This is a genomic window from Agromyces sp. Root1464 (assembly GCF_001427265.1).
Taxonomy (GTDB): domain Bacteria; phylum Actinomycetota; class Actinomycetes; order Actinomycetales; family Microbacteriaceae; genus Agromyces; species Agromyces fucosus.
This window is the reverse complement of record NZ_LMFU01000002.1, coordinates 1-226,772: the sequence shown is the minus strand read 5'-3', so window position 1 is coordinate 226,772 and position 226,772 is coordinate 1. Positions and strand designations below refer to the sequence as shown.

Sequence of the window (226,772 nt, the reverse complement as noted above, 5' to 3'; positions counted from 1 at the left end):
GTGACGGTCCCGGACGAACGCAGGCCCTCCGGTGATCGCGTCGAGCGTGCGTTGCAGACCGGCGCGGGCTGGCTGCTGTGCCGTCGCGCGCCGACGCGGACGACCGGAGGTCGGGATGCCATCGGCCGCCCGTGCGAGATCGAGCAGATGCATCCGCTCGGTTTCATCCAGACGTAGTGCGCGTGCAAGTGCTTCCAGGACTCCTGCCGATGCGCCGGCGATGTCGCCGCGCTCCAGCTTCGCGTAGTACTCGACGCTGACGTCAGCCAGCATCGCCACCTCGGCACGGCGCAGCCCGGCCACGCGCCGGTTCGCGCCGGCCGGGAGCCCGACGTCGGCGGGTGAGATGCGCGCGCGTCGTGACATGAGGAACTCGCGCACCTCCGCCTTGTTGTCCATGCAATCCACAGTAGGACGATCCGTACGCGGGAGGGATGCACTGCGGGTACACCTTCCGCAAGGGACTCCCTCGGCAGGCCTTCCGCGGCTTGACTTGCAACGTGACCAATCGACGCGCCATCTCTGCAGGACTGATCGCCGTCGCAGTGCTCCCCGCTCTTGCCGAGTGCATGGCGAGCGAACAAGCTCCGTCGATCCAGTAACGCAAGAGAGGACCGAACCATGCACATCCTTCCCATCGCCCCCACGGTGAAGAATCCCGCGAAGTGGTTCACCGGTGACGTGTGGCTCGACCAGGTCATCTCACCGCAGGACGACGGCCAGCGGTTGAGCGCTGGCCTGGTGCGGTTCAGCCCGGGCGCCCGCACTGCATGGCATACGCACCCGCTGGGCCAGACGCTTCGCATCATGGAGGGCACCGCGCTCGTCCAGGCCCGCGGCGGAGACGTGATCGAAGTCCATGCCGGCCAGACCGTGTACACACCTCCGGGCGAGGAACACTGGCACGGCGCCGCCCCCGACAGCTTCATGACGCATCTCGCCCTTTGGGAAACGCCCGACGGCGAAGACAGCGCCCACTGGGGTGCACACGTGACCGACGCCGAGTACGGCAACCGCTGAACGAACTCCACCGCTGAGTTCCAGAAGAAAGGACTGCTCATGCGAGCAACCCTGATGTACAACGCCGGCGACATCCGAGTTGAAGACGTCCCCGAACCCACCATCCAAGAACCGACCGACGCCATCATTCGCGTCACGTACGCGTGCGTGTGCGGATCGGACCTGCACCCCTACCACTCGCTCGAGGAGACGCCCGAAGGGCGTCGCATGGGGCATGAGGCGATCGGCGTCGTCGAACAGATCGGCTCGGACGTCGCACGTCTGTCCGTCGGCGACACCGTGATCGTGCCGTTCGCATGGTCGGACAACACCTGCTCGTTCTGTCGCGACGGTGTCACGACGTCCTGTGTGCACGGCGGATTCTTCGACGGGGCCTCGTCGGCGACGCAGGCGGAGAAGCTGCTCGTGCCGCAGGCGGACGGTACCGCAGTCGTGATTCCGGAGGGCACCGACGAATCGTTGATGCCGTCGTTGCTGACCCTCTCCGACGTCTACCTCACCGGGTACCACGCCGCCCACAAGGGCGGAGTCGAGCCCGGAAAGACCGTCGTCGTCATCGGCGACGGTGCGGTCGGTCTGTCGGCGGTCCTCGCCGCCAAGCAACTCGGCGCTGAAACGATCATCCTCATGGGCCGCCACGAAGACCGCACCACCCTCGGTCGAGAGTTCGGCGCCACCCATGTCGTGCCCGAGCGCGGAGAAGAAGGGATCGCGAAGGTCCTGGGCATCACGGGCGGGGAAGGCGCGCACGTGGTGCTCGAAGCCGTCGGCCACATGCCCGCTTACGAGCAGGCCTATGGCATCGTCCGCCCCGGCGGCACGATCTCACGTGTCGGAGTACCGCAGTACGAGGATGCCCCCGTCGGTTTCGCATCTCTGTTCGGAAAGAACGCGACCCTGACGGGTGGGCCTGCAACGGTTCGCGCCTACCTCGAGGCCGCGCTGCCGCAGGTCCTGGATGGAACGATCGACCCCGGTCGAGTGTTCGATCGCGAGCTTCCCCTGGATGAGATCGCCGAGGCTTACCGACTCATGGACTCCCGCGAAGCGCTCAAGGTACTCATCCGTCCGTAGGGCTCGGCCAGCAGGTTGGCCCGGCCGCACAGCTTCGTCCGTGGGCCGGGATGCGCCTGGATCGACAGCGGCGACGCCGCGCAGAGGATCTTGAGGAGGAACGGCAGGCTGCGCCCGCTCGCCTGCTCCCACTCGGCGAGATCGGCCCATGCGTGAGCCTGCGCATCGGAGAGACCCGCGGCATCGGGGCCGCCCGTGGCATCCGTCACCGCCCGGCTCGGACCCGAAGGGTGCGCTCCGAGCCACAGCTCGGCCTGCCGCTCGCCCGTCGGCGGATGCCCGAGCACAACGAAACGCCGTCGACCGCCCCCCACTCGTATCCCTTGGGGTCGTTCGCGAGCTTGGTGAAGAAGGGCGGCATTCGGGTCATCGTTTCCTCGGTGCATCTGTGGGTGGGAGGCGGATGCCGAGCCTCGGGCGACGCCCGACATCCGCCCGTCGACTACCGCAGCGTGAGGCGGTCGATCGAGTACTCACCGACGTTGAAGTACACGAGCACGTCGTGCACCTCGGTGAGGGTCGTCACGTCGCAGCCGAAGGTCTCCATCGGCACGGTGACGGTGGTCGAGGTGTTCTCGGGCACCCACGTCCACGGCGACTGACACCAGGTCCAGTCCCCGCCCGATCGCACCGCGATCGAGACCGAGGATCCCGTGGCCGCGGTCGTGACGTCGAACTCGAGGGAGGACTTCGTCGACAGGTCGAGCAGGGGCGAGTCCGCGGGTGAACCGAACCAGGCGCCCTTCGAGCTCACCTGCAGGGCGGATGGCCCGTCGGTGGCCCCCGCCGCGCCGGTCGAGAGGGCCCCGGGGTCCGACTGCCAGTTCGCCGGTGCCCAGCCCTCGAGGCCGCTTTCCCACGAAGCGAGCACCACGGGATCGCCTGGCGCGGGCTTCACGGTCACCGTGAGGGTTGCCTGTGCCGTGTCGATGCCGTTGCCCACGGAGTACGGGAATTCGACCTTGCCGGTGAAGCCGGCGTCGGGCGTCACGAGCACGGTCTCGCCCGCCTGGATCGCCGCGGTTCCGCCGGCACGCACGATACTCGTCTGGCGACCCTTCGTCGCGGGGTCGAGGTCGAGCGTCTTCGCCCGCACGGGGAGCGTGAACGAGACGTCGTTGGCGAGCACGTCGACGACCGCGGTCGTGTCGCGCTGGATCGTGACGGCGTCGTGGTCGGCGATGATCTCGAGCAGGGTCTTCGCGCCGCTCAGCGAGAGCGGGACGAGCTTCGCCTGATCGCTCATGAGCTCGCAGACGGGGCTCGGGCAGTAGACCGTGAAGCCGTCGTAGTCGGCGTAGGGCGTGCCGTCATCCTGCTGCGAGGCGAGCATCCAGTAGAGGGTACCGTCGACGCCGAGAAGGCGGATCGTCTTCAGCCACTCCTCGTAGACCGGCATGCGCGTGGCCTTGTCGGTGATACCGAACTCGCCGAGGTAGACGGGCTTGTCGATCTTGGCGGCCGCCTTCGCATGCTCGGTGATCCAGCCGGTGCCCCAGGCGGTGCTGGTCTTCCAGTGGTCGGGGTAGAGGTGCATGGACATGAGGTCGATGTTCGGCAGGGAGGCGAGTGCGACGGTGTCGACGCCATCGGCGCAGTCCTCGCCGAAGCCCGGGCCGTAGCCCGAGGCACCGTACTTCTGGGTGAGGATCCACTGGTCGGCGGGGCGGCAGAAGAACCCCTCGTCGCCGGCCGAGAGCAGGTGGTTGCGGTCGATCGACTTCACGAACGTGCTCATCTCGTCGGCCCACGTCGTGATGGTCGTCGTGTCGCAGTCGCCGTCGGGGTAGACGCCGGCGCTCGTGCATCGGGGCTCGTTCGCGAGTTCCCAGGAGAGGATCGTCGGGTCGTCCTTGTACTGCACGCCTGTGACGCTGTTCGTGCGGTTCAAGAGCGTCGAGATCCAGTCCTGGAACCATCCGCGGATCGTGGGGTCAGTGTAGAAGTCGGCGTGCTCGTCGAGGCCCGCCCAACGCACGTACTGGTCCATGCCGCCGAAGGCGTTCCAGTTGTTCGTGAACGGGATCACGAGCTTCAGCCCGCGTTCGCCCGCCTCCGCGATCGCGTAGTCGAGCTTCTCCAGCCCGTCGGCGCCGGTGTTCACGATCGGCGCACCGGATGCCTCGTCCCACGCCTGGTACCAGACGCCCTCGAAGTTCTGGTGCACCGAGTCCGAGCCGTCGGGGTTCTGGAAGTCCTGGAATCCCCAGGTGCGGATCACGTCGAACCCGGCGGTCTTCGCGTCATCGAGCACGGCGTCGACCATGGCCTCGGACTTGTAGCCGAGGTAGTAGTTGTTCGTGCCGGCGAACTCGTAGGCCTTGCCGGCGAGCGTCAGCCTCGAACCGCTCGCCTTCACGAACGGGGTCGGCGTCGCCTTCGACGAGACGGATGCCGCGGCGGAGGCCGGTGCTGCGACGGCCGGGCCGGCGAGCCCGACGACGCTGGTCGCCGCGAGCACCGCCCCGAGTGCGGTCGCGAGCACTCGGGCCCGCGAGGTGGATCTGTGTGTCATCTTCGACTCCTGTCAGGTGCTGCTCGAGGTGATCGACGATCACCTCGGGGAACCCGGCGCCCGATCCGGGGGTTGGTTCACGTGGTGGCCGAATGCTCCACCGACGCGATGGTCAGGTGCGCCCGCAACGGATGCCGCTCGGCGAGCGCCGCGAGCGCGGCGGAGCCGTCGAGCCCGTTGCCCTTGGGCGCGATGATCTGGATGTGCGGCACGGCGTCCCGCACGCGGTGCTCGAACCGGTTGCGGATGCGGTCCGAGCGGAAGACGCCGCCGATCGCGCTCAGGTGCGGTTCGGCATCGGGTCCGGTTTCGCCGACGCTCTGCAGCGCGGCGAGGACGGAGAGCGCGAGTTCATCGGCGGCGGCGCGGCAGATGTCGGCCGCGACGTCGTCGACCGACGCGAGCGCCGCGACCTGCTCGGCGAATGCTGCGACGACGCTGACCCGGTGCGGGTCGGCCTGCAGGTCGATGTAGGCCTGCTCGATGTCAGGCCAGCGATCGGTGATGAGCCCGCTGAGCAGCGTCTCCGGGCCTCGTCCGTCGTAGGAGCGCATGCCCGCCTCGAGCGCCTCGCGGCCGATCCAGTAGCCGCTTCCGGCGTCGCCCATGATATTGCCCCAGCCGTCGACGCGCCGAACACGCTCCCGCCCGACGCCCAGGGTGACGACACCTGTGCCCGACGCGACGACCGCGCCGCGGTCATCGCCGAGCGCGCCGACGAACGACGAGATGGAGTCGTGCGCGAGGAGCACGCGGCGCACCCCGAGCGGGGCGACGGCGGCGAGCAGTGCAGCGGCATCGGCATCCGCCCGCGTCAGGCCCGAGACGCCCGCGGTAACGGTGTCGATGCCGGTGATTCCGCCGGAGACGTCCGTCCCCGTGTTCGGTGCGAGCTGCGCGGTGACCTGTGCGAGTTGTGCGAGCAACGGCTCATGCGTGCGGATGCCGGGGAGCAGCGTCTCTCGAACAACGGCGCCGTCGACGACCAGGCGGGTCTTGATGCCCGTCTGGCCGGCGTCGATGGCGAGCACGGACCGGGTCATGCGCTCGCCTCGGCGGCCCAAGCGCGGTACTCGCGCATCATCACGTCAGCGGCCGGCTTGCCGTACGGGCAGTAGTCGTCGTTCAACGATGCCTGCTCGGGGGCATAGAGGTCGGCCGGCCAATCCCACAGCATGAGCCCGCGAACCCACGGCCGCGCCCGGCACGCCGCGAACATCGCCTCGAAGTAACGCACCTGCTCGGCGCCCGACGGCGAACCGACGAGGTTCCAATCGTTCGGGAGCTCGGCCGAGCCCTCGCGTGACGGGCACCCGGCCTCCATGAAGAAGAACGGCTTGCCGTGCTGCAGGGCGACCCGCTCGATGCGATCGAGCTGCTCCTGCCAGGAGTCGATCGGATAGTACCCGCTCGAGCTGATCACGTCGACCGCGTCCCACCAGGTGACGCGGTCTTCCTGGTACTTGTCGCAGTTGTACGTGATCGGGCCTGTGTAGACGGCTCGCACCTCGGCGATGAGCGCACGCCAATGCGCCTCCTGGCCGTCGGCGCGCACCATCTCGCAGCCGATGCAGAGCATCTCGCAGCCCTCGGCTTCGGCGATGCGCGCCGCGTGCAGGATGAAGTCGCGGTACGAGGCGAACCACTGGGTCCAGCTCGGCTCGCCCGGCACGTCCCAGTCGAAGAAGCCGATGTTGGCACGCCACGTGCCGTCGGCGACGTTCACGACGGGCTTCAGGCAGACCTTCATGCCGAGCCCGTGCGCGCGCCGGATCGACGCGACGATCTCGTCGTCGGTCACCGTGGGCTCGGCCTCGAACGGAATCTCAGTCGAGAACGGCGTCGCCTGCTCGGCCGCGTACGCGATCGCCGTCCAGGTCACGGCATGTTCGGCCATGCTGCGCATCGACTCCTCGGCGGCCGGGGACGTCCACGTTCCGCGAATGCCGGTCCAGCCCCAGGTCATGCCGCAGACGGGTTCGCGCAGCAGCTGCACGGCCGAGGCGGCAGTTGTCGCCGCGGCGTCGACGGCGCTCACCCTGCTACCAGCTGGTTCGCGCTGCGCAGCACTCGGGGGTCGCGAACCGCGTCGAGGTCGAGCGCGTCGACGCCGCGGACGAGGAAGGTCCACGACTCCCCCGGCAGCAGCGTCACGAGGCCGGACTCGACCGAGGCGCGCACGTCGAGCTTGTCGACGAGCAACGTGAGGTCGCGGACGACCGAGTCCTCGGCGGTCACGGTGACGGCGATCCCGTCGTCGCCCGAACCGGTGCTCTTCACCACCAGGTCGGCGGCCTTCAGGGCGCTGTCGCGCGGCTCGACGAACCACCAGAGGCCGCGCACCTCACCGATCGACGCCGTGAGCAGTTCTCCCCCGGCATCCGTCGCCTCGGCGACCTCGGCGGGGATGGGCACGGTGCCCGAGGCGCGCGGTGCCACGTCGACGGATGCAGCGGCGCGCGCGATGACCGATCCGTCGAACCCGCGCCGCTCGAACACGACCTCGCCCGACCAGGCGTCGCCCGTGTCGTTGCCAAAGATCGCCGCGAGACCATCACCCCGGGGCTGGATCGTCACGACGCGCGGCGCGAACGCGGTGCGGATCGCGTGCAGCAGCGGCTTCGCGTGCCCGTCGCCGTCGATCGCCGCCCACGAGGTGACCGGCCAGCAGTCGTTCAACTGCCACACGACCGCACCCGCGGTCTTCGGCCAGTGCGAGCGGTAGTGGTCGAGTGCGCAGGAGATCGCGTTCGCCTGGTTCAGCTGCATGGCCCAGTGCCAGGTCTCCATGTCGTTCGGCACGCGGAAGTGACGCACGAGGCCAGCGGTGAGCTTCGCGTTGCCGTCGATGGCCTTCTGGTGCACGATCATGCCCGGCGATGCGGGCGTCAGTGGGTCGTCGCTGATCGCACGGGTGAGCGTTGACCATGCGGGCGGGCCCTGCCAGCCGAACTCGGCGACGAAGCGCGGTTCGAGGTCGCGGTAGTGCGGCCAGTCCTTCTGGTTCCACAGGTCCCAGACGTGCATGGTGCCGTGCGCCTCGGCGTTCGGGTGCGCGCCGTTCGGGCTGAACGGACTGCCCGGCGTATACGGCACCTGCGGTGCGAGCTCGGCCACGAGGCCGGGGAAGAGCTCGTGGTAGTAGTACGCGCCCCAGGTCTTGCCGTCGAGCGCGAGCTTCCAGTCCCAATCCTCGTAGCCCCAGAGGTTCTCGTTGTTGCCCGTGAGCAGCGCGAGCGAGGCGTGGTGGGCGAGGCGCACGATGTTGTCGCGCGCCTCTGCCGCGACCTCGGAGCGCAGCGGCTCCTCCTCGGAGTACGCAGAGCACGCGAACAGGAAGTCCTGCCAGGTGAGCAGGCCCATCTCGTCGGCGAGGTCGTAGAAGTCATCGGCCTCGTAGATGCCGCCGCCCCAGACGCGAATGAGGTTGAGACCGGCGGATGCCGCCTGCTCGAGCCGTGCGCGGTACCTGGTGCGGCCCACGCGGGACGGGAAGGCGTCGTCGGGAATCCAGTTGACGCCTTTCACGAAGACGGGCTGCCCGTTGACCACGAGCTGGAACGGGGTGCCGTCGGCGTCGGGCGTCGTGTTCCACTCCAGCTCGCGGAAGCCGACGCGACGCGCGGTCTCGTCGAGCACCCAGCCCTCGACGCCGAGACGCACATGCACATCGTGGAGGACGGGGTCGCCGTAGCCGATCGGCCACCAGCGCTCGACACGGTCGAGTTCGACGCGCACGACTGCCTCGTCGGATCCGGCCGGCAGGTCGACGGCCGCACGCACGCCGCCGACCTCGAGGTCGAGGTGCAATTCGGCGCCTGCGCCGGCAGCCCCCGCAGCCCGCTGCACGCGCACAACAGCCTCGACGCTGCCGCCCTCGCCGTCGGGCGTCGCCCGCACGAGCACCTCGTCGAAGCGCGCCGTCGACCAGGAATCGAGGCGCACGGGGCGCCAGATGCCGCTGGTGTACGTGGCGATGCCCCAGTCCCAGCCGAAGCTGCAGGCCGACTTGCGCATCGCGTCGAAGGGCATGGCGTAGGGCCCGGGGCGCGCGCCGAGGGCGGCGCTCTGGGCGGCGGCGTACTTCAGCGGGCTGCGGAACGCGACGACGAGCTCGTTGACTCCGTCCTGCAGCACCGCGGTGACGTCGATGCGGTGCACCCGGTGCTGGTTCGCGACCTCCGCGACGACCGTGCCGTTCAGCAAGACTGTCGCCACGGTGTCGAGTCCGTCGAAGACGAGTTCGTGCACGGATGCCGCGGCGCGGTCGGATGCCGGCAGCTCGAACGTGGTCTCGTAGGTCCAGTCGACGAGCCCCACCCACGCGACCGCCGATTCGTTGTCGTCGAGGTACGGGTCGGGGATGAGCCCCTCCCGCATGAGATCCAGGTGCACGACGCCGGGCACGGTGGCCGGGATCGCCGAGCCCCCCACGGCTTCGGGAGCAGGGCCGGCTGCGGCGCGCACGCGCCATGCCGTGTGCAGGCGGCGCTCGATGCGGTGCACGTGCTGCTGGGATGTGGTGGTCATGATCTCCGGGTTCATTTGACGGCTCCGGCCACGAGGCCCTTGTAGATCCAGCGCTGCAGGAACAGGAACGCGACGAAGGTCGGCACGATCACGAGGATCGTGCCCGCCGCGATCACCTCCCACTGCGCGCCGAACGGCCCCTTGAAGTTGAACAGCGAGGTCGAGATCATGCCCTCCGACGGCAGGTACAGGAAGGGCAGGTAGAACTCGTTGTAGATCGCGATGCCCTTGATGATCACCACGGTGGCGATCGCGGGCTTCAGCAGCGGCAGGATGACGCGCCAGTAGATGGTCCAGCGGTTCGCACCGTCGATCATGGCCGCCTCGTCGAGGGAGATCGGGATGCCCGCCATGAACTGCAGGAAGATGTAGATCGCGATGATGTCGGTGCCGAGGAAGAGCAGCACGAGGGCCGCCTTCGTGTTGAAGAGGCCGAGCCCTGAGATGATCTGGAACGTCGCCACCTGGCTCGTGACGCTCGGGATGAGCGTGGCCACGAGGAAGAGGCCCATGATCAGCTTGCGACCGCGGAACTGGAACCGGTCGATCGCGTAGGCGGCCATCGTGCCGATGATGATCGTGCCGGTGAGCGAGATGATGAGCACGACCGTCGTGTTGATGAAGCCCTCCACCATGTCGCCGCTCGTGAACGCCGTCGCGAAATTCTCGAAGTTGAGCCAGTTCACAGGCGGGGTGAGGGGGCCGGTCGAACCGTACTCGTTCGAGCTCTTGAAGCTGGCGAAAAGCACGACCGACAACGGCAGGATCACGAAGACCGCGGCGATGATGAGGGAGGCGTACTTTCCAACGCCGGGCAGTACGCGGGTCACGTGAGGTCCACCTTCTCGTCGGGGAAGAGCTTGCGTTGGATCCAGGTGACGACGAGCACGATCACAAGGAGCACGACGGCCATCGCGGAGGCGAGGCCGACCTGTCGATACGAGAACGCCGTTTGCAGGGTCTGGATCACGAATGTCGCGGTGCCGTTGGCGCCGCCGGTCATGATGAACGGGATCTCGAACACCGAGAGCGCGCCGGCCACGGCGAGGATGAACGAGAGGCCGATGATGCGGCGGATGCCCGGGAAGATGATGTTCGTGAACTGCTGCCACCGGCTCGCGCCGTCGAGTTCCGCGGCCTCGTAGAGGTCACCGGGGATCGACTGGATCGCGCCGAGGAAGAGTACGAAGTTGAGGCCCGTGTAGCGCCAGACCGAGGTCCCGGCGAGCGAGTAGTTCGCGATCGATGCGTCGCCGAGCCACTGCGGCGGGTCGCTCAGTCCGAACCACGAAAGCACGGTATCGAGCGTGCCGTCGGGCTGGAACAGGTAGAGGAAGACGAACCCGATCGCGACGCCGTTGATCAGATACGGGAAGAAGATGACCCCGCGGAAGAAGTTCGAGAACTTGGTGCTGAAGCTGAGCAGGGTGGCGAAGTAGAGGGCGAGCGCCATCTGCACGAACGCGCCCACGAAGTAGTAGAGGCTCACGCCGAAGACCGAGAAGATCCTTGGGTTGGTGAAGACCTCGACGTAGTTGTCGAAGCCGACCACGTTCTCGATCCGGCCGAGGCCGTTCCAGTCGGTGAAGCTGTACCAGATCATGTTCGCCGCGGGCAGGTAGGTCAGCAGCAGCAGGAGTCCGACCGCACCGACGAGGAACAGGTACGGGGTGAACCGCGAGATGAGTGGCTTGCTGCCGGCCGGGCCGCTGCGGCGAGGTGCCCGGACCGCGCGGTTGGCGCGCGTGGGCGGGGGGTCCTCGAGCGATGCGACGCCGTGAAGCGGACCGGAGATGCCCACGGGGTCGGGTCCTGTCGTCGACACGGACATGCGGTGCTCCTTCGTCATGCACTCGGCCGTTCGGGGTCGGGCTCGGTGCGGTGGTGCGGGTGGTGCGGGATGCAGGGAGATCCCGGCGCCTCGGGCCGGGGCGCCGGGATCCGAAGTGCTACTCGGCCAGTTCGTCGACCGCCGCACCCCACTGCTCGTTGAGCTGCGCGAAGAACGACTTCTTGTCGCCGTCGGCCTGGCCGCGGGCCACGTCGATGAGCTTCTGGCGGTAGATGTTGCCCCAGACGTCGACCTGGGACAGGTCGGCGGTGTCGCTGAAGAGCGACTCCTCACCCGCGGGTGCCGCGGCGATCTCGAGCAGTTCGGTTCCCGATTCGCTCAGGCCGCTGAGGTTCTCCGGGAGATCGGCAGCCTTGATCGCCGAGATCATGCCCTGCGTGTCGGTGAAGCCCGAGTCCTCGATCAGCCAGTTCATCCAGGCCTCGGCCGTCGCCTTGTTCGACGAGTTCTTGTTCACGCCGAGGAAGTAATCGCCGGCGACGGTCGCGTACTGCTGGCCCTCGAGGTTCGTCGGGAACGGCATGAATCCGACGACACTCGGGTCGGCCCCAGCATCCGTCGCCGCGGCCTGGAACTGCGAGATCGCCCACGAGCCGAGCACCATCGCACCGATCTTGCCGGTCGCGAAGTCGCCCTTCGACTGCTCCCAGTTCGTCGTGAGCGGGTCGGCCTCGGTGAGGCCCTGGTTCACGGCGTCGAAGAGCAGCGAGTCGAGCGCGTAGATGTCGGTGCCCTCGGTCCACGGTGCCGGGTCGTGCGCCATGACGGTCTGTGCGGTCGGGTCGCCCGTCACCGCGCCGATGATGTTGGTCCACTGCCCGCCGAGCGGCCAGCCGTCCTTGTAGTTCGTGTAGAGCGGCGTGACGCCCTTGGCCTTGATCGCCTCGAGGTCGGTGAGGAACTCCTCGGGCGTGGTCGGCAGGTCGGTGATACCGGCGTCGGCGAACACCTCGGTGTTGTAGAGCACGCCGTTGGCGTTGCCGCCGAGGGCGAGGCCGTATTGCGTGCCGTCGACCGTCTTCGGCGCAAGGAACTGGTACGTGTCAGCGAGGTCGGCGGCATCGCCGAGGGGCTCGAAGAAGTCCGCATACTGATCGGGCGAGACGCCGTTCGGAATGAGCAGCACGTCGCCGTAGCCGTTGGGCGTACTGAGACGCGTCTTGACGTCATCCTCGTAGTTGGTGATCGCCTCGACCTTGACCGTGGCGTCGGGGTACTTCTCCTCGAACTCCGCGACGTACTCGTCCCAGGTGCCGTCGGTCTCCAGGTCGGTGCGGTTGGTGAGGAACGTGATGTCGCCGTTGACCTCGCCGGAATCGCCGCTGTCGTCGGTACCGCCTGCGGCGCACGACGTCAGCAGCAACGTCGCGGCGGCCACGGCGGCGAGGCCGACGATTGCCTTGCGTGATGCCATGTGAACTCTCCCTTGTGTGTGGTCACCCTCGGAATGCAGTCGAAGGTGCCCTCGACAGCGGGGGTGGCAGAAGTGAGCATACGCATTTCTAAAGCGCTTTAGCAAGTGCTAGTGTCATCGCTGTCTCGTTCTGTCCCCGGATCGGTAGTTTCCCCGATATAGCGCCTGGCCTCGCGTTTCTTCGGGTGCGACAGTTGCCGGAATTCGAAAATGTCTTCCCGAATGTCTCACGACAGACATCGGCCGGCACCACCCCAAATGTGAGGAGAATTTATGGCCGTGCAGACCAGGGCGACTTTGCACGATGTCGCGCGGCTGGCCGGCGTCAGCGCGAAGACCGTCTCACGCGTCTACTCGCAACGCGACCTCGTCGCACCCGACACCGTCGAGCGCGTGATGAGCGCTGCGAAGCGATTGCGCTTCCGACCGAACCTCCTCGCCCAGAGCCTGCGGCGCGGCGGCGGGGCGACGACTGTCGGATTCATCATGGGCGAACTGCTGAACCCCTTCTACTACACCGTCGCCGCGGGCATCGAGCGAGAACTCGCACTGCACGGGTTCGCGCTCATCGTCGCCACGACCGACGATTCCGTCGAGGGCGAGGCTCGCGTCGCGGACACGCTCCTCTCCCAGCGGGTCGGGGCGCTACTCATGATCCCGGTGGGCGAGGATCAGTCCTATCTGGAGGGCGAACGACAGCTGGGCACACCAGTCATTGCGATCGACCGACCAGCGCGCGATCTCGTCGCGGATTCTGTCGTTCTCGCCAACCGTGCCGGCGCGTATGAGGCGACCAGAGCTCTCATCTCGCGAGGCCACCGACGCATCGCCTACATCTGCAATCCGGCGTCCGTCTATACCCAGGTGGAGCGGGTCACGGGGTATCGCGCCGCATTGGCAAGCGCGGGCATCGACCCCGATCCGCGCTGGGAACGTCTGCTGGACGACCCCGCATCCTCTCCTGAATCAGTCGTGCGCGATCTCATGGTGCAGCCGTCCGTCCCGACGGCGATCATCGCCGGTAACAACCGCGTCTGCATCGGCGCTGTACGGGCGACCCTCGAGATGCCGGCGCCCCCGGCCCTCATCGGCTTCGACGATTTCGAGACCGCCGATGTCCTCGGAATCAGCGTGGTCGGACACGACCCGATGGAGATGGGCCGCCGTGCCGCGCGCCTCGCCGTCGAACGTATGCGCGACCCAATTGGTTTCACCACGCAGCTCGAACTGCCGACCAGGCTCATCGCGAGAGGAAGCGGGGAACGCGCTCCAGCTCTTTCCGAATCGTCCCGTTGATCGATCAGGCCGGTCCGGTAGATCCGCGAACCACGAGGCGCGGCGTCTCGTCGAGATACGCCCCCCGCTCGGCACCGTCGATGAGGTCAAGCAATCGACGGACCACGTGCGCGCCGAAGCCAACGACATCGCGTCGGAGGGCGGTGAGCTGCGGAAAAGTGTGCTCGCAGAGCACGGAATCGTCCCATGCGATGATCGATAGGTCAGACGGAACGGAGAGACCACGTTCCATCGCCACGCTGAGACCCGTGACCGCCATCACGTCATTGTCATAGATGATGGCCGTCGGGCGATCGGCTTCGTCAAGGAGCGACCTCGTCGCGACCCGGCCGGACTCGGGCAGGTAGTCGGTCCGGGCGATGGTGGAACTCAGTCCGAGCCGCTCGGTCTCATCGAGGAATGCAACCTCGCGAACCGCGGTATGCGCGAAGCGATCGAGGCCCGCGACCCGGGCGATGCGCCGATGGCCGAGACTGGCCAGGTATCGCACGGCTTCGCGCATGGCAGTGTCGTCGTCGGTCGAGACGCTCGTGAGGCCATCGGCGACGCTCGCATCCCCGACAACGACCGTCGGTAGGTCATCGGAGGCCGCGAGCAGGTCGACCCGAGGGTCATCCGGAGTGAGATCGACCAGGAGTACGCCGTCGACGCGTCTCGTCGCGCGCCATTTCGCGATCGCCTCGAGCTCAGCCGCCGGCGTCGGCACGAGTTGCATCAAGAGTGCGTAACCGCGAATCGCGAGTTCCGACTCCATGCCCGCGATGAATCGCATGTAGAAGGTCTCGATGCCAAGCGTGTCGGGATCGCGGGCAAGCACCAGCCCGATCATCTCGGTGCTCGCGACGGCGAGCGATCGCGCGGCGGTTGAGGGAGCCCATCCGAGTTCGTCAGCGACCTGACGCACGCGCTCTCGGGTGGCCTCGGAGACTCCGTCTCGGCCGTTCAGCGCGAAGGACACTGCCCCGATGGAGACGCCCGCCCGCTCGGCGATGTCCTTGATGGTGACTCGCCTTGCCTGCGGGGCTCGGTTCTTTGCCACGGCTACTCCCCGGCCTTGTCTCGGCGTGTCGGTGCGCCGACCTGCGAGACCGATGGAAGGAGTTGAATGTTGCGCACACGCACAAATCTACGCCCTTCGCCGAGCACCGACTGAGTCGTCGCCGGACTCCCCTAACCGGGGGGACTCAGCACGATGAACGATCGCCCTCCATGGGGTGGCGGAGCCCCGCCGCCCGGGGCGGGACATCCTCGAACCAAAGCCAGGCCGCTTGCTGATGTCGTCTATCGTGGCAATCGCGACTGCAACGCCAATTCGCTGGCGCCTGGCGGGCAACCGTCTCGGAGCAAGCTCCTCCAGTGTCATGCCGACGACCAGGGATCTCGAAGCCTACAGTCTCGTTGCTAGCCGAAGGAGATGTCCTCCAAGTAGGACGTGGGCCCCGAGCGAGGACTCGTGCAATACAGATTTCAAGCCGGATCGAGCGGGTCGTCTCCTAGGCCGGCATACTCCGCGGCCAGCAGGTGTCAGCGAAGAAAAAACCCAGATCAGAGGCTATTTGTAGGGCGGACGGGACTTGAACCCGTGACCGATGGACTCTCCCGATAGTGGTCCACCGGATCTCGAATCTCGGCTAATGCTCGACCAATCTCGACGTGACCGGGGATTTCTCGCCGATCCTGAAACTGCGCATTCAAGACTACTCGGGATACCTCGGAGCAACTCGACCGGGCTCGGATCGAATAAACGTTGGATAAACGTGAACGCATCAAGTCGCGATCGCGTTCCTTTGACTCGACTCCAAGTGCGCGCTGGCTGGCCCGGGCGAGGCCACCGATCAGCGATTTCGGCCAAGTCACCCGAACCTTCAGCAGTCCCTTCTTAGAGTCATCGATTGTGTTCGGGGCCGATGCGCCCTCCTTGAATACTGCGGGAAAGGGCCGCTGAGCATTTCCTGAGTGCGCCTTGACTTCGAGCGCACTCGAAGTCCTATCTTGAGTCTGTGAAGTCGGTCCAACACTCCTTGTCCATCGCGGAAGCCGCCGAACGCACGGGTCTCAGTACGCACACCCTGCGGTATTACGAACGAGCCGGGCTCATGTTGACTGCGGTCGATCGTGCCTCGTCGAGGCATCGGCGATACAGCGATGACGACATCGTGTGGGTGGGGTTCCTGACGAAGCTCCGGTCCGCGTTGATGCCGATCGCACAGGTGCGCGAGTACGTCGACCTCGTCCGGCTAGGCGAAGCGACCAGGGCGGCCCGGCTCGACCTGCTTCAGCGGCATCGCGTGAGGGTCGTCGCGAAACTCGATGACATCTCGCAGGCTCTCTCCGCCATCGACGCGAAGATCGCCATCTACTCGAAGGAAAGCGGAAACGAATGAAGCACATCACACTTGGAACGCTCGACGTCTCGCGCCTCGGCCTCGGCTGCATGGGAATGTCGGCGTTCTACGCGGGGGCCGGCACCGACGACGCAGAGTCCATTCGCACGATCCATCGCGCGATCGACCTGGGAGTCACGTTCTTCGATACGGCCGAGGTCTACGGGCCCTACGCAAACGAGGAACTGCTCGGGCGCGCGCTCCGTGACCGACGCGACGGTGTGGTGATCGCGACCAAGTTCGGTACGATCCGCCATCGCACCGACGGTGCACATGGATTGGACGGCAGCCCCGAGAACGTCCGGCTCGCGGTCGAGGGCTCGCTCACGCGGCTCGGCGTCGATCGCCTCGACCTGTACTACCAGCACCGGATGGATCCGGCGACGCCGATCGAGGAAACAGTGGGTGCCCTGGCTGATCTGATCGGCGAAGGCAAGATCGCAGGCTACGGTCTCTCTGAGGCGGCACCGGCAACGATCCGGCGCGCGCACCAGGTGCATCCGGTGACGGCAGTGCAGACCGAGTACTCGCTCTGGACGCGCGATCCGGAGCAGGAGGTGCTCCCAACGGTGCGCGAACTCGGCATCGGGTTCGTGCCGTACTCCCCACTCGGGCGCGGCTTCCTCACGGGGGCGATCCGCTCCACAGACGCGCTCGAGCCGGGCGACTTCAGGCGCAGCACCCCACGCTTCGCGGGCGAGAACCTCGACCAGAACCTCCGCATCGTCGAGGCCGTCGAATCGGTTGCCGCCGAGGTGGGCGCGACTCCCGCCCAGGTCGCGCTCGCGTGGCTCCTCGCCCAGGGCAACGACATCGCACCCATCCCAGGGACGAAGCGGGTGAGCCGGCTCGAGGAGAACATCGCGGCCGACGACATCATGCTGACACCTGCTCAGCTCGCGGCGCTCAACGCTGTGCCCGCCCCGTCAGGCGACCGGTACACCGACATGTCTCCGCTCAACCGCTGAGTCGACCGCGCGCACAGAGACCACTCGGCCCAGAACAACGGACGCGGAAGGCGCCGTGGGAGGAGGTAGCGCAAAACGCTGGACTGGGGAAACCCGGTCCAGCGTTTTGCGCGTTCAAGGTACGCCACGCGCACGCTCCACGCCGCGCATCTGGCAGGCATGGGCAGCTGAGAAGCGCGCTGCTGACCTGCGCTCCTGAGTCGATGTCAGGGCGTACGCGCCGGCGGTACGCGACGCTTCCCAGTACGTTCGAACGCTGAGGCGAAGCGCAACAGCGAGACGTCGCTGTACGGAACGCCCGCGAAGGTGAGCCCCACGGGCATTCGAGTGTCCCTCATGACACCCATCGGCACCGTCACCGTCGGGATTCCGAAATGCCGGATCGCGATGTTGCCGTTGGCTACCCAGACGCCGTTCCTCCAGCCCGCGTCCGCGGAACTCGGATTGACATCCATGTCGGCGGGACCGAGGTCCGCAACGGCAGGGAACACGACGGCGTCGAGATCGTGCTGGTCGATCCACTCGTCGAGGTCGCGGCGACGCGTCTCTTCCAACCCAGCGATGCCTTCCGCAAGAAACGGGATCTCGGTGAAGTGCGTGCGGGGGTTGGCGGCGATGACCGCGGGGAACTGTTCGACGCCATCTTCGAATCCCTCGTAGCGGTCGGGTAGCGCCCCGGGGGGATCCGGGAAGATCATGTCGCCGTCGATCTGCGCGAGCGTGCACAGTTCGGGGTCACCGTTCGCATTGAGGAAGTCCTCCCACGACCAGGCAGCGAGATCTACGAGTTCCGCCTGAAGGTAGTCCGTGCTTACGAGCCCCCGCGACTTGATGGTCGGGGCACCGGCGCGGTCGCCTTCGTAGTTCGATACGAGTGGGAAGTCGACTTCCACGACGGTGGCACCAGCCGCCTCCAGGTCGCGGCGGGCTGCCTCCCACAGTTCGATGATCGAGGCGCGTGTGTCGATGCGCTGACCGGTCGGCCCGCCGATTCCGCCGGGGATGCCGGTGCCTGCGTCCGGGTCCCGGTTGATGTACATTCGGGGCACCCCGAAGCGTTTGCCGCGCAGAACGGTGTTGGCCGCCTTGACGGTCGAGCTGGCTACCTGCGTGTAGCTCTCGGGGCGATGTGCGAGCACATCGGGGATGTCGAGCCAGTGCTGCTCGCGCCAGAAGTCCCCACGAGTGCGGTGGTCGGGATGCACGATCGTATCCAGCAGGACGAGTAGGTCGTCCATCGTGCGGGTGTGGGGCACGACCACGTCCATGGTGGGCGTGAGCGGCCAGTTCCCTCGCATCGAGATGAGCCCCCGGCTCGGCGTGTATGCGCAGAGCGCGTTGTTCGAGGCGGGCGCCCGTCCGCTCGACCAGGTCTCCTCGCCGAGCCCGAAAGCGCAGAGCGATGCCGCCGTCGCACTTCCCGAACCATTTGACGATCCGGAACCGAAGGCCGAGGTGAGCCACTCGGCGTTGTACGGGCTCTCGGCACGCCCGTACGCACCGCGCTGCATGCCGCCGTTCGCCATCGGCGGCATGTTCGTGAGTCCGATGAGTACGGCGCCGGCGGCCCGAAGGCGTTCGATGGTGAAGGCGTCATGTTGAGCGACGAGCTCGGTGAATGCGGGAGACCCGGCCGCGGCGGTCAGCCCCTTCGCGAGATAGCTGTTCTTGGCCGAGTACGGGATCCCGTCCAGGATGCCGAGCGTCGCGCCTCGAGCGCGCCGCTCGTCGGACTCGACGGCTTCAGCTCGGGCTCGGGAACTCATGACGACGTATGCGTTGAGTGCCACGGGTGTGCCGGCCGCGTCGTACTGTTGGATGCGCTCCAGGTAGGTGTCGAGAAGCTCGACGGCGGTGGTGCGGCCGTCCGCGAGGGCCGCGGCCAGATCCCGGATGGATGCCTCGACGACGTTCACGGGGCTCATGCGGTGGCGACCTTCGGCTGCTGCTGGGTGATGCAGTGGATGCCTCCGCCATCGGCGAAGATCGGCCGGGCTTCGATGGTGACTGCTCGGCGCCCGGGATACGCGGCTTCGAGGATCTCCCTCGCTTTTGCATCGGCTTCGGGTTCTCCGAAGCCGCAGGCGATGATGCCATCGTTGACGACGAGGTGGTTCACGTAGCTGTAGTCGACGAAACCTTCTTCGTCGTGGAGGATCGCCGGAGCGGGCAGCTCGGTGACCCGGAACCCGCGTCCCGCGGCATCGACGGCCTCCGACAGCATGGTTTTCAGCTGTCGTGAGACCTCGTAGTCGGGGTGCTCGGGGTTGGTCTGGGTGTGCAGCAGGACTTCGCCCGGCGAGGTGATCGTGGCCAGCATGTCGACGTGCCCGTTGGTGCCGAAGTCCTCGTAGTCGCGCGTGAGTCCGCGGGGCAGCCAGATCGCCTTGGTCGCCCCGATGGTGCGAGCGAGTTCGGCCTCGACACGCTCCCGGTCGGCATAGGGGTTGCGGCGGGGATCCAGCTGGACCGTCTCGGTGAGCAAGACGGTGCCCTCGCCGTCGACATGGATGCCGCCGCCTTCGTTCACCAGCAGCGAGCCGATCCTGGTCGCGCCGACCAGCTCCGCGACGAAGCGAGCGTTCTCGTTCGCTTTCTCCCAGCGCGACCACGAGTGCGCGCCCCATCCGTTGAACACCCAGTCCACCGCGCCGAGCTGTCCGGGTCGTTCATCGTCCAAGACGAAGGTCGGTCCATGGTCGCGCATCCAGCACTCGTCGATCGGAGTCTCGAACAGTTCGACGGAAGCGCTCAGCATGGAGCGAGCCCGGCGCGCCTCGGAAGGGTCGACGAGCATCGCAACCGGCTCGAACTCGGCGATCGTGTTCGCCACTTCGGCCCAGGCCCGGTAGGTGGGCTCGCGGCTCTCTTGAGAGCCGCCGAGCGCTGGGCCTTCGCAGGGGAAGGCCATCCAGGTGCGCTCGTGCGGGTGGGTCTCACTGGGCATCCGCCAGTTCATCACTGTTCCTCCAGTTGGTGGGTGAATCGGTCTGCGTGAAGATCTCGGAGGTCACGCGCTCCCCCGGGGCGGCGTGCCGGGTCATTGAATGGTGCTGTGGTGCACCACAACACGGCGTACAGTGCTCCGGCGACCACCGGCGCCACGATCGCCGAGAGGTCTGCACCGTCGAGGGCCTGCGCGATCGGGCCGACGTAGAGCGTGGTGTTCGCCATGAGGAGCGCGGCCCCGGTGCCGACCAGTTGCGCGATGACGCCGGGCCAGAACCAGCCGCCCGAGTACCAGAACGGGGCACCGGGTCGTTCATCGTTCAGCGCGATGCCGTCATAGCGATTCCGTCGCAGGAAGATGTCGACCGCGTAGATCGCAATCAGCGGGCCGAGGACGGTGACCGTGAGCTCCAGGGCGTACTCCATCGTGTCGAGGAATCCGGGAGACAGGAAAGTGAGCCAGTACGCGGCCAGGGTCGCGATGAGACCTGTGATCAGCACCATCACGAAGCGAGACGCTCTGACGCCGAGCCCCTGGGCCGACAGACCTGCCGAGTATGCGACCACGGCGTTGTTGGTGATGCAGCCGACGATCACGATCCCGAGGAAGACCGGGGTGAACCACGGCGGCACGATCTCGTGGATCGTGAGCTGCGGATCCGTCATGTCGATCGCCGTCGCGGCGAGGATTCCGAGCAGGCTGATGAACAGTGTTGGGATCACTCCGCCGAGCCCGGTCCACCATGCGACCGCGGCCTTCGATGTCGTCGCCGGCAGGTACCTCGAGTAATCGGCTCCGGTTCCCCAGGACAGTGGCCCCGAAGCTACGATCGCGTAGCCGAGGAGCAGCGCGGCCCAGTGTTCTCGGGGTTCGAGCGGTTCCGCCGTGTAGCCGTAATCCGCTTTGCTGAAGACGAAGAACCCCAGTACGACGAACGCGAGGGCGAGTGCGGCCGAGAAGTAGGGTGATGCCTTCACGATGGCGTCGTAGCCATACACGCTGAGCACGAAACTCGCCAGCGCGATCACCAGAAGCACCGCCCACGCGGTGTTCGAGGGCACGTGGACTCCGAGGTGTTCGAGCAGTGCGAGCGTGGCGAACGTGGCGACCGTGAGATTGATGATCTCGTAGAAGAGCCCGATCACCAGCCCCTGGCCGGCACCGAAGATCCGGTTGCCACGGATCCCGAACATCGCCCGCATCACCGTGACGCTCGGCGTGCCCGACGCCGGACCGCTGACCGACAGCCAACCGACCGCGATCCACCAGAGGCTGCCCAGCAGGGTGACGATGATCGCCTCCCACACGTTGAGCCCGATCAGAATCAGCAGTCCGCCGAAGGTGAAGGACAAGTAGTTCACGTTCGATCCCATCCAGACCCAGAACAGGTCGAACGGGCGACCGTGTCGCTCTGCGTCGGGGATGAAATCGATCCCGCGCACCTCGACGGGCGACGAGTGGACGGGCTGCGGAGCGGGGACGCCGTCTTCGCGAGGAACGGTGTTTCCGGGGCGGGGGGTCACAGTCACTCTCCTTCGAGCGGTCTTATTTATCACTTGAGAAATAAGCTCGCACTAGAGTGTCATGCAGGAGGCGGCATGTCAATCAGCACGGGTGCGGTCAGCAGGCGAGTGTTGCGCAAGGCGCCCGCGGAGCGGGCCGCGGAGATTCTCGATCGGGCCTGCGAATTGGCAACGGAGCAGGGCCTCTCCGCCCTCACGCTGCGATCCGTCGCCGCTCGGGCGGGCGTGACCTCCACACTCGTGGCGCACTACTCCGACGGCATCGACGGGCTCGTCGCCGAGACGTTCACCCGCATCGCTGGTCGAGAGCTCAGCGAAGTGCGGGCAGCCGCTTCCGGACAACGAACAGCCGCGCAGCGGTTGGGCGCCCTGTGCTCGACCCTGCTCGACGGCGATCGGAGCAAGACCACGCTCGTATGGGTGGAAGCTCTGGCGATCGGATATCGCAACGCACGCCTCGCTGCGTCAGTCCGGGCCTCGCTCGACGCATGGCAACAGCTCTTCTCCAGCGTCATCGCCGACGGTTCACGCAGCGGCGACTTCACCGCCGTGAACCCCGAGACTGCGGCGTGGCAGATACTCGGGATGATCGACGGGATCAACGAACAGGCACTCGTGCTGCAGGAGGCCCCCGCCTCGCGCAGCAACCTCGTCTTCGAAGCTGCCGAAGGCATCCTGGGGCTCCGCCCCGGAACGCTCAGCGGACCGACCGACTGACCGAGCCATCCCTAACAGCAGGCGCCCCGGAAGACCGGCGGCTCTTGCAGTCCCAGGACTACGGGCCGATCCCGGCAACGCCGGTTCTGATCGTTCCGACCGCACCTTTTGTTCGAGGTGGGCGCATTTGACTCTAGGTACAGCGCGCCTTGACGCGTCGAATCGAGGTCATTCGTGTACCCTCGCCGCGTACGGGATTGGGTTCACATTCCGCCGAATGCATGCTTCTTCATCAACATAACCCCAGATCAGAAGCCATTTGTAGGGCGGACGGGACTTGAACCCGTGACCGATGGATTATGAGTCCACTGCTCTGACCAGCTGAGCTACCGCCCCGCACGCCGGGTCACTCTGGAGTGGCAGCCGGCGCGACGTCGGTGACCGGATCGGTCACCGGCTTCCCACGATACAGACTCTCGAACGTCGAGATGGTGCGCTGGATGTCGTGTGCGGCGATGAGCCGGATCGACCCCTCCTTCAGCGCGCGGTACTCGGCCGGCGAGGCCTCGAGCACGATGCGCAGCTTCGCGGCGAGGTCTTCGGCGTTGCTCGGCTCGAAGAGGTAGCCGTTCTCGCCGTCGTGCACGAGATGCGGCAGCGCCATCGCGTTCGCCGCCACGACGGGCAGCGCCGAGGCCATGGCCTCCATGGTCACGATGCTCTGCAGCTCGGCGATCGAGGGCATCGCGAGCACCGACGCGCGGTGGTAGGCCTCGCGGAGTTCGTCGTCGGTCACGTAACCCGTGAACTTCACCCGGTCGGCGATGCCGAGTTCGACCGCCAGGTGCTCGAGGTGCTTCTTCTGATCGCCGCCGCCGACGATCTCGACCTTGGCGTCGAGCTCCTTCGGCAGCAGCGTGAGGGCGCGCAGCAGCACGTCGATCTGCTTCTCGCCGGTCACGCGGCCGACGAAGAGGATGCGGTTCTCGGTGCGGGGCTCCCAGTTGGGCGAGTACTTGTGCGCATCGATGCCGCACGAGATCGCGTGCACGCCGACGAGACCGGTGTGCTTCTCGAGGAACTGCGCGGCCTTGCGGGTCGGTGTCGTCACGGCCTCGGCGCGGCCGAAGGTACGGCCCGCCGCCTTCCAGGCGAGACCGACGGCCCACTCCTGCCACCCTGCGGGCAGCAGGGTGAACTCGAGCATGTTCTCGGGCATGAAGTGGTTGGTGCCGATGATGCGGATGCCGCGCTTCTGGGCCTCGACCGAGAGGCCGCGGCCGGTGATGATGTGCGACTGGAAGTGCACGACGTCGGGCTTGACCTGGTCGATGACCTTGGCGCTGTTCTGCCGGATGCGCCACGGCAGCGCGAATCGCAGCCAGTCGTGCGGGTACCAGCGCCAGCTGCGCAGGCGGTGCGCGGTGATCTCCTGACCCTCGTGCACCTCCTTCCAGGTGCCGTGCTTGCGGTTTCCGGCGGGGGCCATGACGTGCACGTCATGGCCGCGTTCGGCGAGACCTGCCGCGAGGCGCTCGGCGAAGCGCGCGGCACCGTTGACGTTGGGGGCGAAGGTGTCGGCGCCGATCAGTACCGTGAGCCGTCGTTCGGTCTCGGCTCCGGCGGTGCCGGGACCACTCGCACCGGGGGTGTCTGACACGTGGGGTTGTTCCTCACCATTTCAAGGGATCGAGGGCGATCGGCCCTCGTCGGGGCATCGGGGCGCTGCGATAGGCGGCTCGACGCGCGGACTGAATCCGACGATAGTCTACGCAGCGCACCGGATGCTCCCCTGTGCACGCATGTCGCCGGAGCCGTCGTCGCTCAGCTCACAGGCGCGTCTGCGGGTGGTTCCGTGCGAGTTGGAAGACGCCCCACACCGCGATGACGCCCGCGACGATGAAGACGCCGATCGCCCAGAGCGGCGCCTGCGACGCCTCGCCGAGCACCGCGATGCCGATCGCGACGGCGACCATGGGATCGACGACCGTCAGTCCGGCGATGACCAGGTCGGGCGGTCCGGAGGCATACGCGTTCTGAACGAAGTAGGCGCCCAGCGCGGCGGCACCGAGCAGCCCGATCACGCAGAGGGTGGTCAGCCACTCGAACTCCCCCTGCTCCACCCGCCCGATGACGACCTTGGCGAGCGTGGCCACGAAGCCGTAGAGCACGCCGGCCATGATGACGTAGTAGATCGCGCGGATGTGCTGGCGGAAGAGTGCGAACGTGACACCGGCGGCCGCGAGCACGACGGCGAGGATGATCAGGATCGTGACGAGCTGCTTGTCGGTGACCGGCTTGTCGACGGCCGTGAACGCGGCGACGCCGACGAAGAGGAACACGCCGCCCACGCACATCACGATGGCCGTGATCGACTTGCGGTTCAACTTCACGTGGTTGATGCGGGAGTTGAGGATCGAGGTGATGACGAGCGCGATGGCGCCGAGCGGCTGCACCACGATGAGCGGCGCGAAGTAGAGGCTCGACAGTTGGAAGACGATCGCGAGGCCGAGCATGACCGTGCCGATGACCCACGAGGGCCGCGCGAGGAGCAGCGCGAGTTGCTTGAAGTTCAGCCCTTTGCCGAAGCTGTCGACGGTGCGCGACTCGACCTTGACCACGCCTCGGTGCTGGAACTGCGCGCCGAGGGAGAGGAACACCGCGCCGACGAGGGCCAGCGGGATCCCGATGAACTGGGTGGGGTCGAGTGCGATCTGCTCGGTGAGGTCGCTCAGGTCCGGTTCCACGCATCGACCCTACCCGGTCCGTGCCGGATATCCTTGCCGAATGGCCGTGCTCCCCATTCGAATCACCGGTGACCCGGTGCTGCATTCCCCCGCCCTCCCGATCGAGGAGATCGACGACGAGATCCGCACCCTCGTGGCGGACATGTTCGAGACGATGGATGCCGCTCCGGGCGTCGGGCTGGCCGGCCCGCAGGTCGGCGTGGGGCTCCGGCTCTTCACCTACGGATGGGTCGAAGAAGACGGCACGCGGTGGCGCGGCGTGGCGATCAACCCCGAGCTCTGGATCTCCCCGCCGCCGGCAGGCGAGCCCGACATCGACGAGGAGGAGGGCTGCCTCTCGTTCCCGGGCGAGCGGTTCGGGCTTCGACGCGCCGAACGCGCGATCCTCCGCGCGACCGACCTCGACGGGGAGCGATTCGAGATCACGGCCGAGGGGTGGCTCGCACGCATCTTCCAGCACGAGTACGACCACCTCGACGGCACGCTCTACACCGACCGTCTCGGTGAGCGCGATCAGCGCATCGTCGCGAAGATCACCCGCAAGCTCGGCTGGGGCAAGCCCGGTGCGCAGTGGATGCCGGGCGTCGACGAGCTCGAGGCCTGAGCGGCCCCCGATCAGCGGATGCCGCGCGGCGCCGGTTCATGCGAGGGCGCGAATGCCGGCGGCGACGAGCGCCGCGACCGCCACGACGACGATGAACGGCACCCTGAGCGCGTAGAGCGCGGCCGCGACGATCACCGCGGGAACCCGCGCGTCGACCACGATCTCCTGGCCGGCACCGAGGGTCTGCACCGCGATGAGCGCGGCGAGCAGTGCGACCGTCAGCAGGTCGGCGATGCGTGCCGGGCGCTCGCGCTCGAGGAAGCCGGCCGGCACGAGGTGCCCGACGAGCTTGAGTGCCAGGGTCGCCGCACTGGCGATGAGGATGATGTGCCACGTGGTCACGATGCACGCCGCCGATCGAACAGGTTGAACCAGCCGACGACGACCGCGACCACGGCCGCCACCAGCACCGGGAGGCCGGGCATGAGCACCGGCGTGGTGAGCGTCGCGACGACCGCCGCCGCCACCGCGACGGCGCCCGCCTGGAATCGCTTGAGACGCGGCCACAGGAGTCCGAGGAAGGCCGCAGCGGCCGCGGCATCCAGCCCCCACGCCCGCGTGTCGCCGATCGCGTCGCCGATGAGGGCACCCGCGAGCGTCGTCAGGTTCCAGCCGACGAAGATCGTGATGCCCGTCACCCAGAAGCCGATGCGCGCCGCCCGATCGTTCGGCTGTGCGAGCGCGACCGCCGTCGACTCGTCGATCGTGACCCACGCCGCAGCGACGCGTCGCCAGATGCTGCCTCGCCCGGTGGCCGGATCGACGTCGTCGACGATCGGCTTCATGCGCATGCCGTAGACGACGTTGCGGATGCCGAGCATCGCCGCGGTCGCGATTGCCGACCATCCGGCCGCGACTCCACCGCTTGCGAGCACGCCCACGAGCGCGAATTGCGATCCGCCCGTGAACATCACGAGGCTGAGGAAGCAGGTCTGCCAGATGTCGAGGCCCGCCGCCACCGCGAGTGCGCCGAAGGAGATGCCGTAGATGGCGGTCGCGAGGCCGACGGCCAGGCTGTCGCGGACCGCCGTCGAGCGCTCGGCAGCAACGTCGTCGCCGTCGCCGGCGGCGGATGCGTCGGCAGCGGTGCGCTCGTCCACAGACCCTCCTGTTCCGTCCACCAGAATATCGGGGCGCGGCGGGCCCGAAGCCTGCTCGAGGGGCCTCGGCTAACGTTGGCGAGTGCTCACCTTCGTTCACGCCGACCCGACGACCGAGGCCTCGCGCCTGATCCTCCGCCGCTACTACGACGACATCATCGGCCGGTACCACGGGCGCCCCGCGACGGCCGCCGAGATCGAGGAGACGCTCGCCGATGAGCCGAGCGACGACCTGCAGGGCGGCACCGGAGCCTTCGTCCTCGCACTCGACGCCGACCAGGTGCTCGGATGCGCCGGCGTGCGGTACGTCAGCGCCGAGATCGGTGAACTCACCCGGGTCTTCATCACGGCGGAGGCGCGCGGCCGAGGTGTCGGGGCAGCACTCATCGGTGAGGTCGAGCGCCTGGCGGAGCAGCACGGGGTGCGACGCATGCGGCTCGAGGTGCGCGGCGACCTCGTCGAAGCGCAGCGGCTGTATCGTCGCGCCGGCTACCGCGAGGTACCCGCGTTCAGCGATGGTCCGTACGCCGACCACTGGATGGCCAAGGATCTCGTCGCACCGGCGTGAGGCCACCACGGGAGGGGCGGAGACGGAAACGGCCCGGCCTCCGAAGAGACCGGGCCGCGAATGCTCCCCCACTTGGACTCGAACCAAGAACCTACCGGTTAACAGCCGATTGCTCTGCCAATTGAGCTATGGAGGATCGCTTGTTCAGCGATGGATACTCTAGCAAAAGGTTCGCCCGACTCCCAATCCGAGGCCGCCTCGACAATGCAGAACGCGACCGCACGGACCTCAGTAGCCTGCGACCGGATCGATCCGGCCCTCGAAGTCGCCGTCGCCGAGGAACGCGCGCACGTTGTGCGCGATGCGCTCGCCGAAGAGCGGCACGGTCATCTCCTCGGTGTCGGCCACGTGCGGCGTCACGATGCAGTTGGGCGCCTGCCAGAGCGGATGCCCCGTGGGCAGCGGTTCGGGGTCGGTGACGTCGAGCCCTGCCCCGCCGAGATGGCCCGACTCCAGCGCCTCCACGAGCGCCCCGGTGTCGATGAGACCGCCTCGTGCCACGTTCACGAGCACGGCGCCACGAGGCATCCGCTGCAGCTCTGCCGCTGCGATCAGGCCGCGTGAGTCGCCGGTGAGCGCCGCGGCAAGCACCACCACGTCGGCGTCGTCGAGTGCCTCGCCGAGTCGCGTGGTCGGCAGCGTGCGTTCGGCGCCGACCACGGGCTCTGCGCTGCGCCGCACGATCGTCACGCGCGCACCGAACGGAGCGAGCAGACGCAGCAGTTCGACGGCGATGCCGCCGGCGCCGACGATGACGACGTTCGCACCGTAGAGCGTGCGGCCGACCTCGTCGACATGCCACGACGTCGCGCGCACACGTCGTGGGAGCTCCCGGAGCACCGCGAGCACGAGCATGAGGGCGTGCTCGGCGACGGGCTGCGCGTAGGCGCCCTTCGCACTCGTCCACACGCGCCCGTCGCCGGCCGCACGCCCGATGAGGCCGGCGAACGCATCGACGCCCGCCCACGGCAACTGCAGCCACGCGACCGACGGGTGCTCGTCGAGCACGCGCGCGAGATCTTCGCTGCCGGATGCCGCAGTCCACACGATTCCGCGCGTCGCGGCCGTCAGCGGGGCGACGACTCCCCCGGCGCGCTCGACGGCGGCGACGAAGGCAGGCTCGGCCGATGGCAGGATCGCGATCGGACCCGCTTCGACCGGCGTGACCGCCGCGCGGCGCGCACCTGGTGCGCCGGGCACGACGCGATGCCGTGCGCGCAGCGCAGGCGCCGCGGCATCCGTCATACCGAAGGACCCAGATCGAGGTCGTCGATCACGGCATGACCGGCATCGAGCGCGCCCGCGAGGGCCTTCACGTACGGATGCTGCGGGTCGTCGAGCACCTCGTCGATCGTGCCGATGGCGACGAGCCGACCGCGATCGAGCACCGCGACGCGCTTCGCGGTACTGCGCAGCACCGGCAGGTCGTGGCTGATGATGACGGCCGAGAACGTGTGCTCGCGCTGCAGCTCGCCGATCAGCTGCGCCACGACGTCGCGCACGGTGAGGTCGATGCCGGCGGTGGGCTCGTCGGCGATGAGCACCGATGGCCCGAGCACGAGTGCGCGGGCCAGCGCCACCCGCTGCCGCTGCCCGCCCGACAGTTCGTACGGGTACATCTCGAGCTTGCCGAGCGGCAGGCGCACGCCGTCGAGCATGGTCGCGACCCGGGTCGCGAGGGCGCGCGCGTTGTAGCGGTGGTCGCGCTCGAGGATCGGCTCGCCGATGATCTCGGCGACCGTGCGATCGGCGGGCAGGGTCGACGCCGCGTCCTGCGGCAGGTAGCCGACATGGAACTGGTACTCGGGCAGCTTCCGCTTCGGGATGCCGCGCAGCGACTGCCCGAGCACGGTGGCGTCGCCGCCGGTGATGAGCGGCCGGCCCTCGGATGCGCGGGCGTCGAGCGCGACGCCTGCGAGCAGCCGCGCGAGGGTGCTCTTGCCGCTGCCAGCGCTGCCGAGCAGGCCGAGCACCTCGCCCGGCGCGACGGAGAAGCTCAGGCCGTGCAGGGCGACGTGCGCCGGACTCGGGCCACGGGCCGGATACTCGACCGACAGGTCGTCGAGCACGATCGGATAGCCGTGGGCGGCGCCACGCATCACACCGCCTCCCGGAGTCGCCGGAGTTCTTCGCGACGCTCCGCCTGGGCGACCGGGTCGGGGACCGGCAACGACGCGAGGAGTCGCTGCGTGTACGGATCCTTCGGTGCACCGAGCACCTCGGCACCCGTGCCCTCTTCCACGAGCGAACCGCGGTAGAGCACCGCGATGCGGTCGGCGAGGATGTCGACGACGGCGAGATCGTGGCTGATGAAGAGCGAGGCGAAGCCGAACTCGCGCTGGAGCTCGGCGAAGAGCTCGAGCACGCGGGCCTGCACCGAGACGTCAAGCGCAGAGGTCGGCTCGTCGGCAATGAGCAGTTCGGGCTCGAGCGCGAGCGACCGGGCGAGGCTCGCGCGCTGGCGCTGCCCGCCCGACAGCTCGTGCGGGTAGCGGTCGCCGTAGGCCTTCGGCAGCTGCACCGCCTCGAGCAGCTCGTCGACCCGCTTGCGCGCTGCAGCGGGGTTCGAAGCCCTGCCGTGGATGACGAGGGGCTCGGCGACGCATTCGGCGATCGTCAGCAGCGGATTGAAGCTCGACGCCGGGTCTTGGAAGACGAAGCCGATGCGACTGCGCAACGGCCGGAACTCGCGCTCCCGCACGCCGTTCATCTCGTGGCCGAGCACGCGCAGCGAACCGCCGGTGACCTTCGCCAGTCCCGCGATGGCACGACCGATGGTGGTCTTGCCCGAGCCGGACTCCCCCACGAGCCCGAGCACTTCGCCCGGGCGGATGACGAAGTCGACGCCGCCGACGGCCTGGAACCCGGGCTTGCCGAAGCGGCCCGGATAGACGATCTCGAGACCGGATGCCTCGACTACGGGCGCCTGCTCGAGCCAGTCGGCCGGTCGCTTCGCCGCGCGTTCGATCGCGCTCGCGGTGCCGGTGCCGACGTAGGGCACCGCGGCGAGCAACGCCTTCGTGTAGTCGGCCTTCGGCGAGGCGAAGAGGGTCTTGGCATCGGCCTCTTCGACGACCTTGCCCTGGTACATCACGGCCACTCGGTCGGCGAGATCGGCGACGACGCCCATGTTGTGCGTGATGAGCACGATGCCCATGCCGAACTCGTCGCGGCAACGGCGGAGCAGATCGAGGATCTCGGCCTGCACGGTCACGTCGAGCGCCGTGGTGGGCTCGTCGGCCACGATCAGGCCGGGATCGAGCACGAGCGCCATGGCGATGACGATGCGCTGCTTCTGGCCGCCCGAGAACTGGTGCGGGTAGTGGTCGACCCGGTGCTCGGGGTCGGGGATGCCGACCCGGCCGAGGATCTCGATCGCCTTCGCCCGTGCGTCCTTCGTCGAGATCGACGTGTGGGCACGGAGACCCTCGATGATCTGCCAGCCGACGGTGTACACGGGGTTCAGGGCGCTCGAGGGCTCCTGGAACACCATCGCGACATCCGTGCCCCTGACGGCTCGCAGCTGCTTCTTCGAGAGGGAGATGACGTCACTCTCGGAGGTGCCGGCCTTGTTGGAGAGGATGACGGCACCGTTCGTGGTGGCCGTCTCGGGCAGGAGACCGAGGATCGTCTTCGCGGTGACGGTCTTGCCGGATCCCGACTCGCCGACGATCGCGAGCACCTCGCCGCGCTCGACCTTCAGCGAGACGTCGTCGACGGCCTTGACCGCGCCGGCGTCGGTGGCGAATGAGACGCCGAGCCGCTCGATGTTGACGACCGTGCTCATGAGCGGACCCCGATTCCGTGTTCGTCGAATGATTCGCCGTCTTCGAGACCGCCGAGCCCTCCGGGACCCGCGGTCAGCGTGCCGCCGGGGACGACGGAGGTCTCCGCAACGATGCCGGAGGCCTGTGCGACGCGACGACGGCCGCGCAGGCGCGGGTCGGCGAGGTCGTTCAGGCTCTCGCCGACGAGCGTGATGCCGAGCACCACGAGCACGATCGCGAGGCCCGGGTAGAGCGCCGTCCACCAGATGCCGCTCGACACGTCGGAGAGCGCCTTGTTGAGGTCGTAGCCCCACTCCGCCGCGGCCGTCGGCTCGATGCCGAAGCCGAGGAAGCCGAGGCCCGCGAGGGTCAGGATCGCCTCGGACGCGTTCAGCGTGAAGATCAGCGGCAGGGTGCGGGTGGCGTTGCGCAGCACGTGGCGGAACATGACCCGGGCGTTCGAGGCCCCGAGCACCTTGGCCGACTCGACGTACGCCTCGGCCTTGATGCGTACGGTCTCGGCGCGGATCACCCGGAAGTACTGCGGGATGAACACGACCGTGATCGAGATCGCCGCCGCGAAGACACCGCCCCAGAGGTTGGACTGGCCGCCCGAGATGACGATCGCCATCACGATCGCGAGCAGCAGCGACGGGAACGCGTAGATCGCGTCGCACACCACCACGAGCACACGGTCGAGCCAGCCGCCGAAGTAGCCCGATACGAGGCCGAGCAAAACGCCAGCGAACAGCGACAGGAGCACCGCGATGACGATGACGTACAGGGCGGTCTGCGCACCCCACAGCACGCGGGAGAGCACGTCGTAGCCGCCGACCGTCGTGCCGAAGAGGTGGTCGGCCGACGGCGGCTGCTGGCTGCCGAAGGGGCCCTCGAGGTCGCGCAACTGCGCGAAGCCGAACGGGGCGATGAGCGGTGCGAAGATCGCGACGAGCACGAAGAGCCCAGTGAGCACGAGGCCTGCGACGAGCATGCCCCGCTGGAGGCCGACGCTCTGGCGCAACTGGTGCACGACGGGAAGGCGGTCGCGCAGGCGCCGCCTCGGCGGCTGGATGACGGTGTCGGTCGACATGTCAGTACCTCACCCTCGGGTCGATGAGCGCCGCGATGATGTCGACGATGAAGTTGGTGAGCGCCACGATCACAGCGAGGAGGGCCACGATGCCCTGCACCGCGACGAAGTCGCGCGCCTGGAGGTACTCGGAGAGCATGAACCCGAGGCCCTTCCACTCGAAGGTCGTCTCGGTGAGCACCGCGCCGCCGAGGAGCAGCGCGATCTGCAGGCCGATGACCGTGATGATCGGGATGAGCGCTGGGCGGTACGCGTGCTTGCGCACGAGCCGGTACTCGCTCACGCCGCGCGAACGCGCGGCGTCGACGTAGTCGGTCGAGAGCGTGCCGATGACGTTCGTGCGGACGAGCCGGAGGAACACGCCCGCGGTGAGCAGGCCGAGCGCGATGGCGGGAAGCACCGCGTGGGCGAGCACGTCGCCGAGCACCGCGGGATTGCCGGTCATGATCGCGTCGATCGTGTAGAGGCCCGTCTTGTTCGGCAGCAGCTCCATCTGGAGCTGCGCACCGACCGAGGCTCGACCCGAGACCGGCAGCCAACCGAGCCACACCGAGAAGACGAGCTTCAACAGCAGGCCCGAGAAGAAGACCGGGGTGGCGTAGCAGAGGATGGCGAACACGCGCAGCGAGGCATCCTGCCCCTTGTCGCGGAAGTACGCGGCGATGAGGCCGAACGGGATGCCGACGACGAAGGCGACGATGAGGGCGTAGAACGCGAGCTCGAGGGTCGCGGCGCCATAGGTGACGAGGATCTCGGTGACCGGTCGGTTGTCGGTCAGCGTGGTGCCGAAGTTGCCCGTGGCGATCTGGCCGAGGTACTCGAGGTACTGCACGATGATCGGGCGGTCGTAGCCGGCCGCGTGGATGCGCTCGGCGAGCTGGTCGGCCGGGAGCTGGCCGCCGAGTTTCGCGGTGATCGGGTCGCCCGTCGAGCGCATGAGCACGAAGACGAGGGTGACGAGGATGAACACCGTCGGGATGATGAGGAGGGCCCGCACGATGATGTAGCGGCCGAGGCCGCCACCGGAGGATCTGGGTGGTCTCCGTTTTGCGGGGGACGCGCTACTGGCGGGCGCCGTCGTCGTTGAGGTCAATGTTCGCCAATCGGGTGAGGCTCGAATGCGGATGGCCCGCTCCGGAGAGCGGGCCATCCGTTCCTTGCGTAGAAGTGACTCTAGCCGTTCAGTCGGCTCAGCCCTTCGACAGCGCCGCGTAGCGGAACTTGAACGAAGCGTCGAGCGTCTGGTCGGCACCCTCCACGTCGGTGCCGGTCACGGCGACCTGGGCGCCCTGCAGGTACGGCACGGTCGACAGGTCGGCCGCCACCTTCTGCTGGATCTCCTCGATGAGCGCGGTACGGGCCGCCGGGTCGAGCGTCGACGCCTGCTCGATGATCAGGTCGTTGACTTCCTGGTTCACGTAGTGGTTCGAGAGGAAGTTCTCGATCAGGAAGAACGGCGTGACGTAGTTGTCGGCGTCCGAGTAGTCGGGGAACCAGCCCAGCTGGTAGGCCGGGTACACGTCGGACGTGCGGTCCTCGGAGTACTGCACCCACTCGGTGGTCTGCAGGTTGACCGTGAACAGGCCGGTCGACTCGAGCTGGTCCTTGATGAGTGCGTACTCATCGGCCGACGAGGGGCCGTAGTGGTCGTTCGAGTACTGCAGGTTCAGCTCGACCGGGGTGGTCACGCCGGCAGCCGTGAGACGCTCGGCGGCCTTGTCGGCGTCGGGCGCACCCGAACCGTCGCCGTACATCTCGACCAGCGGCTCGATCGCACCGGCGAGGCCGGCGGGAACGTAGGAGTACAGCGGCGTGTAGGTGCCCTTGTAGACCTGGTCGGCGAGCTCATCGCGGTCGATGAGGTCGGCGACGGCCTGGCGGACGGCGAGCGCCTTGGCCGGGTCGGCCTCGGGCGTCTTCGCGCCGTACGGCTGCGTGTCGAAGTTGAAGACGATGTAGCGGATCTCGCCGCCGGGGCCCTCGACCACGTTGACCTTGTCGTTGCCCTTGAGGTCGTCGATGTCGGTCGCGGAGAGGCTGCGGTAGGCGACGTCGATGCCGCCCTCCTGCACGTCGAGCTTCAGGTTCGACGACTCGGCGTAGTACTTCAGGTTGACCGTGTCGGTCTTCGCCTCGGCGAGAAGGCCCTTGTACTCGGGGTTCTTCTTGAACGAGATGAGCGTGTTGAAGTCGTAGCTCGTGATCGTGTACGGACCTGCGAACGCGTTCGCCGCGACGATCTCGTCGTCGGGGGTCAGCGCGTCGGCCGCGAACACCTCGTCGTCGACGATGGCGCCCGGGAAGCTCGTGAGGATGAGCGGGAAGACCTGGTCGTTCTCGGCCTTGAGGTGGAAGACGACGGTCGTGTCGTCGACGACCTCGGTGCTGTCGAGGTTGTAGAGCAGGCTCGATGCGCCGTTGGGGTCGGCGATCGCGATCTGGCGGTCGAACGAGAACTTGACGTCGTCGGCCGTGAGGTCGTTGCCGTTGGCCCACTTGAGGCCCTCGGGAAGCGTGACCGTGTACTCGGTCGGCGAGGTGAACTCGGCCGACTCGGCGAGGTCGGGCACGACGTCGGTGCTCTGGTAGTCGGTGTTCAGCAGGTACGGGAAGACCTGCGTCTGCACGGCGAGCGAGCCGTTGTCGTACGAGCCGGCCGGGTCGAGCGTCGTCACCTTGTCGGTCGTGCCGACGGTGATCGAGCTGCCGGAGGCCTCGTCGGCCGGCTGGCCGGCCGAGCAGCCCGCGAATGCGAGGGCTGCGGCCGAGAAACCGGCCACTGCGACGAGGCTGCGCCGCCCGTTCTTGGATGCGGATGTCATATCCGTCTACCTCTTCCTGTCAGGACTCAATCGCGCTGCGTTGCGCGCAGACGCGTTTTCGTATCCCCAACAGGTAGCACACCAGGCATGAAAGCTGCATGGCTCGTCCACAGGACGGCGGAATGTTTACCGATCTGCAACCTGACGCGCAACCGATGAGCGTCGTTCCCGTGCTCGGCGGATTCGCTCAGTCGGCCCTGAGCGCTCGCCGCTCGGTCTCGATCTCGACGAGCGCGCGCTGCAGCGCCGCATATGCGGCGACGTCGGTGCGATCGGTGCGCTGCAGGCGCCCGAGCAGCTCCGACTTCTGGCGCAGCAGCTCGCGATCGACGAGCGCGCCCACCACGCCCTGCACGTAGACGGTGAGCTCGGCCTCGTTGCGATGCGGCATGGGAGCGACGGCGAGCTGCTGCACGAGGCTCGCGAACGGTGCGGGCACCTCGGCGACCACGCGATCGACGCGCACCTGCGGGTCGGGAGAAGCGAGCACGGAGGCGATGCCGTCTCGGATGACCGCGAGCGACGGGTTGCCGAACCGGCAGTCGATCGCGTGGCGCAGGAGGTCGGCGCCGACCGTGTCGGGGTGCTGCACCATCGCCTGGAGGGCGTCGCGCTCGAGGCGGGTCGCTGGGTCGCTCGGCAATTGGGTGATCGAGAACGGGCGCTCTGGGGCATCCGTCGCCTCGGTGGAACCTGCCGGGCCGGATGCCGCGGCCTGACCGCTGCCCGATTCCCCCGACTTGGGCCGGCTCGCGGCCGAGCGCACCGCGCGCGTGACCTCGCCGAGCTCGACGCCGAGCATGCGGGCGAGCTCGCGGGTGTATCCGGGCCGCAGCGCGGGGTCGCGGATGTCGGCGACGACGGGCGCGGCCGCCCGGAGCGCCGCGACCCGGCCCTCGACCGTCTCGAGGTCGTAGCGGGCGAGCGTGTGCTTGATGACGAATTCGAACATCGGCGTGCGCGACTCGATGAGGGTGCGCACGGCGGCGTCGCCGCGTGCCAGGCGCAGGTCGCACGGGTCGAGCCCGTCGGGCGCGACGGCGACGAAGGTCTGGGCGGCGAAGCGCTGCTCTTCGCCGAAGGCGCGGATCGCCGCCTGCTGGCCGGCCGCGTCGCCGTCGAACGTGAACACGACCTCGCCGACGCCCGAGGCGTCGCCGAGCACCCGGCGCAGCACCTTGATGTGGTCGACGCCGAACGAGGTGCCGCACGTCGCGATCGCCGTCGTGATGCCGGCGAGATGGCATGCCATGACGTCGGTGTACCCCTCGACGACCACGACACGATGGGTCTTCGAGATGTCGCGCTTGGCGAGGTCGAGCCCGTAGAGCACTTGCGACTTGTGGTAGATCGCGGTCTCGGGGGTGTTCAGGTACTTGGGGCCCTTGTCGTCGTCGAGCAGCCGCCGGGCGCCGAAGCCGACGGTCTGGCCGGTGACGTCGCGGATGGGCCAGACGAGGCGGCCTCGGAAGCGGTCGTAGACGCCCCGGTCGCCTTGCGAGACGAGGCCGGATGCGGACAGCTCTTCGGTCGTGAAGCCGCGACCCTTGAGGTGGTCGGTCAGGGCGTCCCAGCTCTTGGGCGCGAAGCCCACGCCGAAACGACGCGCGGCCTCGGCGTCGAAGCCGCGCTCGCCGAGGAACCGCCGGCCGACCTCGGCGTCGGGGGCGCTGAGGCGCTCGACGAAGAACTCGGCGGCCGCCTGGTTGGCGGCGAGGAGGCGGGCACGGTTGCCGTGGTCGGACGCCTGGCCGCCGTCTTCGTAGTGCAGCTCGAAGCCGATGCGCCCCGCGAGCCGCTCCACGGCCTCGGTGAACGAGACGTGGTCCATGCGCTGCAGGAACGAGTAGACGTCGCCCGACTCGCCGCAGCCGAAGCAGTGGTAGTAGCCGAGCCCGGGGCGCACGTGGAAGCTCGGGCTGCGCTCGTCGTGGAAGGGGCAGAGGCCCTTCATCGAACCGACGCCGGCCGACTTCAGGCTGACGTGCTCGCCCACGATGTCGGCGATGTTCGTGCGGGCCTTCACCTCATCGACATCGCTCTGTCGAATTCGGCCCGCCATGGCTCTCATCCTAGTTCGCCGCGGGACGTCGGCGGCCGAACGCACGCGTCGTCACCGCTGCGCCACGCCTTCGCCGCTGCGCGATGCCGTGCTGCTGCGCGGTGCCGTCACTGCTGCACGAGGCGCTCGTACCAGGCGAGCGCCGACTGGTCGGTCAGGCTCGCGACCTGGTCGACGACGACGCGCTTGCGAGCGGTGTCGTCGCCGGCGGCGCGCCAGTCCTCGGCGAAGCCCGCGTCGAGATGCCGCTCACCGCTTGCGAGGAGCACGTCGGCCAGGGTGGTGAGCACCTCGCGCTGCTGGTGGTAGATCGGCTGGCGCGTGTTCTTCGACATGACGTACGCCGCGACGATGCCCTTCAGCACCGCGATCTCGGCCTGGATCTCTCGCGGCACGATGACGTCGGCGTCGAACCGGATGAGGCTCGCGAGCGGGAACGCCGACCGGGTCGCCGAGGTCGCCGCGTGTGCGAACCGGCCGATGAGCTGGCTCGTCAGGTTCTTGAGGCGCCCCTGGTCGACGCGGCTGCCGTTCCACGTGTCGAGCCAGCCGTCGAGCGAGTCGAGGCGGTCGAACGCGGCGATGAGCTCGTCGTGCGTGACGGACCCGCCGACCCACTCGTGCATCGACGTGACGAGGTTCTCGTGGTCGACGCGTGCGCCGAGGGCGGCGACGTCGATGTAGCCGTTGACGATCGCGTCTTCGAAGTCGTGCACCGAGTAGGCGATGTCGTCGCTGAGGTCCATGACCTGCGCCTCGATGCAGAGCCGTCGTTCGGGCGCGCCGGCGCGGAGCCAGCGGAAGACCTCGGTGTCGCTCTGGTAGAAGCCGAACTTCGCGCGCCCGGACGGGTCGGCGACGCTCGTCTCTTCAGGCCACGGGTACTTGCAGCTCGCGTCGAGGCTCGCACGCGTGAGGTTCAGGCCGTAGGTGCGCCCGTCAGGGCCGAACACCTTGGGCTCCAGCCGGGTGAGCAGGCGCAGCGTCTGCGCGTTGCCCTCGAACCCGCCGATGTCGGCCGCCCAGGTGTTCAGCGCCTTCTCGCCGTTGTGCCCGAAGGGCGGGTGACCGAGGTCGTGCGCGAGGCACGCGGTGTCGACGACGTCGGGATCGAGGCCGAGGCTCGAGGCGAGCTCGCGGCCGACCTGCGCGACCTCGAGCGAGTGCGTGAGCCGGTTGCGGGCGAAGTCGAGGCCGGCCGTGGGGCTCAGCACCTGGGTCTTCGCCGCGAGACGCCGGAGCGCGCTCGAATGCAGCAGTCTCGCGCGGTCGCGCGCGAAGTCGCTGCGCCGCGAGGAGTGCTCTTCGGGAAGCCAGCGCTCGGTGTCGGTGGCCTCGTAGCCGCCGAAGAGTGGTTCGCGCATGCTCAGCCGCCGCTCGTGTCGAGTTCGGCGTCGACGAGCGTCACGCGGTCGTGACCCGCGAGCTCCTGCGAGTCGAGCCACCCCTCTGGCAGCGCCGGCTTCTTCGGCGTGCCCGCGCGGCCGCGAGGGCCTTCGGCGCCTTCACCGGGGTAGGGCATCGACCAGTCGAGCGTGCCGAGCAGCTCGTCGAGCTGGGCGAGCGACTCCACCGTCGCGAGACGAGCGCGGAGGTCGCCGCCGACGGGATAGCCCTTGAAGTACCAGGCGACGTGCTTGCGGATGTCGCGGCACCCGCGCTCTTCGCTGTCGAAGAACTCGGTGAGGAGTTCGGCGTGGCGACGGAAGGTCTGCGCGACCTGCCCGAGCGACGGGTGGAAGCTCTGCGACTCTCCGCGGAAGGCCGCGGCGAGGTCGCCGAAGAGCCAGGGGCGCCCGAGGCATCCGCGCCCGACGACGACGCCGTCGCACCCGGTCTCGGCGACCATGCGCAGCGCGTCTTCGGCCGACCAGATGTCGCCGTTGCCGAGCACCGGAACACTCGTCACCGTCTCTTTGAGCTTCGCGATGGCCGACCAGTCGGCCTCGCCGGAGTAGAACTCGGACGCCGTGCGCGCGTGCAGCGCGACCGCCGCCACGCCCGCGCCCTCGGCGATGCGACCGGCCTCGAGGTAGGTGAGGTGGTCGGCGTCGATGCCCTTGCGCATCTTGATGGTGAGCGGCTTGTCGCCGGCAGCCCGCACGGCTCCCTCGACGATATCGCGGAAGAGCCCGCTCTTCCACGGCAGTGCGGCACCGCCGCCCTTGCGGGTGACCTTCGGCACGGGACATCCGAAGTTCAGGTCGATGTGATCTGCCCGGTCTTCGGCCACGAGCATGGTGACCGCCTCTGAGACGGTCTTCGGGTCGACGCCGTAGAGCTGGATCGAACGCGGCGTCTCGGACTCGTGGTGCGTGATGAGGCGCATCGACTCGGGCGTGCGCTCGACGAGGGCGCGGGAGGTGATCATCTCGCTGACGTAGAGACCGGCGCCGAACTCGCGGCAGAGGCGACGGAAGGCCGTGTTCGTGATGCCGGCCATGGGGGCGAGCACGACGGGCACGTCGAGGGCGAGCCCGCCGATCGTGAGCGGGCCCGTTGGAAGCGTGGTGGTTGAGGACATCACCGTCGATTCTCCCAGAGATCGGGGCGCGCTCGCCCGCTTCGGCCGTGCGCGCCTAGGATTCTCGGCAGGACGAGGCTGGGGAGGACGACATGTCGGAGCTCACGGGCGTGGATCGGGTGCGAGCGGATGCCGCGGCGCGCGGCCTCGAGGTCGAGATCATCGAGCGCCCGGCGGCGAACAGCCTCGAGGAGGCGGCGAAGCTCATGGGCATCACGCCCGCCGACATCGTCAAGTCACTCGTCGTCAAGCGCAGCGACGGCACCTTCGTCTTCGCCCTCGTGCCCGGCGGCCGCAAGATCTCGTGGCCGAAGCTGCGCGCCGTCGTCGGCGTGAACAAGCTGCAGCTGCCCGACGCCTCGCTCGCGCTCGCCGCGACCGGCTACGAGCGCGGCACGATCACCCCGCTCGGCTCGACCACGGCGTGGCCCGTCGTCGCCGACGCCTCGATCGCGGGGCGGCGGGTCTCGATGGGCGCCGGCGAGCACGGCCGCAGCCTCTTCGTCGACGCCGACCGGCTCATCGACGCGTTCGACGCGACCGTGGCCGACATCTCCGACCCCGAGTAGGGTCCGTCGATCGAGGAGCGCCCGATGAAGGAGGGCGCGTATCGAGATCTCGCAGACGGGTCTCGATACGGCGCCTGGGGCGCCTACTCGACCGGCGAGGCGCGCCTGAGCGCCTACTCCCCTGCTGCCGCGCCGGGGATGTAGCAGACGTCGCCCTCGCAGACCATGGCCGACGGGTCGCCCGTGATCATGGCGAACGGCGCGGGCCAAGCGGCATCCGTCGTCGCGGTGTCGACGTCGCTCACGCGGCGGCCCCGTCGCGCTCCTCGGCGACCTGTGTGAGCGCCTGGGCGAAGACCTCGGCTGGCTGCGCGCCGGAGATGCCGTACTTGCCCTCGATGACGAAGAAGGGCACGCCGTTGATGCCGTAGGACTGCGCCTGGGCGATGTCGGCCTGCACGGCTTCTGCGTAGCGGCCCGAGTCGAGCGCTTCGCGTGCCGCATCGGCGTCGAGGCCGACCTCGGCGCCGAGCTCGACGAGTTCGTCGATGCGGCCGACGTGGCGGCCCTCGGTGAAGTACGCGCGCAGCAGGCGTTCGGTGAGTTCGAGCTGCAGGCCCTGCTCCTTGGCGAAGTGCAGCAGCTCGTGCGCCTTCAGCGTCTTGGTGTGCTGCAGCGCGTCGAAGTCGTAGTCGAGCCCGGCGGTCGCCGCGACGCCCGTGACGTGCTCGAGCATCTGCTGCACGCGCTCGGCGGGCATGCCCTTGTGCTTGGCGAGGAAGTCGATCTCCGACCCCTCGAAGTCGACCGGGGTGTCGGGCGCGAGCTCGAAGGAGTGGTACGTGATGTCGACCTCGGGGGCGTCGTCGCCGAGCGACGCGATGCCGCTCTCGAGGTGGCGCTTGCCGATGTAGCACCACGGGCACGCGATGTCGGACCAGATGTCGATCTTGATGGGTTCACTCACGAAGTATGCGAACGGATGATTCGCCCGCCGTATTCCCGACTGGAGCGTCGTACCGGCCCGGTTTAGGGTGAACGGATGCCTCACGCCGCCGATGCCCCGCACGACGATGCACCCCGGCGCATCCTCGTCGCCGGCGCGAGCGGCGCGGGCAAGTCGACACTCGCGCGGCGGATCGCCGCGGCGGCCGGCGTGCCGTACACCGAGATCGACGCGCTGTTCCATGGCGAGGACTGGACGCCGCGGCCGAGCTTCGTCGCCGACGTCGACGCACTCACTTCGGAGCCCGGCTGGGTGACCGAGTGGCAGTACGACTCCGCGCGTGAACTGCTCGCCGACCGCGCCCAGCTGCTGATCTTCCTCGACTACTCGCGGTCTCGCGTGATGCGGCAGGTGGTCGCCCGTACGGTGCGCCGCCGCGTGCGGCGCGAGGAGCTCTGGAACGGCAACCTCGAGCCGCCGTTGACGACGATCTTCAGCGACCCCGAGCACATCATCCGCTGGGCGTGGAACACGCATGGCACGCGAGGCGAGCTCGTCGCGGAGGCCGCCCGGCGTCGCCCGCACCTCGAAGTCGTGCGGCTGCGGCATCCGCGCGAGGCCGAAGCCTGGCTGGCCGACACGTACCCCTTCCATCCGGAGTCGTAGCGATATATCGTTGAGTATCGTTCAAGTCGAACCCCGGGAGGTCATCATGAACGGTCAGCGCCCGACAGGCGGATTCGGTGGAGCAGGTTTCGGTGGTGAGCGCGGCTTCGGCGCAGGCAGCCCCGGCGCCGCGATCTGGGAGGCGATGGAGCAGTTGCGCTCCACGTTCGACTCGCGGCCGGGAGCGAAGCGGATGGCGCGGGGCGATGTGCGCGCTGCGGTACTCGCCCTGCTCGCCGAGCAGCCGATGCACGGCTACCAGATCATCCAGGAGATCGAGGAGCGCAGCGGCGGCTCATGGAAGCCGAGTGCCGGATCGGTCTACCCCACGCTGCAACTGCTCGCCGATGAGGAGCTCATCGTCGCCGAAGAACTCCGCGGCCGGAAGACCTACTCGCTCACCGACCTCGGCCGCGCCGAGGTGGAGGGCACTGCCGACCGTGCCGCCCCGTGGGAGTCCTCGTCACCGCACGGCAGCGAACAGCATCGTGCGCTCTCGAAGGCGGCCGTCGACCTCGCCGCCGCCACGGCCCAGCTCGGCCGCAGCGGAACACCCGATCAGGTGAAGCAGGCCGTGACCGTGCTCGACGATGCCCGTCGCGCGCTGTACTCGATCCTCGCCGAGAGCTGACGCGTGACGCTGCTGCCTCCCCGTCGAGGAACCGACGAGAGCACGGTGCGATGAGCGACGGTGCACGCCGTGCGCGCTCGCGTCGCATCCTGACGTTCGCCGCCCGACGGCTCATCCAGCTCTGGTGGTTCGAGCTCGCGCTGCCGAAGATCGGTCTCTCCGGCGTCGCCGAGCGCACGCGCGAACGACGGGTCCGACGGCTCGCCGAGGACTTCCGCACGCTCGCGGTCGAGCTCGGCGGCCTCATGATCAAGGTCGGGCAGTTCCTCTCCTCCCGCCTCGATGTGCTGCCGCCCGAGATCACCTCGGAGCTCGAGGGGCTGCAGGACGAGGTGCCGCCGGTGCCGTTCCCGGCGATCCGCGAACTCGCGGAGGCCGAGCTCGGGGCGCACCTCGGGCAGGTCTTCGACCGGTTCGACGAGGTGCCCGTGGCGGCGGCCTCGCTCGGGCAGGTGCACCGGGCCCGGCTCTTCGACGGCGACGCCGATGAGACCGGACTGCGCGACGTGGTCGTCAAGGTGCAGCGCCCCGGCATCGATGAGATCGTCGCCGTCGACCTCGCCGCGCTCCGACGGGTCGCCGGCTGGCTCCGCCGGGCGCGCGTCGTGTCCGACCGGGTGGATGCCCCGGCCCTCGTCGAGGAGTTCGCGCAGACGAGCCTCGAGGAGATCGACTACCTGCACGAGGCCGCGAGTGCCGAGCGCTTCGCGGAGTCGTTCGCCGACGACGCCCGCGTGTACGCCCCTGCCGTGGTGTGGGAGCGCACGACACGTCGGGTCCTGACCCTCGAGGACGTCACGGCGATCAAGATCAACGACACCGATGCCCTGAAGGCCGCCGGCATCGCGCCCGCCGACGTCGCCCGGGTCTTCGCCGAGATCATGTTCGACCAGGTCTTCACGCACGGCTTCGTGCACGCCGACCCGCACCCCGGCAACATCTTCGTCACGCCGCTGCCGCCGGCGGCCGTTCGCGGCGACGGGCCGGGCGAAGTGGCCGGCCCGCTCTGGCGGCTCACCTTCGTCGACTTCGGCATGATGGCCGAGGTGCCGTCCGAGCTGCGCTCCGGGCTCCGGGCACTCGTCATCGCCGTGGCCGCCCGTGACGGCCGCGCGATGATCGACGCCGCCCGCGAGATCGGGGTGCTCATGCCGTCGGCCGCGACCGGCGAGCTCGAGCGTGCGCTCGCCGAGCTCTTCGAGCGCTTCGGCGGCATGGGCTTCGCCCAGCTGAAGGACGTCGATCCGCAGGAGTTCCGCGAGTTCGGCACCGAGTTCGGCGATGTCATGCGCTCGCTCCCGTTCCAGCTGCCCGAGCGACTGCTGCTGTTGATCCGCTCGATGGCCCTCACCTCGGGCATGTGCAGCGGTCTCGACCCCGAGTTCAACGTGTGGGACGCCGTCGAGCCGTATGCCGGCCGGCTCCTCGACGAGGAGCGGGGCGACCTCGCGAGAGATCTCGCTGCCGAGGCGATGAAGAGCGCGGGACTGCTCTGGCGAATGCCGCAACGCGTCGATGCCCTCATCACGAAGGCCGATCAGGGCCGGCTCTCGTTCGACACGTCGCGTCTCGAGCGGCGACTCGACCGGCTCGAGGGTGTCGCCCGCCGCGTGGTGTCGGCGGTGCTGTTCGCCGCGCTGCTGATCGGCGGCGCGGTGCTCGTCGGGCCGAATCCTGTGCTCGGGACGACGCTGATGATCGCCTCGGCGCTGCCGCTCCTGCACGCGCTGCTCGCCGGGGTGCTCGGCCGCCGGGGCCGCCGCTAGGGTCTGTCCGAAGCCTCCGTCGAGCCCGCATCGATCCGCGCGGCCAAAGACGGAGGAACTCCTCCGCTAGCCTCGTCCGCATGGGTGTTCGCGGGTTCACGACGGCGTCTTCGGTGACTCGGGATCGGCTCGCGCTCGCGCTCGCCCCCGCGCTCACGCCCGAGGGTCCGGTCACCAGTCCGAGCTTCTTCCACGGCTTCTCGACCGAGCCGCAGGTGCTGGCACGCGGACTGCTGTCGCTCGCCGACATCACCGCGACCCGGTACTTCAAGTACACCCCCACCACCCAGCGCGACCCGGTGCTCACCGCTCACGGCGACCGCCTGCGCGCCGAGGTGTTCTCGGCGTGCAACAGCGTGTACGCGCGCCTCGACCTGCTCGACTCGGGCCTCGACGGCGGCGAGGTGTCGCATGGAACCACCAACGTCGACATCGGGATGTCGACGCGACGGGCCCTCGCCTCGATCGGCCGAAATGAGCTGTTCCACCTCGATGTCGGCCGCCATGGTCTGAAGGTCGCCACTCCCTCCGACGCTGCGACCGAACGACCGGTCGAGATGCCCGATCGCTGGGTCCACGCGCTCGGCAACGTCGCGGAGATGCACCGTCGGCTCACGCGAGCCTTCACCCTCGACCGGGCGGCCGCACGCGCGCTGCTCACCTCGATCCCTGCGGCGACCGCGGCAGGGTCGGCGGGATGGCTGACGCAGACCAGTGCAGGGGTCCGCATCGCGCCGCGGCGTACCGTCGGGGCAGTCCACGTGTACGGACTGCAGCGTCTGAGCGCACTGAAGCGCCTGCTGCCCCACGTCGACGGACTCACCGTGTACGGCCCCGCTGACGGCGAGCCTGGGGCCGCCGCATTCGAGGTCGATCTCCCGCACTCCCGCCTGCTGCTCGGGATCACGAAGGAGGCGTGGCGCGGCTTCTCTGGTGAGGGGTCGCTGCTGGGCACCCTGGCCGGCCCTGGGGCGACCGAACACGCAGCGCTCCTCTCCGCGCTGCTGGCCTTCGAGCCAGTGATCGATGTCGATCGGCTCCGTCTCGCGTCGGGGCTGTCGGCCGCAGACGTCGAGTCAGGACTCGCCGTGCTCGCTGCGTCCGGACGCGTCGGCTGGGACGTGCACGCGGGCGCCCACTTCCATCGTGAGCTGCCGGACGACCCCGAGCGGGTCGCGCGCGACAATCCGCGCCTCGAAGCCGCGCGACGCCTCGTCACGCGGCACCTCGTCGACCGAGGCACCGACCTCGGCGAGTGGCTCGTGCACGCCGGCACCAGAACCGAACCTGCCACCTACGCCGTGCGCGGCGCCGACGGCGGCTTCCGCTGCAACTGCACGTGGCAGCTCACCGGCGGCGACGATCGCGGACCGTGCAAGCACGTGCTCGCCGTGCAGATCCTGATGGAGGAGATCCGATGACCGACGCCCTCACCCGTTCGCTCGAGCTGTTCCGCGACCTCGGCTGGGCCGACGCCGCGCAGGCGGACGCGCTCGAGCTCTCGGTCGGGACCGAAGCGCAACGGCGCGAGGCGCGTATCGGTCTCCAGCGCGGCGATTGGAGCGACTGGATCACCGAGGGGAACACCCTCACCCGCGAGTCCGTGGTCGGCACGGCCGACCACGGGATGCTCGCACTGTTCGCGATCCGGGTGGGTGCAGACCCGCGACGTGCCGAAGCCGTGCTCGGCGGGCCGGGTTCCGTGCCCGATCAGCTCGCTGCCGAGGTGCTCGCGACGCGCGGCCCCGAGTTCGCGATCGCGTTCACCGCACGTGCCTGCCGTTCCAACCGTCGCCCATGGGAGCACGCGACCTCGGTGCACGCCGGTCGCGCGGTGCGCCTGGTGCACCATCACGAACTGCCTGTGCCCGAGAGCGTGGAGTACCTGAAGGACTGGGCCGTGTACGCGGCCGTCGCGCTCGGCGTCGAGGCGGAGCTGTATCCGGCCGACCGCGGCCCGATCGAGACCGGCCTCATTCGATCGCGCTTCGCCGACCACCTGCGAACCGGCGTCGCCGTCGGTGCGCCTGCGACCGGACCGTTCGGCGGCGTCCTCGCCGCCGGAGCCGAACTGGGCTGGATCGAGCGGGACGAAGCCCTCTCGCTCGCGCTCGATGCCCTCGATGCCGCCCAGCGCCCTGGTGATCGCAAGGTGTGGGCCGGACTCCTCGTCGGTTCGCTCGCGCTCACCGACGCCGAGATCGCCGCGCGCGCGGATGCGCTCGTCGGAGCCATCAGCCACGCCGAAGCCCCCGTGGTGACGGCGCTCGCGCCGGCGATCATCGAGCACGGCGACGACCATCAGGCCGCCGACGTGCTCTCCCTCTCGCTCGCCGCGAAGTCCGGAGCCGCCCGAAGGGCGGTACTCGATGCAGCGCTGCGCCGCGTGCGACCGCTCACCGGCGACGCGGCCGCGACCGCCGTGATCGCAATGTCTCCGATCGAGTCCGGACGAGACGGCTCGCTCGCGAAGTCGGCGAAGGCGCTCCGTGAGCGATGGGGTGTCGACACCGAGCACGTGCCGGAAGCAGCGATCGCGTCGACCCCGTGGCAAGCTGCGCCCGAGGTGTGGACGGTACCGCGATTCCGACCGTCGGTCGTCTCCGCTGCCGCGCTCGCCGAGGCCGCGGGTGTTCTGGCATCTCGCCCGGACGGCGCGGAGGACGTCGAGGTCGACCGCTTCCTGGAGCTCGCGAACGCGGTCGCGCGTGCGGATGCAGCGGCCGCGCGCGCCGCGCTCCGCGGGCTGAGGCCGAACTGGAGCGCGGGGGTGAGCGCCGCTGCCGACTCGGTCGCCGGCACCCGCATCCGCATGCTCGACCGACTCGTGCAACCCGGCGACGACGACTGGCGGAGCGATGTGGTCTTCGGTCCGACGCCGGCACGCGAGGCCGCGGTCGTCCAACGGCTCGGCGAGGTCCCCGTGCTGCTGTCCACCCCGTCGTGGGACGACCTTCGGATCGCACCGGACGACCTCGTCGAACGTCTGCAGGCGCACCGCGATGCAGACGCCACCTCGAGCGAGGCGGATCTGTTCCTCGCGCTGCTCCGGCTCGACCTGACGCTCGTCGAGCGACGACACCTCGATGCGCTCGCCGTGCTGCACGTGCCCGTGGTGCTGCAGTCGGGAGCCCTCATGCCCATCGCGGCCGGCCCGGCAGCACGGGCATACGCGCTCGATCCATTGCTCGAACCCGCGTTGGTGCAGGACGAGGACGGCGACTGGCGTCGCGAGCCCACCGCACTTCCGGCATCGCTGGCCCAGTTCCCGCGGCGCATCGATACGACGAGGTACGGCTGGGGCACCCCGGTCGACGTGCCGACGTGGGGCGACGGGGCGTTCTCGGGCGACGGGCTCGAAGCCGGCAGCGGCTACGAGTGGCGGCAGCTCGCGCGCCGCAAGGAGCCGCTCACACCACGCCTCGCTGCACGGATGCTCTGGGGACTCGGCTCACCGCACCCGCGCGCGGCCAGCGACATGTTCGAGGGCGTGCTCGAGGCCTGGGACCGAGGACTGCTGCGACCGGGAGTGGCGGATCTCACCCTGCTCGGCCGGGGTGCTCCGAGTGGTGGGCAGCTCGCCCGCGTCGCGCTCGAGCTGAGCGAGGCCGGTCTCGGCTCGGTCGTCTGGCCACTGCTCGACGATTTCGTGGGCCGGTCGCTCGGAGCGGTTCGGATGACGGCGGGCACCGCCGAGATCGTCGAGGCGATCGGCACCCTGCTCACCGCTGCCGCGGATGCCGTCGCGGCAGGACTCGCCGACCCGTCGACCCTCGACCTGCCGCACACGCGAACCCTTGCTGCACGACCGGGCTCGTCGCGCGCCGTTGCCGCAGCGAAGGCGATCGCCGGGCGGCTCCCCGAATCGAACCCGGCTCCCGGCTCCGATGTCGCTGCGCCGCGGCCCTCGGTCGATCTCGACGCGATCTGGCCCGACGGAGACAGCGAAGGACCCGCGATCGACGACGGCGTGCACCTCGCCTCGTCATCGCACACTCGGGGGTCGAAGCGGTTCGTGCCGCTCGAGTTCAGCCTGGCCGAGGCACCCGACGTACGCTACCGGGCACTCATGGCGTGGTCCTACGCGCTGGATCACGAGGGTCAGCTCAACGCGGACACGATCGCGGGCGGCGAGCGACGCTGGCTGCGGTGGGACGAGGCCCAGGGCCGGATCGTTCCCTCGGAGTTCCGCGATCGCAGTACCGGCACGGACGGGCCGATGAGCGACGGCCCGGTGCCGCCGCTGACGGTACTGATGGTCGCGGTCGTGCTCGCCTCGCTGTGCTCCGACGTCGAGTCGCGCTACAGCGTCGACGCGATGGTCGCCAACCGCCGATTCAGCGCGGAGTCGGTGCGCCTGGCCGCATCACGGCTCCTGCCGCTGCCCGACATCTCCCCCGCACGCATGATGGGGTCGATCGAACGCGAGCTGCGCGCCCTGCCGGTGCTGTGGCCGCTGCTCACCGAATCCGTCCGCTACGCGGCATCCCAGCCGAAGCCGCCGTCGTGGCTCAATCGCGTGCTCGACGTCGGGCTGCTTCGAGCCCCGGTGCTGCGGGCCGCCGCTGTCGCGGGCCGGATTCCGGCCGAGCACGCCGTCTGGCCGGGCCTCGCCGAGCTTGCGTCGCGGTCGGGATCGAGCGCCGTGCTCACCAAGGCACGAAAGCTCGTCATCGAACTCGGCCTCGGCCTCGGTTGACGCGCACCATGGCCGAAGGAGTCGGGCCGACTCAGCTTCCGGCGGTCGGCGCGTCGACCGCACCGCCGAAGCGGCGATTGCGCCCGGCGTAGAGCTCGATGGCCTGCCAGAGGTCGACGCGTGAGAAGTCGGGCCACAGCGTGTCGAGGAACACCATCTCGGCGTACGCCGACTGCCAGAGCATGAAGTTCGAGGTGCGCTGCTCCCCCGAGCTGCGCACGAAGAGATCGACGTCGGGCAGGTCGGGCACGTAGAGCCGCTTCGCGATGAGCTTCTCCGACACGGCCGACGGGCGAAGGCGACCGGATGCCACGTCGTCGGCGATCGATCGCACGGCGTCGGCGATCTCGGTGCGCCCGCCGTAGTTGACGCACATCGTGAGGGTCAGGGTGTCGTTGCCGGCGGTCAGTTGCTCGGCGACCTGCAGTTCCTTGATGACCGAGGCCCAGAGGCGGGGCCGGCGGCCGGCCCAGCGGATGCGCACGCCCCACTCGTTGAGCTGATCGCGTCGGCGGTGCAGCACGTCGCGGTTGTACCCCATGAGAAAGCGCACCTCTTCGGGCGAGCGCTTCCAGTTCTCGGTCGAGAAGGCGTAGACCGAGACGTGCTTCACGCCGGCCTGGATCGCACCGGCGACGACGTCGAGCAGCGCGATCTCGCCGGCCTTGTGCCCCTCGATGCGGGTGAGCCCGCGCCGGTTCGCCCATCGTCCGTTGCCGTCCATCACGATCGCGACGTGCGCCGGCACCGCGCCCTTCGGGAGCTCGGGCGGGTAGAGGCCCGTCCAGTCGAGCGGCCGATAGGGCACGGCGTCGCGGTGGGTGTAGGGCTTCGGGCTCACTGGGCGGTCGTCTCTCTGGATACGTGCGGCAGCGAGCGGAGGCCCCGCTCGAGGTGCCACTGGGTGTACGCGGCGATGATGCCGCTGGCCTGCCCGCGGTCTCGGTCGCTCGACGCCTTGGCGAAGGTCCAGTCTCCGGCGAGCAGTGCGCCGAGGAGCGCGACGGTGGACCCGGCGATGCGGGGCGTGCCGGGCGGCGCGCACTCGTCGCAGACGACGCCGCCGAGCTGCACGACGACCGCCGTGTGCTCGCCGACCTTGCCGCATCGGGCGCAGTCCTGGAAGCTCGGCGCCCACCCGGCGAGGGCGAGGGCGCGCAGCAGGTAGGAGTCGAGGGTGAGGCTCGCCCCGTGCTCGTGCCGTGAGAGGGAGCGCAGGGCGCCGACGAGCAGCAGGTACTGCTGCAACGACCCTTCGGCCTCGGTGAGCTTGTCGGCGGCCTCGACCATCGCGTTCGCCGCCGTGTACGCCGAGTAGTCCTGCGTGATGAGCGCGCCGTACGAGCCGAGCGACTCGGCCTGCGTCACGACGTCGAGGCTCCGACCCTCGTAGAGCTGCAGGTCGGCGACCATGAACGGCTCGAGCCGCGACCCGAACTTCGAGCCGGTGCGCCGCACACCCTTGGCGACGGCCCGCACCTTGCCGTGCTGCCGGGTCAGCAGGGTGACGATGCGGTCGGCCTCGCCCAGCTTGTGGGTGCGGAGCACGACGGCTTCATCTCGATACACGGGCACCCTTCATTCTCCCACCCCGCGCAGTCGAACCGTCCGAAGCGGATGCCGCGGCGCTCCACGAGCGTCACGTTCGAGCGGTTCCGCTCTGCGCGTGATTCACTGGTGCCGTGAGCTCCGCACTCTTCGTCATCCCGCTCTGGCTCGACCTCACCGCAGTGGCGATCGGAGCCATCCAGGGAGCGATGTTCGCGGCCCGCCTCACCGAGCGCCGCATCGACCTGCTCGGCGTCGCCCTCATCGGCGTGCTCGTGGGGCTCGGCGGAGGTCTGCTCCGCGACGTGCTCCTGAATCAACCGCCCGCCGCGATCTTCGACAACTGGTACATTCCCGTCGCGACCGCCGCCGCCTTGCTCGGCATGCTGCTTCTCCGGGTCTTCACGAGGCTCAATGGGCTCATCATCGCGCTCGACGCCGTCACGATCGGACTCTTCGGTGCGATCGGCACGACGAAGGCGCTCGCCTACGGGGCGCCGGTGGTGCCGGCCGTCTTCGTCGGCGTGCTCTCCGCCGTCGGCGGCTCGATCCTCCGCGACGTCGCGCTGAACCTGCCGATCGCCCTCATGCACGTCGGTTCGCTCTACGCGATCGCCGCGACCGTCGGCGCGGCGCTCCTCGTCGTGCTCGTCGCGCTCGGGGTCAACGTGATCGTCGCGGGCAGCGCCTGCGTCGTCGTCACCACGCTGATCAGGCTCGGCTCCGTGCGCTTCGGCTGGAGCCTGCCCGAGCAACGTGCCCTCGGATCCTGGAAGGTCTGGCGTCGAGCCTGACCACGGCACCCTGAACGAGCGGATGCCGCGTGCACACTTCGTGCACGCGGCATCCGACCTCGATCAGATTCCGACGATCAGACGCCGACGACCTCGCGCTCGGCCTCGGCGGGCGCCGCGCTGCGGAGCGCACGGTTGACCGCGGAGACGACCGCCTTCAGCGATGCCGTGGAGATGTCGGCGTCGATGCCGACGCCCCAGAGCACCCGGCCCTCGACTTCGAGCTCGACGTAGGCCGCGGCCAGAGAGTTGCCGCTCGCGGCGAGCGTGTGCTCGACGTAGTCGCGCAGCTGCACCGCGACGCCCTCGGCGCCCAGAACGGCGAGGAACGCCGAGATCGGGCCGTTGCCGCTCGCGTCGGCCGCCACGCGCTCGTCGCCGTCGCGGAGACCGACCCGTACGTTGACGACGCCGTCGAGTGCGCTCTCGGTGCGGAGCGACAGCAGCTCGAAGCGTCCCCACTTCTCGTCGGGGCGATCCTGCGGCGCCGGCAGGTACTCGTCGTTGAAGACGCGCCAGATCTCATCGCTCGAGACCTCGCCGCCCTCGGCGTCGGTCTTGGCCTGCACGACGCCCGAGAACTCGATCTGGAGACGGCGCGGCAGGTCGAGCGCGTGGTCGGTCTTCAGCAGGTACGCGACGCCGCCCTTGCCCGACTGCGAGTTGACCCGGATGACCGCCTCGTAGCTGCGGCCGAGGTCGCGCGGGTCGACGGGCAGGTACGGCACGGCCCACTCGAGCTCGCCGAGCGTGACGCCGCGGCGCTCGGCCTCGGCGTCCATGGCCTCGAAGCCCTTCTTGATCGCGTCCTGGTGCGATCCCGAGAACGCCGTGTAGACGAGGTCGCCGGCCCACGGGTGGCGCTCGGGCACCGGCAGCTGGTTGCAGTACTCGACGGTGCGCTTGACCTCGTCGACGTCGGAGAAGTCGATCTGCGGGTCGATGCCCTGCGTGAACAGGTTGATGCCGAGGGCGACGAGGTCGACGTTGCCGGTGCGCTCTCCGTTGCCGAAGAGGCATCCCTCGATGCGATCGGCGCCGGCCAGGTAGCCGAGCTCGGCCGCCGCGACGGCGGTGCCGCGGTCGTTGTGGGGATGCAGCGAGAGGATCACGTTCTCGCGGTGGGCGAGGTGCCGCGACATCCACTCGATCGAGTCGGCGTAGACGTTGGGCGTGGCCATCTCGACGGTCGCGGGCAGGTTGATGATGACCTTGCGCTCGGGCGTCGGCTCGAAGATCTCGATGACCTGGTTGCAGACGTCGACCGCGAACTCGAGCTCGGTGCCGGTGTAGCTCTCGGGCGAGTACTCGTAGAAGACGGTGGTGCCGGGGATCGACGCCTCCATCTCACGGCACTTGCGTGCGCCGTGCAGGGCGATGTCGATGATGCCCTGCTGGTCGGTGCGGAAGACGACCTCGCGCTGCAGGATGCTCGTCGAGTTGTAGAGGTGCACGATCGCCTGCTTCGCGCCGGCGATCGACTCGTAGGTGCGCTCGATGAGGTGATCGCGGGCCTGCGTCAGCACCTGGATGGTGACGTCGTCGGGGATCGCATCGCCCTCGATCAGGCTGCGCACGAAGTCGAAGTCGGTCTGGCTCGCCGACGGGAAGCCGACCTCGATCTCCTTGTAGCCCATCTTGACCAGAAGGTCGAACATGATGCGCTTGCGCTCGGGGCTCATCGGGTCGATGAGTGCCTGGTTGCCGTCGCGCAGGTCGACGGCGCACCAGCGCGGCGCGACCTCGATGCGCTTCGACGGCCACGTGCGATCGGGCAGGTCGACGCGGATCTGCTCGTGGAAGGGGCGGTAGCGATGCACGGGCATCGACGACGGCTGCTGGGTGTTCTGCATGGGGTGCTCTTCTCGCTTACGGATGGGTTTCAGCCGACGACGAACTCCGCAGCGAGGGAGGCCTGAGACTAGGACTCGCTGCGGCAGCTAAGGAGAAGCAGGCCGTGAAGCACACGCCAAGGCTAACACCACCGCTCTCCGCTCGCGCAATATGACGGAACGAGCGGATGCCTCCCCCGACGCATCCGCTCGTTCCGTTCCCCGCAGCACCTCGCAGTCGTGCTCCCTAGTCGACCGCGAGGGCGACCACCGGCGAGACGCGCATCGCGCGACGAGCCGGGGCGATGGAGGCGACGAGCGTCAGGACGCCGGCCGCCACGAGCAGTCCGCCGAACAGCGCCCACGGGATGCCCGGCAGCACGAAGGTCGGCTCGCCCTGCGCACCGCCGAGCAGGGCCTGGGCGCCCGCCCAGCCGTAGCCGAACCCGAGCACGATGCCCATGAGGGTGGCGGCGACGGTGAGCGCGGCGCTCTCGACGACGATCATGCCGCGGAGCTGCCGGCGATCGAAGCCGAGTGCACGCAGCAGCCCGAGTTCACGGGTGCGCTGCATGACGCTCAGCGACAGGGTGTTCACCATGCCGATCGCGGCGATGAGGGCGCTGAAGCCGATGAGCACGGTGAAGATGGCCACGGTGACGTTCAGCATCTCCTCGATGCCCGCGTAGACCTCGGGCTGGGCCCGCTGAGCGGCGAGCAGCATCGCCCGGTACGACTCCATCGTCACCGAGAAGGTCGTCACGAGCGTGACGCCGATGACGAGGCCGATCGTCATGCGGGAGCTCCGCTCGGGGTGACGCACCGCATTCTCGGCGGCGAGCCGCGCCGCGGGCGAGGCACCGAAGAGTCGGCCGACGAGCCGAAGCACCGGCGGCATCACGACGTGGGCGCCGAGCACGATGCCCGTGAACGAGACGAGACCGCCGACCATGCCCACGAGCACGCCGTACGGCTCGGTGAGGCCCCAGATCACGCCGGCGACGAGCAGGGCGATGCCCACGACGAAGAGCACGAGCGCAGTGACGTTGCGCCCGCGACGACGACCGAGCTCCTCGCGGTCCTGCTCGTTGGCATTGCCGATCGCCTGGATCGGGCGCACCCTGAGCACGCGGCGCGAGCCGACCCACGACGCGAGCCACGTGGTGATGACGACCGCGACCGCCGGCAGCACGATCAACACGTTCAGGTAGTCGTAGTCGGTGGCCGGCATGAGGTCGTTGGCGACGGAGACCTCCTCGAGCCCGAAGGCGATCGCGGTACCCGCGACCACGCCGATCGCCGCGCCGATCGCGCCGACGAGGAGCCCCTCACGGGCGATCTGCGCACGCTGTGCGCGGGCGCTCGAGCCGATGAGACGCAGCAGGGCGATGAGCCGGGTGCGACCCGCCACGACGGTCGAGACGGTGTTGGCCGTCACGATCGCGCTCACGTACACCGCGATCACGATGAAGACCACAGCGACCAGGGTGAGCATGAGCGCCACCGTGCTGCTCTGGCCCGTGACATCGTCGGCGGCGATCGCGGCGGCGAGCAGCCCCGTGATGTGCAGCAGGGCGACGCCGAACGTCCCGGCGAGGGCGGCGACGAGGAGCGTCGGCCACTGGTCCTTCAGCCGCGTGTGCATCAGGCCGCGACCTCCATCGAGAGCATGAACGAGGAGATCTCCTCGGCGCTGGACCGGCCCGAATCGCGCACGATACGGCCGTCGGCGAGATAGAGGATGCGGTCGGCGTGGCTCGCGGCGACGGGGTCGTGCGTGACCATCGCGATGGACTGGCCGTAGCGCGCGCTCGCCGCGGCGAGGAGGCCGAGCACCTCGCGCCCGGTACGCGAGTCGAGGTTGCCCGTCGGCTCGTCGGCGAAGACCAGGTCGGGGCGCGTCGCGAGGGCGCGGGCGATCGCCACGCGCTGCTGCTGGCCACCCGACAACTCGTGCGGGCGGTGCCCGATGCGGGGTCGCAGGCCCAACGTGTCGAGGAGCTCGTCGATCCACGCCTGCTCGTCGCGCGTCGGGCGGCGCCCGTCGAGGTCGAACGGCAGCATCACGTTGCCGCGCACGTCGAGCGTCGGCACGAGGTTGAACGACTGGAAGATGAACCCGATGCGGCGCCGCCGCAGCACGGTGAGGGCCGAGTCGGAGAGTTCGGTGATGTCGGTGTCGCCGAGCCACACCTGGCCGGCCGTCGGCGAGTCGAGACCGGCCATGATGTGCATGAGCGTCGACTTGCCCGAGCCGGAAGGGCCCATGATGGCGGTGAACTCGCCGCGGCGGAGGCCGAGCGAGACGTCGTCGAGGGCGGTGACGGTGCTCGCACCGGTTCCGTAGCGCTTGCCGAGTTCGGCGACGCGGGCGATGAGGCCGAGGTCGGAGGGTTGGATCTGCATGTCTTCGACGCTACGGACGGCGCGGGTGCCGGGGCATCCGGCTCATGGATGGTTCGCCATCATCCTGCAGGATGACTCGGCATCGCCCGCGAAGGTCAGGACACCGTCGGCAGCTCGTGCTCGTAGGCGAACACCACGAGCTGCACGCGGTCGCGGAGCCCGAGCTTGGCGAGGATGCGGCTCACGTGCGTCTTCACCGTCGCCTCCGACAGGAACTCGGATGCCGCGATCTCGCCGTTGCTGAGACCGCGCGCGGCGAGGGCGAAGATCTCGCGTTCGCGGGGCGTCAACTCCGCCCAGGCGGCGGGCGCCGGCCGCCGGCCGCTCCCCCGGCCCACGTGCGCGAAGAGCGCTCGCGTGGCTGCCGCCGCGATCACCTGGTTGCCCTGGTGCACGGTGCGGATCGCCGCAAGCAGGAACTCGGGATCCGCGTCCTTCAGCACGAAGCCGCTCGCACCGGCTCGGATGGCCCTCGCGGCGTTCTCGTCGAGGTCGAAGGTCGTCAGCACGATGATGCGCGGCGGCGGCGTACCGTCGCGATCGGCGGCCGCGAGGATCTGCTCGGTCGCGGCGATGCCGTCCTGCACCGGCATCCGCACGTCCATGAGCACGACGTCGGGGCGCTCGCGACGCGCGAGATCGACGCCGGCCGCGCCGTCGCTCGCCTCCCCCACGACCTCGAGGTCGGGCTGAGACTCGACGAGCATGCGGACTCCCGCGCGGAAGAGCGCCTGGTCGTCGACGAGAGCGACGCGGATGCCGCTCATGCCGGGCGACCCGTCTGTGCGGGGATCCGCGCAGTCACGCGGAACGTCGCGTCGGCGCCGGCCTCGACGAGCAGCGTGCCGCCCGTGAGCTGCGCGCGTTCCCGCATGCCGGGGATGCCGTGCCGGAAGGCGTGCGACTCGGGCGCCGAGGCATCCGCTCGCCTGGCGTTCACGAGCGAGACGGTGACGCCGTCGGCGTCCCAGACGAGCTCGAGGTGCACCGGTTCGGAGGTGTCGCCATGGCGGAGCGCATTCGTGAGGCCTTCCTGGACGATGCGGTAGACCGCGATCTGGTGGCCGGTGCCGAGCGGCAGCCGCTCGCCGGTCTCGCTGAACCTGAGGTCGAGTCCGGCAGCGCGGACCTGATCGAGCAGGCCCTCGAGGTCGTCGAGCACCGGCTGCGGAGCCCCGGCCTCGTCGTGTCGGAGTTCGGCGAGGAGCAGTCGCACGTCGCCGAGCGCGCCGCGCGCGACACCGGCGATCGTGCCGAGGGCGTCGACGGCGGCCTCGGGCCGGTTGGGTGCGGCGAACCGGGCGCCGTCGGCCTGTGCGATCACGACCGCGAGCGAGTGGGCCACGACGTCGTGCATGTCGCGCGCGATGCGGTTGCGCTCCTGCTCGACGACGTATCGGTACTCGACGAGCTCGCGCTCGCGGTTCGCGGCCTCCTCACGGCGCCGCACCTCGCGGGTGTCGCGCACCGAACGGACGAGCAGCCCCGCTGTCCAGGAGAGCACCAGCAGCGCGATGGAGGCGACGAACAGCACGAGCGTCAGCACGACCATGCTGACGGTGTCCTGCGGACCGACGAAGCCCGCGTTGTCGATGAGCGGCTTGACGACCGCGAGGTAGCCGGTCGCGAACAGGGCGCCGACCCCCGCGGAGACGAGCCCGAGCCACTTCACGAGGCGGCCGCCGTGCGCCGCGGTCGAGTACAGCACCCCGATCACCGCGACGTCGTAGAGCTGCAGGTCGCGCAGCAGCAGCATCTGCACGAGCGCGCCGCCCCAGGCGAGGCCGAGCGACCACCCGGGCGATGCACGGCGCACGGCGAGGGCGGCAGTGAAGGCGAGGAGGGCGACGATGTCGGCCCACTCGCCGAGGAGCGCGAACGGCAGGCAGGCCAGGCCGAACACGCCGGCGAGCACGATGTCGGTCGTGAGCTTCGCGCGGCTGATGGTCATGGGCACCGATCCACCGTACGCGCTCCGGCGTTGCCAGACCTCAGCGGAAGGCCGGAATCATCCTCGAGTCGTACGGACGTGCCGACAGCAGGAAGCGCCCCGGTCGCGACCGCGGCGACGGCCGACGGCTCAGAAACCGAGACGGCCGAGCTGCTTCGGGTCGCGCTGCCATTCCTTCGCGACCTTCACGTGCAGCGCCAGGTGCACCTTGCGCCCGAGCAGTCCCTCGATCTGCGCACGGGCGGTCGTGCCGACCTCTCGCAGTCGCGAACCGCCCTTGCCGATGATGATGCCCTTCTGGCTGTCGCGCTCGACGTAGAGGTTCGCGTAGATCTCGAGCAGGTCCTTGTCTTCGCGCTCGACCATGTCGTCGACCGTGACCGCGATCGAGTGCGGCAGCTCGTCGGAGACGCCCTCGAGCGCGGCCTCGCGGATGAACTCCGCGATGCGCTCGCTCGTGTCCTCATCGGTGAGCGTCTCGGCCGGGTAGAGCGGCTGGTCGGACTCGGGCAGGAGCGCCAGCAGCTCGTCGACGAGCACGTCGAGCTGATCGCCCTGCGGCGCGGAGACCGGGATGATCGCCGCCCACTCGCGGAGCTCGGACACGGCGAGCAGGTGCTCGGCGATCTTCGACTTCGACGCAGCATCCGTCTTCGTGACGATCGCGACCTTCTTGGCCCGCGGGTACTGCTCGAGCTGCTCGTTGATGTAGCGGTCGCCCGGGCCGATCGGCTCGTTCGCCGGCACGCAGAACGCGATGACGTCGACGTCGCCGAGGGTGGACTGCACGAGGGAGTTGAGGCGCTCGCCGAGCAGCGTGCGCGGCCGGTGCAGGCCCGGCGTGTCGACGAGGATGATCTGGCCGTGCTCGCGGTGCACGATGCCGCGGATCGCGCGGCGCGTCGTCTGCGGCTTCGAGCTCGTGATGGCGACCTTCTCGCCCACGAGGGCATTCGTGAGCGTCGACTTGCCGACGTTCGGCCGCCCCACGAACGAGACGAATCCGGCACGATACTCAGCCACGGGAGTTCCTTCCATCGGTGTCGCTCGACTCGAACGCGCTCTGCACGTCGATGAGCGCCTGGTCGCGCTCGACGAGGATCGTCGAGATGCGCTTGCGTCTGCCTTCGGTGCGCTCGGCCTCGAGCAGGAGTCCCGACACGGTCACCCGTTCGCCCGACTGCGCGAGACGACCGAGCTCCTTCGCGAGGAGGCCGCCCGCCGAGTCGACGTCTTCGTCTTCGATATCGAGTCCGAACAGTTCGCCGAGCTCGTCGATCGGGAGACGCGCATTCACGCGGAACCGCCCGCCGCCGAGGTCTTCCACCTGCGCGGCCTCGCGGTCGTACTCGTCGGCGATGTCGCCGACGAGCTCTTCGATGACGTCTTCGAGGGTGACGAGGCCGGCGATGCCGCCGTATTCGTCGACGACCATCGCGAGGTGGTTCGACTCGAGCTGCATCTGCCGCAGTAGCGCGTCGGCCTTCATCGACTCGGGCACGAAGAGCGCCGGGCGCACGAGCTCGCCCACGGTGAGCCCCTCGGCGTCGAGCGGGCGCTCGAAGCCGAGTCGCGCGAGGTCGCGGAGGTACAGCACGCCCGTCACGTCGTCGGCGTCGCGCTCGACCACGGGGATGCGCGAGTACCCCTCTTTCAGGAAGACCGCCATGGCGTGCGGCAGGTGCGCCGCCGCCTCGATCGTGACCATGTCGGTGCGCGGCACCATCACCTCGCGCACGACGGTGTCGTTGAACTCGAAGATCGAGTGGATGAGTTCGCGATCGCCCTCTTCGAGGACGTCGAGCTCGGTGGCCTCGTCGACCATGCTGAGCAGCTGCTCTTCGCTCGATACCCCGGCGAACCTGATGCGTCCGGGCGTCACGCGGTTGCCCAGCGAGACGAGCGCGCCGGCGAGCGGTCCGATCAGCACCCGCAGGAAGTGCACGAGCGGTGCGGTGAGGCGCAGCACGTTCTCGGCGTTGACCCGCCCGACGCTGCGGGGGCTCGCGCCGACGAGCACGAACGAGACGGCGGTCATGATGAGCGCCGAGTACAGCAGCACGAGCCAGACGTTGTCGAGGAACGAGGCGAAGGCGAGGGTCACGAGCACCGCAGCCGTCGTCTCGGCGATGATGCGAACGAAGTTCACCGCGTTGACATGAGCCCCGGTGTCTTCGGCGATCGCAAGCAGTGACCGTCGCGCGCGCGATTCGAACGCGAGATCAGTCACATCGGCGCGGGAGCTCGACGCGATCGCCGAGTCGACGGCGGCCATGAGGCCGCCGAAGGCGACGAGCACGAAGGCCGCGCCGAGGAAGAGCCAGGGCTGCATGTCAGCGGCGCCGCTCCTGCATGGAGAATCCGACGAGGATGTCGCGCTGCACGCCGAACATCTCCTTCTCTTCGGCGGGCTCGGCGTGGTCGAAGCCGAGCAGGTGGAGGATGCCGTGGGTCGTCAGCAGCAGCAGTTCGTCGATGAGCTGGTGCCCCGCCGTGCGCGCCTGCGCCTCGGCGACCTGCGGGCACAGCACGATGTCGCCGAGCAGTCCGGCGGGCGTCGGTGCGTCATCGGTGCCCGGACGCAACTCGTCCATCGGGAAGCTCAGCACGTCGGTCGGGCCGGGCTCGTCCATCCACTGCACGTGCAACTGCTCCATGGCGCCCTCGTCGACGAGCACGATGGCGATCTCGGCGTCGGGATGCACGTGCATCGCGTCGAGCGCGTACACGGCGAGCCGCTGGATGGCGGCCTCGTCGACCTCGATCGCCGACTCGTTGTTGATCTCGATGCTCATGCCTTGCCCTTCCTCGGCAGGTGGTCGCGGGGGCCGGCGCCGCGCCGTTCGGCGCGGTTGGCGAACTCGCGCGCCTGGTCGCGCTCGTATCGCTGCGCCTGCTGGCGCTGGTCGTACTCGGTGTAGGCGTCGACGATGCGGCCGACGAGGGTATGGCGCACGACGTCGTCGCTCGTCAGCCGTACGAACTCGATGTCGTCGACGTGGTCGAGGATGCGCGTGACGAGCCGCAGGCCGCTGGACCCGGTGGGCAGGTCGACCTGGGTGATGTCGCCGGTCACGACCATGCGCGAACCGAACCCGAGACGGGTGAGGAACATCTTCATCTGCTCGGGCGTCGTGTTCTGCGCCTCGTCGAGCACGACGAACGAGTCGTTGAGCGTCCGGCCGCGCATGTACGCGAGCGGCGCGACCTCGACCGTGCCGGAGGCGAGCAGCTTCGGCACGAGCTCGGGGTCCATCATCTCGTTGAGCGCGTCGTAGAGCGGCCGCAGGTAGGGGTCGATCTTGTCGGTGAGCGTGCCGGGCAGGAAGCCCAGTCGCTCGCCGGCCTCGACCGCGGGACGCGTCAGGATGATGCGGCTGACCTCTTTGCGCTGCAGCGCCTGCACGGCCTTGGCCATCGCGAGGTATGTCTTGCCGGTGCCGGCGGGGCCGATGCCGAAGACGATGGTGTGCTCGTCGATCGCGTCGACATAGCGGCGCTGGCCCTCGGTCTTGGGCCGGATGGTCTTGCCGCGGCTCGAGACGATGACCTGCCCGAGCAGTTCGGACGGCTTGGCATTGGAATCGGCATCGAGCATTCGGGCCGAGCTCCTCACTTCGGTGGGTGTTGGATCCTGCCCGGCGCGTACGAGCTCGAGCAGTTCTTCGATGAGTCGGCGCACGTGCAAGCGCCCGTCGGCGTCGCCCCGGATCGCGATCTCGTTGCCGCGGACGTGCACCTGGACCCCGGGGTACTCACGCTGGACCTGGGCGAGCAGTCGATCCTGCGGGCCGAGGAGCCGCACCATGGCGATTCCGTCGATGGTGAGCCGCTCCTCGTCGGCCGCGGCGGCCTCCGTCGGGCGATCGGCTGCGGCGCGGTCGTCGATCGGATCAGTCTCCGGCAAGCGTGGCCTCCTCGAGACCGCCGGCCAGGACGTGCGCGTGCACGTGGAAGATCGTCTGGCCCGCGGCGGCTCCGGTGTTGAAGACGAGACGGAACTGGCCGTCGGCGAGTTCGTCGGCCACGCCCTGCGCGACCTCCACGAGTTCGGCGAGCAGCCCTGGGTCACCGGCGGCGAGTTCGACGACATCGCGGTAGTCGCCCGACTTCGGCGTCACGACGACGTGCACGGGAGCCTTCGGCGCGATGTCGTGGAACGCGATGACGCGGTCGGTCTCGGCGACGAGGCTCGCGGGGATCTCACGGGCGGCGATGCGCTCGAAGAGGGTCGGTTCTGCGCGGGACTCGGTCATGACTCCATCGTAGCGACGGATGCCTCACCACCGCCCGAGCGCGGCGTTGAGCACGGCGATGGCCGCAGGCCCCGCAGTCGAGGTGCGCAGCACGGATGCACCGAGCCGCACGGGTTCGGCACCGGCGGCCGTGAGACGTTCGATCTCGGCGGGCGAGATGCCGCCTTCGGGGCCGACGACGAGCGCCAGGTCGCGCCCGTCGGGCCGGATGTCGGTGAGCAGTGCCGTCGCTGTCGGCTCGAGCAGCAGCATCCGCTGGCCCTCGAGGCGTTCGGCGAGCTGCGCGGTCGTCGTGACGGGCGCCACAGGCGGCAACCATGCCCGAATGGACTGCTTGACCGCCTCGCGCACGATGGTCGCCCAACGCTGGCGGCCCTTCTCGGCCTTCGGTCCCTCCCAACGGGAGACCGAGCGGCTCGCCGCCCAGGGCACGATCGCGTCGACGCCGAGCTCGGTCGCCGCCTGCACGGCGAGTTCGTCGCGGTCGCCCTTCGCGAGCGCCTGCACGAGCGTGATGCGCGGTGAAGCACCCTCTTCTACGAACACCTCGTCGACCTCGAGGTCGAGCTCCCGGGCGCCCGTCGAGGCGACGACGCCGTGCACGAGCGTGCCGCGTCCGTCGCCGATCGCGATGCGCTCACCCGCGCGCACCCGTGAGACGGTGACGGCATGGCGCGCCTCGTCGCCCGAGATCGCCACCGTGGCACCGGGCGCGACGGAGGAGAGATCGAGCGACTCGTCGAGGTAGAGGTGGCTCACCGGTGCGACCGCCTAACCGAGGAACCGGTCGCGCAGGCGGGCGAAGATGCCCTGCTGGAAGTGGCTGAGCTCGGGCGCGGGCGCCTTCTTCGACGCGGCGAACTGCTGCATGAGGTCGCGTTCCTTGGAGGAGAGCTTGGTCGGCGTGACCACCTGGATGCCGACCTTGAGGTCGCCGCGGCCGGACCCGCGCAGGCGCGAGACGCCCCGGTCCTTCACGGTCAGGATCTCGCCGCTCTGGAGGCCGGCCTTGAGCTCGAGCTCGACGTCGCCGTCGAGAGCGGGGATCGTCGAGTGCGTGCCGAGGATCGCGTCGGTCATCGACACCTCGAGGGTGCACAGCAGGTCGTCGCCGTTGCGGCTGAACACGTCGTGGTTCTTGACCTTGATCTCGAGGTAGAGATCGCCGTTCGGTCCGCCTGCGGGGCCGGCCTCGCCGGAGCCAGGCATCTGCAGGCGCACGCCCGTGTCGACGCCTGCGGGGATGTCGACCGGAACGGTGCGACGTGCGCGCACGCGGCCCTGGCCCTGGCACGTCACGCAGGGCGTCGCGATGACGGTGCCGTAGCCGCGGCAGGTGCCGCAGGGGCTCGACGTCATGACGTTGCCGAGGAGCGAGCGCACCGAGCGCTGGATGGAGCCGGTGCCGTGGCAGATGTCGCACGTGACGGGCGCGGTGCCGGGCTGGCAGCACGAGCCGTGGCAGGTCTCGCACGTCACCGCGGTGTCGACCTCGATGTCGCGGTGCGTGCCGAAGATGACCTCGTCGAGGCCGACCTCGACGCGCAGCAGCGCGTCTTGACCGCGCTCACGGCGCGAACGCGGTCCACGGCTCTGCTGGCCGGCCCCGAAGAACGTCTCGAAGATGTCCCCGAAGCCGCCGAAGTTCTGGCCGCCGCCGAAGCCGCCCTGGTCGCCGAGGTCGTACTGCTGGCGCTGCTTCGGGTCGGACAGCACGTCGTACGCGTGCGTCACCGACTTGAAGCGCTCGGATGCCTCGGCGCCCGGGTTCACGTCGGGGTGCAGTTCACGGGCGAGACGGCGGTACGCCTTCTTGATCTCGTCGGGGGTGGCGTCGTGTGAGACGCCGAGGACCTCGTAGTGGTCGGCCACGGAGGGCTTGTCCTTTCGATTGCCGGATGCCGGTCGTGCGAGACGGGCGGCTGGTTCAGTTCTCGCCGAGCGTTCGGGAGAGGTAACGGGCGACGGCGCGAACGGCCGCCATGCTGTGGGAGTAGTCCATGCGGGTGGGGCCGACGATGCCGAGGCGCGAGATGTCGCGGCCCGGGATCGCGAAGGCGCTCGAGACGACGGAGGTCTCGCCGAGGCCGAACGACGCGTTCTCGCGGCCGATGCGAACGGTGACGGCGTGCTCGTCGGTCGCCATCTCGCCGAAGAGCTTCAGCAGCACCACCTGCTCTTCGATGGCCTCGATCACGCCGAGGATCGAGCCGGCGAAGTCCTGCTCGGTGCGCACGAGGTTCGCCGCCCCGGCGACGACCAGGCGGTCCTGCCGCTGGGCCCGCGCCTGCTCGGCGAGCGTGACGGCGAGGGTGTGCAGCACCGCTGCATGGCGCGGGTCGACGTTGTCGATCTCGCCCGACAACGCGTCCGCGGCATCCGCCATCGCCCGGCCGCCGGCGATCTCGTTCAAGCGCACGCGCAGGTCGCCGAGCGTCTGCTCGTCGACCGGCTCCACGAGCTCGGCGAGGCGCTGCTCGACCTGACCGGAGTCGGTGATGAGGATGCAGAGCACGCGCTCGGGGGCGAGCGCGATGAGCTCGACGTGGCGCACGCGCGCGCTGCCGAAGCTCGGGTACTGCACGACCGCGAGTTGATTGGTGAGTTGGGCGATGAGTCGCACGGTGCGTGCGAGCAGTTCGTCGAGATCGCTCGATTCGCCGAGGAAAGTCTCGATCGCCTGACGCTGGGCGCCGCTCAGCGGGCGCACGTCGGTGAGCTGGTCGACGAAGACCCGATAGCCCTTGTCGGTCGGGATGCGACCCGAAGAGGTGTGCGGGGCCGCGATCAGCTCCTCCTCTTCGAGCAGTGCCATGTCGTTTCGGATCGTCGCCGCGGAGACGCCGAAGGCGTGCCGTTCGACGATCGACTTCGAGCCGACGGGTTCGCGGGACGCGACGTAGTCCTGCACGATCGCGCGCAGAACGGCGAGGCTGCGTTCGGAGACCATGGCCCTCGCTTCCCTCCATCGCTTAGCACTCGTTCTGAGTGAGTGCTAATCATATCGCGCCATACCGTGACACGGCCGTTGCCAGCCGCCGGGCGCGGCGCTAGCTTATGGGTATCCCCCGCGAGTCACCCCCTTTGCAGCGACCCCCGTCGCGCGAGATGCGGTTCATCTGAGAGCCCCCTGAAAGGCACGCACCATGACCGATTCCAACATTCCCGCCCCCGACGCCGATGGTCAGCCGACGCCTCCGCCCGCCGCGCCGCAGGGCGCACCGCAGCCGGTCGCCGCGGCGCCCCTCTCGCAGGAGCAGGACGTGCAGTGGGGCTCCTTCGCCCACCTCGGCGGCATCGTCGGGTTCCTCCCGTCGCTCATCATCTGGCTCGTCTTCAAGGACCGCGGCTCGTTCACCAACACCGAGGCCAAAGAGGCGCTGAACTTCCAGATCACGATCGTCTTCGCCTACATCGTGGGCTCGATCCTCACGTTCATCGTCATCGGCGTCTTCATCGTCTGGGCCACCTGGATCGTGAGCGTCGTCTTCTCGATCATCGCCTTCCTGAAGGCGAAGGACGGCCAGCACTACCGCTACCCGTTCGCCATCCGACTCATCAAGTAGCGAGCCGGCACCGAGCGCGCCGGGCGAGGTCTTCACCCGGCGCGCTCTGCTGTGCCAGCATGAGAGAGCCTCGACCTTTCGCCCATCGGGCGACGAGACCGAAATCTCGCCCCCGGGCGAGTCGACCAAGGAGACATCATGTCCGGTGCAACCCCGCCTCCCCCGCCTCCCGGCAACCCCTACGAGCAGCCGAGCCAGCAGCTGAGCCCGGCCGACGAGAAGCTCTGGGCGACGCTGATCCACATCGGCGGCATCTTCTTCAGCTTCGTCCCGGCCCTGATCGGCTACTTGGTCCTGAAGGACAAGGGCCCGTTCGTGCGCGAGCACACCGCGACCGCCCTGAACTTCCAGATCACGATGGCGATCGCCTACGTGGTCAGCTACGTCCTGTGGCTCATCCTCATCGGATGGCTCATCACCATCGCGATCGGCATCGTGGTCATCGTCTTCAGCATCATCGCCGCGGTGAAGGCCAACCAGGGCCAGCCCTACACCTACCCGCTCTCGATCAAGTTCGTGAGCTGAGCTCCGACGACTCGTCGAGCAGGCGCCGCACCACGGCGTCCGCGAGCAGCCGCCCTCTCCTGGTGAGTGTCACCACTCCCGAGAGGGCGGCTTTCGCGTCTACGAGGCCGTCGGCCATGAGGCCGGCCACCGCATGACGACCGCCGGCGTGCAGGCTCGCGATCTCGATGCCCTCGCGGATGCGCGTGAGGAGCAGCACACGCTCGACCTCGCGGGTCGGGCCGTCGAGCGTCTCGCGGCCGACGGCGGGTGAGACACCCGCGGTCACCCGGTCGGCATACGCCGAGGGATGCTTCGCGTTCCACCACCGCACGCCGCCGACGTGGCTGTGCGCACCGGGGCCCACGCCCCACCAGTCGTCGCCGCGCCAGTAGCCGAGGTTGTGCCGCGACCGGTGCGAGGCATCCGTCGCCCAGTTGCTGACCTCGTACCATTCGTAGCCGGCGGCCGCGAGCAGGTCGTCGGCGAGCTCGTACATGTCGGCCTCGAGGTCGTCGTCGGGCTGCGCGAGCTCGCCGCGACGGATCTGCCGCGCGAGCTTCGTGCCGTCTTCGACGATGAGCGCGTAGGCGCTCACGTGGTCGGGTCGCTCGGCGACGACGGCCTCGACGCTGCGTCGCCAGTCGTCGATCGACTCCCCCGGCGTGCCGTAGATCAGGTCGAGGCTGACGTCGAGCCCTGCCTCGCGCGCCCAGCGCACGACGAGCGGCACCCGCGCCGGGTCGTGCGTGCGGTCGAGCGCCGCGAGCACGTGCGGCACGGCCGACTGCATGCCGAACGAGATTCGCGTGAAACCGCCCTCGGCGAGGCGCACGAGGTCGTCGGGGCCGACCGAATCGGGGTTCGCCTCAGTCGTGACCTCTGCGCCGGGTTCGAACCCGAACTCGTCACGGATGGCGCCGAGCATGCGCACGAGGTCGTCGGCCGGAAGCAGCGTCGGCGTGCCGCCGCCGAAGAAGACGGTCGATGCTGGGCGCGCAGGCAGAGCGGATGCCTCGAGCATCTGCCGCGACATCCGGATCTCGGCGATCGCGTGGTCGGCGTAGTCGACCTGGCGCGCGCCTCGCAGCTCGTCGGACGTGTAGGTGTTGAAGTCGCAGTACCCGCAGCGCACCCGGCAGAACGGCACGTGGAGGTATACGCCGAAGGCGCGATCGTCGGCGCCGACGGCGGCGGACGCCGGCAGGAGCCCGTCGGCCGGTGCCGGGTCGCCCAGGGGCAGGGCGGATCCCACGACTAGACGCCGCCGGCGGGGTGGAGCGCCCGCAGTTCGAGGCGGGTCAGCTCGCGGCGCCGCTTGCGCTGCATCGGCGCTGTCACGCCGGTCGTCGCGAAGATCGATCGGATCGTGAGCCACACGGTGTCGTCGTCTCGGTGCTCGACGATGAAGGACTCCTCGCCGCTCTCGGGGCCATCGGCGGTCGTGCCGTAGGCGAAGCCGAGGCGCTGCGGCTCGTCGATGACGTACACGATGAGGACGGGGGTCTTCTCGGAGCCGAACCGCTTCTTGCGCTCGAGCGTCGCCGTCATGCCGGGCGCGATGTAGGGCGTTCCGTCGGCGCCGAAGCGCTCCTCGATTCGCGGTGCCGGCTGGTCGGCGAGCGGGGCGCCTTCGGCGTCGTAGACGATGCCCGGGTACTGGGCGCCGGTGCCGGTGGAGATGTCGGAGACCTCGAATCCCGAGCCGCGCTGGATGCCCCAGGTCATGAGTGCCTCCGCGGCGCGCTCGAAGCGCTCGAGGCCGGATCCGAGGCGCACGGCGTCTTCGGACGGGCGGTAGCCGGCCGGCGGATAGCGCAGCAGGTCGGGCGCGAGGGTCGCCCCGATTGCTCCGTACGTGACCGACTGGTCGGTGAAGGTGCTTCGGCGGGTCATCCGTGGGCCTTTCCTGTGGTGCGGCGCCTGCCGAGCGCGCACGTCTGATGCGATTGAGGCTCGACAGGCATCGCTCGATTCTACGGAGGTCGCCTGTGTCCGCACTGGTGATGGCGACTCATCGCCATGCGCTCAGCGTTCGACGACGGCCGATTCGAGCAGCGAGAGGGTCACGGCATCCGCTTCGAGCTGTGCGCGCACGCCGAGCGGCAACGGCAGGTTCGGCGGGTTGTGGCCGATCTCCAGATTCGCGAGAACCGGGATGTCGCGGTCGCCGAGCACGTCGAGCACGACCTCGCGCAGGCCGGGGCCGCCATCGGTGACCTCGATGTCGGCGACCGGGCCGACTAGCATTCCCGCGATGCGATCGAGGATGCCCGCCTGGCGGAGCACGTGCAGGTCGTTCCAGACGGCGGAGGTCGAGGTGTTGACATCCTCCCAGAACAGGATGGCGCCGTCGAAGCGTTCGGGCGGCAGCGCGAACGGTGTCGCCTGCAGACGCACGAGACGGTTCAGGAGTCCGCCGATCAGCGGGCCGACCGCGTGGCCACCGCGCCAGCGTTCCCAGGCGCTGTCGGCCGGCAGGAGGCCGACCGGCGACGTGCTCGTCAGCAGACGGCTCGAGACGTCGGCGAGTTCCTGTCGTCGTTCGGCGCCGGCGCCCTGCCATTCGCCATACCCGAACGTCACGAGGTCGCCGTGCACGCCGACGAGACCCGTGCGGGAGTGGAGCGCGAGCAGCACGCCATCGATGTCGCTGAAGCCGATGACGGGCTTGGGATCGGCTTCGACGGCCGCGTAGTCGATCAGGTCGAGGTAGCTCAGGGTCATGCGACCGCCGGTGAGTGCGAAGATCGCGCGCACCTCGGGGTCGCGGAGCATTCGGTTGAACTCGTTTGCGATCTCGACCGGTGTTGCCGCGCCCCACCACCAGTGGCGCCCGGTCTCGATGAGCGGCGACATCTGCACGTCGAAGCCGAGGCCCTCGAGTTCGGCGACCCCGCGCCGGAAGAGCGCCTCCTCGTCGGCGTCGAGACCACCCGACAGCGCCGCCACGGCGACCGTGTCGCCGGGCCGGAGCGCGCCTGGACGCAGCATCCGGACCATGCTCTGCCCCTCTCGGAGTGAGTGCGACCGCTCGATGCGGTGCGCCTCGTCACCTGCGGCGACCACGCTAGCGCGGCCCGGCGTCGGCGTCGAGAACCCGGGTCGAGCTCTCCGAGAATGGAGGCATGGCAGACACCACCCCTCGAATCGGCAGCTCCGGCCTCAGCCACGTGACCTTCGTCGTCTCCGACCTCGACCGAATGGAGACCATCCTCACGCGCGTGCTCGGAGCGGTGCGCGTGTACGACAGCGGTGCCGAGACGTTCTCCCTGTCGGAAGAGCGCTTCTTCCTCGTCGGCGACGAACCGGCGGCGACCTGGGTGGCGATCATGCAGGGCGACGGCGGGCTGCCGCGCTCGTACAACCACGTCGCGTTCCAGGTCGACGCCGATTCGCTCGATGAACTGCGTCAGGTCATCGATTCGCTCGGTCTCGAGCAGCGACCGCCGCGCTCACGAGTACAGGGCGAGGGCGAGTCGATCTACTTCTACGACGACGACGCGCATCTCTTCGAACTGCACACGGGTTCGCTCCGCGAGCGGCTCAGCGCCTACGCGCCGTGACGCCCGGCACCTCGGAGCGACCGAAGGCTACTTCTTGTCCTTCTTCTCGACGTCGCCAGAGAGCGCGGCGATGAACGCCTCTTGGGGGACCTCGACGCGGCCGACCATCTTCATGCGCTTCTTGCCCTCCTTCTGCTTCTCGAGGAGCTTGCGCTTGCGGCTGATGTCGCCGCCGTAGCACTTGGCGAGCACGTCTTTCCGCATCGCGCGGATCGACTCGCGCGCGATGATGCGCGCGCCGATCGCGGCCTGGATGGGCACCTCGAACTGCTGGCGCGGGATGAGCTCGCGCAGGCGCCCCGTCATGAGCACGCCGTACGCGTAGGCCTTGTCGCGGTGCACGATCGCGCTGAACGCGTCGACCTGCTCGCCCTGCAGCAGGATGTCGACCTTCACGAGGTCGGCGGCCTGGTCGCCCGTGGGCTCGTAGTCGAGCGAGGCGTAGCCGGCCGTCTTCGACTTCAGCTGGTCGAAGAAGTCGAAGACGATCTCGCCGAGGGGCATGTTGTAGCGGATCTCGACGCGGTCTTCACCGAGGTACTCCATGCCGATGAGCGCACCGCGGCGCGACTGGCAGAGCTCCATGATCGTGCCCACATAGTCTTTCGGCGCGAGGATCGCGGCGCGCACCATGGGCTCGCGGACCTCGACGATCTTCGCCCCGGTCGGGAACTCGCTCGGGTTCGTGACGGTGACCGTCTTCTTGTCTTCGGTCGTGACCTCGTAGATCACCGACGGTGCGGTCGCGATGAGATCGAGCCCGAACTCGCGCTCGAGGCGCTCGGTCACGATCTCGAGGTGCAGCAGGCCGAGGAAGCCGCAGCGGAACCCGAAGCCGAGCGCGACGGAGGTCTCGGGCTCGTAGACGAGCGCGGCATCGGAGAGCTTCAGCTTGTCGAGCGCCTCGCGGAGCTCGGGGTAGTCGCTGCCGTCGATCGGGTAGAGACCCGAGAAGACCATGGGCAGCGGCTCGGTGTAGCCGGGCAGGGCCTCGGTCGCGGGCTTCGCGGCCGTCGTGACCGTGTCGCCGACCTTCGACTGGCGCACGTCTTTCACGCCGGTGATGAGGTAGCCGACCTCGCCGATGCCGAGACCCTTCGACGGGGTCGGCTCGGGTGCGCTCACGCCGATCTCGAGGATCTCGTGCGTCGCCCTCGTCGACATCATCTGGATGCGCTCTCGCGGCTTCAAGTGACCGTCGATCATGCGCACGTAGGTCACGACGCCGCGGTAGCTGTCGTAGACGGAGTCGAAGATCATCGCGCGCGCCGGGGCATCCGCATCGCCGACCGGAGCCGGGATGCGCTCGACGACGCGGTCGAGCAGCTCTTCGACGCCGACGCCCGTCTTGCCAGAGACCTTGAGCACGTCGTCGGGTGAACCGCCGATGAGGTCGGCGAGCTCCTTCGCGTACTTCTCGGGCTCAGCGGCCGGCAGGTCGATCTTGTTCAGGACGGGGATGATCTCGAGGTCGTTCTCGAGCGCGAGGTAGAGGTTCGCGAGCGTCTGGGCCTCGATGCCCTGAGCCGCGTCGACGAGGAGGATCGCACCCTCGCAGGCCGCGAGCGACCGGGAGACCTCGTAGCTGAAGTCGACGTGGCCCGGCGTGTCGATCATGTTGAGCGCGTACGAGGCGCCGTCGACCTGCCACGGCATGCGCACGGCCTGGCTCTTGATCGTGATGCCGCGCTCGCGCTCGATGTCCATGCGGTCGAGGTACTGCGCGCGCATGTCTCGATCGCTCACGACGCCCGTGATACCGAGCATGCGGTCGGCGAGCGTGGACTTGCCGTGGTCGATATGCGCGATGATGCAGAAGTTGCGGATCAGCGCGGGGTCGGTGGCAGCAGGCACCGGCGGGTTCGTGGCTCTCGGGGACATCCTGACGATTCTCCCATGACTTCGCTTCAGACTTTCGACGGATGCCCCGTGGCGCGCCCCCGGGCTACGCTCGGAGCAAATGGCGGTCATCCAGATTCCCAGCGAACGCGTCGCTCCCTCGGCCCTGCGACCCGTCTTCACGGCGCTTCGACTCGGCCTGCACGTGCTCGTCATCGGCCTCACGCTCTTCGTCGTCGTGCGGGCGCTGCTCGACGACGCGCCCGATGAGATCGGGGTGACGGTGCTCGCCGTCGCGTTCCTCGCCTGCTACGGCGCCGGCATCGCGGCAGCGCATCGGAACCTCCCGACCTGGGCGCGGGTGATCTGGCTCGTGAGCCTCCTCGTGCTGTGGGTCGGCATGTCGGCCATGACCCCCGACGCCGCCTTCCTCGCGTTCCCGCTCTTCTTCCTCGAGCTGCACGTGCTCGCGGCTCCGATCGCGGTGCCGCTCGTCGTCGTGACCTTCGGCCTGTCGGTCTGGGGCACCGCGACGCACCTCGGCTTCGAGGTCGGATCGATCCTCGGGCCGCTCATCAGCGCCGGCGTGGCGATCGTCATCGGCCTCGGCTACCGCGCGATGGCGCAGGAGACGCAGGAACGGCAGGCGCTCATCCTCGACCTGATGGCGACGCGAGAGGAACTCGCGGCGGCGAGCCGGGAGGCGGGCACGCTCGCCGAGCGCGAGCGCCTCGCGAAGGAGATCCACGACACCGTGGCGCAGGGCCTGTCGAGCATCCAGATGCTGCTGCACGCCGCGGAACGCGACGTCGCCGACGAGGCCACGCAGCAGAAGCTGCAGCTCGCCCGCGAGACGGCCGCCCAGAACCTCGGCGAGACACGGCGGTTCATCCGCGAACTCGCACCGCCGTCGCTCGATGCGCAGTCCCTGCCTGCTGCACTCCGACGCCTCACCGAGTCGACGACCGAGCAGTCGCTGCAGTCCGGCACGCCGCTCCGCGTCGAGTTCTCCACGAGCGGCGAGCCCGTGATGCTCTCGATGGCGGCCGACGCGGCGCTCCTCCGCATCGCGCAAGGGTCGCTCGCCAACGTGCTGCAGCACGCCGGTGCCACGCATGCCTCCGTCACGCTCAGCTACCTCGGCGACGAGATCGCCCTCGATGTCGTCGATGACGGTGTCGGGTTCCGCACGTCGTCGACGCTCGACGCCGACGCCTCGCAACCCGGCGGTGCCGGGGCCGGCGGCTTCGGCCTCCGCGCCATACGTCAGCGCGCCGCCGCCCTCGGCGGCAGTGTCGACATCGAGTCGACGCCCGGCGACGGCACGGCGATCTCGGTGCGCATCCCGGTGGTGGCGCCATGATCCGCATCCTGCTCAGCGACGACCACCCCGTCGTGCGCGCCGGCATCCGCGCGATGCTCGAGAGCGAACCCGATCTCGAGGTCGTCGGCGAGGCGACGACGGCTGAAGACGCGGTGCGGCTGGCCGAGGCATCCGACGTCGACCTCGTGCTCATGGACCTCCAGTACCCGGGCGCGATGCAGGGCGCAGAGGCGACCCGCCGCATCCGCTCGCAGCAGAGCTCGCCGCGCGTGCTCGTGCTGACGAACTACGACACCGACGCCGACATCCTGGGAGCGATCGAGGCCGGTGCGAGCGGCTACCTCCTGAAGGACGCCCCGCCCGCCGAACTCATCGCCGCCGTGCATGCTGCCGCCGTCGGCGACGCCGCGCTCGCTCCCGGCGTCTCGTCTCGTCTGGACGCCTCGCGCACGAGCGGCGAACGGCTGACCGTTCGCGAGGCCGAGGTGCTCTCGCTCGTCGCGGAGGGGCGCACCAATCGCGATATCGGTCGCGCGCTCTTCCTCAGCGAGGCGACCGTCAAGTCGCACCTCGTGCACATCTTCACGAAGCTCGGGGTCGGCTCGCGCACCGCTGCGGTCGCCAGGGCACGCGAACTAGGTGCGATCAGGGCGGGCTGACGGATGCCTCGCGCTCGCGTCGTGCTCGTTCACGGACTCCGAACCTCATCGTCGATGTGGCGCAGGCAGCTCGAGCTGCTCGGTGTGCACGACCTCGACGTGGTCGCGATCGACCTGCCCGGACACGGCAGCAGGATCGGCGAGGCGTTCTCGATCGAGGCGGCGCTGGAGGACATCGACGCGGCGCTGAATCCCGAGGCTGGAGTCCGCGGCGCTGACCGCTCGGTGCCGCGCCTGCTCGTCGGGCTGAGTCTCGGCGGGTATCTCTCGATCGAGTTCGCAGCGCGGAACCCCGACCGACTCGACGGACTCGTGGCCGCGTCGTGCAGCACACAGCCGCGAGGCGCGCCCCTTGGTGGCTACCGGCGGCTCGCAGCTCTCATCGGCCGCATGCCCGATCGCGGACGCGGCCTCAACGATGCGATGGCACGGCTCTTCCTCTCCCCCGAAGCCGCCGACGACGTGCTCGCGGGCGGCGTCGCCCTCGATGTCATGGCGCCGGTGCTCGCGGCCGTCGGCGACCTCGACCCCGTCGGAGCGCTCTCGGCGATCGAGGTGCCCGTCTGGCTCGTGAACGGCCGCTTCGACCACTTCCGCATCGAGGAGCGACGGATGCTGCGCGCCGCCCACGACGCACACCTCGTCATCGTGCCCCGGGCGACGCACCTCGTGAGCCTCATCCGCCCCGACGATTTCGCGGCGGTCGTGCTCGGGGCCGTCGCGGAGCTCGATCGCCGTGCGGCCGCCGGGCGACGCCGTCGAAATGCGCACGCTGGCGCATCTGCGGGCTCGCCGAGTTTCCCCGGGCAACTCGCAGGCGCGAACGTTGGTGACCCACTCTCATAGCTGGTATCGTTGCCTGTTGGCTTGCGTGTGGGTCCCACCCCGCACGATTCGCCGGTGAGGCCCCTCTACCTTTCCCGGCACATCCGGTACCCGCACAAGAACGAAAGACGAACTCACGTGGCAAACATCAAGTCGCAGATCAAGCGCAACCGCACGAACCTCAAGGCGCAGGAGCGCAACAAGGCCGTCAAGAGCGAGCTGAAGACCGTCATCCGCATTGCGAAGGACGCGATCTCCACGGGCGACAAGGACAAGGCGACGACCGCCCTCCGTGCCGCGACCCGCAAGCTCGACAAGGCTTCGAGCAAGGGCGTCATCCACAAGAACCAGGCCGCGAACCGCAAGTCGGCTCTCGCGAAGCAGGTTGCCGCGCTCTGACGCGAACACGCACTCGATGAAGGCCCCGGCACGGATGTGTCGGGGCCTTCGTCATGCGCGGGGGCGGTGATTCGATGCCGTGCCCCGCTTCGTTCCCTCGCGGCGTGCGCAACGGCTCGTCACGGTGGGGTGATCGGGGCTCGCGCGTGCGGGCGTGGGCGCACGGGCGCCCACGCACAGGCGATACGGCGCACGAGGCTAGGCGCGGCCGCGAGAGGCGATGACGCCCACGAGCCGCTCGAGCGCGAACACGGGGTCGCGTTCAGCCCCCTTGACGGCGGCATCGGTGGCCGCGAGTGCTTCGATCGCTCGCCCGAGCCCCTCGTCAGTCCAGCCGGCGAGATCGCGTCGCGCACGATCGACCTGCCACGGCGCGAGACCCAGCGAGCCGGCGAGCTGCGCTCCCCCGCCGCGGGTGCCCGACACCTTCGCCATCGTGCGCACCTTCATGGCGAACGCCGCGACCATGGGCACCGGGTCGGCACCGCTGTCGAGCGCGTGTCGGAGCGCGATGAGCGCCTCACCGTGGCGGCCCGCGATGGCGGCGTCGGCGACGGCGAACGCATTGGTCTCGACGCGGCCGCCGTAGTAGCGCGCGACGACGGTCTCGGTGATGTCGGACGGCGCATCCGCCAGGAGCTGTCGGCATGCGGCGGAGAGTTCGCGGAGGTCGTCGCTGAACGCGCCGACGAGAGCACGCAGCGCACCGGGGCTGATCTTGCGACCAGCTGCACGGAACTCCGCGGCCGCGAAGTCCTGCTTCTCGGCGTCTTTCTTGAGTTCGGCGCAGACGATCTCGATGCCGCCGCCACCACCGGCGCGGATCGCGTCGAGGAGCTTCTTGCCGCGCACGCCGTTGCGGTGGCGCAGCACGAGGGTCGTGGACTCGGCCGTCTGCTCGAGGTAGTCGAGCGCGTCGAGGAGGAAGTCGTCGCTGGCGCGCTCGACGCCGCTGACCCGGATGAGGCGCGGCTCGCCGAACAGCGACGGGCTCGCGAGCGTCATGAGCTCGCCGCGCCGATAGCCGTCTGCTTCGAGGTCGCTCACCTCGAGCGCCGGGTCTTCGGAGCGGAGGAAATCACGGAGCATCGTGATCGATCGCTCGGCGAGCACGTCTTCGGCGCCCGTCACGAGCACGACGGGAGCAGGCCGGATCGCGTGCCACGCGAGCTGCGGGATCGCCGCCTTCGCCTTGGGCGATGCCCCTGAGCGCGATGCTCCTGTGCGCGATGCCACCGCACCTCCCGTTCGTCGCTTCGAGTCTACGGGCCGCCGACGACACCGGCAGTGTCGCGCTCGCTCCACAGGCTGAAGCCGCCGCCATCGGCCGTCAGCAGCGCCGTGCCCGACCGATCGGTGCGCACGATCGCAGTGCCGTCGGCACGCAGCAGGTCGAGCAGCCGGTCGGTCGGGTGGCCGTATCCGTTGTCGGCACCGACCCCGATCACCCCCACCGTCGCGCCGAGTTCGTCGTAGAGACGCTCACTCTGATCGGCGGAGCCATGATGGGCGACCTTCACGAGATCGACGCGTCCGAGCGCGGCGGACCGCAGCATGCGCGCCTGGGCCTCCTCACCGAGATCGCCGAGGAAGAGGCCGCGGTAGTCGGGAGTCGAGACGTCGAGGACGACGCTCGCATCGTTGCCCGGTTGCGCGTCGCGCTTCGGCCACACCACGCGCCACCGGGCGTCGCCGAGAGTACCGCCGAACCCTGCCACGACCTCGACCGGCTCGGCGCCCGCCGCGACGAGCGGATCGAGCGCGCGCGTCGAGCGGTCGCCGTCGAGCGGCCCGTGCACCACGGTGTCGACGAGTCCCACCGCCGCCGGGACTCCCCCGACATGGTCGGCATCCCAGTGCGTCAGCACGAGCAGGTCGATCCGCGAAATTCCGAGGAAGGTCAGACACCGCGAGAGTGCAGCGGGATCGGGCCCGGTGTCGATCAGCGCCGTCGCGTCGCCCGAGCGGAGGAGGACCGCGTCGCCCTGCCCGATGTCGCACGCAGCGACATCCCAACCACTGGGCCGGGTCGCCGCACCGATGAGCGGACTGCCGGCGAAGAGCCCAACGGGCACCGCGATCGTGACGATCAGCGTCGCGGCCGCGAGCATGCGAAGTCGTCGGCGGCGCCGTGATCCCAGCAGGAGCCAGAGTCCGATCGCGGTGCACGCCGCGAGCAGCAGCGCGCCCGGGGCATCCGGCAGCCATTCGAGGCGTGCGGCGGGCAGCGCCGATGCCGCCTGGGCGAGCAGCGCGATCCAGGTCGCGGGCAGCCACGCGAGCTGGAGGCACGCGAACCCGACCGACGGCAGCACCGGCAGCAGGAGGCAGCCGATGAGCCCGACGACGGTGCCGATGGGTGCTGCGGGTGCTGCGAGCAGGTTCGCCGGCACACCGTAGAGCGCAAGTGCCGGGTCCAGCAGCACGAGCACGGGCTGGCAGGCGAGCTGGGCGGCGAGTGGCACGCCGATGACTGCGGCGATGGGCAACGGCATCCAGCGCGCGAGCGCCTCGCTGAGGGGTCGCGCGAGCAGCAGCAGACCTGCCGTCGCGAACACCGACAGCGCGAACCCGTAGTCGCGGGCATACCAGGGATCGATCGCGAGCAGCACGACCACGGCGAGTGAGAGCGCTGCGACACCGCCGCCGGGGCGACCTGCGGCGATCGCCACGAGCACCACGATCGCCATGGTCGCCGCGCGGACCACGCTCGCCTCGGGGGTGACGAGCACCACGAATCCCGTCAGGGCGAACAGCGCGACGACGACACGGGCCAGCCGCGGCAGACCGATCAGGGCGGCGAGGGCGAACGCGGCCGCCGTGACGATCGCGCAGTTCGCGCCGGAGACGGCGGTCAAGTGGCTCAGCGACGACGCCTTCATCGCGGCGTCGAGCGTCTCGTCGACCGCACTCGTGTCGCCGATCGCGAGCCCGGGTACGAGCGCTCCGCCATCGCCGCCCAGTGCGCCGGCGGCGTCGGCGAAACCGGTGCGCAGTCCGACGGTCCAGGCGAGCCATGGCGGGGGCGGTGCAACCGAGCGGATGTCGCCGACCGCCGCCAATCGGAACGCCGAGCCCTCGTCGGCCGGCAACGGCGTGACACGGGCCGTGAACGTGACCCGCGCGCCGAGCTGCAGCTCCCCAGTCGGGAGCGACAGCGCCGTCGTCACCGGTACCGCGCGCGCCGCGGCGCCGTCGACGGAGACGAGCTTTCCCTCGACTCGGAGAGCAGGCGCCTCGCCCTCGGCGAACCAGCTCGAGCGCATCGCCCTCGGCGCACCGGTGAGTTCGATCGTGACCACGGCGGTGCGATGCTCATTCGCCGCCTCGGCGAGTGGAGACGACTCCCTCGCACCGAGCCCGAGCGCCGTGGCGCTCACGACGAGCGCACCCGCCGCGAGTACGACGAGCAGGGTGGCCGCTGCAGCGCGGACGACCCGCGCGACGACGCCGGCGTCATGTGTCGGCGCGGAACCATGGCGCCTCCGCATGGCCGCGGTGATGACGAGTCCGGCGACGAGCCACGCCGCAACCCAGCACGCCACCGCGACGAGCCCGGCAAGTGCGGCGCCGCCAGGGATGCCGATGGCGCACCACGCGGCGATCCACGCGAGCGACGCGGGCAGGAGCAGGCGGAGGTCGCGCACTCAGAGGGCCACGAGTGGTTCGAGGCCCGCGAACACGGCGTCGCCGATGCCGGCGACGTCGAGCAGCTGGTCGACCGAGGTGAAGGGGCCGTTTGCGTCACGCCAGTCGAGGATGCGCTGCGCCAGCGCGGGGCCGATGCGCGGGAGGGTGTCGAGTTCGGCGACGCCTGCGCTGTTCAGGTGCACGAGCCCGTCGGACGGTCCCGCACCCGGCGCCGACGCGCCGCCGGCGGCGGGCGGCGCCACCTGTCCGACGACGGGAACGGCGAGCTGCTCGCCGTCGACGAGCGGCCGCGCGAGGTTCACGCCCGCGGGATCTGCGTCGGGCGCCAGCCCGCCGGCCGCCGCGATCGCGTCGACGACCCGGGCGCCCGCACCGAGTTCGACGAGGCCCGGCCGCACGACGGCGCCGAGCACGTGCACGAGCACCGACGGCGCCCCCACGGTCGAGGTCGCGTCGGCCGAGACATCCGCTCGGTCATCGGATGCCTCGATGCGATCTTGATCGCCGCCGCCGCCGGCGCCGAACGACATGAGCGCGGCGACCGCCACGGCGAGCACGAACAGCACCACGGCGGCGCCGACTCCGACGCGCACCCGCGGGCCGGCGCGGCGGGCGGACGCATCGAGCACCGCCATCGGGTCGACGGCATCACGAGCGGGCATGCTCGCACGCTAGACCGCCGGAAGTCGGTCGAAACGGGAGCGGGCCGCGCCCGTGCACCGGTTGGCGACATCCTCACCTGTCGAGGAAGAGTCGTACCCTCGTTACCGCCGAACCCGCGAGACGGAAAGCTGCGAGGCGCGTGTCCTGCCGCCGGGCGGTGGGTTCGAGAGATCGGCCGAGCCGCCTGCTCCTAGTCCGTGATGGGGGTCGGCAGATTCGCGGCGAAGACGAGTTCCGAGTAGCCGGACAGCCGTTCAGCCACCTCTTCGAGCCGCTGTGCTGCCGCGGCGGTGATGGCGAGTTCGACGGGATTCCTTCGCAGGAGGTCGCGCTGCCACCGTCGCAGTCGTTCGAGGCTCTGCTCCTCCTCTTCCAACTCGCCGAACGTGAACTTCTCCTTCGCGATCTCGCGATCGATCTCCGCCTCGAACTTTCCGCAATCCGCGATGAACTCGCTCCACTCATCGGTCCGGGTGGCGATGAACGCGTCGCGCACCAGAGCGAGATCTCCGTCGCCGTGCGAGTCCACCTTCAGCACTGCGATACTCCCCCCGCCCTTCTCAGCAAGCGTTCGCAGGTTCGGCAGTGGCTCCGTGAACGCAGGCAGATCCGGGATGGCCCAGGCCCCCGACGCGGCAGGCACTGCTCCAAGCCTGCGGAGTTCCCGCCATACCGCGACGCGGTGTCGAGAGGGCTCGGCCGGCACGCGAGGGATCACGAGCAGCCAACGAACATCGGTCTCAGTAGCCATGAGAAGAATGTAACAGAAGTTACAGATGCATATGTGCCGAATGTACGATGTGTCAGGATCCTTCACGCAGGTCGAGCAGCGTCTCGTCGGTGAGTCGGATCTGATCGAATCTGGCTTCGCACGTCTCCCCCAGCGGCGCCTGCGACATGAATCCGACGACCGGCGTGACGTCCGTGTGCAGCCTGAACAGTCGCACGAAGTCCCACCGCTCACCATCCGTCGAGGCGTGGAACGCATACGCCTCTCCGATGCGCGACACCCGAAGATGCACGAACTCCTCCTCGACGATGCTCGAATTGCAGTCGTCCGAGTAGTCGTTGGTCACGACGCTCACCACCATGGCCTGGCCGCCGGGCGAGTACTCGAAGCAGAGCTTCGCCCAGTGGTCCTCGTCGCACCAGAGGCCGAGCACCGCAGCATCGAAGGTCGTGCGCTCGCTCACGACCCGGGTCCGTGCGCTCAGCGTGAAGTCGCCCTCCGGCGTGAATCCCAGCAGGCTCGCCCCGTGCTGACCGGGCCCACCGAGCGAGTCGTTGCTCCAGTCGACCCCGGGAGCGGCGCGCATCACGAGCTCGCCTGCACTCGCTGCGTCTCCTGCCCCGGGGTGGTAGGCAGCGACTGACGCGGCATTCGTCCACTGAAGAGCTGGCAGTCCGGGTATCTGCATGGTGATCTCCTCGCGTCGGTTCGCGTGAACATCCTCCCGCGAAGGGGCACGCCGGGGGTCCACCAATGGGCTCCTTGCTGCTTCTTTCTTTGACTGCGAGACCTTCGTCAAGAAGCTCCGATCGTCAGCCCGGCGACGACCAAGACACCGCCCGCAAGTACCAGCGCGCCGCCGACGAACAGCACGGTCCGCACCACTGGCCACCCCGTCGATGCAGCGATGGCCGCGGCGATGCCCGTGACGAGGAGCCACAGGATCACGAAGGCCACCGACGCAATCACGATGCCGAGGTATTCCTCACTCGCGTTCATCGCTGCGTTGTCACCGGGCTCCATGGTGGCGCCGGTGTACGTCTGGTACCCGTGGATGCTCAGCGAAATCAGAAGCGCGACGTACATCGTGGGCACCAGCGCCAGGACCGACAGAGAGATGATCGAAACCAGTCCACCGGTCGATCGCTTGTGCTGGATGGCTGTGTCTCTGTTCGTGTCCGTGTCTCTGTCCGCTTCGAGTTCAGTCACGGCGCGAGCCTATCGGGAGGGGCGTTCTCGTGTTCATCACGCCGGGATGCTCCTTCGCGCGAACCGAGGGCAGCGGGTTCTCTATTCGAGCAACCCCGCGAACGTTCCGTCGCGATCGAGCTACCTCAGCTTCCACCCCCGCCGCCGATCCCAGTGCTACGCCCAGCATCCGCCGCGTAGGCACGCGCCATCGATTCGGCATGCGATGCATCTCCATGAGTCCCGGAATAATGCTCGCTGAGTGAGCGGTTCCGGCGCTCGCGAAGAACGAGGAGCGCGGTCGCGACGACTGCGAGCACGACGATGACGACGACCGCAACGACAATCCAATCCATCGTGATCCTCCACCTCCGTTGGCGCACACCCTACATCAGGGGCGGGCAGGCCAAGTAGGTGCACCGTGATCACCGGGCGGCTCACGTCAACACCGCGCCTCGGAGCCTACGACAGCACCATCGACCAGATGATGGCGATCGCCAGCGCCAGCAGCACCCCGCCGAGGATCAGCACCGCTCGAAGGATGCGCCGCCGGCTCACGCTTCCGCGCTCGACCGATGAGCGGGAGAGCTTGTCGAGGTTCGGGCTGATGGCCTGGTACGGAGGGTCCTCGCGACTGCGCGGAATCTCCTCTTCACCATTCACGTTCATGCTGAAGCCCTTCTGCTCGCATCAGGCGGTCCTGCGGCGGGTGTGCTGAGTGTCTCATCCCCACGCGACGTCGTACACCCGCGCCGGGCGGGGGTCATATCCCACCCGTTCACGCGCATCTGCGTTTGCGCTCGGGTCCGACGGGCTCGAGCTGTGATCCGGTCTCAGGCAGAGACGGCGACGACTGACTGTTCCGAAGTCCTCGACCCCTGTGCGCGGGGTCGACGGATGCGTCGTCGCGCCGGCCGCAGGAACGACTCACGATGATGCGCGGGCACGTAGAGGCGACCATGCCGAGCGGCGCGGCTCGGCCGTACGATCAGCCCGATGCAGACGATCGCCACGCCGGCCATCGAGACGGATGCCCCGCATGCGACGATCATGAGGGCGATGCCGACCTGGTCGGCTGAACTCGCCGACCCCTCGCCGAACGCCGACGAGTGCGCGAGCATCGCGGCTCCGGTCACCATGACAACCGCGCCCACGATCGTCATGGTCCCACCCACTTGCCTGAGCTTCTCACCCTGCGCCACCGCGCCACCTCATTCCTGTCTGCTGGGGTCGTCGTCGAGCGAGGTCACCCGGTGATCACCTGCTGCTCGCCGGTGAGCGCCGAGCCCGTCCGCCTGGCCGGGCGCTCATACGTCGCTCGATGCACGGCCGGCACGTATCGACTGGCTCGTCGGGTCGCGCGCTTCGAACTGCTGCGCTTCGGCCGGAGCACGAGCCCCATGCACACGAGGCTGACGCCTGCGATCGCGGCCGCTGCTCCGGCTGCGGCGACGAGCAGTGCGACGTCGCGTTGCTCGCCGGTGTCGATGGACACCGTGCCGAACGCCGACGCGAACGCGAGCATCGCCGCACCCACCACCATGCCGATGAGACCGACCATCGTCACCGCGCCGCCGACGCGCATGAGCTTCTTGCCAGCCTGCATCGTTGTCACCCCCAGGTACACCTTCTCCTCAACAGAGATGTCCGGGTATGGGACCTTGGTTGCATCTTGGGTCGCTCGACCCGACAGGAGCGCTCATCGCAGGCCTTCTTGCCGTGCGCTACACCACCTGCGCGATGAGCACCGCGCCGAGCACCGCCACGATGGCGTTGCCGATGACCGCAGTCCAGTTCCTGAACGAGGCGCCGGTCTTGTGCCGCAGGCCTGCTCCGAGCGCGACGAGGAGCGCTTGCCATGCGAACGACGCCACGGCGACGCCGACCACGAAGCCGACTTGGGCGGCGCCCGACGATGCCGTCTCCCTCAGGCCGGGGAGGATCGCGACGAAATACAGCAGCGTCGCCGGGTTGATCGCGGTCAGCCCGAGGAAGAGCGCATATCGAACCCATCCGGTGGTCGACGTCGACGGGGTCGACCACGACGGGGTCGACCCCGTCACGGGGATCGAACGAGCCGCCGATCCCAGCGCTCGTGTCGAACTCGTGGCGGCAGTCGGGCGTGCCGCGGGCCTGCCCTTCACGAGTCCGTGGATGCCGAGCGCGATGAGCACCGCCCCGCCGCCGATCTGGGGCCAGGGCGCCCACGTGGTGATCATGGGGCTCAACACGGCGCCCGCCGCCACCGCACCGGCGCAGTAGAGCGTGTCCACCGTCGCGACAGCAGCGGCACCCGGAAGCCCGCCCGGCAGGCCCCGCAGGATTCCCTCCTGGACGAGGAGCACGCCGATCGCGCCGAGCGGCGCTGCCAGCGCCAGGCCGGCGACCGCGCCGGCGAAGAGGCCGATGATGAGGTCCGTGTGCATACGACGATGATCCGCCCTGGTTGACCTGCACACTGCGCAAACATCCTGTCGCCTGAGAGAATCATCTGCATGGATGCCGTAGACGAGAAGATTCTCGATGTTCTCCGAGTCGACGGGCGCGCTTCGTTCAGTGCGATCGGCCGTCAGGTCGGTCTCAGCACGAACGCGATCGCCGCTCGGGTGCGTCGCCTGGAGAAGTCGGGGGTGATCGTCGGGTATCGGGTCGTTCTCGCTGCCGATACGCCGGAGAGCACCGCGGGTCTCGAAGCATTCATCGACGTCCGCCTCGATCCCGCAGAAGACTCCGAGGCGTTCCTGGCATGGGCCCGGCTGGTGCCGGAGATCCGCGATGCAGTCCACGTCACCGGTGCCTACGACTACCTCCTGCACATCGGGGTTCGCGACACTGCGGCGCTCGACCGCCTCCTGCGAAGCCTGAAGAAGCAGGGTGGTGCCGCTCACACCCAGACTCGTCTCGCGCTCCGCTGAGCCTGGCCGCACCATCTGCGACCCTTCAGCGATCATCGACTGGAGATCGCCGCCCGTAACACATGGCACCATCCGTGTTCCGGCTGCTAGCCTCGGCCTTACCAGCGCGTACGGCGGCGGCTCTGTTTCGGGTACTCTGCCTCCTCTCGACCGGACGCGTTGAGTCGGACGAAGAGATCAGAGGGGGGCAACCGCTCTTCGCCCCTGAAATGACGCGAGCGCGAGTGCGTGCGCCATCGATGGAACCGCGACCCTACCCGCGTAGGACATCGATGGCCGGGCCGGTGAGACCTCTTCACCGGCCCGGCGGCTCATCTCCGAAGATGCGCGCCAAGCCGGATTCGGGCGCCGGGGCGATCTGGATCGGGACGTGCCTTCGATTGAGTGTCGGAGAGGCTACAGTTTTCCGGTGACCACTCGCGCACCCGCCGCAGCTGGACGGCAACGGCGCCGACTCGTTCGGCTTCGGATGCATCCGGCTCAGACGGTCGTCACGGGCTTCGCGCTCGCGATTCTCGCCGGCACCGCCCTGCTCATGCTGCCCATTTCGAAGGTCGGCCCCGGCGGCGGCTCCTTCGTCGATGCACTGTTCACGGCGACGTCGGCGGTGTGCGTCACCGGGCTGACGGTCGTCGATACACCGACCTACTGGACTCCGTTCGGCCAGGTCGTGATCATGGCGCTGATCCAGCTGGGCGGGCTCGGCATCATGATCTTCGCCTCCCTCATCGGCCTCGTCCTCGCACGCAAGCTCTCGGTCCGCTCGCGGCTCAACACTGCCGCCGAAGCGAAGGCGGTCGGCTTCGCCGACGTCCGCGGGCTGGTGCGCGGCATCCTGAAGATCACCGTCCTCATCGAATTCGGCGTCTTCCTCCTCCTCGGCGTGCGGTTCATGCTGGGATACGGGTACGGCGTCGGCGAGGCGGCCTGGCACGCTGCGTTCCTCGCGGTGTCATCGTTCAACAACGCCGGCTTCGCGCTCTACACCGACAATCTCATGGGGTTCGTCGCCGACCCGTTCGTCTGCCTCCCGATTTCGGCGGCGATCATTCTCGGCGGGCTCGGTTTCCCCGTCATCATGCAGCTCCGCAAGGAGTTCACGAAGCCGCTGCACTGGTCGATGAACACGAAGCTCGTGCTCTGGGGCAGCGCGGTGCTGCTCATCGGCGGCACCGCATACATCACCCTCATCGAGTGGAACAATCCCGCGACGCTCGGGACCCTCGACCCTGGCGCACGGCTGCTCGCGGGATTCTTCCAGTCGGTGCAGACTCGCACCGCGGGGTTCAACTCCATCGACATCGGCGCGATGCACGACGCGAGCTGGCTCGGGATGGATGTGCTGATGTTCATCGGCGGCGGGCCGGCCGGCACGGCGGGCGGCATCAAGGTGACCACGTTCGCAGTGCTCTTCTTCATCATGCTCACCGAGCTCCGCGGCGAAGGCTCGGTGAACATCTTCGGCAAGCGGCTGAGTCGAGCCGTTCACCGCCAGGCCATCACCGTCGTGCTGATCGCCGTCGCCGCGGTCGTCGCCGGAACCGCCGTGCTGTTGCTGCTGACCGGCCTCGACCTCGACCGGGTCCTCTTCGAGGCCGTCTCGGCATTCGCCACCGTGGGCTTGTCGACCGGCATCACAGCCGGCCTTCCCGATGCGGCGAAGGTCGTGCTCGTGCTGCTCATGTTCCTGGGCCGGCTCGGCCCGCTCACCCTCGGCACCGCCATCGCGCTCCGCGAACGCCGAGTCCTCTACGAATTCCCCAAGGAAAGGCCAGCCATTGGTTAAGTTCCCGTTCTTCGGCGGAGACACGTCGCGCCGCATCGCCGAGGCCGACTCCGTCGCGGTCATCGGGCTCGGCCGCTTCGGCAGCGCCCTCGCCGTCGAGCTGATGGCGGGCGGCACCGAGGTGCTCGGTATCGACCTCGAGGAAGATCTCGTCCAGGCCCTCAACGGCCAGCTCACCCAAGTGGTGCGAGCCGACTCCACCAAGGAGGAAGCGCTTCGCCAGCTCGCCATCGATGAGTTCGACCGTGTCGTCGTCGCCATCGGCGGTGACGTGTCAGCCTCGATCCTCACCTGCTCGGTCCTGCTCAGCATGCAGATCCCCGTGATCTGGGCCAAGGCCGTCGACGATCGTCACGGGCTCATCCTCGAGCAGCTCGGCGTGCATCACGTGATCTACCCCGAGAAGGACATGGGTCGCCGCGTCGCGCACCTGGTCCGCGGCGCCGCGCTCGACTACATCGAGGTGGCGCCGGGATACGCGCTCGTGAAGACGGCAGCGCCATCGCTGCTGCACGGAAAGCGCCTCGGTGACACCGGCATCCGTGCCAGCCACGGCATCACCATCGCCGCCTACCAGCACGACGACGAGCCCTGGCGGAACGCCGACAACAACACCCTCCTGCACGACGGGGACACCGTCCTCGTCGTCGGCCCGACGAGCAGCGCCGAAGCGTTCGCGCAATTGCGCTGAGGGAGGCGGACTCCCGCAGCGGTTCGAGCGGCAACGCACTCGTCTCGGGAGGGTACGCATTCGCCGGCCGCCCGCTTCGCGCGGGCGCGCCGGGACGTCAGCCCTTCGTCGCGATGTTCACGATTCGAGGAGCGCGCACGATCACGTTGACGATCTCGCGCTCGCCGATCGAGCGCACGACCGCTGCCGAGGCGCGCGCCATCGCCTCGAGCTCGTCGCCCGAGATCTTCGGCGACACCTCGAGCCGGTCGCGCACCTTGCCGTCGACCTGCACGATCGCGGTGACCGACTCCTCGACGAGGAGCGCCGGGTCGGCCTTGCGCCACGGCACGAGAGCCACGGTCGGCTCGTATCCGAGTCGCTGCCACATGTCTTCGGCCGTGAACGGGGCGAAGAGATCGAGGATCATCGCCGTGACCTCCGCCGCCTCACGGACCGCAGCGTCACCGGCGCCTGCACCTGAGTCGATCGCCTTGCGCGTCGCGTTCACGAGCTCCATGAGCCGCGCGACGACGACGTTGAACTTGAAGGCCTCGACGAGACCCGGCGCGTCGGCGAGCAGGCGGTGCGTGATGCGCCGAAGCGACGGGTCGCCCGTCTTCCACTCGACCTCGGGGCTCGAGGTGACCTCGCCCGAGATGCGCCAGGCGCGGGCCAGGAACTTCGAGGCGCCGACCGGGGAGACATCCGCCCAGTCGATGTCGTCTTCGGGCGGGCCGGCGAACGCCAGGGTGACGCGGAGCGCATCGGCGCCGTGCGCCTGCAGCTCGCTCGCGAACTCGACCAGGTTGCCCTTGGACTTCGACATCTTGGTGCCGTCCATGATGACCATGCCCTGGTTCAGCAGCGACGTGAACGGCTCGGTGTAGCTCAGGTAGCCGAGGTCGAAGAGCACCTTCGTGATGAATCGCGAGTAGAGCAGGTGCAGGATCGCGTGCTCGACTCCGCCGACGTACTGGTCGACAGGGGCCCACTTCTCGGCCTCCGCCGGGTCGAAGGCGCGCGTGTCGTCGGTGGGATTCAGGTAGCGCAGGTAGTACCACGACGAGTCCACGAACGTGTCCATGGTGTCGGAGTCGCGCCGGGCGGCTCCCCCGCAATTCGGGCACGCGACGTTGACCCAGTCTTCGGCCGCACCGAGCGGGCTCGCGCCCTTCGGCTTCAGGTCGAGCCCCGCGGCATCCGGCAGTCGCACCGGAAGCTCGCTCTCGGGAACCGGCACCTCGCCGCAGTCGGGGCAGTGGATGATCGGGATCGGCGTGCCCCAGTACCGCTGGCGCGAGATGAGCCAGTCGCGCAGGCGGTAGTTCTTCGACGAGCGGCCGAGGCCGCGCTCAGCGAGGATCTCGATCACGCGGCGGATCGCGTTGGACTTCGAGAGCCCGTCGAGGGGGCCCGAGTTGATGAGCCGGCCCTCGCCCGCGAGCGCGACGCCGGTCGACGCCGGGTCTTCGAGCGTGACGAGCTCGTCGGGCAGGTACGGGTCGCCGTTCTCATCGAGCGGGATGACGGGGATCACGCCGGTGACGGGCGCGTTCGTGTCGACGACGACGCGCACGGGCAGGTCGAAGGCGCGGGCGAAGTCGAGGTCGCGCTGGTCGTGCGCCGGCACGGCCATGATCGCACCGTGACCGTAGTCGGCGAGCACGTAGTCGGCGGCCCAGATGGGCAGGCGCTCGCCGTTGACCGGGTTGATCGCGTAGCGCTCGAGGAACACGCCCGTCTTCGGGCGGTCGGTCGCGAGCCGGTCGATGTCGCTCTCGGCCCGCACCGAGTCGACGTAGTCCTGGAAGCGCATGCGCACTTCTGCGGAGGCCCCGCTCGCGAGCTCGGCCGCGAGGTCGGAGTCGGGGGCGACGACCATGAAGGTGGCACCGAAGAGCGTGTCGGGGCGCGTCGTGAAGACCGGGATGCGCTCATCGCGCCCCTCGATCTCGAATTCGACGTCGGCGCCGGAGGAGCGGCCGATCCAGTTGCGCTGCATCGACAGCACCTTCGACGGCCAGGCGCCCTCGAGCTGGTTCAGGTCGTCGAGCAGGCGGTCGGCGTAGTCGGTGACGCGGAAGTACCACTGCGTGAGGGCCTTCTTCGTGACGACCGCACCGCAGCGCTCGCAGTGGCCGTCGATGACCTGCTCGTTGGCGAGCACCGTCTGGTCATTGGGGCACCAGTTGACCTGACCGGCCTTGCGGTAGGCGATGCCCTGCTCGTAGAGCTTCAGGAACAGCCACTGGTTCCACTTGTAGTACTCGGGGTCGCTCGTGTGGAGCTCGCGCGACCAGTCGAACGACGGCGCGTACTGGCGGAACGACTTCTTCTGCTGCTCGATGTTCTCGTAGGTCCACCCGCGGGGGTCGATGCCGCGCTTGATGGCGGCGTTCTCGGCGGGCAGGCCGAAGGAGTCCCAGCCGACCGGGTGCAGCACGTCGAAGCCCTGGTGGCGCCAGTACCGGGCCACGGTGTCGCCGTAGCCGAATGCCTCGGCATGGCCCATGTGCAGGTCGCCCGACGGGTACGGGAACATGTCGAGGATGTACTTGCGGGGCCTCGTGTCGCCGGGGAGCCCGGCACGGAACGGCTCGGACTCATCCCAGACGGGAAGCCACTTCGCCTGGATCGCGGCGAAGTCGTACGCGCCGGCGTCGGCGTGCGCTGGGTCCTGGTCGTGTGCCACGTGACTCTCAATCGTGTATCGCTCGGGGAGGGCTTCCGGGCGCGCCGGAACGCGGCGCACTCGGACATCCAGCCTACTCACTCCGAGACGGGCACGTCCGCGCCCAGCACGGCGAGCAGCGCGCGCGCCTTGACGCGCGTCTCCTCGACCTCCTCGGCCGCGACGGAGAGCGCGGTGATGCCGCCGCCGGTGCCGATCGACGCGCCGCTCGGAGTGAGCACGATCGAGCGGATCACCATCGCGAGGTCGGCGCCGCCGTCGATGCCGAGGTAGCCGAACGCACCGGAGTAGACGCCTCTCGGCCCCTGTTCGAGCTCGTGCAGGATCGTCATGGCGCTCCGCTTCGGCGCTCCCGTCATGGAGCCGGCGGGGAACGCGGACTGCACGGCGTCGAGTGCGGTGAGCGGATGCCGCAGCCTCGCGATCACCGTCGAGACCAACTGGTGCACGTGGGCGTACTCCTCGACGTCGAGCAGGCTGGGCACCTCGACCGTGCCGAGCTCGGCGATGCGGCCGAGGTCGTTGCGCATGAGGTCGACGATCATGAGGTTCTCGGCGCGTTCCTTCTCGCTCTCGAGGAGTTCGCGGCGAAGGGCGGCATCGGCGTCGGGGTCGTCGCTTCGGGGCCGCGTGCCCTTCATGGGCTTCGTGGAGACGAGCCCGTCGGCGTCGACGTGCAGGAACTGCTCGGGCGAGGCGCTGAGGAGCGCCGTGTCGCCGAACCGCAGGTAGCCGCCGTGGTGGCTCGGGCTCGACGTCCGCAGGGCGAGATAGGCGGTCGCCGGGTCGGGATGCACGTCGACGTCGACGCGGTTGGTGAGACACAGCTGATAGGCGTCGCCGCGCACGATCGCCGCCTGGCATTCGGCGATGAGCTGCGCGTACCGCGCGGCATCGTGCCGCCATCGGCTCGGCACGCTGACGGTCCGCGCGCTCGTCGGGTGCGATGCCGACGAGGTCACCGGCACGGATGTCGCGTCGAGCCGCTCGATCGCGCTCGCGAGCTCGGCCGCCCATGCTTCAGGCGTCTTCCGTGCCTCGCGCTCGTCGTCGCCGCCATCGCCATCGCCGTCGATCCAGACGAGCCGCACCGATCGTGCGCCGTGATCGAACACGATCGCCCGGTCGACGAAGAGGAACGCGGCGTCCGGCGTCTCCGCCTCAGCGATCGGCACGCCCTCGAGGTGGGCGCCGAGTTCGTACCCGAACCACCCGAACCAGCCGAGGGGCGCGGCGGCATCCGCTCCGGCGGAGTCCGTCTCGGCGGCCGGGCGATGCGCGGCGAGGGCACCGCCGAGCACCTCGAAGATCGACGCCGCCGACGTGGCGGGTTCGGCACCACCCGACTCGGCCGACCGCGGGCGGCTGCGAGAGACGGTGCCGCGGATCACGTCGGTGGTCACGAACTCGGAGCCCTCGTGCGCGACGGCGAGCACGCTCGAGCCCGACGCGGCATCCGCTCCCCCGTCGAGCCAGACGACATGCGCGGACTCGGCGAAGAATGCGCGGAAGACCGCCTCGGGGTCGCGCCACACCGGCAGGGCGAGCTGGCGGACGCGACGCGGCATCCTCTCAGCCTAGATCGCCGGCAGGCGACCGTCTTCGATCGTCACGACACGATCGACGAGCGAAGGGTCGACGGGCGCGTGCGAGATGAGCACGACGCTGCTGCCCGAGCGGCTCGCGGCATCGGTCAAGTCGCGGAGCAGCGCGTCGGCCCGTGCCGGATCGACGCTCGCCGTGGGCTCATCGAGCACGAGCACCGGGAAGCGCGCGAGCATCGCCCGGGCCAGGGCCAATCGCTGCGCCTGTCCGCCCGAGACGAGCGCGCCGCGCTCTCCCACCCTGGCGTCGAGCCCGCCGCGCTCGTCGACCCATTCGCGCAGGCCCACGCGCTCGAGCACCTCGAGCAGTTCGTCGTCGGTCGCGGTGGCGCGAGCGAAGATCAGGTTCTGCCGCACATCTTCATCGAAGAGCCAGGGTCGCTGCTCGACGAGCCCGACGATGGCGCGCACGTCGGCCGGGTCGAGGGTCGAAGCCTCGACACCGCCGAGACGATAGGAACCCTCGTAGTCGAGGAAGCGCACGAGCACGTGGGCGAGCGTCGTCTTGCCCGCTCCGGATCCGCCGCGGACGAGGAGCCGCTCGCCCGGCGCGATCGCGAGGTCGACACCGGTGAGGGCCGCGCCTCGGTCGTCGCCGGCCAGGCCGGAGCCCGTGCCGTCGGTGTTCACGAGCGCCGGCCAGCTCGCCTGCACTCCGCGCAACTCGACCATCGGCGGCGCACCACCGCTGGGCGGTGCCGCAGGCGATGTCGGCATGATCGGGATGCCGGCCGGCACGGAGTCGGGCACGGCACTCGCGACCCGGGCGGCGCTGGCGCGCGCGAGCCGGAGCGACGACGCCGCGAGCGGCACCGCCGTCGCGACCTCGGCGATCGCGAGCGGCACGAGGCAGAGCACCGCGAAGGTCGGACCGTCGATGCGGCCGCCCTGCAGGAGCGGCACGGCGGCGGCGAGGCTCGCGGCCACGGCGAAGCCGCCGATCGCGCTCATCGCCGCCGCCGCGACACCGGTCGCCGCCGCACGCGAGCGGGTCGCCGCGGCATACCGGGCGCCGAGCGCGTCGATGCGGCGCCGCCCGGCGCCCGCGGCGTCGAAGGCGACGAGCACGTCGAGAGCCTGCACGTGCTCGACGATCGCCGCCTGGAGGTCGCCGCGGAGGGGGGCCGTCGTGCGTTCGGCATGGACGAGCGCCCGCTGTTGCACGAGGAGCGCCACGCCGATGCCGACGGCCAGGCAGATCAGCACGGCGATCGCCGACTCGGGCGCGAGGAACCCCATGCCGACGACGGCCGCCACGAGCACGATCGCCGCGCTCACGAGCGGCTGCACCGCCCGCAGCGGCACGTTCTGCAGCTCGTCGACGTCGCTCACGAAGCGATCGAGCAGGTCGCCGCGACGCGTCGCCGCGATGCCGTCGGGTGCGATCGGGAGCATGCGCTCGAACACGTTCGCGCGGATCATGGCGAGCTGCCTGAACGACGCGTCGTGGCCGCTCAGCCGCTCGAGGTACCGGAAGACCGAGCGCCCGAGGGCGAACGCCCGCACGCCGACGATCGCCACCGACAGGTAGAGCACCGGCGGCTGCTCGGCGGCACGCGCGATCAGCCATGCCGAGCACGCGAGCAGCACGATGCTCGAGCCTGCTGAGCCGATGCCGAAGAGCACGGCAGGCAGGAGCCGGCGCGGGCTCGGGACGGCGCGACGAAGCATTTCGCGGGCGGGATCAGACATGTGCGGGCTCCAGCTCGATGACACGATCGGCGCGGCCGGCGAGTGCTGCTCGGTGGGACGACACCACGACGATGCGTCCCTCGGCGGCGAGCTCGAGCAGGGCATCGCCGAGCGCCGCCTCGCGGTACTCGTCCTGCGCCGAGCTCGGTTCGTCGAGGAGCAGCAGCGAGGCGTCGCGCGCGAGCAGTCGATGGATCGCCCGGGCGGTCGCGACACGCTGCGCTTGGCCCCCCGAGAGGCCCGACCCGCCGGGTCCGAGGCGCAGCTGGGGGTCGAGTTCAACACCCGCGAGCCGGCACGCGCGCGTGCAGAGCCCGGGGTCGGCGCCCTCCTCGCCGAGTCGCACGTTCGAGGCGATCGTCCCGGCGAGGAGCGCCGGCGTCTGGCCCGACCACGCGATCCGCGACCGACCGCTCGCGTCGGCACCTGTTGGGGCTCCGTGGCCGGGGCCGCCGACCACCGCCCCGTCGAGCCGCGCGACGCCCTCGAGCGGCACGAAGCCGAGGAGCGCCGCGAACAGGCTCGACTTGCCCGAGCCGCTCTCCCCCGTCACCGCGACGAGTTCGCCGCGAGCTGCATCGAGGTCGAGGCCGTCGATCACGGCCCGGTCGCCCCGCATGACCCGGATGCCTCGGAGGTGCAGCCCGCCCGCGGCATCCGCGCCCTCGTTCGCCTGGTCGGCCGGGGCGACCGCGGACGCGCGCGCCGGAGCGCGAACCGCCCGTTCCGCGGCGTCGAGCAGATCGAACGCGTCGGCCGAAGCGGCGACGCCCTCGGTCGAGGCGTGGAACGCGGCACCGACGTTCCGGAGCGGCAGGAAGACCTCGGGCGCGAGCACCAGCACGAAGAGGCCCGCGATCAGCAGCATGTCGCCCGCGACCAACCGAAGGCCGATCGAGACCGCGACGAGCGCCACCGACAGGCTCGCGGCGAACTCGAGGGTGAAGCCCGAGAGGAACGTGATGCGCAGCACCTTCATGGTGTGCGAGCGATAGTCGTCGGTGACCGCCCTGATCCTGGCGGTCTGGCGCTCGGCCCTGCGGAAGAGCAGCAGCGTCGACAGACCGCCGACGACCTCGAGGAACCCACGCGAGAGCGAGGCGAGGCTCTCCCACTGGCGACGCTGCACGGCCTCGGTGGCCATGCCGATGAGCGCCATGAACACGGGGATGAGCGGCAGCACGATCACGAGCACGAGCCCCGAGAGCGGATCGGCGACCCACGCCATCGCGATGAGGATCGGCGTGACGACGATCGTCGACACGAGCTGCGGCAGGTACTGCCCGAAGTAGGCGTCGAGGGCGTCGAGGCCGGGACCGAGCAGCGTCGCGATCCGCGCCGTGGGAAAGTCGGGAAGACCCTCGGGCCGCGCCTCGAGCGCCAGGAGCAGTTCGCTCCGGAGCTCCGCCTTGACCCGGGTGGCACCGGCCGACCCCACGACGTCCCAGAGCCACGCGGCGACGGCGCGAACGGATGCCGCGGCGACGAGCAGCACAAGGAGCGGTACGGCATCGGGCATCGCCATTCCGTCGATGAACCCGGTGACGAGGGATGCCAGCGCCCATGCGAACGCCACGATCGCGGCACTCTGGACGAGGGCGAGGGCACCGCCCGCGGCGAGGAAGCCGCGAGCGGCGCGGGAGCGGCGAAGGAGGCGCGGATCGAGCGGCTTCACCTAGTGCGCTGCCGCCTCGATCGACGCGCGCGTGACGCGCTTGCGGAAGACCCAGTACGTCCACCCCTGGTACAGCAGCACCAGCGGGAGGAAGACCACGGCCACCCAACTCATGACGGTGAGCGTGTACGTCGTGCTCGAGGCGTTCACGATCGTGAGGCTGTTCGCCGGGTCGTTGGAGGCGGGCATCACGTCGGGGAACAGCGCCGCGAAGAGCGACAGTACCGCGGCGGCGACCGTGACGGCGAGCAGGGTGAAGGCGATGCCCTCGGCACCGCGCCGATTCGCGAGCCATCCGCCGATGAGCGCCACGGCTGCGGCGACCGCGAGGATCCAGAACCAGAACGTGCCGAACGCGAGGCCGGTCCAGAGGAGGAAGAGTGCCGCGACGACGATCGTGATGAGCCCCGACCTCGCGGCGAGCCGCCGTGCCCGCTCGCGCAGCTCCCCCTCGGTCTTCAGCGACGCGAACACGACGCCGTGGGTGAAGAAGAGCAGCAGCGTCGTGACGCCTCCGAGCAGCGCGTACGGGTTCAGCAGGTCGAAGAGCGTACCGGTGTAGTTGTGATCCGCATCGAGCGGCACCCCCTGCACGATGTTGGCGAAGGCGACGCCCCAGAGCAGTGCCGGCACCGCCGAGCCGACCACGATCATGCCGTCGAACCACTTCTTCCAGCGCGACTCGGGTCGCTGGTGGCGGTACTCGAAGGAGACGCCGCGAGCGATGAGTGCGAGCAGGATGAGCAGCAGCGCGAGGTAGAACCCGGAGAAGAGCGTGGCGTACCACTCGGGGAACGCCGCGAAGAGCGAGGCGCCCGCGACGATCACCCACGTCTCGTTGAGGTCCCAGACGGGCCCGATCGTGTTGATGAGCACGCGACGATCGGTCTCGTCCTTCCCGAGGAACGGCAGGGACATGCCGACGCCGAAGTCGAAGCCGTCGAGTACGAAGTAGCCGACGAACATGAAGGCGACGATCCAGAACCAGAGCACGGTGAGATCCATGGGGTGTCCTCCTAGTAGACCGTCGTGGCGGGTTCGACGCGGCCGGTTTCGGGATCGGGTTCGCCGAGCTCCGGCGGCCCCTTCTTGATGGCCCGGATGATGAGACGCACCTCGACGACGGCGAGTGCGCCGTAGATCAGGGTGAACGCCACGAGGGAGATCAGCACCTCGAGCCCGGTCACGTTCGGCGAGACCGCCGATTCGGTGGGGAGCAGGCTGAAGACGATCCAGGGCTGCCTGCCCATCTCGGTGAAGATCCACCCGACGATCATCGCGGCGAGCGAGAGCGGGAAGCTCCAGATCGCGACCTTCCAGATCCAGGCCTGCTTGGGCATGCGGCCCTTGCGGGTGAGCCAGAGGCCGACGACGGCGACGAGCACGTGAGCGAGGCCGAGCCCGATCATCCAGCGGAACGCCCAGTACGTGACCCAGATGATCGGCGCGTAGTCGCCGGGACCGTAGAGCTCCTGGTACTGCGCCTGCAGGTCGTTGATGCCCTCCACGCAGCCGTCGAAGGTGTGCGTCGACAGGAACGAGAGCAGGTAGGGCACGCGGATCGAGAAGAGCTCGCTCGAGCCGTCGGGGGTGCCGAGGGTGAACAGCGAGAACGAGGCATCCGCACCGCAGACGGTGTTGTAGGTCGCCTCGGCGGCCGCCATCTTCATGGGCTGCGTCGCCACCATGGCGAGGCTGAGCTGGTCGCCGAAGAGGGTCGTGAGGATGCCGGAACCCACCATCACCCAGAGGCCGAACTTCAGCGCGGGGCGCATCGAGTCGAGGTGCTGGTTGCGGGCGAGGTGCCAGGCGGCTGCGCTGATGATGAGGCCGGCCGCCACCATGAAGCTCGCGGCGATCGTGTGCGGGAACGCCGCGAGCGCCACCGGATTGGTGAGGAGTGCGCCGATGTCGACGAGCTCTGCACGACCGCGTTCGACGTTCATCTCGTAACCGACCGGGTTCTGCATGAAGGCGTTCGCCGCGATGATGAAGTACGCCGACGCGATCGAGCCGATGGCGGTGCACCAGATCGTCGCGAGGTGGATGCCGCGGGGCAGCTTGTCCCAGCCGAAGATCCAGAGGCCGATGAAGGTCGCTTCGAAGAAGAAGGCGAGCAGGCCCTCGAGCGCGAGCGGGGCCCCGAACACGTCGCCGACGAAGCGCGAGTACTCCGACCAGTTCATGCCGAACTGGAACTCCTGCACGATGCCCGTCACGACGCCCATGGCGAAGTTGATGAGGAAGATCGTGCCGAAGAACTTCGTGATCTTCAGGTACTCGAGCTTGCCGGTGCGGAACCACGCGGTCTGGAAGACGGCGGTGGACGTCGCGAGGCCGATCGTGATCGGAACGAACAGGAAGTGGTACACGGTGGTGAGCCCGAATTGCCATCGGGCGAGCAGCAGCGGGTCCAGCAGCTCGTTCACGGATGCCCCTTTCACACGCGATCGCGTTGTGATGCCGTCTCGTTCTACACGTCGTAGAACGTTCTTCTACAGAGCGTAGAACATTTCGCTCTTGGACGGTAGTCTGGAGATATGGCGAGTCTCGGCGAACTGGAGCGCTCCGTGATGGAGGTGCTGTGGTCGCGCGACGCCGCGCTCACGGCCAACGAGCTGCGCGACGCCCTCGCCCTGAGCGACGACGAGCCCGGCCGCGCCGTCGCGACGACCACCGTGCTGACCGTGCTGTCGCGACTCGAGCGCAAGGGGTTCGTCACGCGCGCGAGAGAGACCCGCCCGCACCGCTACCGCGCGCTCCTCACCCGTGAAGAGCACACCGCCGAGCTCATGCACGAAGTGCTCGACCGCGCCAGCGACCGCGATGCCGCGCTCGCCAGATTCGTCGGCACGGTGAGCGCCGGCGAGGCCGCGACGCTTCGACGCCTGCTCGACGACCTCTCCCGCTCCTGACCATGGTCGCCTCCTGATCATGTTCGCCGTCGCGGTACTGCTCGGCGGGTTCGCCCTCCTGCTCGCCTGGCCGATCCCCCTCATGCTGTCGCGCGCGGCCTGGCCCGCGCACTCCCCTGCGATCGCCCTCGCGCTCTGGCAGGCGATCGCCCTCGGCGGCGGCCTGTCGATGATCGGCTGCCTGCTCGTCTTCGGCGCTTCCCCGGCCGGATCGCTGCTCGGTGCGGCTGAGGCGCTTCTCCCCCATCTCTTCACGGGACCGATTCCCCCCGAGTTCGGAGTCGTGCACGTCGCGGCGCTCACGCTCGCCGCCGGGCTTGCGCTGCACCTCGCGCTCAACCTCGCGCTGACCGCCGTGCGTGCCGAGCGCGAACGTCGCCGTCAGCATCAGCTCATCGACCTGCTCAGCGATCCGATGCCCGGTCAGCCGAGAACCCGCGTGCTCGCCCACCCCGTTCCCCTCGCCTACTGCGTGCCGGGCATCCGCACCGCGACCGTGCTCACCGACGGCCTCATCGACGCCCTCGACGAAGCGGAGCTGCGAGCCGTGATCGCGCACGAACGCGCGCACCTCGACCAGTTGCACCATCTCGTCCTCCTCGCGTTCCGCGCCTGGCACAGCTCACTGCCCTGGTTCCCCATCGCCAACCGGGCCGAGCGTTCAGTCGTGCTCCTCGCGGAGATGCTCGCCGACGATCGAGCACGACGCGAGGCCGACGACGACGCCCTGCGCCGTGCAATGCTGCAAGTGGGCAGCGGCGGCGAGCCCGGTGCCTATGCCGACTCCGGCGGCGTCGTTCCCGACGTCTCGATGCTCGAGGCGAGACTCGCCCGCCTCGGCGAACCGCAGCGACCCTCTGGCCCGCTGACGGCCTCCGCCGTCGTGTGGACCGCGGCGATCATCGTCGCCGTGCCGATCGCCGCCCTGCTCGCCACCCTCGGCGTGGTCGCCTGATCCCCCGACCACGAGCCTGACCCCGACCCCGGTACGAGCCACCCCGCCGCCGAATCAGCCTGCGGTCTGATGTCGTCGTTCAGGGCGCCTCGCTACGCTCGAACGATGAACGAGATCCTCGACTGGATCCTCGACACCGTCCAGGCTGTCGACCCGATCGCCCGCACCCTGCTCGCCGGGCTGGGAATGCTGCTCGAGACCTCCGTGCTCATCGGCCTCGTCGTGCCCGGCGACACGATCGTGATCGTCGCCTCGACCGCGGTCGGCGGCGTCGGCGAGTACTTCGCCCTCACGGTCACCGTCATCATCGGCGCCCTCATCGGCGAGAGCATCGGCTTCGCACTCGGGCGCTGGTTCGGCCCGCACATCCACCGGTCGTGGGTCGGACGCAAGATCGGCGACGAGAACTGGGCACGCGCCGAGCGCTACCTCGACCGCCGCGGCGGCCCCGCGGTCTTCATCTCCCGTTTCCTGCCCGTGCTGCACTCGCTCATTCCGCTCACGGTCGGAATGAGCTCCATGCGATACCGCAAGTTCATGGCGTGGACCATTCCCGCCTGCGTCATCTGGGCCTTCTCATACGTGACCGTCGGCTGGCTCGCGGCCGGCAGCTACCGCGAACTGAGCCGCGAACTGCACTGGGCGGGCTACCTGTTCGTCGGGGTGATCGCGCTCTTCCTCGCCGCCGCCTGGGGCGTCAAGAAGCTCCTCGTGCGTTCGGAGGCCAAGCACATGACCGAGACGGATGCCCCGGCAACGGTGCCGTCTGACGGGAGCGCCGAGGCGCGCGACGACGGCGAAGGGCCGGATGCCGCGGCATCCGACCCCTCGAACCTCGACGTGAACCGCTAGAACAGCGACTTCTCGGCGAGCCAGTCCTTCGCGATCTGGTCGGCCGACTGCTGCTCGTCGACGCTCAACGCGTTGAGCGCGACGAGGTCTTCAGCGGTGAGGGCCTTGCTCACCGTGTTGATGACGTCGGCCATCTCGTCGGTGACCTTCTCGCTCACCACGGGCACGACGTTCGAGGCGAGGAAGAGCCCCTCGGGGTCTTCGAGCGTCACGAGGTCGCTCGTCGAGATCGCGGGGTTCGCGCTGTAGATGTTGACGAGCTGCACCTGCCCGTCTTCGAGCGCCTTGATGGTCAGCGGGCCACCGCTGTCTTCGATCGGCGTGAACCCGACCTCGACGCCGTAGACCTCTTTCAGGCCGGCCGGTCCGTAGGGGCGCGTCTCGAGCTCGGAGTTGCCGCCGAGCGTCAGCGGGGTCGTGACCTTCGCGAGGTCGGCGAGGCTCGTCACGCCGTTCGCCTCGGAGAACTCCTTCGTCACGTTGTAGGAGTCCTGGTCGGTCGCGGGCGACTGGTCGAGCACGCGCAGCCCCTCGGGCAGCGATGTCTCGAGCTCGGCGTAGACGTCGTCGCTCGTGGTTGCCGTCGTGTCGGGCACGTAGTACTGCAACAGGTTGCCCGTGTACTCGGGGAAGACGTCGATCTCACCCGCCTCGATCTCGGGGATGTAGACCTCACGCTGCCCGATGCGAGGCTGCGTCTCGACCGTGAAGCCGTTGGCCTCGAGCGCCTGCGCGTAGATCTCGGCGATGATCTCGTTGGAGTAGTAGTCCTGCGAACCGACGACGATCGTGTCCGACGACGCGTCGTCGGTGCCCGATCCGCTGTCCAGCGGATCGCCCGACGCGCACCCTGCCAGGGCCACTGTCGCCCCGACCGCGACTGCTGCGAGTGCGAGCAGCCGGCCTTTTCCTGCGGAGTTCATTCTCGATTCCCTTCGGTGATGGGTTGCCCCACGACCGCCCGGGGCCGGGTCGGCCGCGAGCGGAGCTCTCTGGTCCTTGTCGCCCGCACACCGGCGGGCACGACGAGGCGCTGGATGATCGCGAAGAGACCGTCGATCGCGAGGGCGAGCAGGATCACGAGGATCGAGCCGCCGAGCATCTCGGCGTAGTCGCGGGTCTTGAGGCCGGCGAAGATGAAGCGGCCGAGGCCGTCGTCGGCGATGTAGGCGGCCAGCGTCGCGGTCGCCACGATCTGCAGGGTCGCCGAACGGATGCCGCCGACGATGATCGGCATGCCGAGTGGCAATTCGACCTTGCCGATGACCTGCCGCTCACGCATGCCCATCGCCCGTGCGGCATCGACCGTGCGACGATCGACGGACTCGAGCCCCGCGTAGGCGCCGGCGAGCAACGGCGGCAGTGCGAGGACGACCAAGGCGATGATCGGTGCCTGCAGGCCGATGCCGATCGACAGCCCGAGGAGTGTGAGGAGGCCGAGCGTCGGCAGCGCACGCAGCCCGCCCGACACCGTGACCGCGCCATCTTTGCCACGACCCGTGTGCCCGACGAACATGCCGATGGGCAAGGCGATCAGCGAGGCGATCACGAGCACGGTCGCCGAGATCGCGAGATGCTGCATGATGCGCTCGGGGATGCTCCCGGCCCCGGTCCAGTTGGCGGGATCGAAGATCCAGGCGATCGCCTCGAGGAGGAGGTTCATGCGGCGTCCACCCGCTCGACGCGTTCGAGGGTTCGACGCCGAACGGCCGTGCTCGGCCGCCACCACGGCATGAGCAGCCGGCCGATCGCGACACTCGCCCAGTCGAGGCCGATCGCCAGCGCCATGGTGAGAACGATGCCTGTGACGATCTCGGCCTGGATATTGCGCTGGAGGCCGTCGGTGAAGAGGCTGCCGAGGCTCTGCACGCCGATGACGGCGCCGATCGTCGCGAGGCTCACGGTGCTCACGATCACGACGCGCAGCCCCGAAAGCAGCACGGGGCCCGCGAGCGGCAGCTCGACGCCCCAGAACCGGCCGGCCGGCGAATAGCCGATCGCGGTCGCCGACTGCCGCACGTCGGGCTCGACCGCGTCGAAGGCATCGGCGGCCGTGCGCACGATCACGGCGATGCCGTACAGCGTCAGCGCGATCACGAGATTGATCGGGTTGGTGGTCCGCAGCCCCGTGACGACCGGGAGTGCGATGAGCAGCGCGAGCGACGGGATCGCGTAGAGCAGGCCGCAGAGCGCGAGCAGCGTGCCCCGCGACCACCGGTAGCGGTGCGCGAGCCATCCGATCGGAACGGAGATCACGAAGCTCAGTATGATCGCGGGCACCGACAATGCCAGGTGCGTCAGCGTCAGCTCACCGACCAGGTCGAGGTTCGACCAGAGCCAGTTCACGAGGCGAGCACTCCAGCCGGGCGGCCGTCGGCATCGACGACGAGCCTGCGGCCGTCGACCTCGGTCACGTGCAGCGCCCGTTTGCCGCGATTCGCGCCGACGAAATCCGCGACGAAGTCGTCGGCGGGATTCGCGAGGATCTCGGCCGGCGAGGCGGCCTGCGAGATCTGCCCGCCCTGCTGCATGATCACCACTTGATCGCCGAGGAGGAACGCCTCGTCGATGTCGTGCGTGACGAAGACGACGGTCTTGCCCAGCTCGCCCTGCAGGCGCAGCAGTTCCTGCTGCAACTCCGACCGCACGATCGGGTCGACGGCGCCGAACGGCTCGTCCATGAGCAGGATGTTGGGGTCCACCGCGAGCCCGCGTGCGACACCCACCCGCTGCTGCTGTCCTCCTGAGAGCTGGCTCGGGTACTTGTCGGCGAGCGATCGGTCGAGCCCGACCGTGTCGAGCAGTTCGAGCGCCCGGGCGTGCGCTGCCGCCTTCTTCTCGCCGCGGAGCATCGGCACCGTGGCGACGTTGTCGATCACCTTGCGATGCGGCAGGAGCCCCGAATTCTGCATCACGTAGCCGATGCTGCGGCGCAGGGCGACGGGCTCGAGCGTCGCGACATCCGTGCCGTCGATCAGTACCTGCCCGCCGGTCGGATCGACCATGCGGTTGATCATGCGCAGGAGCGTGGTCTTCCCGGATCCCGAGGACCCGACGAACACGGTCGTCTTGCGCGGCGGCACGACGATGTCGACCCCTGCCACCGCCACGGTGCCGTCGGGGAACTGCTTGGTGACGCCACGGAACTCGATCATGCTGCCTCATTCCACGCTCGGCGCTCGCCGAACCGGCTACCAGCCAAACACCATTCACGTGCCGAGGCAACGAACGCGACGCGGCGCGTCGGCCTCGGAGGTCAGCTCAGGCGGCGGTGCTCGCGCTGCGCGCGGCGCCGAGGTGCTCGGCGAGGTAGTCGTGCACGAGTCGCTTCGCCTCGGCGAGGTAGCGGTCGTCGCCGGCCTCGTCACGCTCGAAGGCGCGGCTGATGAGCGCGTCGCCGAGCTCGATCGAGACGCCGAGGCGGAACCGCAGCTCGGCGAGGTCGAGGTCGTCGCCGCCGAACTCGGCTTCGATGAGGCGCGCCAGACGGTGGGCGAGCTCGGGCTCGATGTCGTCTTCGGGAGTCTCGCGGCGCGCGGCATGCACGACGCTGAAGCCCGGCTCATCGCGGTACATCGCGGCGCAGGCGTCGATTGCCACGTCCATGAGGTGCCACCAGTTGGCAAGGTCGATGTCGACGAGGTCGTCGGCGATGCGTTCGCGGAAGCGTCGGACCGAGCGCTCGCGGAGCGCGTACAGCACGGCGACGCGATCGGGGAAGTAGCGGTAGACCGTGCCGATGGAGGCGCCCGCGCGCTCGGCGACCATCTGCGTCGTCAGTCGCTCGAACCCGGACTCGTCGACGATCTCCGCGGCGGCATCGAGCAGGGCGTCGAGGCGCTGCGTACTGCGTCGCTGGGTCGGCTCGGTGCGGATCGAGCGTCTCCGGCTCGGATCGGCCCCCAGGATCAGGTCGACATTCGGCACGGAACCTCCTCAGTTGCCCGTCCACTCTACCCGGAGCGGCACGGGTGATCCGACCAACTCCGGGCATGTTTCGCGGGTCGGTGTCGACGCATGACAGACTGAGTGGATGCCGGCGAGCTCCCCCCTTCCGGCCGGACAACGAGAGCGCCAGGTCCGGCATCGTGCCGCGCGCCTCGAAGACTGGGTGCACGACATCCGCGAACGCTGGGCGCGGCGCCGCGGCCACCAGCCGACCATCGTGCCGTACACCGGCTACGGATCCACCGAGTGGGTGCGCGTGCTCTGCCGTGTGCTGCTCGCGAAGCCGGTCGACCCCGATGAGACGTCGAAGCGCCGTCGCCGCAGGGGCGAGCAGGGCATCCGCGGATGGCGCAGCTTCACGAGCGTGCCCGTCGGCGGCGTCCCCGTGGTGATCGAGGTCGGCGGCACGCGCATCGAGGTGCTCGCCGATCGTGGCGGCGTCGTCGACACCAAGGTTCCCGTCTCGCTCGAACCCGGCTGGCATCGCGTCACGCTGCACACAGAGGGCTCCGAGCCGGTCGAAGCGCCGATCTGGATCGTCGGGCCCGATGTTCGCTTCGGCATCATCTCCGACGTCGACGACACCGTGATGGTCACAGCGCTCCCCCGGCCGCTCGTGGCGTTCTGGAACACCTTCGTGCTCGACGAGCACGCCCGCATCCCGACCCCCGGCATGGCGGTGCTGTTCGAGCGCCTCGTGCGCTCCCACCCCGGCGCCCCCGTCATCTACCTCTCCACGGGTGCCTGGAACGTCGCTCCGACCCTCACCCGGTTCCTCTCGCGCAACCTCTACCCGGCCGGGCCTCTGCTGCTCACCGATTGGGGCCCCACCCACGACCGGTGGTTCCGGAGCGGCCGGGAGCACAAGCAGGAGAACCTCCGGCGACTCGCCGAGGAGTTCCCCGACGTGCGCTGGCTCCTGATCGGCGACGACGGCCAGCACGACGAGGAGCACTACGAGCGATTCGCCATGGAGCACCCCGACAAGGTCGCCGCCGTCGCGATCCGCCGCCTCTCCAAAGGAGAGGCGGTTCTCGCCGGCGGACGCACGAAGGGCGAGCAGCACGACTCGGGACTGCCCTGGGTGTCGGCGAACGACGGATCGGCGATCGCCGACCGTCTCGCCGAACTCGGCGTACTCTGAAGCTCAGGCCGACCGACGACCGGAGACCGGTGACCGCCGGGTCGGGCTCCCGCCTGCGTGCCGGCTCGCTACGCGGCGACCGCCGAACGCCGACTGCGCGCGAACCTCGCGAGGCCGCGGTTGACCTGCCTCGCCCAGAACGGGCCACGGTAGATGAACGCCGAGTAGCCCTGCACGAGCGTGGCTCCGGCGTCGAGCCGGTCCTGCACGTCGGCGGCGGTCTCGACGCCGCCGACCGAGACGACGCAGAGCTCCGCCGGCACCTGGGCGCGGATGAGTCGCAGCACTTCGAGCGACCGCACGGCGAGCGGCGCTCCTGAGAGGCCGCCGGCACCGATGGCTTCGATGACGGATGCCTCGGCCTTCAGCCCCTCGCGGGAGATCGTCGTGTTCGTCGCGATGATGCCGTCGAGGCCGAGTCGCCCGACGAGCTCGCAGATGCGCACGATCTCGGCGTCGTCGAGGTCGGGCGCGATCTTCACGAGGAGCGGGGTGTCGCCCGCGGCGGCGCGCACCGCCTCGAGGAGCGGCGCGAGCGAGTCGATCTCCTGCAGGCCGCGCAGCCCCGGGGTGTTCGGCGAGCTCACGTTCACCACGAGGTAGTCGGCGAACGGAGCCAGCACGCGGGCGCTCCGTTCGTAGTCGGCGACCGCGTCTTCGACGGCGGTGACCCGGCTCTTTCCGATGTTGACGCCGAGCACCGGACGGTCGCGGCGGCGCGACAGTCGCGAGAGACGGCCGGCTGCGGCATCCGCCCCGCCGTTGTTGAAGCCCATGCGGTTCACGAGCGCGCGGTCGCCGACGAGGCGGAAGAGCCGCGGACGGGGGTTGCCCGGCTGCGCGACCGCCGTGATCGTGCCGACCTCGACGTGGCCGAACCCGAGGTTGCCGAGACCGCGAACCGCGAACCCGTCCTTGTCGAATCCCGCGGCGACGCCGAAGGGCGACGGGAAGCGCAGACCGAGCGTCTCGACGGCGAGCGAGGGGTCGGGCGCCGTGAAACGCTCGACGAGCGTGCCGAAGCCCAGCGTTGGCAGTGCACGGATCACTCGGAACGCGAGGTGGTGCGCGTCCTCGGGGTCCATGTGGGAGAGGACGGCGCTGAAGAGAAGTCGATACATCGCGCCTCAGGCTACCGGAGTGGGAGCGACCGGGCCGACCTCACTCGACCGGTCGCGCCGGGAGACGGCCGTGCTCTTCTCGGAGCTGATCGATCGCCGACTCGAAATCGTCGAGCGAGTCGAACGCCTGGTAGACGCTCGCGAAGCGGAGGTAGGCGACCTCGTCGAGCTCGCGCAGCGGCGGCAGGATCGCGAGCCCGATGTCGTTCGCCTCGATCTGCGAGGCACCCGTCGAGCGGATCGTCTCCTCGACCTTCTGCGCGAGCACTGCGAGGTCGGAGTCGGTCACCGGGCGCCCCTGGCAGGCCTTTCGCACGCCGAGCACGACCTTCTCGCGGCTGAACGGCTCGACCACGCCCGAACGCTTGATGACGACGAGACTCGCCGTCTCGGTCGTCGAGAACCGGCGGCCGCACTCTGGGCACTGACGGCGGCGGCGGATCGAGAGCCCGTCGTCGCTCGTGCGGGAGTCGATGACACGGGAGTCGGGGTGACGGCAGAAGGGACAGTACATGGTGCTCCCAGCCTAGCGGCGGCCCTCGGGGCGGCGATCGAGGCGGCGCCGACCGCGTGCTGAATCGGAGGCCGGCGACCGCGTCGACTCAGCCCCCGAAACGGGCGGTGACGGCCTCGCCGTGGGCGGGCAGGTCCTCCTCGGTCGAGAGCGCGGCGATCACCGGCGCCACCTCTCGGAGCGCCGGCTCGTCGTAGCGCACGACCTGCTGCGGTCGCAGGAACGTGGCCGCAGACAGGCCCGCCGCGTGGCGCGCCTGGCCGCCGGTCGGCAGCACGTGGTTCGAACCGGCCGCGTAGTCGCCGAGGCTCACCGGGGAGAACGGGCCCACGAAGATGGCCCCGGCGTTCTCGATGCGTGCGAGCGTCGCGTCGACGTCGCGCACCTGGATCTCGAGGTGCTCCGGGCCGAAGGCGTTCGCGAAGTCGGCCGCCTGCTCGAGGTCGTCGACGAGCACGAGCGCCGACTGCGCGCCCCCGATCGCCTCGCGCACGCGCGCACTGTGCTTCGTCGCCGCGACACGGGCCTCGAGGCGATCGGCCACTCGGGCCGCCAGGCCTGCCGAGTCGGTGACGAGCACCGCAGCGGCGAGCTCGTCGTGCTCCGCCTGGCTCACGAGGTCGGCTGCGACGAAGTCGGGGTCGGCGCTGTCGTCGGCGATGACGAGGATGTCGGTGGGCCCGGCCTCTGCGTCGATGCCGGTGACGCTCTGCACGACCCGCTTGGCTGCGGCGACGAAGACGTTGCCCGGTCCGGTGACGCGCTGCACCGGCTCGAGGCCGATGCCTTCGACGCCGTACGCGAAGGCCCCGATCGCCCCGGCGCCGCCCATCGCGTAGACCTCGGTGATGCCGAGGAGCGCCGCGATGCCCGCGATCGTCGGGTGGATTCGTCCGCCGAACTCCGACTGCGGCGGCGACGCGAGGGCGATCGAGCGCACACCCGCGACCTGCGCCGGCACGACGTTCATGATCACGCTCGACGGGTAGACCGCCTTGCCGCCCGGAACGTAGAGGCCGACGCGTGCGACCGGCTGCCAGCGCTGCTCGACGACGGCACCCGGCGCGAGACGAGTGACCTGCGGAGCCGGCACCTGCGCCTCGCTCGCGGCACGGACCCGCTCGATCGTCTGAAGCGCCGCCGCACGGATCTCGGGGGCGAGCCCATCGAGCGACGCGGCCAGCTCATCGGCCGGCACGCGCACGCCGGCCGGACGAACGCCGTCGAAGCGCTCCGCCTGGTCGAGCAGCGCCGACTCGCCGTGCTCGCGCACCTCGTCGATGATCGAGCGGGCGGCGTCGAGCGCCGCCGCGACGTCGGTCGCGGCCCGGGGCACGAGGGCGAGGAGCCCTGCGGTCGTCGGTCGGGTTCCGCGGAGATCGATGGTGCGCAGCATGATGCCTCCAGACTACCGAGCCGTCAGCACACGCTCCCGGTCGTCGTCATACGAGGCAGTTCGGGCCGAGCAGGCTCTTCAGCTCTCCGTAGAGGTCGGCGGTCACCTTGACCGGGTACTGCCCCACCTCGAAGACGCGACCGACGCGGCCCTTCGTCAGCGTGATCCGGACCTCGGTCTCCCCGCGATGGCGAACGAGCACGTCTCGCAACGCCTCGGTCGTCTCCTGCGTCGCCCGTTGGTCGGGCAACGTGATCTTCACGATGCCGGATTCCTCGTCTTGGCCGATCTCAGGCGTGAACACGCTGTAGGCATGCAGGTTCATGCCGTCGTCGCGCATGCTGACCCGCCCGCGCACGACGACGATCGAATCGGCCTGCAGGCCGGGCGCGAACTCCTGGTACGCCTTGCCCATGAACATCACCGTGATCTCGCCCGAGAAGTCCTCGACCGTGATCATGCCGTATTGGTTGCCGGAGGCCTTCGCGATGCGATGCTGCACGCTCGTGACGAGGCCGGCCACCGTGACGGTGTCGGCATCCTGCGTGGAATCCGACGTGGTGAGATCGAGGATCGACGTCGACGCGTGCTTCGCGAGCGACACTTCGAGTCCGTCGAGCGGATGCTCCGACACGTACAACCCCAGCATCTCTCGTTCGAAGGCCAGCTTCTGCTTCTTCGGCCACTCGGGGCGGGCGGGCACGAGCGACGGCGCGGCATCCCGCTCGTCGTCGTCGAACAGGCTGTCGAAGTCGAAGCCGAAGTCGCCGACCTCTTCGGCCCGCTTCTCCTTCACGACCGACTCGACCGCGCCTTCGTGGATCTCGACGAGCGAGCGGCGCGTGTGTCCGAGAGAGTCGAACGCACCCGCCTTCACGAGTGACTCTACCGTGCGCTTGTTCGCCACCGGCAGGGGTGACTTCTTCAGGAAGTCGTGGAACGACTCGAACCGGCCCTTCGCGTCACGCGCCGCACGGATCGCGTCGACGACGTTGAAGCCGACGTTCCGCACCGCGCCGAGTCCGAAGCGAATGTCTTCGCCGACGGCGGCGAAGTACCCGATCGATTCGTTCACGTCGGGCGGCAGCACCTTGATGCCCATGCGGCGGCACTCGTTGAGGTAGAGCGCGAGCTTGTCGCGCGCGTCGCCGACGCTCGTGAGCAGGGCCGCCATGTACTCGGCCGGGTAGTGCGCCTTCAGATACGCGGTCCAGTAGCTGAGGACCCCGTACGCAGCCGAGTGCGCCTTGTTGAACGCGTAGTCCGAGAACGGGAGCAGGATCTCCCAGAGCTTCTGGATCGCGGCATCCGAATAGCCGTTCGCCTTCATGCCGCCCGAGAAGCCCTCGTACTGCTTGTCGAGCTCCGATTTCTTCTTCTTGCCCATCGCCCGGCGCAGGATGTCGGCCTGGCCGAGCGAGAACCCGGCCACCTTCTGCGCGATCGCCATGACCTGCTCCTGATAGATGATCAGGCCGTAGCTCGTGTCGAGGATCTCGCGGAGCGACTCCGCGAACTCGGGGTGGATCGGCGTGATCTCCTGCAGGCCGTTCTTGCGCAGGGCGTAGTTGATGTGCGAGTTCGCACCCATCGGCCCGGGTCGATACAGCGCGATGACGGCCGAGATGTCCTCGAAGTTGTCGGGCTTCATCTGGCGGAGCAACGATCGCATCGGGCCGCCGTCGAGCTGGAAGACGCCGAGCGTGTCGCCTCGCGCCAGGAGGTCGTATGCCCCCTGGTCGTCGAGCGCGAGGTCTTCGAGCACGGGTCGATGCCCGCGGTTGGCCTCGATGTTGTCGAGGGCGTCGTCGATGATCGTGAGGTTGCGCAGCCCCAGGAAGTCCATCTTGATGAGGCCGAGCGACTCGCACGCCGGGTAGTCGAACTGCGTGACGATCTGACCGTCTTGTTCGCGCTTCATGATCGGGATGATGTCGACGAGCGGATCGCTCGACATGATCACGCCGGCAGCGTGCACGCCCCACTGCCGCTTCAGGTTCTCGAGGCCGAGCGCCGTCTCGAAGACCGTCTTCGCCTCGGGATCGGTCTCGACGATGGCCCGGATGTCGGAGGCCTCTTTGTATCGCGGATGCTTCGAGTCGAAGATGCCCGTGAGCGGGATGTCTTTGCCCATCACCGCGGGCGGCATCGCCTTCGTGAGCTTCTCGCCCATCGAGAACGGGAAGCCGAGCACGCGGCCGGAGTCCTTCAGCGCCTGCTTCGCCTTGATCGTGCCGTAGGTCACGATCTGGGCGACGCGCTCGTCACCGTACTTCTCGGTCACGTACCTGATGACCTCGCCGCGACGACGCTCGTCGAAGTCGACGTCGAAGTCGGGCATCGAGACGCGGTCGGGGTTCAGGAACCGCTCGAAGATGAGGCCGTGCTGCAGCGGGTCGAGGTCGGTGATGCGCATCGCGTACGCCGCCATCGAGCCGGCGCCGGAACCACGGCCCGGGCCCACTCGGATGCCGTTGTTCTTCGACCAGTTGATGAAGTCGGCGACCACGAGGAAGTAGCCGGGGAAGCCCATCTGCAGGATGACGCCGACCTCGTAGTCGGCCTGCTTGCGCACCTCGGCGGGGATGCCGTTGGGGTAGCGAACCGCGAGGCCGCGGTCGACCTCCTTCACGAACCAGGTGTCTTCGCTCTCGCCCTCGGGCACCGGGAAGCGCGGCATGTAGTTGGCGTTCGTGTTGAACTTCACGTCGGCGCGTTCGGCGATGAGCAGGGTGTTGTCGCACGCCTCGGGGTAGTCGCGGAACACGTGCCGCATCTCGGCGGCGGTCTTCAGGTAGAACTCGTCGGCGTCGAACTTGAACCGGTTGGGGTCGTCGAGCGTCGAGCCCGACTGCACGCAGAGCAGGGCGGCGTGGCTCTTCGCGTCGGCGGCGTGCGTGTAGTGCAGGTCGTTCGTGGCCACGAGCGGCAGCGCGAGGTCCTTCGCGAGCCGGTGCAGGTCCTCCATGATGCGGCGCTCGATGCCGAGCCCGTGGTCCATGATCTCGGCGAAGTAGTTCTCTTTGCCGAAGATGTCGCGGAAGTCGGAAGCCGCCTTGACGGCCTCGTCGTACTGGCCGAGCCGGAGTCGCGTCTGCACCTCGCCCGACGGGCAGCCGGTCGTCGCGATGAGACCCTTCGAGTACATCGACAGCAGCTCGCGGTCCATGCGCGGCTTGAAGTAGTAGCCCTCGATCGAGGCGCGGCTCGAGAGGCGGAAGAGGTTGTGCATGCCCTCGGTCGTCTCCGAGAGCAGCGTCATGTGCGTGTAGGCGCCCGAGCCCGAGACGTCGTCGCCACCGCCGTTGCCCCACCTGATGCGGGTCTTGTCGCCGCGTGCCGTGCCCGGCGTGATGTAGGCCTCGGTGCCGATGATCGGCTTGATGCCGGCGTCGGTGGCCTGCTTCCAGAAGTCGTACGCGCCGAACACGTTGCCGTGGTCGGTGATCGCGACCGCGGGCATCCCCTCGCCCTTCGCGGCCTGGATGAGCTCCCCCACCCTGGCGGCGCCGTCGAGCATCGAGTACTCGCTGTGCACGTGCAGGTGGACGAAGGAATCGGTGGCCACTGGGCTCCTCATCGGGTACGGCGAGTGTGTTTCGGGGGTCTTCGAAAAGTCTACGGCGACCGGGCGACGCCCGGCCCCTGCGCGCGCGATCGGTGCTGCTTCAGTCGCCGCGGAGCACGTCGAGCGCGTGCGCGAGGTCGGCCGGGTACTCCGACACGAAGGTCGTCCAGGCGCCGTCGGCGGGATGGGCGAAGGCGAGCTGCTTGGCGTGGAGCCACTGCCGCTCGAGGCCGAGCTTCGCGGAGAGCGTCGGGTCGGCTCCGTACATCGAGTCTCCCGCGCACGGATGGCGCTGTGCGGCCATGTGCACCCGGATCTGGTGCGTGCGGCCCGTCTCGAGGTGCACCTCGAGGAGCGACGCGTACGGGAAGGCCTCGATGGTCTCGTAGTGGGTGACGGCGTGCTTGCCCTCGGCGGTCACCGCGAACTTCCATTCGGAGCGGGGATGGCGGCCGACCGGCGCGTCGATCGTGCCGGCGAGCGGGTCGGGGTGGCCCTGCACGACCGCGTGGTAGATCTTCTCGACCTCGCGGTCGTGGAACTGGCGCTTCAGCTCGGTATAGGCGCGCTCCGACTTCGCCACGACCATGAGGCCGCTGGTGCCCGCATCGAGGCGGTGCACGACGCCCTGGCGCTCGGAGGCCCCGGAGGTCGAGATGCGGAAGCCCGCGGCCGCGAGCGCCCCCACCACGGTCGGACCGTTCCAGCCCACCGAGGGATGCGCGGCGACGCCGGCCGGCTTGTCGACCACCACGAGGTCGTCGTCGTCGTGGATGATGCCGAGGTCGGGCACGGCGATCGGGTCGATCGTGAGGCCGCGCGGCTCCTCCCAGCTCACTTCGAGCCAGGCGCCGGCGCGGAGCCGGTCGGACTTGTCGACGGATGCACCGTCGAGCGACACGCCGCCGGCCGAGGCGATGTCGGCCGCAAGGGTGCGCGAGAACCCCAGGAGCTTCGCGAGACCGGCGTCGACGCGCGAGCCCTCGAGCCCGTCGGGAACGGGGAAGGAACGGTGCTCCATCAGGCTCCGGACGCGGCTTCGCGAAGCGGTGCGTCGCCCTCGGCGGCGGCGGGTGCGTCGCGCTGCACGGACTCCGCCGAATCGCGCTTCGCCGGCCGCAGCTCGCGCGAGCCGTCGAGCCCGATGCCGCGGATGGTGAGGATCATGAAGAGCACCATGCTCGACACGATCGCGATGTCGGCGATGTTGTAGATCGCCGGGATGAGCCACGGTGTCGAGATGAAGTCGACCACGTGGCCGAGGCCGAACGACGGCTCCCGGAAGAGCCGGTCGGTCAGGTTGCCGAGCACGCCGCCGAGCAGGAGCCCGAAGACGACGGCCCAGGCGATCGAGCGGATGCGCCGGGCGAACCACACGATGAAGGTGATGACGCCGGCCGCGAGGATCGTGAAGATCCACGTCATGCCGCTCGCGAGCGAGAATGCCGCTCCCGGGTTGCGCACGAACTGCCACTGGAGCAGCGAGCCCAGCACCGGCACGATCTCACCCTCGGTGAGGTTCGAGACGACGAGGAACTTGCTCAGCTGGTCGAGGCCGTACGCCGCGAGTGCGGCGCCGGCCACGACCAGGAGGGCGGTGGCGGAGCCGACCTTCGCGGCCGGCTCAGCCTCCAAAGCCCTGGAACGTCGGTGCAGGCTGCTCAGCGGGCAGGCCCGATGCGCCGACCGGCGACGAGAAGCCCTGGTTGCCGGTGACCTGCACCGGCGCTGCGGTGTCGAGCTCGCGGAGCTGACCCTCGATGTAGTTCTTCAGCTTCGCACGGTAGTCGCGCTCGAAGACCCGGAGCTCGTCGACGCGCTTCTCGAGTGCGACGCGCTCCTGGTCGAGCACGCCGATCTGGGCGCGCTGCTTGGCCTCGGCCTCGGCGACGACGCGCGCCGCAGTGGCGTGGCCCTCGGCGATGAGCGCATCGCGCTTCTCGACGCCCTCGCGGACGTGCTCCTCGTGCAGTCGACGCGCGAGCTGCAGGAGGTTCGTCGTGCTCGCCTGCTCGTCGAAGTCCGACTGCTGCGACGCGGGCTGCTGCATCGGCACCGCGACCGTGGGCGGCGGAGCCGCCGGCTCGGTGTAGACCGCGGCAGCTGCCGGCGCAGCGGCGGCGGGAGCCTTGGCGGCCTCCGCAGCACGGGCCTCGGCCGCGGACAACCGCTGACGCAGTTCCTCGTTCTCCCCGTTCAGTCGACGAAGCTCCACCACGACCTCGTCGAGGAAGTCGTCGACCTCGTCTTGGTCGTAGCCTTCCCGGAACTTCGTCGCCTGGAAGCGCTTGTTGACCACATCTTCCGGAGTTAGCGCCATGGCTTTCCACCCTCAAATCTGTCGAACTGTTCGATCACGTTCAGCTAACGGTAGCAAAGACATCCTCAGAGTCGTGAGTGCCGATCGTCTCGACCTCATCCCTCGCAGGAGATCATCAGGCGGGCATCGCTGCCGCCTGCTGCAGAAAGGACACCACGGTCATCGCGACGATCACGACGAGCATGGCCAGACTCCACCCCAGATCCAATGCGACCTGGCCGATGCGGATCGGCGGCACGAGCCGCCGGAAGAACCGCACGGGTGGATCGGTGAGGCTGTAGACGGCCTCCACGACCACCAGCCAGGCGCCGCGAGGACGCCATGACCGGTTGAAGGTGCGCACGAGATCCAGCACGAACCGCCCCCACATCACGAAGAAGTAGATGAGCAGCAGCAGGTAGAGAATGTTCCAGACGACGAGCAGCGCGCCCACGACGGGCTACGCGTGCGTGAAGAACGACGCGTCCACGTCGCCTTCACTCTCGCCGGTCTCCCCCGAGACGACCACGTGTGCGGGCGAGAGCAGGAAGACCTTGCTCGTCACCCGTTCGATCTTCCCGTAGAGGCCCTGCGAGAGGCCGCTCGCGAAGTCGATGAGACGACGCGCGTCCGCATCCGACATCTGCGAGAGGTTGATGATCACGGGGACGCCCTCTCGGAACGACTCGGCGATCACCTGCGCGTCACGGTATTGACGCGGGTGGACGGTCAGGATCTCGTTCATCTCCGCCTGCGGTGTACTCGGTTGGACATGGTTCTTGCGCAGCGGTGTGACCGATGCACCAGTCCTCGGTGCTGGCGTCGCGTTCGCGACCGGGGTCACCGGTGCGGGCGCGTGAGCCTGCGTGGTCTCCTCTTCGAGCTCTTCATCGGCGAGGCCGAGATAGACCATCGTCTTCTTGAGCGGGTTCGACATCGCTGCCTCCGTCTGTGTTCCGTCTCTTCGAGGTTAACCGGCGACCGGCCGATTCCCGGTGATTGCCGTTCCGATTCTCAGGTGTGTCGCACCCTCCATGATCGCGTCGCGAAAATCGTGCGACATCCCCATGGACAGATCGTGAGCGGTCGGGTCGAGTTTCTGCACCAGCTCGGACATCGCGCGGACTCGGGCGAACGAGGGGCGGGCGGGTTCGCCGAGCGGCGCGACGGCCATGAGGCCGCGTAGACGCAGTCCCGGGGTCTCGAGCACGTGCTCGACGAGCGCTTCGAGCGCCTCCGGTGCGACACCCCCGCGACCGGGATCGTCGGTCAGGTTCACCTGCACGAAGCAGTCGACGGATGCCTCGTCGGAACGCAGCGCGTCGACGAGCGCCGTGCGGTCGACCGAGTGGATCGCCGACGCGTAGGCGCGCGCCTGGCGGGCCTTCTTGCTCTGCAGCTGCCCGACGAAGTGCCAGCGCAGGTCGAGCTCCGCGAGCTCGGCGGCCTTCGCCTGCGCCTCCTGGTGGCGGTTCTCGCCCACGTCGCGCACGCCGAGCTCCGCGAGCTGCGCCACGAGAGATGCCGGGTGGAACTTCGTGACGACGATCGTCGTGATCTCGGCGGGGTCGCGACCCGCGTCGCGCGCGGCATCCGAGACCCGCCCGGCCACCTCCGCGAGGCGCCCGGCCAGCGAGTCCGCGGCCGGTGTCGCGTCGCTCACTTCAGGAAGTCGGGGATGTCGAGATCGTCGTCATCGGTGTCGAATGCGGGGTCCGAGACGATCTGGTCCGCCGTCGCCGACTCGACCTCGCCCCAGTTCGCCGTCTCGACGAGCTCGTCGATGTCGATCTCGGCGATGACGTCAGCAGCCTCGCTCGAGATGGCGCCGCCGCCGACCGCCGCGCCGACGGCTGCCGGCACGAAGTTCGTGCGACGCGCCTCGACGGGCTTCGCGTTCGGCTCGCCGCCGTCGAATCCGGCGGCGATGACGGTGACCCGCACCTCGTCGCCGAGCGTGTCGTCGATGACGGCACCGAAGATGATGTTCGCCTCGGGATGCACGGCCTCTTGAACGAGGCGGGCCGCGTCGTTGATCTCGAAGATGCCGAGGTTCGAGCCGCCCTGGATCGAGAGCAGCACGCCGTGGGCGCCGTCGATCGACGCCTCGAGCAGCGGACTCGCGACCGCGAGTTCGGCGGCCTTGATCGCACGATCGGCGCCCCGTGAGGAGCCGATGCCCATGAGCGCCGAGCCCGCGCCCTGCATGACGGACTTCACGTCGGCGAAGTCGAGGTTGATGAGGCCCGGGGTCGTGATGAGGTCCGTGATGCCCTGGACACCGGCGAGGAGCACCTGGTCGGCCGTGGCGAACGCCTCGAGCATCGAGATGCCGCGGTCGCTGATCTCGAGCAGGCGGTCGTTCGGCACCACGATGAGGGTGTCGACCTCTTCCTTCAGGCGCGCGACGCCCTGCTCGGCCTGGGTCTGGCGCCGCTTGCCCTCGAAGCCGAACGGCTTCGTGACGACACCGATGGTGAGCGCGCCGATCGACTTCGCGATGCGGGCGACCACCGGGGCTCCGCCGGTTCCGGTACCACCGCCCTCGCCCGCCGTGACGAAGACCATGTCGGCGCCGGCGAGCGCCTCCTCGATCTCCTCGGCGTGATCCTCGGCGGCGCGACGGCCCACCTCGGGGTCGGCGCCGGCGCCGAGGCCGCGAGTGAGATCGCGCCCGACGTCGAGCTTCACGTCGGCGTCCGACATGAGGAGCGCCTGCGCGTCGGTGTTGATCGCGATGAACTCGACTCCGCGGAGCCCGAGTTCGATCATGCGATTGACGGCGTTGACACCGCCGCCGCCGATCCCGACGACCTTGATGACAGCGAGGTAGTTCTGGTTTGTCGACATGACCGGCCTTCCGTGCGAACTCTGAACCCTGAACCTCTAGTCGAAGGTTAAAGTTTTGCTGAGTATGCAATTCCTGTGATGACGGTAGGCTCCCCGCGGCCTCTCCCGCGAAAGGATCGCCCGCGTGTCGCGAACCGCCGTGCGATTCGGGGTGGATCCACCCGATTTCCCGGTGCGCGCTACCGTGTCACGGCGCTCGCGGGCGACGACACGTCGTACTCTCCGACCGTGTCGGGCGGCGCCGCGACCATGAGCCTCGCGAGCACCGCCGCCTTCGCGGCGGACTCCTCGGCACTCCCCCACACGACGGTCGCCCCGGTCGACAACTCGAGCCGCACGTCGTCGGCCGTCTCCGCGGACGCGCCGACGAGCTGCCCGCGCACCTCGGCCGGCAGGCTCCGGATCACGGCGGCCGCGGCACGGAAGCCCTCGCCGGCGACGCCGTCGTCGGTGACGATCAACGGCTGCCCCTCGGGGCGCTCCGCCGGTCGGTCGATCACGACGCCGGCGGCGTCGACGAGCTCGAGGCCGGAACCCGTGTCGACGACGCCGACCGGCACCCGCTCGACGATGCGCACGACGAGTGTGCCGGGCGGGATCGTCTCGGTCGAATAGGTCTCGATGAGCGGAAACGCCGAGAGCGCCGCGAGTACGTCGGCACTCGCGATGAGCGGCAGGGGTGTGCCCAGCGTGTCGTCGAACGCCGCCTGCACGTCGGCGACGGGGATCCGCGAAGCACCCTCGACCCGGACCTCGCGCAACGCCATGAGCGGCGAGTACGCGCCGACTACGACCACGAGCACGAGCGCCACCACCGAGCCGAGCACGACCGACCACACGATCCGACGCCGACGCGACCGCTTCGTGAACCGTCGCACCTCCTGTCGCTCGTACCTGCGCCGCTCCCGGCTCGCCGCAGCGAGTTCCCGCTTGGCCGCCCTCGCGCTCTTCGGCGCCGCGGGCGCGTTGGCGGCCTCGCCGGTCCCGGGCATCGCCGGATGCCCCGTCGCGGCACCGTCGACCGGCGTCCGGGCGGTGCCGGAGGCGAGCGGGACCACGGGCGTCGCGACGACGATCGCGATCGGCTCGGTCGAGACGCGGTCGGGATCAGCCGTTCGCCGCCCATCGGCAGGCTGTGCAGGAGGCGTCGCCGAACTCCGCCCGACGCCCTCCGCCGGCTGGCGCGCCGGACGGGAGGGTGGGGCGGAGCGCACGTCTGACGACCGCGGCCCGGCTGGCCCCACCCCGTCAGCGGCTGGACGCGGTGTGCGCGGCGCACGTGCGGCCGGCCCGTCGAACCCCTGAGGCCGTTTCACTCGTGCTCCGGCGTCATCCGCGCTCGCGCTCGAGCGAGCCGATCAGTTGGGGCACGATGCGGTAGACGTCACCGCAGCCGAGGGTGATCACGAAGTCGCCGTCGCGGGCGATGCTCGCCGTGTAGTCGGCGGCCTGCTGCCAGTCGGGCACGAACGCGACATGGGCGGGGTCGGCGAACCGCTCGCTCACGAGCGCCCCGGTGACGCCCGGCACGGGGTCCTCGCGCGCGCCGTAGACGTCGAGCACGACGGTCTCGTCGGCGTACTGCTCGAGCACCTCGGCGAACTCCTTCGCGAAGGTCTGGGTCCGGCTGTACGTGTGCGGCTGGTGCACGGCGATGATCCGGCCCTCGCCGACCACCGTGCGCGCCGCCGCCAGGGCTGCCGCGACCTCGGTGGGGTGGTGCGCGTAGTCGTCGTAGACGCTGACACCGCCGACCGTGCCGTGCAACTCGAATCGTCGGCCGGTGCCGGCGAACCGGGCGATGCCCTCGAGGGATGCCTCGGGGTCGAAGCCGAGGCCGACGAGCACGGCGAAGGCGCCCGCTGCGTTGATGGCGTTGTGCACCCCGGGGATGCGCAACGTCGCGCGATAGGTCGCGCCGGCGTAGTCCACGGCGAACGCGACGGGGCCCTCGGTCTCGACGGAGTGCACGCGCACCGTGGCATCCGCCGCCTGGCCGAACGTGACCACGCGCTCGTGCGACAGCCGCTCCGTGACCCGCTTGGCGCCCGCGTCGTCGGACGAGACGACGACGAGCTCGCGCGCCCCGTCGCCGAACGAGACGAAGGCCTGCTCGAACGCGTCGCGCGAGCCGTAGTGGTCGAGGTGGTCGGGGTCGACGTTCGTGATGAGGGCGACCGAGGTGTCGTACAGCAGGAATGAGCCGTCGGACTCGTCGGCCTCGACGACGAAGAGCTCGCCGTCGCCGGCAGACGACGAGACGCCGAGCCCCTCGATGACGCCGCCGTTGACGAAGTTCGGGTCCTCGCCGAGGGCGAGGAGGCCGGTGACGATCATGCCGGTCGACGTGGTCTTGCCGTGCGCGCCGGCGACCGAGACGAGGCGACGCCCGGCGATGAGCGCGGCGAGAGCGAGGGAGCGGTGCAGCACGGGCAGACCGCGCTCGAGTGCGAGGCGGTACTCGGGGTTGTCCTCCCACAGCGCGCCGGTCACGACCACCGTGTCGATGTCGTCGGCGAGGTTCGCGGCATCGTGGCCGATCGAGATCTCGGCGCCGAGTTCGCGGAGGGCGGCGATGTTGGCGGAATCGCGGACATCGGACCCGGTGACCCGATGGCCGTCGCCGAGCATCAGGCGGGCGATGCCGCTCATGCCGGATCCCCCGATGCCGACGAAGTGCACGGCGCCGAGTTCGGCGGGGATCTGGGCTGAGAGGTCGGGCTTGATCGTCACGGTTGCTGCGGTTCTTCCTGGCTGCGGTCGAGTGCGGACGGGTTCGAGGCGCCGGGGCGCCGGTTCGTGCGAGCGGATGCCGCGGCATCCGCTCACTCAACGTTACGCGCCTTGCGGGCCGGCGCCGCCTGGCTCGCCGAGCGCTTCGTCGACGAGGGCGACCATGCGGTCGGTGCCGTCGCGGAAGCCCACCGAGCGCGCCGCCGCCGCCATCGCCCGGAGACGCTCCGCGTCCGAGAGCATCGGCAGCAGGGTGGCGTCGACCCATTCGGACACGAACTCGGCGTCGTCGACGAGCACCGCACCGCCGGCGGAGACGACGCCGGCGGCGTTGAACCGCTGCTCGCCGTTGCCCACCGGGTACGGCACGAAGACCGCGGGGATGCCGAGCGCCGAGAGCTCGCACACCGTCGCGGCTCCGGCGCGGGAGACGGCGGCGTCGGCGACGGCGAGGGCGAGGTCCATGCGGTCGGCGTACTCGACCATTCGATAGTCGGCGACGCCGGGATCGTCGACCTCGGAGTTGGCGCCGGTGACGTGCAGCACCTGCCAGCCCGCTGCCGTGATCGCGTCGGCCGAGTCGACCATCGTGCGATTGATGCGCCGGGCGCCGAGCGAGCCGCCGGTGGCGAGGAGCACCGGCCGCGTTGCATCCAGGCTGAAGTGGGCGGCGGCCTCCGCCCGAAGCGCAGCCGGGTCGAGTGTCTCGATCTCACGTCGGAGCGGCATGCCCACGAGTCGCGCCCGAGGCAGCGGGGTGCCTTCGAAGGCGATGCCGACGGTCGCGGCGAAGCGCGCGCCGAGCCGGTTCGCGAGGCCGGGGCGGGCGTTCGCCTCGTGGATCGCGACGGGGATGCCGGCGCGTCGCGCTGCGAGATAGGCCGGGGTCGACACGTAGCCGCCGAAGCCGACGACGACGTCGACGTCGCGCTCCTCGATGATTCCGCGGACCGCCGCGATCGACGCCCGGAACCGTGCGGGGAACGCCACGGCCGCGCGGTTCGGCCGACGCGGGAACGGCACCTTCGCGATCGTCAGGAGCTCGTAGCCGCGAGCCGGCACCAGCCGAGCCTCGAGGCCCTCGGCCGTGCCGAGCACGAGCACGGATGCCTCGGGGTCGCGTTCGCGCAGGCGGTCGGCGACGGCGAGCAACGGGTTGACGTGGCCGGCGGTGCCCCCGCCGGCGAGGAGGTACGTGGTCATCGGGCGGTCCGCGATGCCGCCGGGCGGCCGCTCTTGCGGGCCGCGGCCCGGGCGGCGGCCCGCGCCGGGGCCTCCGGGTCGCGCGCGACCGACAACACGATGCCGATCGCAAAGAGCGTGGTGAGCAGCGCCGTGCCACCCGCGGAGACGAGCGGCAACGGCACACCGAGAACAGGGAAGACGCCGAGCACGACACCGATATTGACACACGCCTGGCCGATGATCCACACGAGCACCGCGGCGGAGGCCGCGCGACCGAACGGCGTGCGCGCCCCGCGGAGCACGCGGCCGAGCGCGACGGCGAGCACGACGAACATCGCGATGATCACGATCGCGCCGATCAGTCCGAGTTCCTCGCCGATGATCGCGAAGATGAAGTCGTTGTCGGCCGCGGGCAGCCACGACCACTTCGCAGCGGAGTTGCCGAGGCCCACGCCGAAGATGCCGCCGTTCGCGAGAGCGAACGACCCGTGCTGGATCTGCCAGCAGTCGCTGATCGCGTCGCCCGTGCCGCCGCTCTCGCAGTTCGCGTCGAGGAAGGAGGTGATGCGCCGCATGCGGTTCTCGCTGGAGACCGCGACGATCACGAACAACACGATGGCCGCGAAGATCGGAGGAAGCAGCAGCCGCAGCCGAACGCCGATGAGGAACAGGGCGCCGAGCAGCATCGACCCCATGATCATGACCGTGCCGAGGTCGCCGCCGAGGAGGACGAGGCCGATGGCGCCGCCGCCGACGAGCACGATCGGCAGCACGCCGTGCACGAAGTCGCCGAGCAGCGCCTCCTTCTTGGTCACGATGAGGCCGAGCCACATGACGAGGGCGACCTTGATGAGCTCCGACGGCTGGAACTGCATCGGGCCGAGCTGGATCCAGTTCGTGTTGCCGCCGACCTCGATGCCGAGCGGAGTCGCGACGACGAGGAGCTGCAGGGCGCACGCGAGGATGAGCGTCGGCCAGGCGAGCCGCATCCAGAACTTCTCGGGCATGCGGCTCGCGATGAGCATGATCGGGATGCCGAACACCGCGAAGAGGCCTTGGCGCAGCGCCTGAGCGAAGAAGCTCTCGTCTTCGAGGTGCGACTGCACGACGGAGGCGGAGAGCACCATGACGAGGCCGAAGACGACCAGGAAGAGCGTCGTGCCGAGCAGCAGGAAGTAGTCGGCCGACTCGACGCGGAAGACACGACCGAGGCGGATCCTGGAGGCCGAGACGCCGGTGGGCTCAGGCTCCGGGTTGCGGTTCGCGCGGGGCGGAGTCGCCATCCGCCTCACCTCCCAGCATCGATCCGACTGCGTCGTGGAACCGCCGTCCGCGATCGCCGTAGTCGGCGAACTGGTCCATCGACGCCGCAGCGGGCGCGAGGAGTACGGTGTCGCCCTCTTCAGCGACCGCCGCGGCCAGTGCGACCGCGTCGGGCATCACCGTCTCAGTGTCATCCGTGACGACTTCGAAGAGCGGCAGCTCGGGCGCGTGTCGACGGAACGCCGCGACGAGCGCTGCGCGGTCGACGCCGATCACGATCGCGGCTCGGAGCCGTGCGACGTGGGCCGCGACGAGCGCATCGGCGTCGACGCCCTTCAGGAGTCCGCCCACGATCCACACGACCGTGCCGAAGGCGCGCAGCGAGGCCTCGGCCGCGTGCGGATTCGTCGCCTTCGAGTCGTCGACCCAGCGGACGCCGCCGGACACGGCGACCGTCTCGATGCGGTGCGCGTCGAGACGGAACGTGCCGAGCGCGTCGTGGATGACGCCCACGGGCACGCCGAACGAGCGCGCGAGCGCGGAGGCCGCGAGGATGTTCGCCACCACGTGCGGTGCCGTGAGCCCTCGCGGCTCGAGCTCGTCGAGCGTGATCAACTCGAGAGCGGCGGAATGACGGTCATCGAGGAACGCCCGATCGCAGAGGATGCCCTCGACGACGCCGAAGTCGCTCGGTCCCGGCACGTCGAGTCCGAAGCCGATGGCGCGCGCGCCCTCCTCGACCTCGGCGTCTTCGACCATGCGACGCGTCGCGTCGTCGGCGCGGTTGAACACGCACGCGACCTTCGTGTTCTCGTAGACCGTCGCCTTGGCATCGCGGTACGCCTCGAACGAGCCGTGCCAGTCGAGGTGGTCGTCGGCGATGTTCAGCACGGTGCTCGCCCACGGGTGCAGCGCGCCGGGCCCCGCCTTCGGGAGGTGGTGCAGCTGGTAGCTCGAGAGCTCGACGACGAGCACGTCGAACCCGCCGGGGTCGCGCACCGCGTCGAGCACCGGCACGCCGATGTTGCCGCACGGCGCGGCGCGCAGGCCGTTCGCCGCGAGGAACGTCGCCGCCATCTGCACGGTCGTCGTCTTGCCGTTCGTGCCCGTGACGAGGATCCACTCGGCGGTGTTCACCTTGTCGCGCACCCGCCAGGCGAGCTCGATGTCGCCCCAGACGGCGATCGATGACTCGGCCGCCCATGCCAGCACCGGGTGATCGGGATGGAACCCGGGCGAGGCCACGATCAGCTCGGGAGCGAAGTCCACGACCTCGGCCGGCACCGAGTCGAGTGGATGCCGCAGCAGACCGGCCCCGATGACCTCGAGGATCCGCGCACGGTCGTCGTCGACCTCGGGCGCGGCGACGAGCACCGAGGCGCCCAGTTCGGTCAGGGTGTCGGCGACGGCGAACCCCGTGACGCCGAGACCCATGACGACGACGCGGAGGCCGCGCCAATCGGCATTCCAGCTGGTCAGCGCATCGAGACGATCGGAGGGGGAGGCAGCGGCATCCGTCATCAGCTCTGCAACCACTCGAAGTAGAACGCGCCGACTCCGGCCGCAACGAGGAGTCCGCCGATGATCCAGAAGCGCACGACGATCGTGACCTCGGCCCAGCCCTTCAGCTCGAAGTGATGGTGGATCGGGCTCATGAGGAAGATGCGCTTGCCGCGGGTGAGCTTGAAGTAGGCGCGCTGCACGATGACCGAACCGGTCTCGATCACGAAGAGGCCGCCGATGAGGAGCAGCAGCAGTTCGGTGCGGCTGACGATCGCGAGGGCGGCGAGGGCGCCGCCGAGCGCCAGGGAACCGGTGTCGCCCATGTAGATCTTCGCCGGGTTCGTGTTCCACCAGAGGAAGCCGATGAGGCCGCCGACGATCGCGGTCGCGACGATCGCGATGTCGAGCGGGTCGCGAACGTCGTAGCAGCGGTACTGGTCGTCGGGGTTCAGTCCGGGCGAACCGCACGCCTGGTTGAACTGCCAGAAGCCGATGATGACGAACGAGCCGATCGCGAGGATCGAGGCGCCGCCCGCGAGTCCGTCGAGTCCGTCGGTGACGTTGACCGCGTTCGACGTGCCGACGGCGAGCAGGCAGATCCAGACGACGTAGAGGATGATGCCGACGACCGCGCCGAAGACCATGAAGTCGAGCGGGAGGTCCCTGATGAACGAGATCTTGGTGTCGGCGGGCGTGACCCCGCGATCGTTCGGCCACTGGATCGCGAGCAGGGCGAACGCGCCGGCGATGATGACCTGCCCGACGACCTTCGCCCAGCCGCCGAGCCCGAGGCTCTGCTTCTTACGGGTCTTCAGGAAGTCGTCGATGAAGCCGACCACGCCAAGGCCGACCATCATGAACAGCACGAGCAGGCCCGACGCCGTCGGTTTCTCGTCGCTCACGAGCAGCGTCGCCACGAAGTACCCGAACAGGGTGCCGAGGATGAAGATGATGCCGCCCATGGTGGGCGTTCCGCGCTTGACGTGATGGCTCTGCGGCCCGTCGTCGCGGATGAACTGCCCCCAGCCGAGCCGTGTGAACAGCCGGATGAACAGCGGGGTCAGGAACAGCGTGAAGGCGAGCGACAACGCCCCAGCGGTCAGCAGCGCTCTCATGCGAACCATTCTCCCAGTCGGTCGCCCAATAGGCGGAGACCCGCCGAATTCGACGATTTCACCAACACCGTGTCACCGGGGCGCACGGACGACGTGACGAGGTCGAACGCCTCGTCTGCGGACTCGACGAAGGCGGATTCGCCGTCCCACGAGCCCTCGTTGATCGCCGTGATGTGCAGGCGCCGAGCGCCCGCTCCCACGACGACGAGCTGCGAGATGCCGAGTCGCACCGCGAGCAGGCCGATGCGATCGTGCTCCTCGCCCGAGAACTCGCCGAGCTCGCTCATCTCGCCGAGCACCGCGATCGTGCGCGCCTCGGGGTTCTTCACCTGGGCGAGGGTCTTCAGCGCGGCCGACATCGAGTCGGGGCTCGCGTTGTACGCGTCGTTGATGATCGTGACGCCGTCGCGACCGCCCATGACCTGCATGCGCCAGCGCTCGGCGAGGGTCACCTGCTCGAGTGCGGCCACGGTCGAGGCGAGCGGCACGCCGAGTTCGACGGATGTCGCGATGGCCGCGAGTGCGTTCATCACGTGATGCTCCCCCAGCACCGCGAACCGCACGTGCGCCGTCTCGCCTCCGGGGATCGTCACGGTGAAGTCGGTGCCCCTGGCATGGGCGCGGATGTCCGTGGCGCGCACCTCGGCGGACTCGCCGAATCCGAACCAGACGACGCGCGCCGCCGTGAGACCGGCCATGGGCACCACGCGCGGGTCGTCGGCGTTCAGCACCGCGACATCCGTCTCGAGCAGGTCGGTGACCATCTCGGACTTGGCGCGCACGGTCTGCTCGATGCCGCCGAACTCGCCGGCGTGCGCGAGGCCCACCTTCAGGACGATGCCGACATCGGGCCGGGCCATGCGCACGAGCCGTGCGATCTCGCCGACGCCCGATGCGCCCATCTCGGCGACGAGGAACTCGGTCTCGTTCGTCAGCTCGAGCATCGTGATCGGAGCGCCGACCTCGTTGTTGAACGAGGCGCGCGCGGCGACCGTCGGACCGACCTGTTCGAGCACGGCGCGGAGGAGGTTCTTGGTCGTCGTCTTGCCGTTGGAGCCGGTGACGCCCACGATCCGCAGTCGGCCGAGCGCGCGCACCCGGCGCACGACCTCGGTCGCGAGGGCGCCGAGGGCGTCGACCGAGTCGGCGACGACGATCTGGGGAACGGGCAGTTCGAGGGGGTGCTCGACGATCAGGAGCGAGGCACCCTGCTCCGCGGCGGTCGGCGCGAACCGGTGGCCGTCGTCGAACTCGCCACGCTTGGCGACGAAGACGCCGCCGGGCTCGATCTCGCGGGAATCGGTCGTCACGACACCGTCGACGACGGTGTCGGGGGCCGCCGAGGTGCCGTCGAGTCGGAGCACGCCGTCGACGGCCGAGGCGATCTCGGCCAGGGTCAGTGCGATCATGCGAGCCACCCCGCGTCGCGCAGCGCCTGTCGGGAATCGTCTCTGGCGGAGTACGGGATCTTGATGCCCTTCACCTCGTGGTAGTCCTCGTGGCCCGGGCCGGCGTACAGGATCGCGTCCCCTTCGCCGGCGAGGGAGAGCGCGGCGCGGAACGCCTCGCGTGGATCGGCGATCTCGTGGATCTCGCGGTCGGGGACCGCCTCGCGCGCACCGGCGATGAGCGCGGCGCGAATTGCAGCCGGGTCCTCGAACCGCGGGTGGAAGTCGGTGATGACGACCACGTCGGCCCCGCGTGCGGCGATGGCGCCCATCTCGGCGCGCTTCGTCGTGTCGCGGTCGCCGTCGGCGCCGAACACCATCACGACGCGGCCGTCGGTCGCGCGCCGGATCGCGCCGAGCGTCTGCAGGAACGCGTCGGGGCTGTGGCCGTAGTCGATGTACACGACCGGGCCGCGATCGCCGGAGATGCGTTCCGCCCGACCGGGGATGTACGCGTCGACGCCGCCGTCGCGTTCGAGCGCCGCAGCGATGAGGTCGAGGTCGTATCCGGCTTCGACGAGCATGACGATCGCGAGTGCGGCGTTCGCGGCCATGTACCAGCCGAGGAGCGGCACCTGGGTCTCGAGACGCCGGCCACCGGGGCCCTCGAGGAGGAACGAGGTGTGGTCGGCGCCCTCGTCGAGCACGGTGATGCGCCAGTCGGCGTCGACGCCCGCCACCGAGGCGAGCGTCGTCACCGGGATGCCGGACTCGGCGAGGAGGCGGCGACCCCACTCGGAGTCGACCGTGACGACGCCTCGTCGCGCGCGCTCCGGCCGGAACAGTTCCCGCTTGGCCTCGAAGTACTCGTCCATCGACGTGTAGTCGTCGAGGTGGTCGTGCGTGAGGTTCGTGAATCCGACGACGTCGAAGACGAGGCCGTCGACGCGATGGCGCGAGAGCGCCTGCGCCGAGACCTCGATGCCGACCGCGCTCACGTCGACCTCTCGCATGCGCGCCAGCAGGGCGTGCAGCTCGCTCGCCTCGGGAGTCGTCAGCGAGCTCGTGACGGCCTCGTCGCCGATGCGTCGCTCGGCGGTCGAGGTGAGGCCCGCGACGACGCCGAGCTGCCGGAGGATGCCGTAGAGCAGGTACACGACGCTCGTCTTGCCGTTGGTGCCGGTGACCGCGAACATCGTGGCGGGGTTGTCGGCGGTGCCGTGGATCCAGGCCGCGACGTCGCCGAGCGCGGCGCGCACGTCGTCGGTCACGAGGATCGGCAGGCCGGCTTCGGCTGCGCGCTCGGCTCCGGCGGGATCCGTCAGCAGCGCGACGGCGCCGGCATCACGAGCTGCAGCGGCGTAGTCGGCGCCGTGGGCGTGGCGCCCGGGAACTCCGACGTAGAGGTCGCCGGGCTCCACGCTCTTCGAGGAGAGGCCGGCGCCGGTCACCTCGAGACCGTCGATCTCGCCGAGCACGGAGAATCCGAACGCTTCGGCAAGGCCGGGAAGCGATCGAGGACTCGGGTGCTTCGGCCGGAGAGCCGTGAGAGGCGATCCGGTCACGAACCCAACTTTCTCACCAGGTAGCTGGCAGCTCGGGCGCCGGGGCGCCGGATGGAACGGTCCGGTACTTCTTCAGCACCTGGCTCATCACCTCTTGGAAGACGGGAGCGGATGCGGCGGACGAATTCATCTTAACGGGATTCATGATGCTCACCGAAACGACGAACTGCGGATCGTCGGCCGGGGCGAAGCCCGAAACGGAGACGAGGTAGCCCTTCAGGTAGCCGCCGTCGCCGTCGGGGACCTGTGCGGTTCCGGTCTTCGCGGCGACCCGGTACCCGGGGATGTTCCACTTGTCGGAGAGCCAGGCGTCCTGGTAGACGCGCTCGAGCATCTGGCTCGTCTCGGCGGCGGCTTCCGCCGAGATCACCTGCTCCCCCTGCGTCGGCGGGGTCGTCTCCGTGCCGTCGTCGTTCTCGCAGCCGTCGACGAGGGTGACCGGCATCCGGACGCCGCCGTTCGCGATGGTCTGGTAGACGCTCGCGATCTGCACCGCGGTGGTGGTCAGGCCCTGGCCGAACATGGTGGCGTACTTGGTCTGGTTGTCCCAGTCGTCGTCGGGGTCGCCGTGCAGGTCGCCGCTGGCCTCGGCCGGGAAGCCGACCTCGGTCTCGGAACCGAGGCCGAACTTCAGCATGTCGTCGTAGCGGGCCCGGTCGCTCATGAGCTCGCCGAACTGCGACATGCCGGTGTTGGAGGACTCGATGAGCACGCCCGTGAGGGTGAGCTGCTGGTCGTCATGACGGGCGCTGTCGTTGACGTTGGCCCCGTTCGGGAAGATGATCCGGTAGGGCGCCACGATCTTGCTGAACGGATCGGCCAGGCCCGCATTGATCACGGATGCAGCGGTGAGCGCCTTGAACGTCGAGCCCGGCTCGAACGGGGCGGTGAACGAGCGCGATCCCCGATCGTCTTCGTCGATCGCCGAGGGATTGTTCGGATCGACCGTGGGCACATCGGCCACGGCCAGCAGCCGTCCGGTCTTCGCCTCCATCACGGTCACGGTCGCCCAGTCTGCGCCGGTCGCCTGACGCTGCGCCTCGGCGATGCGCTGCACCTCCCATTGGAGGTCGGTGTCGATCGTGAGGTTCAGCGTGCCGCCGTCGTGCGCCTGCTTGTGCACGATCTCGGTGCCGGGGATCTTCACCCAGTCCTGCAGGCTGTGCAGGTAGCTGACCTCGCCGTTCTCGCCGGCCAGGCACTCGTCCTCGCCCAGCTCGAGCCCCGCGCCGGGGTTTCCGTCGGAGTCCATGAAGCCGATGAGGTTGCCCGCGACCGCGCCGTTCGGATAGCGGCGGCTCGGATGCTCGTCGGCGTACACCCACGGGATGCCGAGCTCCTTCACCCGCTCGTAGGTCTCCGTGTCGACGAGCTTGGCGACGTAGGCGTAGTCGGAGTTCGGATCCTCGGCGAGCTCCGCCGTGATGATCCCCTGCACCTGGTCGCCCGTCAGCCCGACGACGGCACCGAGCTCGGCCGCGAGTTCCGGAAGGGGTACGACGACGTCCGTCGTCTTCTCGGGATCCGCCGGATCGGGGACCTCGCGTTCCACGACCGCCTTCGAGGCCTGCTTGGGCGAGAGCACGATGTCGTAGCGCATCACGCTGTCGGCGAGCACCTTGCCGTTGGCGTCGACGATGTCGCCGCGCGCCCCGTACACGGTGACCGGCTGCGATCGCGCCTCCTGCGCCTGCTCGTTCAGCTCGGCCGCGCGCACGATCTGAATGTCGACGAGTCGCACGACGAAGACGCCGACCAACGCCACGAGCACGGCGGCCGAGAGCAAGATCCGACGCATCGGGTGGCGGCTGGTGCGGTTCATCGAGTGGGTCCTCGCAAGCGGTCGAGCGGTCGAGCGGTCAGTGCGTGGCGGGTGTCGGCAGGCCGCCGTCGACGGGCGCCGGGGCCCCGGCAGGAGCCTTGGTCGCTGCGTCGCCGGAGTGACCGGGACTCCCCTCGAGCGGAGTCTCCCCCGCCTTCGGTCCGTCGCCGAGCGGCACGCCGTCGATCAGCGCATTCGGGACGAGCGGCGCGGATGCCCCTGCGCCGCCCTCGGCCGCCGTCGGCTGCCCGAGCACCGCGCCGTCGGAGAGCCGGAGATAGACCGGGTCCGAGTTCGGAACCATGCCGAGTCCTTCCGCCTTCGTGGCGAGGAACTGGGGCGACTCGACGCGATCGAGGTCTTCGGAGAGCTTCTGCTCGTCACGCGTGAGCGTGGTCTGCTGCATCTGCAGGGCGTCGATCTCGTACGCGCCCTGCGTCACCGCGATCGAGAGCAGCAGCTGGGCCACGATGATGACGGCGACGCCGCCCAGTGCGATGACCGCGTAGGCGAGCCGCGGCTTCGCTCGGGCGGCCCGCTCGGGCGCCGGCCGGAGCCGTCGCTGCGGGCGCTCGTGATCGATCCGCCGGGGAGCGGGGAGGGACTGGGCCTGCACTGCGCTCACGATGCCCTCCTCAGTCTCTCGGCGGCCCGGAGCCGCACGGGCTTGGCCCGCGGGTTCTCGGCCTGCTCGTCTTCGCTCGCGAGTTCGGCGCCTCGCACCAGGAGCTTGAACTCCGGCCGGTGCTCGGGCAGCTCCATCGGCAGTCCGGCCGGAGCCGACGAGCTCGACGCGGCGGCGAGCGATCGCTTGACGATCCGGTCTTCGAGCGACTGGTAGGCCAGTACGACGATGCGGCCGCCGACGGCGATCGTGTCGAGCGCGGCGGGCATCGCCCGCTCGAGCACCGACAGCTCTTCGTTGACCTCGATGCGAAGTGCCTGGAACACCCGCTTCGCAGGGTGACCCTGACGCTGGATCGCGACGGGGGTCGCCGCCTGGATGATGGTGACGAGCTCGCCGGAACGCGTGATCGGGGCATCCGCCCGCGCCCGCACGATCGCCCTCGCGTACCGCGCGGCGAGCTTCTCCTCGCCGTAGTCGAGGAAGATGCGGCGGAGCTCCTCTTCGCTCTCCTCCGCGATCACGTCGGCCGCCGTGCGCCCGCTCGTGAAGTCCATGCGCATGTCGAGCGGCGCATCCTTCGAGTACGCGAAGCCGCGCTCGGCGCGGTCGAGCTGCAGCGAGGAGACGCCGAGGTCGAAGAGCACGCCGTGCACCTCGCGGAATCCCTCGCCGCGAACGGCGTCGACGATGCCGTCGTAGACGGTGTGCACGAACCGTGCACGGCCGCCGAACTTCGCGAGCCGTTCACGGGCGATGCCGAGTGCGTCGGTGTCTCGGTCGAGGCCGATGACGGTGAGTTTCGGGAAGCGCTCGAGGAAGGCGGCGGTGTGGCCGCCCATGCCGAGGGTCGCGTCGACCATCACGGCGCCGTCGGCCTCGAGGGCCGGGGCCAGGAGCTCGAGCGTGCGCTCCAGCATGACCGGGGTGTGAATGCGTTCGATGTCCATGATTCCGCCTTGCCTTCGTGGCCTCGAGTTCCGATCCCCATCCGTTCGTCCTGATGCGGGGAAGTGCACCAGGCGCGGCCGGCTGGGGGTCGGAGCCCGAGGACTAGAAGAGTCCGGGGATCACCTCCTCCGCCGTATCCGCGAAGGCCGCCTCCTGCTCGGCGAGGTAGGTCGCCCATGCCGTCGCGTCCCAGATCTCCACCCGGCTGCCCGTTCCGATGACCGTGAGGTCGCGGTCGAGGCCCGCGTATGCGCGGAGCGTGGCGGGGATGGTGACGCGATGCTGCTTGTCGGGGGTCTCCGCGGAAGCCCCCGAGAGGAAGACGCGCATGTAGTCGCGCGCCTGCTTGCTCGTTACCGGGGCTTGGCGGATCTTGTCGCTCATGCTCTCGAACTCCCGCGCGCTGAACACGTAGAGGCAGTGTTCCTGCCCGCGCGTGAGCACGAGGCCGCTCGAGAGCTCCTCCCGGAACTTCGCCGGAAGAATGACGCGGCCCTTCTCATCGAGCTTTGGTTCGTAGCTACCGAGGAACACCGCACCACCCCCTTTCCTCCGGCCAGAATCCAGGTAACCCCACTTTACTCCACTCTCATCCACCGATCAACGACATTCGCTCGTTTCAGCGTGTCGACGCCCGTGAAAGTGCCGTGAATGCTGGCATTCGGGGAGTGGAGCGGTGTGGAGGGATTCGGCTCGGATTGGCCGCGCGCGTTGCGCCGCGTCACTCTTCGATCAGCGGATGCCGCGTGCAGCACGGGCGATCGGCATCGAGCTCGGGCCGGGGCGCACGAAAAAACGGGCCGATCCGAAGATCGACCCGTTCAGGTGGTGCGAAGTGGAGGGATCAGCCTTGGTCGTCCTGACGACGGTCCCAGCGCTCGTTCATGCGATCCATGAAGCCGCCGCCAGAGGTACCGCGGCCCGGCCGGCCCGCGGCCGAGGGCTCTGCGGGCGGGGCCGCTGCGGCGCCGCGCTTGGACGGCGTGATCGCGACGAGCACGCCGGCGAACATGAGCGCGAACCCGACGACTCCGATGATGAGGAGCTGCGAGGCCACGCCTGCGATGAGGGCACCGGCACCGGCGACGGCGAGCAGCACCCCGAGCACGATGGCCCGGTAATTCGGTCGTCGACCACGAACACCGCCGACTGCTTGCACGAAGTCGGCGTCATTGCGATAGAGGTTCCGCTCCATCTCCTCGAGAAGACGTTGCTCCTGCTCTGAAAGCGGCATCTCATTCCCCTCAGGCTCGGGATCGACGCATCCGAGTCCATTCTAGCCCCGCTCAGCCTCGCTAGGCTAGGCGGGTGGCTCACGGTTCCCGACTGGTCGATTTGGTGCACGAACGCATCGAGGATTTCCTCGCCGAACGCACTTCCATTCTCCGCGAGATCAGCCCCGACCTCGAACCGCTCGACGCGTTCTCAAGGCGATTTCTCAGCGGGGGCAAGCGCTTCCGGGCCCTGTTCTGCTACTGGGGCTGGGAAGCGGTGGGCGGGCGCGGTTTCGACCCGTTCGCCGAGGAGGGCGGGCGCGACAAGTTCCCGGTCGTCTCCGCGGCATCCGCGCTCGAACTCTTCCACGCCGCGGCGCTGCTGCACGACGACATCATCGACAACTCCGACACCCGACGGGGCGCCCCGTCGGGGCATCGCCTCTTCGAGCAGCTGCACGCCGAGGCGGGCTGGGCTGGTTCCTCGCCCGAGTTCGGCCGCGCTTCGGCGATCCTCCTGGGCGACCTGCTGCTCGGCTGGAGCGACGAACTGTTCGACGAGGGCCTCGCGGCCGTGCCCGATCGCGACGCCGCGCGCACGGCGCGCGCGGAGTTCATGCGCATGCGAACCGAGGTCACGGCCGGCCAGTACCTCGACATCCTCGCGGAGCGCGCGTGGCGGAGCCAGGCCGAATCCGAGCAGCGCCTCCGCGCCGAGCGCGTCATCGTCTACAAGTCGGCCAAGTACAGCGTCGAGGCCCCGCTCGTGATCGGCGGCGCAATCGCGGGCGCTTCGACGGCGCAGTTCGATTCGCTCCGCGCCTTCGGCCTGCCGCTCGGCATCGCGTACCAACTGCGCGACGACCTGCTCGGCGTGTTCGGCGACCCCGAGGTCACCGGCAAGCCGAGCGGGGACGACCTGCGCGAGGGCAAGCGCACGATGCTCATCGCGATCGCCCGCGAACGACTCGCGCCGGGTCAGCGACGCCTGCTCGACGAACTCCTCGGCGACCCCGAGCTCGCGCCCGAACAGGTCAGGATGCTCCAGCAGACGATCCGCGAGTGCGGCGCCGTCGACGAGGTCGAGGCGCTCATCACGTCGAACGTCGCGACGGCGACGGCGGCGCTCGAAGCGGCCCCGATCAGCAGGGACGCCCGCACGGAGCTCGGCTCACTCGCCAGGGCCGTCACCCGCCGCACGAGCTGACACGCGGAGCGGTCCATCCGCAGCGGGTTCTCCCGTGCGGTGCTCAGCCGTGACGCGACTCAGTCGATCAGGCGAGCGCCTGCGCCACGCGGCGCACCTCGGCCTTGCGCCCGGCGAGCAGCGCGGCGATCGGCGAGGTGCCGAGGCTGTCTTCCTCGGCGAGCATCCACTCGAGCGCCTCTTCGTCGGTGAAGCCGTTGTCGGCGAGCACGTTCGCCGTCCCGTAGAGCTCGGGCAACGGGGCGCCGTCGCGGAGGAACACCGTCGGCACCTTGAGCACGCCGTCGACGCGGGCGGCGAGCAGGTGCCGGTCGTCGATGAGTCGACGGATGCGACTCGGGCTCTGCCCGAGCATCTCGACGAGGTCGGGAACGGTCAGCCAGTCGGTTTCGGCAGCATCGGTCACGTCTCAAGACTGCCACGAGCCGGGCATCTTGCGGAACCATCGATCGCGACACGCCCCCGCGTGCGTCCACCACCCGCTTCACGGGACTCGCGTCGAGGTGTTTGACTCCCCCAATGCGCTATGCGACGGTTGCCGCGGGGGCCGGGAGCACCATGCCGGGCGAAGGGGGCAACGATGACGTACGACGCCGAGACCGCGAGCGAGGCCGTCGACCATCCGCGTCGACAGGCGCGTGGCGCGAACGACCGTCGCCGGGGCATCCGCCGCCTCATCACCCTGCCGCTCGCCGTCGTCTCGACCATCGCGGTCACGCTCGGCATCGCGCAGCCCGCAGAGGCGGCCCCGCAGTCGGCGAAGCGCATGCCCAAGCCCAAGGCCTCGAACGACGGACCCGACCGGCACGCCTCGACGACCGCGTCGACGGGGTCGGTGCCCGCGGAGGTGACGGTCGGCGACGGCGACACGGTGAGCGGCATCGCCGAGCGGTACGGCGTCGCCACCGCCGACATCCTCGCGCTCAACGGCCTGGGCTGGTCGAGCCTGATCTTCCCCGGGCAGCGACTCGCGCTCCCCGGCACCGGTGCCACAGCGCCGGCACCGGTCCCGGTCGCCGCCGAGCTCCCCCGTCACACCGTGGTCGCGGGCGACACCATGAGCGGCATCGCCGCCGCGTACGGCGTCGCGCTCGACCAGATGCTGAGCGCCAACGGCCTCAGTCGGCAGAGCCTGATCTTCCCCGGGCAGTCGATCGTGCTGCCTCCGGGCGGTACGGATGTCGCGGCTCCCGCCCCCGCAGCGCCGACGCCGGCGCCCGCGCCCGCGCCCGCCGCGCCGAGCGGCGGCGAGGCCTATACCGTCGTCGACGGCGACACCCTGTGGGACATCGCCGCACGGCACGAGTTCCAGGTCTCCGAGCTCGCCGCGATCAACGGGATCGACGTCGCCGCGGTGATCCGCGCCGGCCAGGTGCTCCGGGTCGCGCGGCCCGTCGCCGCGGTCAGCGTGGCCTCGGTCAGCGTCGCGCTCACCGAGGAGATGCGGGGGAACGCCCGCATCATCGTCGACGTCGGGCGGGCGCTCGGCGTCCCCGATCAAGGAATCGTCATCGCTTTGGCTGCGGCCGCGCAGGAGTCGGGCCTGAAGAACCCGGAGTACGGCGACCTCGACTCGCTCGGGCTCTTCCAGCAGCGCCCGAGCCAAGGCTGGGGCACGGTCGAGGAGGTGCTCGATCCGGTCCGCTCCGCGACGGCGTTCTACGGCGGCGCCGCCAACCCGAACGCCGGGCGCACGCGCGGGCTGCTCGACATCCCCGGATGGGAGTCGTTGACCGTCACCCAAGCCGCACAGGCCGTGCAGTTGAGCGCGCACCCCGACCACTACGCGAAATGGGAGGCGTCCGCGCGGGCGTGGCTCTCGGAACTCGGCTGAGCCGCGGCATCCGCTCATCACGATGGGATTGCGATCGGCGCGCCATCGGCGTTTGCAACGGTTGCGGCATATAGCTCTTCGTAGACTCTCAGAGTGACCACTGCGCCCGTCGACCCCATGATCGGCCGTCTCATCGACGGCCGCTATCAGGTGCGCTCCCGCATCGCGCGGGGCGGCATGGCGACGGTGTACCTCGCGACCGACCTGCGCCTCGAGCGCCGCGTCGCCATCAAGATCATGCACGGCCACCTCGCCGACGACAACACCTTCAAGACCCGGTTCGTCCAGGAGGCCCGCTCGGCGGCCCGCCTCGCGCACCCGAACGTCGTGAACGTCTTCGACCAGGGTCAAGACGCCGACATGGCGTACCTCGTCATGGAGTACCTGCCGGGCATCACGCTGCGCGAGCTGCTGAAGGACTACAAGAAGCTCACCCCCGAGCAGACCGTCGACATCATGGACGCCGTGCTCGCAGGCCTCGCGGCCGCGCACAAGGCCGGCATCGTGCACCGCGACCTGAAGCCCGAGAACGTGCTGCTCGCCGACGACGGCCGCATCAAGCTCGGCGACTTCGGGCTCGCCCGCGCCGCGAGCGCCAACACGGCGACCGGTCAGGCGCTCCTCGGCACGATCGCCTACCTCTCCCCCGAGCTCGTCACCCGCGGGGTCGCAGATGCCCGCAGCGACATCTACGCCGTCGGCATCATGATGTACGAGATGCTCACCGGCGAGCAGCCCTACGTCGGTGAGGCGCCCATGGCGATCGCCTACCAGCATGCCAACGACCAGGTCCCGACGCCGAGCTCGAAGAACCCGGCGGTCCCCGTCGAACTCGACGAACTCGTGCTGTGGGCGACCAACCGCGATCCCGAAGCCCGCCCCGACGACGCCCGCGAGATGCTCGAGCGTCTGCGCGAGGTCGAACCGGGCATCCGTTCCTCCCATCGACCGCTGCAGACCCAGGCGACCATGGTGCTGCCCGGCGGCGCGATGCCGGCCGGGGCCGCGGCCGCCGAGACACGCGTGATCGGCGCGGGCGGAGCAGCCGCCGCGGCGACCTCGACCCTCGAGGCATCCGATGGCGACGACACCGAGGCGCTCGCGAAGAGCGCCGAACGGCGCAAGCGCCGCGGCTACTGGATCATCGCGCTCGTGCTCCTGCTGACCGGACTCGCCGCAGGCACCGGCTGGTACTTCGGAGCCGGACCGGGGGCGCTCACCTCGGTGCCCGAGACGGCGACGCTCGCACCGGCTGTCGCGACCGCCGCGCTCGAAGAGGCCGGATTCGCGGTCGAGCCAGCCGAGCGCAACGACCCTGTCGTGCCGGCCGGCCAGGTGTCCGGCACCGACCCGGCGGGCGGCGCGCAGGCGCAGCGCGGATCGACCGTGACGCTCTTCGTCTCACTCGGCCCGCAGATCCTGCCGGTCCCAGAGGTTCGAGGCACGCCGTCGGCCGATGCACGTGCGGCGCTGAAGGACTTCACCGTCGTCGATCCGAACGTGTTCCAGTTCTCGGGCGACGTCCCTGCCGACACGGTCATCGACGTGCTCGACGTCGAGGGCAACCCGGTCGGAGCGGAGTACCCCGAACTCGGCGAGCTGACGCTCGTGGTCTCCGCCGGCCCGCTGCCCGACGTCGTCGGAATGTCGGCTGCCGACGCCGAGGCGGCATTGGCCGCCGTCGAGCTCCAGGTCGCCTATGGCGAACCCGAGTTCAGCGATGATGTCGCGGCCGACCTCGTGCTGTCGCAGGCCGCGACGACCGACCCGGTGCGACCCGGCGATACCCTGACCCTCGTCATGTCGAAGGGCCAGGACCTCGTCGAGGTGCCGAACGTCATCACGGGCCAGACGGTCGCCCAGGCGCGCGAACAGCTCGAGGCGCTCGGGTTCACCGTGGCATCCAACGTTCCCGCCTTCCTCGAGGGCGCCGTGGTGGCATCCGTGCAGAGTCCGGCCGCCGGCGAGAAGGTCAAGCGCGGTTCCGAGGTCACGGTCAACTTCGGCTGACCGGCCGATCATCCGGCGCGAGGACGACGAAGGCGCGGGACATCCGAACCGGATGCCCCGCGCCTGAGGCCCGTCAGCGGGCCGCGAGCTCCTCGGCCACGAGGAACGCGAGCTCGAGCGACTGCATGTGGTTCAGCCGCGGGTCGCAGAGCGACTCGTAGCGGGTCGCCAGGGTCTCTTCGTCGATGTGCTCCGAGCCGCCGAGGCACTCGGTGACGTCATCGCCCGTGAGCTCGACGTGGATGCCGCCCGGGTGCGTGCCCGCGTCGCGGTGCGCCTCGAAGAAGCCCTTGACCTCGTCGACGACGTCGTCGAACCGACGCGTCTTGTAGCCGTTGGGGGTCGTGATGCCGTTGCCGTGCATGGGGTCGGTGACCCACAGCGGGTTGGCATCGCTCGCCTTGATGGCCTCGAGCAGCGGCGGCAGCGCGTCGCGGATCTTGCCGGCGCCCATGCGGGTGATGAAGGTCAGGCGCCCGGGCTCGCGCTCGGGGTCGAGCTTCTCGACCAGCTCGAGCATCGTCTCGGGCGTCGTCGTCGGGCCGAGCTTGACGCCGATCGGGTTGCGAACCCGCGACAGGAAGTCGACGTGCGCACCGTCGAGCTCACGAGTGCGCTCGCCGATCCAGATAAAGTGGCTCGACGTGTCGTACGGCGTGCCCGTGCGCGAGTCGATGCGGGTCATGGGGCGCTCGTAGTCCATGAGCAGGCCCTCATGGCCCGTGTAGAACTCGGTGTGCTTGATCGCCTCGAAGTCGGCGCCGCAGGCCTCCATGAACTTGATCGCGCGGTCGATCTCGCGCGCCATGTTCTCGTAACGGGCGTTCGCGGGGTTCGACGCGAAGCCCTGGTTCCACGAGTGCACCTGGCGGAGGTCGGCGAACCCGCCCTGCGTGAACGCGCGAATGAGGTTCAGCGTCGACGCGGCCGTGTGGTAGCCCTTGATCAGGCGGTTGGGGTCGGCCGCGCGCGACTCGGGCGTGAAGTCGTAGCCGTTCACGATGTCGCCGCGGTAGGCGGGCAGGGTGACGTCGCCGCGCGTTTCGGTGTCGCTCGAGCGGGGCTTCGCGAACTGGCCCGCCATGCGGCCCATCTTCACGACCGGCATCGAGGCGCCGTAGGTCAGCACGACCGCCATCTGCAGCACCGTCTTCACGCGGTTGCGGATCTGGTCGGCCGTGGCGCCTGCGAAGGTCTCGGCGCAGTCGCCGCCCTGCAGCAGGAACGCCTCACCGCGCGACGCGGCGGCGAGCCGGTCGCGCAGGATGTCGACCTCGCCAGCGAAGACCAGAGGAGGAAGGGTCGCGAGCTCAGCGGATGCCGCGTGCGCGGCTTCGAGGTCGGGCCACGTCGGCTGCTGCTTGATGGGGAGGGTCCGCCAATAGTCGAGGCCGGCAATCACGGAGGGATCTGCATTCACGACCGGCTCGACGAGCTGTACCACGGGGAACGTCCTGAGGGTTCGGGGCGCACACGGCGCCGAAAAGGGAAACGGCGACGCACGTCGCGTCCCCGCGGAACGAGCCTATCGCGATTGCGAGGCGCGCTTCTCCTTCACCGAACTGGCGTAGACGTCGACGTATTCCTGGCCGCTCAGGCCGCGCAGATCGTAGACGAGCTCGTCCGTCACGGAACGCAACACGAAGCGATCGCCCTCGAGTCCCTCGAAGCGACTGAAGTCGACCGGCTCGCCGAGGATGATGCCGATGCGTCGCACCTTGGGCAGTCGTGAGCCGATGGGCATCACGTGCTCGGTGCCGATCATCGCGACGGGGATCACGGGGACTCCGGCTTCGAGCACCATGCGCGCGACGCCGGTGCGGCCCCGGTACAGCTTGCCATCGGGGCTGCGGGTGCCCTCGGGGTAGATGCCGAGGATCTTGCCCTCGCCGAGCACCCGGAGGCCCGTCTCGAGCGATGCCTCGGAGGCCTTGCCGCCCGAGCGGTCGATCGGCAGCTGGCCCGCCGCTTGGAAGAAGACCTTCGTCGCCCAGCCCTTCAGGCCCTTGCCGGTGAAGTACTCGCTCTTGGCGAGGAAGACGACCGGGCGGTCGACGATGAGCGGCAGGAAGATCGAGTCGATGAACGAGAGGTGGTTCGAGGCGAGCACGACCGCACCCTCCTTGGGCACGTTCTCGAGGCCGACGACCCACGGCCGGAAGATCGAGAGGAGGATCGGACCGATCACGAGGTTCTTCATGATCCAGTAGAACAACGCGGACCCCCTTCCCTCTGCAGCACCGACTCAGCCTAGCGTCGCGGGGTTCCGGCGTGCTCGGCGACCCACACGCGGGCGAGGTCGGCCGCGCCGACGACGCCGGCGTCGTTGACGAGCTCGGCGATCACGAAGTCGGGCTCGGGGTGGTAGCCGCGTGCCGGGAGGTGCTCGAGATAGGCCGCGCGGATCGGCTCGAGCAGGAGCTCTCCCGCCACGGAGACGCCGCCTCCGAAGACGAAGCGCTGCGGGTCGAGCACGGCCGAGAGGCTCGCGGCGGCCTGGCCGAGCCAGTGCCCCAGCTGACGCAGGGCTGCGATCGCGCCGGCATCGCCCGCGGCGATCTGCTCGCCGACGAGTCGTCCGTCGAGTTCGCCGTGCTCGGAGCGCACTCGGGCCAGGCCTTGACCGATACCGCCGGCGTCGGCGATCTCGTTGGCCATGCGCAGCAGCGCCCGCCCGGATCCGTACTGCTCGATGCATCCGCGCTGGCCGCACCCGCATGCGAGTCCGTCGGGGACGACGCGCAGGTGGCCGAGCTCTGCGCCCGCGCCGAAGCCGCCCCGGAACAGGCGGTCGCCGGCCACGATCGCGCCGCCGACTCCGGTGCCGATCGTGAGCATGACCATGTCGCTCACGAGCCGTCCGGCACCGAAGCGGAACTCCGCCCAGCCCGCCGCGTTGGCGTCGTTGTCGACGACGACGGCAGTGCCGACCCGTGCCTCGAGCTTCTCGCGGAATGGCTCGTTGCGCCAGTCGATGTTGGGCGCGTAGTAGACGGTCGACTGGGCGGCGTCGACGAAGCCCGCCGCCGCGACGCCGATCGCGACGATCTCTTCTTCGGCTCGTGCCCGGAGCGAGTCGATCATCTGCACGACCGCGTCCTCGAGGAGTGTCGAATCACCCGCGGGCGTCGGCACGCGGTCGCTCGCGACGATGTTGCCGAGCTGGTCGACGATCGCGCCCGCGATCTTCGTTCCACCGATGTCGATACCGATCGCATGCACCGGGAGGCTGCCTTTCAGAAGGGGACGAAGCGTGATGGAGCTGAGACCTGGGGCGGTCGTGAGCAACGACTAGAGTGTAATGGACCCCAATGCCGAGGTTCGCGCTGGTGCCCGAGCCGCGCGCAACCCTCCCGGTGCCGAAGGAGCTACCGTGATCGAATTCGCTACCCCACCCGTGGTCGCAGCTGACCCAGAAGCGAACACCACCGACCTGCTCGTCGACCGCGTCGCCGCGACTCCCGATTCCGTCCTGTTCTCGCTCCCCACGGCCGACGGCGGTTGGTCCCCGGTCACCACGAAGGAGTTCTACGACCAGGTGATCGCCCTTGCCAAGGGCCTCGTCGCGGCCGGCATCCAGCCGGGCGACAAGATCGGCCTGATGTGCAAGACCCGCTACGAGTGGACCCTGATCGACTTCGCCACGTGGTTCGCCGGCGCAGTGCTCGTGCCGATCTACGAGACCAGCTCCCCCTCGCAGGTGCGGTGGAACCTGAGCGACTCCGGCGCGATCGCCGTCATCGTCGAGACCCCCGACCACTTCGCCCGGTTCGACGAGGTGCACCCCGACCTCCCGGCCATCCGGGGCGTCTGGCAGATCGACCTCGGCGACCTCGACAAGCTCGTCGCCGGCGGCACCGAGGTCCCCGACGAGGAGATCGAGCGACGTCGCAACCTCGCCGTGGGCTCCGACATCGCGACGCTCATCTACACCTCGGGCTCGACCGGCAAGCCGAAGGGCTGCGTGCTGACGCACTCGAACTTCGTCGAGCTGTCCCGCAACGCCGCGGTCGCCCTCAACGAGGTCGTGCTCGACCCCAACGGAGCCTCCACGCTCCTCTTCATCACCACGGCGCACGTGTTCGCCCGCTTCATCGCGGTGCTCTCGGTGCACGCCGGCGTGCGCGTGGGTCACCAGGCCGACACGAAGCAGTTGCTGCCCTCGCTCGCGAGCTTCAAGCCGACCTTCCTCCTCGCAGTGCCGCGCGTGTTCGAGAAGGTCTACAACGCGTCCGAGCAGAAGGCCGAAGCCGGCGGCAAGGGCAAGATCTTCCGCGCCGCCGCCGAGACCGCCGTGGCGTACTCCATGGCGAAAGAGGCCGGCTCGGTGCCGCTGGGCCTCAACCTCAAGTTCAAGGTGCTCGACCGACTCGTGCTCTCGAAGCTGCGGGCCGCGATGGGCGGCAACGTCAAGTACGCCGTGTCGGGGTCTGCGCCGCTCGGTCCGCGACTCGGGCACTTCTACCACGCGCTCGGCATCACGATCCTCGAGGGCTACGGCCTCACCGAGTCGACCGCGCCAGCCACGGTGAACCTGGCGAACAAGTCGAAGATCGGCACCGTCGGCCCCGCCCTCCCGGGCGTGGCAGTGCGACTCGCCGACGACGGTGAAGTGCAGATCAAGGGCGTCGACGTCTTCAAGGAGTACTGGAAGAACCCCGAGGCCACGGCCGAGGCGTTCGACGGCGAGTGGTTCAAGACCGGTGACATCGGTTCGTTCGACGCCGACGGGTTCCTCACCATCACCGGCCGCAAGAAGGAGATCATCGTCACGGCTGGAGGCAAGAACGTCTCCCCTGCCGCGCTCGAAGACCCGATCCGCGCGAATCCGCTCGTCGGCCAGGTCGTCGTGGTCGGCGACAAGAAGCCGTTCATCTCGGCCCTCATCACGCTCGACCCCGAGATGCTCCCGGTGTGGCTCAACAACAACGGCGAAGACGCCGGCATGAGCCTCGAGGAGGCCACGGTCAATCCCGCGGTGCTCGCCGAGGTGCAGCGGGCCATCGACGCGGCCAACGAGACGGTCTCGCGAGCGGAGTCGATCCGCAAGTTCACCCTCCTCGCGACCGAGCTCACGGAGGCGAGCGGTCACCTGACGCCGAAGCTCAGCATCAAGCGCAACATCATCCTCGAGGACTTCAGCCCGAACATCGAGGCGATGTACTCCGGTGCCCCGGCGACCGAGGGTCACTCGATCGTGCACTGAGCACGTCAGACGCATTTGCGTCAGACGCATTGAAGGCCCCGCGGGTTCCGCGGGGCCTTCACATGCATCCGAGCTCAGAACCAGTCGGACTCGCGCACCTCTTTCATCGCGAGGCGGCGTTCATCCTTCTCGAGCCGGTCGAGGTAGAGCAGCCCATCGAGGTGATCGGTCTCGTGCTGGAGGGCCTGGGCCATGAGCCCGGTGCCCGAGAGCTCGATCTCGTTGCCGTCGAGGTCGATGCCGCGCACTCGCGCGAACGGATGCCGCGGCGTCTTGTGCCAGAGACCCGGGACCGACAGGCATCCCTCGTCGATCAGTTCCTTCTCGCCCGTGACCTCGAGCTCGGGATTCAGGATGTACCCGACCTCGCCGTCGACGTTGTAGCTGAACGCGCGCAGGTTCACCCCGATCTGGGATGCCGCGACACCGGCACGGCCGGGCAGCTTCACGCTGTCGATGAGATCGGCAACGAGCCCGCGCACACGATCGTCGACCTGTTCGACGGGGGCGGAGACGGTCTTCAACACGGGGTCGCCGAACAGGCGAATGGGGCGTTCCGGCAAGAGTTCTCCGTTTCAGTGCTCGCGCTCGGCGGGCATGCCTTCCACCACGAGCGCCGCGAGCTCTCGAGCCGCGTGCTGGGTGACGGGTCGCAACTCGTGCCAGTTCACGACGGAACCGGCGGCGAGTTGGGGGTCGTACGGGATGCGCACGATCTCGCGCACCCTCGATTGGAAGTGGGCCTCGATCTCGTCGACCTTCACGAGGTGCGTGCCCTGCGTGGCGAGGTTGATCGCGACGACCGCATTGCGCACGAGTTCGCCGTATCCGTTGGCCTCGAGCCAGGTGAGGGTCTCCGACGCGAGTCGCGCCTCGTCGACGCTGCCGCCCGAGACGATGACGACGGAGTCGGCGCGCTGCAGCGTCGCACGCATGACGGAGTGCACGATGCCCGTGCCGCAGTCGGTGAGCACGATCGAGTAGTAGCGAGCCGCGAGTCCGGCGACGACGTTGTAGTCGTTGTCGTCGAACGCCTCGGAGAGGGTCGGGTCGGTGTCTGACGCCAGGATGTCGAGGCGCGTCTCGTCACGTGAGACGAAGCGCGAGAAGTCGGTGTAGCCGCCGATCGACGAGGCCTTCGCCACGACGTCGCGCACGGTCTCACGGGTCTGCCGATCGACACGCTCGGCGAGGGTGCCGCGATCTGGATTCGCATCGATCGCGATGATCCGGTCGTCGCGGGCGTCGGCGAGAGCCATGCCGAGGAGTGCGGTGATCGTCGTCTTGCCGACGCCGCCCTTGCGCGTGAGCACGGGCACGAATCGAGCGCCGCCCTCGAATCGTCGCTGGATGCGCTGGCTCATGGCCTTGTACGCCTGAACCTTCGGCGAGTCGCCGAGATTCACCAGGTGAAGGGATGCCTCGTAGATGAGGCGGTTGAACCCGCCCTGCGGCGCCGGCCGGGTCGTGCGGTTCAGATCGATGAGGCGGTCGGCCGTGAGCGAATCCGCCGTCTCGGGTACCTCAGCGGGCAGCGCGGGCTCACCCGGCACGTCGACGATCGCGACATGACTGCCGGTATCGGTGCTCACGCGCTCACGTCGGGTCTTCGTCGCATCCGACGCGAGCAGCGCACTGTAGGGCGACGGCTCGCGCCGCGACCCGCCACGGTAGCCGGAACCGGCCAGCGCCGGAGTGATGACCTCGACCGAGGTCGTGCTCGCACCGCCGCCGACGAGGCTGCCGGGATTGACCGCGACGTCGTCGATGGCCACCGCCACCTCGTCGTCGGGCATCTCGTGCACCGGCGCGGGGGGCAGATCGACCCGGACGCTCGGGTTCGCCGCGGCGTCGTCTGCCGAGTGCGCGCCGGACGCCGCCGCCCTGCGCGCGCGGTCGAGAGCGGACGTGCCCGCTCCCGACGCACGACGCGACGCCGTGCCGTCGTTGAAATCGTCTTCAGTCACCGATACCCCTCCTCATCAGTGCCAACCGCTCCAAGCCTAGCGCGGCGCACCGCCGAGAGCGGTCGCACCGCCTAACGAGGGCGGACCACGACCAGCAGGTCACCCGCTTCGACCTGCTGCGTCTTGGGGATGGCGACGCGCTCGACGACACCCGCGATGGGCGAGGTGATGGCAGCCTCCATCTTCATCGCCTCGATGGAGGCGACGCTCTGTCCGGCTGCGATCTCGGCACCGGCCTCGACCTGGAGGGTCACGACGCCGGAGAACGGCGCCGCGATCTGCCCGGGCTGCGAGGCATCCGCCTTCTCGGCTGCGCGAGTCTCGACGACGATGGATCGGTCGCGGACGAAGACCGGGCGGAGCTGCCCGTTCAGGATCGTCATGACGGTGCGCATGCCCTTGTCGTCGGCCTCGCCGATCGCCTCGAGACCCGCGTAGAGCTTCACACCGGTCGCGATCTCGACGACGTGCTCGGCGCCCTGACGGAGTCCGTACAGGTAGTCGGCGGTGTCGACGACCGAGAGGTCGCCGAACAGCTCCCTGATCTGCTCGTACTGGCGGGTCGGCGCCGGGAAGAGGAGCGCGTTCAGCATCGCGCGTCGGGTCGTGCTGTCGGCCTCGAGTGCCTCGCGCTGCTCGGCCGTGAGCTCGGTGACGCCGATGCGGACGTCTTTGCCGGCGAGCACCTTCGTGCGGAACGGCTCGGGCCATCCGCCGGGCAGGTCGCCCAGCTCGCCGGCCATGAAGCCGATCACCGAGTCGGGCACGTCGTACTTCTCGGGGTTCGCCGCGAAGTCGTCGGGGTCGGCCTTGACGGCCGCGAGGTGCAGGGCGAGGTCGCCCACGACCTTCGACGACGGAGTGACCTTGGGCACCCGGCCGAGGATCCGATCGGCTGCCGCGTACATGTCCTCGATGAGCTCGAAGTCGTCGGCGAGGCCCAGTGCGATCGCCTGCTGGCGCAGGTTCGACAGCTGTCCGCCGGGGATCTCGTGGTGGTAGACGCGGCCGGTGGGGCCGGGCAGGCCCGACTCGAAGGGGCGGTACAGGCGACGCACGGCCTCCCAGTACGGCTCGAGATCGGAGACGGCGTCGAGCGAGATGCCGGTGTCGCGCTCGGTGTGCGCGAGTGCCGCGACGAGCGAGGAGGCGGACGGCTGGCTCGTGGTGCCGGCCATCGGCGCGCTCGCGACGTCGACGGCGTCGACGCCCGCACGGCTCGCGGCCAGGAGCGTGGCCAGCTGGCCGCCTGCCGTGTCATGCGTGTGCAGGTGCACGGGCACGTCGAACCGCTCCCGCAGGGCGCCGACGAGCTTCTCGGCGGCCGCGGGGCGGAGCAGACCCGCCATGTCCTTGATCGCGAGCACGTGCGCGCCCGCCCCGACGATCTGGTCGGCGAGCCGGAGGTAGTAGTCGAGCGTGTACAGATCTTCGGCCGGATCGAGCAGATCCCCCGTGTAACACAACGCAACCTCGGCCACCGCGTGGCCCGTCGAGAGCACCGAGTTGATCGCCGGACGCATCTGCGAGACGTCGTTCAGCGCATCGAAGATGCGGAAGATGTCGACACCCGTCGCGGCGGCTTCGCGCACGAACGCATCGGTCACCTCGGTCGGGTACGGGGTGTAGCCGACCGTGTTGCGCCCGCGCAGCAGCATCTGGATGTTGATGTTCGGCAGTGCCTCGCGAAGGGCGGCGAGACGGTCCCACGGGTCTTCGCCGAGGAAGCGGAGGGCGACGTCGTACGTGGCACCGCCCCAGGCCTCGACCGAGAGGAGTTCGGGTGTCATGCGCGCCACGTAGGGCGCGACGGCCACGAGGTCGCGCGTGCGCACCCGGGTCGCCAGCAGCGACTGGTGAGCGTCGCGGAACGTCGTCTCGGTGACGGCGAGCGGCGTCTGGTCGCGGAGTGCCTTCGCGAAGCCAGCCGGGCCGAGCTCCAGCAGACGCTGGCGCGAGCCTGCCGGGGCCGGAACCGAGAGGTCGATCACGGGCAGCTTGTCGGCGGGGCTGACGCTCGTCGGCGCCGGTCCGTTCGGCTGGTTCACCGTGACATCCGCGAGCCAGTTGAGGATCTTGGTGCCGCGGTCCTTCGAGACGCGACCGCGGAGCAGTTGCGGCCGCTCGTCGATGAACGACGTGCTGAGGTCGCCCGCGACGAACGCCGGGTCCTCGAGCACGGCCTGGAGGAACGGGATGTTCGTCGAGACGCCGCGGATGCGGAACTCGGCGAGGGCGCGCTTCGCCCGGGCCACCGCGGCCGGGTAGTCACGTCCACGGCAGGTCAGCTTGGCGAGCATCGAGTCGAAGTGCGGGCTGATCTGCGCGCCCGGGTTGATCGTGCCGCCGTCGAGGCGGATGCCGGCGCCGCCCGGCGAACGGTACGTCGTGATCTTGCCCGTGTCGGGGCGGAACCCGGCAGTCGGGTCCTCCGTCGTGATGCGGCACTGGAGCGCAGCGCCGCGGAGCCGGATCGACGACTGCTCGAGGCCGAGCTCGGCGAGGGACTCCCCCGCCGCGATGCGGATCTGGGAGACGACGAGGTCGACGTCGGTGACCTCCTCGGTCACCGTGTGCTCGACCTGGATGCGCGGGTTCATCTCGATGAACACGTGTTCGCCGGCGCGCTCGCCTGCGGTGTCGAGCAGGAACTCGACGGTGCCGGCGTTGACGTAGCCGATCGACTTCGCGAAGGCGATCGCGTCGCGGTAGAGCGACTGCCGCACGTCGTCGGAGAGGTTGGGGGCGGGAGCGATCTCGATGACCTTCTGGTGCCTGCGCTGCACCGAGCAGTCGCGCTCGAACAGATGCACGGTCTCGCCCGAGGCATCCGCGAGCACCTGGACCTCGATGTGGCGCGGCCGGAGCACCGCCTGCTCGAGGAACATGGTCGGGTCGCCGAAGGCGCTGTCGGCCTCGCGCATGGCCTCTTCGAGGGCGGCGCGCAGGTCGTCCTTCGTCGCGACGCGGCGCATGCCGCGGCCGCCGCCGCCGGCGACCGCCTTGGCGAAGATCGGGAAGCCGACCTCGTCGGCCTGGGCCACGAGTTCTTCGATGTCGCGCGACGGAGGCGTCGACTTCAGCACGGGAACGCCCGCGGCGATCGCGTGCTCCTTGGCCGTGACCTTGTTGCCGGCCATCTCGAGCACGCGCTTGGGCGGACCGATGAAGGTGATGCCGGCCGCCTCGGCGGCCTGCGCGAGCTCGGGGTTCTCGGAGAGGAACCCGTAGCCGGGGTAGATCGCGTCGGCGCCCGACAGCTTCGCGACGCGGATGATCTCGGCGACGTCGAGGTAGGCGCGCACGGGGTGGCCCGGCTCACCGATCTGGTACGCCTCGTCGGCCTTCAGCCGGTGCAGCGAGTTGCGGTCTTCGAACGGATACACCGCGACCGTCTTCGCACCGAGTTCGACGGCGGCTCGAAACGCTCGAATGGCGATCTCGCCGCGATTGGCAACCAGGATCTTCGTGAACATGCAGACCTTTCAGACTGGATTCCCCACAGCGAACGTTTAGGTTTCGCCCAAGCAATAGAGGTAGCGTATCTGTTCGTGCACGTACTCAGCGTCAGTTCCCTCAAGGGCGGTGTCGGCAAGACGACCGTCACCCTCGGACTGGCGTCGGCCGCGTTCGCCCGTGGTGTCCGGACGCTCGTGGTCGATCTCGACCCGCAGTCCGACGTCTCCACCGGCATGGACATCCAGGTCGCCGGACACCTCAACGTCGCCGACGTGCTCGCCTCCCCCAAGGAGAAGATCGTGCGCTCGGCGATCGCGCCGAGCGGTTGGGCCCGCTCCAACCCGCAGTCGACGATCGACGTCATGATCGGCAGCCCGTCGGCCATCAACTTCGACGGACCGCATCCGTCGATCCGTGACATCTGGAAGCTCGAGGAGGCCCTCGCCAACGTCGAGGCCGACTACGAACTCGTGCTCATCGACTGCGCGCCGTCGCTCAACGCGCTGACCCGCACCGCGTGGGCCGCGAGCGACCGTGTGGCCGTCGTGACCGAGCCGGGGCTCTTCTCCGTGGCCGCGGCCGACCGCGCGCTCCGGGCGATCGAGGAGATCAGGCGAGGCCTCTCACCGCGACTCCAGCCGCTCGGCATCATCGTGAACCGGGCGCGTGTGCAATCGCTCGAGCACCAGTTCCGCATCAAGGAGCTGCGCGACATGTTCGGCCCCCTCGTGCTCTCCCCCCAGCTGCCCGAGCGCACCTCGCTCCAGCAGGCGCAGGGCGCCGCGAGACCGCTGCACATGTGGCCCGGCGAGAGCGCTGAAGAGATGTCGTCGAACTTCGACCAGCTGCTGGAGCGCGTGCTGCGCACGGCCCGCATCGGGGAGTTCGCGGGTCTTCCGCTCGAAGCGCCGAGTCCGACCGCCTGAGCGCCCGCGCGAACGTCGTCGTCAGACGGTGTGTCGACCGAGCGACCGAGCCGTCGAATGACCGGCGAATCAAGTCGTTTTATGACAGACGAGCGAGTCGGCGCCTGACCGACGGGTCGACTGAGACGCGACTCAGGAGATCTTGCGAGAGCGCACGCCGCGACGCGCGGCGAGTTCGTCCATCGGGTCGGCCGGCTGTGTACCGATCTCGACGAGGGTCGATTCCACCTCGCGGAGCACCTTGCCGACGGCGATTCCGAACACGCCCTGGCCTCGATTGACGAGGTCGATGACCTCGTCGTCGGAGGTACAGAGGTAGACGCTCGCACCGTCGCTCATGAGCGTCGTCTGGGCGAGGTCGTCGATTCCCGCCTCGCGCAACTGCGTCACCGCCGTGCGGATCTGCTGCAGGGAGATGCCCGTGTCGAGCAGTCGCTTGACGAGCTTCAGCACGAGGATGTCGCGGAAGCCATAGAGGCGCTGCGTTCCCGAACCGGCGGCGCTGCGCACCGTCGGTTCGACGAGTTGCGTGCGCGCCCAGTAGTCGAGCTGGCGATAGCTGATTCCGGCGGCCCGGGCCGCGACCGCGCCCCGATACCCCGTGGCATCGTCGTGCTCGGGCATGCCGTCGGTGAACAGCAACCCGAGGTCGTACCGCGAGCGTGGAGTCCGGTCGAGCTCACTCATCCGATTCGCCCCTCACTCTCGCACCCCGTCGGCGCGAGTTCCACGCTACCGAGGGCGGCAGGCTGTGTCGAACACATCCGGCCGAACGTCACGGCGTGTCGCGAGATCATCGTGCGAGTCGGCCGAGCGAGGCGCGCACGACGCTCACGTGCACGGCCTCGAGATGCCCGGCGAGTTCGAGCCCGCGCTCGACGGCACGGGCCTTGTCTGCGGCATCCGCCCGTCGTGACGGCGCGATCGCGCGCTCGACGAGCGCCGCTTCGCGTTCGGCTGCCGCACGGACGCCGCGAAGGTGACGCGGCTCGATGCCGACGGCCCGGAGCGCGACGAGCGAGCGGAGCACGCCCAGCGCCTCGTCGCCGTGGTACTCGGCGGCGGGCAGGAGCGAGGCCGAGACGGCGTCGTCGAGCAGGGCGGCCGTGGCACCGGCCTCGGCGATGAGTTCGTCGCGGCGGTACCTGCGCGCTCCCGCGAGGAACGCGGCGGCGCTCGTGGCGCCCGGCAGCGCCGGCGTCTCACCCGCGTCGACGGCCTCGAGGTGAGTCCTGATGACCTTCAACGGCAGGTAGTGGTCGCGCTGCATGGAGAGGACGACCGTGATTCGCTCGACGTCGGCCGTCGAGAACTTCCGGTACCCGGCCGCGGTGCGGGCGGGCGAGACGAGTCGCTGCTCCTCGAGGAAGCGCAGCTTCGATGGGGTCAGGTCGGGGAACTCGGGCTGAAGCCGTGCCAGCACCTGACCGATGCCCAGCAGTGGCGCCTGACCGCTCGCGCGCGTGGACGCAGCGGGAGCTGCCACTATTCGCTCGCCACCGGAGCCAGGTCGCGCCGCGAGGCGTAGAACGTGAGCCGGAACTTGCCGATCTGCACCTCTGCACCGTCGCTCAGGAGCGCCGTCTCGATGCGGACCCCGTCGTAGTAGGTGCCGTTCAGCGAACTGAGGTCGCGCACCTCGAACGCGGAACGGTGCCGCACGAACTCCGCATGCTTGCGCGAGACCGTCACGTCGTCGAGGAAGATGTCGGCGTCGGGATGACGACCCACCACGGTCACCTCGGTGTCGAGGAGGAATCGGGCCCCGCTGTTGGGGCCGCGGCGCACGATGAGCAGCGCGGAACCCGAGGGCAGCGCGGCGATCGCCTCCTGCTCTTCAGCCGTGACGTCGGCATCGAGCGCGCTGAGTTGTGCCGCTGCCTCTCGACTGAAGCCGATGGTCGTGTCGGTGGCCCCGCCGACCGCGGCGTGCGTCGACGTGGTCGTCGCAGGCTCGCCCCCGGTCTCAGTACCGCCGGCCTGAGTGTTGTCGCTATCCGCCACACTAACCTCCCTGTTCCAGCGTATCCGATCGCGGCTCCTCCGCCACCCGCGGGATGCGGATGACGCGAGCCGTCTCGATCGCGTAGATGATGCCCGCCCACCAGTACAGGAACGCACCCCAGAGGGTGATCGCCCAGCCGACCGGCTGACTGACGACGGCGACGCTCGGGAACGCGAGTCCGAGCATGATCACCGGCAGGCCGAAGAACAGTGCGAATGTCGCGACCTTGCCGAGCTGATGCACGGGCAACGGACCGAAACCGTGGTTCGCGAGCACGACGCCGAGCACCAGCAGGAGGACGTCACGGGCGACGATGACGACGACGATCCACCACGGTACGAGTCCCTGTGCGGCGAGACCGACGAGCGCGGCGAAGATGTACAGCCGGTCGGCGGCCGGGTCGAGCAATTGCCCGAGCCGGGTCACCTGCCCGAGGCGCCGCGCGAGGTAGCCGTCGAGCAGGTCGCTCAGGCTCGCGACGACGAGGACGACGAGCGAGATCACGTAGTCGCCGCGCACGATGAAGACGAGGAAGACCGGAACGAGTGCCAGCCGGAGCATGCTGAGGATGTTCGGGATCGTCCAGATCTCCGAACCGACCTCCCCCGAGCGTTCCCCAGCCACGTTCCGATCCTATCGATCCGTAGAATGCCGACATGGGTCCGCTCATCGTGTGTCTCGTCATCTGCGCTTCGATCACGCTCGCGACGTGGGTCGCCTCGGTCGTGACCCGCGAATACTCGTGGGTCGACCGCATCTGGTCGATCGCACCGATCGTCTACGTGTGGGTGTTCGCGGTCGCGTCGGGGTTCGACGGACGACTCGTGCTCATGGCGGTGCTGGTCTCGGCATGGGGCATCCGCTTGACCTTCAACTTCGCACGAAAGGGCGGCTACCGGCCCGGCGGCGAGGACTACCGGTGGGCAGTACTGCGGGGGCGGATGTCCCGTGCCGGGTTCGCCGCCTTCAACCTGCTGTTCATCTCCGTCTACCAGAACGCCGTCATCCTGCTGTTCTGCCTCCCGGCAGCGACGGTGTTCACCGCCGGCGGCGTGCCGCTCGGTCCGGCCGATGTCGTGCTCGCCGTCGTCTTCCTCGCCCTCCTCGTGGGCGAGGGCGTCGCCGACCAGCAGCAGTGGACGTTCCATCAGTGGAAGGCGGCAGAGCGGGCGGCCGGCCGCACCCCGCAGCCCGGATTCCTGCAGACCGGGTTGTTCCGCGTCTCACGGCACCCGAACTTCTTCTTCGAGCAGGCCCAGTGGTGGGTCTTCTACGGCTTCGCGGTCGCGGCGACCGGCATCTGGCTGCACTGGTCCGTCGCGGGGGCGGTGCTGCTCACGACGCTCTTCATCGGCTCGACGATCTTCACCGAGTCGATCTCACGCGGGCGCTACGCGGACTACGACGACTATCGGGCCCGCACCTCGCCGATCGTTCCGTGGTTTCCGCGGCGGGCGTCGGCGCCGATCGGCGAGCCCACCGCCTGACGGGCACCAGCTCGACGGCGAAGCGCTTCAGAGGCGCTCCGCGAGTGCGGTCCAGCCTTCGGCGAATCGCGGATGCAGCGGCATCTCGGTGACCCGATCGATCGCGATCCATCGCAGCTCGATGCTCTCGGGGTCGCTGACCACCGGTGCGAACCGTTCGGCGGCATCGGCAACGACCGTCGTGTACGACCAGTAGCCGAGGTCGAGTACGGTGCTGAACCGCACCTCGACGAGCGCCGGCGGCACGCCCGCCTCCTCGCCGGCCTCGCGGACGGCCGCCTCCACAGCGCTCTCGTGCTCGTGACGAGCGCCGCCCGGCATACCCCAGGTGCCGCCGAAATGACTCCACAGCGCCCGATGCTGGAGCAGGACCTCGCGCTGCGGACTGACGACCAGCAGCCCGGCCGCCCCGAACCTGCCCCAGTACTTCGAACCATCGGGGCCCACGACCCATTCGTCGCCGCTCGCTCCGCTCATGAGTCCAGCATGCCGCACGAACCTCCCCGCTTCGTCACGGCCGTAGGCTGTTGTCATGAACGGCGAGTCCCCCGTGCGCGTCGACGCCTGGCTCTGGGCGGTGCGGCAGTTCAAGACGAGGTCCGCGGCCACGGCGGCGTGCAGGGCCGGGCATGTGCGGGTCAACGGCGAGCGGGCGAAGGCGGCCCAGTCCGTGCGCCCCGGCGACGAGGTGCGCGTGCGCGTCGACGGGTTCGACCGGATGCTCGTTGTGCGGCAGACGCTCGTCAAGCGGGTGTCGGCGACGGTCGCGGCGACCGCGGTCGACGACCGCACGCCTCCCCCGCCGCCGCGCGAGACGGTCGCGATCGTCGCCACACGCGATCGCGGTGCCGGACGCCCGACCAAGCGCGAACGACGAGACCTCGAGCGCCTTCGCGGTCGCTGACCGCCCGCGGCGTAGCCTGATCACGTGCACACCGAACTCACCCACGAACCCGACGCCCGCCGATACGTGCTGCGCGTCGACGGGGACATCGCGAGCGTGCTCGACTACCGGGAGCTCGGCGATTCGGTCGCATTCACCCGCACGTTCACGAATCCGCCGTACCGCGGCAGCGGCCTTGCCGGCGAACTGGTCGCGTTCGCGGTCGACGACGTCGAGGCGAACTCCACCAGACGCATCGTGCCGAGCTGCTGGTACGTGGGCGAGTGGTTCGACCGGCATCCCGATCGGGCGGGTCTACTCGACCCGCGCACCGCCTGAACACGGCGCCTCACGCCGGAGCGACGCCCGGCTCGCGATGGGCATCCCATCGCTCAGCTCAGGCGCCGCTGCGGTTCAGCGCTTGCGGTGCGTGGCCTCGGTCACCGCGTCACTGCTCGACCGGTTCTCGACCTTGGCCTTCTTGTCGGCGCGCTTCTCTTTGAGGGTCTTGCTGGCAGCCGTCTTGGACGACGACTTCTTCGGCGACTTGTCTGACATGGATTCGCCCTTTGATCGGAGACCTGGACGGCCTCGTGCCGGCAACCCTACGCGAGATCCCCTCGGGTCAGTACCAGTTCATCGACTGCGAGTGCGACCACGCACTGCAGGGCGTTCCGTAGCCGCGTGCGATGTAGTCGAGGCCCCAGCTGATCTGCGTCGCGGCGTTCGTCTGCCAGTCGGAGCCGGCGGAGGCCATCTTGCTGCCCGGCAGCGACTGCGGGATGCCCGTTGCGCCGCTCGATGCGTTGTAGGCGGTGTACGACCAGCCCGACTCCTTCTGCCACAGCTGGTTGAGGCACTGGAACTGCGAATCGTTCCAGCCGTACTTCGACGCGGCGAGGGCGCGCGCGGTCGCCCGGGCGCCGTCGGGCGTGTTCGCCTGGGCGAGGGCGGCGGCGGCGGCTGCCGCCTGCTCGGCCTGCACGCGATCGAACTCGGCGGCCGCGGCCGCCGTCTTCTCGGTCTCGGCGCGGGTCTGCTTCGTGAGGTCGACGATCGAATCGATCGGCAGGCGTTCGTAGTCGCCGAGCGAGGCGACGGAGGCGGCGAGGCCGCTCGAGTCGACCTTGCCGCCGACCGCGGCGAGCGTGGCGTTCGCGGCCGTGAGGGTGTCCTGTGCGCTGTGGCGCGTGCGCGCCTCGGCGATCGCGCTGTATGCGCCGAGCTGGTCGGAACGCACTCCCGTCGACTCGGTGAGCGCGGTCGTCGCGTCGATGCTGGCCTGGGTGCTGATCGCCGACTGGACGGTGAATCCGGTGCCGACGATGAGGCCGACGGCCATGACGGCGCCGACGGCGACGAGCCGCTTGCGTCCGAGACGGCGCTTGCGGATGCTGCGGCGCGGGTGGAGTGCTTCGGGGGCGATTTCGGTTTCGGGCGTGGTGATGTCGTTGCGCATAGGTTCTCGGGTGCTCGGTCAGGATGGGGGACGCCCCCGAGCGAGGGCAGAAGTCAGACACTCTGCCCCGAGTTTCTGAAGGGTTCCTCATTTCTTCCTGTGCAGACCATGAAGATGGCCCTCGGAGACCGCGATACTGGGAGGATGCCCAGCCACACCCCTCCCCTCCGGCCGACCGCGGACGAGCGGTGCCCCTGCCGCAGCGGGAACACCTTCGGGGACTGCTGCGGTCCGCTCCTCGCTCGCATCGCCGTGGCGCCGTCCGCAGTGCAGCTCATGCGATCGCGCTACACCGCATTCGCGGTCGGCGACGTCGACTACCTCCGCGCGACGTGGCATCCCGACACGCGCCCGCGCGACCTCGATCTCGACGACGAGACGCGGTGGATCGCCCTGGAGATCGTCGCGACCGAGCGCGGCGGACCGTTCGACCGTGACGGCGAGGTGGAGTTCCGCGCGTCGTATCGTTCGCCCGACGAACGCGGCGTGCTGCACGAGCGGAGCCGCTTCACCCGAGAGGGCGGCAGCTGGTTCTACGTCGACGGCGACGTCTGAACCTGCGATTCGTCAGTCGCGCTCGGCTTCGGTGCCGAACCCGTCGCGAAGCGCTCGCTCCTCCGACCCCTCGAGCTCCTCGAAGACCGTGATCTGGAGTCCGGCCGGGGCGTCCAGACGTGAGTTGAGCGAGCGCCATGGCGTCTCCACCGGTTCGGCGACGACCGCGGCCCCCGCATCGGCGAGGCGCCGGGTCGTGCCCGCCGCGTCCGTGACCTCGAAGGCGAGGCGGATGCGCGGGCTCGGGCGCCCAGCGGCTTCGAGCTCGTCGATCACCCGCTTGTGCGTCGGGTTCGCGATCTCGATGGTCGCCCGGCCGGCCTCGAGGATCGTCACCCGATCGTCGCCGCCCTCGGCGTAGGCCATGAGCTCCGGCATGCCGAGCGCGTCGCGGTAGAACGCAACGGCTCGTTCGTAGTCCTCCGCCTCGATCACGACTCGGAGTTGCAGGACCGGTGGCTGCGCGGCATCCGTCATGTCCGCATCATCCCAGATGGTCGCACGGGTGTCAGGCCTAGTCGCGAGCGACGGGCCAGCACCGCGTCGTCACGCCGATCGCGTCCCACACGTTGATCACGATGATGAGCGACACGAGTGCCGCCGTGCGCTCCTCGCCGAAGCGGGCAGTCACCGCGGCGAGGTCCTCCTCGGGCACGTGCGTCTCCGAGAGGCGCGTGATCGACTCGGTGAGGTGGAGCACCGCACGCTCCGCCGCGGTGAACAGCCCGGAATCGCGCCAGACCGCGACCGCGTGCAGCTTCTGCTCGGTGACGCCGGCGGTGCGCGCATCCTTCGAGTGCAGGTCGACGCAGTAGACGCATCCGTTGATCTGCGATGCCCGGAGCCGCACCATCTCGCGCAACTGCCGGTCGATGCCGACGCGATCGAGCTCGGCGGTCGCGGCGTGATCGAGCGAGGCGACCGCACGCGAGAACCGCGGGACGATCGCGTCGAAGTCGAGGCGGACGGGGATGTCGACGAGTGCATCGGTGAGGGTCATGGCTCCACGCTACGGAGCCATCGGCCCACTGCTACAGTCCAATTCCATGGGTGAATCATGGGCCATTCGCGGCCTCGACCTGCACCTCGACCTCGATGGTCGCCGGAAGGCGTCGTCCCTCGAGGAGGCGCTCCGCAGAGCCGTGCGCGACCGGCGCATCGACGCCGGCACCCGGCTGCCCGCGAGCCGCACGCTCGCCGCCGACCTCGGCATCGCCCGCAACGTCGTCGCCGAGGTGTACGGGCGACTCGCCGCCGAAGGGTGGCTCGAAGCGCGCGTCGGGGCGGGCACCTGGGTCGCCGGCCGCCCGGGTCGCGATACACCGGTGACGGGTGCCGACTCGGCGTCGCCGGCCCGGCACCTCGGTCTCGATCTCCGCGGCGGCATTCCGGATGCCTCGTCGTTCCCGCGACGCGAATGGGCGACCGCGGCACGGCGCGCGACCCTCGACCTCCCGGCCTCCGCATTCGGCTACGGTCCGCGCCGGGGCTCGCCCGCCCTGCGGTCCACGCTCGCCGAGTACCTCGCCCGCACCCGTGGCGTCTGGGCCGAGAGCGAGCGCGTCGCCGTCACGCGAGGATTCGGCGCCGCCCTGGCGACCGTCGGTCGAACCCTCGTGGCCGAGGGTGCGCGGCGCATCGCCGTCGAGGAGTTCGGTCACGAGGCGCATCGCGGCATCCTCCGCGCGGCGGGCCTCGACGTGGTGGCGCTCCCGGTCGATGCCGACGGCGCCGTCGTCGACCGACTCGGCGACCTCGCGGTCGACGCCGTGCTCCTGACCCCGGCCCACCAGTTCCCGACCGGTGCGGCGCTCTCCCCGGGCCGGCGGATCGAGGTCGTCGCGTGGGCCGAGCGCAGCGGCGCCTTCATCATCGAGGACGACTACGACGGCGAGTTCCGCTACGACCGCCGAGCGATCGGCGCGCTGCAGTCGCTCGCACCCGGCCTCGTCGTCTACCTCGGCACGGCGTCGAAGAGCCTCGCCCCGGCCGTGGGGATCGGATGGGCCGTGCTCCCCGAGCGACTGGCCGGGGGCTTCGAGGCGCAGACCGTCGCCGTGAACGGCATCCCCGATGCCCTGAACCAGGCTGCCCTCGACGCCTTCATGCGGGCGCACGAGTACGACAGGACCGTGCGCCGCCGACGCGCCGAGTATCGCGCCCGTCGCGAGCGGGTCGAGTCGCGGGTCGCCGCCGAACTCGACAGCTGCCGCGTCAGCGGGATGCGAGCGGGCCTGCACTGCCTCCTCGAGCTGCCGACCGGCCTCGACGAGCGTTCCGTCACCTCGACCGCCCGGCGGCTCGGCGTCCGGTTCGACGGACTCGGCTCCTTCCGGCTCGGGGCACCTTCGGCACCGCGAGCCCCCGCGATGGTCGTCGGCTACGGAGCCCCGCCGCCGCATCGCTTCGAGGCGGCGCTCGACCGTGCCATCGCCGCGGTCCGTGCGGAGCTCGGGATCTCGATTGCGGCGGATCCCTCCTGACGTGAACGGCGGGCGCCGGCCCGCACCGGGGTCGTTCGGTCAGCTCTCGCGCGGGCGACCGAGCTCGTCGAAGAACGCGGCGAGGTGACCCGCGAGCAGTTCGGGTTCCTCATGCGCCATGAAGTGACCGCCCACCGTCGCCGGGTGCCAGGCCCTGATGTCGCTGCAGGCGCGTTCGACGATGCTCCTCGGAAGGTCCCGGATGATCGCCTCTGCGCTGAGGGTGAATCCAGCGGGCACCCGGATCATGGGTCGCGGCGCGTTCGCCGGGAAGTCGAAGTACTGGCGGAACGACGTGCCGATCGAACCGGTCGACCAGTACAGGGTCGCGACGGTGAGGAGGGTCGCGCGATCGAATCGACGCTCGAGGTCGCCGCCGGCGTCGCTCCAGTCGCGCAACTTGTCGATGATCCATGCGAGCAGCCCCGCGGGCGAATCGACGAGCGCCGCCCCGACCGTGTCGGGCCGGGTGATCATGATGGCGCTGTAGCCCCCGTCACCCTCGTCGAACTCGGCTTCTGCCTCGAGCAGTGCACGCTCCGCGGGCGTGATCGGCTCCGCGAAGTCCGCGGGGAACGGCGGATGGATCATGTACAGCCCGAGCACCCGGTCGGGATGCTTCGCGGCGATCCATGCGGCCACGGTGCCGCCGATGTCACCGCCGAAGACGCCGAACCGTGCATCCCCCACCACCTGGCGCATCAGCTCGCACATCAGGTCGGCCATGACCTCCCGCGTGAGCGGGGCCTCGGGCAACTCCGAGAAGAGGAAGCCCGGCATCGAGGGGATCACGAGGTCGAATCGGAGTCCGTGCCGCTCACCCGCCGCCTGGAGCGCGTCGGCGAGCGGCAGCATCTCGAGGAAGGTCGACGGCCAGCCGTGCATGAGGAGCAGTGGGACGACCACGCCATCGGCCGCACCTGCGCTCGCCCGGACGAAGTGCACCCGGGTCCCGTGCACGAGTGCCTGCCGGTGGTCGAGCCGGTTCAGGCTCGACTCGACCGAACGCCAGTCGAACGTCTCGGCCCACTCGGAGACGAGGCCCGCGAGGTAGCCGGGATCGACGCCGCCGGCCCAGGAGCGGCTGCTGCTGGCCTGGACGAATCGGGTGCCTCGGAGCCGCCGGTGCATGTCGTCGAGCTCGGCATCCGGGACGTGGATCGTGAACGGATCGCCTGCAGCGCTCACGCCCGTGCCTCCCCCTGCGCATCGAGTGCGCGATACGCGCGCTCGACCGCACCGCCGAGCGCGTCGACCGGGATCGACCAGTCATCGTGCGCGTCGAGCGCCTCGGCCGGAGTGAGGCCCGCCGCGTGCGCTGCACGGAAGCGATCGGCGATGAGCCCGAGTTCCGCGGCCTGCCGCTCGACGAATGCCCGGTCGACCACCCGGCCGTGCCCGGGCACCACGGGGTCGCTCGGCCGCATCGAGGCGGCGAGGTCGACGAGCACGCCCGGCCATCCGAGTGGGTAACTGCCCGATCCGTACATGACCGGCCCCGATTCCTCGATCAGGTCGCCGAGGATCCAGACCCGCTCGTCGGGCACGAAGAGCACGAGATCCGTGTCGGTGTGCGCGGGCGACTGCGGGCGCAGTTCCACCAGTCGATCGCCGAGGTTCAGCAGCAGAGGTTCGACGAGCGGATGCGTCGGCGGCGTCAGCACGACGTCGTCCCACTGGCGATCGGGCTCACGGCCGGGATCGGCACGCCACGCGGCGAGGCGCGGCCCCTCGAACTCGGCGAAGTGGGCGGCGATGTTCGCATGGCCGTAGATCGCGGCATCCGTGGCCGTTCCCGGCCCGAAGACCTGGTTGCCGAAGGCGTGGTCGAAATGCGCATGGGTGTTCACGACCCAGCGCACCGGGCGGTCGAATCGCGTCGCGATGTCGTCGGCGAGTTCGAGCGCCTCGCTCGGTTGCACGCGCGTGTCGACGAGCAACAGGCCGTCGGAGCCCTCGATCACGACGATCGAGATGTCGAACGGGTCGTACCGGCGTTGGTGGATGCCGGGTGCCACGGTGAGCCACTGGGTCATTCCTCGAGCGTAGCGACGCGCCGAGCGGGGCCCGCTGCGCTCGGGGCGAACGCGGTCGCAGATCAAAGGAAATGCAGAGCTTCGCGCCGTAGCGTGGCATCCGTGACCCCGCTCGACGGCACCCCGCCCACCCGGCATGCCACTCCCCCCATGCTCACCGCGCGCGCACAGCGAACGCTCGAGACCATCGACGGCCAGACGCTCGACGAGATGCGCGCGCTCCGCGACGAGACCGAGCGGTTCATGCTGCGCTACAAGTTCGGCATGGACGAGGTGATCACGAAGCTCTCGATCCTCCGCGAGGAGTTCAACCAGACGCACGACTACAACCCGATCGAGCACATCTCGAGCCGACTGAAGAGCCTCGACAGCGTCGTCGAGAAGATGCAGCGGAAGGGCATCGATCCCACGTTCGACACCATCCGCGAGACGATCACCGACATCGCCGGCGTGCGCGTGACATGCAGCTTCGTCTCCGACGCCTACCGCATCTTCGAACTACTGACCGCGCAGCGCGACATCAGGGTGCTTCGGGTGAAGGACTACATCGCCGAGCCGAAGTCCAACGGCTACCAGAGCCTGCACGTCATCGTGGAGGTGCCGGTCTTCCTCTCCACCGGCGCGCACCCGGTCGCCGTCGAGGTGCAGATCCGCACGATCGCGATGGACTTCTGGGCCAGCCTCGAGCACAAGATCTACTACAAGTACGACCGGCAGGTGCCGCAGGAACTGCTCGACGGGCTGACGGACGCAGCACACACCGCTGCCGAACTCGACACCCGCATGGAACGGCTGCACCGGGAGGTGCATGGCGCGCCGCGCCCCCCGATCGGCGCCGACGTTCACCCGGTGCCCGGACGGCCCGGCAACCGGGTCTGACGGCAGCTCCGGCTCAGCCGCGCGCGAGCTCGTCGAACTCCCGGGCGCCCTGTCCGGTCACGCGGAGCGAACGATCACCCCGCCGACGCTCCACCCACCCCTCGGCGATCAGGCGTTCGAGCACGTGCGCGCCGAGTCGACCGGCGACGTGCGGGCGACGCTCGGTCCAGTCGAGGCATCCGCGCAGCACCGGGCGTCGGGAGGAACCCGCTGCCGCGATGCCCTCATCGATGCCGAGCCGCTCGGCGAGCGGCGTGCCCGGGTCGAGCACTCGCCCCGGCTCTCCCGCGACGAGCGGGGCGATCGCGCCTTCGCGCACGAGCGCATCAGCAAGGTCGAGCGCCAGCCGGCCCGCGAAGTGGTCGTAGCACGAGCGCGCGAGGGCGAGTCGCTCCGCGGAGGCCGACTGGGCGTACGAGGAGACGCTGCGGCGGGGCGCGATCAGTTGCAACGCCTCCACCGCGTTGGCCACGTCGGCGCTCGCGAGGGTGAAGTACCGGTGCCGGCCGAGCCTGCGGTCGGTCACGAGCCCGCCAGCGAGCAATTGCGCGAGGTGCGTGCTCGCGGTCGACGCTGTGACTCCGGCCACGCCGGCGAGCTCGCTCGCCGGCAGCGACCGGCCGTCGAGCAGTGCCACGAGCATTGCGGCCCGGGCGGGCTCGCCCATGAGACGGGCGGGTTCGGCGAGATCGGCGTCTCCGTGCATGCCTCCACGATACGTCGAGGACACTTCGCCCTGCATCGAAGCGTCCCGGGCGTAGCGTCGAACCATGATCGACATCATCGAGCGAGCCGAGGTCGAACGCATCCTCCAGGACCCCGCATCACGCGTCCCGCCGGCGACCGCCGCGACGACGACCTCCGCGTCTCCGCTGAGCACCTTCCGCGCCGGCGTCTCGCGCTTCGTGAACGGCGCCGAGCACGCCGTCAGGCGGGAACACCTCGACATGCTGCTCGACGAGCTCGACCCCAACCTCCTCATCGCGGCAGCCGTAGCGCGCACCCGCGAGGGAGCACGGCCCCGGGACATCCCCGTCGCCGTGCTCGCGGAAGCGCTCGGCTTCGCGCGACCCGATGCGCTGCCGCCGCTCGTCGAGGTGGTCGCGGCTGCCTACCCGACCGGCGAGTCGTCGGACCCCGATGAAGCGGATGCCGCGGTCATCGCCCTGCTCGAGGCATCCGGTGCCGCAGACGCCGACGAGCGCGTGCTGCGCGCGCAACTGCTCGTGCAGGCGCACGCGGCGACCGCCACCCTCGTCGAACGGGCGATCGCGCTGGCGCGATCGCGAGACGCTTCCGTGTCGACCCGGGTACTGCTCGAGACCGTGCTCCGCGATGACTCGCCGGTCCCGCTGACGCGCCGGCTCGTGCCCGCCCGAGACGGCCGCGGTGAGTCGCTCGTCGCCCTGCACCTCGACGGACCCGACCACGCAGCCACCGCCGAGCGCCCGGCCCGCATCCTCGCATTCGGCGCCGGGGACCGAGCCTGCCCGGCGCCGCACCACGCCCTGGCGATCGCCGCCGCGATCGTCGAGACGACGCGCGGCGAGACGACGCACCGCGACGCCGACCGAGAAGAAGAGGTCCCCCACGATGTTGACGCCCGCTGAGTTCCACGCCCTCCACCGACCGGGCAGCCCCATCCTCCTGCCGAACGCGTGGGACCTGGCCTCGGCGCGGTGGCTCGCTGCGGCCGGGCACCGCGCCATCGGCACCACGAGCCTCGGCATCGCCGTCGGCGCCGGGAAGTGCGACGGGGCCGGTGAGATCGCTGCGGAGTCGCTCGCGCTCGCGCTCGAAGCCGCACGGCACGGCATCGCCCTCAGCGTCGACCTCGAAGCCGGGTTCTCGGACGACCCCGACGAGGTCGGCCGGTTCGTCGCCGAACTCGCGGCGATCGGATGCATCGGGGTGAACATCGAGGACTCCACCCCTGCCGGTGAACTCGTCGATGTCGAGCTCGCCGCGGCGAAGGTCGCCGCCATCGCCGCGGCAGCTCCGCGGCTCTACCTGAACGCCCGCACCGACGGGTACTGGATCGACGACGCCGACGACGCCGACCGCCGCCTCGACGAGGCGGCGGCCCGTGCCGGCCGCTACCTGGCGGCCGGTGCATCGGGAGTCTTCGTTCCCGGCGTGCTCGAGCCGGCCACGATCTCCGCTCTCGTCGGTGCCGTCGAGGCGCCGCTCAACGTGCTCGTGCAACCCGACCTGCCGATCTCCCGGCTCGCCGAGCTCGGGGTCGCGCGCGCGAGCACCGGGTCGCTGCTGTTCCGCACCGCGCTCGGGTCGATCTCCGCGGCGGTCGAGGCCATGGCCGGCGGGCGCGGTGGGGCGAGCGTCCGGCCCGCTGTGCCGCTCGAAGTGCCGTCCTACCCCGACGTCGCCGGGCTGCCGCCCGTCGTGAGGTGAGTCAGGGCTGCTGCTTCGCGCGGCTCGGCTGCACGCGCATCGGCTCGCCCGGCATCTTGGGGAAGTCGGGAGGGAACGGCAGCTCGCCGAGCCCGTCGTCGAGGTCGCGCTGCCACCACTCCAGCAGGGTGTCGATGCGGCCCGGTGCGTCGTGCATGCCGTGCCACGGGTCGCCGACCTGCTGCAGCCGCTCCGGAACCGTGCGCACGGTGTGGTCGGCGGGGTCGGTGGAGTCGAGCTCGTCCCACTCGAGCGGGCATGACACCGAGGCCTTCGGCAACGGGCGCGGGCAGTACGCGCCGGCCATCGTGCGGTCGCGATTGGCCTGGTTGTAGTCGATGAAGATGCGGTCGCCGCGCTCCTCCTTCCACCAGTTGGTGGTGACCTCGTCGGGCATGCGGCGTTCGAGTTCGCGCCCGAGGGCGATGACGGCGTGCCGCACGTCGAGGAACTCGTGCTCGGGCTCGATGGGCGCGAACACGTGGATGCCGCGGCTGCCCGAGCTCTTCACGAACGCCGTCAGGCCGACTTCGTCGAGCAGCTTCCGCAGCTCCACCGCGACAGGCGCCGCCTCGGCGAAGCCCGTGCCGGGCTGCGGGTCGAGGTCGATGCGCAACTGGTCGGGATTGTCGGGGTTCCCGGCCCGGGACGCCCACGGGTGGAAGACGATCGTGTTCATCTGCGCCGCCCAGACCGCACCGGCCGGCTCGTCGATCACGAGCTGAGGGTGCGTGCGCCCGCTCGGGTAGGTGACGGGCACGGATCTCACCCAGTCGGGTGCCCCCTTCGGCGGGTTCTTCGAGAAGAACTGCTCGCCGTCGACGCCACCCGGGAATCGCTGCAGCGATACCGGCCGGTCGCCGTTGGCCTCGACGAACGGCGTGCCGACGGCGATGAAGTACTCGGCGAGCTCGAGCTTGGTGATGCCGGCCTCCGGCCAGATCACGCGCGTCGGACTCGAGATCCGCACGTCGCGATCGCCGTGCGGACCTGGGACGGAGAGAGTGACGGCATCTGCCATGGAGGCGACGCTACTCCCCTCGCGGGTGACCCGCTCGGGTGCCGCGGCGCGTCACGCGATCTGCGCCGTCGCCTGCGTCGCGTACCGTCGGGCTGCCCGCTCCCGGGCCTTCGCGGCCTCCTCGTCGCGGTTCTTCGGCGGCGCGGTGGTCACGAGGTCGTCGAGCAGGTGACGGGTCACGTGCGCGATCTCGGCCACGGCGCGGTCGAACGCCTCGGCGTTGGCCTTCGAGGGTTTCGTCGAGCCGCTCACCTTGCGCACGAACTGCAGCGCGGCCGCGTGCACCTCGTCGTCGGTCGTGGCCGGCTCGAAATTGTGGAGGGTGTGGATGTTCCTGCACATACCACGAGCCTAACCCGCAGCGTCGAGGATGTCTTGGATCAGCGCTGTTCGTCGCGGGCAGCGCGCGCCGCCTCGCGGGCCGCGTCCCGAGCGGCATCCGCCGCGGCGGCCGCTTCGGGCGTCGGTGCGGTGCCGCCGAGCGAGCGCGGCTGCCACCACGCTCCCGTGCCGTCGACGGGGTACTCGGCCTGCAGCCGGTCGACCATCCGCTGCAGGGTGGCGCGCAAGCGCTCGGTCACGGTGTGCGGATCCTCACCGGCGGCGACCGTGATCGGCTCGCCGAACGCGAAGCTCACTGGCACGCCGAACCGCTCGAAGAACTTCACCTTGCGACCCTTGGTCATGAGCCGATGCCCGCCCCAGACGGCGACGGGGATGATCGGCACTCCAGCCTCGGCCGCGAGCCGCGCCGCGCCGGTCTTGAGCTCGCGCACGGTGAACGACGCGCTGACGCCGGCCTCGGGGAACACGCCGAGGAGTTCGCCGTCGCGGAGCGCCGAGACCGCCTTCGCGTAGGCGGCCGCACCCGCCTTCATGTCGACCGGGATGTGCTTCATGCTGCGGAGGAGCGATCCGACGACCGGCTTGTCGAACACGCCCTGCTTCGCCATGAAGCGGATGCGCCGGCGGTTCGCGAGCCACGTCGCCCACTCGACGAGCGCGAACTCGAAGTAGCCGAAGTGCGTCATGGCGACCACGGCGCCCCCGGTGACCGGGACATGTTCCGCACCCGTCACGTGGCGCTTCAACCCCCAGAAGCCGAACAGCGCGCGCCCGGCGACGATCGCCGTGCTGTAGATCGGGTCACTCCGGCGTCGCGTCATACGCCCAGCGTAGGCCGTGGCGCTGAGCGCGGCCTGCGTCCGCGCAGGCCGCGTCGAGACGTCACATCGACGCGTGTTGCACGTCGGCGACCGGCTGCAGGAGGAAGAGGCGCACGACCCGACCCGACTCCCGTTCGTAAGCGCGGTAGCCCGGCCACTGCGCCTCGATGCGCGCCCAGGCTGCGTCGCGCTCGTCATCGGCGATACGGCTCGCCCGCACGGGCATGGTCCGCCCCCGGACCGTGATCGCGGCATCGGGATGCGCGATCAGGTTGTACGTCCACCCGGGATGACGGTCGCGGGCGAAGCTCGTTCCGGCGACGATCGCGCGCCCGTGCCCGTCGGGCGTGTACATCAGCGCCGAGTCGCGCGGTTCGCCCGATCTCGCGCCTGTGGTGTGGAGCACGAGCGACGGCACGAGCAGGGCGCTGAGCTGCACCCGCCCGCCCGAGACGGCGGCGATCACGCGCTCGACCGCCGGGAGCACGCGCGGGGCGCACCAGCGGAAGAAGCGGGTGCGCGTCAGCGGGGACACCACGGAACGGACGAGTTGCAGCACGGTCGGCATCCATCCATTCTGTCGCGGGAGCCGCTCGCCGTCACGAACCGTGATCGAGGGCGCGCACGGTTGTCACGAGCTCTCGGCGCGCTCCTTCTCGACGGCCTCCCGCGCGGAGACGACCTCCGCCGCGGCGTCCGTCGCCCGGCGCTCCGCTCGCTGCAGCCGCCGGATCGCGAACGTCGGGGCGCCGTACTTCGAATGCACGCGATCGTGCTCGTCGTCGACGCCGGTCACGATGTACGCCCCCGCGATGAGGATGACCTGGCTCGAGAGGTTCAGCCAGATGAGCAGGGCGATGAGCGAACCGAACGACGCGAGGAGCGGATTGCTCGTGGCGCCGCCCACGAAGAGGCCCGAGAGCACCTGCAGCACCGAGAGCCCGACGGCGCCGAGCAGCGCACCGCTCCAGAGCGAGCGGGCGCTCGGCCGCATGCCGGACAGCACGCGGAACATGACCGCGATCAGGAGCGCATCGATCGCGAAGGTGACCGCGATCGACAGGAATCGCGACGATGCGTCGAGGACCGCGTCGCGGCTCGAGATGCCGAGCCAGCCGAGCAGGGTGCCGAGCGCGCTCGTGCTGAAGACGGTGACCGCGGCGGCGGCGGCGAAGGCCGCGCCGAACCCGATCGCGAGAAGGAGGTCGCGGAGCATGACCCAGATGAAGAACGTCTGGTCGTCGGGCTGCGATCCCAGCCTGCGGAAGGCGGTGCGCAGCGACCCGATCGCACCGATGGCTGCGCCGACGAGACCCACGAGCGCGAGGACGCCGGCCATGCTGAGCGTCAGCGGTTGCACGAGGTCGTCCGGGGCGATCAGCCCACCTTCACCGAACAGGCCTGGGATGGCGGCGTCGATCGACTCGACGAGCGCCTCGAGCGCATCAGGATTGCCCGAGAGCCACACGCCCGCGATCGCGAACCCGAGGAAGACGCCCGCGAAGATCGAGAAGAGCACGCGATAGGTGACGCTGTCGGCGAGCATCGCGCCGTGCCGCTCGAGGTACAACAGGAACGCGCGCACCGGCTTCAGCTGGAGGGCCCATGCCGTCACCCGGGCGCCGAACGCGATGATTCCGGCGAACGGCCCTCGTTTCGCGGCCTTCCCGGCCGTTCCCCCGCGCTCGTCCATGTCGTCAGGCTATCGAGGCGCCCAGGTTTTCCGGCAGTGGTTGACACGCCGAACCGGCCCGCGCACGCGAAACGGCGGCGCCGCGGGCCTCAGCCCGACGACGCCGCCGTCTCGTCGATCGAGCGGGATCAGTACCAGCCGGACGACTCCGACTTGTCCCACGCGGCGCACGGCGTGCCGTAGCGGCCCGCGATGTAGCCGAGACCCCAGGTGATCTGGGTGGCGGGGTTGGTCTGCCAGTCGCTGCCGGCCGAGCCCATCTTGCTGCCGGGCAGTGCCTGCGGGATGCCGTAGGCGCCGCTCGAGGAGTTGGACGCGTAGACGTTCCAGCCCGACTCCTTGTTCCACAGCGAGACGAGGCAGCCGAACTGATCGTCGCCCCACCCGTACTGCGCGGCCATGAGGTCGCGGGCGATCGCCTGGGCACCGCTCGGGTTGGCCGGTCCGGACGGGCGGGATCCGGTCGACGGCGCCGACGATTCCTCCGCCTGTGCGGCGGCAGCGGCGGCGGCCGCGGCGGCAGCCGCAGCAGCGGCGGCCTGCTCGGCAGCGATGCGATCGGCCTCGGCCACGGCGGCGCGCACCGGCGCTGCATGCGCCTCGATGCGGTCGGCGAGTTCGAAGACGCGCTCGGGTGCCAGGAGTCGGTAGTTGCCGAGTGCGGCGGCCGAGGAGGCGAGCTGCGAGGCATCCGTCTTGCCCTGTGCCGCGACGATCGTGTCGTTCGCTGCGGCGAGCGTCTCGTTGGCCGTCTTGACGGCACGCGCTTCGAGGATGCCGGCGTGGGAGCCGAGCTGCTCGACATCGAGGTTCGCGGCGTCGCGCAGGGCATCGGTCTCGGCGATGCTGTCGTTCGTGGAGGCGACCGCGGACTGCACGGCGAATCCCGTGCCGACCATGGCGCCGATGGCGACGACGGCTCCCGCTGCGAGCATCGGACCGCTCCTCCAGAGCGGGTGATTCCGGCGCGCCCGTGGGCGGAGGACTTCGGTCTGTCGGGCTTCGGACGAGGTGTTTTCAGAAGATGAAGGCTGGTTCTGCATGACTTTCACACGGCGGATCGTCTCGGCGCAGAGCGCTGGACGATCCTTGATCGACGTTCCACGAGCGGGGGCGCCCGGGCGAAGTGGCCAGTCTGCCGAGGCCTTCTGGACAGAACCTCAGCTTCTCCTGTGAAAGTCATGCGAATGGACGACCGTTCGCGACGGCTGCGGTAGCGGATCCTCCAGCGCGATCAGTACCAGTTGTTCGCCTGGAAATGGGCCCACGCTCCGCACGGCGTTCCGTACCTTCCGGCGATGTATCCGAGCCCCCAGCTGATCTGCGTGGCCGCGCTCGTCTGCCAGTCCGCGCCCGCCGACGCCATCTTGCTGCCGGGGAGGGCCTGCGGTATTCCGTAGGCCCCGCCCGGGCTGCCCGCGGTGACGTTCCACCCGGATTCCTTGTTCCAGAGCGCCACGAGGCAGCCGAACTGATCATCGCCCCACCCGTAGCGGGTCGCCATCATGTCGCGTGCGATGACCTGCGCCTCGCTCGGATTCGCAGGCGCCGCCGGTGCCGGGCTGGTCGCCGGCGGCGTCGCTGCGTCGCGCTCGGCCGCAGCGCGTTCAGCGGCCGCCCGCTCGGCGGCGGCCTGCGCTGCTGCTGCCGCTGCCGCCTGCTCCGCCGCGATGCGGTCGAACTCGACGACCGCGGCCTGGACCGTGACCGCGTGCGCCCGTGCCGCATCGGCGAGCTCGAAGACCCGCTCGGGCGCGAGCAGCTCGAACGATCTCAGCGCGGCGACGGATGCCTCGAGGTTCGAGGCATCCGATTTGCCGCCGGCCGCGGCGATCACGGCCTCGGCCTGGTTCAGCGCGTCGACCGCGTCCTGCGCGGCCCGGGCCGTGAGGATGCCCTCGTGCGCGCCCAACTGGCTCGCGTCGAGGTCGGTGGCCGCCGACAGCTCTGCGGTCTCGGCGACCTGCTCCGCCGCCAGTTGCGCGCGCTCCGCCACGGTGTCGGTCGAGATCACGCCGGTGCCCGCGACGGCTGCCAGTGCCAGCACCGCCGCTCCGGATGCCATGGCGCGCCAGCCCCCGGCTGCCCGAGGGCGTTGCCGTGGGACCCGTGGTCCGGTCGATCCGCCCGCTCTTGACCGTGCGGTGGTCGTGACTCCGGACGCTTCGCTCATGCTTCTCCCCAGCGGGGACGCGACTCACCGGCCGATCCCCATCGTGCGAGATCCGCGAGCGCCTTCCGCCCGCGGGAAGTTGCCAATCCGCACAGACTAACCCAAGGGTTCCTCGGGTTCGCAAGTGGTTCGTGACACCTGTCACATCCGTTCATGTCGGGTTGTTTCATGCGATGAAGCCCTTGTTCCGAGCATCGGTAGGGTGGTCGGCGTGCGATCCCCCCTCATCTCCCTCCTCCTCGTCGGTGTCTTCGCGTTGAGCGGCTGCGCCGCTGCGACACCTGCCCCGACCGCCGATCCGACACCGGCGGCGAGTGCTGAAGCCAGCGCCGACAGCGGTGCCGAGTGCGACGGCGTCGCCGTCGTCGTCGACTTCGGCACGCTCGACGCCGAGGGCGAATCGGCGTGCGTCGACGCGACGTCCGCGATCGCTGCAACGGCCGCGCTCGACGAGGCCGGCGTCACGACCGAGGGCTCGGTCGAGTGGGGCGACCAGATCGTGTGCCGGGTGAACGATCGACCCGGGCCCGACGAGACCGTCGACGTCGAGGGCGAGGCGTCCTTCGTCGAGTCCTGCCAGTCGATGCCGCCCGCCTACGCCTATTGGGCGCTCTGGGTGAAGCCCACGGCCGACGGCGAGTGGGAGTACGCCCAGGAGGGGCTCGGCACGCTCCAGGTCGAGCCCGGGCAGAGCGTCGGCCTCGTCTACACGACCGGCACGGAGACTCCGACCCCGGCCGGATGATGCGGTTCCGCGCGGCACCACTGCGGGCGGCGGCGATCGTCGCGGCGGTGTTCGTGGTGTCGCGTGTGCTCTACCGCATGGTGTTCGGCGGGGCATCCGGTGGCGGATCGCTCCTGTTCGACCTCCCGAAGGTGCCCCTCGGCGGCCCCTTCGCGCACATCACGCTCTTCGGGCCGATCACGACCGGCGGCATCTGGAACGCGGCGGTCAGCGCGCTGCCGTTCGCGGCCGTGATCCTCGCCTTCGGCGTGCTCAACGCAGTCATCGACGTGCAGCGCCTCTTCGTGCGCGGCTCGACCCGCGGCCCGATCCGCGCCGTCTCGCGCGCGCTCGTCATCGCCTGGGCCACCGCGCCGGCGCTCGCGCAGTCGGTGCGGCGGATGCGTCGGGCTGCCGCCCTCCGCGGTGAGCGCGGGCCCGCCGCCCGGCTCGTGCCGGTGTTCGAGCACACGGTCGAGCGAGCCCTCGCCCTCGCCGCCTCGATGGAGGTGCGAGGCTTCGCCGCATCCGACAGACCGGCGGGAGACGTCGAGCACCCGGTGCGGTTCACCGCGGCATCGCTCGACCAGGGCGGCGCCTGGCGACTGACCGGCGCCGATCTCGAACTCGCGCCCGGCACCCTGACGATCGTGTCGGGCGCGACCGGCTCGGGCAAGTCGAGCCTGCTCGATGCGATGAGCGGGCTGTTCCAGCACTTCGAGGGCGGACATCAGACCGGGCGCATCGAGGTCGGCGGGCTCGATCGGCGTCGGCACCCTCCGCGAGAGACGGCAGGCTTCGTCGGGGTCGTCGCCCAGCAGGTTCGGCTCTCGTTCGTCGCCGAGACGGTGCACGACGAGATCGGCTTCGCGCTCACCACGCAGGCCCTCGACGCCGAGGCCGTCGACGCCCGGGTGCGGCAGACGGCCCACGAGCTCGGCATCTCCCGACTGCTCGACCGGCCCGTCACGGCGCTCTCCGCGGGCGAGGCGACCCTCGTCGCGATCGCCACGGCGCTCGTCTCCCGCCCAGTCGTCCTGCTCGTCGACGAGCCGCTCGCGGAGCTCGACGCGGCAGCGCGGCCTCTCGTGTGCCGGGTGCTCGACCGGGTCGCTCATGAAACCGGCACCTGCGTCGTCGTCGCCGAGCATCGGACCGCGGAATGGCGTGGACTCGCCGACACCTGGCTCGAGATCGACAGCGGGTACGTCGCGCTCGGCGAGGCCCCCGAGCCAGAGGCGATGCCGACGACGACGCGGGCCTCGGCGCGAGCAGCCCATGAGATCGTTGGGCGAACAGCAGCGGGTCCGGGGCATCCGCTCGTCTCGGTGCGGGGGCTCGACGTGCGGCACGGCGACGCCGTCGCGGTGCGCCAGGCGCGGTTCACCCTGCACGCCGCGGAACTCGTCGCGCTCACCGGCGCGAACGGGGCGGGCAAGAGCAGCCTGCTGGGCGCGATGGCGGTGCCGGATGCCGCGGGCACCGTGCTCATCGACGGCGCCGATGTCGCAGCGCTCGACCCCGCTGCGCGCCGCCGAGCCGTGACGCTCGTGCCCGAGCAGTTCGACGACCTCTTCTTCGCGACGACCGTCGCGGCCGAGTGCCACCGCGCCGACCGCCGGAATCGGCCGTCGACGCCGACCGGCGAGACCTTCGCAGCGCTGCTCGGTCGCGACCTCGACGAGGGCATGCTGCTGCGTCATCCCCGCGACCTCTCGGCCGGTGAGCGGCTGTGCCTCGCGATCGCCATCCAACTCGCGCCCTCGCCGGCGGTGCTGCTCGTCGACGAGCCCGCCCGCGGTCTCGATGCCGCGGCGCGGCGCCTCGTCGGCGAGGCCCTCGTCACCATCGCCGAGGCCGGGCGGGTCGTGCTGTTCGCCACGCACGACCGCGAATTCGCCGCTCGCTTCGCCGACCGCGAGCTCACGCTCGATCACGGCACCGTGTCTGCCGCGCCTCGCACCACCGCCGAGGTGAGCTCGTGACCGCCGTCGAGTCGCCCGCCGGCCGGTCCGACGCTCGCGGCGACCGCGACCGCGACCGCGACCGCGGCGACCGTACCGCTCGGCGGCGCGAGCGCACCACCACGATCGCGCTCCTGGCCGGCAGCACCCTCGCCCTCGCCGCGTTCGGCTGGCCGCTCGTGGCCACGGCGGTGCCGGCCGATGCGCAGCGCGCCGCTCCGTTCGTGGCGTTTGCCGTGCTGCCGGCCGTCATCGCCGTCGTGCTCGGCGTCCTCGATCGGCAGATGCACTCGGCGAAGGCGGTGGCACTCCTCGGCGTGCTCGCGGCGATCGGCGCCGGCATCCGCATCGCGGGCGCCGGAGTGGGCGGCATCGAAGCCGTCTTCGTCCTGCTGATCCTCGCCGGGCGGGCCTTCGGCGCACGATTCGGGTTCCTCCTCGGCATGCTCACCATCGCCGTGTCGTCGGTGCTCTGGGGCGGCATCGGCCCGTGGACGCCGTTCCAGATGTTCGCGTGCGCCTGGGTCGCGGCGGGTGCGGGCCTGCTGCCGGCGATCCGCCCGCGAGCGGCGACCGTCGCGGCCGTGCGGCGGGCGACGGCCCTCGAGATCGCCATGCTCGCCGCGTACGGCGTGGCGGCGGCATACGCCTTCGGGCTCGTGATGAATCTCTGGTTCTGGCCGTTCGCAGTCGGCATGGGCACCGACATCTCCTACGACGGGTCGGCGCCGATCAGCGAGAACCTCGCCTCGTTCGCGCTCTACTCGCTCGTGACCTCGACACTCACGTGGGACACCGTTCGCGCGGTCACGACCGTGGTCGGCATCGCGGTGATCGGCCCGGCCGTGCTCGCCTCGCTCCGGCGGGCGAAGCTGCCGTCGCAGGGCGCGCCCGCCGTGCGCGGGTCGGCCCGCTCTTAGACCGAGAAGTACTTCGCCTCGGGGTGGTGGAAGACGAACGCGTCGGTCGACTGCTCGGGGTGAAGTTGCAGTTCCTCCGAGAGCATGACGCCCATGCGCTCGGGCTTCAGCAGCTCGACGACCTTGCCGCGGTCCTCCATATCGGGGCAGGCCGGGTAGCCGAGCGAGAAGCGCGCCCCGCGGTAGTGCAGCTTGAACAGCCCGGCGACGTCGTCGGGGTCCTCCCCGCCGAGGCCGAGTTCGTCGCGTACGCGCGAGTGCCAGTACTCGGCGAGCGCTTCAGTGAGCTGCATCGCGAGGCCGTTGAGCTCGAGGTAGTCGCGGTAGCGGTTCTCGGCGAAGATCTTCGCGGTCGCCTCGCTGACCCGCTGGCCCGCCGTCACGAGCTGCACGGCGACGACGTCGACCTGGCCGGCGTCGCGTGAGCGCACGAAGTCGGCGAGGCACAGGTGCCGGTCGCGGCTCTGCCGCGGGAAGTGGAATCGCAGACGGTCGCTGCCGATCGCACCGCCCGAGCCTCCGTCGGGGGCGAGCAGCCCCGCAGCCCCGAGTAGCCCGTCGGGGTCGTCGCCGTGGTGCAGCACGACCATGTCGTCGCCGTCGGCGACGACCGGGAAGTAGCCGTAGGCCACCGACGCGTCGAGCAGTCCCTCGGCGAGGATGCGGTCGAGCCAGTACCGCAGGCGCGGGCGCCCCTCGGTCTCGACGAGCTCGTCGTAACTCGCGCCGTCGTCGGCGCGACTCGGCTTCAGGCCCCACTGCCCCATGAAGGTTGCGCGCTCGTCGAGGAACGCGGAGTATTCGGCGAGCGCGATGCCCTTGACGATGCGGGTGCCCCAGAACGGCGGCGTCGGCACGGGGTTGTCGGCCGCGACATCCGATCGTGCCGGCATCTGCTCGGGCTCCGTGACGGTGAGCAGTCCCGGCCGGTGGATGCGCTTCTTGAGGGCCGGCAGGCCGACGGTTGCCGGGTCGGCGCCGCGGGCGATGGCCACGAGCGGTTCCATGAGCGCGAGCCCCTCGAAGGCGTCGCGAGCGTAGCGGACCTGGCCGTCGAAGATGCCGGCGAGGTCGTCTTCGACGTAGGTGCGGGTGAGGGCGGCGCCGCCGAGGATGACGGGCCAGCGCTTCGCGAGCCCGCGCGCATTGAGTTCGAGCAGGTTCTCCTTCATCACCACGGTCGACTTCACGAGCAGGCCCGACATGCCGATCACGTCGGCGTCGTGCTCTTCCGCCGCCTTGATGATGTCGGCGATGGGCTGCTTGATGCCGAGGTTGATCACCTCGTAGCCGTTGTTCGAGAGGATGATGTCGACGAGGTTCTTGCCGATGTCGTGCACGTCGCCGCGTACCGTCGCGATGACCATCGTGCCCTTGCCGCCGGCAGACGACTTCTCCATGTGCGGTTCGAGGAGGGCCACGGCGCTCTTCATGACCTCGGCCGACTGCAGGACGAACGGCAGTTGCATCTCGCCCGATCCGAAGCGCTCGCCGACGACCTTCATCCCCTCGAGCAGGTGCACGTTGATGATGTCGATCGCGCTGAGCCCGCCGTCGCGCGCGAGGTCGAGGTCGGCCTCGAGCCCCTTGGCCTCGCCGTCGATGATTCGGCGCTCGAGTCGCTCGCCCACAGGCAGCGCCGCGAGCTCCGCGGCCCGTGCGTCGCGGATCGCGGCCATGTCGACGCCGGCGAAGAGGTCGAGTATCGCCACGAGCGGGTCATAGGTCAGCGTGCCCTCCGCGTCGTACTCGCGCAGGTCCCACACGAGGTCGAGGGCGACCTTGCGGCGGTCCTCGGGCACCGAGGCGAGCGGAACGATCTTCGCCGCATCGACGATGGCGCTCGTGAGGCCGGCCTCGACGGCCTCGTGCAGGAACACCGAGTTCAGCACCGACCGTGCAGCGGGGTTCAGCCCGAACGACACGTTCGAGACGCCGAGCGTCGTATTGATGCCCGGGTACTTCGCGGTGATCTGCTTGATCGCGTCGATGGTCTCGATGGCGTCGCGCCGGGTCTCCTCCTGCCCGGTCGCGATCGGGAAGGTCAGGGCGTCCACGATGATGTCGTCGACGCGCATGCCCCACTCGCCCACGAGCGTGTCGACGAGCCGCGAGGCGATGCGCACCTTGTTCTCCGCGGTGCGCGCCTGCCCCTCCTCGTCGATCGTCAGGGCGATGACCGCTGCACCGTGCTCCTTCACGAGCGGCATGATGCGGGCGAAGCGACTGGTGCCGCCCTCGCCGTCCTCGAAGTTCACGGAGTTGACGACGGGGCGCCCGCCGATGAGCTCGAGCCCGGCCTGCAGCACCGCAGGCTCGGTCGAGTCGACCACGAGCGGCAACGTCGAAGCGCTCGCGAGCCGTGAGACCACCTCGCGGATGTCGGCCACCCCGTCGCGGCCGACGTAGTCGACGCAGACATCGAGCAGGTTGGCGCCGTCGCGCACCTGGTTGCGGGCGATGTCGACGCAGTCGTCCCACCGCTCGTCGAGCATCGCCTCGCGGAACGCCTTCGACCCGTTGGCGTTGGTGCGCTCGCCGATCGCGAGGTACGAGCTCTCCTGTTCGAAGCTGACGTGCTGGTAGAGGCTTGCGACACCGGGGTCGGCCTCGATGCGGCGAGCGGATGCCTCGGCGCCCCGCAGCCTCGCGACGACGGCGCTCATGTGCGCCGGCGTGGTGCCGCAGCATCCGCCGACGAGGCCGAGGCCGAACTCGCGCACGAACTGCTCGTGCGCGGTCGCGAGCTCCTCGGGGGTGAGCGGATAGCTCGCGCCGTTCGCGCCGAGCACCGGCAGGCCGGCGTTCGGCATGCACATGACGGGCACGTTCGAGAACTTCGAGAGGTGACGCAGGTGCTCGCTCATCTCGTCGGGCCCGGTCGCGCAGTTCAGCCCGATGGCGTCGACGCCGAGCGGCTCGAGGGCGGTGAGCGCCGCCCCGATCTCGGAACCCATGAGCATCGTGCCGGTGGTCTCGACGGTGACCTCGACGAAGATCGGCAGGCGCACGCCGGTCGCCGCGATCGCCTGCTTGCAGCCGTTCACGGCGCTCTTGGTCTGCAGCAGGTCCTGCGAGGTCTCGACGAGGAACGCGTCGGCCCCGCCGCGGATGAGGCCCTCGGCCTGCAGCGCGAAAGTCGACTTCAGGTGGGCGTACGTCGTGTGACCGAGGCTCGGCAGCTTCGTGCCCGGCCCCATGGAGCCGAGCACCCAGCGCTCCCGGCCGTCGCGTGCCTGCCATGCCTCGGCGCGCTCGCGGGCGATCGCCGCGCCCGCCGCGGCGAGCTCCTCGATACGGTCGTCGATGCCGTAGTCGGAGAGATTCGACCAGTTCGCGCCGAAGGTGTTCGTCTCGACGGCGTCGATGCCGGTCTCGAAGTAGGCGTCGTGGATCTGGCCGATGATGTCGGGGCGACTGACGTTCAGGATCTCGTTGCAGCCCTCGAGCTGCTGGTAGTCGTCGAGGGTCGGGTCGTGCTCCTGCAGCATCGTGCCCATCGCTCCGTCGGCGATCACGACGCGCGCCGCGAGCGCTTCGAGCAGGTGCACCGATCGCTCGGGTCGCACGGCGCCCTCGATGTCGGTCGAGGCGGGGTCCGTCTGCGCTGAGGCCTGAGTCACCCGGCAATCGTAACGATGCCGGGTGCGGGCCGCCCCGCGTATGACGACCCCCGCGTCATGTGCGAGACGGGTGCGACGGCGAGGCATCCGCTCACAGGGAACCCACAGCTGACAGCCCGTCTGCGCGGAACAGCACCGGCTCCCCCACTGTTCTTCTCAGTGGGCGTCGCAGCCGGCGGCGCCGAACAGGAGGACCACGTGTCACAGGACTACCGGAAGACTCCCGAGGCCATCGCCCGCCTCACGCCGAAGCAGTACTCGGTCACGCAGGAGGACGGCACCGAGCCGGCCTTCCGCAACGAGTACTGGGACAACCACGAGCCCGGCCTCTACGTCGACGTCGTCTCGGGGCAGCCGCTGTTCGCCTCGACCGACAAGTACGACAGTCGTTCGGGCTGGCCGAGCTTCACGAAGCCGATCGAGCCGGACGCCGTGACCGAGAAGACCGATCGCTCGCTCTTCATGAAGCGCGTCGAGGTGCGGTCGAGCGGTGCCGACAGCCACCTCGGCCACGTCTTCGACGACGGACCGAGCGAGGCCGGAGGGCTTCGCTACTGCATGAACTCCGCGGCCCTGCGTTTCGTTCCGCTCGCCGAGCTGGACGAGGCGGGCTACGGTCGATACCGCGCACTGTTCGAGAACCAGGAGAACGCACGATGACTGCACGAACCGAGACCGCGATCCTCGCCGGCGGCTGTTTCTGGGGCATGGAGGACCTGATCCGCAAGCGCCCCGGGGTGATCAGCACCCGCGTCGGCTACACGGGCGGCGACGTGCCGAACGCGACCTACCGCAACCACGGCACGCACGCCGAGGCCATCGAGATCCTCTTCGACCCCGAGGTCGAGTCGTTCCGCGACCTCCTCGAGTTCTTCTTCCAGATCCACGACCCGTCGACGAAGAACCGCCAGGGCAACGACATCGGCACGAGCTATCGCTCGGCGATCTTCCCGACGAGCGACGAGCAGGAGGTCGTCGCGCACGAGACGATCGCCGACGTGGACGCCTCGGGCCTCTGGCCGGGCCCGGCGACGACCGAGGTCTCGCCCGCCGGCCCGTTCTGGGAGGCCGAGCCCGCGCACCAGGACTACCTCGAGAAGTACCCGAACGGCTACACGTGCCACTTCGTACGGCCGGGCTGGAAGCTGCCGAAGCGCGACAGCGAGCCCGCGGCGTAGTCCGCAGTGCACACGGGCCCCGGCGATCGATCGATCGCCGGGGCCCGACTGCGTCCGCCGCCGTCTCTAGCGCCGACGGTGTCCGACCGGCAGGATGAGCTGGTGCAACCACTCAGCGACGAGCGGGCACCCCTCGAGGGTGTCATCGAGATCTCCACCGGCGCCCTCCGCGGTGTGACCACCGACGGCATCGCCCAGTACCTGGGCGTCCCCTACTCCGCGGCGCCCTTCGGCGACCGCCGGTTCCGCCTTCCGGCCCCGGTCGAACCGTGGGAGGGAGTGCGCGACGCGACGGCCTTCGGCCCGACCGCTCCGCAGTCGCCCTACGCGGGCGCGCTCGGCGAACTGCTGCCGACCGTCGCGATCCCGGGCGACGAGATCCTGCACGTCAACATCTGGGCGCCATCGGATGCCGCGGGCGCGCCGTACCCCGTCATGGTCTGGATGCACGGCGGCTCGTTGAAGCACGGCTCGAACGCATTGCCCGGGTACGACGGCGCGACGTTCGCCCGCGACGGAGTGGTGTTCGTCTCCGTGAACTACCGCCTGGGCGCCGAGGGGTTCTCGGTGCTCGACGGTGCTCCCCTAAATCTCGGCCTGCACGATCAACTCGCCGCACTCCGCTGGGTGCAGGCCGAGATCGCCGCGTTCGGCGGCGATCCTCGCCGCGTCACCGTGTTCGGCCAGTCCGCCGGTGGCGCGACGGTGGCCGCCCTCGCGGCATCGCCCGTCGCGAGCGAAGTCGCGCGGCAGGCCCTCGTCATGAGCGGGCCGCTCGAGGCCAAGGCGCCGGCCGATGCCGGCAGGATCACCGCACTGATCGCCAGGGAGCTCGGGGTGGAGGCGACACGCGACGCCTTCGCGGCGATCGAGCCCGACCGGCTGGTGGCGGCGCAGGCGAAGGTGCTCGCGGGAAGCTCGCCCCTCGGCGGCGGCCCCGCCTACGCCATCGCGATCGACGACGACCTCGTGCCGGTCTCCCCCGGCGACGGATTGTCAGCCGGAGCCTCGTCGAACGTGCCGCTCGTGATCGGCACGACGACCGAGGAGTACCGCCTGTGGCTCGTGCCGAGCGGCGTGGTCGACAAGATCACGCGCCTGCACCTGGCCATCGGCCGTCGCGCCGCGAAGATCTCCGCGGCCGCGGTGCGACGCTATCGGGCCAATCGGCCCGGCGCGAAGCACGGCGAGGTGTTCGGCGCGATCCTCACCGACGTGCTGCTCCGCAGATCGGAGTACCGGGCGGCCGACGCACGTGCAGCGGCCGGCGCCGCGACGTGGGTCTACGAGTTCGCGTGGCGGAGCCCGGTGCACGAACTCGGCGCGGCGCACGCCGTGGAGCTCGGCTTCGTCTTCGACGGACTCGCATGTGCCGACTCGGTGGCACTCGCCGGGGCATCCGCTCCCCAGTCGCTCGCCGCGGAGATGCACGGCGCATGGGTCGCCTTCGCGACGACCGGCGATCCCGGGTGGCCGAAGTGGAGCAGCGAACGCCCCGTGCGCGTCTTCGGCGGGTCGGGCGACGCGCTCGTGCCGGCCCCTCGGCTCGACGAGCTGCAGGAGCTCCGCGGCTGACCCGTCACGCCGCCGCACCGACCTCATCGCCGTCAGAGCTCGTCGTCCGCTCCGAACTCCTCGTCGTCGAGATCGACCTCCTCATCGATCAGATCGTTCTCGGCGAACACGGGTTCCTGCTCGCGCGCCGCTCCCCCGGTGGGTCCGTCGTTCCCGTCTCCTGGACCGTCGAGGATGGTCTCACCGGCGACGGCGTCGTTGGTCACCGTCTCCTGCCAGGTCTCTTCGTCTTCGGGCATCCCTGTGGCATCGGTCATCGGTCTCATCCCTCCCGTGCTGCGGAGCATCGGATCGCTCCACACAGCCAGTGAACGATGGCCGACCGCGTGCGGCAAGGGATGGACGTGCCGCGGTCGCGCGGCTATCGTGCCGACCGCCCTCACCCGACGCGACCCTGCCGGGCCGCCGGGTCAGCTGCCGTACCAGTCAAGCGGGCGCCGAACGGACCCGGTCGTGCAGCAGTTTCGCGGCGAGGCCGAGGGCCTGTTCGGCGGCGGGTTGACGCTGCGCCGGAACGGATGACTCGCTGAGCACGGCGATCGCGATCGCGCGACCGTCCGCGTGCTCGAGCACGCCGATCTCATGGCGCAGGTGCAGGAACGTGCCGGTCTTCGAATGCCACACCGCATCGTCGGATTCAAGGTCGGGAGCGAGACGCTGCCGCATGACGTTCATCGCCAAGAGGCCGCGCAGCCGATCCTGCTGGGGAGCGAGTGCCGGTGAGCGCCAGATGCGGTCGAGGAGCTCGACGCAGGCGTTCGCGGTGCCCGCGTTCGCACTCGAGACGTCGAGCTGCGGAATCAGGTGACCGCCGCCCCGGGTGGACGCGCGGATGGCGAGCGCGAGCGCCTGCGGCATCTGCTCGGGCGGCAGCACGCTCGCGAGGGTGCGGTGCAGCTCGCGGATCGAGTGCCGCACGGTGATGCCGGTGATCCCCGCCTCCCGGAGCGACGCCGTCACCGCGGCAGGCGGACAGAGGTCGAACAGGGCATCGGCCGCCGTGTCGTCGCTGAGGCAGACGGCCATGTAGAGCAGGTCCGCGACGGCGACGGTGGTCGGGTGCTGGAAGCGGCAGTAGCCGACCAGTCCGGGTGTTCGATCGTCGGGTCTGAGCGTCACCGGCCGGGCCGGGTCGAGCCGGCCCTCGTCGATGCGCTGCAGCACGGCGAGCGCGAGTGGCAGTTTGACGACCGAGGCGAGCGGGTAGGTGTCCTCGCCCGCGAGCGACAGCTCGCGTCCGCTCCCGAGGTCGCGCACCACGATCGAGGCGCGAAGACCCGCCGAGCGGAGGACCTCGGCGGCGTCGCGCAGCAGGGCGCGGTCAGTCTGCATGCGTCCCGCCGTGCGCCGATCGAGTCTCGCGCGCGATGCCGATGACCGGTTCGGAGTGCAGCAGATCGACGAGGCGTGGTCCGGCGAATTCGAGGAACCGGGACGCGACGTCACGCTCGCGTGCCGCGAGGGCGTACCCGCGCACGAGACGCAGGTCGCCGAGCGCCCGCCACCGCAGGCCGAACGCGTCGGCTTCTGCGCTCGTGCAGAGCACCAGGTCGTCACCGCTGAGAGCCGCGGCCATCGCGGTGATGAGCGACGCCGCCGTTCGAAGCTGGGTCGGCGCGAGCCCCGCCCCGTTCCGCACCAACTCGAGTCGGTCGCGCACGTGCGGCACGTCGTCCTCGGGCACCAGCCAGAGCCTGACGAGCGAGCGGATGCCGCGGCGAGGCCGGAGTTCGGTGAAGTAGAAGTCGCCATCAGGTCGGCCGCGGTCCCCGCAACCGACCCCGAGCGGGGCCGCCCACCGTGCACGGTCCGGCGCGACCGGCTCGAGGTTGAGCGAGACGCGTCCCGCCGCGAACGCCGCCTCCCGTTCCTGCGGCAGTCCGGGAACGAACTCGACGTTCATCGAACCGTCCGACCCGGCCGCCGCGATCCTCGCTGCCGCGGCCGGATCGTAGGCATGGGGCACACCGAGTGTCACAGGCAGTCGATGCGATCGCTCGGCATCCTCGGAGAGTTCGAGCGCCGCGTCGACGAGCTTGATCGCGCTCGGCAGGATGCCGCGCCCGAACTCGGTCAGCACGACACGGCGCGACGTGCGCTCGAACAGGCGCGCCCCGAGGTGCTGCTCGAGCGCTGCGATGCGCCGGCTCGCGACGGACTGGGTGACGCCGGCGCCGACTGCTCCGGCAGTGAAGCTCTCGCGTTCGGCGACGGAGACGAAGGCCTCGCACGCCGCTCGCAGGTCGAGATTGCGTGCCATGCATTCGATTCTTGCATCGATCGGGTCGATTCGGCCTTTGCATGCATCGACAGGTCACCGACAGACTCCCGGCTATGACTGATCGACCGACATCCAGCCAGCTCTCCCGACGATCCCTGCTCGCCATCGGCGGCCTCACCACCGCCGGCGCGGCGGCCACCGCGTTCTCGTCAGCGCCCGCCGTCGCGGCACCGTCCGCCCCGGCCGTCGGTGGCCACCGGCGGCTGTCCGACGCCATCGCGGAGCTCGAGCGGGCGACATCCGTCACCATCGGCGTCACCGCGATCTGGCACGACTCAGGGCGCGCGTTCCGGTACCGCGGCGCCGACCGCTTCCCGATGTGCTCCGTGTTCAAGACGCTCGCGGCCGGCGCCCTCGTGCAGGCGCGGGGCTACGACGAGGCGTACTGGGCGGGACCCATCCCGTTCACCTCCGCCGACGTCGTCGGCGACTCGACGAAGCTCGACACCACGACCTGGGCCGCGACGCCGGAGCAGATGGCCGATGCCGCGCTGCGGTTCAGCGACAACACCGCCGGCAACCTCCTGCTGCGCGAGCTCGGCGGGCCGCCGGCCGTGACGGCCTTCGCCCGCTCCCTCGGGGCGACCCGAACGCGCCTCGACCGGCCGGAACCGGAGGTCAACGAGGCGACGCCCGGGGATGAGCGCGACACCTCCACGCCCGACGACATCGCGTTCCTCTTCCAGAAGCTGCTCATCGACCAGGGCGCCGGCGCCCTCACCACGGCGCGACTGCAGGAGTGGATGCTGCGGAACACGACCTCGGGCAAGCGCATCCTCGCTGGCCTGACGCCGCCGTTCGAGCTCGCCGACAAGACCGGGCTCGGAGGCTACGGCGTCGTCAACGACGCCGGGGTGGTCTGGCGCCCGGGAGAGGAGGCGTTGACCCTCGCGATCCTCACCCGCACCGACCGCGCCGACGCTCCGAGCAACCACGACGTGCTCGCCGACGTCACGCGGCTCATCGTCGCCGCCTGACGGACCGGGCGGCCTGAGGCGGCGAACGCCCGCGTCGCTCGAACTCCGACGACGGGCTCAGAGCCGCTGCGGCCCCGCCCCGTGCTCGCCGAGCTCGTCGTCGGGGTTCAACAGCCGGCAGGCCTTCATCGAGAGGCACCCGCAGCCGATGCATCCGGTGAGCTCGCGTTCGAGCTGTTCGATGCCGAGTCGTCTCAGTTCGAGCTGCCGCTTCCAGCGGCGCGACGCCGCCTGCCAGTCCTCGTGACTCGGGGTCGTGTCGAGCGGCACGTTCTCGAACGCCGTCTGCACGTCGGAGAGCGGGATCCCGAGCCGTTTCGCCACCGAGATGAGCGAGACCCGGCGCAGCATGTGGCGCGGGTAGCGCCGTTGGTTGCCGCCGGTGCGGTGCGAGGCGATGAGCCCGAGGTCTTCGTAGAAGCGCAGCGCCGACGGGGCCACCCCGGTGCGGCGGCTCATCTCGCCGACGGTGAGCAGTTCGTCGGGCGCGTGCTTGCCGGTCGGGCCCGGCTCGGCCTCGATCTCCATTTCGTCGTGCTGCGACATCCGTACCCCTCGTTTTGACTTCAAGGGTACTTGAGGTTTTACGGTGGAGGCATGCGAATCGTGAAGTCGGTGGTCGCCCCGTGACCTATGTGATCGCGCTGCCCTGCGTCGACGTCAAAGACAAGGCCTGCATCGACGAGTGCCCCGTCGACTGCATCTACGAGGGTGAGCGCTCGCTCTACATCCACCCCGACGAATGCGTCGACTGCGGTGCGTGCGAGCCCGTCTGCCCCGTCGAGGCCATCTACTACGAGGACGACCTTCCCGACATGTGGGCCGACTACTACAAGGCCAACGTCGAGTTCTTCGAGATGGCCGCCGGCGGGGCATCACCGCTCGGCTCGCCCGGCGGTGCCGCGAAGACCGGCATGCTGCCGTTCGACCACCCGGTCGTCGCAACCCTGCCCCCGCAGGAGGCGCACGCATGACGGATGCCGCGACCGCGCGCCCGGCCCTCGCCACCACCGATGCGTTCAAGGCCGCGTTCCGCGACCATCCGGCCGGCGTCGCGCTCATCACGGGCATGACGCCCGAGGGGCCCGTGGGCCTCACCGCTTCGAGCGTCGCGTCGGTCTCGGCCGAACCGGCCGCCCTCTCGTTCTCGGTGACGCGGGCGACGGGCTCGGCGGGCGCGCTGCTGGCGGCCGACAGCGTGGTCGTGCACTTCCTCGGATCCCAGCACGTCGATGTCGCACGTGCCTTCGCCCGATCGGGCCAGCCGCGCTTCACGCCCGAACAGGGCTGGTCGCAGCTCGAGACCGGTGAGCCCTGGCTCGCCGACTCCCCCGCGGCGCTGCGCTGCCGTACGCTGCACGTGGTGCAGGTCGGCGGGTCCTCGCTCGTCGTGGCCGAGGTGCTCGACGTGTTCCTCGGCGACCAGGCGCCGGCGCTCGTCTACCGCGATCGCCGATTCCACCGCCTCGACCACGCCGCCCCCGAACTCTGACTCCCGCCACCCGCCGCACCGCACCCGCGGTCGGCACACCGAAAGGAAGCATCCGGATGCCCGCCTATTCACTGCCCGAACTGCCGTACGACTACTCCGCACTCGAGCCGCACATCTCGGCGACGATCATGGAGCTGCACCACTCGAAGCACCACCAGGCCTACGTCACGGGCGCGAACACGGCGCTCGACCAGCTCGCCGAGGCACGCGAGAGCGGCAACCTCGCGAACGTCAACAAGCTCGAGAAGGACCTCGCGTTCAACCTCGGCGGCCACATCAACCACAGCGTCTTCTGGCAGAACATGTCGCCCGACGGCGGCGGCTCCCCCGACGGCGAGCTCGCGGCGGCGATCGACGACGGCTTCGGCTCGTTCGACGCCTTCCGCGCGCACTTCACGGCGACGGCGCTCGGCGTGCAGGGCTCGGGCTGGGCGGTGCTCGCGTGGGACAGCGTGGGCGCTCGCCCCGTCATCTTCCAGCTCTTCGACCAGCAGGGCAACGCGCCGCTCGGCGTCACTCCGCTGCTGCAGCTCGACGTCTGGGAGCACGCGTACTACCTCGACTACCGGAACGTGCGTGCCGACTACGTCAAGGCCTTCTGGGAGATCGTGAACTGGGCCGATGTGCAGGCCCGGTTCGCTGCTGCCAGCGCCGCCACCAACGGCCTCATCGTGCCGAGGGCCAGCTGAGCACTCCGCCCGAACCCCCACGCGCGCCGCGGCGCCGGCGGAGACCCCGTCGGCGCCCGTCGGTCGCGCTCCTCGCCGTGCAGCTCCGACGCTACGGACTGCTCGGCCTCATCGTCCTCACCGCGATCGGCACGCTGATCGCCTGGTTGAGCCAGTAGAGGGCCTGCGCGGGCAGCGGCTCGACTAGGCTGGGAAGCTCTTTGCCAGACGGCCCGAGAGGGTCGCCGAGAGGGAGGAACTCCCCGATGACCACGGAATCCGTGTGGATGACCCCGGCCGCGCTCGAGCGGCTCGAAGCCGAGCTCGCCGAGCTCTCACGACCCGGCCGAACCCTGACCGACACCGAGCAGGCACGCGCCACCGAGCTTCGCGCGATGGTGCGCAACGCCGAGGTCGGCCTGAAGCCCGACGACGGACTCGTCGAACCCGGAATGCGCATCACGGTGCGGTTCGACGACGACGCAGAGCCCACGAGCTTCCTGCTCGGCAGCCGTGAGCTCGCCGACCTCGACGACAGCGTCGACCTCGACGTCTACTCGCCCACCTCGCCGCTCGGTTCCGCGATCACCGGCCGATACGTCGGCGACGCCGTCACCTACCAGGCGCCGAACCGCGCCGTGCAGGTCACGGTGCTCGAAGCGGTGCCGTTCGGCTGAGCGCAGCGATCGAGCGGATGCCGCGGGCGCACGTCGCCCGCGGCATCCGCTCGTTCGACCCGCCGTTTCGCCCGCCGTTCGTCGTACGCCGGGTCTAGCGTGGGGTCATGCCCATCGAAGAGCTCCACGGAGTGCGCGTCGATCGCCTCGACGTCGACGGACCCGCGATCGCGACCGACGACGACACCTCCGACCTGATCGGCGGCGCCTGGTCCAACCGGGTGACGCTCATCGCCATCCCGGTCGAGCGACTCGACGAACGGTTCTTCGACCTCTCGAGCGGGTTCGCGGGCGAGATGCTCGGCAAGCTCGGCAACTACCGCCTGCGGATCGCGATCGTCGGCGACGTCTCGGAGCACACGGCGGCGAGCGGCGCCTTCGCCGCACTCGTTCGGGAGTCGAACCGCGGCGACGGCGCCTGGTTCGTGCCCGATGCCGCGGCGCTCGAGACCAGGCTCGCGGACCGCGCGCGACGCTGAGCACTCACCCGCGCTGAGCTCGGCCGAGTTCTGCCAGCGCGGTGCTGATGGTGTGCTCGATGAGCTCGCTGTCGATCACCTGGAGGCCCGGAAGCAGCGCCCGCATGAGGAGCGGTCCGGTCAGGAGGTCGCTGATCCACTCCACGTCGACGGATGCCGCGACCTCGCCTCGGTCGATCGCGCGCTGAACGGCGCGCGTCGTCGCCGTTCGCCGGGGTCCGAGGAACTCCTCGGAGAAGTGCCGCGCCGCTTCGGGTTGGAGCGAGAGGTCGTCGATGAGCCCCGGGAGGCCGCGCACGATGAGCGGGTGGGTGAACAGTTCGAGGCGATGCTGCTGGATCGTCCGGAGATCGGTCTCGAGATGCCCCGTGTCGACGCCGGGGTCGGTACCGAACCGGTCGCCGAGCACCGCGATCGCGAGTTCGGCGGTCGTTGCGAACCGTCGGTACACGGCGGCACGCGTGGTCGCGGCATCCTGGGCCACCCTGCCGATCGTGAGCGCCCGGTAGTTCTCGAGCTCGATGATCCGCGCAGCTGCGTCGAGCACCGCACGGTCGATGCTCTCGTGCCGGGGTCTCCCCAAGGTGGTTGCCGCCATACGATACATTCTGTACCGTAAAGCTACGAGCCCGCCATCCACCATTCGGCGGCCTCGCCCGGCCGGGGACACGATCGAGACGGCCACCTGATCCCGCTCGTTCCCCGACATCGCCCGGTGAGGTATCCGTGTCCGTCTCAGCCCTGCTCCCCCGTCCGTCCCGACGCTCCGGCGGCACGACCCGGTCACCGGTGCGCGACCTCCTCGCCCTCACCGAGAATCCCGACGTCATCTCATTCGCCGGCGGCCTGCCGGCTCCCGAGCTCTTCGACCTCGACGGTCTTCGACGTTCGTTCGACACAGCGCTGCGCGAACCTGCCGGCCTGCAGTACTCGACCAGCGAGGGCAACCCGGCACTCCGTGAGTTCATCGCGGATCGGTACACGGCACACGGGCTGCCGACCACTCGCGACGAGATCCTCATCACGACCGGGTCGCAACAGGCGCTGAGCCTCCTGGCGACGACGCTGCTCGATCCCGGTGACACGGTCTTCGTCGAGCGGCCGAGCTACCTCGCCGCGCTCCAGGCGTTCACCCTCGCCGGCGCGCGGATCGTCAGCGTGCCGATGGCGGCCGGCGGCGTCGACCTCGACGCACTCGGTGCGCTCGCCGAGCAGCACCGCCCGAAGCTCATGTACACCGTGCCGACCTTCCAGAACCCCACGGGCACGAGTCTCGACGTCGCGAACCGCGAGGGCCTCGTCGCGCTCGCGACCGCCCACGGCTTCCGCATCGTCGAAGACGAGCCCTACCGCGAACTGCGGTACTCGGGCGACCCGCTGCCCTACCTGGCTTCGTTCGCCGCCGAGCACGTCGTCACGGTCGGCAGCTTCTCGAAGGTGCTCGCCCCCGGGCTCCGCCTCGGGTGGATCCGGACTCGAGGCGACATCCACTCGACGGTGGTCGTGACGAAGCAGGCCGCCGACCTGCACACGTCGACCGTCGACCAGGCCGCCGCGGCGCACTACCTGACGAACGGTGGTCTCGAGACCGCGCTCGACCGCATCCGCGCGGCGTACGGCGAACGTCGCGACGCGATGCTCGCAGCCCTGCCGAACACCCTTCCGGCCGGGAGCACATGGAGCAGCCCGGACGGCGGGATGTTCGTCTGGGCCACGATGCCATCGGGGTACGACAGCACCGGGCAGCTCACGGCGGCGATCGAGCAGTCGGTCGCCTTCGTACCCGGGCCGCCGTTCTATGTGGAGCACCCCGATCCCGCCACCATGCGCCTCTCGTTCACCACCTACGAACCGTCCACGATCCGCGAGGGGCTCAGCCGCTTGGAACGCTCGTTCGCTCGGTCGTGACAGCCAGGGCTCAGCGTGCGGTCGAGCCGCCCACACGCACGAGCATCTTGCCGGTGTTGGCGCCGCGCATCATGTCGAGGAACGCGTCGACCGTGCTCTCGATGCCGTCGACGACGGTCTCGTCGTAGGCGATGCGGCCCTCCGAGAACCATCCGGTCATGTGACCGTTGAACTCCGGTGCCAGGTGGAGGTACGCCGCGAGCGTGAACCCCTTCACCGAGAGGCCGCGCGTGATGATGTTGGCCAGGTTGTCGGGTCCGGCGACCTTCTCGGTCGTGTTGTAGCTCGTGATCGCCCCGCAGAGGGCGATCCTGCCGCCGTCGTTCATGACGTCGAGCGCAGCCTCGAGGTGATCGCCGCCGACGTTGTCGAAGAACACGTCGACGCCGTCGGGAGCGAGCTCCGCGAGCTGCTCGCGCACCGGGGCATCCTTGTAGTTGAACGCGGCGTCGTAGCCGTACTTCTCGGTCAGGAGGCGCACCTTCTCGGCCGAGCCGGCCGAACCGATCACCCGGCCCGCACCGAGGAGCTTCGCGATCTGGCCGGCGGCGGTGCCGACAGCGCCGGCAGCACCGGAGATGAAGACGGTGTCGCCGGGCTTCATGCCCGCGATGGCGGTGAGGCCGACGTAGCCCGTCAGCCCCGTCATGCCGAGGGTGCCGAGATACAGCGAGAGCGGCACTCCGGGGAGCTCGGGGACGACGCGGAATGTCGTCGCCTCGCCCTGCACGAGGTCGGACCATCCGTGCTGGTGCAGCACCACGCTGCCGACCGGGATCGCGTCGGCCTCGGATGCCACGACGCGGCCGATCCCCCCGCCGCCGATGGTCTCGCCGAGGGCGTAGGGCGCGACGTAGCTGCGCACGTCGTTCATGCGGCCCCGCATGTACGGGTCGACCGAGACGAACTCGTTCTGCACGCGGACCTGGCCCGGCTGCAACTCGCCGTATTCGACGGTCGCGATGCGGAAGTCGGCCGGCGTCGGCCATCCCTCGGGGCGGGCGATGAGCTGGACGTGCGTGCTGGTCGTGTTCGACAACTGCTGCTTCGCTTTCCCGGCCTCGTGGGCCGTGTTTCATGTAACGATCGTTCTAATATATACTGGACCGACCGTTCCGCCAAAAGGAAGCCGCCACATGGGTCGCCATCAGACGTTCGACACCGCCGAGGTCGTTCGCGCCGCTCGAACGGTGTTCTGGGAGCACGGCTACGAAGACGCCTCGATCCCCGACCTCGAGGCGGCGACCGGGCTCAAGCGGTCGAGCATCTACCATGCGTTCGACAGCAAGCGCGGCCTCTTCGATGCCGCCGTGAACAGCTACCTCGACGAGGTCGTCCGCCCGCGGATCCGCCCCCTCATCACCGAGCCCGTCTCCCCCGACGCCATCGTCGAGTACCTCGCCGGGCTACGAGCTGCACTCCGACAGGCCGGTTCGTTCCACGCCGAGAACGGCTGCCTGCTCATCAACGCCGCCGGCGCCCCGATCGCTCACGACGCGGCCGTCCGCGAGTCGGTCGCCGCCTATCGCGCCGAACTGCACGCGGCCATCCGCAGCGGCATCGCGGCCAGGTACCCCGAACGACCGGCAGGCGAGGTCGATCGCCTCGCCGAGACCTGCACCGCCCTCGTCGTCGCGACCTTCGCGCTCACCCGTGTCGACGCCGACGCGGCGGTCGGCAGCCTCGACGCGGCGGTCCGCCTCCTCGGCTGACCGTCGGCCGCCGTGCCGTCTCGGGCGGCCTCGTCCACCGATAGCCTCGAAGGCGACGATGCATCCGCTCGTCGAGGAGGGATGACGATGGAGCACGTCGACACGATCGTGATCGGTGCGGGGGTGGCGGGCTTGACCGCGGCCCGGCTGTTGGCAAGTGCCGGCCGACGCGTCGTCGTGCTCGAGGCTCGCGATCGGGTGGGCGGCAGGGTCTGGACGGATCGGAGCGACGGTCTCGTCACCGACCTCGGCGCCTCCTGGATCCACGGCGTCACCGGCAGCCCGGTCGCCGTGGCGGCCGAGGCGTTCGGCATGCGATCGGTGGAGTTCACGGTCGGCGGGTACCAGCCCGACGGTCGTCCGATGGCGTACTACGGCCCCGATGGCGAACGACTTCCAGCTGCCGCGGCGCGGCGTTTCGCTGACGACATCCGAGCAGTCGACGCCGCACTCCTCGAGGTCGTCGCCGCATCCGAACCGGATGCCTCGTACCGCGACGTGACCGAATCAGCGCTCGCCCGCCAGGCCTGGGACGACGATCGCACGCAACGCGTGCGGGAATTCCTGGAGCACCGGGCCGAGGAGCAGTACGGGGCATGGATCGAGGATCTCGCTGCGCACGGACTCGACGACGACTCGATCGACGGCGACGAGGTGGTCTTCCCCGATGGGTACGGCCGGTTGCCCGAGCACCTCGCGGCCGGACTCGACGTCCGTCTCGGACACGTCGTCTCGCACGTGCGGTGGTCGACCGACGGAGTCGCCGTCACGAGCGATCAGGGCGAATTCACCGCGGCGAGCGCGGTGCTGACGGTGCCGGTGGGCGTGCTGCAGGCTGATGACTTCGTGATCGAGCCATCGCTGCCGGAGCCGGTCGCGGGCGCGCTCGGCCGGCTCGCGATGAACGCGTTCGAGAAGGTCTTCATGCGGTTCCCGACGAGGTTCTGGGACGAAGGGGTCTATGCGATCCGGCAGCAGGGGCCCGAGAGTCGATCGTGGCACTCCTGGTACGACCTCACCGAGCTCCACGGCACTCCCACGCTCCTCACCTTCGCTGCCGGCCCGACTGCCAAGGAGGCGCGCGAGTGGAGCGAGGAGCGGATCGTCGATTCCGTGCTCGCGCAGCTTCGCAGGCTCTACGGCGAGCGCGTGGAAGATCCGAGTCACGTGCACGTGACGGCCTGGCAGGATGACCCGTTCGCCCGTGGTTCCTACGCGTACATGACCGTCGGCTCGACGACCGCGGACCACGACGATCTCGCGACCCCGGTCGGCGGGGTGCTCCACCTCGCCGGTGAGGCGACGTGGACGGACGACCCCGCCACCGTTCCCGCCGCCTTGTTCTCCGGGCACCGGGCGGCTTCGAACGTCCTGGGGCGTGAGATCGCGATCGACGAGGTGTGGGCTGCCCGCTGATCGGTCACTGCTGCATCCTCGGATCCTCGGTGGGGTCGAAGTACTTCGCCGGACACCCCTGATCGATCGCCTCCGGGTGCAGCTCGAAATGCCACGGCTCGTTGTCGTAGATCGGGCAGAGGCCGTACCCGGCACCGTGTTCGGAGAGCCAATCGGTCGCATCGTAGGAGCCGACGTCGACGGCACTGCCGGCGACGTGCGCAGAGGTCTCCGCCGTGGCGACCCATCGAGCGGCCTCCTCCTCCGACCCGTACTCGTCCACGGCGTCGCGGAGCAACTGCTGCTGGTACTCCGGTGAGCGCCAGCCGCTGTTGACGACGAACTCGACGCCGTCCTCGCGCGCATCCGACGCCGCGTCGCGCAGCGCCCGGAGCAGGTCCGGGTCGAGGTTGACGATTCCAGGATGCTGCTCATCGAAGGCGGACACACCGACGGGCATCGCTCCATCGGCTTCGGTGACGACGCCGTCGGCAGCGGTCACCGCCGAGGCGTCCTGCGCCTGCGTGCCGACCGGTCCGACGGATGGCGCGGCGAGCGATCGGGCGAGGGATCCGACCATCATCGTGATCGCGACGACGATCGCGATGAGGACCGCCGCAGCCCAGAGGATCCTGCGATTCCGAACTCGGGTTGGTGCATCGTGACTCATGACGCCCAGTCAACGCAGCCGGGTGTTGCCCGCCCGTATCCGGTTTCGAATACGCCCGCGATATGCGCGGGCTTCTAGCATTGCCAGCATGCGTGTGCTGGTGGTTGAGGACGAACCCTTCATGGCTGAGGCCATTCGCGATGGGTTGCGCCTCGAGGCGATCGCCGCCGACATCGCGGGCGACGGGCACACGGCGCTGGAACTGCTCGGCATCAACTCCTACGACATCGCCGTGCTCGACCGCGACATCCCCGGCCCCTCGGGCGACGAGATCGCCGAGCGCATCGTCGCCTCCGGTAGCGGGATCCCCATCCTGATGCTCACGGCCGCCGATCGGCTGGACGACAAGGCGTCCGGGTTCGGTCTCGGTGCCGACGACTACCTGACGAAGCCGTTCGAGCTGCAGGAGCTCGTGCTGAGGCTGCGGGCGCTCGACCGCCGTCGCGCCCACAATCGCCCGCCCGTGCGCGAGATCGCGGGGCTTCGTCTGGACCCGTTTCGCCGGGAGGTGTTCCGCGACGGCCGGTACGTCGCGTTGACGCGCAAGCAGTTCGCCGTGCTCGAGGTGCTCGTCGGGGCGGAGGGCGGCGTGATCAGCGCCGAGGAGCTGCTCGAGCGGGCGTGGGACGAGAATGCGGACCCCTTCACGAACGCCGTGCGCATCACCGTCTCGGCGCTGCGGAAGCGGCTCGGCGAGCCCTGGGTCATCGCCACGGTGCCGGGCGTCGGCTATCGCATCGACGCCGGGGCATCCGATGCGGAAGGTCGGACGACGTGACCCGTGCTCCCGGAATGAGCGTTCGGCTGAAGCTCACGCTCAGTTACGCAGCCTTCCTGATGGTGGCGAGCGTGCTGCTGTTGGCCGCGGTCTGGCTCTACCTCCTGCGGTACGTGCCCGCGCGTGCGAGCCAGACGAGCGGCGGATTCGTGCCCGGACGGGACGACCTCATCCGCGCCTTCGGCCCGGTGGTGACCGTGGTCCTGTTGTTCCTGCTGGTCGTCGGCCTCGTCGGTGGCTGGTTCCTCGCCGGCCGCATGCTCGTGCCGCTCGACCGCATCACGGAGGCCACGCGCAGGGCGGCAGAGGGGTCGCTGTCGTATCGCATCCGATTGGAGGGCCGGAACGACGAGTTCCGCGAACTCGCCGACAGCTTCGACGCCATGCTCGCCCGGCTCGAGGCGCACGTGGCCGAGCAGCAGCGGTTCGCCGCGAACGCCTCGCACGAGCTGCGAACCCCGCTCGCGATCACGCAGACCATGCTCGAGGTCGCGCGCAACGACCCGGGCCACATCGACGACGCACTCGTCGAACGACTCACGGCCGTCAACGCGCGCGCCATCGACCTCACCGAGGCGCTGCTCCTGCTGAGCCGCGCCGACCAGCGGTCGTTCACGCGAGAGGTCGTGGACCTCTCGCTCCTCGCGGAGGAGGCCGCGGAGACGCTCCTGCCGATGGCGGAGCGTCGCGGCGTCGCCATCGAGACATCCGGCGACATCGCCCTCACCCTCGGCTCACGGGCGCTCCTGCTGCAGCTGACCACGAACCTGCTGCACAACGCCATCGTGCACAACCTGGCCGAGCGCGGCACCGCACGGGTCGTGACGAGCCTCGAGGGCGACTCCATCGCACTCATGGTCGAGAACACCGGTGAACAGATCCCGGCTCAGTTGCTCTCCACACTCACCGAACCGTTCCAGCGGGGCGCGGAGCGCATTCGCGGCGATCACGGCGGGGTGGGCCTCGGCCTCGCGATCGTCAAGAGCATCGTGAACGCGCATGACGGAACCCTCACCGTCATCGGCCGCCCCGAGGGCGGCATGCTCGTCACGGTGCAGCTGCCCGCCGTGCCGTCGGGCGACGCCCGATGAGCGTCGAAGACCTGCCGCGTTCATCGACGGCGCATGACGGCGAGGCCGACGGCGATCCGGCTCGCGGCGCACGGCGCCTCGTGCTGCCCGCCCTCTTCGCGCTGTATCTCGCGCTGCTCGCCTGGACCGTGATGTGGAAGCTCGAGGTGCCCTACCTCGGCATGGGCGAGCTGCGTCAGGTCAAGCTCGTGCCGTTCGTCTCCGACGCCTGCAACGGTGCCAGCGCGCCATCCGAAGCCGTCGCGAACGTCGTGTTCTTCGTCCCGTTCGGACTCTACCTCGGGCTGCTCGCGCCGGCGTGGCCGTGGTGGGAGGCCACGGTCGCGATCGCCGGGGCGAGTCTCACCCTCGAGGTCGCCCAATACGCGCTGGCGGTCGGCAGCACCGACATCACCGACCTCGTCACCAACACGGCAGGCGGCCTGATCGGGCTCGCCCTGCTCGCCATGGTGCGCCGCCGGCTCGGCGAGCGAACCACCGCGGCCATGACCCGAGTCCTCTCGGGCCTGACGGTGCTCATCCTCATCGCAACGGCAGCGTTCGTCGCGTCGCCGATGAGCTTCGCGCCGCAACGGGACGTCTGGGTCTCCGGGCCTGGCATGCCGGGAACGAGCCCTGGCACGGGCGGCGACGTGCGCGATCGGATGGATCCTGAGGCGCGCGACCGGCAGTGCTAGCGCACGACACGGTGCCGGAGGAAGACGACTCCCGAGTCGAAAGTGCGACTCTCGAGGAGCTCGAGGTCGACCTGGCGTTCGTGCTGGGCGAAGAGCGGAATGCCGCCGCCGACGAGCACCGGATACACCCTGACCCGGTACTCGTCGATCAGGTCGTGCGCAGCCACCTCGGCGGCGAGCGTCGCCCCGCCGATCGCGATCTCACCGTCGCCGGGCTCGGCCCGGAGCCGCTCAATCTCCTCGGCGACGCTGCCGGTCGCCAGGCGGGCGTTGCCCTGCACCTCGGAGAGCGTGGTGGAGAACACCACCTTCGGCAGCGGGTTCCAGAGGGTGGTCCACTCGCGCTCGGCATCGTCGAGCGTGCGCGGATCGACGGTCTCCCAGTAGAGCATCGTCTCGTAGAGCTTGCGTCCCAGCAGGTGCACCCCGACCTGCTGGATCTCGTCGAGCGCGAGCTGGAACACCTCTGGATCGGGGACACTCCAGTCGAATCCGCCGTCGGGCCCCACGATATAGCCGTCGAGCGAGGCGCTCATCGAATAGGTGACTCTGCGCATCGGATGCCCTCCTCAGTCACTGCTTCGACGATACGACGCCTGCCGTCGTGATGTCACCCTCGCTCGCGTCAGTCGAACGCGGCCGGAGTCTGGCGCGGATACTCTCCCCCGGCCAGCTTCACGAGGCGCGCATGCGCGTACTCGCACACGAGCGCATGCCGATAGACCATCCGCGGCACGTCGACGTTCGAGTCCATCCAGAGGCTCATGCCCGCCAGCTTCCAATGGCGGAACGTGTCGTCGTCGGTGACGAGGGCGAGGATCTCGAGGAACGAGTCGTCGAACCGGATGGAGTGCACGGCGCGTCGGTACTCCTCGACCGTGAGCGCCATCGAGAACGGGATGTTCATGAAGCAGAGGGCGGTCTGGATGTCGAGGCGCACGAATCGACGCCGCCCGCGTTCGGCGTCGAGCGGCGGGATGTCGAGCTGGGCGAAATCGAGCGTCTCGGGCCTCGTCAGCTGCACCGCGTCGAGCGCGATGAGCACGTCGTAGACGTTGACGTCGTGCTCGACGACGGCCTGGTCGCCGAGCCCTGAGAGCGCCTCGGGGCGCAGCGTCACCGGTTCCATGTCGACCGGGGTGTTGCGGATGATGAAGTTGACGAGGTTCGTCTCGACGACGAAGTGCCGGATGAGCAGTTCGACGGCGTCGGGCGACACGAACCGTCGCAGGAACCAGACGCACAGCACGTCCATCGTGTGGAGCGGCATCCACCGGAACGGCAGCACGCGCTTCACGATCGAGATGATCGCGACGAGAATGCGTGAGACCACCCGTGCGATCGGGTAGAGCCAGCGCCGCGAGAGACGTCGCTGGTCGTCGATGATCAGTCGCACGAGCGCACGGTCGAGGGGCACGGATGGATCGGCGTACACCGCCTCCCACATGCTCGGGTCCGAACGGACGAACTCCGCCATGTCAGCGATCCAGCTCTTCGAGTTGCAGCGCGTAGAGGCGGGCGACGACCTGTGCACAGCGCACGATCTCGTCGGCCGCAGCGTCGTCGATCATCCCGGAGGTGAGGATCGCCTCGAGGTCGCCCGTGTGCTCACTGTCGGCTTCCTGGTGATACTGCATGAAATGCACCTGGCTGTCGGCGAGGCCCAGCACCTCCTGGAACCTGCCGGCCCACCCCGCCGCCCGCTTCGCGCCGAGACCCTCGATGATGAACATGGCGCCGAGCAGCCCCACCGGGTTCGGCTGGTCCGCATAGTGGAACATGTAGCCCGAGAGCGCCTCGGAGCCGAGGTTCTTGCGGCCGGCGCGCAGCTCGGCGAGCGACCCGCCGATCGCGACGTAGTCGCGTTCGAGCATCAGGTAGTCGCGGTGCTCCTCTTCGGCGTGCTTGATCGCCGCGGCCCGCAGCTCGAAATGATCGATGTCGAAGTTGGAGGCGGCACGGGAGATCCACGGCGAGCCGTCGACCACCTGCTGGCGGAGGTTGAAGAGCAGGCGGCGATAGTCGTCGATCGTGACCGTGCCGTCGCCGAGTCGGCGGAGCACGGGCACGCGCTCGAGGTACTCTTCGAGCTCGACCCAGACCTCGCCGAGCCGCTCGAAGAGCGTGGAGACATCCGCAGATCGCAGGTCGTCGGCAGCGGTCGTCGTGTCGATGGTCATTTCGATGCTCCTTGCTGATCGGGTGGGGCGACCACGGTGAGGTGGGCGAAGGCGAACGAGAATCGGCCCGACTCGGGCACCGCCAGCAGGATCGTCTCGCCGGGACGGAAGCGCCCCGTGCTCCAGGCCTCCTCGAGGGCGATGAAGATGCTCGCCGCCCCGGTGTTGCCCCGGGTCTCGAGGTTCGAGTACCACTTGTCGGTGTCGAGCGACGGGATGCGCCGGCGGAGCCCGTCGAACGCGGCATCGCGGAACGCGTTCGTGCTGTAGTGGCATACGACGTGGTCGAGGTGATGGACGTCGACGAGGCCGATGGCGACGAGCTCCTCGAACTGCCGGATGCCGGCTTCGGCGAGGTCGTCGAGCACGGTGACATCCTGCCGCAGCACGAACATGCCGCTCGCTTCGGCCTGGGCGACGCCGACGTCCTGCCAGGTGCCGCCGACGACGGGCTCGGTGCCGTCCATGCCGGCCCGCATGCACACGTCGTGCTCGTGCGCGAGCGAGACCTGGCGCACCCAGTCGACCCGGAGGGACGGCCTGCTCGGATGCGGTTGGAACTCGACGACGACGGCACCGGCGCCGTCGGAGAGCATCCAGCGAAGGAAGTGGGAGTCCATGCCGGCGCGGATGTGATCGAAGCGTCGCTGCCGGAGGCTCCGACTCGCAAGTTCCGAACCGACGACGGCGACGAGTGGATGGTCGCCGAGCCTGACCTTGCTCACGGCCGCGTCGAGCGCCGCGAGACCGGACGCGCAGACGCCCGAAGCCGACAGCAGCTGCATCGGCCCGCCGCCGAGCCGACCGTGCACCATCGACGCGAAGCCCGGCACGAGCACGTCGCCCATCGTCGTCGCGCACGCGAGCATCCGCACCTCGGATACGTCGATCCCGCGGTCGTCGAAGGCAGCGCGAAGCGCCTTGACGGCGAGCTCCTCGTTGAGCTCGGTCGGCTCGCCGTGCTCATCGAGCGCGTAGTGCCGCTGCCGGATGCCGTTGGCGTCGAGGATGCGACGGCGGATGCGGTCGGTGACGGCATCGTCTCCGCCGAGCCGCGCCGCGATGCCGTCGTTGTCGACGGGATCACCGGGTAGATACCGGCCGAAACCCGTGAGGTACGCCGTCGCAGTCGAGCCCATGGAGACGACCATAGGGCACCCCCGTCGATTGCGGTCCGGAAGCTGTGGAGAGGGCGCAGCGGAGCGGAGCTGCGACCCTCCTGCCGCCTACGACACCCCGACTCCGTGACGGCTCGATTGCCTGATCATGTCCGCCGCCTTCTCGGCGATCATCACGACCGGCGAGGCCGTGTTGCCCGACACGATCTTCGGCATGATGGACGCGTCGATCACGCGAAGCCGCTCGATCCCGTGCACCCGCAGGTCGGGTCCGACCACCGATCGCTCGTCGTCGCCCATCTTGCACGTCCCGACGGGATGGAAGATCGTGGTGCCGACGTTGCCCGCCTCGCGTGCCAGGTCCTCGTCGGAGACGACCGCAGGCCCGGGCCGGACCTCCTCGGGACGGTACTTTCGGAGGGCCGTCGTCGCCATGATCCGACGAGCCTGCTTGATCGACGCGACCGCGACCGCGCGGTCGCGGTCGGCCGTCAGGTAGTTGAGTCGGATCTCGGGCTGCACCGCGAGGTCACGACTGACGAGGTGGGTCGAGCCGACGCTGTCGGGCCGAAGGTTGACCACCGATACCGTGATCGCCGGGAAGCGGTGCAGCGGGTCGCCCAGCTTGTCGGTCGACAGGGGTTGCACGTGGTACTCGAGGTCGGGTCGGTCCATCGACGGGTCGGACTTGGTGAACATGCCGAACTGGCTCGGCGCCATCGACATCGGTCCGGTGCGCTTCAACGCGTACTCGAGGCCGATTCGGGCGAGGCCGATCGGCGAATTGACGATCGTGTTGAGCGTCTTCGCGCCGTGCACCTTGAAGACGGTGCGCACCTGCAGGTGATCCTGCAGGTTCTCGCCGACCGCGGCGTTCGCGTGCACGACCGGGATTCCGTGTTCGGCGAGGAGCGACGGCGACCCGACGCCGGAGGCCTCGAGGAGTCGCGGCGAGTTGATCGCGCCGGCGGTCAGCAGCACCTCGGCGTCGGCGAAGGCGTCGAAGAGCTGGCCGCCCTGGCGGAAGCGGATGCCGGTGGCGCGCTTGCCCTCGAACAGGATCCGCTCGGCTGGCGCCTTCGTCAGCACTCGGAGGTTCGGACGCTTGATCGGGTACTTCGTCACGAGCTCGAGGTAGGAGAACGCGGTCACGGTCGCCACCGCGAACGCGAGGAGGAAGGGCAGCCACGCCGCTCCGCCGACTTCCGCGGCCACCTGACCCGTCAGCGCGTAGATGCCCGTGCCGAGGATGTCCCCGACGATGAACAGGAGGAGCAGTCCGGGGCCGAGTACCCGCTTGAGCTGAGGCTGCTCCGGCTCGACGGCCTGCACGACCTTGGTCCACGACGGGTCGTCGTTCATGTCGCACCCCTTTCCCCGAGGCCAGCCGACCACATCTCGTTCGCAGGCTCAAGTGCGCGCTCGCGTGTCGCGCCTCGTGAGCGGGACCGAGACTCATGCGATACGCATGACGGGGTCCTCGCCTTCCACTGGCACAATCACCCGGGTAACGACCGACGAGGGGGCTCAGCGTGACGATCGAACACACCATCGGGGCACGACCGACGAATCAGCAACTTGCGGAGGAAGTGGCGCACATCTCGACACCCGACCGGATGTCGACGCCGTTCGGCGAGTTCGAGTTCTTCGACGGCGTGCCGAAGCCGGAATCGGTTCAGTCGATCTTCGACGGCCTCGATCTCGTACGCGGGATCACCGCGTTCCTGGACACGGTTCCTGGCGCATCGCTCGTGGCCATGCGGCGAGGCCTCCGAACCGCGGGAGTCGACTCGCCCGACAAGATCGGATTCACCGATCCGAGGTGCACCTCCACCCCCATCTTCCTCACGCCGAACACCGAGACGACGTACGGCATCACGTTCCTCGACCTGAAGGCGTGGGGGCCGACGGTCGTCGAGGTGCCGCCGCAGTCCCTCTGCGTCGTCGATGACTTCTGGTTCCGCTACGTCGCCGACATGGGGATCGCGGGCCCCGACCGGGGCGCTGGAGGCAAGTTCCTCTTCCTGCCGCCGGGCTACGACGGCGAACGGCCCGACGGCTACTACACCTACGACTGCCCGACGTTCACGAACTTCGTCGTGATCCGCGCGCTCGGTGGGGTTCCCGCCATCAAGCAGTCACGGATCTACCGGCTCGACGATGCCGCCGCCGCGCCAGAGAACACGTTCGTGAACGTCGGCGATCAGGCGTTCAACACCGTCCACTCGAACGACTTCTCGTTCTTCGAGGAGATCGCCGAGCTCGTCGCCGAGGAGCCCATCGGCGCACTGGATCCGGAACGAGCCGGCACTCTCGCCTCGCTGGGAATCGCGCACGGAACGCCGTTCGAACCCGACGAGCGTCGGCGCGGCATCCTCGACAACGCGGCGCGGATCGGCGCGGCCATGGCGCGGGCCACGCTCTATGCGGCACGGGATCCCCAGTCGTTCCGTTGGGAGGGATCCTCGTGGAAGAACGGTTTCGTGGGAGGCAGCTACGAGTTCCTGAACGACGGCGCTCGCAACCTCGACGCGCGCACGCTCTTCCACTACGCGGCGACGGTGATCACCCCGGCTATGGCGCATGCGCAGGTCGGAGCAGGGTCCGCCTACATGTACACGGCGGAGGACTCCGAGGGCGCCCTGCTCGACGGAGGCGCCACGTACTCGCTGACGATTCCCGCGAACCCGCCGGCGAAGAACTTCTGGTCGATCGACATCTACGACACCCAGACCCGATCGCTCCTGCAGTCGGCCGAATACCCGGCGGTGTCGAGCTTGTCAGGAGAACTGCAGCTCGAGGCCGACGGGTCGTGCGTGCTGTGGTTCGCCCCGACGGCGCCCGAGGGCAAGGAGTCCAACTGGATTCCCACGCTTCCGGGCAAGTCGTGGTGGCCGCTGCTGCGCCTCTACGGCCCGCTCGAACCGTGGTTCGACCTCTCGTGGCAGCTGCCCGAGTTCGTGCGTGCGCCCCGATGACAGCGGCAGCGCGGCATCCCTGACCGGGTTGTGATCACGAGAGACGGGTCGACCCTGCAGGTTGCGGCCGCCCTCATTCCCCGAGGAGCCCGACGGCGATCGCCCGTTCGACGGCTGCGCTGCGTGTGGTCGCGTTGAGCTTTCGATAGATGGAGCCGACCTCGGAGCTGACCGTGTTCCGCGAGATGAACAGTCGGGTTCCGATCTCGCCGATCGTCAGGTGCGTCTGGAGGTAGGGCAGCAACCGCAGTTCGGCCGGCGTGAGGGGGATCGCGCCGCTCCAGCCCGACATGCGATCGATCCGAAGCTGCAGGACCTCGATCTCCTCGACGAGGAGTCCGAGGTCCGGGCGCCTACGGATCAGCTCATGCATCTCGCGCACCAGGTGCCGCGCAGTGACATGGTCGCCGAGTTCGATGTGCGCCGTGGCGAGTTGCAGCCGCACCTTCAACGAGACGAAGGGAAGCACGAAGGTGCATTGCACTCGCGCGCGCATCCCACGCGCCAGGTATCGTTCCGCGCGGGCGCCGTCGCCGCCATGGACCGCGATCCGTGCCGCAACCGCGAGGGCGAGCGCAGACGTCGAGTAGCCCTCCATGTGGTTGGCGTCGATGGCGTCCAACGCGATGCGCACGTGCTCCTCAGCCGCGCGCCAGTGGCCGGCTTCGATCGCGAGAATCGCCGACTCGGCTTCGGCCAGGAGCAGCGCACCCGTATTGCCCGACGAGGGCGCGAGAGCGGATGTCTCGGCGAACGCGCCGCGGGCGGAGTCCACGTCGCCCACGAGCAGGCAGATCGACCCGTAGAGCTGCAGTGCCAGCGCCCGCCATGGCCCCCACGTCGGCTCGTTCGCGACCGCGAACGCGGCATCCGCCAACGCCGCTTCGGGACCGTCGGCGCACATCGCCGCGCGGAGCATCGCGCGTGAGGAGTCCAACGCCAGTCGTTGCTCGACCGATGCTTCAGTCCATTCGATCCGCTCCAGCGTCTGCATCCAGCGTTCGGCCTCGGCGGTCGCCCCCAGCAGGGCGCATTTCCAGGCCGCCATCACGACGAGCGGAGGATACGTCGCCACGGCGGCATCGCCGATCTCGGAGATCCAACGTTCGACGACGGCCACCTGACCCGACTGGTACGTCGGCAGCGCGAGTTTCGCGACCAGCTGGGCGGAGCGGTCGCGATCCCCTGCGGTCAGCAGATGCTCGATGGCGTGGGCAGGCAGCCCGTTGGCTTCGAACCAAGCGGCTGCTCGCAGGTTCAGCTCGACGAACGCCGCCGCCTCGACCACCTGCAGTTCGGCGAGGAGGAAGTCCCGGAACAGCGAGTGATATCGGTACCAGCCGCGCCTGCGATCGAGCGGGATGAGGAAGAGGTTGAGGGACTCGATCTCTCGCAGGCGCGCGGCGGAGTCCCCCGTTTCGAGCACGGCATCGCAGACGGCGCCTGACAGCTGCTCGAGCACCGCCGTCCGGCGGAGGAATCGCTGCGTCACGTCCGGCAGTCGCCCCAGGCACTCGCGGTAGAGGTAGTCGGCGACGAACCGGTCGTCTCCGGTCACCGCGAGGGCCTCACCGCCGGAACGCTCGACCAGTGCGCAGAGGAACACGCCCGTCGGCCATCCCTCGCACCGCTCCACGATCTCGGCGAGTTGATCATCTTCGACGTCGATGCGAGCACGGTCGAAGATGGTGCGCGCCCCCTCGACCCCGATCCGAAGATCCGCGATTCCGATGTCGACCGCCTCGCCGCTCGCGCGCAGGCGGGCGAGGTGCGGTTGCGCGTGCCGGCTCGCGAGCACGATCTGCGAGCCCGCGGGAACACCCGTGAGCACGATCTCCAACGCATCCTGACAGCTCAAGGAGTCCGCGAGGTGGAGATCGTCGACGAACAGCACGAACGGGACCGGCGTGCTCGTGAGCGCGGCTGCCAGCAGCGGTGCCGACCGTCCGAGCGTCGACGCCCCGACTCCCCGCATCTCCAACGCGACCTCAGAGACCGGCGCGGAGATCGTCGCGCACGCGGAGGCCAGGAGCGACAGCAGGGCCGCCGGATCGTCGTCGAGTCGGTCGATCGAGGCCCACGCGACCGGGCGATCCTCGATCTCCGCCCATTCCGCGAGCAATGTGGACTTGCCGTATCCGGCCGGTGCCGTGATTCCGATCACGCGTGAGCCGCTCGCCCGTGCTCGCTCGATGAGCTCGCGGCGGCTGACTCCACCGCCGGTCGGCGCCGGAACGCGGACCTTTCCCCCGAGCAGGAGCTGCTGCAGATCGAGACGCGACCCCACCGACTCCGGATTCCCCTCGATCACCGTCGAAGCATATGGGGGAAGAGCATGGCCGCTCACGTCGACCCACCGGTGTTCCAGAGACGGACACCGCGGCGAAGGCCGCCATCAACCTGCCGGACCGACAAGGGCGGAACCTGCGCCCCCTTGGCCCACCGTCCGCGGCACGGACGTCGGCCGCGAGTGCCATCTAGACTCGGCGAGGTGAGCGAGCGTCCCGTCTTCCGCCTCCCGTTCCAGTTCGAGGAATATCTCACCGAACGCCTCCGCCTCCGCACCATGCGTGAGGCGGACCTCGGTGACATCCTCGCCTACCAGTCCCGGGCCGACGTCTGCGAGTACCTCCTGTACGAGCCGCGCGATCGCGAGACGCTTGCCGCCAGGATCGCGAAATGGTCGGAGCAGTCGACCCTGGCATCCGATGGCGACTTCCTCGAACTCGCGGTCGAGCACCGGAGTGAGGCGCGCGTGATCGGCGACCTCTACTTCATGCTCGAGCGCGCCGAACACGGCTGCGCCGCGATCGGCTGGGCCTTCCACCCCGGGTACTCCGGTCAGGGATACGCCACCGAGGCTGCGATGGAGGTGCTCCGGCTCGGATTCGACTCGATCGGCCTGCATCGCATCGTCGCCGAGGTGGATCCTCGGAATGCGGCATCCGTCGCGCTCTGCCGGCGACTCGGAATGCGCAAGGAGGCGCACCTGATCGAGAACATCTGGTTCAAGGGCCGTTGGGCCGACACGGACGTCTACGCACTGCGCGAGACCGAGTGGCGCGACCGGCCCGATGCGACGCCACCGCCTTCCCCTCGATCACCGTCGAATCACGTGGGGCACGAAGGTCACGGCTGACGCTGACGCTGACGCGTTCACACCGGAGTGGCGATTCACGCCGAGCGACGGCCTCGTTCGCCGAAGTGCTGCCGACAGCGTGCCTGGTACGACTCGATCCCGCCCACGTGCTCGGCGGTCGCGAGGCGAGCGTCCGCGACGTCGCCGCCGAGCACGCGCTGGTGGAACGCGGCATCCTGCCCGCAGACCGCGCACACGGCTGTGAGCTTCGTGACATCCTCGGCGAGCGCCATGAGCGATGGAAGCGGCTCGAAGGGGCGGCCGTCGAACGTCACGCAGAGACCGGCGACGACGACCGACATTCCAGTGAGCACCAGCCTGCTCACCGCCGGGACGAGCTCCGTCCCGAAGAACTGGGCCTCGTCGATCGCGAGCAGGTCCAGCTCGCGATCGCCGACCAGCTCCACCAGCGAGCCGACGTCGGGCACCGATCGGGACGCGATGCTGAGCCCCGAATGCGAGGCCACCCGGCCGGCGGCGTGCCGATCGTCGAGCGCGTGGTTGACGACCTCGACGGCGAGTCCGGCGAGTTGCGCGCGACGCACGCGCCGCAGCAGCTCCTCTGATTTGCCGGCGAACATCGGCCCGCAGACCACCTGGAGCCGGCCGTTCGGGATGCTGCGCATGGAGAGAGCTTACGAGGCCGTCATCAGGCGGAGAAGACCGGATGCCCCGGGGGGCGTGTCCCTCTCCGACCGAGGCGTCGGCCCGTCCCGGAGTGAGTGAATGCCGCGCGGCATCCACTCACCCCTCGCGCGTCAGCGCGTCAGTCGAACCCGAGCCCGTGGCCGAACAGGTACAACACGCCGGTGCGGTCCGCCGTCGGGATCGTGACCGGCAGCTTGCCGACCGGATTGTTCTCGCCGAACAGCACACGCGTGAGCGACTCGAGCGACGCCGCCGTGTAGCCGTAGGTCGCGAGTGCCGTCGGCACGTTCGTCATGACCGAGATGTCGTACGGGTTGCGCATCGCCGACACGACAACGGGCGTGCCACTCGCCAGCAACGCCTGCACGAAGGCCTGCTGAGCTGCGGCCGACGCGGTCGGCAGCCCGGTCGTCGCCGAGACGTTCGACGCGTTGTTCGTCGAGACCACGACGAGGTCGTGGTTCGCAGCCGTCGCGGCGACCTCGGCGATCACGGCCGCACTCGGCGTGAGCCCCGTTTCGCGCACCGTGACGCTCTGCCCACGGGCAGCGATCGCGCCTCCGAGCGTCGACGTCGTGCCCGCGCCCCAGCCGGTGACGAGCACGTCGCGCGGCTCGCTCGAGAGCGGCAGCACGCCGGCGTCGTTCTTGAGGAGCGTGGTCGTGTCGTCGGTGATCGTCTGCGCGTCGGCGACATGAGCGGGTGCGCCGACGATCGATGCCGCGGCCGCGGCATCGACGAACGGGTCCGCGAAGAGGCCGCGCTGCATCTTGAGCCGCAGGATGCGGTACACCGACTCGTCGAGCCGCTTCTCGGAGATCTCACCGCTCAGCACCGCGTCGAGCACGGCGTCGTAGGCGACATCCATCTGGGGTGCGAGCACGAGCATGTCGGCGCCCGCCTTGAACGCCTCGACGGGGGCGACGTTCGGCGGATACGTGCTCGTGGCACCCTGCATGTCGAGCGCGTCGGTGACGATGAGGCCGTCGTAGCCGAGCTCTTCGCGCAAGAGGCCCGTGAGGATCGGCTCCGACATCGTGGCGGGGGCGCCGCTCGGGTCGATCGAACGCAGCACGACGTGAGCGGTCATGATCGTGTCGACGCCTTCGGCGATCGCGGCCCGGAACGGAGGCAGGTCGATGGCCTCGAGCTGCTCGCGCGTGTGCGTCACCTCGGGGAGCCCGAAGTGGCTGTCGGTCGCCGTGTCGCCGTGTCCGGGGAAGTGCTTCGCGACGGCCGCGACGCCGCCGTCGTGGAAGCCATCGACCTCGGCGGCGACGAGCTCGGCGACGAGCTGCGGGTCTTCTCCGATCGAGCGGATGCCGATGACCGGGTTGGCCGGGTTGACGTTGACGTCGGCGACCGGCGCGTAGTCCTGGTTGATGCCGACCGCGGCGAGCTCGGTGCCGATCACCTCGGCCGAGCGGTGCGCGTGATCCGCCGAGCGGCTCGCGCCGAGCGGCATCTGCCCGGGCATCTGCGTCGCCGGAGCGCCGAACCGCGCGACCAGCGCGCCGCCTTCCTGGTCGGTCGAGATGAGCAGCGGGATGCCGGCCGGCTGGTTCGTCGCCGCCGTCTGCAGCCCGTTCGAGAGCGTCGCGATCTGGGTCGGAGTGCCGAAGTTGTCGGGCCCGCGGGTCGTGAAGTAGATGACGCCGCCGGGCTTGTACTTGTCGATGACCTGTGCGGGGGTGTCGACGCCGTACAGCCGCCGGTTGTTCGCGGCAGCGGTGTCGCTCACGGTCGTGGCATCGCGCCCGTAGACCTCGACGACGAAGAGCTGACCCACCTTCTCTTCGACGCTCATGTGCTGGAGCATGCTCACGATGCGCCCGCGGTACGGAGCATCGTCCGAGTGCCCCGGCCCTGCGGCCGCGGCCGGAGCCGCCGCGATTCCCAGCATCCCGATGACGGCGGCGGCCGTGATCAACGACCTCCTGCCTATTCCGTCTGTCATGTCGACCTCCTTGTCGAACACCGGCCATTGTGACCGTCTCCGCGGATGCTATCGAGTGTCTCGTGTCCGTGTCACCCCTCCGGGGGGCACCTGGCTGGTACCACGCGGCCGGTTCGGCTCGTCCGTCACCCCTGTCACCTGGCCGCGACGTTGAGTTCCACAGCCTCAGCCACGAGCGCCTTGACCGCCGCTTCGTCCACGCGGTCTCCATCGAAGTAGTCGATGGCTCGAACGACTTTGCTGTCCAGCCGGGTGTTGAAGAGATCGCTGCTTTTCATGCGGGCACCCTTCGCGAACGTCAGCCTTACAGCACTCTTGAGGACATCCACGAAGCAGACGTCTCCGTCATGGGTCCAGAACGGAACTCCCTCGGGCTTGGAGGGCTTCTTGTACTTGACCACCTCGACGGCAGCGGGGTCGGCGGCCATGATCGCAGCTCGAAGCGCGACGAGCACGTCATGTTTCCAGCCGCTCTGCTGCGCGATGATGTCGTCGATCTGCTCGGAATCGGACTTGTCACTCATGCGCGAATACTCGCGAAGAGAACTGACGAAGTCAACAGCTATCTGCAATGGATCGCGTCAGCCGTCGACCCGCTCGAGGCGTGCGGTCTCGACGAGGAGTGCACGCATCGTGCGGATCAACGCGTGTGGATTGTGCGGTCGCGCAGGGTGACGGAGGTCGTGTGAGTGGAGCTAGATGAGGAAAGAATTGGCTGACTGCCGCGCAGGTTGGTGAGAAAACGCCAGATGCCGAGGGGGAAGGTCGAGGTCGATGTCCGATGGCTGGTCGGAGACGAAGCGAGACGCGCGCTTGCAAAGGTCGCGCGCCACTAGGCGTGTGCTCAGGATCGTCGACTGGGACGAAATTCCCCGAGGTGCTCGAACGTACGCTCGCGACATCCGTGACGGGTGTGATGTGCACGGCGGCTCGAGTCACGGCGTCGGCGGCTGTCCTGGGTCATCCGGCCGTGCCATACTCGCCATCGTGACCCGGAATGCACTCACCGTCGTCCTCGTCGGCGTGCTGACCCTCGGCGGGCTCATGGTCATGCTCGAAGTCACCACACCCGGGGGCCTCATCATCGACCGGCCCGACGCCGAGATCGCGGCGCTCGCAGACGAGGCGTTCCTCACGGCGGAGGGGCGCGAGATCTTCTTCGATGCCCGGCCACGATTTCGCGATCAAGACGAGTTGTCGCGAGCTTGCGACCAGCGTGCGTTCGAGCCCGATGACTCCGACGGCGGCACGACGGTCGGGTGCTACACCGGGTACGATGTCATCTCGATCTTCAAGCCCGACGATGCGCGCCTGCGACCCATGATGGTGACGACGGCCGCCCACGAACTGCTGCACGCTGTGTATGCCCGGCTGGGTCCCGCAGAGCGCGATGAGGTCGATGTGCTCGTCGAGGCGGAGCTCCTGCGAGTGCCCGCCGATGACGGCGTACGCGGACAGATCGCGGCTTCGGTCGGCAACCGGTCCGAGAACCGTGCCAACGAGCTGTTCGCCTACCTGGGTTCCCAGGTCGCGCTCGACGGCGGGTTCGCCCCCGAGCTCGAGGCCTACTACGCGCGGTACTTCACTGACCGAGATGCACTCGTCGACGTGTTCCTCGCATTCGAGTCGACACTCGACGGAAACGGCGTCGAGCTCGAGAACGGCTGGGTTGATACGGGTCGCTCGTGAGGTCTGACGGATCCGAATCGCGCGGTCCGGACCGCAATCGTCGGTGCGGTTCATACCGCTGAGGTGCGCATCGCGCCGCTGAGATCGGAACCGGCCGGTATGAACACGGCCGTCTCGGACGAGAAGTCCGGATCAAGGGTGCTGCAGCGATGAAAGTGAGGGGTTTTCGATGGGAGGATCAAATCTCTTAACCTCAAAAGTCCCGGAAACCCTTGGGTTTCCGGGACTTTCTGGTCGGGCTGACAGGATTTGAACCTGCGACCCCTTGACCCCCAGTCAAGTGCGCTACCAAGCTGCGCCACAGCCCGATGCCACCGGATTTCTCCGAAGACAACTTGACCATCATAGCGGCATCCGAAGGGGTGCTCGTGACACATGGGCGACGACGAGGCATCCGCTCGGTGCGATCGCTGGCGGCTGAGCCGACGGAGCCGTTGCGCCCAACGGCGCTCAGATGTACTTCCGCACCTCGTCCATGAACGCCACCGGGTCGTCGACCCAGATGCGCAGAGCCGTCACCGATTGCTCACCGCCGGCCGTGCCGTGTCCGGGCAGCTTGACGAGCGTCGGCCCCTCGAGCTCGATCTCGAGGTTCGTCTCGTCGGTCATGCGCAGCATGAGGGTGCGCGAGACATCCGTCTCGACGATCTTCGGCGACTTGGGCTCGTCCACCCGCAGGTTGCGAGCAACCGACGCGATGTCGTCCCAGCTGAGCGCGATGTCGAGCTCGAGACCGCCGCGCACGCGAATGCCGTCGGGGCCGACGGTGTGCGGCCGCATGAAGTAGGCGCACAGCAACCCGAACATCCAGGTGAGCCCCCAGATGCCCAGCACGAGCAGCGTGATGCGAACGGCGGGCCAGCGATGCACGATGAGGTCGAAGATCGGGATCTCGACAGCGGAGAGCACGATGAAGATCATGAGGATCGTCATCACGGGCTTGTGGAAGCTGAACCCCTTCGCGCCGGGCGCGATCGCCGGGCGCCGCGCGATGAACCGCCCGATGCTCGCGTAGATGCTGAGTTCCATGATCAGCGCGCGCTTCAGGAACCCTCCGATGCGTCGCCAGACGGATGCCTCGGCGCGCGTCGCCGTCGCGGTGCTCACTCCCCCACCGCCTGAGACTGCTCAGCGGCACGGCGCTGCTCGTCGGCTTCGATGAGTTCGCGCAGCCGCCCGGCGATCGCCTCGATGCCGCGGCGCAGCGCGTCGCGGTCGGCGGGAGCGACGGCGCCGAGCAGTTCGGCCGAGAGCTCGGCATGGTCGCGTTGCATGTCGCGCATGAACTCCTCAGCGGATGCCGCGAGTGACACGATGATCGCCCGCCGATCGCTCGGGTGGCGCGAGCGGGTGACATAGCCGCCTGCCTCGAGCGCGTCGACGAGACCCGTGATGTTGCGGGGGCTCACCTCGAGCCGGGTCGCGAGGGCGTGCTGGGTCGACGGACCGGTGGCGGCGAGCTCCCAGAGCAGCCTCGTGCGCGCCGGCGTCAGCGGGGTGCCGGCGAATGCGTTGGCCATGTCCTTCTGGAAGAGCTCGCTGACCTCGAGCAGTCGGTCGAGCACGGTGATCTCGGGAGTCATATCATGATGATACTGCATTGTTACCTATGTTCACGATCTCGCGCGACGCGATCAGGGTGACCGCTGCGGATGTCAGTGGTCGGCGATACATTCGAACCGTGATCACCGACGTGACCGAAGATCTCGAGCCGCTCAGGCTCCGCGTCGCTCCTGCGAGCGAAGTGCCGTTCAGCGATGTCGAGGCCGTGTTCGGCACCCGCGGCGACCCGGCGCACTGCTGGTGCCAGTGGTACAAGATCCCCGGCAGCGACTGGCGTCGGTTCGGCGACGACGGTCTGCGTGACCGGCTGCAGGAGCAGTTGAACGCGTCGGGCATCGGGCGCGGGCTCATCGCGTACGACGGCGAGACGCCGGTCGGCTGGTGCGCCGTCGAACCTCGTACCGATCTCCCCAGGGTTCGCCTGAGCACCATCGTCAAGGGCGGCACCGCGCATCCCGACTTCGACGACGACGCCGTGTGGGCCGTCTCCTGCTTCGTCGTTCCGCGCGACCACCGGGGCCGGGGCGTCGCCCGCGCTCTCGCCGAAGCGGCCGTCGACTTCGCCCGCGCAGGCGGTGCCGTCGTCGTCGAGGCCTACGCGGTCGACCCGAAGATCCGCGCCAAGGTGTCGGCCGACGCGCTCTTCCACGGCACAGTCTCGATGTTCACGCACGCGGGCTTCGCCGAGATCGCCCGCCCCCGGCCAGACCGCGCGATCATGCAGGTCGAGCTGGTCGAGTCGTCGCGCTGAGCGAGTGATGAGGGTGAGTAACGGGGCTTGAACCCGCGACCTCCACTCAGTCGTCGATTCGCACCCGCTTCACCCGTGCTGACTCCCCTCGCAGGATGCGCACGCGGCTGCGCGGCACTCCGTAGTGGGCCGCGAGGGCCTCGACGACGCCGGCATTCGCGGCGCCGTCCACGGCGCGCTCCCGCACGAACACCGTGAGCGAGGCCGTGGGGTCACCCTCGACCGCCTCCACGAGCGGTCCCTTGCGGCTCCCGGGCTTGACCCTGATCGTGACGTCCATGGCGCTCAGTACCGCGCCTCGTGGCGCTTCGGCAGCACATGCGCCGGCGCCTGCGCGGCATCGGGGAACTCGCTCGAGAACCAACCCTCGTAACCGAAGAGGTACCCGAAGACGCGATTGCGCACCTCGAGGCGCACGCGATAGACCCCTGCGTCCTCGTCGTACCGTTCGCGCAGTTCCGCGTACCCCGAGAACAGCATCGGGAACCGGAAGTCGAGGAAGCCCTCGCGAAAACGCTGCGCTCCTGATCGGAGCAGCAGCGACCCGTCGGGTTCGACGTCGAGCGCCAGGTCGACGGCGAGGTGCTGGTGCGTGCCGAGGTAATCCACCACGGCGCCGCGCTTCGGGTCGAACACCATCGTCGCGTCGAAGCGGCTCGAGCGGCGCCGGCCCGGCACCCGGTACTCGCGCACAAACGTGACGGTCTCCCGCCCGAACGGGTCGACGTACGCATGGTTCTCGATCGTGAACGGCACGTCGTGCCCGATGTCTGGGATCAGGATGTTGCGGAGCCGACCGATCTGCAGGAACGGCACCGTCCACCACGGCCCGCGCCGAACGCTCGTCATGACGCCGCGACCGATGCACGCGTACCCGGCGTCGATCGAGACGCGGAACCGGCGTTGCATCATCGGGTGGAGTCGCAGGAAGTCGTCGCCGAGCGCCCGCGGGAACACCGCCCCGAGTGTCCCGGCCGCCGATGCTCCGGCGTCGCCGGTGGTCTCGGTCATGGCTGCTCCAGGGCGGCGAGGCTCTCAGGCGCGAACGCGAAGGCGCCGCGAGGCGGCGGCGTGGTTCGACATCGTCGTGCCCGGGGCCGATCGTCCCGCCAGAACATGATGACGGATGCCACCGGCCACCGCTCGGGCGGCGCTCCGGTCTCCGCCCAGATCCGCAAGCGGTCGAAGCTCCAGGCCGTCATCCAGCGTACGAACGGGCGGATGACGCGATCAGGGAGCCGCCCGAACCCGGGCTCATAGTCGTATCCCGTGATGAAGCGCACGCCGTCGGCCGTCGGGATGTAGCGCCAATAGCCGCGGCCGTCGCGCAGTGGCGACCACGGATCATCCGTGTCGAATCGCAGCGCGGAGGTCGCGCCGCCGTCGGCATGCGCCCGCTCGCCGAGCGAGATGCCGGTGCCTCGGATGGTGTGCACCCCGAGCGAGCGCTCGTAGATGAACCGTGATGTCCCGTCGGGCCCCGCCGTCTGGGGCGTGATCGACGAGAAGCGCAGGTCCCAGCGCTGATGCAGCTCCGGGCTCTGCGTGAGGCGCCAGATCTCGTCGAGCTCGGCGCGCACGAGGATCTCGACGTAGAGACCGCGAACGCCCGAGCCGGCTCCCTCGCGGGAACGACTCGGGCGCCGCGACATCCGTTGCCTACTTCGAGCGGTCGCGCTTCTCGCGCACCCGCATGTTGATGACGATGGGCGAACCCTCGAAGCCGTAGATCTCGCGCAGGCGTCGCTGGATGAACCGGCGGTAGCCCGGGTCGAGGAACCCGGTCGTGAAGAGCACGAATGTCGGCGGGCGGCTGGCCGCCTGGGTGCCGAACAGCACGCGGGGCTGCTTGCCGCCGCGCACCGGGTGCGGGTGCTCCTGCGTCAGCTCGGTGAGGAACGCGTTGAACTTGCCCGTCGGGATGCGGGTGTCCCACGACTCGAGCGCGGTCTCGAGCGCAGGAACGAGCTTCTCGAGGTGACGGCCGGTCTTCGCCGAGATGTTGACGCGCGGTGCCCATGCGACGTGATGCAGGTCCTGCTCGATCTCGCGCTCGAGGTAGCGACGACGTTCGTCGTCGAGCAGGTCCCACTTGTTGAAGGCGAGCACGAGCGCCCGGCCCGATTCGAGCACGAGGTCGATGATGCGCACGTCCTGCTCGGAGAGCGGCTGCGAGACGTCGAGGAGCACGACGGCCACCTCGGCCTTCTCGAGCGCCGCCTGGGTGCGGAGCGAGGCGTAGAAGTCGGCGCCCTGCTGCAGGTGCACGCGGCGACGGATGCCGGCGGTGTCGACGAAGCGCCAGATCTTGCCGCCGAGCTCGATCTGCTCGTCGACGGGGTCGCGCGTGGTGCCGGCGAGCTCGTTGACCACGACGCGTTCTTCACCCGCGGTCTTGTTGAGCAGGCTCGACTTGCCGACGTTCGGGCGACCGAGGATCGCGACACGACGCGGGCCGCCGAACTCGTCCTTCGCGACCGCGGAGACCTGCGGCAGCACCTTGAAGACCTGTTCGAGCATGTCGGCGACGCCGCGACCGTGCAGGGCCGAGACCGGGTGGGGTTCGCCGAGTCCGAGGTTCCAGAGTGCGGCGGCCTCTGACTCCTGGCGGGCGTCGTCGACCTTGTTGGCCAGCAGGAAGACCGGCTTCTTCGTCTTGCGGAGCAGCCGCACGACGTGCTCATCGGTGGACGTCGCGCCGACCGTGGCATCGACGACGAAGAGCACGACGTCGCAGAGCTCGATGGCGACCTCAGCCTGCAGGGCGACCGAGGCGTCGATGCCCTTCGCGTCGGGCTCCCAGCCGCCGGTGTCGACGAGCGTGAAGCGGCGGTCGAGGTACTCGCCCTTGTACGAGACGCGGTCGCGGGTGACACCGGGGGTGTCTTCGACGACGGCCTCGCGCCGGCCGAGGATTCGGTTGACGAGGGCGGACTTGCCGACGTTCGGTCGACCGACGATCGCGATGACCGGCAGCGCGGGGAGGTAGCGGATGGCCTCCTCGCCCTCTTCCGAGAGCTCGAGCACGTCGAGGTCGTCGTCGTCGAGTGCGTAGTCGGCGAGTCCCGAGCGGAGCGTTGCTGCGCGCTGCTCGGCGAGGTCGTCGTCGACGTCGGCAAGACGCTCGACGAGGTCGTCGTCGGGAGCGTCGTACTCTTCGCTCTGGTCGGTCATGGTGTCTCCTCTGAAATCTGTGCGCCCCTGGCGACGTGCTCGGGGGCGAGGAAGGGCGCCGCTTCGCGGATCACGCCGATCACCGCTTCGACCGTCTGGTCGAAGTCGAGCTCCGTCGAATCGACGGTCGTGACGCCGTCTGCCGCGGTCATGAAGTCCACGACCTTGGAATCCGCCGCGTCGCGCTTCCGCAGCTGCTCCCCCGCAGCTTCGACCGACGATCCGGTCAGCTCAGCGGAGCGCCTGCCCATTCTAACCGCTTCCGATGCTGTGAGGAGTATGCGAACGGGGGCGTCGGGAGCCACGACGGTCGTGATGTCTCGGCCCTCGACGATGATGCCGGACGCATCGACCGCAGCCATGATCGACCGGAACAGTTCGATGAGATGGCGCCGCACCTCGGGCACGCGCGCCACGGCGCTCACGACCGCGGAGATCTGCGGGTCGCGGATCGCCTCGGTCACGTCGACCGCTCCGACCTGCACCGAGTAGCCGGTCGGGTCGGTGCCGATGCGGTAGTCGAAGGAATCGAGGCACGAGACGACGGATGCCGCGTCGTCGGTGTCGATTCCGGAGGCCTCGGCGTGCCAAGCCAGGGCGCGGTAGGCGGCACCCGTGTCGAGGAAGCCGAAGTCGAGCCGACGCGCGACCTCCTTCGAGACGCTCGACTTGCCACTGCCGGCCGGGCCGTCGACGGCCACGACGAACGGGATGACGGGTGACACGTTCAACCTGCAATCCGCCAGCCGCGTGCGGCCAGCTCATCGGTGAGGTGCTGCTGCACCTCGGGGAGCACCGAGATCTCGGCGAGGCCGATCTGCGCGCCCGGCGAGTGTTCGAGCCGGAGGTCCTCGATGTTGGCGCCGGCCTCGCCGACGTCGTTGAAGAGCCGCGCGAGCTGGCCCGGCCGGTCGTCGATCATGACGATGAGGCTCGAGTAGCGACGGTCGACGCCGTGCTTGCCCGGCAGTCGTTCGACGCCGGTGTTGCCGCCGAAGAGCTCCTCGGCGACGCGGCGACGTGCCCCGGGCGCATCCATGTTGTCGAGCGCGTCGATGAAGCGGTCGAGGTCGTCGCGGTAGCCGCGCAGGATCTCGGCGACGGGCTCGGAGTTCTGGCCGAGGATCTGCACCCAGAGCTCGGGGTCGCTCGCCGCCACGCGGGTGACGTCGCGGATGCCCTGCCCGGCGAGGTTGACGGAGGCGTGCGGTGCGTCGATGAGGCGCCGGGCCATGAGGCTCGAGACGACCTGCGGTACGTGGGAGACGAGGGCGACGGCGGCATCGTGCTGCTCGGGCGTGAGTTCGACGAGCGTCGCGCCGAGGTCGAGGATGAGGTCGTCGATCGCCGAGCCGTCCTGGTACGAGATGCCGCCGTGCGCGGCGACGACCCACGGGCGGCCGACGAAGAGGTCGGCGCGGCCCGACATGGGGCCGCCCCGCTCGCGACCGGCCATCGGGTGGGTGCCGATGTAGCGCGAGAGGTCGGCGCCGCGTGCCTTCAGGTCCTCGTAGACGGCGAGCTTCACGCTCGCGACATCCGTGACGATCGCCTCGGGGTACGCCTCGAGTTCGGCCGCGACGACGTCGGCCGTGACGTCGGGCGGCACGCACACGACGATGAGCTGCGGGCGGTCGCCTGCAGCGGCCGCCCGTCCGGCGCCGTAGTCGACTGCGATCGCGAGGTGCGTCGGCGAGGCGTCGGCGAGGATCACCTCGACGCCCTTGGCACGCAGGCCGAGGCCGATGCTCGCGCCCAACAGTCCCACACCGACCACGCGAACGGGGCCGGTCAGTCGTGATTCGGTCACGACTCGCCTCCCTCGCGATCGGCTTCCGCCGCGCGGGAGATGGTGAGCAGTTGGCCCCGCTCCTCTTTCGTCAGCTCGCGCATCTGGCCCGATCGGAGCGTGCCGAGGTTGAGCGGGCCGAAGCTCCGACGCACGAGGTCGACGACCGGATGTCCCACCGCGTCGAGCATGCGGCGCACGATGCGGTTGCGGCCCGAGTGGAGCGTGAGTTCGACCATCGAGTGCCGGTCATCGCCCTGCTGCTGCAGGATGCGCGCCTTGTCGGCCTTGATGGGGCCGTCGTCGAGTTCGATGCCGTTCTTCAGCTGCTGGATGACCTGCGGCGTGACCCGGCCGGTGACCTTCGCGATGTACGTCTTCGAGACGCCGAACGACGGGTGGGCGAGCACGTGCGCGAGGTCGCCGTCGTTCGTGAGCAGCAGCAGTCCGCTCGTCTCGGCGTCGAGGCGGCCGACGTTGAACACCCGCTCCTCGAGGCCGTCGGTGAAGCGCGTGAGGTCGGGGCGTCCCTGCTCGTCGCGCATCGACGAGACCACGCCGCGCGGCTTGTTCAGCATGTAGTAGCGCTTCGCGGGGTCGAGCTGCACGGCGACGCCGTCGACCGCGACGAGGTCGGTCTCGGGGTCGATGCGGCGGCCGAGCTCGGTCACGATCTCCCCGTTCACCTCGACGCGACCCTCGGCGATGTACTGCTCCGAGACCCGCCTGCTCGCGACGCCCGCCGCGGCGAGCACCTTCTGCAGTCGTACGCCCTCAGGGGCGGGTTCGCCGCCCCAGCCGGTTGCGTCAGTCAAAGTCGAATCCTTCCTGGCCGTCGTCGAGCAACGGCGAGATGTGGGGCAGCTCGTCGAGCGAGTTGATGCCGAGGTTCGTGAGCAGCAGCTCGGTCGTTCCGTAGAGGATCGCGCCGGTCTCGGGGTCGGTGTCGACCTCGGTGACGAGGCCGCGCCCGAGGAGGGTGCGCACGACGGAGTCGACGTTCACCGCACGGATCGAGGCGACCTGGGAGCGCGAGATCGGCTGCTTGTAGGCGATCACCGAGAGCGTCTCGAGCGCCGCCTGGGAGAGCCGGGTCGACGACTGCGTGAGCACGAAGTCGGCGACGAGGGTGTCGTACTCGGCTCGCACGTAGAAACGCCAGCCGCCGCCCACCTCGCGGAGTTCGAAGCCCCGACGGATGCTTCGCGGCTCGGGCTCCCCCGCGACATCCGTTCGCGGCTCGCCCGACGCCCCGGCGCCGTCGTAGTCGGCACGGAGCCGGGCGATCGCGGCGCGCACTTCGGCGACCGGACGCGCGACCGCAGCCGCGAGCGAGACGACGCTCTGCGGCTCGTCGGCGATGAAGAGGATCGCCTCGAGGGCGCGGTCGAGGTCGAGGCGAGGCTGGCCGGGCACGTCGAGCGGGGTCACGATCGACAGCTCGGGGCCGTCTGACTCGGTCTCGCCCGATGCGACGGGCTCGTTCACCGCGTCGAACTCGTTCTCGGCTCCGACGACATCCTCGTCGGGCAGACCCGTCGCCGCGACATCCGTCTCATTCGTCATAGTCAGCCCCCAGGCTCTCGAGGTTCTCGTCGGACCAGTTCTCGGCCGACCAGCGCAGCGTCAGCTCGCCGAGCGGCTCGAGCTGCTCGAAGCCGATCGCGGCATGCCGGTAGAGCTCGAGCACGGCGAGGAAGCGCGCGACGACGACTCCCGACTGGCCGACGCCGGCGATGAGCTGGCGGAACGTCACGGGATCGCCGCGCCGGAGCACCGCGACGACGTGCGCCGCCTGCTCGCGGATCGAGACGAGCGGTGCGTGCAGGTGGTCGAGGCCGACGACCGGGATCTCGCGCGGCGTCAGCGCCAGCGTCGCGAGCGCGGCGAAGTCCTCGGCCGACAGGGTCCAGACGAGCTCCGGAGCGCGCCGGCGGAACTTCTCCTCGAGCCGCACACTGCGGGCATGACGCAGCGACTCGCGCTCGAGGTTGCCCGAGAACCAGCGCGCCGCCTCCTTGAAGGCCCGATACTGCAGCAGCCGGGCGAACAGCAGGTCGCGGGCCTCGAGCAGGGCGACGTCTTCGGCGTCGACGAGCTCCCCCTGCGGCAGGAGCCCCGCCACCTTCAGGTCGAGCAGCGTCGCCGCGACGACGAGGAATTCGGAGGCGCGATCGAGCTCCTCCTCGGAGTCGAGGCCGCGCAGGTACGAGATGAACTCGTCGGTGACCGCCGACAGCGACACCTCGGTGATGTCGAGCTCGTGCTTCGTGATGAGCGAGAGCAACAGGTCGAACGGGCCCTCGAAGTTCGTGAGCGCGACGCGGAAGCCGCCGTCGTCGGCCGCGGGCGCGTCCGACATCGGCTCGGCCGACGCCGTCATGGCCGAGTCGTCCGACCGCGCTGGCGCGTGATCTCCTTCGGCCGACACCCTCGCGTCGGACGCGTGCTGTTCGGGGGCCGACGCCGCCTCAGGCGACCGCGCCACGGAAGACCAGCTCCCTGGCGAGCTGGCGGTACGCCCGCGACGCCTGGTGCTCGGGTGCGAACTCGGTGATGGGAGTCCCGGCGACGCTCGCGTCGGGGAACTTCACCGTGCGGGTGATGACCGTCTCGAGCACCTCGTCGCCGAACGCGTCGACGACGCGCTCGAGCACCTCACGGGAGTGCAGCGTACGGGAGTCGTACATCGTCGCGAGGATGCCGTCGAGCTGGATCGCCGGGTTCAGGCGGTCGCGCACCTTGTCGATGGTCTCGATGAGCAGCGCCACGCCGCGCAGCGCGAAGTACTCGCACTCCAGCGGGATGACGACCCCGTGGCTGGCCGTGAGGGCGTTCACCGTCAGCAGTCCGAGCGACGGCTGGCAGTCGATGAGGATCACGTCGTAGTCGGCGGAGACGCGGCGCAGCACACTCGCGAGGATCTGCTCGCGGGCGACCTCGGTGACGAGGTGCACCTCAGCAGCCGAGAGGTCGATGTTGGCGGGGATCACGTCGAGCCCCTCGACGCTCGTCTTCTGGATCACCTCGGCCGGGTCGAGCGTGCGTGAGAGCAGCAGGTCGTAGATCGTGGGCACGTCGTGCGTCGGCACGCCGAGGCCCGCCGAGAGCGCACCCTGCGGGTCGAAGTCGACCGCGAGCACCCGGCGGCCGTACTCGGCGAGCGTCGCGCCGAGGTTGATCGTCGTGGTCGTCTTGCCGACGCCGCCCTTCTGGTTGCAGAGGGCGATGATGCGCGCAGGGCCGTGGGAGGTGAGCGTGACGGGCTCGGGGAACTCGCGAGAGGGGCGACCAGTGGGACCGAGCTCTGGCGGAGTTGCGATTCCGTCCGCTGAGTGGTTCGTCTGGTGCGTCACGTGGCGTCTTCTCTCCTGGGGCCGGGCGGGTGCTTGGTCGATTCTAGCGAGCACGCGGGTGGGCCGCGGTGTACATCTCCCGGAGTGTGTCCGCTGTGACGAGTGTGTAGATCTGGGTGGTGGCGACCGAGGAGTGGCCGAGGAGCTCCTGCACGACGCGCACGTCGGCGCCGCCTTCGAGCAGGTGCGTCGCGAACGAGTGCCGCAGGGTGTGCGGCGAGACGGATGTCGCGAGCCCCGCCGTCGCGGCGGCGTCGCGCAGCGCCTCCCACGCGGCCTGCCGCGACATCCGCTTGCCGCGCACGCCGAGGAAGAGCGCGGGCGTCGCCGTGCCGCGTGCGGAGAGCAATGGCCGGGCACGCACGAGGTAGGCGTCGACGGCCCGGCGCGCGTAGCTGCCGAGGGGCACGATGCGCTGCTTGCCGCCCTTGCCGAAGAGCCGCACGACCTCCTGGTCGACGAGGTCGTCGACGTTCAGCGACACCGCCTCCGAGACGCGCGCACCGGTCGCGTAGAGCACCTCGAGCAGGGCGGTGTCGCGCAGGTCGGTCGGCTCGTCGCCGCCAGCTGCCGCGATGAGCGCCTCGACGTCGTCGACCGGGATCGCCTTGGGCAGGCGCATCGGCAGCTTCGGAGGGCGCAGTTCGCGCGAGACATCCGTCGGCACGAGCCCCTCCTCGGCGAGGAACCGGTGCAGGCCGCGCACCGCCGACAGCACGCGGGCGATCGACGAGGTCGCGAGCGGCGGCACGCGGTCGGCGCCGAGGAAGCGCACGAAGTCGCCGAGGTCCTGCTCAGCTGCCGCCGAAGGCCCGGCGATGCCTCGGGAGGCGAGCCAGTCGGCGTAGATCGCGAGGTCGCGTCGATACGACGAGATCGTGTTCCGCGCGAGCCCCCGCTCCACGACGAGATGCCGCAGGTAGTCGTCGACGGGGGTTCCGGTCATCGTTGCGAGCGCTCCGTGCGGCCGACGGCCTGCCCGGGCCACGGGGCATCCGCTGGGCCGAGACTCGACCAGTCGCGGGCGCGGGCCGCCATGGCCGCGAGCACCGCGATCGCGAGCGGCGCGTTGTGGATGCGTCGCTCGAGGACCGCGTCGACGCACTCGTCGAGCGGCACCCAACGGGTCTCCATGTCGGCCTCCTCGCCCTCGCGGGCGAACGCCTCGGCCGTGACCGAGAGTCCGCGTGCCAGGTACACCCGGATCAGCTCGTCGCTGCCTCCTGGCGACGTCGCGATGTCGGTCAGCACCGCCCAGTCGGATGCCTCGAGGTCGGCCTCTTCGGCGAGCTCCCGCTTCGCGGCGGCGAGCGGCGGTTCGCCGTCGACGTCGAGGAGGCCGGCGGGGATCTCCCAGTCGCGCATGCGCACCGGGTGGCGGTATTGCTTGATCAGCAGCACGTTGTCGTCGTCATCGATCGCGAGGACGCCGACCGCACCCGTGTGGTCCATGTACTCGCGCACGATGGTCTCGCCGCCGAATTCGAAGGCGTCGCGGCGGATGTCCCAGACCCGACCCTCGAACACTCGCTCGCTCGAGACGACGGGCACCACGACCCGTTCATCGGCGAGCGGCTCGCGCCGCCCGCCGATGCCGGAGCCGAGGGAATCAGCCATTGCTGACGTCGTCGAACAGCTTGCTCGCCTGCTGGCGCTCGAGCGCCGCACCGACGAGGCCGCGGAAGAGGGGGTGGGCATCGTTCGGGCGGCTGCGCAGCTCGGGGTGAGCCTGCGTGCCGACGTAGAAGGGGTGCACCTCGCGCGGCAGCTCGACGAACTCGACGAGGTGACGGTCGGGCGACATCCCCGAGAACGAGAGGCCCGCCTCGGCGATGCGGTCACGATAGGAGTTGTTGACCTCGTAGCGGTGACGGTGACGCTCGGAGACCTCGGTCGAGCCGTACAGCTCGGCCGCGATCGAGCCTTCCGCGAGTTTGGCCGGGTAGAGGCCGAGACGCATGGTGCCACCGAGATCGCCGCCGGCGATGATCTCGACCTGCTCCTCCATGGTCGCGATGACCGGGTACTGCGTGTCGGGGTCGAACTCGCTCGACGAGGCACCGGGCAGTCCCGCGACATTGCGCGAGTACTCGATGACCATGCACTGCAGGCCGAGGCAGAGGCCGAGCACCGGGATGGCGTTCTCACGCGCGAAGAGCAGGGCGCCGAGCTTGCCCTCGATGCCGCGCACGCCGAAGCCGCCGGGCACGCAGATGCCGTCGAGGTGCGCGAGGTGCTTCTGCGCCCCCTCGGGGGTCTGGCACTCGTCGGACGGGATCCACTCGATGTTGACCTTGGAGTCGTTCGCGAAACCGCCGGCGCGCAGCGCCTCGGTGACCGACAGGTAGGCGTCGGGCAGGTCGATGTACTTGCCGACGAGCCCGATCGTGACCTCGTGCTTGGGGTCGTGGACGACGTCGAGGAGGCTGCTCCAGCCCGACCAGTCGACGTCGGCCGCCTTCTCACCGAGACCGAGGGTGTCGATGATGTAGGCGTCGAGGCCCTGGTCGTGCAGCATCGTCGGGATGTCGTAGATCGACGGCACGTCGACGGCGTTCACGACGGCCTGCTCGTCGACGTCGCACATGAGCGCGATCTTGCGCTTGTTCGACTCGGTGACGGGCCGGTCGCTGCGGAGCACGAGCGCGTCGGGCTGGATGCCGATGGAGCGGAGCGCGGCGACCGAATGCTGCGTCGGCTTGGTCTTCTGCTCGCCCGACGCGCCCATGAAGGGCACGAGGGAGACGTGCACGAAGAAGACGTTCTTGCGGCCGAGCTCGTGGCGCACCTGGCGGGCCGACTCGATGAACGGCTGCGACTCGATGTCGCCGACGGTGCCGCCGATCTCGGTGATGATGACGTCGGGCTTCGGCGACTCCGAGGCCTGCAGCCGCATGCGCCGCTTGATCTCGTCGGTGATGTGCGGGATGACCTGCACGGTGTCGCCGAGGTACTCGCCGCGGCGCTCCTTGGCGATCACCGTCGAGTAGATCTGGCCGGTGGTGACGTTCGCCGCCTGGCTCAGGTTGATGTCGAGGAACCGCTCGTAGTGACCGATGTCGAGGTCGGTCTCAGCGCCGTCGTCGGTCACGAAGACCTCGCCGTGCTGGAAGGGGTTCATCGTGCCCGGATCCACGTTCAGATATGGATCGAGCTTCTGCATGACGACTCTGAGGCCCCTGGCAGTCAGGAGGTTGCCGAGACTCGCCGCCGTGAGTCCCTTGCCCAACGAAGAAACGACACCACCGGTCACGAAGATGTGCTTGGTCGTGTCGTTCTGATTGTCTGTTCCGCGTTCATCCACCACGGGCTTATAGCCTAACCCACGTTGCTGATCATTCGACCCGACATGCCCCACGCGCTCCCCCATTTTCTCGGGATCCACTCGATCCCGTTCGTTCGCGGCCGGCGACCGCGCGTCACGCCGCGCGGTCGGCGGCGATCTCCAGCAGTTCCCGGGCGTGCGCGAGCCCGCTCTGCGAATCGGCGAGCCCCGACAGCAGCCGCGCCATCTCGGCCTCCCGTTCGGCCCCAGCGAGCTGGCGGACGCTCGAGGAGGTGACCTGCCCGTCGGTGCCCTTTACGACGCTCAAGTGGTTCGTCGCGAACGCGGCGACCTGCGCGAGGTGGGTCACGACGATGACCTGCGATCGCTCGGCGAGCCGCGCCAAGCGCCGCCCGATCTCGATCGCGGCGGCGCCGCCGACACCGGCGTCGACCTCGTCGAAGACGAACGTCGGCACGGGGTCGCTGCCGGCGATGACGACCTCGATCGCGAGCATCACTCGCGACAGCTCACCGCCGGAGGCTCCGCGCGACACCGGCCGCGGCTCGGCACCGGGATGCGGTCGGAGCAGGATCGACACGGCATCGCGGCCGTGCGACGTCGCTTCGGCGGTCGGCTCGATCACGACGGCGAGCTGGGCATCGGGCATCGCGAGTGCCGCGAGCTCGGTCGTGACGGCGGACGCGAGCCGCCCGGCGGCGTCGGTGCGCAGCTCGGTGAGTGAACCGGCGAGCCGGTCGACCTCGGCTTCGAGCGACGCGACGGATGCCTCGAGTCCCTCGATGCGCTCGTCGTCGCTGTCGAGCTCGACGAGCCTGAGACCGCCGTTGCGGCGGAACTCGAGCACCTCTTCGAGGCCGCCGCCGTGGCGACGTACGAGACCCCCGAGCACGGCGCGGCGCTCCTGCACGATCTCGAGCTCGCGCGCACCGTCGGCGTCGAGCCCGGCGAGGTACCCCGACAGCTCGGCCGCCGCATCGGCGAGCAGGAAGCCCGCGTTCGTCAGCATCTCGCCGATGGGCTGCAGCGTTGCGTCATGCTCGGCGACGCGCTCCAGCTGCCGTCGAGCGCCGTCGACGAGCGCGACGGCGTCTGGGACGTCGTCGACGACGTCTTCGGCGGAGATCAGGGCGCGAGCCTGTGCAGCTGCGAGTCGCAGCTCTTCGAGGTTCGAGAGCCGGTCGGCACGCTCCTGCAGTTCGAGGTCTTCACCGGGTTGCGGGTCGGCGGCTTCGACCTCGTCGAGGGCGGCGCGCAGCTCTTCGGCCTCGCGCACCCGCGACTCGTGATCGGCGCGGAGACGCTCGAGCTCGGCGGCATCCGTTCGCCAGGTGTTGAAGGCGACGCGATACTCGTCGAGCACGGCCTGGAGCTTCGATCCGGCGAAGCGGTCGAGCGCCTCGCGTTGCGCGACCGCTGAGCGGAGCCGCTGCTGGTCGGCCTGGCCGTGCACGACGACGAGTTCGTCCCCGAGCTCGGCGAGCACGCCGACGGGGGCGCTCCGTCCGCCGACGACGGCCCGGCTGCGTCCCTCTGCGGAGACCGAGCGGCCGAGCAGCAGCTCACCGGCTTCGATCTCGCCGCCCGTCTCGGCGACGCGCTCGGCGACGGTGCCGTCGTCGGGCACGAGCCAACGGCCCTCGACCCACGCCTGCTTCGCGCCGGCACGCACGGCGCCGGCGTCGGAGCGCGAGCCGAGCAGCAGACCGAGCGCGGTCACGACCATGGTCTTGCCCGCGCCCGTCTCGCCCGTCACGGCCGTGAATCCGGCCCCGAGCGGAAGGGTGGCCTCGGCGATGACACCGAGATCGCGGATGCCGAGTTCCTCAATCAATACAGCCCTCGATCACTGCAGCCCTCGATCACTCTCTGACTATTCACGCCCGACCGGCCCCCTCCACCCGGTGACCGGGAGCTGGAACTTGTTGACCAGGCGGTCGGTGAACGGCGCCTCGTGCAGTCGCGCGAGGCGGACCGGCATGGGCGACCTGCGCACGATCACGCGTGAACCCGGCGGAAGGTCGAACGTGCGCCGGCCGTCGCACCAGATGACGGCGGATGCCTCGGTGCGCTGGAGGATCTCGACCGCGAGCGACGACTCGGGACCGACCACGAGCGGCCGGGCGAAGAGCGCGTGCGCGCTGAGCGGAACGAGCAGCAGCGCTTCGAGGCTCGGCCAGACGACGGGGCCGCCGGCGGAGAACGAATACGCGGTCGACCCGGTCGGCGTCGACATCACGACGCCGTCGCAGCCGAAGGAGGAGAGCGGTCGACGATCGACCTCGATGACGACCTCGAGCATGCGCTCGCGTTCGGCCTTCTCGACGGTGACCTCGTTGAGCGCCCAGCTCTCGTAGACGACGTCGTCGCCGACCTTCGCGCGCACCGCGAGCGTCATGCGCTCCTCGACCGTGTAGTCGCGTGCCAGCGCGCGGCCGATCGTGTAGCCGAGATCGTCACGCTCGCTCTCGGCGAGGAATCCCACGTGGCCGAGGTTCACGCCGAGCAGCGGCACTGGGTAGTCGCGCATGATCTCGGCGGCCCGGAGGATCGTGCCGTCGCCGCCGAGCACGATGACGAGCTCGATGCCCGTCGGGTCGGTCTCCTCGAAGCGCTCGACCGAGCCGTTGAGCTCGGGCACGAAGTCGTGCACCTCGTCCCAGTGCTCTGCCGCGATGACCGGCACCGCGCCGGCGGCCAGGAGCTGGGTGCAGACCTCGCTCGTCGCCTCGAGGGCGGATTGCCGGCCCGTATGTGCGACCACCAGGAAGCGCCGTGCGTCACTCACGCCTTCGCCCTCCCCGTCACTTCGTCTACCCGACCTGACCATTCTGTCGGATTCACTCCGCGCGCGGCGCTCAGATGCACGAGGTACTCGATATTTCCGTGGCCGCCCGCGATTGGGGAGGACAGGACGCCGGCGGTGCCGAGCCCCGCGTCGAATGCCGCCCACAGCACGTTCGCGACGGCCTCGGCGCGGAGTCCGGCGTCACGCACGACGCCCTCGCGCACCCCCCCGCGCCCGACCTCGAACTGCGGCTTGACGAGCAGCACGAAGTCCGCGTCATCGGTCGCGCTCGCACGCAGCGCCGGCAGCACCACGGTGAGCGAGATGAACGACAGGTCGGCGACGACGAGCGACGGCCGCTCGTCGACCCCGGTGAGCTCTGCGAGTCTGGCGGCGTCGAGATGGCGCACGTTGCACCCCTCGACGAGCACGAGGCCGGGAGCCTCCGCGAGTTCGGGCGCGAGCTGATCGTGTCCGACATCGACGGCGAGCACTCGCCGGGCGCCGCGCTCGAGGAGCACCTGGCTGAACCCGCCAGTCGAGGCGCCCGCGTCGAGCGCGATTCGACCGGCGACGTCGACGCCGAAGGCGTCGAGACCGGCGATCAGCTTGTGCGCCGCACGGCTCACGTAGTGATCGGATGCCGCGACCTCGAGCAGCGCGTCATCGCCGACCTTGGCCGCCGCCTTGACGACCGGACGACCATCGACCGTCACGACGCCCGCGGCGATGAGTGTCGCGGCGTGCGTGCGCGAGCGGGCGAGTCCGCGCGCCGCGAGCGCCGCGTCGAGTCGTTGTTCGGTCATGCGTCAGTTGCGCAGCGACGGGTCGGACTGCTCGAGCTGCGTGCGCAGCTCGCCGGCGAGCGCTTGGTACGCCTCCGCACGTTCGGCGAGCGGTCGCGACTCGACCTCGGCGAGCACGGCCGACACCGACGAGGAGGCCGCATCGGCCGCGGGCGGGATCGTCGCGGCCGCTTCTGATCGATCGGGTTCAGTGCTCACGTGTCAACGCTACCCCGAGCCGCCGACGCCGGGCCGACGACCGACCGGTCAGCTGTAGAGCCGGGCCGGAACGTCGAGCACGTGGATGCCCATGCCCGATCCCCAGATCGCCGCGCACGCAGCACGCAGCAGGTCGAGCCGGTCGTCGCCGTCGTCGACGATCTCGACGCGGTTGCCCGACATGCGCACCCGGGCGGAGCCGACACGGGTCACGCCGCCACGCGCCTGCTCCGTGGCCGGATACGGGGCGTGCAGGCCGTCGAGGTCGGCGAGGATGAAGTCGGGTCGACTCGATTCGGGAGCCGCGAGCACCTGCTTGGCCGTGTCGATGCCGGTGAGCACGAGAGCGCTCAACATGCCGGCACGCCGCGCGCCCAGGATGTCGGTGTCGAGGCGATCGCCGACCATGAGCGGCTGCTCGGCGCCGAACCTGCGTCGCGCCTCGTCGAAGATCGGCGTCTCGGGCTTGCCCGCGACGAGCGGGAACCGGCCGACCGCCGTGTGAACCGCCGAGACGAGCGTGCCGTTCCCCGGCGCGATGCCGCGCGCGACCGGGATGGTCCAGTCCATGTTCGTCGCGATCCACGGGATCCCCGACGCCGCACCATCCGGGCCGGCACCTGCCGACAGGGCGAAGGATGCCTCGGCGAGTTCACGCCATCCGAGCTCGGGTGCGAAGCCCTGCACGACCGCCTCGGGCGCGTCGTCCGCCGAGCGCGTGATGCGGTAGCCCCGCTTCTCGAGTTCTGAGGTGATGCCCTCTCCGCCCACGACGAACACGAGCGCGCCCGGCGCGACCTGTTCGGCGAGCAGTGCCATCGCGGCCTGCGGCGAGGTCACGACATCGGCTGCGACCACGTCGAGGCCGAGTTCGGCCAGGTGACCGGCGACGGATGCATCGCTTCGCGACGCGTTGTTCGTGATGTAGCCGACAGCCCGATCGCGCTTCGCGAGGTTCAAACTCTCGACGGCGCGCGGGATCGCGTGGGCGCCGGCGTAGACGACGCCGTCGAGGTCGGCGAGCACCGCGTCGACGCCGTCGAGCGGCGTCGGGTGCTCAGTCTTCGCGCGGAACAGTCCCACCGGACGTACCCTCGCTCTCGTCGGCTTCCAGGGCGGCGAGCACCTCGCGCACGTCGTCTTCGAGCACGTCGCGCGGGTCGCCGTCGAAGGCCTCCTCAGCGTCAGCCTCTGCGGGCGCCTCGTCGTCGGCGTCGCCGAGCTCCGCGGCATCCGCTGCCTCGGTCTCGGCCACGACGGCCTCGTCCGTTGCTGCGCCGTCGCCGGTGTCGTCGACGGACTCGTCCTCGGCGACCTCTCCGGCGTCCTCGGGCTCGTGAGTCTCGTCGGCTTCGTCGGCGAACTCCTCGAGCTCCACCTCGAAGATCTCGATCGACTCCGCCTCAGCCGGACCACCCAGCGCCGCTTCGGCACGGTCAGCACGGGCCCGCCACTTCGCGGCCTCGTCAGCGCGACCGAGCTCCTCGAGTACCTCGGCGTACGCCGAGAAGAGAGCCGGGCTGTATGAGAACGCCCGATCGGGGTCGAGCTGCGGGATCTCGAGCTCGGCGAGGGCGATCTCGGGCTGGCCGAGGTCGAGACGGGCCCCCGACATGGCGATGGCGAGTCCGACCTGCACGGCCGGAGCAAGCGTCGAACGGTCGACCGCGCGGCCGACCTCGAGGGCACGGTCGGGTCGACCGACACCGCGCTCACTGTCCACGAGCAGCGGCAGCTGGTCGTTGCTTCCCGAGATGCGGCGGTACGTACGCAGCTCGCGGAGCGCAAGTGCGAAGTCGCCGGTCGCGTAGGCGGTGATCGCGAGCGTCTCGCGCACGACGGCGATGCGGCCGGCGCGGCGCCCTGCCGAAAGTGCGTGCTGGTGCGCGAGCTCGGGGTCGTCTTCGAGGAGTTCGGATGCCGCGACGAGGTGCCGCGCGACCCAGTCGGCGTTCTCCTTGCTCAAGGTCTTCAGCTCGGCGCGAGCGCCCTTGTCGAGGTCGCGTGCCTCGATCGACTCGGGAATGAACGGGTCGTCGTGGCGCGGACGCACCTGCAGGTCGGCCGCACCGTAGTTCTCACGGGGAGGTGCATCGCGCTGGTCGTCGCGCCCGCCGGGGCGTCCGCCCCGGGGCGAATCGCCATAGGGCTTGCGGTTGTCGCGGTCCCCGTACGGCTTCTTCGCATCGCGGTCGCCATACGGCTTCCGGTTGTCACGATCCCCGTACGGCTTCTTCGCGTCACGGTCGCCGTAGGGCTTCGCGTCGCGATCGCCATACGGCTTCCGGTTGTCGCGGTCCCCGTACGGCTTCTTCGCGTCACGGTCGCCATAGGGCTTCCGGTTGTCACGATCACCGTACGGCTTCTTCGCATCGCGATCGCCGTACGGCTTCGACGCACCGCGGTCGCCGTAGGGCTTCGCGTCGCGATCGCCATACGGCTTCCGGTTGTCGCGGTCCCCGTACGGCTTCTTCGCATCGCGATCGCCGTACGGCTTCGACGCACCGCGGTCGCCGTGGGGCTTCGCGTCGCGATCGCCATACGGCTTCCGGTTGTCTCGGTCCCCGTACGGCTTCTTCGCGTCACGGTCGCCATAGGGCTTGCGGTTGTCACGGTCCCCATACGGCTTCGACGCTCCGCGGTCCCCGTAGGGCTTCGCGTCACGATCGCCATACGGCTTCCGGTTGTCACGGTCCCCATACGGCTTCTTCGCGTCACGATCGCCATACGGCTTCCGGTTGTCACGGTCCCCGTACGGCTTCTTCGCTGGAGCGCCGTCTCGAGCGGTGGAACCGGAACGCGCACTCGCCGGCCGGCCGGCTCCGTTGCCGCCGCCGCTGTGCTGATCGCGTCGCTCAGGTCGCCCCTGGTCTGCCGAGCCGTGCTTGGAGTCGCTCACGATATTCCCGTCGTGTGTGGAGTCCTCATGGGACTCAACCGTAATGGGGCACCTTGTGAAGTACCCCGTTAACGAAGAAAGGCCACCCGTCTTCGGGTGGCCTCTCTCCTCAATGTTTGTCCGGCGGTGTCCTACTCTCCCACAGGGTCCCCCCTGCAGTACCATCGGCGCTGCGAGTCTTAGCTTCCGGGTTCGGAATGTGTCCGGGCGTTTCCCTCGCGCTATGGCCGCCGAAACTCTAGAACCAATCACGCCCCGGTKGGGGTGGTTGGTGGTCTCGGTGACCGCACCSACCAGGCCCCGGTGTGGGGGTGTGGTGGTGCGGGTGTGTTCTCAGTGTTGAGTTTTKGGGTTTCCCGTCTGAAGGGAACCACAGAGTGGACGCGAGCGTATCTTTGGCCACTCACACGGCCTTTTCATGAACATGTTCAAACGTGTGTGAGTGTAGTGATTAT

Annotated in this window: 220 protein-coding genes, 3 tRNA genes and 1 rRNA gene (1 of these 224 running past the window's edge); 64 read left to right on the top strand and 160 right to left on the bottom strand. The window is 69.5% G+C overall.

The genetic code is table 11. The annotated features are described in order from the left end of the window. Positions 1-399: the 5' portion of a helix-turn-helix transcriptional regulator gene (locus ASD23_RS06890; RefSeq protein ID WP_056008556.1), read on the bottom strand. It extends 480 nt beyond the left edge of the window; the window shows 399 of its 879 coding nt (coding positions 1-399); the start codon lies at positions 397-399; its stop codon lies off the left edge, out of view. Between the two features lie 222 nt (positions 400-621). Between ASD23_RS06890 and ASD23_RS06885 the strand changes: the two genes are divergently transcribed. After that, complete coding sequence (locus ASD23_RS06885; protein WP_056008553.1) at positions 622-1,020, top strand: (R)-mandelonitrile lyase; 399 nt, start codon at positions 622-624, stop codon at positions 1,018-1,020. Between the two features lie 39 nt (positions 1,021-1,059). After that, positions 1,060-2,094 (top strand): zinc-binding dehydrogenase, encoded by a 1,035-nt coding sequence (locus tag ASD23_RS06880; RefSeq protein WP_200941697.1) that lies wholly within the window; start codon positions 1,060-1,062, stop codon positions 2,092-2,094. Here the strand turns inward: ASD23_RS06880 and ASD23_RS06875 are convergent. The 8 genes from ASD23_RS06875 to ASD23_RS06840 form a co-directional block, all read right to left on the bottom strand. Continuing rightward, positions 2,043-2,381, bottom strand: a complete 339-nt coding sequence (locus ASD23_RS06875) for a type I phosphomannose isomerase catalytic subunit (protein WP_056008551.1) — start codon at positions 2,379-2,381, stop codon at positions 2,043-2,045. The genes ASD23_RS06880 and ASD23_RS06875 overlap by 52 nt on opposite strands. 155 nt (positions 2,382-2,536) lie before the next feature. Then, positions 2,537-4,609, bottom strand: coding sequence for a cellulase family glycosylhydrolase (locus ASD23_RS06870; protein ID WP_082571288.1), 2,073 nt, complete (start codon positions 4,607-4,609; stop codon positions 2,537-2,539). Positions 4,610-4,686: 77 nt separating this feature from the next. Beyond that, positions 4,687-5,652, bottom strand: a complete 966-nt coding sequence (locus tag ASD23_RS06865) for an N-acetylglucosamine kinase (RefSeq protein WP_056008545.1) — start codon at positions 5,650-5,652, stop codon at positions 4,687-4,689. Next, on the bottom strand, positions 5,649-6,647 hold the full coding sequence (locus tag ASD23_RS06860) for a glycoside hydrolase family 113 (RefSeq protein WP_442854319.1): 999 nt from the start codon (positions 6,645-6,647) through the stop codon (positions 5,649-5,651). The genes ASD23_RS06865 and ASD23_RS06860 overlap by 4 nt, the downstream gene beginning before the upstream one ends. Further along, the gene (locus ASD23_RS06855) at positions 6,644-9,139 is read right to left on the bottom strand and encodes a glycoside hydrolase family 2 protein (RefSeq protein WP_056012678.1); all 2,496 of its coding nucleotides are present in this window, start codon (positions 9,137-9,139) and stop codon (positions 6,644-6,646) included. Before ASD23_RS06855 ends, ASD23_RS06860 begins: the two co-directional genes overlap by 4 nt. Positions 9,140-9,150: 11 nt before the next feature. Continuing rightward, positions 9,151-9,969, bottom strand: a complete 819-nt coding sequence (locus tag ASD23_RS06850) for a carbohydrate ABC transporter permease (protein ID WP_199470574.1) — start codon at positions 9,967-9,969, stop codon at positions 9,151-9,153. Continuing rightward, entirely contained in the window at positions 9,966-10,970 is a 1,005-nt protein-coding gene (locus ASD23_RS06845) for a carbohydrate ABC transporter permease (protein ID WP_056012671.1), read from the bottom strand. Before ASD23_RS06845 ends, ASD23_RS06850 begins: the two co-directional genes overlap by 4 nt. A 118-nt stretch (positions 10,971-11,088) precedes the next feature. Next, positions 11,089-12,405: an ABC transporter substrate-binding protein gene (locus ASD23_RS06840; protein ID WP_056008542.1), complete on the bottom strand. Its 1,317-nt coding sequence runs from the start codon at positions 12,403-12,405 to the stop codon at positions 11,089-11,091. A gap of 273 nt (positions 12,406-12,678) precedes the next feature. On the opposite strand from ASD23_RS06840, the gene ASD23_RS06835 reads away from it, so the two are divergent. Further along, the gene (locus ASD23_RS06835; RefSeq protein WP_056008539.1) at positions 12,679-13,701 is read left to right on the top strand and encodes a LacI family DNA-binding transcriptional regulator; all 1,023 of its coding nucleotides are present in this window, start codon (positions 12,679-12,681) and stop codon (positions 13,699-13,701) included. Between the two features lie 4 nt (positions 13,702-13,705). Here the strand turns inward: ASD23_RS06835 and ASD23_RS06830 are convergent, their stop codons facing one another. After that, positions 13,706-14,740 (bottom strand): LacI family DNA-binding transcriptional regulator, encoded by a 1,035-nt coding sequence (locus ASD23_RS06830; RefSeq protein ID WP_056008536.1) that lies wholly within the window; start codon positions 14,738-14,740, stop codon positions 13,706-13,708. A gap of 961 nt (positions 14,741-15,701) precedes the next feature. Here ASD23_RS06830 and ASD23_RS19390 point away from each other — a divergent pair. Next, entirely contained in the window at positions 15,702-16,085 is a 384-nt protein-coding gene (locus ASD23_RS19390; protein WP_056008533.1) for a MerR family transcriptional regulator, read from the top strand. Beyond that, positions 16,082-17,053, top strand: a complete 972-nt coding sequence (locus ASD23_RS06820; protein WP_056008528.1) for an aldo/keto reductase — start codon at positions 16,082-16,084, stop codon at positions 17,051-17,053. Before ASD23_RS19390 ends, ASD23_RS06820 begins: the two co-directional genes overlap by 4 nt. A 206-nt stretch (positions 17,054-17,259) precedes the next feature. On the opposite strand, the gene ASD23_RS06815 is transcribed toward ASD23_RS06820, so the two are convergent. Genes ASD23_RS06815 through ASD23_RS06805 form a run of 3 tightly spaced genes read right to left on the bottom strand, consistent with a single transcriptional unit; the run spans position 17,260 to position 21,526 of the window. Beyond that, positions 17,260-18,978 (bottom strand): amidase, encoded by a 1,719-nt coding sequence (locus ASD23_RS06815; RefSeq protein ID WP_056008527.1) that lies wholly within the window; start codon positions 18,976-18,978, stop codon positions 17,260-17,262. Continuing rightward, entirely contained in the window at positions 18,975-20,012 is a 1,038-nt protein-coding gene (locus ASD23_RS06810) for an agmatine deiminase family protein (RefSeq protein WP_056008524.1), read from the bottom strand. The genes ASD23_RS06815 and ASD23_RS06810 overlap by 4 nt, the downstream gene beginning before the upstream one ends. Then, positions 20,012-21,526: a purine-cytosine permease family protein gene (locus ASD23_RS06805; RefSeq protein WP_056008521.1), complete on the bottom strand. Its 1,515-nt coding sequence runs from the start codon at positions 21,524-21,526 to the stop codon at positions 20,012-20,014. Before ASD23_RS06805 ends, ASD23_RS06810 begins: the two co-directional genes overlap by 1 nt. Before the next feature lie 33 nt (positions 21,527-21,559). On the opposite strand from ASD23_RS06805, the gene ASD23_RS06800 reads away from it, so the two are divergent. Then, positions 21,560-22,243 carry a TetR/AcrR family transcriptional regulator gene (locus ASD23_RS06800; RefSeq protein WP_235507673.1) on the top strand — a complete coding sequence of 228 codons (684 nt, stop codon included), beginning with the start codon at positions 21,560-21,562 and terminating at the stop codon, positions 22,241-22,243. Between the two features lie 262 nt (positions 22,244-22,505). Here ASD23_RS06800 and ASD23_RS06795 read toward each other — a convergent pair. The 3 genes from ASD23_RS06795 to ASD23_RS06785 all read right to left on the bottom strand — a co-directional run bounded on the left by ASD23_RS06795 (position 22,506) and on the right by ASD23_RS06785 (position 24,930). Then, positions 22,506-22,579 (bottom strand) — tRNA-Ile (locus tag ASD23_RS06795). Between the two features lie 10 nt (positions 22,580-22,589). Beyond that, positions 22,590-23,843 (bottom strand): glycosyltransferase, encoded by a 1,254-nt coding sequence (locus ASD23_RS06790; protein ID WP_056008515.1) that lies wholly within the window; start codon positions 23,841-23,843, stop codon positions 22,590-22,592. Positions 23,844-24,012: 169 nt separating this feature from the next. Beyond that, positions 24,013-24,930, bottom strand: coding sequence for a DMT family transporter (locus ASD23_RS06785; RefSeq protein ID WP_056008508.1), 918 nt, complete (start codon positions 24,928-24,930; stop codon positions 24,013-24,015). 40 nt (positions 24,931-24,970) lie between these two features. Between ASD23_RS06785 and def (ASD23_RS06780) the strand changes: the two genes are divergently transcribed. Beyond that, the gene (gene def, locus ASD23_RS06780; RefSeq protein ID WP_056008505.1) at positions 24,971-25,534 is read left to right on the top strand and encodes a peptide deformylase; all 564 of its coding nucleotides are present in this window, start codon (positions 24,971-24,973) and stop codon (positions 25,532-25,534) included. A 36-nt stretch (positions 25,535-25,570) separates the two neighbouring features. Here the strand turns inward: def (ASD23_RS06780) and ASD23_RS06775 are convergent, their stop codons facing one another. Continuing rightward, positions 25,571-25,876 (bottom strand): AzlD domain-containing protein, encoded by a 306-nt coding sequence (locus ASD23_RS06775; protein ID WP_056008502.1) that lies wholly within the window; start codon positions 25,874-25,876, stop codon positions 25,571-25,573. Then, positions 25,873-26,634: an AzlC family ABC transporter permease gene (locus tag ASD23_RS06770; RefSeq protein ID WP_082571286.1), complete on the bottom strand. Its 762-nt coding sequence runs from the start codon at positions 26,632-26,634 to the stop codon at positions 25,873-25,875. The genes ASD23_RS06775 and ASD23_RS06770 overlap by 4 nt, the downstream gene beginning before the upstream one ends. A gap of 82 nt (positions 26,635-26,716) precedes the next feature. Here ASD23_RS06770 and ASD23_RS06765 point away from each other — a divergent pair, with 82 nt between their 5' ends. Beyond that, positions 26,717-27,202, top strand: a complete 486-nt coding sequence (locus tag ASD23_RS06765) for a GNAT family N-acetyltransferase (RefSeq protein WP_056008499.1) — start codon at positions 26,717-26,719, stop codon at positions 27,200-27,202. Between the two features lie 63 nt (positions 27,203-27,265). On the opposite strand, the gene ASD23_RS06760 is transcribed toward ASD23_RS06765, so the two are convergent. The 10 genes from ASD23_RS06760 to dusB form a co-directional block, all read right to left on the bottom strand. Further along, positions 27,266-27,338: transfer RNA gene (locus ASD23_RS06760), tRNA-Asn, on the bottom strand. A gap of 92 nt (positions 27,339-27,430) precedes the next feature. After that, a complete protein-coding gene (locus ASD23_RS06755) occupies positions 27,431-28,447 on the bottom strand; it encodes a D-isomer specific 2-hydroxyacid dehydrogenase family protein (protein WP_082571285.1) in 1,017 nt (338 codons plus the stop codon). Beyond that, complete coding sequence (locus tag ASD23_RS06750) at positions 28,444-29,301, bottom strand: ATP-binding cassette domain-containing protein (RefSeq protein ID WP_056008496.1); 858 nt, start codon at positions 29,299-29,301, stop codon at positions 28,444-28,446. The genes ASD23_RS06755 and ASD23_RS06750 overlap by 4 nt, the downstream gene beginning before the upstream one ends. Then, entirely contained in the window at positions 29,301-30,989 is a 1,689-nt protein-coding gene (locus tag ASD23_RS06745) for a dipeptide ABC transporter ATP-binding protein (protein WP_056008492.1), read from the bottom strand. Before ASD23_RS06745 ends, ASD23_RS06750 begins: the two co-directional genes overlap by 1 nt. Then, positions 30,986-32,059: an ABC transporter permease gene (locus ASD23_RS06740; RefSeq protein ID WP_056008489.1), complete on the bottom strand. Its 1,074-nt coding sequence runs from the start codon at positions 32,057-32,059 to the stop codon at positions 30,986-30,988. Before ASD23_RS06740 ends, ASD23_RS06745 begins: the two co-directional genes overlap by 4 nt. 1 nt (position 32,060) lies before the next feature. Further along, positions 32,061-33,152 (bottom strand): ABC transporter permease, encoded by a 1,092-nt coding sequence (locus tag ASD23_RS06735; RefSeq protein WP_056008486.1) that lies wholly within the window; start codon positions 33,150-33,152, stop codon positions 32,061-32,063. Between the two features lie 97 nt (positions 33,153-33,249). Beyond that, positions 33,250-34,881: an ABC transporter substrate-binding protein gene (locus ASD23_RS06730; protein ID WP_056008483.1), complete on the bottom strand. Its 1,632-nt coding sequence runs from the start codon at positions 34,879-34,881 to the stop codon at positions 33,250-33,252. Between the two features lie 187 nt (positions 34,882-35,068). Beyond that, on the bottom strand, positions 35,069-36,943 hold the full coding sequence (gene dnaG, locus ASD23_RS06725) for a DNA primase (RefSeq protein ID WP_056008480.1): 1,875 nt from the start codon (positions 36,941-36,943) through the stop codon (positions 35,069-35,071). 107 nt (positions 36,944-37,050) lie between these two features. Further along, positions 37,051-38,307 (bottom strand): deoxyguanosinetriphosphate triphosphohydrolase, encoded by a 1,257-nt coding sequence (locus ASD23_RS06720; RefSeq protein WP_056008477.1) that lies wholly within the window; start codon positions 38,305-38,307, stop codon positions 37,051-37,053. Between the two features lie 2 nt (positions 38,308-38,309). Further along, positions 38,310-39,467 (bottom strand): tRNA dihydrouridine synthase DusB, encoded by a 1,158-nt coding sequence (gene dusB / locus ASD23_RS06715; RefSeq protein WP_056008474.1) that lies wholly within the window; start codon positions 39,465-39,467, stop codon positions 38,310-38,312. Positions 39,468-39,559: 92 nt separating this feature from the next. On the opposite strand from dusB, the gene ASD23_RS06710 reads away from it, so the two are divergent. Next, positions 39,560-40,036 carry an aminoacyl-tRNA deacylase gene (locus tag ASD23_RS06710; RefSeq protein ID WP_056008471.1) on the top strand — a complete coding sequence of 159 codons (477 nt, stop codon included), beginning with the start codon at positions 39,560-39,562 and terminating at the stop codon, positions 40,034-40,036. 113 nt (positions 40,037-40,149) lie between these two features. On the opposite strand, the gene ASD23_RS19385 is transcribed toward ASD23_RS06710, so the two are convergent. Continuing rightward, positions 40,150-40,281, bottom strand: coding sequence for a hypothetical protein (locus tag ASD23_RS19385; RefSeq protein ID WP_268753196.1), 132 nt, complete (start codon positions 40,279-40,281; stop codon positions 40,150-40,152). Beyond that, on the bottom strand, positions 40,278-40,943 hold the full coding sequence (locus ASD23_RS06705) for a DsbA family oxidoreductase (RefSeq protein ID WP_056008468.1): 666 nt from the start codon (positions 40,941-40,943) through the stop codon (positions 40,278-40,280). Before ASD23_RS06705 ends, ASD23_RS19385 begins: the two co-directional genes overlap by 4 nt. A 75-nt stretch (positions 40,944-41,018) precedes the next feature. Here ASD23_RS06705 and ASD23_RS06700 point away from each other — a divergent pair, with 75 nt between their 5' ends. The 5 genes from ASD23_RS06700 to ASD23_RS06680 all read left to right on the top strand — a co-directional run bounded on the left by ASD23_RS06700 (position 41,019) and on the right by ASD23_RS06680 (position 48,684). Beyond that, positions 41,019-41,588: an AAA family ATPase gene (locus ASD23_RS06700; RefSeq protein ID WP_056008465.1), complete on the top strand. Its 570-nt coding sequence runs from the start codon at positions 41,019-41,021 to the stop codon at positions 41,586-41,588. A 46-nt stretch (positions 41,589-41,634) separates the two neighbouring features. Continuing rightward, positions 41,635-42,219 carry a PadR family transcriptional regulator gene (locus tag ASD23_RS06695; protein ID WP_056008462.1) on the top strand — a complete coding sequence of 195 codons (585 nt, stop codon included), beginning with the start codon at positions 41,635-41,637 and terminating at the stop codon, positions 42,217-42,219. A gap of 50 nt (positions 42,220-42,269) precedes the next feature. Beyond that, positions 42,270-43,985, top strand: a complete 1,716-nt coding sequence (locus ASD23_RS06690) for an ABC1 kinase family protein (RefSeq protein WP_056008459.1) — start codon at positions 42,270-42,272, stop codon at positions 43,983-43,985. 80 nt (positions 43,986-44,065) lie between these two features. Further along, positions 44,066-45,406 carry a hypothetical protein gene (locus ASD23_RS06685; RefSeq protein WP_056008457.1) on the top strand — a complete coding sequence of 447 codons (1,341 nt, stop codon included), beginning with the start codon at positions 44,066-44,068 and terminating at the stop codon, positions 45,404-45,406. After that, positions 45,403-48,684 carry a hypothetical protein gene (locus tag ASD23_RS06680; RefSeq protein WP_056008454.1) on the top strand — a complete coding sequence of 1,094 codons (3,282 nt, stop codon included), beginning with the start codon at positions 45,403-45,405 and terminating at the stop codon, positions 48,682-48,684. The genes ASD23_RS06685 and ASD23_RS06680 overlap by 4 nt, the downstream gene beginning before the upstream one ends. A gap of 31 nt (positions 48,685-48,715) precedes the next feature. On the opposite strand, the gene ASD23_RS06675 is transcribed toward ASD23_RS06680, so the two are convergent. Beyond that, positions 48,716-49,525, bottom strand: coding sequence for an isoprenyl transferase (locus tag ASD23_RS06675; protein WP_056008451.1), 810 nt, complete (start codon positions 49,523-49,525; stop codon positions 48,716-48,718). Then, the gene (gene recO / locus ASD23_RS06670) at positions 49,522-50,259 is read right to left on the bottom strand and encodes a DNA repair protein RecO (protein WP_056008448.1); all 738 of its coding nucleotides are present in this window, start codon (positions 50,257-50,259) and stop codon (positions 49,522-49,524) included. The genes ASD23_RS06675 and recO overlap by 4 nt, the downstream gene beginning before the upstream one ends. Positions 50,260-50,366: 107 nt before the next feature. On the opposite strand from recO, the gene ASD23_RS06665 reads away from it, so the two are divergent. Next, positions 50,367-51,026, top strand: a complete 660-nt coding sequence (locus tag ASD23_RS06665; RefSeq protein ID WP_056008445.1) for a trimeric intracellular cation channel family protein — start codon at positions 50,367-50,369, stop codon at positions 51,024-51,026. Between the two features lie 77 nt (positions 51,027-51,103). Here the strand turns inward: ASD23_RS06665 and leuA are convergent, their stop codons facing one another. The 13 genes from leuA to hrcA form a co-directional block, all read right to left on the bottom strand. Next, positions 51,104-52,879 (bottom strand): 2-isopropylmalate synthase, encoded by a 1,776-nt coding sequence (gene leuA, locus ASD23_RS06660; protein ID WP_056008442.1) that lies wholly within the window; start codon positions 52,877-52,879, stop codon positions 51,104-51,106. 226 nt (positions 52,880-53,105) lie between these two features. Further along, a complete protein-coding gene (locus tag ASD23_RS06655) occupies positions 53,106-54,503 on the bottom strand; it encodes an ABC transporter permease (RefSeq protein WP_056008439.1) in 1,398 nt (465 codons plus the stop codon). After that, positions 54,503-55,264, bottom strand: a complete 762-nt coding sequence (locus ASD23_RS06650) for an ABC transporter ATP-binding protein (RefSeq protein WP_056008437.1) — start codon at positions 55,262-55,264, stop codon at positions 54,503-54,505. The genes ASD23_RS06655 and ASD23_RS06650 overlap by 1 nt, the downstream gene beginning before the upstream one ends. Before the next feature lie 95 nt (positions 55,265-55,359). After that, the gene (locus ASD23_RS06645) at positions 55,360-56,031 is read right to left on the bottom strand and encodes a response regulator (protein ID WP_056008434.1); all 672 of its coding nucleotides are present in this window, start codon (positions 56,029-56,031) and stop codon (positions 55,360-55,362) included. Continuing rightward, positions 56,028-57,215, bottom strand: coding sequence for a sensor histidine kinase (locus ASD23_RS06640; protein ID WP_056008431.1), 1,188 nt, complete (start codon positions 57,213-57,215; stop codon positions 56,028-56,030). The genes ASD23_RS06645 and ASD23_RS06640 overlap by 4 nt, the downstream gene beginning before the upstream one ends. Before the next feature lie 129 nt (positions 57,216-57,344). After that, on the bottom strand, positions 57,345-58,253 hold the full coding sequence (gene era, locus ASD23_RS06635) for a GTPase Era (RefSeq protein ID WP_056008428.1): 909 nt from the start codon (positions 58,251-58,253) through the stop codon (positions 57,345-57,347). Continuing rightward, positions 58,231-59,547: a hemolysin family protein gene (locus ASD23_RS06630; RefSeq protein WP_056008425.1), complete on the bottom strand. Its 1,317-nt coding sequence runs from the start codon at positions 59,545-59,547 to the stop codon at positions 58,231-58,233. Before ASD23_RS06630 ends, era begins: the two co-directional genes overlap by 23 nt. Before the next feature lies 1 nt (position 59,548). Next, a complete protein-coding gene (gene ybeY / locus ASD23_RS06625; protein WP_056008422.1) occupies positions 59,549-60,010 on the bottom strand; it encodes an rRNA maturation RNase YbeY in 462 nt (153 codons plus the stop codon). Next, a complete protein-coding gene (locus ASD23_RS06620; RefSeq protein WP_235507768.1) occupies positions 60,007-61,023 on the bottom strand; it encodes a PhoH family protein in 1,017 nt (338 codons plus the stop codon). The genes ybeY and ASD23_RS06620 overlap by 4 nt, the downstream gene beginning before the upstream one ends. A gap of 85 nt (positions 61,024-61,108) precedes the next feature. Continuing rightward, positions 61,109-61,471: an HIT domain-containing protein gene (locus ASD23_RS19220; protein ID WP_056008413.1), complete on the bottom strand. Its 363-nt coding sequence runs from the start codon at positions 61,469-61,471 to the stop codon at positions 61,109-61,111. A gap of 24 nt (positions 61,472-61,495) precedes the next feature. Continuing rightward, positions 61,496-62,230: a 16S rRNA (uracil(1498)-N(3))-methyltransferase gene (locus tag ASD23_RS06610; protein WP_056008412.1), complete on the bottom strand. Its 735-nt coding sequence runs from the start codon at positions 62,228-62,230 to the stop codon at positions 61,496-61,498. Positions 62,231-62,242: 12 nt separating this feature from the next. Beyond that, on the bottom strand, positions 62,243-63,343 hold the full coding sequence (gene dnaJ, locus ASD23_RS06605; RefSeq protein ID WP_056008409.1) for a molecular chaperone DnaJ: 1,101 nt from the start codon (positions 63,341-63,343) through the stop codon (positions 62,243-62,245). 55 nt (positions 63,344-63,398) lie between these two features. Then, on the bottom strand, positions 63,399-64,421 hold the full coding sequence (hrcA, locus tag ASD23_RS06600; protein ID WP_056008406.1) for a heat-inducible transcriptional repressor HrcA: 1,023 nt from the start codon (positions 64,419-64,421) through the stop codon (positions 63,399-63,401). Positions 64,422-64,617: 196 nt separating this feature from the next. On the opposite strand from hrcA, the gene ASD23_RS06595 reads away from it, so the two are divergent. Then, positions 64,618-65,037: a DUF4870 domain-containing protein gene (locus tag ASD23_RS06595; protein WP_056008402.1), complete on the top strand. Its 420-nt coding sequence runs from the start codon at positions 64,618-64,620 to the stop codon at positions 65,035-65,037. 138 nt (positions 65,038-65,175) lie between these two features. Next, complete coding sequence (locus ASD23_RS06590; protein ID WP_056008399.1) at positions 65,176-65,562, top strand: DUF4870 domain-containing protein; 387 nt, start codon at positions 65,176-65,178, stop codon at positions 65,560-65,562. Here ASD23_RS06590 and hemW read toward each other — a convergent pair. The 3 genes from hemW to ASD23_RS06575 form a co-directional block, all read right to left on the bottom strand. After that, a complete protein-coding gene (gene hemW, locus ASD23_RS06585; protein ID WP_056008397.1) occupies positions 65,546-66,796 on the bottom strand; it encodes a radical SAM family heme chaperone HemW in 1,251 nt (416 codons plus the stop codon). The two genes, ASD23_RS06590 and hemW, sit on opposite strands and share 17 nt — an antisense overlap. A gap of 2 nt (positions 66,797-66,798) precedes the next feature. After that, positions 66,799-67,437: a DUF1990 family protein gene (locus ASD23_RS06580; protein ID WP_056008394.1), complete on the bottom strand. Its 639-nt coding sequence runs from the start codon at positions 67,435-67,437 to the stop codon at positions 66,799-66,801. A 132-nt stretch (positions 67,438-67,569) separates the two neighbouring features. Further along, positions 67,570-68,535: a S66 peptidase family protein gene (locus tag ASD23_RS06575; protein ID WP_200941696.1), complete on the bottom strand. Its 966-nt coding sequence runs from the start codon at positions 68,533-68,535 to the stop codon at positions 67,570-67,572. Between the two features lie 134 nt (positions 68,536-68,669). On the opposite strand from ASD23_RS06575, the gene fosX reads away from it, so the two are divergent. After that, a complete protein-coding gene (gene fosX / locus ASD23_RS06570; RefSeq protein WP_056008391.1) occupies positions 68,670-69,107 on the top strand; it encodes a FosX/FosE/FosI family fosfomycin resistance hydrolase in 438 nt (145 codons plus the stop codon). A gap of 27 nt (positions 69,108-69,134) precedes the next feature. Here the strand turns inward: fosX and lepA are convergent, their stop codons facing one another. Next, a complete protein-coding gene (gene lepA, locus ASD23_RS06565; protein WP_056008388.1) occupies positions 69,135-70,988 on the bottom strand; it encodes a translation elongation factor 4 in 1,854 nt (617 codons plus the stop codon). Between the two features lie 79 nt (positions 70,989-71,067). On the opposite strand from lepA, the gene ASD23_RS06560 reads away from it, so the two are divergent. The 4 genes from ASD23_RS06560 (at position 71,068) to rpsT (ending at position 74,153) form a co-directional block, all read left to right on the top strand. Continuing rightward, positions 71,068-72,309, top strand: coding sequence for a sensor histidine kinase (locus tag ASD23_RS06560; protein WP_056008385.1), 1,242 nt, complete (start codon positions 71,068-71,070; stop codon positions 72,307-72,309). Next, on the top strand, positions 72,306-72,929 hold the full coding sequence (locus ASD23_RS06555) for a response regulator (protein ID WP_056008382.1): 624 nt from the start codon (positions 72,306-72,308) through the stop codon (positions 72,927-72,929). Before ASD23_RS06560 ends, ASD23_RS06555 begins: the two co-directional genes overlap by 4 nt. Before the next feature lie 3 nt (positions 72,930-72,932). Beyond that, a complete protein-coding gene (locus tag ASD23_RS06550) occupies positions 72,933-73,775 on the top strand; it encodes an alpha/beta fold hydrolase (RefSeq protein WP_082571282.1) in 843 nt (280 codons plus the stop codon). 117 nt (positions 73,776-73,892) lie between these two features. Continuing rightward, the gene (gene rpsT, locus ASD23_RS06545) at positions 73,893-74,153 is read left to right on the top strand and encodes a 30S ribosomal protein S20 (RefSeq protein ID WP_056008379.1); all 261 of its coding nucleotides are present in this window, start codon (positions 73,893-73,895) and stop codon (positions 74,151-74,153) included. 198 nt (positions 74,154-74,351) lie between these two features. Here the strand turns inward: rpsT and holA are convergent, their stop codons facing one another. The 10 genes from holA to ASD23_RS06495 all read right to left on the bottom strand — a co-directional run bounded on the left by holA (position 74,352) and on the right by ASD23_RS06495 (position 82,811). Continuing rightward, entirely contained in the window at positions 74,352-75,389 is a 1,038-nt protein-coding gene (gene holA, locus ASD23_RS06540) for a DNA polymerase III subunit delta (RefSeq protein ID WP_056008376.1), read from the bottom strand. A 26-nt stretch (positions 75,390-75,415) separates the two neighbouring features. Next, positions 75,416-77,800, bottom strand: coding sequence for a ComEC/Rec2 family competence protein (locus ASD23_RS06535; protein WP_056008372.1), 2,385 nt, complete (start codon positions 77,798-77,800; stop codon positions 75,416-75,418). Next, complete coding sequence (locus ASD23_RS06530) at positions 77,801-78,466, bottom strand: ComEA family DNA-binding protein (protein WP_082571281.1); 666 nt, start codon at positions 78,464-78,466, stop codon at positions 77,801-77,803. A 191-nt stretch (positions 78,467-78,657) separates the two neighbouring features. Continuing rightward, entirely contained in the window at positions 78,658-79,284 is a 627-nt protein-coding gene (locus ASD23_RS06525; RefSeq protein ID WP_235507670.1) for a Chromate resistance protein ChrB, read from the bottom strand. Further along, positions 79,271-79,885 (bottom strand): DUF1349 domain-containing protein, encoded by a 615-nt coding sequence (locus ASD23_RS06520; protein WP_056008366.1) that lies wholly within the window; start codon positions 79,883-79,885, stop codon positions 79,271-79,273. The genes ASD23_RS06525 and ASD23_RS06520 overlap by 14 nt, the downstream gene beginning before the upstream one ends. Positions 79,886-79,992: 107 nt before the next feature. After that, on the bottom strand, positions 79,993-80,406 hold the full coding sequence (locus ASD23_RS06515; RefSeq protein WP_056008363.1) for a hypothetical protein: 414 nt from the start codon (positions 80,404-80,406) through the stop codon (positions 79,993-79,995). 441 nt (positions 80,407-80,847) lie between these two features. Further along, positions 80,848-81,054 (bottom strand): hypothetical protein, encoded by a 207-nt coding sequence (locus ASD23_RS06510; RefSeq protein ID WP_056008360.1) that lies wholly within the window; start codon positions 81,052-81,054, stop codon positions 80,848-80,850. A 164-nt stretch (positions 81,055-81,218) separates the two neighbouring features. Beyond that, on the bottom strand, positions 81,219-81,539 hold the full coding sequence (locus ASD23_RS06505; RefSeq protein ID WP_235507668.1) for a hypothetical protein: 321 nt from the start codon (positions 81,537-81,539) through the stop codon (positions 81,219-81,221). A 92-nt stretch (positions 81,540-81,631) separates the two neighbouring features. Further along, entirely contained in the window at positions 81,632-82,000 is a 369-nt protein-coding gene (locus ASD23_RS06500; RefSeq protein ID WP_157377034.1) for a hypothetical protein, read from the bottom strand. A gap of 109 nt (positions 82,001-82,109) precedes the next feature. Beyond that, positions 82,110-82,811, bottom strand: a complete 702-nt coding sequence (locus ASD23_RS06495; RefSeq protein WP_056008350.1) for a LysE family transporter — start codon at positions 82,809-82,811, stop codon at positions 82,110-82,112. A 69-nt stretch (positions 82,812-82,880) separates the two neighbouring features. On the opposite strand from ASD23_RS06495, the gene ASD23_RS06490 reads away from it, so the two are divergent. From ASD23_RS06490 to ASD23_RS06480, 3 genes are all read left to right on the top strand, one after another. Next, a complete protein-coding gene (locus tag ASD23_RS06490) occupies positions 82,881-83,300 on the top strand; it encodes an Lrp/AsnC family transcriptional regulator (protein WP_056008347.1) in 420 nt (139 codons plus the stop codon). A 469-nt stretch (positions 83,301-83,769) separates the two neighbouring features. Continuing rightward, complete coding sequence (locus tag ASD23_RS19215; RefSeq protein WP_056008344.1) at positions 83,770-85,086, top strand: TrkH family potassium uptake protein; 1,317 nt, start codon at positions 83,770-83,772, stop codon at positions 85,084-85,086. Next, positions 85,079-85,777: a potassium channel family protein gene (locus ASD23_RS06480; RefSeq protein WP_235507667.1), complete on the top strand. Its 699-nt coding sequence runs from the start codon at positions 85,079-85,081 to the stop codon at positions 85,775-85,777. Before ASD23_RS19215 ends, ASD23_RS06480 begins: the two co-directional genes overlap by 8 nt. Positions 85,778-85,874: 97 nt before the next feature. Here the strand turns inward: ASD23_RS06480 and leuS are convergent, their stop codons facing one another. From leuS to ASD23_RS06450, 6 genes are all read right to left on the bottom strand, one after another. Continuing rightward, the gene (gene leuS, locus ASD23_RS06475; RefSeq protein ID WP_056008341.1) at positions 85,875-88,451 is read right to left on the bottom strand and encodes a leucine--tRNA ligase; all 2,577 of its coding nucleotides are present in this window, start codon (positions 88,449-88,451) and stop codon (positions 85,875-85,877) included. Positions 88,452-88,528: 77 nt separating this feature from the next. Continuing rightward, positions 88,529-90,019, bottom strand: coding sequence for an aminodeoxychorismate synthase component I (gene pabB, locus ASD23_RS06470; RefSeq protein WP_056008336.1), 1,491 nt, complete (start codon positions 90,017-90,019; stop codon positions 88,529-88,531). 9 nt (positions 90,020-90,028) lie between these two features. Beyond that, a complete protein-coding gene (cydC, locus tag ASD23_RS06465; protein WP_056008333.1) occupies positions 90,029-91,747 on the bottom strand; it encodes a thiol reductant ABC exporter subunit CydC in 1,719 nt (572 codons plus the stop codon). Then, positions 91,740-93,422 (bottom strand): thiol reductant ABC exporter subunit CydD, encoded by a 1,683-nt coding sequence (cydD, locus tag ASD23_RS06460; RefSeq protein ID WP_056008329.1) that lies wholly within the window; start codon positions 93,420-93,422, stop codon positions 91,740-91,742. Before cydD ends, cydC begins: the two co-directional genes overlap by 8 nt. Beyond that, positions 93,423-94,427, bottom strand: coding sequence for a cytochrome d ubiquinol oxidase subunit II (gene cydB, locus ASD23_RS06455; protein ID WP_056008327.1), 1,005 nt, complete (start codon positions 94,425-94,427; stop codon positions 93,423-93,425). 11 nt (positions 94,428-94,438) lie between these two features. Beyond that, a complete protein-coding gene (locus ASD23_RS06450) occupies positions 94,439-95,851 on the bottom strand; it encodes a cytochrome ubiquinol oxidase subunit I (RefSeq protein WP_056012643.1) in 1,413 nt (470 codons plus the stop codon). 111 nt (positions 95,852-95,962) lie between these two features. Here ASD23_RS06450 and ASD23_RS06445 point away from each other — a divergent pair, with 111 nt between their 5' ends. The 3 genes from ASD23_RS06445 to ASD23_RS06435 all read left to right on the top strand — a co-directional run bounded on the left by ASD23_RS06445 (position 95,963) and on the right by ASD23_RS06435 (position 98,144). Continuing rightward, complete coding sequence (locus ASD23_RS06445) at positions 95,963-96,337, top strand: BlaI/MecI/CopY family transcriptional regulator (protein ID WP_056008324.1); 375 nt, start codon at positions 95,963-95,965, stop codon at positions 96,335-96,337. A 19-nt stretch (positions 96,338-96,356) separates the two neighbouring features. Then, positions 96,357-97,292: a M56 family metallopeptidase gene (locus ASD23_RS06440; protein WP_056008321.1), complete on the top strand. Its 936-nt coding sequence runs from the start codon at positions 96,357-96,359 to the stop codon at positions 97,290-97,292. Positions 97,293-97,397: 105 nt separating this feature from the next. Further along, entirely contained in the window at positions 97,398-98,144 is a 747-nt protein-coding gene (locus ASD23_RS06435; RefSeq protein ID WP_082571280.1) for a DedA family protein, read from the top strand. Here ASD23_RS06435 and ASD23_RS06430 read toward each other — a convergent pair. From ASD23_RS06430 to ASD23_RS06410, 5 genes are all read right to left on the bottom strand, one after another. Then, entirely contained in the window at positions 98,141-99,067 is a 927-nt protein-coding gene (locus ASD23_RS06430) for an ABC transporter substrate-binding protein (protein ID WP_056008318.1), read from the bottom strand. The genes ASD23_RS06435 and ASD23_RS06430 overlap by 4 nt on opposite strands. After that, complete coding sequence (locus tag ASD23_RS06425) at positions 99,064-99,807, bottom strand: ABC transporter permease (protein ID WP_056008315.1); 744 nt, start codon at positions 99,805-99,807, stop codon at positions 99,064-99,066. The genes ASD23_RS06430 and ASD23_RS06425 overlap by 4 nt, the downstream gene beginning before the upstream one ends. After that, a complete protein-coding gene (locus ASD23_RS06420) occupies positions 99,804-100,490 on the bottom strand; it encodes an ABC transporter permease (RefSeq protein WP_056008313.1) in 687 nt (228 codons plus the stop codon). Before ASD23_RS06420 ends, ASD23_RS06425 begins: the two co-directional genes overlap by 4 nt. Further along, positions 100,487-101,299 carry an ABC transporter ATP-binding protein gene (locus ASD23_RS06415; RefSeq protein WP_056008310.1) on the bottom strand — a complete coding sequence of 271 codons (813 nt, stop codon included), beginning with the start codon at positions 101,297-101,299 and terminating at the stop codon, positions 100,487-100,489. Before ASD23_RS06415 ends, ASD23_RS06420 begins: the two co-directional genes overlap by 4 nt. A 106-nt stretch (positions 101,300-101,405) precedes the next feature. Further along, the gene (locus ASD23_RS06410; protein ID WP_056008307.1) at positions 101,406-102,071 is read right to left on the bottom strand and encodes a TetR/AcrR family transcriptional regulator; all 666 of its coding nucleotides are present in this window, start codon (positions 102,069-102,071) and stop codon (positions 101,406-101,408) included. A 106-nt stretch (positions 102,072-102,177) separates the two neighbouring features. On the opposite strand from ASD23_RS06410, the gene ASD23_RS06405 reads away from it, so the two are divergent. Further along, positions 102,178-103,236 carry an App1 family protein gene (locus ASD23_RS06405; protein WP_056008305.1) on the top strand — a complete coding sequence of 353 codons (1,059 nt, stop codon included), beginning with the start codon at positions 102,178-102,180 and terminating at the stop codon, positions 103,234-103,236. 68 nt (positions 103,237-103,304) lie between these two features. Here ASD23_RS06405 and ASD23_RS06400 read toward each other — a convergent pair whose 3' ends face one another. From ASD23_RS06400 to ASD23_RS06285, 24 genes are all read right to left on the bottom strand, one after another. Then, positions 103,305-104,357, bottom strand: a complete 1,053-nt coding sequence (locus tag ASD23_RS06400; RefSeq protein ID WP_056008301.1) for a quinone-dependent dihydroorotate dehydrogenase — start codon at positions 104,355-104,357, stop codon at positions 103,305-103,307. 40 nt (positions 104,358-104,397) lie between these two features. Then, entirely contained in the window at positions 104,398-104,871 is a 474-nt protein-coding gene (nrdR, locus tag ASD23_RS06395; protein ID WP_056008298.1) for a transcriptional regulator NrdR, read from the bottom strand. Positions 104,872-104,959: 88 nt separating this feature from the next. Further along, positions 104,960-106,267 carry a histidinol dehydrogenase gene (gene hisD, locus ASD23_RS06390; protein WP_056008295.1) on the bottom strand — a complete coding sequence of 436 codons (1,308 nt, stop codon included), beginning with the start codon at positions 106,265-106,267 and terminating at the stop codon, positions 104,960-104,962. A gap of 46 nt (positions 106,268-106,313) precedes the next feature. Next, on the bottom strand, positions 106,314-109,847 hold the full coding sequence (gene dnaE / locus ASD23_RS06385; RefSeq protein ID WP_056008293.1) for a DNA polymerase III subunit alpha: 3,534 nt from the start codon (positions 109,845-109,847) through the stop codon (positions 106,314-106,316). A gap of 88 nt (positions 109,848-109,935) precedes the next feature. After that, positions 109,936-110,856 carry an RluA family pseudouridine synthase gene (locus tag ASD23_RS06380; protein WP_056008291.1) on the bottom strand — a complete coding sequence of 307 codons (921 nt, stop codon included), beginning with the start codon at positions 110,854-110,856 and terminating at the stop codon, positions 109,936-109,938. Then, positions 110,856-111,470, bottom strand: a complete 615-nt coding sequence (gene lspA / locus ASD23_RS06375) for a signal peptidase II (protein ID WP_115958212.1) — start codon at positions 111,468-111,470, stop codon at positions 110,856-110,858. Before lspA ends, ASD23_RS06380 begins: the two co-directional genes overlap by 1 nt. After that, positions 111,460-112,155, bottom strand: coding sequence for a DivIVA domain-containing protein (locus tag ASD23_RS06370; RefSeq protein WP_082571278.1), 696 nt, complete (start codon positions 112,153-112,155; stop codon positions 111,460-111,462). Before ASD23_RS06370 ends, lspA begins: the two co-directional genes overlap by 11 nt. Before the next feature lie 115 nt (positions 112,156-112,270). Next, positions 112,271-112,588 (bottom strand): YggT family protein, encoded by a 318-nt coding sequence (locus tag ASD23_RS06365; protein ID WP_115958214.1) that lies wholly within the window; start codon positions 112,586-112,588, stop codon positions 112,271-112,273. A gap of 6 nt (positions 112,589-112,594) precedes the next feature. Continuing rightward, positions 112,595-113,071, bottom strand: a complete 477-nt coding sequence (locus tag ASD23_RS06360) for a cell division protein SepF (protein WP_056008288.1) — start codon at positions 113,069-113,071, stop codon at positions 112,595-112,597. A gap of 33 nt (positions 113,072-113,104) precedes the next feature. After that, positions 113,105-113,797, bottom strand: coding sequence for a YggS family pyridoxal phosphate-dependent enzyme (locus ASD23_RS06355; protein ID WP_056008285.1), 693 nt, complete (start codon positions 113,795-113,797; stop codon positions 113,105-113,107). Beyond that, positions 113,794-114,984: a cell division protein FtsZ gene (gene ftsZ, locus ASD23_RS06350; RefSeq protein WP_056008275.1), complete on the bottom strand. Its 1,191-nt coding sequence runs from the start codon at positions 114,982-114,984 to the stop codon at positions 113,794-113,796. Before ftsZ ends, ASD23_RS06355 begins: the two co-directional genes overlap by 4 nt. 179 nt (positions 114,985-115,163) lie before the next feature. Continuing rightward, the gene (locus tag ASD23_RS06345) at positions 115,164-116,042 is read right to left on the bottom strand and encodes an FtsQ-type POTRA domain-containing protein (RefSeq protein ID WP_056008272.1); all 879 of its coding nucleotides are present in this window, start codon (positions 116,040-116,042) and stop codon (positions 115,164-115,166) included. Between the two features lie 271 nt (positions 116,043-116,313). Beyond that, complete coding sequence (murC, locus tag ASD23_RS06340; protein WP_056008268.1) at positions 116,314-117,717, bottom strand: UDP-N-acetylmuramate--L-alanine ligase; 1,404 nt, start codon at positions 117,715-117,717, stop codon at positions 116,314-116,316. A gap of 102 nt (positions 117,718-117,819) precedes the next feature. Further along, positions 117,820-118,920, bottom strand: coding sequence for an undecaprenyldiphospho-muramoylpentapeptide beta-N-acetylglucosaminyltransferase (gene murG, locus ASD23_RS06335; protein ID WP_056008264.1), 1,101 nt, complete (start codon positions 118,918-118,920; stop codon positions 117,820-117,822). Next, positions 118,917-120,185 (bottom strand): putative lipid II flippase FtsW, encoded by a 1,269-nt coding sequence (gene ftsW / locus ASD23_RS06330; RefSeq protein WP_056008260.1) that lies wholly within the window; start codon positions 120,183-120,185, stop codon positions 118,917-118,919. The genes murG and ftsW overlap by 4 nt, the downstream gene beginning before the upstream one ends. Further along, complete coding sequence (gene murD / locus ASD23_RS06325; RefSeq protein ID WP_056008253.1) at positions 120,145-121,686, bottom strand: UDP-N-acetylmuramoyl-L-alanine--D-glutamate ligase; 1,542 nt, start codon at positions 121,684-121,686, stop codon at positions 120,145-120,147. The genes ftsW and murD overlap by 41 nt, the downstream gene beginning before the upstream one ends. Next, the gene (mraY, locus tag ASD23_RS06320; protein WP_056012634.1) at positions 121,686-122,783 is read right to left on the bottom strand and encodes a phospho-N-acetylmuramoyl-pentapeptide-transferase; all 1,098 of its coding nucleotides are present in this window, start codon (positions 122,781-122,783) and stop codon (positions 121,686-121,688) included. The genes murD and mraY overlap by 1 nt, the downstream gene beginning before the upstream one ends. Then, positions 122,780-124,192: a UDP-N-acetylmuramoyl-tripeptide--D-alanyl-D-alanine ligase gene (locus ASD23_RS06315; RefSeq protein WP_056012631.1), complete on the bottom strand. Its 1,413-nt coding sequence runs from the start codon at positions 124,190-124,192 to the stop codon at positions 122,780-122,782. The genes mraY and ASD23_RS06315 overlap by 4 nt, the downstream gene beginning before the upstream one ends. Next, entirely contained in the window at positions 124,189-125,736 is a 1,548-nt protein-coding gene (locus tag ASD23_RS06310; RefSeq protein ID WP_056008249.1) for a Mur ligase family protein, read from the bottom strand. Before ASD23_RS06310 ends, ASD23_RS06315 begins: the two co-directional genes overlap by 4 nt. A 13-nt stretch (positions 125,737-125,749) precedes the next feature. Next, on the bottom strand, positions 125,750-127,558 hold the full coding sequence (locus ASD23_RS06305; RefSeq protein WP_082571277.1) for a peptidoglycan D,D-transpeptidase FtsI family protein: 1,809 nt from the start codon (positions 127,556-127,558) through the stop codon (positions 125,750-125,752). Between the two features lie 37 nt (positions 127,559-127,595). Then, positions 127,596-128,183, bottom strand: a complete 588-nt coding sequence (locus ASD23_RS06300) for a hypothetical protein (protein WP_056008242.1) — start codon at positions 128,181-128,183, stop codon at positions 127,596-127,598. Continuing rightward, positions 128,180-129,133, bottom strand: coding sequence for a 16S rRNA (cytosine(1402)-N(4))-methyltransferase RsmH (gene rsmH / locus ASD23_RS06295; protein WP_056008239.1), 954 nt, complete (start codon positions 129,131-129,133; stop codon positions 128,180-128,182). Before rsmH ends, ASD23_RS06300 begins: the two co-directional genes overlap by 4 nt. Before the next feature lie 103 nt (positions 129,134-129,236). Continuing rightward, a complete protein-coding gene (gene mraZ / locus ASD23_RS06290) occupies positions 129,237-129,668 on the bottom strand; it encodes a division/cell wall cluster transcriptional repressor MraZ (RefSeq protein ID WP_056008236.1) in 432 nt (143 codons plus the stop codon). 310 nt (positions 129,669-129,978) lie between these two features. Continuing rightward, entirely contained in the window at positions 129,979-130,368 is a 390-nt protein-coding gene (locus ASD23_RS06285) for a DUF3040 domain-containing protein (RefSeq protein WP_056008233.1), read from the bottom strand. 74 nt (positions 130,369-130,442) lie between these two features. Here ASD23_RS06285 and ASD23_RS06280 point away from each other — a divergent pair, with 74 nt between their 5' ends. Then, a complete protein-coding gene (locus tag ASD23_RS06280) occupies positions 130,443-131,555 on the top strand; it encodes a polyprenyl synthetase family protein (RefSeq protein WP_056008230.1) in 1,113 nt (370 codons plus the stop codon). A 67-nt stretch (positions 131,556-131,622) separates the two neighbouring features. On the opposite strand, the gene ASD23_RS06275 is transcribed toward ASD23_RS06280, so the two are convergent. After that, the gene (locus ASD23_RS06275) at positions 131,623-131,961 is read right to left on the bottom strand and encodes an Rv2175c family DNA-binding protein (protein WP_056008227.1); all 339 of its coding nucleotides are present in this window, start codon (positions 131,959-131,961) and stop codon (positions 131,623-131,625) included. A 174-nt stretch (positions 131,962-132,135) separates the two neighbouring features. On the opposite strand from ASD23_RS06275, the gene ASD23_RS06270 reads away from it, so the two are divergent. Beyond that, positions 132,136-133,389, top strand: a complete 1,254-nt coding sequence (locus ASD23_RS06270; protein ID WP_082571275.1) for a LysM peptidoglycan-binding domain-containing protein — start codon at positions 132,136-132,138, stop codon at positions 133,387-133,389. 117 nt (positions 133,390-133,506) lie between these two features. Next, positions 133,507-135,399, top strand: coding sequence for a Stk1 family PASTA domain-containing Ser/Thr kinase (gene pknB, locus ASD23_RS06265; RefSeq protein ID WP_442854325.1), 1,893 nt, complete (start codon positions 133,507-133,509; stop codon positions 135,397-135,399). Between the two features lie 73 nt (positions 135,400-135,472). Here the strand turns inward: pknB and ASD23_RS06260 are convergent, their stop codons facing one another. The 3 genes from ASD23_RS06260 to ASD23_RS06250 form a co-directional block, all read right to left on the bottom strand. Beyond that, positions 135,473-136,843 (bottom strand): class II 3-deoxy-7-phosphoheptulonate synthase, encoded by a 1,371-nt coding sequence (locus tag ASD23_RS06260; protein WP_056008218.1) that lies wholly within the window; start codon positions 136,841-136,843, stop codon positions 135,473-135,475. Between the two features lie 81 nt (positions 136,844-136,924). Further along, entirely contained in the window at positions 136,925-137,614 is a 690-nt protein-coding gene (locus ASD23_RS06255) for a lysophospholipid acyltransferase family protein (protein WP_056008212.1), read from the bottom strand. Positions 137,615-137,649: 35 nt separating this feature from the next. Continuing rightward, the gene (locus ASD23_RS06250; RefSeq protein ID WP_056008209.1) at positions 137,650-138,621 is read right to left on the bottom strand and encodes an ROK family glucokinase; all 972 of its coding nucleotides are present in this window, start codon (positions 138,619-138,621) and stop codon (positions 137,650-137,652) included. Between the two features lie 151 nt (positions 138,622-138,772). On the opposite strand from ASD23_RS06250, the gene ASD23_RS06245 reads away from it, so the two are divergent. Further along, positions 138,773-140,605: an AMP-dependent synthetase/ligase gene (locus ASD23_RS06245; RefSeq protein ID WP_056008205.1), complete on the top strand. Its 1,833-nt coding sequence runs from the start codon at positions 138,773-138,775 to the stop codon at positions 140,603-140,605. A 74-nt stretch (positions 140,606-140,679) separates the two neighbouring features. Here ASD23_RS06245 and def (ASD23_RS06240) read toward each other — a convergent pair whose 3' ends face one another. The 3 genes from def (ASD23_RS06240) to ASD23_RS06230 all read right to left on the bottom strand — a co-directional run bounded on the left by def (ASD23_RS06240) (position 140,680) and on the right by ASD23_RS06230 (position 146,048). Beyond that, the gene (gene def, locus ASD23_RS06240) at positions 140,680-141,168 is read right to left on the bottom strand and encodes a peptide deformylase (RefSeq protein ID WP_056008202.1); all 489 of its coding nucleotides are present in this window, start codon (positions 141,166-141,168) and stop codon (positions 140,680-140,682) included. Positions 141,169-141,180: 12 nt separating this feature from the next. Further along, positions 141,181-142,572, bottom strand: coding sequence for a MinD/ParA family ATP-binding protein (locus ASD23_RS06235; RefSeq protein ID WP_056008199.1), 1,392 nt, complete (start codon positions 142,570-142,572; stop codon positions 141,181-141,183). A 71-nt stretch (positions 142,573-142,643) separates the two neighbouring features. Beyond that, entirely contained in the window at positions 142,644-146,048 is a 3,405-nt protein-coding gene (locus ASD23_RS06230) for a pyruvate carboxylase (protein WP_056008196.1), read from the bottom strand. A gap of 75 nt (positions 146,049-146,123) precedes the next feature. Here ASD23_RS06230 and ASD23_RS06225 point away from each other — a divergent pair, with 75 nt between their 5' ends. Beyond that, complete coding sequence (locus ASD23_RS06225; RefSeq protein ID WP_056008193.1) at positions 146,124-146,957, top strand: ParA family protein; 834 nt, start codon at positions 146,124-146,126, stop codon at positions 146,955-146,957. A gap of 132 nt (positions 146,958-147,089) precedes the next feature. On the opposite strand, the gene ASD23_RS06220 is transcribed toward ASD23_RS06225, so the two are convergent. The 4 genes from ASD23_RS06220 to ASD23_RS06205 form a co-directional block, all read right to left on the bottom strand. Then, positions 147,090-147,644: a MerR family transcriptional regulator gene (locus ASD23_RS06220; protein ID WP_056008190.1), complete on the bottom strand. Its 555-nt coding sequence runs from the start codon at positions 147,642-147,644 to the stop codon at positions 147,090-147,092. A gap of 106 nt (positions 147,645-147,750) precedes the next feature. Beyond that, positions 147,751-148,446: a transcriptional regulator FtsR gene (gene ftsR / locus ASD23_RS06215; RefSeq protein WP_056008187.1), complete on the bottom strand. Its 696-nt coding sequence runs from the start codon at positions 148,444-148,446 to the stop codon at positions 147,751-147,753. After that, positions 148,443-148,856: an FHA domain-containing protein gene (locus ASD23_RS06210; RefSeq protein ID WP_056012624.1), complete on the bottom strand. Its 414-nt coding sequence runs from the start codon at positions 148,854-148,856 to the stop codon at positions 148,443-148,445. Before ASD23_RS06210 ends, ftsR begins: the two co-directional genes overlap by 4 nt. 106 nt (positions 148,857-148,962) lie before the next feature. Continuing rightward, on the bottom strand, positions 148,963-149,586 hold the full coding sequence (locus tag ASD23_RS06205; protein ID WP_056008186.1) for a CDP-alcohol phosphatidyltransferase family protein: 624 nt from the start codon (positions 149,584-149,586) through the stop codon (positions 148,963-148,965). 32 nt (positions 149,587-149,618) lie between these two features. Here ASD23_RS06205 and ASD23_RS06200 point away from each other — a divergent pair, with 32 nt between their 5' ends. Beyond that, complete coding sequence (locus ASD23_RS06200) at positions 149,619-150,449, top strand: DUF1295 domain-containing protein (protein ID WP_056008182.1); 831 nt, start codon at positions 149,619-149,621, stop codon at positions 150,447-150,449. Between the two features lie 27 nt (positions 150,450-150,476). Here ASD23_RS06200 and ASD23_RS06195 read toward each other — a convergent pair whose 3' ends face one another. Next, on the bottom strand, positions 150,477-150,926 hold the full coding sequence (locus ASD23_RS06195; protein ID WP_056008179.1) for an NUDIX domain-containing protein: 450 nt from the start codon (positions 150,924-150,926) through the stop codon (positions 150,477-150,479). 55 nt (positions 150,927-150,981) lie between these two features. Between ASD23_RS06195 and ASD23_RS06190 the strand changes: the two genes are divergently transcribed. Together ASD23_RS06190 and ASD23_RS06185 are read left to right on the top strand one after the other, a co-directional pair. Then, the gene (locus ASD23_RS06190; protein ID WP_056008175.1) at positions 150,982-151,353 is read left to right on the top strand and encodes an RNA-binding S4 domain-containing protein; all 372 of its coding nucleotides are present in this window, start codon (positions 150,982-150,984) and stop codon (positions 151,351-151,353) included. 24 nt (positions 151,354-151,377) lie between these two features. Then, positions 151,378-151,671, top strand: a complete 294-nt coding sequence (locus tag ASD23_RS06185; RefSeq protein WP_056008172.1) for a GNAT family N-acetyltransferase — start codon at positions 151,378-151,380, stop codon at positions 151,669-151,671. 75 nt (positions 151,672-151,746) lie between these two features. Here ASD23_RS06185 and ASD23_RS19065 read toward each other — a convergent pair whose 3' ends face one another. Together ASD23_RS19065 and ASD23_RS18555 are read right to left on the bottom strand one after the other, a co-directional pair. Then, entirely contained in the window at positions 151,747-151,890 is a 144-nt protein-coding gene (locus ASD23_RS19065; RefSeq protein WP_165877346.1) for a hypothetical protein, read from the bottom strand. Between the two features lie 67 nt (positions 151,891-151,957). After that, complete coding sequence (locus ASD23_RS18555) at positions 151,958-152,791, bottom strand: hypothetical protein (RefSeq protein WP_082571272.1); 834 nt, start codon at positions 152,789-152,791, stop codon at positions 151,958-151,960. Between the two features lie 252 nt (positions 152,792-153,043). Between ASD23_RS18555 and ASD23_RS06175 the strand changes: the two genes are divergently transcribed. Continuing rightward, positions 153,044-153,346, top strand: a complete 303-nt coding sequence (locus ASD23_RS06175; protein WP_327019781.1) for a YchJ family protein — start codon at positions 153,044-153,046, stop codon at positions 153,344-153,346. A gap of 12 nt (positions 153,347-153,358) precedes the next feature. Here ASD23_RS06175 and ASD23_RS06170 read toward each other — a convergent pair whose 3' ends face one another. Both ASD23_RS06170 and ASD23_RS06165 read right to left on the bottom strand, forming a co-directional pair. Then, the gene (locus ASD23_RS06170; protein ID WP_056008165.1) at positions 153,359-153,823 is read right to left on the bottom strand and encodes a VOC family protein; all 465 of its coding nucleotides are present in this window, start codon (positions 153,821-153,823) and stop codon (positions 153,359-153,361) included. Between the two features lie 37 nt (positions 153,824-153,860). Further along, positions 153,861-154,346, bottom strand: coding sequence for a carboxymuconolactone decarboxylase family protein (locus tag ASD23_RS06165; protein WP_056008162.1), 486 nt, complete (start codon positions 154,344-154,346; stop codon positions 153,861-153,863). A gap of 46 nt (positions 154,347-154,392) precedes the next feature. Here ASD23_RS06165 and pdxR point away from each other — a divergent pair, with 46 nt between their 5' ends. Next, on the top strand, positions 154,393-155,829 hold the full coding sequence (gene pdxR / locus ASD23_RS06160) for a MocR-like pyridoxine biosynthesis transcription factor PdxR (protein WP_056008159.1): 1,437 nt from the start codon (positions 154,393-154,395) through the stop codon (positions 155,827-155,829). Positions 155,830-155,868: 39 nt separating this feature from the next. Here pdxR and ASD23_RS06155 read toward each other — a convergent pair whose 3' ends face one another. Together ASD23_RS06155 and ASD23_RS06150 are read right to left on the bottom strand one after the other, a co-directional pair. Beyond that, positions 155,869-157,017: an epoxide hydrolase family protein gene (locus tag ASD23_RS06155; RefSeq protein ID WP_200941695.1), complete on the bottom strand. Its 1,149-nt coding sequence runs from the start codon at positions 157,015-157,017 to the stop codon at positions 155,869-155,871. Beyond that, positions 157,014-157,865 (bottom strand): MBL fold metallo-hydrolase, encoded by an 852-nt coding sequence (locus ASD23_RS06150; protein WP_056008156.1) that lies wholly within the window; start codon positions 157,863-157,865, stop codon positions 157,014-157,016. The genes ASD23_RS06155 and ASD23_RS06150 overlap by 4 nt, the downstream gene beginning before the upstream one ends. 150 nt (positions 157,866-158,015) lie before the next feature. Between ASD23_RS06150 and ASD23_RS06145 the strand changes: the two genes are divergently transcribed. After that, positions 158,016-158,744, top strand: a complete 729-nt coding sequence (locus ASD23_RS06145) for a GTP pyrophosphokinase (protein ID WP_056008153.1) — start codon at positions 158,016-158,018, stop codon at positions 158,742-158,744. A gap of 13 nt (positions 158,745-158,757) precedes the next feature. On the opposite strand, the gene ASD23_RS06140 is transcribed toward ASD23_RS06145, so the two are convergent. Then, positions 158,758-159,450 carry an ArsR/SmtB family transcription factor gene (locus ASD23_RS06140; RefSeq protein ID WP_082571505.1) on the bottom strand — a complete coding sequence of 231 codons (693 nt, stop codon included), beginning with the start codon at positions 159,448-159,450 and terminating at the stop codon, positions 158,758-158,760. A gap of 64 nt (positions 159,451-159,514) precedes the next feature. On the opposite strand from ASD23_RS06140, the gene ASD23_RS06135 reads away from it, so the two are divergent. Continuing rightward, positions 159,515-160,354, top strand: coding sequence for a hypothetical protein (locus ASD23_RS06135; protein ID WP_056008148.1), 840 nt, complete (start codon positions 159,515-159,517; stop codon positions 160,352-160,354). Further along, the gene (locus ASD23_RS06130) at positions 160,338-161,156 is read left to right on the top strand and encodes an isocitrate lyase/PEP mutase family protein (RefSeq protein ID WP_157377032.1); all 819 of its coding nucleotides are present in this window, start codon (positions 160,338-160,340) and stop codon (positions 161,154-161,156) included. Before ASD23_RS06135 ends, ASD23_RS06130 begins: the two co-directional genes overlap by 17 nt. A 1-nt stretch (position 161,157) precedes the next feature. Here ASD23_RS06130 and ligD read toward each other — a convergent pair whose 3' ends face one another. The 7 genes from ligD to ASD23_RS06095 form a co-directional block, all read right to left on the bottom strand. Next, the gene (ligD, locus tag ASD23_RS06125; RefSeq protein WP_056008145.1) at positions 161,158-162,177 is read right to left on the bottom strand and encodes a non-homologous end-joining DNA ligase; all 1,020 of its coding nucleotides are present in this window, start codon (positions 162,175-162,177) and stop codon (positions 161,158-161,160) included. A 51-nt stretch (positions 162,178-162,228) separates the two neighbouring features. Next, positions 162,229-162,519, bottom strand: a complete 291-nt coding sequence (locus tag ASD23_RS06120) for a DUF2277 domain-containing protein (protein ID WP_056008142.1) — start codon at positions 162,517-162,519, stop codon at positions 162,229-162,231. 38 nt (positions 162,520-162,557) lie between these two features. Further along, positions 162,558-163,343 carry a lysophospholipid acyltransferase family protein gene (locus ASD23_RS06115; protein ID WP_056008139.1) on the bottom strand — a complete coding sequence of 262 codons (786 nt, stop codon included), beginning with the start codon at positions 163,341-163,343 and terminating at the stop codon, positions 162,558-162,560. Between the two features lie 61 nt (positions 163,344-163,404). Further along, positions 163,405-163,911: a nitroreductase family deazaflavin-dependent oxidoreductase gene (locus ASD23_RS06110; RefSeq protein ID WP_056008136.1), complete on the bottom strand. Its 507-nt coding sequence runs from the start codon at positions 163,909-163,911 to the stop codon at positions 163,405-163,407. Positions 163,912-163,974: 63 nt separating this feature from the next. Continuing rightward, complete coding sequence (locus tag ASD23_RS06105) at positions 163,975-165,036, bottom strand: YihY/virulence factor BrkB family protein (protein WP_082571270.1); 1,062 nt, start codon at positions 165,034-165,036, stop codon at positions 163,975-163,977. A gap of 128 nt (positions 165,037-165,164) precedes the next feature. After that, entirely contained in the window at positions 165,165-165,971 is an 807-nt protein-coding gene (locus ASD23_RS19210; protein ID WP_056008133.1) for a lytic transglycosylase domain-containing protein, read from the bottom strand. A 299-nt stretch (positions 165,972-166,270) separates the two neighbouring features. Continuing rightward, positions 166,271-167,101, bottom strand: a complete 831-nt coding sequence (locus ASD23_RS06095; protein ID WP_056008130.1) for a hypothetical protein — start codon at positions 167,099-167,101, stop codon at positions 166,271-166,273. Between the two features lie 319 nt (positions 167,102-167,420). Between ASD23_RS06095 and ASD23_RS06090 the strand changes: the two genes are divergently transcribed. The 3 genes from ASD23_RS06090 to ASD23_RS18805 are packed head-to-tail and all read left to right on the top strand — an operon-like array spanning position 167,421 to position 170,817. Next, positions 167,421-167,954 carry a hypothetical protein gene (locus tag ASD23_RS06090; protein WP_235507666.1) on the top strand — a complete coding sequence of 178 codons (534 nt, stop codon included), beginning with the start codon at positions 167,421-167,423 and terminating at the stop codon, positions 167,952-167,954. Continuing rightward, complete coding sequence (locus tag ASD23_RS06085) at positions 167,951-169,918, top strand: ATP-binding cassette domain-containing protein (protein ID WP_056008122.1); 1,968 nt, start codon at positions 167,951-167,953, stop codon at positions 169,916-169,918. Before ASD23_RS06090 ends, ASD23_RS06085 begins: the two co-directional genes overlap by 4 nt. Beyond that, positions 169,915-170,817, top strand: coding sequence for a hypothetical protein (locus ASD23_RS18805; protein ID WP_056008116.1), 903 nt, complete (start codon positions 169,915-169,917; stop codon positions 170,815-170,817). Before ASD23_RS06085 ends, ASD23_RS18805 begins: the two co-directional genes overlap by 4 nt. On the opposite strand, the gene metH is transcribed toward ASD23_RS18805, so the two are convergent. Further along, entirely contained in the window at positions 170,814-174,386 is a 3,573-nt protein-coding gene (metH, locus tag ASD23_RS06075) for a methionine synthase (RefSeq protein WP_442854324.1), read from the bottom strand. The two genes, ASD23_RS18805 and metH, sit on opposite strands and share 4 nt — an antisense overlap. 252 nt (positions 174,387-174,638) lie before the next feature. Here metH and msrB point away from each other — a divergent pair, with 252 nt between their 5' ends. The 3 genes from msrB (at position 174,639) to ASD23_RS06060 (ending at position 177,193) form a co-directional block, all read left to right on the top strand. Then, positions 174,639-175,100 (top strand): peptide-methionine (R)-S-oxide reductase MsrB, encoded by a 462-nt coding sequence (gene msrB, locus ASD23_RS06070; RefSeq protein WP_056012610.1) that lies wholly within the window; start codon positions 174,639-174,641, stop codon positions 175,098-175,100. Next, positions 175,097-175,618, top strand: coding sequence for a peptide-methionine (S)-S-oxide reductase MsrA (msrA, locus tag ASD23_RS06065; protein ID WP_056008112.1), 522 nt, complete (start codon positions 175,097-175,099; stop codon positions 175,616-175,618). Before msrB ends, msrA begins: the two co-directional genes overlap by 4 nt. Before the next feature lie 102 nt (positions 175,619-175,720). Next, the gene (locus tag ASD23_RS06060) at positions 175,721-177,193 is read left to right on the top strand and encodes a carboxylesterase/lipase family protein (RefSeq protein ID WP_056012607.1); all 1,473 of its coding nucleotides are present in this window, start codon (positions 175,721-175,723) and stop codon (positions 177,191-177,193) included. 32 nt (positions 177,194-177,225) lie between these two features. Here ASD23_RS06060 and ASD23_RS06055 read toward each other — a convergent pair whose 3' ends face one another. The 3 genes from ASD23_RS06055 to ASD23_RS06045 form a co-directional block, all read right to left on the bottom strand. Continuing rightward, a complete protein-coding gene (locus ASD23_RS06055) occupies positions 177,226-177,450 on the bottom strand; it encodes a hypothetical protein (protein ID WP_157377031.1) in 225 nt (74 codons plus the stop codon). Between the two features lie 169 nt (positions 177,451-177,619). After that, positions 177,620-178,525 carry a serine hydrolase gene (locus ASD23_RS06050; protein WP_056008103.1) on the bottom strand — a complete coding sequence of 302 codons (906 nt, stop codon included), beginning with the start codon at positions 178,523-178,525 and terminating at the stop codon, positions 177,620-177,622. Then, positions 178,515-179,453, bottom strand: coding sequence for a LysR family transcriptional regulator (locus ASD23_RS06045; RefSeq protein ID WP_056008100.1), 939 nt, complete (start codon positions 179,451-179,453; stop codon positions 178,515-178,517). Before ASD23_RS06045 ends, ASD23_RS06050 begins: the two co-directional genes overlap by 11 nt. A 74-nt stretch (positions 179,454-179,527) precedes the next feature. On the opposite strand from ASD23_RS06045, the gene bla reads away from it, so the two are divergent. Then, positions 179,528-180,451: a class A beta-lactamase gene (gene bla / locus ASD23_RS06040; RefSeq protein WP_056008096.1), complete on the top strand. Its 924-nt coding sequence runs from the start codon at positions 179,528-179,530 to the stop codon at positions 180,449-180,451. Positions 180,452-180,508: 57 nt separating this feature from the next. Here the strand turns inward: bla and soxR are convergent, their stop codons facing one another. After that, positions 180,509-180,997 (bottom strand): redox-sensitive transcriptional activator SoxR, encoded by a 489-nt coding sequence (gene soxR / locus ASD23_RS06035; protein WP_082571267.1) that lies wholly within the window; start codon positions 180,995-180,997, stop codon positions 180,509-180,511. A gap of 80 nt (positions 180,998-181,077) precedes the next feature. Between soxR and fdxA the strand changes: the two genes are divergently transcribed. The 5 genes from fdxA (at position 181,078) to ASD23_RS06010 (ending at position 183,767) form a co-directional block, all read left to right on the top strand. Then, positions 181,078-181,425, top strand: a complete 348-nt coding sequence (gene fdxA / locus ASD23_RS06030) for a ferredoxin (protein ID WP_056008090.1) — start codon at positions 181,078-181,080, stop codon at positions 181,423-181,425. After that, on the top strand, positions 181,422-181,943 hold the full coding sequence (locus ASD23_RS06025; protein WP_056008087.1) for a flavin reductase family protein: 522 nt from the start codon (positions 181,422-181,424) through the stop codon (positions 181,941-181,943). The genes fdxA and ASD23_RS06025 overlap by 4 nt, the downstream gene beginning before the upstream one ends. A 56-nt stretch (positions 181,944-181,999) precedes the next feature. Further along, a complete protein-coding gene (locus ASD23_RS06020; protein ID WP_056008084.1) occupies positions 182,000-182,632 on the top strand; it encodes a superoxide dismutase in 633 nt (210 codons plus the stop codon). Between the two features lie 245 nt (positions 182,633-182,877). Then, positions 182,878-183,288: a GreA/GreB family elongation factor gene (locus ASD23_RS06015; RefSeq protein ID WP_056008081.1), complete on the top strand. Its 411-nt coding sequence runs from the start codon at positions 182,878-182,880 to the stop codon at positions 183,286-183,288. A 107-nt stretch (positions 183,289-183,395) separates the two neighbouring features. After that, a complete protein-coding gene (locus tag ASD23_RS06010) occupies positions 183,396-183,767 on the top strand; it encodes a DUF4180 domain-containing protein (RefSeq protein WP_056008078.1) in 372 nt (123 codons plus the stop codon). Positions 183,768-183,771: 4 nt separating this feature from the next. Here ASD23_RS06010 and ASD23_RS06005 read toward each other — a convergent pair whose 3' ends face one another. After that, positions 183,772-184,365, bottom strand: a complete 594-nt coding sequence (locus ASD23_RS06005) for a TetR/AcrR family transcriptional regulator (RefSeq protein WP_162248734.1) — start codon at positions 184,363-184,365, stop codon at positions 183,772-183,774. A 128-nt stretch (positions 184,366-184,493) separates the two neighbouring features. On the opposite strand from ASD23_RS06005, the gene ASD23_RS06000 reads away from it, so the two are divergent. Further along, on the top strand, positions 184,494-185,675 hold the full coding sequence (locus ASD23_RS06000; RefSeq protein WP_235507665.1) for an aminotransferase-like domain-containing protein: 1,182 nt from the start codon (positions 184,494-184,496) through the stop codon (positions 185,673-185,675). A 10-nt stretch (positions 185,676-185,685) separates the two neighbouring features. Here ASD23_RS06000 and ASD23_RS05995 read toward each other — a convergent pair whose 3' ends face one another. Next, positions 185,686-186,714 (bottom strand): NADP-dependent oxidoreductase, encoded by a 1,029-nt coding sequence (locus tag ASD23_RS05995; protein ID WP_056008072.1) that lies wholly within the window; start codon positions 186,712-186,714, stop codon positions 185,686-185,688. Between the two features lie 97 nt (positions 186,715-186,811). Between ASD23_RS05995 and ASD23_RS05990 the strand changes: the two genes are divergently transcribed. After that, positions 186,812-187,387, top strand: a complete 576-nt coding sequence (locus ASD23_RS05990) for a TetR/AcrR family transcriptional regulator (protein WP_056008069.1) — start codon at positions 186,812-186,814, stop codon at positions 187,385-187,387. A gap of 87 nt (positions 187,388-187,474) precedes the next feature. Next, on the top strand, positions 187,475-188,803 hold the full coding sequence (locus ASD23_RS05985; RefSeq protein WP_056012598.1) for a flavin monoamine oxidase family protein: 1,329 nt from the start codon (positions 187,475-187,477) through the stop codon (positions 188,801-188,803). Between the two features lie 4 nt (positions 188,804-188,807). Here ASD23_RS05985 and ASD23_RS05980 read toward each other — a convergent pair whose 3' ends face one another. Beyond that, positions 188,808-189,452 (bottom strand): M15 family metallopeptidase, encoded by a 645-nt coding sequence (locus ASD23_RS05980; protein ID WP_056008066.1) that lies wholly within the window; start codon positions 189,450-189,452, stop codon positions 188,808-188,810. An 88-nt stretch (positions 189,453-189,540) separates the two neighbouring features. Between ASD23_RS05980 and ASD23_RS05975 the strand changes: the two genes are divergently transcribed. From ASD23_RS05975 to ASD23_RS05965, 3 genes are read left to right on the top strand one after another with little or no spacing between them, the layout of a single operon-like run. Then, positions 189,541-190,230 carry a response regulator transcription factor gene (locus ASD23_RS05975; RefSeq protein ID WP_056008062.1) on the top strand — a complete coding sequence of 230 codons (690 nt, stop codon included), beginning with the start codon at positions 189,541-189,543 and terminating at the stop codon, positions 190,228-190,230. 14 nt (positions 190,231-190,244) lie between these two features. Then, entirely contained in the window at positions 190,245-191,321 is a 1,077-nt protein-coding gene (locus ASD23_RS05970; protein WP_056008059.1) for a sensor histidine kinase, read from the top strand. Next, positions 191,318-191,998 carry a VanZ family protein gene (locus ASD23_RS05965; RefSeq protein ID WP_082571263.1) on the top strand — a complete coding sequence of 227 codons (681 nt, stop codon included), beginning with the start codon at positions 191,318-191,320 and terminating at the stop codon, positions 191,996-191,998. Before ASD23_RS05970 ends, ASD23_RS05965 begins: the two co-directional genes overlap by 4 nt. Here the strand turns inward: ASD23_RS05965 and ASD23_RS05960 are convergent. The 5 genes from ASD23_RS05960 to ASD23_RS05940 form a co-directional block, all read right to left on the bottom strand. Then, a complete protein-coding gene (locus tag ASD23_RS05960) occupies positions 191,995-192,555 on the bottom strand; it encodes a dihydrofolate reductase family protein (protein ID WP_056008055.1) in 561 nt (186 codons plus the stop codon). The genes ASD23_RS05965 and ASD23_RS05960 overlap by 4 nt on opposite strands. Before the next feature lie 68 nt (positions 192,556-192,623). Next, positions 192,624-193,475 (bottom strand): DUF6999 family protein, encoded by an 852-nt coding sequence (locus ASD23_RS05955; RefSeq protein ID WP_056008053.1) that lies wholly within the window; start codon positions 193,473-193,475, stop codon positions 192,624-192,626. Between the two features lies 1 nt (position 193,476). After that, positions 193,477-194,178 carry an iron-containing redox enzyme family protein gene (locus tag ASD23_RS05950; RefSeq protein WP_056008050.1) on the bottom strand — a complete coding sequence of 234 codons (702 nt, stop codon included), beginning with the start codon at positions 194,176-194,178 and terminating at the stop codon, positions 193,477-193,479. Then, positions 194,175-195,317 carry a 3-oxoacyl-[acyl-carrier-protein] synthase III C-terminal domain-containing protein gene (locus tag ASD23_RS05945; protein ID WP_162248733.1) on the bottom strand — a complete coding sequence of 381 codons (1,143 nt, stop codon included), beginning with the start codon at positions 195,315-195,317 and terminating at the stop codon, positions 194,175-194,177. Before ASD23_RS05945 ends, ASD23_RS05950 begins: the two co-directional genes overlap by 4 nt. Positions 195,318-195,404: 87 nt before the next feature. Further along, positions 195,405-196,658 carry a GMC family oxidoreductase gene (locus tag ASD23_RS05940; protein WP_056008043.1) on the bottom strand — a complete coding sequence of 418 codons (1,254 nt, stop codon included), beginning with the start codon at positions 196,656-196,658 and terminating at the stop codon, positions 195,405-195,407. Between the two features lie 170 nt (positions 196,659-196,828). Here ASD23_RS05940 and ASD23_RS05935 point away from each other — a divergent pair, with 170 nt between their 5' ends. Further along, positions 196,829-198,274 carry a DUF1254 domain-containing protein gene (locus ASD23_RS05935; RefSeq protein ID WP_235507664.1) on the top strand — a complete coding sequence of 482 codons (1,446 nt, stop codon included), beginning with the start codon at positions 196,829-196,831 and terminating at the stop codon, positions 198,272-198,274. A gap of 73 nt (positions 198,275-198,347) precedes the next feature. Here ASD23_RS05935 and ASD23_RS05930 read toward each other — a convergent pair whose 3' ends face one another. Next, positions 198,348-200,585, bottom strand: coding sequence for a LuxR family transcriptional regulator (locus ASD23_RS05930; protein ID WP_235507663.1), 2,238 nt, complete (start codon positions 200,583-200,585; stop codon positions 198,348-198,350). A 180-nt stretch (positions 200,586-200,765) separates the two neighbouring features. On the opposite strand from ASD23_RS05930, the gene ASD23_RS18545 reads away from it, so the two are divergent. Then, positions 200,766-201,413: a GNAT family N-acetyltransferase gene (locus tag ASD23_RS18545; RefSeq protein WP_235507662.1), complete on the top strand. Its 648-nt coding sequence runs from the start codon at positions 200,766-200,768 to the stop codon at positions 201,411-201,413. 35 nt (positions 201,414-201,448) lie between these two features. Here ASD23_RS18545 and ASD23_RS05920 read toward each other — a convergent pair whose 3' ends face one another. From ASD23_RS05920 to ASD23_RS05910, 3 genes are all read right to left on the bottom strand, one after another. Further along, positions 201,449-202,039: a thymidine kinase gene (locus ASD23_RS05920; RefSeq protein WP_056008039.1), complete on the bottom strand. Its 591-nt coding sequence runs from the start codon at positions 202,037-202,039 to the stop codon at positions 201,449-201,451. Positions 202,040-202,179: 140 nt separating this feature from the next. Next, positions 202,180-204,018 carry a glycoside hydrolase family 3 protein gene (locus ASD23_RS05915; RefSeq protein ID WP_056012590.1) on the bottom strand — a complete coding sequence of 613 codons (1,839 nt, stop codon included), beginning with the start codon at positions 204,016-204,018 and terminating at the stop codon, positions 202,180-202,182. Between the two features lie 134 nt (positions 204,019-204,152). After that, on the bottom strand, positions 204,153-204,542 hold the full coding sequence (locus ASD23_RS05910) for a DUF1801 domain-containing protein (RefSeq protein ID WP_056008036.1): 390 nt from the start codon (positions 204,540-204,542) through the stop codon (positions 204,153-204,155). A 463-nt stretch (positions 204,543-205,005) separates the two neighbouring features. On the opposite strand from ASD23_RS05910, the gene ASD23_RS05905 reads away from it, so the two are divergent. Further along, positions 205,006-205,707 carry a hypothetical protein gene (locus ASD23_RS05905; protein ID WP_157377030.1) on the top strand — a complete coding sequence of 234 codons (702 nt, stop codon included), beginning with the start codon at positions 205,006-205,008 and terminating at the stop codon, positions 205,705-205,707. A gap of 231 nt (positions 205,708-205,938) precedes the next feature. On the opposite strand, the gene ASD23_RS05900 is transcribed toward ASD23_RS05905, so the two are convergent. From ASD23_RS05900 to ASD23_RS05890, 3 genes are all read right to left on the bottom strand, one after another. Beyond that, positions 205,939-206,015, bottom strand: a tRNA-Pro gene (locus ASD23_RS05900). Positions 206,016-206,157: 142 nt separating this feature from the next. Then, positions 206,158-206,814 carry a hypothetical protein gene (locus ASD23_RS05895; RefSeq protein WP_082571261.1) on the bottom strand — a complete coding sequence of 219 codons (657 nt, stop codon included), beginning with the start codon at positions 206,812-206,814 and terminating at the stop codon, positions 206,158-206,160. Next, positions 206,811-207,290, bottom strand: coding sequence for a MarR family winged helix-turn-helix transcriptional regulator (locus ASD23_RS05890; RefSeq protein ID WP_056008029.1), 480 nt, complete (start codon positions 207,288-207,290; stop codon positions 206,811-206,813). The genes ASD23_RS05895 and ASD23_RS05890 overlap by 4 nt, the downstream gene beginning before the upstream one ends. 98 nt (positions 207,291-207,388) lie before the next feature. Here ASD23_RS05890 and ASD23_RS05885 point away from each other — a divergent pair, with 98 nt between their 5' ends. Next, positions 207,389-208,021, top strand: a complete 633-nt coding sequence (locus tag ASD23_RS05885) for a GNAT family N-acetyltransferase (protein ID WP_162248732.1) — start codon at positions 207,389-207,391, stop codon at positions 208,019-208,021. Between the two features lie 46 nt (positions 208,022-208,067). Here the strand turns inward: ASD23_RS05885 and ASD23_RS05880 are convergent, their stop codons facing one another. From ASD23_RS05880 to rrf, 20 genes are all read right to left on the bottom strand, one after another. After that, positions 208,068-208,301 (bottom strand): DUF167 domain-containing protein, encoded by a 234-nt coding sequence (locus tag ASD23_RS05880; RefSeq protein ID WP_056008023.1) that lies wholly within the window; start codon positions 208,299-208,301, stop codon positions 208,068-208,070. 5 nt (positions 208,302-208,306) lie between these two features. Then, positions 208,307-209,032, bottom strand: a complete 726-nt coding sequence (locus ASD23_RS05875) for a DUF4166 domain-containing protein (RefSeq protein ID WP_056008020.1) — start codon at positions 209,030-209,032, stop codon at positions 208,307-208,309. Beyond that, the gene (locus tag ASD23_RS05870; protein WP_082571260.1) at positions 209,029-209,673 is read right to left on the bottom strand and encodes a hypothetical protein; all 645 of its coding nucleotides are present in this window, start codon (positions 209,671-209,673) and stop codon (positions 209,029-209,031) included. Before ASD23_RS05870 ends, ASD23_RS05875 begins: the two co-directional genes overlap by 4 nt. Before the next feature lie 7 nt (positions 209,674-209,680). Then, positions 209,681-211,195 (bottom strand): ribosome biogenesis GTPase Der, encoded by a 1,515-nt coding sequence (gene der, locus ASD23_RS05865; protein ID WP_056008017.1) that lies wholly within the window; start codon positions 211,193-211,195, stop codon positions 209,681-209,683. Next, positions 211,192-211,926, bottom strand: coding sequence for a (d)CMP kinase (gene cmk / locus ASD23_RS05860; RefSeq protein WP_235507661.1), 735 nt, complete (start codon positions 211,924-211,926; stop codon positions 211,192-211,194). Before cmk ends, der begins: the two co-directional genes overlap by 4 nt. After that, the gene (locus ASD23_RS05855; protein ID WP_056008014.1) at positions 211,923-213,005 is read right to left on the bottom strand and encodes a prephenate dehydrogenase; all 1,083 of its coding nucleotides are present in this window, start codon (positions 213,003-213,005) and stop codon (positions 211,923-211,925) included. Before ASD23_RS05855 ends, cmk begins: the two co-directional genes overlap by 4 nt. Continuing rightward, complete coding sequence (locus ASD23_RS05850; protein ID WP_056008011.1) at positions 213,002-213,799, bottom strand: pseudouridine synthase; 798 nt, start codon at positions 213,797-213,799, stop codon at positions 213,002-213,004. Before ASD23_RS05850 ends, ASD23_RS05855 begins: the two co-directional genes overlap by 4 nt. Next, positions 213,792-214,550 carry an SMC-Scp complex subunit ScpB gene (scpB, locus tag ASD23_RS05845; protein ID WP_082571259.1) on the bottom strand — a complete coding sequence of 253 codons (759 nt, stop codon included), beginning with the start codon at positions 214,548-214,550 and terminating at the stop codon, positions 213,792-213,794. Before scpB ends, ASD23_RS05850 begins: the two co-directional genes overlap by 8 nt. Next, the gene (locus ASD23_RS05840; protein ID WP_056008007.1) at positions 214,540-215,367 is read right to left on the bottom strand and encodes a segregation and condensation protein A; all 828 of its coding nucleotides are present in this window, start codon (positions 215,365-215,367) and stop codon (positions 214,540-214,542) included. The genes scpB and ASD23_RS05840 overlap by 11 nt, the downstream gene beginning before the upstream one ends. An 88-nt stretch (positions 215,368-215,455) precedes the next feature. Next, entirely contained in the window at positions 215,456-216,340 is an 885-nt protein-coding gene (locus tag ASD23_RS05835) for a ParA family protein (protein ID WP_056008004.1), read from the bottom strand. A gap of 43 nt (positions 216,341-216,383) precedes the next feature. After that, positions 216,384-217,286, bottom strand: a complete 903-nt coding sequence (gene xerD, locus ASD23_RS05830; RefSeq protein ID WP_056008001.1) for a site-specific tyrosine recombinase XerD — start codon at positions 217,284-217,286, stop codon at positions 216,384-216,386. After that, positions 217,283-217,957, bottom strand: coding sequence for an NUDIX domain-containing protein (locus ASD23_RS05825; protein WP_056007998.1), 675 nt, complete (start codon positions 217,955-217,957; stop codon positions 217,283-217,285). The genes xerD and ASD23_RS05825 overlap by 4 nt, the downstream gene beginning before the upstream one ends. After that, a complete protein-coding gene (locus ASD23_RS05820) occupies positions 217,950-219,647 on the bottom strand; it encodes a CTP synthase (protein WP_442854318.1) in 1,698 nt (565 codons plus the stop codon). Before ASD23_RS05820 ends, ASD23_RS05825 begins: the two co-directional genes overlap by 8 nt. Before the next feature lie 112 nt (positions 219,648-219,759). Next, positions 219,760-221,460 (bottom strand): DNA repair protein RecN, encoded by a 1,701-nt coding sequence (gene recN / locus ASD23_RS05815; protein ID WP_056007992.1) that lies wholly within the window; start codon positions 221,458-221,460, stop codon positions 219,760-219,762. A gap of 39 nt (positions 221,461-221,499) precedes the next feature. Next, positions 221,500-222,414 carry an NAD kinase gene (locus ASD23_RS05810; protein WP_129230044.1) on the bottom strand — a complete coding sequence of 305 codons (915 nt, stop codon included), beginning with the start codon at positions 222,412-222,414 and terminating at the stop codon, positions 221,500-221,502. After that, positions 222,411-223,220, bottom strand: coding sequence for a TlyA family RNA methyltransferase (locus ASD23_RS05805; RefSeq protein WP_056007986.1), 810 nt, complete (start codon positions 223,218-223,220; stop codon positions 222,411-222,413). Before ASD23_RS05805 ends, ASD23_RS05810 begins: the two co-directional genes overlap by 4 nt. Before the next feature lie 3 nt (positions 223,221-223,223). Next, on the bottom strand, positions 223,224-223,418 hold the full coding sequence (locus ASD23_RS05800) for a hypothetical protein (protein ID WP_056007983.1): 195 nt from the start codon (positions 223,416-223,418) through the stop codon (positions 223,224-223,226). 48 nt (positions 223,419-223,466) lie between these two features. Beyond that, positions 223,467-224,501: an HAD-IIA family hydrolase gene (locus ASD23_RS05795; RefSeq protein ID WP_056007980.1), complete on the bottom strand. Its 1,035-nt coding sequence runs from the start codon at positions 224,499-224,501 to the stop codon at positions 223,467-223,469. After that, entirely contained in the window at positions 224,476-226,317 is a 1,842-nt protein-coding gene (locus tag ASD23_RS19205; protein WP_056007977.1) for a hypothetical protein, read from the bottom strand. The genes ASD23_RS05795 and ASD23_RS19205 overlap by 26 nt, the downstream gene beginning before the upstream one ends. Positions 226,318-226,435: 118 nt before the next feature. Further along, positions 226,436-226,552: ribosomal RNA gene (gene rrf / locus ASD23_RS05785) — 5S ribosomal RNA — on the bottom strand. Positions 226,553-226,772 lie beyond the last annotated feature (220 nt).

Coding starts and splice junctions, on each gene's coding strand:
- ASD23_RS06015 (WP_056008081.1), top strand. CDS start 182,878: ATGACCACGGAATCCGTGTGGATGACCCCGGCCGCGCTCGAGCGGCTC.
- xerD (WP_056008001.1), bottom strand. CDS start 217,286: ATGACCGGAACCCCCGTCGACGACTACCTGCGGCATCTCGTCGTGGAG.
- ASD23_RS06085 (WP_056008122.1), top strand. CDS start 167,951: ATGATGCGGTTCCGCGCGGCACCACTGCGGGCGGCGGCGATCGTCGCG.
- ASD23_RS06870 (WP_082571288.1), bottom strand. CDS start 4,609: ATGACACACAGATCCACCTCGCGGGCCCGAGTGCTCGCGACCGCACTC.
- ASD23_RS06025 (WP_056008087.1), top strand. CDS start 181,422: ATGACGGATGCCGCGACCGCGCGCCCGGCCCTCGCCACCACCGATGCG.
- cydB (WP_056008327.1), bottom strand. CDS start 94,427: ATGGATCTCACCGTGCTCTGGTTCTGGATCGTCGCCTTCATGTTCGTC.
- nrdR (WP_056008298.1), bottom strand. CDS start 104,871: ATGTACTGTCCCTTCTGCCGTCACCCCGACTCCCGTGTCATCGACTCC.
- ASD23_RS06305 (WP_082571277.1), bottom strand. CDS start 127,558: ATGAACCGCACCAGCCGCCACCCGATGCGTCGGATCTTGCTCTCGGCC.
- ASD23_RS06700 (WP_056008465.1), top strand. CDS start 41,019: ATGCCTCACGCCGCCGATGCCCCGCACGACGATGCACCCCGGCGCATC.
- ASD23_RS06005 (WP_162248734.1), bottom strand. CDS start 184,365: ATGGCGGCAACCACCTTGGGGAGACCCCGGCACGAGAGCATCGACCGT.
- murD (WP_056008253.1), bottom strand. CDS start 121,686: ATGACGGATGCCGCTGCCTCCCCCTCCGATCGTCTCGATGCGCTGACC.
- ASD23_RS06710 (WP_056008471.1), top strand. CDS start 39,560: ATGTCGGAGCTCACGGGCGTGGATCGGGTGCGAGCGGATGCCGCGGCG.
- ASD23_RS05805 (WP_056007986.1), bottom strand. CDS start 223,220: ATGACCGAACAACGACTCGACGCGGCGCTCGCGGCGCGCGGACTCGCC.
- ASD23_RS06575 (WP_200941696.1), bottom strand. CDS start 68,535: ATGCTGCGTCCAGGCGCGCTCCGGCCCGGCGACACGGTCGCCGTGGCG.
- ASD23_RS06360 (WP_056008288.1), bottom strand. CDS start 113,071: ATGTCGAACCCGCTCAAGAAGACGATGGTCTATCTCGGCCTCGCCGAT.
- ASD23_RS06750 (WP_056008496.1), bottom strand. CDS start 29,301: ATGCGTGGCGCCGCCCACGGCTATCCGATCGTGCTCGACGACCTGTCG.
- ASD23_RS05825 (WP_056007998.1), bottom strand. CDS start 217,957: ATGGCTGATTCCCTCGGCTCCGGCATCGGCGGGCGGCGCGAGCCGCTC.
- ASD23_RS06230 (WP_056008196.1), bottom strand. CDS start 146,048: ATGTTCACGAAGATCCTGGTTGCCAATCGCGGCGAGATCGCCATTCGA.
- ASD23_RS06530 (WP_082571281.1), bottom strand. CDS start 78,466: ATGCCCGCTCGTGATGCCGTCGACCCGATGGCGGTGCTCGATGCGTCC.
- ASD23_RS06130 (WP_157377032.1), top strand. CDS start 160,338: ATGTTGACGCCCGCTGAGTTCCACGCCCTCCACCGACCGGGCAGCCCC.
- ASD23_RS06270 (WP_082571275.1), top strand. CDS start 132,136: ATGACGTACGACGCCGAGACCGCGAGCGAGGCCGTCGACCATCCGCGT.
- ASD23_RS06050 (WP_056008103.1), bottom strand. CDS start 178,525: ATGCAGACTGACCGCGCCCTGCTGCGCGACGCCGCCGAGGTCCTCCGC.
- ASD23_RS06510 (WP_056008360.1), bottom strand. CDS start 81,054: ATGAACGTGAATGGTGAAGAGGAGATTCCGCGCAGTCGCGAGGACCCT.
- ASD23_RS05985 (WP_056012598.1), top strand. CDS start 187,475: ATGGAGCACGTCGACACGATCGTGATCGGTGCGGGGGTGGCGGGCTTG.
- cydC (WP_056008333.1), bottom strand. CDS start 91,747: ATGTCTGATCCCGCCCGCGAAATGCTTCGTCGCGCCGTCCCGAGCCCG.
- era (WP_056008428.1), bottom strand. CDS start 58,253: ATGGAAGGAACTCCCGTGGCTGAGTATCGTGCCGGATTCGTCTCGTTC.
- ASD23_RS06595 (WP_056008402.1), top strand. CDS start 64,618: ATGACCGATTCCAACATTCCCGCCCCCGACGCCGATGGTCAGCCGACG.
- ybeY (WP_056008422.1), bottom strand. CDS start 60,010: ATGAGCATCGAGATCAACAACGAGTCGGCGATCGAGGTCGACGAGGCC.
- ASD23_RS05870 (WP_082571260.1), bottom strand. CDS start 209,673: ATGTCGCGGCGCCCGAGTCGTTCCCGCGAGGGAGCCGGCTCGGGCGTT.
- ASD23_RS06115 (WP_056008139.1), bottom strand. CDS start 163,343: ATGACGCGACGCCGGAGTGACCCGATCTACAGCACGGCGATCGTCGCC.
- ASD23_RS06630 (WP_056008425.1), bottom strand. CDS start 59,547: ATGCAGCCCTGGCTCTTCCTCGGCGCGGCCTTCGTGCTCGTCGCCTTC.
- ASD23_RS06720 (WP_056008477.1), bottom strand. CDS start 38,307: ATGCGCGAACCACTCTTCGGCGGCTACGAGGCCACCGACACCGAGCGC.
- ASD23_RS05945 (WP_162248733.1), bottom strand. CDS start 195,317: ATGGGCTCGACTGCGACGGCGTACCTCACGGGTTTCGGCCGGTATCTA.
- rsmH (WP_056008239.1), bottom strand. CDS start 129,133: ATGGACATCGAACGCATTCACACCCCGGTCATGCTGGAGCGCACGCTC.
- fosX (WP_056008391.1), top strand. CDS start 68,670: ATGGCAGACACCACCCCTCGAATCGGCAGCTCCGGCCTCAGCCACGTG.
- ASD23_RS06650 (WP_056008437.1), bottom strand. CDS start 55,264: ATGCAGATCCAACCCTCCGACCTCGGCCTCATCGCCCGCGTCGCCGAA.
- ASD23_RS06885 (WP_056008553.1), top strand. CDS start 622: ATGCACATCCTTCCCATCGCCCCCACGGTGAAGAATCCCGCGAAGTGG.
- ASD23_RS06745 (WP_056008492.1), bottom strand. CDS start 30,989: ATGAGCACGGTCGTCAACATCGAGCGGCTCGGCGTCTCATTCGCCACC.
- ASD23_RS05940 (WP_056008043.1), bottom strand. CDS start 196,658: ATGAACGACGACCCGTCGTGGACCAAGGTCGTGCAGGCCGTCGAGCCG.
- ASD23_RS06140 (WP_082571505.1), bottom strand. CDS start 159,450: ATGCACGGAGACGCCGATCTCGCCGAACCCGCCCGTCTCATGGGCGAG.
- ASD23_RS06855 (WP_056012678.1), bottom strand. CDS start 9,139: ATGACCACCACATCCCAGCAGCACGTGCACCGCATCGAGCGCCGCCTG.
- ASD23_RS05970 (WP_056008059.1), top strand. CDS start 190,245: ATGAGCGTTCGGCTGAAGCTCACGCTCAGTTACGCAGCCTTCCTGATG.
- dnaE (WP_056008293.1), bottom strand. CDS start 109,847: ATGAGGAGCCCAGTGGCCACCGATTCCTTCGTCCACCTGCACGTGCAC.
- ASD23_RS06190 (WP_056008175.1), top strand. CDS start 150,982: ATGAACGGCGAGTCCCCCGTGCGCGTCGACGCCTGGCTCTGGGCGGTG.
- ASD23_RS06880 (WP_200941697.1), top strand. CDS start 1,060: ATGCGAGCAACCCTGATGTACAACGCCGGCGACATCCGAGTTGAAGAC.
- ASD23_RS06845 (WP_056012671.1), bottom strand. CDS start 10,970: ATGTCCGTGTCGACGACAGGACCCGACCCCGTGGGCATCTCCGGTCCG.
- ASD23_RS06835 (WP_056008539.1), top strand. CDS start 12,679: ATGGCCGTGCAGACCAGGGCGACTTTGCACGATGTCGCGCGGCTGGCC.
- ASD23_RS06640 (WP_056008431.1), bottom strand. CDS start 57,215: ATGACCATCAGCCGCGCGAAGCTCACGACCGACATCGTGCTCGCCGGC.
- ASD23_RS06010 (WP_056008078.1), top strand. CDS start 183,396: ATGCCCATCGAAGAGCTCCACGGAGTGCGCGTCGATCGCCTCGACGTC.
- leuA (WP_056008442.1), bottom strand. CDS start 52,879: ATGCAGAACACCCAGCAGCCGTCGTCGATGCCCGTGCATCGCTACCGC.
- ASD23_RS19065 (WP_165877346.1), bottom strand. CDS start 151,890: ATGTCAGACAAGTCGCCGAAGAAGTCGTCGTCCAAGACGGCTGCCAGC.
- pabB (WP_056008336.1), bottom strand. CDS start 90,019: ATGCCGCGTCGCGTCCGCCAGCTCGCCCTGCCGGTGTGGCGCGACCCC.
- ASD23_RS06740 (WP_056008489.1), bottom strand. CDS start 32,059: ATGTCGACCGACACCGTCATCCAGCCGCCGAGGCGGCGCCTGCGCGAC.
- ASD23_RS06400 (WP_056008301.1), bottom strand. CDS start 104,357: ATGTATCGACTTCTCTTCAGCGCCGTCCTCTCCCACATGGACCCCGAG.
- ASD23_RS06145 (WP_056008153.1), top strand. CDS start 158,016: ATGCTCACCGCGCGCGCACAGCGAACGCTCGAGACCATCGACGGCCAG.
- ASD23_RS06195 (WP_056008179.1), bottom strand. CDS start 150,926: ATGAGCGGAGCGAGCGGCGACGAATGGGTCGTGGGCCCCGATGGTTCG.
- ASD23_RS05910 (WP_056008036.1), bottom strand. CDS start 204,542: ATGAGTGACAAGTCCGATTCCGAGCAGATCGACGACATCATCGCGCAG.
- msrA (WP_056008112.1), top strand. CDS start 175,097: ATGACTGCACGAACCGAGACCGCGATCCTCGCCGGCGGCTGTTTCTGG.
- ASD23_RS06695 (WP_056008462.1), top strand. CDS start 41,635: ATGAACGGTCAGCGCCCGACAGGCGGATTCGGTGGAGCAGGTTTCGGT.
- pdxR (WP_056008159.1), top strand. CDS start 154,393: ATGGGTGAATCATGGGCCATTCGCGGCCTCGACCTGCACCTCGACCTC.
- ASD23_RS05980 (WP_056008066.1), bottom strand. CDS start 189,452: ATGAGTCACGATGCACCAACCCGAGTTCGGAATCGCAGGATCCTCTGG.
- ASD23_RS06220 (WP_056008190.1), bottom strand. CDS start 147,644: ATGAGTGAGCTCGACCGGACTCCACGCTCGCGGTACGACCTCGGGTTG.
- ASD23_RS06685 (WP_056008457.1), top strand. CDS start 44,066: ATGGGTGTTCGCGGGTTCACGACGGCGTCTTCGGTGACTCGGGATCGG.
- ASD23_RS06165 (WP_056008162.1), bottom strand. CDS start 154,346: ATGACCCTCACCGATGCACTCGTCGACATCCCCGTCCGCCTCGACTTC.
- ASD23_RS06560 (WP_056008385.1), top strand. CDS start 71,068: ATGGCGGTCATCCAGATTCCCAGCGAACGCGTCGCTCCCTCGGCCCTG.
- ftsZ (WP_056008275.1), bottom strand. CDS start 114,984: ATGTCGACAAACCAGAACTACCTCGCTGTCATCAAGGTCGTCGGGATC.
- ASD23_RS05990 (WP_056008069.1), top strand. CDS start 186,812: ATGGGTCGCCATCAGACGTTCGACACCGCCGAGGTCGTTCGCGCCGCT.
- ASD23_RS06840 (WP_056008542.1), bottom strand. CDS start 12,405: ATGGCATCACGCAAGGCAATCGTCGGCCTCGCCGCCGTGGCCGCCGCG.
- hrcA (WP_056008406.1), bottom strand. CDS start 64,421: ATGGTCTCCGAACGCAGCCTCGCCGTTCTGCGCGCGATCGTGCAGGAC.
- ASD23_RS05880 (WP_056008023.1), bottom strand. CDS start 208,301: ATGGACGTCACGATCAGGGTCAAGCCCGGGAGCCGCAAGGGACCGCTC.
- ASD23_RS06315 (WP_056012631.1), bottom strand. CDS start 124,192: ATGATCGCACTGACCCTGGCCGAGATCGCCTCGGCCGTCGACGGCGTG.
- ASD23_RS06405 (WP_056008305.1), top strand. CDS start 102,178: ATGCCGGCGAGCTCCCCCCTTCCGGCCGGACAACGAGAGCGCCAGGTC.
- ASD23_RS19210 (WP_056008133.1), bottom strand. CDS start 165,971: ATGCTCGCAGCGGGAGCCGTCGTCGCCATCGGCGCCATGGTCGGCACG.
- ASD23_RS06135 (WP_056008148.1), top strand. CDS start 159,515: ATGATCGACATCATCGAGCGAGCCGAGGTCGAACGCATCCTCCAGGAC.
- ASD23_RS06045 (WP_056008100.1), bottom strand. CDS start 179,453: ATGGCACGCAATCTCGACCTGCGAGCGGCGTGCGAGGCCTTCGTCTCC.
- ASD23_RS19220 (WP_056008413.1), bottom strand. CDS start 61,471: ATGACCGAGTCCCGCGCAGAACCGACCCTCTTCGAGCGCATCGCCGCC.
- ASD23_RS06105 (WP_082571270.1), bottom strand. CDS start 165,036: ATGGACGAGCGCGGGGGAACGGCCGGGAAGGCCGCGAAACGAGGGCCG.
- ligD (WP_056008145.1), bottom strand. CDS start 162,177: ATGGCAGATGCCGTCACTCTCTCCGTCCCAGGTCCGCACGGCGATCGC.
- ASD23_RS06490 (WP_056008347.1), top strand. CDS start 82,881: ATGGATGCCGTAGACGAGAAGATTCTCGATGTTCTCCGAGTCGACGGG.
- soxR (WP_082571267.1), bottom strand. CDS start 180,997: ATGTCGCAGCACGACGAAATGGAGATCGAGGCCGAGCCGGGCCCGACC.
- ASD23_RS06415 (WP_056008310.1), bottom strand. CDS start 101,299: ATGATCGAGTTCCGTGGCGTCACCAAGCAGTTCCCCGACGGCACCGTG.
- ASD23_RS05920 (WP_056008039.1), bottom strand. CDS start 202,039: ATGCGCAGCATCCCGAACGGCCGGCTCCAGGTGGTCTGCGGGCCGATG.
- ASD23_RS06645 (WP_056008434.1), bottom strand. CDS start 56,031: ATGAGCGGCATCCGCGTCGCTCTCGTCGACGACCAGGCGCTCTTCCGC.
- dnaG (WP_056008480.1), bottom strand. CDS start 36,943: ATGGCGGGCCGAATTCGACAGAGCGATGTCGATGAGGTGAAGGCCCGC.
- ftsW (WP_056008260.1), bottom strand. CDS start 120,185: ATGGCGACTCCGCCCCGCGCGAACCGCAACCCGGAGCCTGAGCCCACC.
- ASD23_RS06285 (WP_056008233.1), bottom strand. CDS start 130,368: ATGCCGCTTTCAGAGCAGGAGCAACGTCTTCTCGAGGAGATGGAGCGG.
- ASD23_RS06435 (WP_082571280.1), top strand. CDS start 97,398: ATGAACGAGATCCTCGACTGGATCCTCGACACCGTCCAGGCTGTCGAC.
- ASD23_RS06110 (WP_056008136.1), bottom strand. CDS start 163,911: ATGCCGACCGTGCTGCAACTCGTCCGTTCCGTGGTGTCCCCGCTGACG.
- ASD23_RS06590 (WP_056008399.1), top strand. CDS start 65,176: ATGTCCGGTGCAACCCCGCCTCCCCCGCCTCCCGGCAACCCCTACGAG.
- ASD23_RS05890 (WP_056008029.1), bottom strand. CDS start 207,290: ATGACTCCCGAGATCACCGTGCTCGACCGACTGCTCGAGGTCAGCGAG.
- ASD23_RS06095 (WP_056008130.1), bottom strand. CDS start 167,101: ATGGCATCCGGAGCGGCGGTGCTGGCACTGGCAGCCGTCGCGGGCACC.
- ASD23_RS06520 (WP_056008366.1), bottom strand. CDS start 79,885: ATGCAGATACCCGGACTGCCAGCTCTTCAGTGGACGAATGCCGCGTCA.
- ASD23_RS06445 (WP_056008324.1), top strand. CDS start 95,963: ATGGCGAGTCTCGGCGAACTGGAGCGCTCCGTGATGGAGGTGCTGTGG.
- ASD23_RS05875 (WP_056008020.1), bottom strand. CDS start 209,032: ATGACCGAGACCACCGGCGACGCCGGAGCATCGGCGGCCGGGACACTC.
- scpB (WP_082571259.1), bottom strand. CDS start 214,550: ATGACGAATGAGACGGATGTCGCGGCGACGGGTCTGCCCGACGAGGAT.
- ASD23_RS06020 (WP_056008084.1), top strand. CDS start 182,000: ATGCCCGCCTATTCACTGCCCGAACTGCCGTACGACTACTCCGCACTC.
- ASD23_RS19215 (WP_056008344.1), top strand. CDS start 83,770: ATGCATCCGGCTCAGACGGTCGTCACGGGCTTCGCGCTCGCGATTCTC.
- ASD23_RS06555 (WP_056008382.1), top strand. CDS start 72,306: ATGATCCGCATCCTGCTCAGCGACGACCACCCCGTCGTGCGCGCCGGC.
- ASD23_RS05840 (WP_056008007.1), bottom strand. CDS start 215,367: ATGACGGCGTCGGCCGAGCCGATGTCGGACGCGCCCGCGGCCGACGAC.
- ASD23_RS06055 (WP_157377031.1), bottom strand. CDS start 177,450: ATGACCGATGCCACAGGGATGCCCGAAGACGAAGAGACCTGGCAGGAG.
- ASD23_RS06370 (WP_082571278.1), bottom strand. CDS start 112,155: ATGGCGCTAACTCCGGAAGATGTGGTCAACAAGCGCTTCCAGGCGACG.
- hisD (WP_056008295.1), bottom strand. CDS start 106,267: ATGCTGCGCACCATCGATCTCCGCGGAACCCGACCGACGACCGCAGGG.
- def (WP_056008505.1), top strand. CDS start 24,971: ATGGCCGTGCTCCCCATTCGAATCACCGGTGACCCGGTGCTGCATTCC.
- ASD23_RS06680 (WP_056008454.1), top strand. CDS start 45,403: ATGACCGACGCCCTCACCCGTTCGCTCGAGCTGTTCCGCGACCTCGGC.
- ASD23_RS06815 (WP_056008527.1), bottom strand. CDS start 18,978: ATGAGCCCCGTGAACGTCGTCGAGGCATCCATCCGGGATCTGGCCGCG.
- ASD23_RS06150 (WP_056008156.1), bottom strand. CDS start 157,865: ATGACCCAGTGGCTCACCGTGGCACCCGGCATCCACCAACGCCGGTAC.
- ASD23_RS06495 (WP_056008350.1), bottom strand. CDS start 82,811: ATGCACACGGACCTCATCATCGGCCTCTTCGCCGGCGCGGTCGCCGGC.
- bla (WP_056008096.1), top strand. CDS start 179,528: ATGACTGATCGACCGACATCCAGCCAGCTCTCCCGACGATCCCTGCTC.
- ASD23_RS06120 (WP_056008142.1), bottom strand. CDS start 162,519: ATGTGCAGGAACATCCACACCCTCCACAATTTCGAGCCGGCCACGACC.
- ASD23_RS05915 (WP_056012590.1), bottom strand. CDS start 204,018: ATGACAGACGGAATAGGCAGGAGGTCGTTGATCACGGCCGCCGCCGTC.
- ASD23_RS05955 (WP_056008053.1), bottom strand. CDS start 193,475: ATGGCGGAGTTCGTCCGTTCGGACCCGAGCATGTGGGAGGCGGTGTAC.
- ASD23_RS06620 (WP_235507768.1), bottom strand. CDS start 61,023: ATGGTGCGGCTCCTCGGCCCGCAGGATCGACTGCTCGCCCAGGTCCAG.
- ASD23_RS06380 (WP_056008291.1), bottom strand. CDS start 110,856: ATGGAGCACCGTTCCTTCCCCGTTCCCGACGGGCTCGAGGGCTCGCGC.
- ASD23_RS05950 (WP_056008050.1), bottom strand. CDS start 194,178: ATGACCATCGACACGACGACCGCTGCCGACGACCTGCGATCTGCGGAT.
- ASD23_RS06730 (WP_056008483.1), bottom strand. CDS start 34,881: ATGACATCCGCATCCAAGAACGGGCGGCGCAGCCTCGTCGCAGTGGCC.
- ASD23_RS06820 (WP_056008528.1), top strand. CDS start 16,082: ATGAAGCACATCACACTTGGAACGCTCGACGTCTCGCGCCTCGGCCTC.
- ASD23_RS06810 (WP_056008524.1), bottom strand. CDS start 20,012: ATGAACTGGCGGATGCCCAGTGAGACCCACCCGCACGAGCGCACCTGG.
- ASD23_RS06865 (WP_056008545.1), bottom strand. CDS start 5,652: ATGACCCGGTCCGTGCTCGCCATCGACGCCGGCCAGACGGGCATCAAG.
- der (WP_056008017.1), bottom strand. CDS start 211,195: ATGACCGACCAGAGCGAAGAGTACGACGCTCCCGACGACGACCTCGTC.
- ASD23_RS05960 (WP_056008055.1), bottom strand. CDS start 192,555: ATGCGCAGAGTCACCTATTCGATGAGCGCCTCGCTCGACGGCTATATC.
- lepA (WP_056008388.1), bottom strand. CDS start 70,988: ATGTCCCCGAGAGCCACGAACCCGCCGGTGCCTGCTGCCACCGACCCC.
- ASD23_RS06580 (WP_056008394.1), bottom strand. CDS start 67,437: ATGACCCGCCGAAGCACCTTCACCGACCAGTCGGTCACGTACGGAGCA.
- ASD23_RS06690 (WP_056008459.1), top strand. CDS start 42,270: ATGAGCGACGGTGCACGCCGTGCGCGCTCGCGTCGCATCCTGACGTTC.
- ASD23_RS06550 (WP_082571282.1), top strand. CDS start 72,933: ATGCCTCGCGCTCGCGTCGTGCTCGTTCACGGACTCCGAACCTCATCG.
- murG (WP_056008264.1), bottom strand. CDS start 118,920: ATGACCACGTACCTCCTCGCCGGCGGGGGCACCGCCGGCCACGTCAAC.
- pknB (WP_442854325.1), top strand. CDS start 133,507: ATGATCGGCCGTCTCATCGACGGCCGCTATCAGGTGCGCTCCCGCATC.
- ASD23_RS06655 (WP_056008439.1), bottom strand. CDS start 54,503: ATGCACACGCGGCTGAAGGACCAGTGGCCGACGCTCCTCGTCGCCGCC.
- ASD23_RS06170 (WP_056008165.1), bottom strand. CDS start 153,823: ATGACGGATGCCGCGCAGCCACCGGTCCTGCAACTCCGAGTCGTGATC.
- ASD23_RS06440 (WP_056008321.1), top strand. CDS start 96,357: ATGTTCGCCGTCGCGGTACTGCTCGGCGGGTTCGCCCTCCTGCTCGCC.
- ASD23_RS06425 (WP_056008315.1), bottom strand. CDS start 99,807: ATGAACCTCCTCCTCGAGGCGATCGCCTGGATCTTCGATCCCGCCAAC.
- dusB (WP_056008474.1), bottom strand. CDS start 39,467: ATGTCCTCAACCACCACGCTTCCAACGGGCCCGCTCACGATCGGCGGG.
- mraY (WP_056012634.1), bottom strand. CDS start 122,783: ATGAGAGCGCTGCTGACCGCTGGGGCGTTGTCGCTCGCCTTCACGCTG.
- ASD23_RS18555 (WP_082571272.1), bottom strand. CDS start 152,791: ATGCGCAACGACATCACCACGCCCGAAACCGAAATCGCCCCCGAAGCA.
- ASD23_RS06200 (WP_056008182.1), top strand. CDS start 149,619: ATGGGTCCGCTCATCGTGTGTCTCGTCATCTGCGCTTCGATCACGCTC.
- ASD23_RS05975 (WP_056008062.1), top strand. CDS start 189,541: ATGCGTGTGCTGGTGGTTGAGGACGAACCCTTCATGGCTGAGGCCATT.
- ASD23_RS05965 (WP_082571263.1), top strand. CDS start 191,318: ATGAGCGTCGAAGACCTGCCGCGTTCATCGACGGCGCATGACGGCGAG.
- ASD23_RS06430 (WP_056008318.1), bottom strand. CDS start 99,067: ATGAACTCCGCAGGAAAAGGCCGGCTGCTCGCACTCGCAGCAGTCGCG.
- ASD23_RS06755 (WP_082571285.1), bottom strand. CDS start 28,447: ATGACGGATGCCGCGGCGCCTGCGCTGCGCGCACGGCATCGCGTCGTG.